This is a genomic window from Vreelandella sp. F11, assembly GCF_042466685.1.
Classification (GTDB): Bacteria; Pseudomonadota; Gammaproteobacteria; order Pseudomonadales; family Halomonadaceae; genus Vreelandella.
In genome coordinates, this window is sequence record NZ_CP170448.1 from 3,596,813 (window position 1) to 3,826,901 (window position 230,089).

A 230,089-nucleotide genomic window follows, 5' to 3' on the forward strand; every position below is an offset into this window, starting at 1 on the left:
TTGGCATGTCCCGCTTTGGCAGTATTCGTCTGGGGCCCGACCACTCCCGGCCCGAGTTCTCGCTGCTCTCCTGGTCAGCCATGCTGTTTGCCGCGGGTATCGGTATCGACCTGCTGTTCTTCAGCGTTGCCGAGCCGGTTGCCCACTACTTGGCACCGCCGGATTTAACCCCGGAAAGCCAGGCCGCGATGCGTAACGCCGTCGTTCAAACCTATCTGCACTGGGGGCTCTCCGGTTGGGGGCTGTACGTGTTGATGGGTATGGCGCTGGCTTACTTCAGCTACCGTCATCGCCTGCCGCTGGCTATTCGTAGCGCGCTCTACCCGATACTGGGCAAGCGCATTCACGGCCCCATTGGTAACGCTGTCGACATCACTGCGGTGATCTCCACCGTGTTCGGCATTGCGACCAGCCTGGGTATTGGGGTGATGCAGTTGAACTACGGCCTCACCTATATGTTCGGCGTGCCGGAAACGCTCACCGTGCAGGTGATTTTGATTGTCTTGGTGGTGGTATTAGCGACGATTTCTGTGGTGACTGGGGTTGAAAAAGGCATCCGTCGCCTTTCGGAGTTCAACATGCTGTTGGCGCTGGCGCTGATGTTGTTTGTGCTCTTTTCCGGCGACACCCTGGTGCTACTGGATAAGGTGGTTAACAACGCCGGTGATTATCTGTCTGGGTTTGTCGGTGCAAGCTTTGACACCTATGCGTTTGCAGATGAGGGCGCCCAAGAGTGGAAGATGTGGTGGACAATCTTCTTCTGGGGCTGGTGGATTGCCTGGACACCGTTTGTGGGTCTGTTCCTGGCACGCATTTCTCGTGGCCGTACCATTCGTGAGTTTGTCGCTGGTGCTTTGTTTATTCCGCTCGCATTTATGATGGTGTGGATGTCTGTGTTTGGTAACAGCGGTATTGAGCTGGTGGCCAACCAGGGCGTTGCCGAGCTGGGTGAGCAAGCCCTTAACACCCCGCAAACCACGCTCTACACGCTGCTTGAGTACTACCCTTACGTTGGCTTAACCGCGGCAGTGGTCACTGTGCTAGGCATCGTGTTCTTTATTACCTCAGCGGACTCAGGCGCGCTGGTGCTGGCCAACTTCACCTCTATTTTGAGCGACGTGAACCACGATGCGCCGGTAAAACTGCGTATTTTCTGGTCAGCAGTCATCGGCTTGATCACTATCGCCCTGCTAATGGCTGGTGGCTTGAACGCGCTTCAGAGTGCCGTCGTTATCACCGCACTGCCCTTCTCATTAGTTATTTTCGCTGTGATGGTGGGTATGTATAAAGCGCTGAAGCTGGAAGGCAAAAAAGCCGATGCCCGCCGCATGATTGCTGGTGGCGCCCCCGGTGGCGACTGGCGGGAGCGCCTGGATCGCGCCCTGGATACCTCTAATCGTGCGGGCGCCGCTGCGACAATTGAGCACTCCATTCGCCCAGCAATGACGCAGTTTGCTCAGGAGCTTGAAAGCCGTGGCCAAACCGCCAATGTGACCGAAGAGCACGTTGAGGGCGAGTCGCTGCCGAACTTGACCCTTCAAGTCGACTTCGGCGAAGCCACCAGCTTTGTCTATCAGGTCTGCCCACACCGCATGCGTACGCCAAGCTTCATCCCGGCCGATGACGACTTCTATGTACGTCTGGATGTCTACCTGGCGGAAGGGGGTCAAGATAAAGACCTGAACGGCTACACCCGTGGTCAGGTGATTGGTGATCTGGTGGCTGAGTATGAACGCCACCTTCACTTCCTCACTCTGGCCGGTGAGCAGATGGGCCACGTGCAGGCAATGCCCGGCACCATCGGTGAGCCGCCGGAAGACTCGCAGATATAAGTAAGCGTCTGTTCTTAGCCTAAAAAAATCCCAGCCAAGCGGCTGGGATTTTTTGTACACGAACGACTCCGCGACTAACGCCTTGTTGTGCAAATTTCAGTGCAGGCGTAGCGTAATGGCTTGTTTTCCCTATCACTTAGGAGGCTAGCCCCATGTCCCGCGCCCATCGATCTTCGGGTTACGTTTTCCCGCTGCCTGGCAGCGCGCTGGTCAGCGCTTGGCGTGAAGGGTATACGCTGGCCAGATTAAAGCGCGATGTGATGGCGGGGCTGACGATTGGCGTGGTGGCGGTACCGCTCTCCATGGCGCTGGCCATCGCCACGGGTGTGCCGCCTCAACATGGGCTCTACACCGCCATTGTGGCCGGCGCGGTGATCGCCTTAACCGGCGGTTCACGGTTTAACATCTCCGGCCCTACCGCCGCTTTTGTGGTCATTCTATTTCCCATTGTGGCCAACCATGGTCTGGGTGGCCTGCTGATTGCAACGCTCATGGCGGGCGCTATTTTGGTGGCGCTGGGGCTGTCGCGGTTGGGCAGCCTGATTCAGTACGTCCCCTACCCGGTGATTCTAGGCTTTACGGCGGGCATCGGCGTTGTGATTGCGCTATTACAACTGCCGGACTTTCTCGGTTTATCCGGGGTCGAGCTTGGCGACAGCACTCTGCAGAACCTAATGCTGATTGGCCAGGCGCTACCCACACTTTCACCAGCAGAGATCAGTGTTGGGCTTATCACCCTGGCGACGCTGTTAATCTGGCCCCGCCTGAATACGCCTGTACCTGCCCCGCTGGTCGGTTTAGCGGTGGGCACTGTGGCGGCTGCGCTGTTGCTGATGAGTGGTGTTGAAGTCGATACCATCGCTTCACGATTTAGCTGGGAGTTCGAAGGTGAGAGCGGCAGTGGCATTCCCCCCTTTGCGCCTAGCTTCACCGCGCCGTGGCATTTTCCCGGCGCTGATGGGAACCCGCTTGAGATCAACTTTGCACTGATTCAGGCGCTGCTCGGCCCGGCATTGGCGATTGCGCTACTGGCGGCGATTGAATCGCTGCTGTGTGCCGTAGTAGCGGATGGCCTAACCCGCACCCGCCATGATCCTAACGCCGAGCTAATTGGCCAGGGGCTGGGCAATCTGGTGGTTCCCTTCTTCGGCGGCATTACCGCCACAGCGGCCCTGGCCCGCACGGCAACCAATATCAAAAGCGGGGCGTTTTCACCGGTTGCAGCGGTCGTTCACTCCCTGGTGGTGCTGCTTGCCGTGGTGGCACTGGCGGGCGTGCTGGGGTTCGTCCCCATGGCGGCGCTAGCCGCCCTGCTGTTGATCATCGCCTGGAACATGAGCGAGGCGCGCCACTTCGTACATACGCTGAAAAGTGCCCCCGCCAGCGATGTTTCAGTACTGGTCATCTGCTTTGCCCTCACAGTGATTTTCGACATGGTCGTTGCCGTGGCCGTGGGTATTGGCCTGGCCGCCGCCCTGTTCATCCGCCGTATGGCACAGCTCACTCATACCCAGCGCCTGGCGGCACCCAACACCGGCGAGCACTTCCCGCCGGAAGTGGCACTTTATAAGATAAGCGGTCCGCTGTTTTTTGGCGCCGCAGAAAAGGCCATTGCTACACTCAGAGTGATTGACCACAGCGTAAAAATCGTCGTTCTGGATATGCGCGATGTACCCAGCCTGGATACCACCGCGATGGTGGCGCTGGATACCCTGCGCAGGGAGTTGGGCGAGCAAGGCATTGGCGTGATATTCGTTGGGCTGCCGCCACGTATAGCGCTAAAAATAAAACGCGCCGGCATTAAGCGCGAAGCGGGTAAGTTAGCGGTCGTCAATAACCTAGCCCACGCCGAGCGAATGGCACGACGTTGGCTGGGTGATAGCAGATAGGGAGTGGCTGGTGTGAAGTTCATGAGTAACGTTTAAAAGGGGAAGTCGCCTCCCCCTGGTAGAATACTTGCCAGGCATTAGCTGGCCATATCAAGCACAATACGGCCCTCTATCTTGCCGTCGATCATGCGCTGGAAGACATCGTTGATATTGTCCAGCGTATCGGTTGCGACCGTGGCTTTGACCTTGCCTTCGGCGGCAAAATCCAGCGCTTCCTGCAGGTCGCTGCGGGTACCGACGATCGAGCCACGAATGGTAATACCGTTGAGCACCGTGCTGAAGATCGGCAGTGGGAAGTCGCCGGGGGGTAAGCCATTGAGCACCAATGTGCCGCCGCGGCGTAACATATTCTGCGCTTGATCAAACGCCTTCGGCGACACCGCTGTCACCAAGGCACCGTGAGCGCCACCAATGGTTTTCTTCAGGTAGGCCGCTGGGTCGGTCTTCATGGCATTGACGGTTACCGTGGCGCCTAAGCGCTCGGCCAGGGCTAGCTTACCGTCATCGATATCCACAGCCGCTACGTTCAGCCCCATGGCTTTGGCGTACTGCACCGCCATATGGCCCAGGCCACCAATGCCCGAGATCACCACCCACTGGCCAGGGCGGGTATCGGTCATCTTCAAGCCTTTATAAACCGTTACCCCTGCACACAGCACTGGGGCTATTTCAATAAAATCAACGGCATCCGGCAATCGCCCGACATAGCCTGCATCCGCTAAGGTGTAGTCCGCGAACCCACCGTTAACGCTGTAGCCGGTATTCTGCTGAGACTCGCACAGGGTTTCCCAGCCACCTAAGCAGTGTTCGCAGTAGCCGCAGGCTGAATAGAGCCAGGGCACACCGATACGATCGCCCTCTTTGACGTGGGAGACACCTTCACCCACCGCCACAATATGCCCAACGCCTTCATGCCCGGGAATAAACGGCGGTGAGGGTTTTACCGGCCAATCGCCGTGAGCAGCGTGTAAATCGGTATGGCAAACGCCAGAGGCTGCCACTTTCATCAACACCTCGCCCTGCTTGGGGCGAGGTACGTCAACTTCTTCGATAACCAACGGCTGGCCAAACTCACGAACGACCGCCGCGCGCATTGTGCTATCCATGATGCAACTCCTAATAGTTTACGATACGGCCATTTAACAACGGCTCTTATCGGTAGAGTCAGCGTCAGGGGAACTGACATACCGCCCGACTAGTGCCGGGCGGTGTGGCTAGCTATACATAGAAAAACATGGCTGGTTAGAAGAAGCCCAGTGGGTTGATATCGTAGCTGACCAGCAGGTTTTTGGTTTGCTGATAGTGCTCAAGGGCGACCTTGTGGGTTTCGCGGCCAACGCCTGATTTTTTGTAACCACCGAAGGCCGCGTGGGCGGGGTACTGATGGTAGCAGTTAGTCCACACACGACCGGCTTGAATGCCACGGCCCATACGGAAAGCGACGTTGATATCGCGGCTCCACACGCCTGCGCCCAAACCAAACTCGGTGTCGTTGGCAATCGCCAGCGCTTCCTCTTCGTCTTTGAAGGTGGTCACCGCCACCACCGGGCCAAAGATCTCCTCCTGGAAAACACGCATCTGGTTATTACCCTTCAGCAGCGTTGGCTGAATGTAGTAACCGCTGTTGATGCTGTCGTCCAGGGTCTCTTTGTTACCGCCAGTGAGGAACTCGGCGCCCTCGTCGCGGGCAATATCCATGTACGACATGATCTTGTCGAACTGCTCTTGAGAAGCCTGAGCTCCTACCTGTACATCGGTATCCAGCGGGTTACCGCGCTTGATGGTTTGCGTGCGCTCGATCACCTTGGCCATAAACTCGTCGTACATGCTCTCTTGGATCAGCGCACGTGACGGGCAAGTGCACACTTCGCCCTGGTTAAAGAACGCCAGCACCAAGCCTTCGACTGCTTTATCAATAAAGGTCGGTTCGGCGTTCATGATATCGGCAAAGTAGATGTTGGGAGATTTACCGCCTAGCTCCACGGTAGAGGGAATGATGTTTTCCGCCGCGCATTTCAAGATATGTGAGCCAACGGGGGTAGAACCGGTGAAGGCAATTTTGGCGATGCGTTTGCTGCTGGCCAGTGCCTGACCCGCTTCGGCGCCAAAGCCGTTGACGATATTAAGCACGCCCGGAGGTAGCAGGTCGCCAATCAATTCGACGACTTTCAAAATCGATGCTGGGGTTTGCTCAGCAGGTTTGAGCACCACGCAGTTACCCGCCGCCAGCGCAGGCGCCAGCTTCCAAACCGCCATTAGAATCGGGAAGTTCCAGGGGATAATCTGGCCCACTACGCCCAGCGGCTCGTGGAAGTGATACGAAACCGTGTTGGCATCAATATCCGCCGCCGTGCCTTCCTGCGAGCGTATGCAGCCAGCAAAGTAGCGGAAGTGGTCAACCGCCAGCGGCAGATCGGCGTTCAGCGTTTCACGCACGGCTTTACCGTTGTCCCAGGTTTCGGCAACGGCAAGCATTTCCAGGTTCTGTTCGATGCGGTCGGCGATTTTCAGCAGAATATTGCTGCGCTCTTGTGCTGACGTTTTGCCCCAGGCAGGTGCCGCTTTGTGGGCAGCATCCAGTGCTTTATCGATATCTTCTGCCGTGGAGCGGGGAATTTCACAGAAAACGTGACCGTTGACGGGACTAATATTGTCGAAATACTGGCCTTTCACCGGAGCGACAAATTCGCCGCCGATATAGTTACCGTAACGTTTTTCAAATGACACCACTGAACCGGTATCACCAGGGTTGGCGTAGATCATTGTGTAGCTCCTGAGTATTATGATTATTTAAGGTGCTTTTTTAAGCTGCTTTGACAGTGTTGTTCACTAAAGCAAATGGCGATATAGCCCGATGGCAGGATTACCCCTCATCCCTTGGTAGGAGACGCCATGTATTCCCTGTTGGTGGCGGATGATCATCCGCTGTTCCGCGATGCGCTACAAACCGTGATTAGCGGGGGCTTGGCAGGTAGCCAGCTATTGGAGGCAGAGAGCCTCGCTGATGCGATAGCGTTGATTGAAGCGAACACCGAGTTAGATCTACTGCTGCTGGATTTAAGCCTGCCGGATGCAGAAGGGCTAGAAGGTTTAACACGGCTGCGCGAAGAGTTCCCCTCACTGCCGGTGGCGATTGTGTCTGCGCATCAAGAGCGCCAACTGGTACTCGATGCCATTACTCTGGGCGCGGTAGGCTATATCCCTAAATCCACACCCCGGGAAACGCTGCTGGCCGCGTTAACGCAGATTCTTGAAGGCCAGCTCTACTTGCCGCCCGATGTTATGCGTCGCCCAGCACCGCGCGCTGCTGCGCCTCCTCCCCCCAACAGCAGCTCACCAACCAGCGAACGCTTGGCGCGCTTAACCGACAAGCAGTTAGAGGTATTGGCGTGTATGACGACAGGCATGTCGAACAAACATATTGCCCGGGAGTTGTTAATTGCCGAAACCACCGTAAAAACCCATGTTTCGGCGATTTTACGTAAATTGAATGCCACCAGCCGGGTTCATGCGATCGTTATCGCGGGGGAGGAGGATCTCAGTTTTTACCGGGCCAATCGCGCCCGTTAGGGCGCCTTAAGTCAGGCTTTACTAAGCAGGTTCCCGAGCAGCATACGTAGCCGCAAGGGCTTTAACGGTTTGAGTAAGCAGTGCATGCCGGCTTCCCGGGTAGCGCGCTTAATCTCCGCCTCATGATTGGCCGTAATCACTACCGCTGCTAGGCCGGGATAGCGCCGCTGTAGTCGCGCGGCCAGTTCAATCCCGGTTTCACGGTGATCACCCAAATGGTAATCCACCAGCAGTACCGCCGGCTGCTCACCGTCGCTGGCAGCCTCCAGCGCACTCACCGTGGCGGCGGCTCGCACTCGGCACCCCCAACTACCCAGCAGCGCCTGCATGCCGTCTATAATGGCCAAATCATCATCAATCACCCAGATAACACGGCCACACAACGGATCCTCTGCACCGTCAGGCAGCACCGCGTTGTGAGTGTTATCCAGTGTGGGAACCGTTGCCGCGGCGTAGGGCACGGTGATCGAAAATAGCGCGCCCACGCCGGGACGAGAGGCAAGCGAAACCGGCTGTCCCAGCATGGTACTGATACGGTCAACAATGGCGAGCCCCAATCCTAAGCCACGGCTGTGAGCGCCGTTAGGCTGGTTAGCGCGACGAAACTCCAGAAAGATCGCTTCCCGCTGCTGCTCAGGGATCCCGGGGCCAGTGTCGCCCACGGTAATTTCCAACCCTTCTTTGCGCCGCCGGCAGCCCAGTAGCACTCGCCCCTGCTCGGTATAACGCACCGCATTACTTAAGAAGTTGCGGATCACTCGCGCCAGCAGTGCCAGATCGGATTCGACTACCGCACTAGAGGGCACGTAGTGGAGTGCCAGCCCTCTCACCCCGGCTATTTGGCGATACTCTTCTGCCAATGCATCTAATAGCGTGCTCACCGCGAAGGGGGCTTTATCAGCATGGAGAACCCCCGCATCCAAACGTGAAATGTCCACCAGTGTGCCTATTAGCCCCTCTACATCCTTTAACGAGCGGCCAATATGGCTGACTAGCATTTGCGAGGTCTCGGGCAGTGAGTGCGTTTCTAACGCACTGGCAAACAGACGAGCGGCATTGAGCGGCTGCAGCAGGTCGTGGCTAACCGCCGCCAGGAATTTCGTTTTGGATAGGTTGGCGGCTTCGGCTTCGGCTTTCGCGGCCAGTAGGCGCGTATTAACCTGGCTTAGTTCATCTAAGGTGCGGTGCAGCGCATGGGTGCGCTCACGTACCTGTTCGGCAAGCAGTACCGAGCGCTCAAAGGCGGCATAGGGCGCGGGATTGACATCACCCCCGGTTTCCACCCGCTCCATGAGTGCTTGGCACACTTTACGCAGGCGACGGTTCTCTTCCCGCAGCGCCGCGACATCAGTTGCAGCAGCCCTATCGGTTGCTTCAGACGTGGCCGTTAGTTGGAAGAGATCCAAACGCCACCCCCGTAAATGTTTGATTCACATGCATACCGTGATGCTGCTCGCCATAGGTATTGAAGCCTACCACGCCTGCTAGACACAGCAGTTGTGACGCCTGATCAAGTTGCTGCAGCGCCTCGAGCTCCATCCGGCGCAGAAAACAGTCGCAGCCAATAATCATACTCGTCGCCCCCAGCCTGGCGCTCACTCCGTCCAGCATCACTTTGAGGTTATCAAGGAGCGGTGTTGGCTGCATGGCAGTCAGTACGATGCCGTTTTCCACTGCGCAGTAAAAACTCAAACTACTGTCGCTATTAACCCCCTGGATAGAGCGCACATAGTGCTGTCCGCCAATGCGGACGGCTAATGGGTGGCGGGCAAAAACAGCGGCGCTGAGCTGCTCAGGGGCAACGCCTACCAACGCTGCATAGACGTGGGCGGCGGGCAGACCATTGAGCTCTACCACCCGCCGCTGCTCACGGTCAGCCTCGGTTACCACGAGCTTGTGGGCCAATGGGATTAAGTGATGGGTTGAGAACACTTCAAAGGGCAACCGGGTATTGATCATGACGACCACCGCCGCACGGGTATAAAAGCATCCAGCGGTATACACATGGGTATGGCTAAGGTGGTTATCGTCACCCGCCGAGCCGCCAAAACTAGGAATGCGCCCTAGCGCGGCATCCAGGGTAGCGAGTACTTGCTCTTCACGGCTGGATAAACCATCCAATAACGTCAGTGCAAAACTGTGCTCATTGATCGGCGCGATGGCTTGTTGTCGGCAACGTTCCAAAAGCGTGTCAACCAACGGTTGAGCATCGGCCAACGCAAAATATTCGAGGTCGTCAATCAGCGCCGTTTCAATAGCAAACAGGCGACGATCAAACCCGATAGCCACGATGGAGCCGCGGTCATAGCCTTCAGGCGTTATTTCCCCAGCGGTAGTACAACCACTTAGTGGCGTAGTGGGAAAGCGACTTTCCATCGCATCGGCTAGCGCCGCTAAATCATACTCCGCACTGCAGAAGAACAGTACGAATCCCAGATGTTCGTGCTGTAATGCGTCAGCTAACTCCGCCGCTGCCCGGCTTGCATCGGTCTGCTGGCTAGCTGCAGTGCTAATGCCCTGTTCAACTTGATAAGTGATCACGGCTCCACCTCTCCAGTGCGGAATGCGTATGCGCCGCTGCAAGCCTTAACGCACTGAACGCTTCATCAAGCTGCCCGGATGTGGTGCGTTCTGTTTTGGCTAATAGCTCAAGTTGCTTTGCCAACTCGCCAAGCTGGTCGGCCCCCATACTCAATGACTCGCCACGCAACTGATGGGCAAGCCGCACGACCTGCAGCTTCTGTTCTGACGTCAAAGGCGTTGCAGCCAGACAAGAAGCCAACTGCGCGGAGTAATCGCTTACTTGCTGGTGGTAAAGCATGATTAGCTGAACCATGCTCACTTCACCAAGCGTCATTTTCAACATGCTCAGGGTATCGCTATTAAGCAATGACTGCTTTCCGGCTAGCGTCGGAGACGCCGCTAACGCCTGTAAAGATGCGCCTGGGGTCGCAAAAAGCTGTAACGCCAGCACGTTACTTAGTGCAGAGAGCGATAGAGGCTTGGTGATGTAATCATTCATACCCGCGGCCAGACAGCGCTGTCGATCATCTTCAGCGCCTCCGGCGGTCATGGCGACAATCGGCACACTGGCTAACCAGCCGCCCTGTTCACGCAACCGTTGCGTGACCGTCAGGCCATCCATATCGGGCAGTTGAATATCCATAAAGATCAGATGCACTTGCTGCGACTGGGCCATGGCCAAGGCGTCATGGCCACTCTCAGCCCAGACCGCGTCGCAACCCAAGCGGGCCAATAAGCCCATCGCGACTTTGCGGTTGATGGCGTTATCCTCTACCAGAAGCAGTTTTGTGCCGGTAAAGTCTCGCTTGGGTGCTGGGGGTAACGACGTTTTGATGGGGTCAGCGGCAATCAACGGCAGCTCACACCAGAAGGTGCTTCCCTGGCCTAACTGGCTATTTACCCCTAGTCGACCTTGCATGGCTTCGCTTAGCCGTTTGCAAATTGCCAGCCCTAGTCCTGTGCCACCAAACCGTCGAGCCACCGACTCATCAGCCTGCTGAAAAGGCTCAAAAAGGCGTTGCTGTTGCTGCTCGCTGAGACCACACCCTGTATCACTAATCTCAAAGAGTAGCTTCTCCACCGTGGAGGAGACCCGAACGCTGACTTCGCCGTGGTCAGTGAATTTGATGGCATTAGCGAGAAGATTAAGCAAAATTTGCCGCAATCGCCCCGCATCGACCTGCACCCACGCGGGTACCAACGAATCCACATTAACCTTGAGCGCTAACCCTTTCATGTTGGCTCGAGGGGCAAATAGCACCACCACGCTATCAACCAACGGTTTGAGCTCCGTGGGCGATGTTTCGAGGGTTAAGTGGCCTGCTTCAATTTTTGAGAAATCGAGGATTTCATTGATCATTGCCAGCAATTGATTGGCGCTGTCGTGGATCGTATGAGCGTAATCCTCAATCTGAGCAGGGCTTGCTGATTCGCGTAGCAGCTCACTCATACCAATCACGCCGTTCAACGGTGTGCGAATCTCGTGGCTGACCATTGCCAAAAAGTCAGATTTGGCTTGGTTAGCTGCTTGCGCTTGTTTGGCGGTGACTTCGAGTTGACGGCCAAGCTGCTCCTGAATCCGCCTTATCGCCGCACTCTCACGCATTTCACGAACTAAAAAGGCAATCACCAGGAAGGCCGCTAAGCTCATACCAATAATCAGGGTCATGAGCAGCTTGTAAAGCAGGCTGAGCTGAGCCCGCTCTTCCGTTGCCGATTCAGCTAAGTAGCCGTTAATAGCAATAACCAGCCTTTCAGTGAGCCGAGTTAACGCCTGCAGTTCTTCTTCCAGCGATGCGACCGGCAGTCGCTCAAGCGCTTCATTTGACACGCCCACAGCGCTGGAGGGAAACAGGCTATCCAGCAAATCAAGCTGCTGCTGGATTTGGCCTAGCAGCTCACGGGCGGTATCAATTTGCTGCATGAGGTTACGGACTTCACCCTCGTTCAGCAACGTCATGCGGCTATAGAGCAACTCAAAGCGAAGATTTAGCTCCTCATATGCCTTAGACGATAGGGGCTCCCGGGTCACAGCCAACAAATGGTTGAGTAGCTGTACCGCATCGCGATCCAACTTATAGACAACCCAAGCGGTGTCTTCCCGCAAACTTTGAGTGAGATTTTCTTGGCGCCAGGCGGCCAGGGTGGCGACGACCAATGCTGCAGCAAATAGTAATACCGCCAAAATGGCAACGAGCTTAAAACGACGAGGGTAACGCAGTAGGCTTGAAGCCCGCGCATTAGAAGCGCTAATCAACATTAATATGCATAACCTGCCATACCGCCCTAAAGCGAATCTTTTCGCTTAACAGCGCTTCATCTTGATCAAACGGGTATAACACCCATAAAGGGCCATACTCCCGAACCGGAATAGATTCACCGTTTTTTTTCATGGCTAAAATGACATCGTACTCATTAAAATCACTTACCGGTATTTCAGCTTCGTAGCCGTTCAGCGCGGAGACATAAACTGCATCAGCGTCAGAGCTTACCGCCGCTAGCAAATCACGCATTAAAGGGCCGCTATAGTAGCTACTGCCTTCTGTCCAAGGCGTGCTAGTCTCAAACTCGTGCTGTGGTAAAGCCGCTAACATTGCACGGTCAAACAGGGCCTCACTCCCAGCATTAGTATGGCCAATATTACCGCTGACGGTCAAAATAACGGGCCCATCAGGCGCTTTCAAGTCATCGGCTGCCCCCGCAAGCCCCGCCAGGGGAGTGCTGAAGATCAGCACGACCCACCCCATAAACAACGCTCTCACAGTAAGCACCTCACAAAGGATTACTCAAAGGCCAAAGCACCCAAGAGCAAAAAAGAAGACAGCGTAAAGATTACGCCATCTTCCTTATCAAATCAGGGCAAATACTGTCTTTTTCGTCACTGAAGCGTTATTAAGTGTTTACTGTTGAGTTACGATTCAATTTTCTCAAACGGTTCAAAGCGCACTAACTCTTCATAAGCGTGCCAACTGGCGTGGCCTAATACCGGCAAGATCAGCGCCAAGCCGATATAGAACGTCATCACACCCACCAACACACACAGGGTAAGAATCACAGCCCATAACAGCATAACGCGGAAATTACGCGCGACACAGCGTACGCTAGCTTCAATCCCCTCCATAAAGGTTAAGTCTTGATCCATCAGCGTAGGAATCGCTACAACGCTAATAGCAAAGGCACCAAAGGCAAGAATACCACCCGCTACCGTTCCTACCGCCAGCATTCCCAAACCTTCTGGGGTAGTCAGCAATGCGGTATAGAGCGAAGCGGGACTGGGCACTTCAAAACCAAAAAACAGCGCAAACAGAAGCGTGGCCAAACGAATCCAAGCGAGGAAGAAGATCATCATCATGACCCCCATCATCGCCAACTGGCCTGCATGGGGTTTCCAACTGCCGAACGCATCACCCAGGTTAGGTACTTGTCCGCGCTCCAACGCCCGGCTAATGCCATAAGAGCCAACCGCCACCAACGGGCCAATAAACATAAACCCTGCAATCATCGGTAGTAGCCAGTACCAGTAACCCATTGTGAAAGCACCTAGGGTAATAGCAATACTCAGCCCCACCCAGAACATGCCATAAGAAAGGCTCACTACCGTAGCACGGCGAAAATCCTCAACGCCTGCAGCCAACCACGCCCTGGGTCGATCCAAACCGACTTTATTGATACTGATTTTCACACTAGGGTGGTTCGAATGGTGGTTTGTTTTTGTTGTAGCCGCATTCATGGCATCACTCCTGTTGTTCCTGATATAGATCCTGGATTCAGGATTTACCTCTATCTCATCAACGCTCAATCCTCGCCGATGGTATTAATGCCAAATTAATGGCTTAACGTTCTCCATTAATACTCTCTTAATGTAGCTGACCAACGCTATTGAAGGATGGTACTTTGAGATACGCGTACAAAAAATCCACGAAATAGCTTTAAAGCGCCAATTAAATTGCTGCGTTATCAAAAACTAATGTAGTGAAGCTGAGAATACTGACAATAAAAAAACTCCGAGCTAGCTGCCCGGAGTTTTGGTTTTGCCTGTATGGCCGTCTAGTGCTGAGGTCGTTCTAGGCTGACGTCGCTCTAGGCTGACTTAGTATCTAACGCACAATCATTACCGATACTTTGGCATGATGCACCACATGCTCAGCATTGGGGCCCAGCACGTAATCAACAAACTTACGTTTGGTATGGGAAGCCATAACGATCAGGTCGACATCCAACTTTTTACCTGCCTTAATAATGGCTTCCCAAGGCGAGCCATCGACAATCACGCTTTGCGTTTGAATCTTCTCAGGCACATTCTTTTGAATGAACGCATGCTGAGCTTCTTTGATAGCTTCATGCGCTTTCTTAGAAAAATCCTTGGGAAAATAGGCCCCGACCATGGGCATCTTAAACTCCGGCAACACCGTGACCACATGCAACGATGCCCCAAAGGTCTCACAAAGCGTAATCGCCGTGGGCAGCGCCTTCTTCCACGACCCTTCTTCATTAAGATCCACGGGCAGTAAGATTTTCTGATACATGACGGCCTCCTTAAGCGGTTGCTGCTGATTCATCGGCGGACTGTTTTTCCCGCCGACGGCGCTGTAGCAGTACCACTAAGCCAAAGATGACCAGCGCCGGTATCCACATCCACTCTTTCGTCCAGCGATCAACGGGAGCCAGCACTTCAATGATCTCTTGATCGAAGTCGAAGCCTAACTCGGCGGCCTGGCTGCCAAACTCGACAAAATCGACCACGGCCTGATCACCATCTGCCAACAGCTCCATTCCCAGCGCTTCCATACGCTCCTCACTGTTATCTCCACTGGGCACAGGAACGAGAATATAGGTCGTCATTGGATCGCCGTAATCATCAACACCCGCAATTTGCACCCGCAAGTTACTGCCGTCATCGACACTTCCAAGTGCTTCTGCAAACTGAGTAGGCGGAATCGACTCGTAGGGATCGTGGATTCGATCCATCCAAAAGCCAGGGCGGAACAGCGTAAAGGCCACTAGTAGCAAGAGTAGCGACTCATACCAACGGTTGCGGGCAATCATGTAGCCCTGTGTGCCCGCTGCAAATATCAGCATAGCGGTGGTCGCGACGATGAACACGACAATACCTTGCATAAAGGTGACATCGATCAACAGCAGGTCGGTATTAAAGATAAACAGGAATGGTAGCGCCGCGGTGCGCAGGCTGTAGTAAAAAGCCTGGAAGCCAGTACGTAATGGATCACCGCCGGAAACCGCCGCCGCAGCAAACGAAGCAAGCCCCACGGGCGGCGTGACATCCGCCATAATGCCGAAATAGAACACGAATAGGTGAACGGCAATCAGCGGTACAATCAACCCATTTTGCTGCCCAAGGAGCACAATAACCGGCGCCATTAGCGCAGAGACCACAATGTAGTTAGCCGTGGTTGGTAGACCCATCCCCAAAATCAAGCTAAGCAGCGCGGTAAGCAACAGAATCATCATCAGGTTGCCACCGGAAAGAATTTCCACTACATCCGCCAGCACCAGGCCTACACCGGTTTGCGAAACAGCACCCACCACGATACCGGCGGTTGCGGTGGCAATACCAATCCCGATCATATTACGGGCACCGGCGACAAGGCCGTCCCATAGGTCTTTAAACCCCTCTTTAACATCAGCCGAGAACTGGCTGTGACCACGGAAGAAAGCAATCACCGGGCGCTGGGTGACCATGATAAAGATCATGAACATGGTCGCCCAAAACGCCGACAACCCTGGCGACATGCGCTCCACCATCAAACACCACACCAGCACAATGACCGGTAGAATGTAGTGCAAGCCCACCATTACCGTTGGACGAGTTTGTGGCAGTTTGACCACGGCAGAGTTAGGGTCATCCATTTCCAGCTCTGGATAATTCGAGCTGATTTTCAACAGCCCTATGTACACTACGGCCAAGCCTACCGAAATAACCCAGGGGGTGGCCTCTCCGAGTACAGGTTTAAGCCAGCCAAGCCCGTAATAAACCGCGAAGGATAGGGCCATCAGCAGTATCAGCCCGGTCATAAAGCCCAGAATTTTGTTGAGTATAGGGCGCGCAGGATTACTTGAAGGCAGCCCTTTCATGTTGGCCTTCAAAGCTTCTAGGTGAACAATATAAATTAGCGCGATATAGGAAATAATCGCGGGCAGAAAGGCATGCTTAATAACTTCTACATAAGATATGCCAACATACTCCACCATCAGAAAGGCAGCTGCCCCCATGACTGGCGGCATTATCTGGCCATTTACTGAAGATGCCACTTCAACGGCGCCCGCTTTTTCAGCACTAAAGCCCACGCGTTTCATCATCGGAATCGTAAAGGTGCCAGTCGTTACCGTGTTGGCAATCGACGACCCCGAGATCAACCCCGTCATACCCGAAGCGACTACAGCCGCTTTGGCAGGGCCACCCTTGAAGTGACCAAGCATAGAGAATGCCACTTTGATGAAGTAGTTACCGGCCCCCGCTTTGTCCAACAGGGCACCAAACAGCACAAAAAGGAAAACAAAACTGGTAGAAACCCCCAGCGCAATGCCAAACACCCCTTGGGTGCCCAGCCACTGGTGATTAATCAAACCGCCCAGGCTTACGCCCCGGTGGGCCAAAATACCGGGCATATAGGGCCCAAACAGCGAGTAAACGATAAACAGACCAGCCACGATCATCAGCGGCGGCCCAAGCGCGCGCCGTGTGGCTTCCAGCAACATAATAATGCCGATCACGCCAATCACGATATCCTGAGTGATAGGACGACCGGGGCGCTGGGCCAAATCATCGTAAAACATAAACAGATAAGCACCGCAAAACGCGGCTACCGCGGCAAAGGCCCAATCCTGAAGAGGGATGCGGTCACGCGGTGAGCGTTTTAAGGCAGGATAAGCCATAAAAGCGAGAAACAGTGCAAACGCTAAATGAATCGAGCGCGCCTCAGTGGCACTGAACACGCCAAAACCCACCATATAAGAGAGTGGTGAAGCTATCCAGAGCTGAAACAGCGACCAGATCGCTGCAATGCTCACCAGCAGCTTACCCGGCCCCCCCACTGGTTTTCGTGCCCCGGAATCGCTGGAGGCAACCATATCCTCCAGGTCATTATCAGCAGCCGCCGAAGGTTGTTTGTCATCACGCATACGCTTGCCCTGTGTATGGTCAGCGCTGACAATCAGCGCTTTCAACAAGAAGCGCGGACACCTGGGTTAACAATTACCAGGCGCCCGCGCTTTACTACAGGCGGTGAACGCTGCTCACCTGCCGATTATTACGTCTCTTCGAACTTACTCGATCCAGCCACGCTCACGATAATAACGCGCTGCCCCATCGTGCAACGGAGCGGTAAGGCCGTCAGAGATCATCTCTTCTTCGTTCAGATTTTCAAACGCTGGGTGGAGACGCTTGAAACGGTCAAAGTTTTCAAAGACGGCTTTGACGGTTTCATAAACGATATCTTCATCAACGTCAGCGGAAGAAACGAATGTTGCCGCCACACCGAAGGTTTCAACGTCTTCATCGTTACCACGGTACAGACCGCCAGGAATCACGGAGCGGGTGTAGTATGGATACTCTTCAACCAGCGCATCAATCTCATCACCGGTTACTGGGACTAAACGTGCATCGATGGTGGTAGTCGCTTCCTGAATAGAGCCATTCGGGTGGCCCACAACATACACCATGGCATCGATGTTGTTATCGGACAGGGCCGCAGACTGCTCGGCGGCATCCAGCTGAGAAGCAAGAGCGAAAGTATCTTCGTCCCAGCCGAACGCGTCCATGACGACATCCATGGTATTACGCTGGCCAGAGCCCGGATTACCGATATTGACACGCTTGCCAGGGAAATCACTGATGGTTTCGATGCCGGAATCGGCACGCGCAACAACAGTCAGCGGTTCACCATGCATAGTGAATACGGAGCGCATATCTTCCCAAGCGCCCTCTTCTTCGAAGTTTGCTTCACCGTTATAAGCACGGAATTGAACATCAGACTGAACAACGCCCATGTCCAGTTCACCGCTCTTCATGCCGTTAACGTTCGCTACTGAGCCACCAGTAGAAGGAGCATTACAACGGATGTTGTGGTCGTCACTGCCACGGTTAACCATACGGCAAACCGACTGGCCTACGACGTAGTAAACGCCGGTTTGGCCACCGGTACCGATAGTGATGTAGCGTTCCTGCGCAACAGCAGGAGACGCAAACGTGGCGGCAGCAATCAGCGCGCCAGAGAAGGCGGCAGTGGAAAATACATGGCGTTTCATGAACACACCTCTTTGTATTGATGTTATGAGCGTATTTGATGTTGCAAACATCGTGCGTTTTGGCCTCACCTGATGAACCGTTCCCTCAGGTGGCCTTGCTCCAAAACGTTTTTCAAACATTCTGTTTTTAAGACAAACGGTTACAGGCGAGCTATAGCTGCCTGCTAACACTACTTTAGCGAAAAAAACCTAATTAGCGAAATGTAATACGCTAAATAATGAATTTCGATGTCGTCTAATACACAGTGTAGCGCTCTTAATCGTTTAGGGAGCGTTAACTGCTATACCGCCTTTGCATAAGGTAGGCAAAAGGGTAAACCAAATTAGTCAACGTTATAGCCCAAAACGCGCGGCAGCCACAGCGCAATAGCGGGAAAAATCGCCACCAGCGCTAACGCACAGCCCATGGCAACGACAAACAGCAGCGCCCATCCAATGGTCTGCTCTAAACGAATTTTGGCCACTTCGGTGGTCACCATCAAATTCACCGCCACCGGCGGGGTAAATTGGCCAATAGCAATGTTCATTGCCAACAGAATGCCAAACCACACAGGGTTCCACTCAAAGTGCTGCATGACGGGGATCAAAATCGGCATCATGATCAGATAGATGGAGATCGCATCCAGCAGCATCCCAGCCACCAGCACCGCGAGCATCACCAGGATCAGCAACAGCACGCCGTTATCGGTCAAGCTGATAATCCACTCCGCTAAATGACGGAACGTACCCAGCATGGTGCCCGCCCAAGCAAAGATACCCGCCAGGGCGATAATCAGCATCACCACGCCTGAAATAATCGCTGCCTCCCCCAGCAGTTCCCATAAATCGCGCAGTGACAGCTCACGGGTCAAAAACAGCCCGACAATCGCGCCATAAGCCACGGCGACCACCGCTGCTTCGGTAGGGGTAAACAGGCCTGAACGCAAACCACCCAGAATCAATACCGGTGCAAACAGCGCCGGTATCGCCTGCTTAAACGTAGTACGTACGCTTAGCCGTTCGGCACCCTCTACCGGTGTGCCGCCCTCCCAGCCGTAGCGTTTGGAAACGAGCATAGCGGGCACCAGCAGCGCCAGCCCGGCCAGAATACCGGGGAATAACCCTGCCGCGAACAGTGCACGCAAATCGACACCCGGTACCACAATCGAGTAGAGGATCAGCGCCACTGAAGGCGGAATCAGGATCGCCGTTGAGGCAGAGGCGGCAATCAGCGTGGCGGAAAACGGCTTGGGGTAGCCCGCCTTGGTCATACTCGGCAGCATCACCATCGCCACCGCTGCCGCATCGGCAGGGCCTGATCCGCTCATACCGCCCATGATCATGCATACCAGCACAGCGACCAGCGCCAAACCACCATGGCGCGGGCCAATCAACGCCTGGGCAAAGCGCACCAAGCGCAGCGCCACACCAGAGCGTTCAAAAATAAGCCCTGTTAAGATAAACAGTGGAATCGCAATAAGCGGGTACTTGGCAATGCTGTTATAGGTGTTGGTGCCCATTGTCGCGAGCATGTCCGGCGACAAACCCAGTACGATGCCAACGGCCCCGGAGAGCGCCAGCGAAAACGCCACCGGCACCCCCGCTATCAGCAAACCCGCAAAGGCCAGAATCATCCACACATCAGGGCTCATCGGTGAGCCTCCCCGTCAAACGGTCAACGGTTTGCTGAACCAAGCGCCACACCATGGCCGCAGAAAGCACAGGCAGCCAGACTAAATACCACCACTGGGGCAAGCCAAGTCCTGGTGACAGCGACTCCCACTGATACTCTTGCCACGCCATCTTGCCGCCATACCAGGTGATCAAACCCAGCACGGTGACACCGCAAAGCGCTTGAAAAAAAATCAGCCCACGGCGGTACTTGGGCGGCAATGCCCGTTCCAAAAAGCCAATACGAATATGGCGGTTACGCCGCAGCGCCACCGAGGCACCTGCAAAGGTCAGCACGACCAGCAAAAATACAGAAAACTCTTCTGTAAATGAAAAGGAGCCGCCGGTTAGGTAACGCGTAATCACATTGCCTAAACTAATCAACGAAATAATGATTAATGCCAGCGCCCCCAGCCAGCGTTCAGGGCGCGCATCAGGAAAGCCTTTCATGGCAGCCTCACAGCAAAAAACTCCCAGCCTTAAAGACCGGGAGTTTGAACATCACAGGTAATTAGCGCGCGTCGATAGCAGCTTGTGCGGCCTCTACCACTTCTTCACCAATCCGCGGCGCCCATTTTTCGTACACGGACTGAGTGGCATCGACAAACGCCTGGTACTGCTCATCGGTCAATTCAGTCACCGTCACGCCGCGCTCTTGAATCGCCGCTAGGCGTTCGCTCTCTTCTTCACGGGTCATGGCTATTTCCCACTCGCCCGCTTCTACCGCGGTTTCGCGCAGCAGAGTTTGCTGCTCTTCGCTCAATGTTTGCCAGACCTGCTGATTGACCGCAAAAATCAGCGGGTCATTCATGTAGTTCCAGAGCGTCAAATGCTCCTGGCCGACCTGATCAATGCGCGCGACGTCAAACACAGAGAGCGGATTTTCCTGGCCATCCACAGCGCCGGTGGTCAGCGCGGGCTGCGCGTCGGTCCAGCTCATTTGGGTGGGATCAGCACCAAGTGCCGAGAAGGTATCCTGGAATAGCGGCGAGCCGACAACACGGATCTTCAGGCCATCCAGATCATCTGGCTGGCTAATTGGCCCACGCGAATTGGAGACCTGTCGAAAACCGTTTTCACCCCAGGCCAGCGGAATAACGCCGCGTGATTCGATCGCTTCAAACACCAACTCCCCAGCCTCCCCACCGGTAACCGCATCGACGGCGGCTTCATCGGGAATGAAGAAGGGTAAAGAGAACAGGTTAAGTTCCGGCACCTGGGGTGACCAGTTAATGGTCGAGCCCACTGCAGCGTCGATTAACCCAGAACGCATGGCAGAAAATTCACGGGTTTGATCACCGGAAACCAGTTGAGAATTCGGATACACCCGCAGCGTTAATTCACCGCCGCTACGTTCTTCCACCAGTTCTGCCCACTTCTCCGCTGCCTGCCCCCAGGGGAAAGCATCAGACAAAACCGTAGAAACCGAGAGTTCGCGTGCTTGTGCAGAAAGGGAGGCGGAAAGCAGTGCCGCACCGGCCAAGCCAGCGGTGAAGTGAGCTATTGAGCGTGTCAGCGTCATGGTAGATCCTTTTTTAGCTATTTTTATGGTGTGCGTTGGGTAGTGCGCGTGGATAGCAGCTGTGAGGCTTTTTGATAAAGCCCCACTTATTGTATGCACTTAGCGCGCGAAAGAAAGACGTCTAAGGTCGGCATTTTGCTGTGCTTTTTCTGGATACCAGCGTGTAGGGCAACATCAAGTTATTAACTTGCCGCCCTTCCAGCACCTCAATCAGCATGGCAACAGCTTCGCGCCCGAATGCTTCCGCCGGTTGGGCAATCGTGGTGAGCGGTGGATCGCTGTAGGAAGCAAACGCTATATCGTCGAAACCCGCCACCGAGATATCTTCCGGAACGCGTAGTCCCGCTTCCTTGATACGGCTCATGGCACCTATCGCCATTTCATCGCTTTCACAAAAAATCGCGGAGGGTCGCTCCGCTAAAGCGATAAGCGTTTCCGCCGCTTGATAGCCAGAAAGTGGTGTGAAATCGCCAGGACAAAGCAGGCGCTCATCTAACGGAATGCCCGCCGCGCTCAACGCATCCTGGTAGCCTTGTTGGCGGTCACGGGTCAAGGGGCTGCGCCGAGGGCCCTTTATCATGCCTATTCGCCGATGCCCCAGGGAGATCAAGTGCTCGGTGGCCTCCCGGGCTGCTGCGCGGTTATCCAGTTTAACGGTGGGACACGGCGCATCGTCCAGCACCTCGCAGGCATTGATCATCGGCAATACCGCCCCAGCGGGAAAGGCATTTTCAGAAAAGGGGTTAAAAGCACGCAGTTGGATCACGCCATCCGCCTGGCGCGTACTGACTAAACTGGCGTACTGGGTTTCCATCGCCTCATTACCCAGCGTATTACACAGCAGAACGCCGTAGCCGCGCTCCTGGGCCGCTTCCTGAATACCGCTGATTACCCGCGCAAAAAAAGTGTTGGCGATCGTGGGCACCAAGACCACCAGGTTATAAGTGCGCTGGGAGCGGAACTGAACCGCCATCAAGTTAGGTTTGTAGCCCGCTAGATCAACGGCCCTCAGCACTTTTTCCCGGGTAGTGGGCGAGACGATATCCGGCGACTTCAACGCCCGTGATACAGTCGCCACTGAAACGCCCGCCAATTCGGCGACCTTACGTATATTGGTCATGGCCTCCCTTATCGCTCTGTGCTCGCCGGCTTTTCCTACCAGCCAAACAGATGGTTGCGCGGCGCTCCTCCTCTCAGCTTAACGTATCCTAACGTTAAACTCAGCGCGCTATTTTCTGGCACATTTTCAACACCGTATACCTTTGTCGCATTGACGCTCTCAGCGTCAAGACTTAGCTTCAAGACAAATGTAACCGGTTACATTACATTAAAAATTCAATCACCTCGAATATAAACAAACTCAGTTTATTAACACAGGAGCCTCTCTATGCCGCGACCCACTCTCCCCCGTATCCGCTTAGGCATGATCGGCGGCGGCCAAGGGGCGTTTATCGGCCAGGTTCACCGCTTAGCCGCCCGCCTCGACGACACTTGCGAGCTGGTGTGTGGTGCCTTTAGCCGCACGGCGGATAATAACCAATTGACCGGCGAAGCGTGTCACCTCCCCGACGAGCGTATTTACGCCGACTGGCAGCAGTTACTAGAAAGCGAGCAGCAACTTCCCACCGAACAGCGCATGCAACTGTTGGTGATCGTAACGCCAAATCATCTTCACGTTCCGATCGCCGCAGCAGCGATGCAGGCAGGCTTTCATGTATTTTGCGAAAAGCCGGCGGCAGTATCGCTCCAGGAGGCCCAGCGCTTAGCAGAAAGCTGGCATGCCAGCGGCTGCCTGTATGGCTTGGCGCATACCTACTTAGGCTACCCCATGGTATGGCAAGCCCGGGAAATGGTCAGCGAGGGCCAAATAGGTAGCATTCGCAAAATTCACGTGGAGTACCCCCAGGGCTGGCTAGGCGAGCGTTTAGAACAGCAGGGTAATAAGCAAGCCGCGTGGCGCACCGACCCTACGCTCGCAGGCATCAGCGGCTGCATGGCCGACATTGGCACTCATGCGTTTGGCCTTGCTGAGTTTATCTCTGGTCATCAGGTTAGCGAGCTGTGTGCCTCGCTTGCCAGCCACGCCGACGGCCGTCAATTGGACGATGATGGCGATGTGCTGTTGCGCACCGATCAAGGCGCCAGCGGCACCCTGGTGGCCAGCCAGGTCTGCAGCGGGGAAGAGAACGCGCTCAAAATTCGTATTTACGGTGATAAAGGGGCGCTTGAGTGGCACCAAATGGAGCCCAACAGCCTGCTCTACCGCCCGCTTCAAGCCCCGATGCGCACCCTCCGTGCGGGCGTCGACCAACCCGACCTTTTTCCCAACGCGATGCAGCGCCTACGACTACCCGGCGGCCATCCCGAAGGGTATCTGGAAGCACTCGGCAACCTTTACCGCGACTTCGCCCAGGCGATTCATCAAGGCGAGCAAGGCGACGTTAAAGGCGTTCCCGGCATGACCTCCGGACTTCGTGGCATGGCGTTTATTGAGGCCGTCACCACCAGCGCCAAAAGCGAACAGAAATGGACGCCGCTGCCCACCACTCAACTGCCTGGAGTCTAATCATGCCAAACACCCCCCAAGGCATCCGCGGCCCCGCCATTTTCCTGGCCCAGTTTATCGGCGACGAAGCGCCTTTCGACAGCCTCGACGGTATCGCTCGCTGGGCGGCCGAACAGGGCTATCAGGCTATTCAGCTACCCACTGTTGATAGCCGTTTTATCGACCTGCGCAAGGCCGCTGAAAGCCAAAGCTACTGCGATGAGTTAAACGCCCGCTGCGAAAAAGCCGGCGTTGTGATCAGCGAACTCTCTACTCATTTACAGGGCCAACTGGTCGCCGTGCATCCCGCTTGCGACGACTTATTCGATGACTTCGCCCCCGCTGAACTACACGGCAAGCCCCAGGCGCGTACCGAGTGGGCCATCGAGCAGCTAAAACTGGCTGCCAAAGCTAGCCAACGGCTGGGGTTAACCGCCCATGCTACGTTTTCTGGCGCGCTGCTTTGGCCCTTTGTTTACCCCTGGCCCCAGCGCCCAGAAGGGTTAGTTGAAGAAGGCTTCAGCGAACTGGCCCGCCGCTGGCGGCCGATCCTGGAGGCCTTTGACGAAGCTGGCGTTGACCTGTGCTTTGAAATTCACCCTGGCGAGGATCTTCACGACGGTGCGTCCTTCGAGCGGTTCCTTATGGCGGTGGACAACCATCCGCGGGCGAAAATTCTTTATGACCCCAGCCACTTACTGCTGCAGCAGTTGGATTATCTCGAGTTTATCGACCGCTACCACGAGCGTATCGGCATGTTTCACGTTAAAGACGCTGAATTTAACCCCAATGGCCGCAGCGGCGTTTATGGCGGTTACCAGGGTTGGGTAGAGCGCCCAGGCCGCTTCCGTTCATTAGGCGATGGGCAGATCGATTTCAGCGGGATTTTTAGCCGCCTGACGCAGTACGGATTTGATGGCTGGGCGGTGCTTGAGTGGGAGTGCTGCATTAAAGACGCCGCCCAGGGTGCTGCAGAGGGAGCGCCTTTTATCGAAGCGCACCTGATTCAACCCGCCGGTCGCGCTTTTGATGACTTTGCCGGTGTCACCACCAGTGTTTCGCGCAACCGCCGAATTCTTGGCCTTACGCCACGCCGCTAATTGACGGTTTTAAATCAAAACAGTAATCACAACCGCACAACCACAACAAAGGATCACGTCATGGCTATGATACGCACACGACTCAGCATCATGATGTTTTTGCAGTTCTTTATCTGGGGCGGCTGGTTTGTCACCCTGGGCACCTTCCTGGCCAACAACCTAAACGCCAGCGGTGGCCAGATTGGCATGGCGTTCTCCACCCAATCCTGGGGTGCCATTATTGCCCCTTTCATTATTGGCTTGATCGCTGACCGTTATTTCAACGCCGAGCGTATTCTCGGTGTTCTGCACTTGGCGGGCGCTGCGTTAATGTACGGCCTGTATGTCGCCAGCGACTTCAGTAAGTTTTACCCGTTGGTGTTGATGTATATGATTATTTATATGCCGACACTGGCGCTGGTTAACTCAGTCTCCTTCCGCCAAATGAGCGACCCAGGCCAGGAGTTCGCTAAAATCCGCGTATGGGGAACCATTGGCTGGATAATCGCGGGTCTGGGTATTAGCTACTTATTCGCCTGGGACTCCTCCCAAGGCATCGCCGACGGCATGCTGCGTAACACTTTCCTGATGTGTGCGATCGCCTCTTTAGCCCTTGGCCTATATAGCTTTAGCCTTCCCGCAACGCCGCCGAAAGCAGATGGCCCGGTTGGCTTAAAAGAAGTGTTAGGATTAGATGCGCTGGCCCTGCTAAAAGACCGCAACTACGCCATCTTCTTTATCGCCTCTATTCTGATTTGTATTCCGCTGGCGTTTTATTACCAAAACGCTAACCCCTTCCTGGCCGAAATCGGCGTTACTAATCCTACCGGCAAAATGACCCTGGGCCAGGTGTCAGAAGTGCTGTTTATGCTCCTGCTACCGGTCTTTATTCATCGCTTTGGTATCAAGAAGACTTTGCTGATCGGCATGTTGGCCTGGGCACTACGCTATGCACTGTTTGCGTTCGGGAACGCCGATGAGATGGTGTTTATGCTCTTGATCGGTATTGCCCTGCATGGGGTGTGCTACGACTTCTTCTTTGTGACCGGCCAAATCTACACCGATGCCCGCGCGGGAGAGAAATTCAAAAGCTCCGCCCAAGGCATGATCACGCTGGCCACTTACGGGGTCGGCATGCTGATAGGCTTCTGGGTCGCTGGCCAAATTACCGACCACTTCTCCACCAACGGCGCCCACGACTGGCAAGGCATCTGGATGTTCCCTGCAGTCTTTGCTATCGCAGTGCTGGTGCTGTTCTTCCTCACCTTTAAAAACGATAAAAGCGTAGCGGCTAAGCCTAACGTGTAAGGATATAGAGCATAAAAAAGCCGGGGGCGTTGGCGGCACCCGGCTTACTAAGCGTTGTACGAAAGCTGCCCTAACAAATACAGCGCCAACACAATCAACGCAAGCAAGCCCACTACGGCACACCAAGCGCCGTCGGCTCGGCTCCTATGCTCATCGAAATATATCACTTTAGAAGCCGAAGGATATTTTCCCAAAGTAACTAGTTTACAGACTGGCCAGCCAACCCAGTAACAAATGGTTCTGAAGAATACCTCTGCCAGTATGTAACCTATTCCCCTAAAAAACCCCCTGCCTATCTCTTCAAAAAAGCCGTCCATAAAACTCCTTTTCGGTTAAACGTAACAAGTAAATACCTCGCCCGAATCCGCCTTCTTTTCACTGCTATTTTGCCATAGCAGGGAATCGCAGCTGGCTTAATGGCTAGCGCTCATCTGCCAGTTCATGCCATACACGCAGAATAATGATGACGCTCGCATGCACTGAATAGCGAATAACGTATTTACCAAAGACCATGTCACGAACGGAATCCGGTGCCATTTCAACAGGCGTACCCATGTTGGGAAAGTCTGGCAGTAAGTCGATTTTACCGACCAGCTCTGCCGCTATCCTGCCGGCTGCAGAGGGATTATGGATGGCGATGAACTCTCGAAGGCGCTTCAAATCTTCAATGGCTTCATCCGTGTAAACCAGTTTCACTTACCCGACCTCGGTGCACCCTGCTCGTTTTCGGTTCCCCAGCTATTGAGCCACTGATGAACCTCGCTGCTATCAACCACTTTCCCCTGTGCGGCAGACTCCATCGCCTCCAGCGTTTGCCTCCAACGCTCTTGCTCAAGCTGTTGCTTCTCGATGTATTCCGATAACGCCTGGTTGATTACCCAGCCTTTGCTCCGGTGGAGCCTGCTCGCGATAGCTTCCAGATGCTGTTCAACGTCTGACTGAAGACGAACTGTAGTGACACCCATATCTATACCCTCACTCCTGACGACTACAATGTATTACAGCATAGTCAATGAGAGCGGTACAAAAAAGCCCAGCCCTCGATACTGTCTAGCATCAGAAGACTGGGCCTGCTCGCTTAGGGGCTTATAAGTGCCTAGCTATAGCTCCCTCACCCATATATTGCGAAAGCTAACGTCCGCATCGTGATCCTGCAGGTAAATGGGCGCGCAGCCGTGGGCTTCGTCGTAGTTGGGTTCGCCAATCCACTCGGTGGTGCCTTGCACTTCAGCATGGTGCTGCACCACTACACCGTTATGCAGAACGGTGATGTAGGCAGGCGATTCAAGGGCGCCTTCATCATCAAAGCGTGGCGCGGTGTAGAGGATGTTGTAACTCTGCCACTCACCGGGTGGGCGCGATGCGTTGACGAGTGGAATATGCTGTTTATAGATGGATGCCGCCTGGCCGTTGGAATAAGTCGGGTTGTCGTAGGAGTCCAGCACTTGGACTTCATAGCGTTCCTGCAGAAAGACGCCGCTATTGCCCCGATCTTGACCCTCCATGCCATCGATATCGGACGGTGCTCGCCACTCCAGGTAAAGCTGCACATCGCAGAAATCCTGGCGAGTACGAATGCCTCCCGCCCCGCGATTTACCGTCATAGCGCCGTCATCCACGTGCCATTCGGCTGGCCCACCCTCTTCGCCCTCCCAGGCGTCTAAGTCGGTGCCATCGAATAGCACGATGGCATCGGAGGGAACACCATCGTCAGGCACTGCAACGCTTGCGGGCACTGGCTCCCATACTTCGGTTTTGGCGGATTGCTCCTCGGGTGTCAGCGTCTCATTCGATGCGCCCTCCTGAGCTGCGCTATTGAATGCCAACAAACTGCCGCAGGCCAATAGGCAAAGTGTCTGAGCATAGGAGTGAGGCTTACGTTTGTGCATACGTTGATTTTTCATCATGCTCTCCGCTCAATTAGGTTGCCCAGGCAGGCTCGCCGTTATAAGGCGCGCAGCCGTCATAGCGGCCTGGCACCGCTTCGTAGCGTAGGACTTCCGTCGCGCCGACTTCTGAGGTGAAGAAGCCAAACAGCGTTAGCTGCTTCATCATGGTGAAGTAGTGTGGCAGCGCATCTTCGCTCTCCACATGCTCCTGTGATGACTGGTTTTCTGCCGTTTGATTTTGCGCGGTCTGGGTTTCTATCGTCAGTTCTTCAGCGGGGGTTGGCTGTTTGCGGGCCTGCTGCTGGGCGTGCGCCATCGCTTCACGATCCAACTCGGTTATGAGCTCTAATCGCTGTTCGCCACTTAACGCCATAAAGCCACGCTCGTAAGCCGCTCGGCTGCGCGCCTCAAGCTGCGCTAAACCAAAATAAAACACCTCTCTCTCTGAGGGCGTATAGCAGTCGCTTACGAACATGGCCATAAACTCCCCGACGCCCGCGTCCTTAGCCCCTGGGGTATCGGTACGCGGCAAAATCGTTTCGGCCAGCTCGTCTAGGCGCTGCACATCCTGGCTGCTAAAGGAGTGGCCTGCTTGGCCAGTATCGCTAAAGGCAAATAGGGATTTGCCTCCAATCATCACTGCACCGGTCGTCAGCGCGATCATTTTGAGTAGCTCGCGACGGTTCATGACAGGTTACCCCGCTTAAGCTCTTTCACGGCATAGTCCACCGCCCGCGCGGTAAGTGCCATGTAGGTTAAGGATGGATTCACGCAAGAGGATGACGTCATGCAGGCGCCATCGGTGACAAACACATTGGGCGCGTCCCACATCTGGTTATGGCTATTGAGCACTGACGTTTTCGGGTCACGGCCCATACGCGCGGTGCCCATTTCATGAATCCCCATGCCCGGCGCGTAATCGCCTACGTCGCCTTTGACGTTTTTCACCCCCGCGGCCTCCAGCAGATCGACCGCATCCTGAACCATATCCCGGCGCATATCGCGCTCGTTTTGCTTGAGTTCCACATTGATCGACAGCACCGGCAGCCCCCACTTATCGCGAACGCTGTGATCCAGAGAGATGCGGTTATCGTGGTCGGGCAGCATTTCGCCGAAGCCCGTCATGCCGATCGTCCAACCGCCTGGCTGGGTGAGTGCTTGCTTTAAATCAGCGCCGATATTGATATTGAGCTCAGCAATTTCACGATCCCAGCCCTGACGGCTCGCCGCGCCTTGATAACCAAACCCCCGCACATAGCTACGCTGCTCATCGCCTACGTTGCGAAAGCGTGGAATGTAAAAGCCTGCAGGGCGGCGTCCAAAATAGTATTTATCCTGATAGCCTTCCACTTCGCCACTGGCGCCACAGCGGAAATGGTGATCCATCACGTTGTGGCCCAGTTCTCCGCTGCTGCTACCCAAACCACCTTCCCAGACATCGGTCGCAGAGTTCATCAAAATCCAGGTGGTATTGAAGGTTGAGGCGTTAAGGAACACCACATCAGCGGTGTACTCGTGGATTTCATGGGTTTCGGCATCAATGACTTCTACACCCCGCGCTCGCTGGCGATCCTTGTCATACAGCACCTGGCTGACAATCGAGAACGGCCGCAAGGTTAAATTGCCGGTGGCTACCGCAGCGGGAAGCGTAGCGGACTGGGTGCTGAAATAGGCACCAAAAGGGCACCCCAGCCAGCACTTATTACGGTATTGGCAGTTGACGCGGTTTTGCTCTGGCTTTGGCTGGGTAATATTGGCCACCCGGCTGTGGATAAGATGACGCTGGCCACCAAAGGCCTCTTTAATGCGCTTGGCCGCATCCTCTTCCACGCAGTTAAGCGGTATTGGCGGCAGAAACTCGCCATCGGGAAGAATATCCAACCCCTCCAGGGTGCCTGCGATACCGGCAAAGCGCTCCACATAGTCATACCAGGGGGCGAGATCTTCGTAGCGAATCGGCCAATCAATGGCGATGCCTTCCCGCTGGTTGGCCTCAAAATCCATCGGGCTGAGCCGGTAGCTTTGCCGGCCCCAAAGCAGCGAGCGCCCGCCTACGTGGTAGCCGCGAAACCAGTCAAAGCGCTTTTCTTCTACGTAGGGATTGGCCTGTTCATCCGCCCACATGCCCAGGGTAGCTTCATTAAGGGGGTAGTCGCGCTTGAGCACAGGATATTTAGCGATCATTTCCTGAGTTGGCTCATTCCGATGGGGATAATCCCACGCCTCTTTGTCGGCATTGTGGTAATCCTTTACGTGCTCAATATTGCGCCCACGCTCAAGCAGCAAAACCTTTAGCCCCTTCTCGGTTAGCTCTTTAGCAGCCCAACCGCCGCTAATGCCTGAGCCAACCACGATGGCATCGTAGTGATTATCTGGCATGGTTATCTTCCTTACTGTGTTGTTTTTAGAGTCGAATCACACGTCGCAGAGCTGAATAGCCGCCTGCAGTGATTCTATTTTTGCCTGTTGGCTAGTCCGGTCAGGGATAAACTCTTGGGCGATATAGCCCTTAAAGCCGGTATCTCGAATAGCGCGACAAATCGCGGGGTAGTTGAGCTCTTGGGTGTCATCTATTTCATGCCGCCCAGGCACACCGGCCGTATGGTAATGGCCGAAAAACGGGTGGTTTTCACGGATGGTGCGAATGACATCGCCTTCACTAATCTGCATGTGATAGATGTCGTAGAGCAGCTTGAAGTTGGGTGAATCAAGACGACGGCAAAGCTCAATTCCCCAGGCAGAGTTATCGCAAAGGTAATCAGGGTGGTCGATTTTGCTGTTAAACAGCTCCATCTGTAGCACCACGCCTTTTGCTTCTGCTTCGGCAAGAATCTGCTTCAGTCCCGTTTCGGCATTTTGCAAACCCTGCTCAGGGCTCATGCCCCGAGCATTGCCGCTGAAGCAGATTAAATTGGTGTAACCCGCTTGGCTGACCAGATCGATATGGTTGAGATAACGCTCAACCAGCTCGGCATGAAAGCGGGCGTCGCCCCAGCCATCCTCAAGGCTCAACTCGGCACCATTACACATGGAGGAGTCGAGCCCATAGCGCTGAAGCACAGGCCACTCTTCGGGCCCCACCAGATCAATCGCCGTAATGCCCAACTCGGTTGAAAGCTGGCAAAGCTCTTCCAGACGCAAAAAATCAAACGTCCAGCGGGCAACCGAATGCTGGATATTGCCTTTTAGTGCCGGCTGGGAAGGCCTATCTTCAGATAGGGCTTGAGATCCAAGCAGAGGTAGCGCCGCCAAACCAATAGAACCGGTCACGCTGTGGCGCAGCAGGCTTCGCCGATCAATAAGGTAGCGCTTCATAAAGCATCCTCGCGTTTGTCATCTAAATGAGATGGCTTAGGCGTGTATTACTCTTCACGAAGCGCTGCCAATTTCTCCTCTAGGAAGCTATTTCCTTCGGTAATAACCGCTTCAGCGTCTAGCGGCATATCGTGTTCGATGATGTACCATTCAATATCAGTGGCCTCAATGGCGGGTAATATCGCATCCCAATCCAGTACGCCTTTGCCGAGTGTTGCGAACCCACTCTCCTCTTCATCGGTGCCTTCTGGCGCGTTATCTTTGGCGTGTACAGCAAACAGTTGCCCATCAAAACGCGTCACGTACTCTGCCGGATCAAACCCGCCCCGTGCGATCCAAGCGAGATCCAGTTCTGCCAACAGGTCAGATCCGGCTGCATCAAAAAGATGCTCTAGGGCGGTTTTATCGTCGTACACTTCCATTTCAAAATCGTGGTTGTGATACGCCAAGCGCAACCCTTCGGCATCTAGCTCAGCGGCAATATCACCTAGCTCTTCACCCAGCGCCTGCCAGCCTTCGGCATCGCTAGGGCGTGCGTCCTCGGCTAGATAAGGCACTGTTAAGGTGTCGTTACCCACCGCCTGATTGAAAGCAACCGTCTCATCTAAGCGATTGCGCAAATCGTCTAGCTGCACATGACTTGAGATCACTTCAAGCGCATGCTCTTCTAACAGTGCATTGAGTTCTTCAGCAGTCACTTCCTGGGTGCCCACCGTTTCAATCGCCGAAATACCAGCCCTATTTACAGCGGCTAACTGTTCTTCCAAGCTGCCAAAATCCCGCAGTGTGTACATTTGCACGGCGATGGGCAGCTCTGCTGAGTTGTCTTGAGCTTGGGCAAAGCCAGGCAGACCCAGCGCTGACAGCGTCACGGCACTGGCAGCCAATAGAGCCTGTGAACTCATGCGTTTTAAGCGTCGCGGGGTATCCATATCCACCTCGTTGTTGTTGGATTGTTATGGGTTGTGAAAGCGCCGATGCAAGAATGTAATCGGTTACATTTTTTTAGATCATCTCAGTTGAATGTGCAAGTCAGCACTCTTTTTTACCGCTTTAATGATGTCAAAAAAGAACTTACCCTCTCGCCAATCAGCTCTCAAGCCATTGGTTATAAAGCACTTATAGGATTAATAAGAAAAAACTAACACTTTAGTATCAAACAGCAGCAATGCTAAACAACCACTTATAGCGCTATTATTTTTACCATCTCCCAAGCTGATATAATGACTGCCGCTTCCATCCACCAACGGACATCAACGTGCCTCTACGCGATTTGCTACTCGGCCTGTTTGTTATCGCCATTTGGGCGTTGAATATCATTGTGATCAAGGTTGGTGTGGCGGAACTACCGCCACTATTGATGACCACACTGCGTTTTATGCTCGTCGCGACGCTGCTGGTGCCTTTCTACCCAGTGGCGCGGGTACAGCTACCCTTTTTGCTGCTGCTCTCGGTGACGTTTGGCAGCCTACACTTTGCTCTGCTGTTTATTGGCCTGGAGCACGCTGAGGCAGGTACCGGCGCGCTGCTGGTACAAATGGGCACGCCCTTTGCCACGCTGTTAGCGGTAATCTTTCTAAAAGAGAAGCTGGGGCCCAAGCGTATTGCCGGGCTGCTGCTCTCTTTTGCTGGGGTCGTCGTGCTGGCGGGCGGGCCAACGCTGCCCTCTCCTCTGCCACTGGCGATCCTGTTGTGCAGTGCCATGGGCTGGGCGGTGTCGCAGCTGTTGATCAAGCGCGGCCCACCGATTGCGCCGATGGCACTGGCGGGCTGGGTGGCGCTGTTCGCAGTGCCTCAGGTAGGGTTGGGGTCATGGCTATTTGAGAGCGGTCAGTGGCAGGCGATGCAGCAAGCTACATGGTTAGGCTGGGGGGCGATGATTTACACCGCCGTGATGTCGTCAATTGTCGCTTACGGGATTTGGTACGCGCTGTTGCGCCGCCACCCGGTTAACCGCGTGGTACCCATGACACTACTGGTACCGGTGTTGGCGGTTGGCCTAGGCGCACTGTTAATGGGCGACAGCCTAGGCGTGCATAAGCTAGCAGGAGGCGGCTTAGTGGTCGCGGGTATCGCCCTGATTGTGATCAGATTTCGCCGTCGCTCGGCTTAGTCTGCGGGTTGGCAGAAACCGGCTTCGTCAGGAATGGAAACACAGTCCCCTACGTTGATACCGCGCTCGGCAAAGTAGCCGCCATTTACCTCTAGCGCTGAGTGATAAGCCGCACCCGCCGGATAAGAGGGGCAGTCACTTGGCGACGAGGATTCGCAGGGCTGCATGGTATTAATCGCCACGATCCGCCCCTCGCTATCGATAAAAGCAATATCCAGAGGAATCAGCGTGCGATACATCCAAAAGGCATTGTTAGCGGACTGCTCGCTCTCAAAACGAAATAGCATGCCACTTGCTTCTGGCAAGTTCTCGCGCCCCATTAAGCCGCGTTGACGCTGGGAAGCCGTTTCCGCCACTTCAACCTCTAAACGATGTGGGCCCCCATCACTGTGAATAGCCAGCGACAACGTCTGCATCGATTTCGTCGTCGCCTGCCCCCAGGTAAATGAGCTAAGTAGCGACATCGGCAGTAGCGCCGTCAGTGGCAACAGTAAAGACGCCTTAAGCAACTTGCGACGCGTGGGATCCATGCTTACTTCCTTTTGTCATGCGCATCTGCGCGAACTCGGTGGCCTGGCAAAAGGTGAATGCCTTCGGCCAGTAGTGAAACATTCACCACAGCACCGCGGGTTAACTGATTACGCCGTGCGGCATGGGTGGCGATATCGAAACGTAACATATCGCCATGGTGGACGCGCAGTGAAACTGACGTAATGCCACCCAATACCACCAACTCACTGACCGTGGCCGTGATCGGGTTTTCCCGTTCGCCCAGGGAAGGACGGTCACGGCGGTGAAGCACAATATCTGACGGGGGCAAATACCAGGCCACCGTTTCACCCGGTGACAGGTGAGCAAGCCGCTCGGCCACTTCTAAGTAAGTGTCCCCCCACTTCAGCCGCCGCTGTCCCGCTACGTCAACAGCGATGCCTTCAAATAGATTATGCCTGTCTAACAAACGAGCTATCAACGGCGAGGCGGGGCGCCTAAACAGCGCGTCAGGAGCGGCCTGCTGAAGGCTTGCACCGTTATGTAGCACGCAGATTTGGTCGGCCAGCGCGGCGGCCTCTTCCAGATCGTGAGTCACCAGTACTATGGGGATATCGATCTGCTCACGTAGCAGCGCTAACTCGCGCTGTAGCCGCCGCCGGGTGACTTGATCCACCGCCGAAAACGGCTCGTCGAGTAACAACACTTTAGGGTCGCGGGCCAAGGCCCGTGCCAGTGCTACTCGCTGGCGCTGGCCTCCCGAAAGCGCGTTAGGATAGCGCTTGCCCAACCCATCCAAGCGCACTTTGGCTAGCCACTGCTCGGCCTGCTCACGGCGTTGCGTTTGGGGCAAGTGGCGCAGAGGGAGTTGAATATTTTGCGAGGCGGTTAGGTGCGGAAATAGCGCATAGTCCTGAAACACTATGCCGACCTGCCTACGCTGGGGCGAGAGTGAATGCTTACGTTCGGCGTCAAACCAAACCTCTCCAGCGCACTCCACCCGCCCGCCCTGGGGACGATAAAGCCCGGCAATGGTGCGCAGCAGCGTGGTTTTTCCGCTGCCCGATGGCCCTACCAGCGCCAGCAATTCGCCGGGTTGGCAAACGAACTCGGCAGCCAGTGGAATCGGCCCCGTTTGATTGACCGCTACGCGTAGCCCTGCGCCTAGCCCTGTAATGCGCGAATCAGCCACGGATCCACCGCCTGCGCCCGGCCAGCCCATAGACAAGCCCCAAGGTAATAAACGATACCAACAGCAGCAGCGCCGACATCTGTGCAGCACCCTGTTCATCAAAGGCCTGGACGCGATCATAGATGGCAATGGCAAGGGTGCGGGTTTCGCCATCAATGGCGCCGCCCACCATCAAGATGACGCCAAATTCGCCCAGCGTATGGGCAAAGGTGAGCGCTGCCGCTGACATTATGCCGGGCCATACCAGCGGCAGCTCAATGCGCAGCAGCGTTTGCCAGGGGCTAAGCCCGCTGCACCAAGCCGCCTCGCGTAGATTGTGGGGCACATGCTCAAAGGCCCGCTGAATAGGCTGCACGGCAAACGGCAAATTGGCGATTAGGGAAGCCAGTAATATGCCCGTAAAGGTGAAATTCAGCCCGCTGCCGGTTATGTTTGCCCAAAACGAGCCCACTGGCGCGTCGCGGCCAAAGCTCAGCAGCAGATAGAAACCTAATACGGTAGGTGGTAATACCAGCGGTAGTGCGATCAGCGCTTCGCATAGCCCTTTGCCGCGGAAACGCGCATAGGCCAGAGAGCGGCCTAGCCAAATGGCAATGGGCAGTAAGATGAGACAGGTAAATGCCGCGAGACGTAACGAGACCGAAAGCGCCGACCAATCCATTATGCCCCTTCCATTAAGAAGCGCTCATCATTCGACGCTAAAGCCATTATTCCGCGTTAAAACCATAGTTACGCAAAATGGATTGTCCCTCGTCCTCTTGCAACCACTGATAGAAGGCCGTGGCAATCTCTCCAGCCTGATTGGTCAGTACCATGCGCTGGCGTAGTGGGCTATGCCAAGTCCCGGGGATGAGTACGTACTCACTTCGCTCACCTAGTGAGGGTGCCAGTGCCAAGGAGTAAGCCACCAGGCCACCCCGCGCATCGTCGGAAAGCGCAAACTGTGCCGCCTGGGAGACGTTTTCGCCCAGTATCCGCAGCGGCTCTGTTTGCTCCCAAAGCCCGGCGTGCTCAAGCGCCTGCTGTGCCGCAACGCCATAGGGCGCATGTTCGGGGTTGGCCAGGGCGATGCGTTCAGTAGTCCCCGCCTCTAAGGCGGTTTGAACCGCTTCAAGCGGCATCTCCTCATTAGGCAAATCACCACGCCCAGCGCGCTGCAGCCACACTAGACGACCAATGGCATAAATCACGCCCTCATCTTGTGTGTAGCCCTCTTCATAGAGCGCTTGAACGTAGCGCTCGTCAGCAGAGAGATAGAGCTCAAAGGGCGCGCCCTGGGCAATTTGACGGCGAAAGTTGCCCGAAGAACCAAAGTTAAGCCGCAGGGCGTGGCCAGTTTGCTGCTGAAACCGCTCAGCGGCTTCCGTCAGCGCAAACTGCAGATCAGAGGCAGCCGCCACAATAGGAGGCGCCCCCGCTATAGCGGGGGCGCTGGTTAGTAGTAGGCAGGCAAGCAGTAGCCTATGGACTAATTTAGCTTTTAGCATGCTCGTCGGTAATCTCCATCACCTTCATGGTATTGGTGCCACCGTGAGCGTTCATATGATCGCCGCGGGTAAGAATCACATGGTCGCCTGGCTTGGAGATACCGGTCTTCACCAGTAGCTCAAGGGCACGGTCATTTAGCTCAGTGGCGCTCATTTCAGAGGTATCGAACGGCAGCGAGACGACGCCGCGGTAGAGTGCCATGCGCCGCTGAGCGATAGGGTTATGCGCCAAGCCCACAATCGGCAGGCCCGAACGAATGCGCGAAGCGATCAGCGGCGTATAGCCCGATGAGGTCATACAGGCAATCGCGGTAATGCCGGTCATATGGTTGGCCGCGTACATGGCGGAGAGCGCAATGGTCTCGTCAGGGCGGGTAAAGCCTTCATGAATACGGTGTCCCGACTCCTGGGCGGTCTTTTCCCGCTCAGCGCCCAGGCAAACACGTGACATGGCTTCCACGGTTTCCAGCGGGTAATCCCCCGCTGCGGTTTCCGCCGAGAGCATGACCGCATCGCTGCCATCCAACACCGCGTTGGCCACATCAAACACTTCCGCTCGGGTAGGCAACGGCGCTGAAATCATGCTTTCCATCATTTGCGTTGCGGTAATCACCGCACGATTCAGCGAGCGTGCTCGTTTGATCATGCGCTTTTGCACGCCGACCAGCTTGGCATCACCAATTTCGACGCCTAGATCGCCCCGCGCCACCATCACCGCTTCTGAGGCTTCGATAATGCCATCCAGAGTGGCGTCATCGGCCACCGCTTCGGCGCGCTCCACCTTAGCAACCAGGCCAATCTCTTTGCCCGCCTCGCCCAGCAGGCGGCGTGCTTCAAGCATATCTTCAGCATGGCGGGGGAAAGAAATGGCTAAGTAGTCGACGCCGATTTCAACGGCGGTCTTAAGGTCTTCTTTATCTTTTTCGGTCAATGCCGGAGCGGACAGCCCGCCGCCCTGCTTGTTGATGCCTTTATGGTTAGAGAGCTTGCCACCCACGACCACAGTGGTATGCACCTGTTGGCCGTCAACACGTGCCACGTCCAGCACCAGGCGCCCATCGTCTAACAGCAGGCGATCCCCGGCAGTAACGTCTTTCGACAAGGTTTTATAGTCGCAGCCCACCTGATGGCTATCCCCTGCATCGCCATCCAGCGCCATATCAAGAATAAACGGCTGGCCCTCTTTGAGCACCACAGCCCCATCTCTAAACCGTGCAATACGAATTTTGGGGCCCTGCAGATCCCCCAACACCGCAACGCTGCGGCCTAGCTGGGCGGCGATTTCACGCACCTCGGTTAGCCGACGGCGGTGATCATCCGCTGTGCCATGGGAGAAATTAAGACGCACCACATCGACACCCGCCTTGAGCATGGCTTCCAATACGCCTTCCCGGTCGCTGGCAGGCCCCAGAGTGGCGACAATTTTGGTACGACGGATCGTGGAGAAGTGCAGTGCGTTCATAATGTTCCAACCATGCAATTTAGCGTGTAGTGACTCTATTAAGTAATTCTACTCAGTAACCCTAGCTTACCAGTTTAACGCGCTCTATATGACAGCAGTGCAACGCAGAGGGTGGGTTTAAGTCAACGTCACGGTGATCGCGAGAGGAAACTCATCACAGTTATTGCCATCACCGCCCCGATCCACTACCAAAAACTCGCCTTCACGCTCCAGTACCGATTGTATGGCGTGCCAAGTGCCTGCGCGGTAGTTCACCCCTTGGCGACCATCGGTGACAAACGCTCGCACGTCTGCAGGGTTAATATGCTCCCCCGGCGGGGCTACCACCACAATAAAGCGCTCCTGATGCAGCGGCATAAACGCCTGACTACCCTGAGGATGACGCTCCAGAAACGTGAGCTCCAACGGCAGTGTAATCGGCTGGCTAACGAAAATATTAATCAGCGTGTGGGCGTTTTCGCCCAGGGTTTCCACCTTGGTCAGATCATGATGGCGCTGAGTGCGCCCGGCATTAATGGGAAACGACGCTGACGTACGTGCATCTATCACATCGCCAAAGGGGGCAAACGCCTCTGCCGTCAGCGGCTCGGCTTTTAGTTCAAGCATTACAGCTCCTTAGCGAGATGACAGTTTAAGAGAAGCATGACGATTAACATCTTTATACAGCAGATACCTAAATGGCCCGGGGCCAGCGGCGTAACAGGCCTGGGGGCAGAAGGCGCGAAGCCACATAAAATCCCCGGCTTCTACTTCTACCCAATTCTGGTTTAGATGGTAAACCGCTTTGCCCTCAAGCACGTAAAGGCCATGCTCCATGACATGGGTTTCATCAAACGGAATCACGCCGCCGGGCTGGAAGGTGACGATATTGACGTGCATATCGTGGCGAACGTCCGCAGGGTCGACAAAGCGCGTGGTGGCCCAGCGCCCTTCGGTACCCGGCATTTCGATGGGGGCAATGTCCTGCTCGTTGGTGACGAACGCCTGCGGCACCTCAAGCCCTTCCACAAACTCATAGGCCTTGCGTACCCAGTGGAAACGTACCGGCGCGTTGGATTCGTTGCGCACCTGCCACGAACTGCCAGGGGGAATAAACGCGTAGCCGCCGGGCTGCAGGGTGTGGCACTCGCCTGACAAAGTAAGCGTTAACTCACCTTCCACAATAAACAGCACGCCTTCCGCCTGGGAGTCAGGCTCAGGCTTATCGCTGCCGCCCTGGGGCTGTACTTCCATAATGTACTGGGAGAACGTCTCGGCGAATCCTGACAACGGGCGCGCCAGCACCCATAGTCGCGTGCCTTCCCAGAACGGCAGATTGCTGGTGACGATATCGCGCATCACGCCTTTGGGGATCAGCGCATAGGCTTCGGTAAATACCGCACGGTCAGCGGTAATTTGTGTTTGCGGCGGGTGCCCGCCGGTGGGGGCGTAATAAGTAGCTGGCATTTTTAAACCTATATTGCTTAGTAAAAACAAGAGACATATATCTTGTATACAATATTAGCGAACCATATTAAAGCGATCTTTGGCGAAGCTCTTTAGCAAAACGCTTGTGAAACACTCCTCCCAATAGTAACGTCTTTAGAAACTTTCGTTTCATAATTCTAAAACCATACGAACATGTCCACAAACAGCATCCTCGGCACGAATTGGCTTCCGCAAACCGTTGCGCTCACGAACCCTATCGCTGCTCGGTCAGGCGCTTATAACCGCCGATATTGATAACAACAGCCATCCTGGATGGCAGCTCTATACGCGAGGCTTAGCATGTCCCAACACACCCCCTCTTCCCCAGATAGCCCAGCGCCCAAGAAAAGCTGGTGTCGGATCCCTGATATCTACGCGGTGCTGTTTGTTTTTATCGCCTTGGCGGCGATAGCGACGCATTTTGTGCCAGCCGGGCAGTTCGAGCGTGTTCCTGGCCCGAATGGGCGTATCACTATTGACCCGACCTCTTATGAGCAAATCGCTTCCTCACCGATTGGTATCGTCGATTTTATGCTGGCGATTCCCAATGGCTTGATGAGTGCCGGCGAAGTTGTCTTTTTCACCTTTATGATTGGCGGTATGTTTATGGTGCTAAGGCGCACCGGCATCATTGAAATAGGGGTGGACAAGCTAACGCGCCGCTTTGCGCGACAGAGCCTGCTCACCATCCCGGTGTTGATGACGGTGTTTGCCCTAATCGCCACGGTAATCGGTACCCAGGAGTTGGCGCTGGTCTATGTGCCGGTCATCCTGCCGCTGATGATTGCTTTGCGCTTCGACTCAGTCACGGCCGCGGCGGTGGCGCTTTGCGCTACCACGGTCGGTTTCACCACGGGTGTGCTCAACCCGATCAATACCGGCCTAGGGCAGCAACTCTCAGATCTGCCTCTCTACTCCGGTTATGGCCTGCGCGTCATGGCGTTTGTGGTAATGTTAGCCGCGGCTATTTTCTTCGTTATGCGTTACGCCCGCAGGGTGCATCAGACACCTTCGCTTAGCCTGCTGAGCAGTGACACTAACGAATCCGAAAAACGCTCGCTTTATCAACATGCTGACAATAGCCCTGCCTTAATCGCCAGCGCTCGCCAGAAGCTGGCTGCCATCGCCACCTTCGCCTTCTTCGCGGTACTCGTCTATGGCGTACTGCAGCAAGGCTGGTTCATGATGGAAATGGCAGGCCTGTTTATCATCATGGGCATTGTCGTGGGTCTAATCGCAGGCCTCGACACCGACGAAATATGCGCAGGCTTCAACCAGGGCTTCCGAGACGTGCTGGTCGGCGCCATGATCGCCGGCGTCGCCCGGGGCGTTGCCGTGATGCTGGAAGATGGCCAGATCATGGACACCCTGGTGTATGGACTTGGCAACCTTGTCGGAGGCCTGCCCACCTTGCTCTCGGCGATTGGCATGTTCTTCGCCCAGCTAGGCTTCAATTTCATTGTCCCCTCCGGTAGCGGCCAGGCCCTGGTCACCATGCCGCTAATGGCACCGCTCTCCGACATCATCGGCGTTACCCGCCAAACGGCAGTGCTAGCCTTCCAACTGGGTGACGGTATCGGCAATATTTTATACCCGACCTCAGGCTACTTTATGGCAACCCTGGCGCTGGCTGGCGTTCCGTGGCAAAAGTGGGTCAAATTCTTCTTCCCACTTTTTTGCGTCTGGATAATAATTGCCCTGGGCTTTCTTATTTTCGCCCAGGCAACCCAGTGGATCGGCTAGAGCACCGCAGAGATAAACTGCTTTAGCTCCGGCGTTTGCGGATTGCTGAACAGCTCGCTGGGGGCGCCCTCTTCATGGATGCGCCCCTGGTGCATAAACACCACCCGATCGGCCACGTCGCGGGCGAAGCTCATTTCATGGGTAACTAGAATCAGCGTCATGCCCTCTTTTGCCAGCGCTTCCAACACCCGCAGCACTTCCCCAACCAACTCGGGATCAAGCGCCGAGGTCACCTCATCGCAGAGCAGCACTTTGGGGCGCATGGCCAGCGCCCGAGCGATGGCCACCCGCTGCTGCTGCCCACCGGAGAGCTGGGCCGGATAGGCATCGTATTTGTCGGAGAGGCCGACTTTCTCAAGCACTTCCCGAGCGATTCCCTCAACATCAGCCTTGGCCTCGCCGCGCACTACCAGCGGCGCCAAACAGACATTTTCACCCACGGTTTTATGGGGAAACAGGTTAAAGCTTTGGAATACCATGCCGACATTTTCACTCAGCTCTTTGGGCGACATTGACGCCGCATCGAGCTGCTTATCGGCAATGGTAATCTCGCCGCTGTCATGTTTTTCCAGCTGATTCAGGCAGCGCAGCAGGGTGCTTTTACCCGAGCCGCTGCGGCCAATAATCGCCACCACTTCGCCTTGCGCCACCGAAAGGTTAATACCTTTAAGCACTTCCAGGTCGCCAAAGGCTTTATGAACGTTATCAACGTAGACCAGCGTCATAGAGCTTTTTCTCCAGATAGCGCGCGTAGCAGGAAAGGGGATAGCACAGCGCAAAGTAAAGCAGTGCCACAAGGGCAAAAATGGTGAAGGGTTCAAAGGTGGCGTTATTGAGCATGGTGCCCGCCTTGGTCAGCTCGACAAAGCCAATGATGGAGGCCAGCGCCGTGCCTTTGATGACCTGTACCGAGAAACCCACCGTGGGCGGAATCGAAAGCCGCAGCGCCTGGGGCAGAATCACATGGCGCATGGATTGGAAGTAGTTCATGCCGAGTACCCGCGCTGCGTGCCACTGCCCTTTAGCCACCGCTTCCAAACAGCCGCGCCAGATGTCACACAAGAAGGCGCTGGTAAACAGCGTCAACGCAATAGAAGCCGCCAGCCAGGCAGAGATCGGATGCCCCATGGCCGCAGCGCCAAAAAAGATCAAAAACAGCTGCATCAGCAGCGGCGTGCCTTGGAAAAGATCAACATAGAGCGACGTTAAGCGCTGCAGCCAGCGGTTGCTGGAGAGACGCATAAAGGTCAGTAGCAGACCCACGGTGGCCCCGCCCACAAAGGCAATCAGCGACAGCACAATGGTCCAGCGAGTCGCCAGCAGCAGGTTGCGCAGAATGTCCCAGAAGGTGAACTCAATCATCGCTGCTCTCCTTGCTGATAGGCGAATACGCGCCTGCCCACCAGCATAAAGCTGCGTCGCATGCCAAAGGCGAGGAGCAAATAGACCAGCGTGATCAGCAGGTAGACTTCAAAGCTGCGGAAGTTGCGCGACTGGATAAAGTTAGCCGCGTAGGTCAGGTCGAATACGGAAATCTGCGACACCACCGCTGAGCCCAGCATCACGATAATCGATTGGCTGATAAGCGCCGGGTAGACCCGAGCAAAGGCAGGCACCAGCACAACGTGGCGATAGCTTTGCAGCGTGGTCATTCCCAGTGCACGACCGGCTTCCAACTGTCCCTTGGCCGTGGCGCTAATACCGGCGCGTAAAATCTCGGCACTATAAGCGGCCAGGTTGAGCGTCATAGCAATGAACGCCGCAGTAATGGCATCAATTTTGATGCCGAGCCCCGGTAGCCCGAAGAAGATAAAGAACAGTTGCACAATGAAGGGCGTATTGCGGGTGACTTCGACGTAGCCGCCTAGCCCCCAGCGCACCCATGGCTGCGCGTTGACGCGTAAATACGCCACTGCCACTGCCAGCGCTAGCCCCGTTAAGGTCGTCACCATGGTCAAAATGACCGTGGTGGTAAGACCTTTGAGAAGCTCACTGACGTAGGGCAACAGGGTAAGGAAATCGAGTGTTGGCCCCATGCTAAGCCTCAGCTACCGAAGTTTTCAGGTAGGTCGGCGCTGAACCAGCGCTGAGACAGCTCATTCAAGGTGCCATCTTCCAGGCCTTGGGCAATCAGGCGATTCACCTCTTCCATTAGCGCTGGCTCGTTTTTATTCATACCCACGTAGCAGGGGGAGTCTTTGAGCTGGTAAATCATTGAAGGGGCGCGATCGCTGTTGCGCTCGGCGATCTCTGCGGCGACCACGTTACCGGTGGCCACGTAATCGACCTGACCAGAAAGGAACGCAGAGATGGTGGTGGCGTTATCTTCAAAGCGCTGGACGGTGGTTGAATCCGGGGCAATTTCAGAAAGCTCCATATCTTCCACGGCACCGCGGGTCACACCGATGGTTTTGTCGGCCAAGCCTTCTGGGCCATCCACGCTTTCATCTTGATCGGCGCTGAATACGCCTAGAAAGAACGGCGCGTAAGCGTCTGAGAAGTCGATTGCCGCTTCACGTTCTGGATTTTTACCCAAGCTGGAGATAACTAAATCCGCCTGCCCCGTCTGCAAGTAGGGAATACGGTTGGCACTGGTGACCGGGATCAGCTCAAGCTCAACCCCCATCTCATCAGCAAGGTATTGGGCCATATCGATATCGTAGCCACGGGGCTGCAAGTCGGTACCTACCGAACCAAAGGGCGGAAAATCTTGCGGTACAGCCACCCGAATAGTGCCCCGGAACTCGATATCCTCTAGGGCATCCGCCTGAACACTAGGGCTAGTCGTCAAAGCCCCCAGGGCGACTGCGGCACTCAGGCCGGTGGCTAAAACGCTGGACTGAAGAGACTTGAAGCGGCGGGTAAAGGAGTTATTGAAGCGGTGCGAAAACGATTGCATAAAGCTCTCCTGGCAGGCGCATGTTCTGCAAAATCTCGGTTTTGCTAGAAACAATTGGCTGGCTAATTAGCAGTGGTGTTCTTGGCAATGGAAGCTAAGTGAATGAAAGCTTTGTTGCATAAAATCTAACAAAGAAACTTTCGTTTCACTTGATCACTGAATAGCAATCGCGATACCAGAAGCGGTTAAGATTTTTTATAACAGCAGCTTAGCGGACACGCGGAGCCTCAACGCAGCGTTTGCCGCATTGAGAGGAAGGTATAAAAGGAGAGAAGTGCAACGTTCTGGTGCAGTTTTCACCCATCAATAGGGCGAGATGCACCATGAAAGGAGGCCCAGCCTATTGGGCGCTCCAATCCACGCTCATAGTCGGCGCTTCCAGCTCGCTAAGCTCAGCGTAAACTTCACTGATCGCGCTGATTCGCTTTCGACCTTCGGCAAGACGACGGTGCAGTAAACCGTTGGCAATCAGGCAGATCAGGCTATTGGCAGCGGCGTAGCTATCAAACGCCGAGAGGCTTTCCAGCGGCGTTTCAAAAAACCACGTTACCTGTGAGGCGAAATTGACCGCGGTGGGGTCAGCCAGCAAGGCTACCTTGGCAGGTGAGCGCTCAAGCGCATCAATGAGCGACGCAAAGGCCGCTGGACGGCGGCGAAAACCAAACAGCACCACCACGTCCTGCTCGGTGAGATCGACGATCTCCTCTGCTAACGACTGGTTAGGGTGAGGCACCACCCGCACCTGGGTGCGCGCCTGAATCAACTGCTGGCGAAAATGCAGCGCTAACGGGTAGCTGTTACGAAAACCGATCACAACCACATGCCGCGCGCTATCCAACTGTTTCACCAGTGCTGCAAATTGATCCGCCGCGATCCCGTTTAAGCAGCGCTGCAGATTATCCTGCTCACGCTGCAAGTGACGCTGAAACGGCGCCCCGGCCTCCTCTTCCTGCATGGCGTTGGCGTCGATCACTAGCGGCACGCCCAGGTTGCGCAACTGGCGAGCATGGTCTTTAACGGTGCGGTAGCTCTCAAACCCCAACCGCTTGAACAGGCGACTGACGGTCGATTTGGAGACTCCGGTCAAACGAGCCAAATCAGCGGCGCTGTACACCGCCAAATCATCAAAGTGATCGAGGATAAAGCTCGCCACCCGCTGCTCCTGGGCAGTTAGCGCGTCAAACTGGGCGGTAATCCGCTGTCCGATATGCGGCGTCATAGCATCCTATTAAGCGCTTAATTAACGAGTTGCAGGGTGATGTTCCGCCCAATGATGGGCGATATCAACCCGCCGAGCTACCCAAACGCGGTCGTGGGTTTCGATGTAATCCAAGAAGCGCTGTAGGGCGCGAAAACGACCGGGGCGGCCCAACAAGCGGCAGTGCATACCTATTGATAGCATTTTGGGCGCCTCCTCTCCTTCTGCGTAAAGTACATCAAAGGCATCGCGCAGGTAGGTAAAGAAGTGATCCGCGGTGTTAAAGCCCTGTGGTGCGGCAAAGCGCATATCGTTGCTGTCCAGGGTGTAGGGGACGATCAGGTGATTATGGTCACTGCCCTGACTGTCGGTTACCTGCGTCCAGAACGGTAAATCGTCGCCGTAGTAGTCACTATCGTAAAGGAAACCGCCCTCATCCAGCACTAAACGCCGGGTATTGGGGCTATCACGGCCGGTATACCAGCCCTGAGGTTTTTCGCCGTAGAGGCGCTGAAAAATCTCCATCGCCTGCTGAAGATGCTCGCGCTCGACGTGCTCGGGCACTTCCTGATAGTGAATCCAGCGGTAGCCGTGGCAGGCAATCTCGTGACCCAGTTCTTTAAAGGCCATAGCCACATCCGGATTGCGCTCCAGCGCCATGGCAACGCCAAACACCGTAAGCGGCAAATCACGTTTTTCAAACTCGCGCAGGATGCGCCACACCCCGGCGCGGGAGCCGTACTCGTAGATCGACTCCATGCTCAAGTGGCGATCCGGATAAGCCGGTGCGCCGATAATTTCCGATAGGAACTGCTCTGACCCTGAGTCACCGTGCAACACACAGTTTTCACCGCCCTCCTCATAGTTGAGCACAAACTGAACGGCAATTTTGGCCTTGTTGGGCCAGTTGGCATGGGGCGGGTTGCGCCCATAACCGATTAAATCGCGTGGATAGTGACCCTTAGGTGATGACGACATAGCGAGCTCCTTGATGCATACAAACCATTCATCCAAAGCCATTCATACAAACCTGGGCAGATCACTGGCAAATAGCCGCCCAGTAGTACACAAAATAATTTGTATACAAAATAGCGACATTCATAGCCTACCGCAACGCGATCGACCGCTAATCCCCTGACGCTAATAGCGTTTCTCAGTTTAAAAGGCGTTAAGCCATTGAAACTTGAACAAATGGTCAAGTTTTCTAAGCCGCTTTTTTATCGCCGATTGCTGGTTAGCCCCTTGCGTCACGAAAAAAACCGCCCTATTTTTGTATACAAGAAATGCCATATTGTTTACACACGGAATACCTATCGTGCATATACGCATTATTAACCCCAACACCACGGCCTCCATGACCGCTGCTATGGGCCAGGCAGCACAGCAGCAGGCGGGGCCTGGCACCACGGTTAGCGCTTCACAGCCTGACGCGGGCCCGGTTTCGATAGAAAGCCATTTTGACGAAGCGATCAGCGCGGTAGGGGTTGCCGAAGAGGTGCTTAAAGGCGAACGCGAAGGCGGCATCGATGCCTACGTGGTGGCCTGTTTCGGCGACCCGGGTTTGCTCGCTGCCCGCGAACTCACCCGCGCACCGGTGATTGGCATTGCCGAAGCGGCGTTTCATCTTGCCACCCTGGTGAGCACCCGTTTTTCTATTGTGACCACCTTGGGCCGCACCGGCATTATTGCCGAGCACCTGCTACAACAGTACGGCTTTAGCCACCACTGCCGTCGTATACGTGCTGCGGAAATCCCGGTGCTGGATCTTGAGCATCACCCTGACGCAGCGTTTACCCGCATTGTTGAAGAGTGCTGCCGCGCACGGGATGAAGACGGCATTGGTGCCATCGTTTTAGGCTGCGGCGGTATGGCAAATTTGACTCAAGAGATCAGCCGCGAAGTGGGCCTGCCTGTAGTGGAAGGTGTCACCGCCGCGCTGAAACTGGCGGAGTCGCTGGTCAGTTTGGGTCTACATACCAGTAAGCATGGCGACCTTGCCTACCCACGGCCAAAGACCTTCACGGGTAAGTTTTCCGAGCTTTCTGAGCTTGCACTACCGCTTAAGTCATAACCGCTATAAAAAACAGTCATGACTCCAAACATTTAATAACAAACGAATAGCAACACGAACGTCCAATAGCACGCCACGCCGCAAGCGTTGCCTGGGGATTCCAAATACCCAAGCTGCCAATAAAACCGATAATCTTGCGAGGACGACATCATGAGCGCTTCACCCTCGGCTCTTGCGTCAGAAGAACGATCCGATGACGGATCAAAAGCACTAGGGGCAGAAAGCCTGGCCCCGCAACACACCCGGATTATGGGGCGAGGCTCCTATTTTCTGGCCTGGTTCGGCGGCTGCGTTTCCATAGGCACCTTTGCCATGGGCTCAAGCGTGGTCGGCACCCTGAACCTGTTACAAGCCACATTGGCCATTGCCATCGGCTGCTTTGTGATCGGGATAGCCTTGGCCATTAACGGGGCCGCAGGCTACAAGTACGGCATTCCGTTTATGGTGCAGGCGCGCAGTGCCTTCGGCTTTACTGGCACCCGCTTGCCGGGGCTAGTGCGCGCGGTGCCTGCAGTAGTGTGGTACGGCTTTCAAAGCTGGATTGGCGCCGGGGCACTCAATATGGTGTCGGCCACCCTGTTCGGCTTCGACAACCTTATCTTCTACTTCATTACCTTCCAGTTCCTACAAATTGGCCTGTCGGTGATGGGCTTCCAGGGCATCAAGTGGTTAGAGAATATCGGCAGCGCCTTTATCCTCGCCTCATTGATGTACATGTTCTACGCCACGGTGCAGCGCTATGGCGATGAGCTTTCAGCCAGCCTGCTGACCATGGAAGGCTCCTGGGGCATGCCCTTCTGGGGCGCGACCATGCTCTTTTTGGGCATCTACAGCACCATGATGCTTAACGTTAGCGACTACTCCCGCGAGCATAAAAAGGGCACCGCCCAAAGCCTACTCACCACCATCTACGCCATGTCGATTCTGCCCTGCACGCTGTTTATGGGTTTGATTGGCTATATGGTCTCCGAGGCCACTGGCACTGCCGACCCTATCCAGGTGTTCGCCAACGCGGTGGACAACACCCCGCTGTTAATGACTACCCTGCTGTTCATCGCCTTCGCCCAGGTCACGACCATCGTGCTCAACAACGTAGTGCCGCCGACCTATGTGCTGATGGACGTATTTAAGATCAAGTTCTCGGTGGCCACGGTGATCGTTGGCTTGCTGGCCTTCGCCACCTTCCCCTGGAAACTGGTGCAGCCAGGTTCCGCGGCGGGTCTGCAGCTGTTTGTGCAGACTTATTCGGCCTTTTTAGGCCCTATCTTCGCCATTCTGGTAGTGGACTATTATGTGATTCGCCGCCGCACGCTGGATATCGAAAAACTGTATGACGCCAACGGCCCCTACCAAGGCGTGAACCTAGCGGCGTTTATCGCCACCGCTATCGGTATTGTGGCCGCGCTCTCTTTCTCGGCGATCTCGTGGTACGCCAGCCTGATACCCGCAGGCGTCAGCTACTACCTGCTAATGAAGTACTGGGCACCCTGCCAGCGCTTTAGCCAGTAACCCATTTGCCAACCTGCGAGCCAATACAATGAAAGAGAGCAACGACGTTAGTGACCTGGATATCAAACATATCGATCCCACGCTGTATAACGAGGATCTGGCGCCGCTTAAACCCCAGGATCGTAACTGGGGCGCCTTTGAGATTTTTAACGTCTGGTCTAACGATATCCAGAGCCTGTTTGGCTACACCCTGGCCGCCTCGCTGTTTTTAACCTACGGCCTAAACGGCTGGGCGGTGATGGCGGCGATTATTCTGGCCGGTGTGATCGTGATGTTTCTGGTCAATCTTACCGGTAAGCCCAGCGTTAAATACGGTATCCCCTTTCCGGTCATGGTGCGTGCCAGCATGGGGGTACGCGGCGCCAACCTACCCGCGATGCTGCGCGCCATCGTGGGGATTTTCTGGTACGGCGTGCAGACCTACTTCGCCTCCACCGCCGTCACCCTGCTGATTACGGCATTTTTTGGCGCAGGAAATGGCAGCACCTTCCTGGGGCTTTCCGGCGTGGCCTGGGTGTCGTTTGTGATTGTGTGGCTATTTCAGATTGCGATCTTCTGGCAGGGCATCGAGCGCATTAAGCACTTTCTCAACTGGGCGGGCCCGCTGGTCTACGTGGTGATGCTGGTGCTAATGGTCATTGTTTGGTACCAGGCGGGAAGTGAGCTAATCCCCGCCATTGGCACTATTTTTAGCGGCGACGGTGAAGCCAGCGGCAGCTCAATCGCCGCCTTTATGGCGATCGTCGGCACCATGGTGGCCTACTTCGCAGCGGTGGTGATCAACTTCGGCGACTTCACCCGCTTTGTAAAAACCGAACGCCAGATGAAGCTAGGCAACCTGCTGGGCTTGCCGCTTAACGTAGCGTTCTTCTCGTTTATCGCGCTGATTATTACCGCAGGCACCCTGGTACTGTTTGGCGAAGCGCTAACCAATCCCGCCGATATCGTTGAGCGAGTGGATTCATTGCCGCTGACAATAGTCGCAGCGCTAACCTTCTTTGCCGCCACGGTGGGCATCAACTTGGTGGCCAACTTTATTCCCCCCGCCTACGACCTGGCCAACCTCTTCCCCAGCAAAATCAGCTTTAAGATGGGCGGCCTGATTACCGCGGTGATTGCGTTCTTTGTCGGTGCGCTATGGCTTTCAGTGATCAGCCAGATCGGCGTACCCGGCTTTGTAAATGCGTTAGGTGCCGTCGTCGCGCCCTTCTATGGCATTATCGTAGTCGACTACTACCTGATTAAGCGCCAGCACTTAAACATGCAGGAGCTATTCTCATCAGCACCGGGCAGCGCCTACTACTACGTAAACGGCTGGAACACCCGCGCCCTTATCGCCTTTGGCGTGGCAGCGCTGTTCTCGCTCTCTACCGTATTAGTACCCGCACTTTCAGCCCTTGGCGGCTTTGGCTGGATGATTGGCGCAGCGCTGGGCGGGCTGTTCTACTACGGGTTGATGCGGCAGTTTAAGGCTGCGCCTGTGTTGGCTGAGCAGTAGACAAGCGGGTCGTAACGAGCTGATTAGAAGCCCATACAAGCGCCATCGGTTTTGCCGATGGCGCTTTTTTTGGGTCGCGGGCTGGTGCGGTCAGCTTGGAACCTGTCGGCATCCTCGTATGGCTCTACCAAGCAACGTATTTTGCGGTATCAAAACTCAGCGGAATGAGGTATTTTCGAGCTGCAGTTCGTGTTTTCTGGTAGGGTCAATGAGACGAGTGCTTATTTTTCTTAACAAGACCTGATTAAAGATCATTAAAAGCAAAGGGTTACAAGAAGACAAGGTGTGTTTATGCGCAATTTAAAAAGTGACCTGAAATATTTAAGCGCATGCGCATTTTTCTGGAGGCCTTTATCAGGGTAACGTAAATATTTTCATTACATATCCGTCACTTGAGAATTAATGATGCGTTTTGAGCTTCCAGAAAAACAAGCATGCGTATGAATAAACTGTTGCGCGCTATGAAGATCAGGATTCCGAACATGGAAACAGTTTTCAAATTTTGCCCTGCTGCGGTTCTTTTAGTGGTTCCTTGCTATTTCGGCTATATGGCCCAGCCCACTGAAATGGGTTTGGCTATTTTGGCTGGGGTATTGGGCTTGGCATTCTCGAATATCGATAAGTTGTCTGAGTTTAGTGGGGCCGGTTTTTCTGCAAAGATGAAGGATCAAATGCAAGCGGTAGTAGAGAAAGAAACAGAAGCGCCCCCTTTCTCAAAAGATGAAGAGGACGTTTCGGTCGCCTCTCCCATCGAAGCATCTATTTTTAAGGCATTATCCAAACCAAAGTATAATTTTCGAACTTTGACTGGAATAAGTAAGGATGCAAACTGTACTGAGCCTGAGGCATGGAAAGTTTTGGTGGATTTAGTGGGTAATAAATTCGTACGCTCAGCAAGCAAGAATAAAACCGGCGAAATGATTTGGGCCCTAACAAGCAAGGGGCGACAGATTGCAACGGAAAATGCATAACCAAGCCATTAAATACGCTTCCTTGGGTCGCCGGACGCTCGTTCCTCGCGCCGTTTATGGCGGGCGTTAATCAGAAAGGAGATGTCGATTGAAACGCATACTACTAATTTCGCTCCTTGCAGTACTGGGTGGTTGTACATCAGTGCAATACAATGGTTCTCCTTCAGCCATGAAAGATGTGGATTACCCTCCGTTGGATAAAGAGGTTACGGCCTACGTCGGAGATCACATGGTTGAGAAGGGGCTGATTTACGAGGAGCAAGTACTTTACGTCAAACAACGGGTAGACGGAGCGCTATACGATATTCCTAGTAATAATTACCCTCAGGTCGGATTCGATGACAAACAAGACTTTTTCTCAGCCACAGGTGTAATTAGATGGCCACTGTCTGATCCAATTGAAGCGTTAGCGGTGGGTAAGGCAGAAAGAAGCCAAGTCTGCGTCATCACGACTCTAGGTGGCAGTGCTTGTTACGATGCGGACTATGAGAGACGCGGTCGAGTTTCTGAAACAAAGAATAGCTTTCAGCAAACACTGATCTACAGTGGCCGCGTAGGAAACAAGATCAATATTGGCTATCGGGAATTCAGCAATAATAGTGCGAGGCCCGCCTTTGATAATGAGGTCGAATACGATTTGAGTGAATCAAAGCGCATAGGTTACAAGGGGGCCCAAATTGAGGTCTTGGAAGCGAATAACAGCAGCATCACATACAAAGTTCTGCGTAACTTTCCAGATTAACAAAGCCATCAAATTCGTTCCGGCCTAAGGCCTCCGCCGGACTCCCTTGATGGGCCGCCGTTTATGGCTGGCGTTCAATTACAGGAGAAATCTGAGTGCCTTCAAGACATCATATTGGTGCCGCTGGTGAACTCGCACTGATGTCAGAGTTTGCTTACCGCGGATATAACGTCTCAATTCCGGAAATTGATCAAGGTGACGATGCTTGGGTGATGAATCATCAGAGCGGGCACGCATGGCGCTTTCAAGTTAAGACCTCACAACCGAAAGAGCAGCAGAAATCGACCCGTTTTCAATTCAATATACGCACCTCGCAAATTAGTAACCCACTGCAACCGGATGTGGTTTTCGCGTTTGTAATGCGTGTTCAGAATGCGTGGGAATTTGTGATCATCCACCGGTCAGTTCTTCAGAACTATCTTGCTAGCAACCAACTAGGGGGGCAGCAAGGTGATCACTACGTCCTAGCACTGACTTATTACCATGATGGAGAAAAAGCAGGGAGGGTGTTTGGGTCAAAAACCTGTGAACTAACCCACCACCTGAATGACTGGGCAACTTGGCCAATTGTCTAAATTGAACAAGGCCAACCACGGCGGCGCCTATTACATTGCGGCTTTGCCTCTATTTTGTAGCCGCTCATGCTGGCTGGCGTTATAAATCATGAGCCTACGTTCTAAGTTGGGGATGACTAACCAGTGAGTGACTATCAAGACTTATGTGAAATGTACGGTCGCAGTCCGGGTGATCCGGAATTTATAGATGATTTGATCGATGAATTCTCCGAAGAAGAGTATGAGTGGTTCTCAGAGAACGAAGACAAAAACCATTTTGAATTACTGGCAGAACAGCTAAGTAGTGTGGGCGAAATTCTCAGGATGGACGTGCCCCAAAGTGCACAGTTTAGCTTCCTTGTGATGATTCATGCACATGTCGTTTCTGCACTGGAAGGATATCTTGCTGGTGCCTTTATTCATAACGTATGCAATTCCGAGGAATTAACCAGAAAGCTTGTCGAGTCGGATCCCGAGTTTGCAAATCGAAAGTTCACCCTTCGTGAGATATATGAACAGAAAGACACTCTAAAATTGACGGTTTCAACATATCTTAGAGGCCTAATTTTCCACGACCTCAAAAAAGTCGTTCCTATGTATAGAGATGTACTAGGTCATAGATTTGAGGATCTCTCATGGCTATTTCATGCTGTTAAAAAGAGGCATGACTGCGTTCATAGAGCAGGTCTAGACAAAGATGGCAAGAAGATTGATTTGTCGGTAGATTCCATTTTCGAGCTACTGGAAAAAGCAATTGATCTAGCTAACGGAGTTGAGAGATCGTTGGCTGAGTTGAAGCGAAAGGATTTATAACAAGGCCTGTCACGGCGACATCTTCTATATTGCGGCTTCGTTCCTTAGCCGCGCATGCTGGTATGCGTTGAGGCTGTATAAAAACCCCACTGACGGCTAAGTTTTGGTAGGATCGAGAAAACAGACGAGGAGTGGTCAACATGCCGTGCTTTAAGCCCTATAACCACGATCAGCTCCAGCCAGGGATCTTTGAACACGCCGTTCATTACCTGATTGAGCAAAAGCTCGACTAGCGCCATCAGAACCTGCCGGACAAAAGCTGGCAAGAGACGATGCCAGCTAGCGCGTTCCAGTTTGACCCTGTAAAGCTAACGTTTATCTGCCCAACCGGCGAAAAACAGTCCTATCGCGGGCAACGAGAAACTGGCAATGGCAAGATCCGGGTTCACTTCGAAGGGCGTTTGCTGCAATGTAGGCACTGCCCAAAGAAATACCGATGCATGCAGAACCCGAGCTCGGCCGACCATCACAAAGGCGCAGGGCGACAAGTGTCTTTTATTATCGAGAACAAACACTTACCCATTTACGCAGACTGGATTAAGCAGCGAGTCGATAGCCCCAGGGCAAAGAAAATTACAGCCATCGTATGTCAGTCGTGGAACCCGTCGGCAATATTGGCACAACGAAAAGACTGAACCACTTCAGCCTTCGGGGTAAGAAAAAGGTGCAAGGTCAGTGGCAGCTCTACTGTTTGGTGCACAACATTGAGAAGTTAGCGAATTATGGTCATTTGGCCGCGTCATGAAGGGCTTAGAGCAGGCTAAGCTGCTTTTTAAGAGCAACACGCGTCTTCAACAAGCTTTAGCTGGGCGCTCAAGTGGCTAAATGCCGATATTAAGATTACTCAACCAGGTGACTGGCTGGGTAAATGAATAAGGACAACAGGCGGTGGAGACGGCTCAAAATCGGGTTTTTCTACAGCCTCGTTAATCGTCACAAATTAGGAGAAATATGGCTACGGAATTACTAGACGTCGTCGACACGGCAGTAAAGATTGGGCTTGGTGCGTTGATTACTGGATGCGCAACGTACATGGTTAATTCCACAAATAATAGAAATGATAGAGATAAATATCTTCTTGAGCACAAGATAAATACTTTAGAGACATCTGCTGGAAAAGTTGACGAGTATTTCGATGCATGGTCTGGATTGATAACTATAGTTGGTGGTATATCTAGAAGAATGGAGGAAGCTGGAGAACCTCTAAATGTAATCTCAAAAGCCAGAATGAATCAAATAAAAGAGAGGGATCGCAGACTTGTTGATTCCTGGCCATCTAAGAGCCAAGCTCTCAGTAGATTTCGCTTGCTTGGAGCGCAGAATGTTATTGAAGCAATTAACAAGTCAAATAAGCCACAAAGAGTGCTTCGCAATAAAGTGATTTTCGATAAAGAAATTCCTTCATATGAGGAATTTAAAGCCATGAGGAGTGATCTAAACCAAATAAAAGAGATTGTGCATAGTGAAATTTCAGCATTTTATAATGACCTTGGTGCTTAACAAACGCAGGAACTGCTGCTACGCCTTCATTACAAAGCTGCGCATGCTGAGCGGCATTAGGCCAATCTCAATCCTGGAGCGCAAGTGTTATCCATCACCGAAAGTAAAAACCCAACTCTTATTTCGAATTCAATGCTCCGCGATCTTGCAGGGCGCGCAAGTAACGGAAGGTCGAAAAGTTACATTGCAAAAATATATGAATGTGAGGTTGGTTTTCTTTGCTACGATGATTGGAGCGACCAAGGGAATGGCTTCATCTACGAAATATTTGTTCTTCCTGAGTACCGGGGCCAAGGTGTAGGTCACAGCTTGCTTTTGTATTCAGAGGAACTTGCCAAAAGCCTTCGCTGCGCATCTATTAGGTTAGAGCCCCACGCTTTTGATCGCACAGTCGATTCGAACTGGCTTGTTTCGTGGTACCTCAGACAAGGGTATTCGCCAATGCCAAATGATTCGAAAAAGATGGAGAAAGTGCTTGTTAGTACATAAGCCTATTTATTACCTGCGTCCAGTTCGAAGGCTCTACCTAACAACTGGTTCAAATCGCTCGCTTGGGCGGGCTAAAGCTCGCTCCAGTGAGCATACGTTGAGCCTGTAGAAAAACCCCGCTGACGCCTTAGTTTTGGTAGGATCGAGAAAACGAACGAGGAGTGGTCAGCATGCCGCGCTTCAAGGCTTGTAACTACGATCAGAACGCCATGAGGGTGATCAACTACCAAGATTAGCTCCACCCAAGCACCTTTGAACACGCAGTGCACTATCCGATCGAGCACAAGCTCGACTTGTCCGTTTTGCCATCCTGCTTAAGGTCATCTTGTTTTACTACTTCAAAAGCATTATCTCCAGACGCGAGATGCAGATGGGGGTAAGGGTTATCTACTACTATCACAATGAAAGCGTACCGTTGTTCCTTTTGACCGTTTTCGGCAAAGGCGAGAAAGCGAATATCTCAAAGTCCGAACGTAATGAACTGAACAAGCTTACCAACCTGTTGCTTGAAAGATATGGTGATTAATATGAGTAGCGCATTTGCAAGTATCAAGCAGGGCCTGGATGAGGCCATTGAATACTCCAGCGGGCAGGTAGGAAAAGCGATCGTGCATGAGTTCGGGCCAGTCGAGGTCAAAAAAATACGTTCCAAGTTGGGTATGTCGCAGAATGAGTTTGCCTCAGCCTTTGGAATCAGCGTCAGTACACTGCGCCATTGGGAGCGCGGTGATAGAGCCCCTCACGGCCCCGCTCTAGTGCTATTGAACGTCGTATCTAAAGAGCCTCAAGCCGTATTAAAGGCGCTTAGCGCGTGACACTATGATGCATGGCCTACGCCAGTAGGTCATGCGCGCCTGCCCCACCAACTAGTGATTCTTCTCCAGCGCCAAATGATTGTCTATTTCCTTTATCTTGTCTTCTGTGTGGTGATTGACGTAGAGCACCGTGGTTTCTTTACCTTCACAGATTTTCTCGATAAGAGCGAGCACCAGTTGGCGGTTCATGTCGTCCAGGCCGAGGCAAGGCTCGTCCAGGATCAAAAGTGGCGGGTGCTTCACCATGGCGCGGGCGATGAGTAGCAGACGCTGGTCGCCGTAGGAGTGTTTGTTAAAGGGCTGACCGGCGCGCTCTTGCATGCCCAGTAGTTCGAGCCACTGGTCGGCGATTTTTTTCTGATGATCGGTGGCTTTTGTGTACACACCGATGCTGTCGTAAAAACCTGAAATAATCACGTTTTTGCAGCTGGTGCTAACGCGATACTCCCACTGCAGGGCGGTGGAGACATAGCCGATAAACTGCTTGATCTGCCAGATGCTTTCACCGTTACCGCGCTGGAAGCCAAACACAAAAATATCGTTGGTATAGCACTGGGGATGATCCCCTGTGATCAAAGACAACACGCAGGTTTTGCCACTGCCGTTAGGGCCGCTTAGTTGCCAGTGCTGGCCCTGCTCTATCGTCCAATCGAGCTTATCGACAATCACGGTATCGCCGTATTGGATAGTTGCTTGTTTGAGCTTCACTAACGGCTGGCTGGGGTCGAGAGCGGGTAATTTAGTCGCTGGATCGGCCTCGGGCAGACTTAGGTCGGTGGTTTTCAAATGCAGCAACTGATAAAGCTCATTGAAGGCGGCTTCGTCTTGACGGTCTACGGTGAACGCTAATCGCCCACTGTCTCCCCGCTTCTTATCCCCTCTCTTTTTCTCCAAGCGCTCTTTATCCAGATAGGCAATATGCGTAATGAAGTCCGGCATTTCATCAAAGCGATTCAGCACCATTACCATGGGAACGGTGTCGATGATGGAGGCGAGATGGGCTTGCAGCATAGCTAGGGTGTCGACGTCCAAACCATCAAAAGGCTCGTCTAAAATCAGCAAGTCCGGCTTGCTCGACAGAGCACGAATCAGCATGACTTTTCGGGTTTCGCCCGTGGAGAGCTTACGAAAGGCACGGTCGAGTAGCTTCGTAAGACCGAACTTTTCGACCAGCTCGCTGGCAAGTTCAGGGTCTTGGCACTGCTCGAAAATCATTTCATTGACGGGGGTGCCGAGTGAAATGACATCCATGATATCGGCATCGTCTTTTTTTAACTCTTTGGCGATCAGTTCGGCTTGCGCTTCGAAAGAGACCAAGCCAATGTTTTTGGGAAGCCCTTGAATAGTGCCCGCTTCAATCTTACCCACGCCCGCCAACGCTGCCGCCAGGGCCGATTTTCCTGAGCCATTGGTGCCAGTGATAACCCAATGCTGGTGGGGTTCGATGATCCAATCAATCTCGCTTAGGGTGAAGCGATCATCAAAACTGATCGTCGCTTTTTCTAACTGAATGCGTTCTAAGCGGCTTGAAGGCTCCATCAATGTGTTCCTTATTGTTTGGCAAAATCACTGTTCGTATGCAATAAGACAAAAAAGCCGAGAATATCGTGGCGATATCTCGGCTTTTTTGATGACTTAGCGGTCTATCATTTAATCAGCCGATTAAACGATCTTCTTCATGTCCGCCATATGGCCACGCAGCACTGCGCCAACGGCTTCTACCGGGTGGGCGCGGAGCGCATCGTTAACTTCGATCAAACGCGCGTTATCAACGCCGTTGTCGTCCAGATCCAGGCCTTTACCGATAACATCGGATTTGATGCCCTTCATAAAGTCAGCCAAGAGCGGTACACAAGCGTGGTTGTAGAGGTAGCAACCGTACTCCGCGGTGTCAGAGATGGTCGCGTTCATTTCGTACAGCTTCTTACGCGCGATGGTGTTGGCGATCAGCGGCGTTTCGTGGAGCGACTCGTAGTAGGCAGACTCGGCGATAATGCCCGCCGCGGTCATGGTTTCAAAAGCCAGCTCAACGCCCGCTTTAACCATCGCCACCATCAAGATGCCGTTATCGAAGTACTCCTGCTCGGTAATCTCTACGTCGCCCGCAGGGGTTTTCTCGAAGTTGGTTTCGGCGGTTTCTGCACGCCATTTGTGCAGGTTAGCGTCATCGTTGGCCCAGTCTTCCATCATCGTGTGCGAGAAGTGGCCGCTCATGATGTCGTCCTGGTGCTTGTTGTAGAGCGGACGCATGATCTCTTTCAGCTCTTCAGCTAGATCAAAGGCTTTGATCTTGGCTGGGTTAGAGAGACGATCCAGCATGTTGGTCACGCCGCCGTACTTCAGTGCTTCCGTGATGTTTTCCCAGCCGTACTGAATCAGCTTAGCGGCGTAGCCAGGCTCGATACCCTCTTCGATCATTTTGTCGAAGCAGATGAGAGAACCGGTTTGCAACATGCCGCAAAGGATCGTCTGTTCACCCATCAGGTCGGATTTAACTTCGGCGATGAAAGAAGACATCAACACGCCCGCTTTGTGGCCGCCAGTGCCCACTGCATAGGCTTTTGCCAGGGCAAGGCCTTCGCCTTTAGGATCGTTGGCTTCGTGAACAGCGATCAAGGTGGGAACGCCGAAACCACGCACGTATTCAGCGCGAACTTCGGAGCCTGGGCACTTGGGCGCTACCATGATGACGGTTAAGTCATCACGGATTTTCATGCCCTCTTCCACGATGTTGAAGCCGTGGGAGTAAGAGAGGCAGGCGCCCTCTTTCATCAACGGCATGACCGCTGTCACAACAGCGGTGTGCTGCTTATCAGGCGTCAGGTTCAAAACGACGTCGGCTGTGGGGATCAACTCTTCGTAGGTACCTACTGTAAAACCGTTTTCGGTGGCGTTTTTCCAGGACTGACGCTTTTGCTCAATGGCTTCAGGGCGCAGGGCGTAAGAGACGTCTAAGCCGCTGTCGCGTAGGTTCAAGCCCTGGTTAAGGCCTTGAGCGCCACAACCGATAACGACCATTTTTTTGCCTTTCAGTGCTTCTACGCCATCGGCAAATTCAGAGCTGTACATGAAACGGCATTTGGCGAGTTGCGCCAGTTGCTCGCGGAGCGGCAGCGTATTGAAGTAGTTAGCCATCGTTAGCATCCTGATATGTTATGAGCACAACATCGATGTAAGGCACATCAATGCTAAAACCGGTACTTAAAAGAGTGACACAATCGCCAGATGCGAGATCAAGCGTTATGTGAGTAAGGCTAATCTACCCAAAAACGACCATTTCTTAAATTGATATATTTGCAACAGCATGTCCCTTTTTTTGCAAAACTCAATTATCATGGCGTTTATGAATTTTAAAATTTTAAAACAGTTCCTGGCCTTGGCAGAAACCCTGCATTTTGGTCGCGCCAGCGATGAGTGCTACGTCAGCATTTCTGCCCTGTCGCGCAACATCCGGCATTTGGAAGAGGAGCTGGGGGTGTCGCTGTTTAACCGCGACAACCGTACCGTGGTGTTGACCCAGGAGGGGCAGAAGTTTCTCAAGTACGCCCGCGATGCCAGCAGCCAATGGAATTTGATTCGTCATGAATTGACGGACAATCCTGATCAATTAAGCGGTGAAATCAGCCTGTATGGTTCCGTCACCGCCAGCTACAGCTTTTTGCACGAGCTACTACGCCGCTTTCGTATTGCCTACCCGATCATTGAAATCAAGTTGCGCACAGGGGATCCAGAACACGCTATTGCCCATGTTCTGGATGGTAAAGAGGATCTAAGCATTGCCGCCCAGCCTGCCAACTTGCCGCGTGGCCTGGCGTTTAAATCCATTGCCACGTCGCCTTTGCTGTTTATTGCGCCCCTTGAGCAGCAGGTGCCGAATGTGCCAACGAGCACGCCAACCACACCGGCAGAGTGGGCGAGCATCCCGATGATTCTATCGGAGAGTGGTGTCTCAAGAGCCCGTGTGGATGAGTGGTTTCGCCAGCTGGATGTCTCCCCACGCATTTATGCCCAGGTCACCGGTAATGAAGCCATTGTGAGTATGGTGAGTTTGGGCTTTGGCATTGGCGTGGTGCCAAAAATCGTCCTCGACAACAGTCCCTTGGTGGATCGCATTCGTGTGCTCGACGTGACGCCGGAACTGGAGCCCTACGATATTGGCTTGTTTACCCTAAAGAAAAACCTAAAAAATCCATTAGTCGACGCATTTTGGCGCTTGATGTAAGCGACAACCGCCCTTACCCGCCAAATATCTGCTGCAGATCCGGTGCGCTCTCCTCCTCTTCCACCATGGAGAGCGAGGCTTCGATGGCTTTTAGGTGGCGGCTCATAAAGGCTTTGGCACGCTCGCCGTTGCCTGCCTCCAGGTAGCCGATCAGATCGTCGTGGTCGTGGGATTCGCAGCCTAAGTGGCCCCGGTGGCCGTAAACGGCCAAAATCAGCGATGAGCGGGAGCATAGCCGCTCGACAAATTCTGCCAGGGTGGCATTGCCCGAAAGCTGGGCTAGACGCACATGAAAATCGGCCGATAGCCGGATGGCGACGCTCTGTTGGCCGCTGCGCAGCGCCTGGCGCTCCTGGCGGGCCATTTCGCGCAGCTCCCCCGCCTCTTTTTCACCCATGCGCCGCGCTACATCGGGCATTAATCCGCACTCAATTAACTGGCGAGCATCGAACACGTCTTTGGCTTCGTCGGCGGTGGGGCGGGTAACACTGGCGCCGCGGCGCGGCGTTAGCGTAACGAGTTGCTCTAGCGCCAGACGCTGGAGGATTTTACGAATACCGGTGCGACTAATGCCAAACACATCCGCCAGTGCATCTTCGCGCAGCCGTGCGCCGGGCTTCAGCCGCTGCTCGACGATCGCATCGCTCACCGCACGGTAGATTGCCTCGTGGCGCTCATCGCCCTCTTTGCTCTCTTTTTTACTCTCTTTGCCCTCTTTAACAGGAGCACGCCGCTTTTCCGGCGCCTGCGCATCACTCATAGCTATCCTCTCAAGGCCTAAGGGTTTGTACGAAAAGTCGGCGAGCGAAGACTAGACAAGGCAAAAATCGACGAGAAAGCGGAGTTTACGGGGTGTAAATGAGCATTTCGAGGCGATTTTTAACGCAGTATTGTCGAGCGCAGGCAGTTTTCGTTCAAAGCCTGATTACTCCTCCCAAGCGGCAATCATATCGCGCTCTTCATCGCTCATGTTGGTCATATTGCCTAACGGCATATAGCGGCTGGCCACCACCTGCTGAATTTGTGCTTTATGGCCCAGAATCTCATCCCAATTCTCAAACGCAAACCCTGCGGGTGGCGCTGAGAAACCGGCATGTTCCGGGTTGCGTGCGTGGCACTGCACGCAGTGCTGCTCAATCAAACCGGTGATTTGTGCCTGGTCGGGCCCTTGGGCGCCAGCATCACTACCTGTTGACGATGCACTCGGTGCAGCCACCCAAAACGCCAGCAGAATAAGCCCTACCCCAAAGGCTGGGTAGGCGGGCTGGGTTTTGCCTGCGTGCATTAAAACAAAGAATTGTCGTATCAAGGCACCAGCAAAGATAAACAGTACCATCACCACCCAGGCAAGCTCGTGGGAGTAGATAAACGAGTAGTGATTACTCACCATCAGCAAAACGACCGGCAGCGTGAAGTAGGTGTTATGCACCGAGCGCTGCTTGCCGCGCTTGCCATCCAGCAGGTTGGGTGGATCGCCTGCTTTCATGGCTTTTACCATGCGGCGCTGACCGGGGATGATCCAGAAGAAGACGTTAGCCGACATCGCCGTCGCCATCACGGCGCCGGTGAGCAGAAACGCAGCGCGCCCGGTGAACATCTGCGTGCTTAGGTAGGCCACCACGACCATCATGACGGCAACTGCGATGCTGAGCAGGCCGTCGCGATCCATATTGGGGCTAATGCGCTTGCACAGCTCGTTGTAAACCACCCAGCCGCCCAGCAGAAATGCCAGCGCCAGCAGGTTGGCCTGCCAGCCGGTCAGATTAGCGGCCCACTGCCACTCACTGTTGGGGTTTACCAGATAGAACCCCGGGTTGACCATGTAGAGAATCACAAACAGCGCGAAGCCGGAAAGCCAGGTGGTGTAGGCTTTCCAGAATGACCAGTGCAGGTCATTGGGCAGCTTGGCAGGCGCCGTGGCGTACTTCTGGTTGTGGTAGAAGCCGCCGCCATGCACCGACCACATTTCGCCAAACACGCCCTTCTCGCGGTCTTCCGCTGCCTTCGGCGAGCGCAGGCTATTGTCCAACATCACGAAATAGATCGACTCGCCGATCCAGGCGATGGCCGCAATGACATGCAGCCAGCGCAGCAGCAAATTAACAAAATCGATTAGATACGCTTGCATAACGGGAGTCCCCTATCAGCTACCGCGGTAAGTTGAGTAGCCATAGGGCGAGAGGAGTAGCGGCACATGATAGTGCTGGCTGGCATCAGAGACGCCAAAACGCAGCGGTATAACGTCTAAAAAGCGCGGCTCGGCGGCTTCAACGCCTTGGGCACGCAGGTAGCCGCCAGCATGGAACAGCAGCTCATACTCCCCCGCGGTTAGCGCATCGCCCTCTAAAATAGGCGCATCGCAGCGGCCGTCGCTGTTAGTGACTACGGTACTGAGATGTTGGCGCTCATTACCGGTAAGGCGGAATACTTCGATAGTAATCCCCTGGCCTGGCTGACCTTTGGCGGTATCCAGTACGTGGGTGGTTAAGCGTCCCATAGCCACTCCTTATTGATAGCGTTGTCTGCATTATTTGACCAATTGGTCAAAGAGTACCTTTGATGCTATTTGTTGTATACAGTAATTCCATCCTCGTACATTGTGAATCAACGACGCTTTAACATTGCCCGCTTTGGAGAGTGCCAGTGCCAACATCACAGCCGTTACTGCTTTCACCCGCGCCCAGTAAGTGCAGCCTTGAAATGCTTACCCATCACTATGGGGATGTGTATGAGCATTCGCCCTGGGTGGCCGAAGCCGCTTGGCAGCACGGTCTTAATGAGGCTCACGATAGTCCCGATGCACTGGCTGAGCTTATGGGGCTTATGTTGCAGCAGGCGAGCAGCGAACAGCAAATCAGAGTGATTCAAGCCCACCCTGACCTGGCGGGCAAAGCGGCTATGGCGGGTGAACTCACTCAAGACTCAACCAGTGAACAGGTAGGCGCCGGGCTCGACCAGTGCAGCCCCGAGGAGTTTGCGCGCTTTGAGGCGCTTAATACGGCGTACAAGGAGAAATTTGGCTTCCCCTTTGTCATTGCCGTTAAAGGATTGGATCGGCATGCCATATTAGCGGCTTTCGAGGAGCGCCTGAACAACGATGGGGCCACCGAACGGCAAACGGCTATTGAGCAGATCATCCGTATTGCACGTTTTCGCTTAATTGACCGGGCGACAAAATCCTAGTTTTAATGCAACGTTTTAAACACCACAGGATAAACACTCATTTTTGTAATCGAGTAGGAAGGGGAGTCGCCTCCCCTGTCCTCTCACACCACCGGGCATACGGTTCCGTACCACGGCGGTTCATGCAGAACGTTTAAGCCATCTTACCGTATCCAGTACCGAGATCAGTCCCTGGTCATAAAACCATTTCCTCGGCAGGGCCTGATTCATGTGCGAAGCCCCGGCATTCCACCAGGGGCCTCGACCGTTCCCCGCCGATTTCCAGGCGCGGTGCCCGTCTAGGCCTAGCCCTCGCAGCTTCCGACGCCGAGTCGATGGGCGTTTCCATTGTCGCCAGATCAGGCCGCGTAAGCGCCGGCGTATCCATTGATCCAGTGCTTCCAAGGGGCGTTTCACATCAACAAGATTGAAGTAGTTAGCCCATCCTCGTAGGACTGGCCTCAACCCTTCGATTACCCGTTGGATGTTACGCCCCCTGCCACGTTTCAGGATCTCACGGACACGCTGCATCATGCGTGTCAGGCTTGTCTTGGCGAGCGTCAGTTTCGACTGCTTGTGCCGAGTGAGGCTGTAGCCCAGGTATCCGCGTAGCCATGGCCGATCCACCGCACTTTTACGGCGATTGACCGTCAGCCGAAGTGAGCTCTCGAGATACTCACTCAAGCTGCCCATGACCCGCTCGCCTGCTCGTCGGCTCCGTACATAGATTTGTACATCGTCGGCGTAGCGGCAGAAGCGGTGGCCTCGGCGTTCCAACGCCTTGTCCATGTCGTCCAGCAGGATGTTCGCCAGTAGCGGGCTGAGGGGCCCGCCTTGGGGTGTCCCCCGCCGCCTCGGCGTGGGCAAGCCATGCTGGAACATACCCGCCTCCAGATAGCGACGGATCAAACGCAGTACACGCTTGTCGTCAACGCGCCGCGCGACCCGTGCCATCAGCAGGTCGTGATTCACTCGGTCGAAGAAGGCTTCCAGGTCAAGATCGACCACCCAGCGGTGACCGGCGGTGACGTGGGCCTTCATGGCCGAGACGGCCTGCTTGGCGCTCCGCTTGGGGCGGTAGCCGTAACTCGACTCGGAGAAGCCCGGGTCGAAGATCGGCATCAGTACCTGGGACAGCGCTTGCTGGATTAGGCGGTCGGTAACCGTGGGAATACCGAGCTGCCGCGTCCCACCCTTGGGCTTAGGGATCGTGGTTGCTCGGATCGGGCTGGGGTGGTACTGATCGGCCAGCAGCCGCTCGCGCAGCGTTGGCCAGTACGTCTTTAGGTGGTCGGCTAGCTGATACACCATCATGCCATCGACACCCGGTGCGCCTTTGTTGGCAACCACCCGACGGTAAGCTCGCTCCATGTTTTCCGGGTCAACGACCCGTTCCATGAGCGAGGTTGGCTCCGCTTTCGTCCACGATAACGACGCCGGGCTCGTCTCGACGCTCACCGGCTGGGACTCGGAGTACTGCCCCTGCCCCTCTGGGTGAGTGACGGTATTCGCGTCATGGTCTGTCTTCATGATCGATCCTCGAGACGTTATCGCCTACTCGCGGTTCTTCATGTTCGGCCCTTGGTGCCGTGGTGAACCGGCACTTACTATGGCCTCGGCTGACGTCTGGTGATCCATCCCGTCGCCTCTCGACGCCGGTAGCACCGTGGCAGACCACCAGACCTCCCAGGGTAAGACGCGCGACCTTCCCGCTTATGCCTGTCGGATTTACGTCATGGCGTTCCGTGCAAGTATCGGGCTTTGGTGAGTGTAGCCACCTTACCCCGCCATGACGCCTCGTATCCGCTTCCTGTTCGTCAGGCCAGCGTTTTGCCTCGGGCTGCCTTTGGATTCCCCCTCGCGAGGGACACCCTTGCCGTCGGCTAGCACTTCCCCTTGCCGGGCGTGCAGGGGACTTTCACCCCCAAGTCATCCTGAAGCACCACCCCCAGGAACAGCGCCGGTCAAGGCGCTGCGCGCCATGCCTGGCGCACTACAAAAACGCCGCGTCCCTTGGGGCGCGGCGCTGTTAAGCGGTATTACTTTTCGACGACTGCCTATTCGATTACTGCTTGGCAGTCTCTACCGCTTTCTTAGTGGTTTCTTCTGCTTGCTTCTGGCTATCTTCAGCAAAACTTTTGCTGATAGAGGTGACTTTTTCCGTGTCGCCTTTTACGCGCTCCATGAAATCGCTCGCCGTTTTCTGCTGGCTTTCCAGAGCCTTTTTGAAGCTGTCGGGGTCTTTTACGTCAAGCCAGGTGCGCGCTTGCGCAATCGCCATATCCGAGTAGGCACGGGCGGCATCCATCTGGGCACTGAACAGCTGGTCATAATAATCCAGCGCGGTCAGTGTGTAAGAGCGCATCGGTGAAACAAAAACGGACTCGAGCTGCTGCGTGGTTTTATCAGTTGCTTTATTCATCATTATACCTCCAAGAGTGAGCTAGCACATAAACGCGCCTGATTAGGCGGTTCTTACTCAGGTTTTGCCTTTGCTGTCTTTAAAGCTAGCAGTGCTTTTTGTGCAGCGCAACATGATTTTCCCTCATGCTGCGCATGCTCACTCGCAGATCAAGAATAAGGCTGACGGTAGCCGACTACTAGCGGTTACCGAACAAGTGCTTACGCGCCTGCTCGTCCATTTCCACCCCTGCCTGGGGGTTAACGTCTTCGACCAATGCGTAAGCCCGGCGCACCGCAGGGCGTGCTTTGATCATCTCGAACCAGCGCTCTAGGTCGGGGAATTCCTCTATCGTTTGACGCTGCTTTTCCCAAGGCACAATCCAGGGGTAGATCGCCATATCGGCAATCGAGTATTCGTCGCCTCCCACATAGGTGTGGTGCGCCAGCCGTTGGTCTAACACGCTGTAAAGCCGGTTGGTTTCACGCACGTAGCGCTCAATGGCGTACTCGATCTTTTGCGGTGCATAGTGACAAAAATGGTGGTTTTGGCCTGCCATCGGCCCTAATCCGCCCATTTGCCAATGCAGCCACTGCAATACGATATAGCGCTCACGGCCTGCAGCGGGTAAGAAGAGGCCGCTCTTGTCGGCCAAATACTCAAGGATTGCGCCCGACTCAAACATCGACAGCGGCTGGCCGCCATCCTGCGGGGCGTGGTCGACAATGGCGGGAATGCGGTTATTGGGGGCGATAGTGAGAAACTCAGGATCGAACTGCTCGCCTCGGCCAATGTTAATCGGCTTCACTCGGTACGCCAGCTTGGCTTCTTCGAGCATAATGGAGATTTTATGGCCGTTAGGTGTTGTCCAGTAGTACAGGTCAATCATTGCCATCTCCTTGACGAAAGCGTTGTTACTCTCACGATGAGACTATCACGCTTTCAAATTTATCAGGCGGTACGTTAGCGTACCGCCGCTGTTAGCTATATCACGTCGTTGACACTATATATCACGCACCGTCAGAGCATTCGCGGCCGCGCCATCATGAACGCTGAGCATGCGCTTAAACCACTCATCCACTGGGTCGCCAGGTTCGACAAGTTGCTGTGTCGACACGACATACGCCCACATCATGCTGCCAAACAGCAGGTAGTCTGAGCCACTGGGAGAATCACCGTCTAAAAATGCGCTTTCCCGCAGCATGTCACGCAACGGTGCCAGCACCTGTTTAAGCTGCTGCTTACCCTGCTCGGGCTGATGGAACTCTTCCAGCGTGCAGCCAAACCTCGCCTCGCGGGTTTCACGGAAATAGGCGCGGTCATCGGGATGGACGGCGGCGAATAAGTCCATGGCAATAGTGCGGAATAGCGCAGGATTGACGCTGCGTTCTACAAAGTATTTGAACATTAATACCCGCTGATAGCTGACGCCCTCCCCCAGTACGGGCGCCTCGGGATACGCCTTATCCAGGTAGCGCATGATCTCAAAACTGTCGGTCACCACCTGATCGCCGTCGCAAAGTACCGGCACTTTGTCGTAGTCAGCGAATTCCAGCGCTTGTTTGTCAAGAAAGCGCCATGCCACGGTGGTGTATTCCAGCCCTTTATGGGCAAGCGCCATGCGTACGCGCCAGCAGTAAGGTGAGAAACGTAGCCGTTCGTCCCGGCCGCATAGATCATAAAGAGTAATTGCCACTGCCATAACCTCCGTGTGGTTGATCATAATGCGTAAAAAGCACTTCAGTTAGTAACAATGAGCGTAAGCCTGCTACGACGCAACTAGCGAGCGCTGTACTTATCCAGCCAATGGCAACTGTACTGTCTATTAGTCTAATGGCTCCGCTTGCTAGCACTCCTACCTACCTGAATAAAAATTATTTAAAAACAAGTAACTAGAAAAACAAAATCCGTATAAAGCGGCATTCTTAATAGGCACAAAACTGGTAAGACCAATTTTCCAATGTAGTCATATGGTTAACCTAACCGTATCTTTCACCTACATCCGACTGGTGGCACAACTGCCAGACGGTTATTGCGGAGCATACCAAATCAATAACAAGGGGCAGTTCCTTCCATGAACGAGACGATACTTGCACTTCTGGCCTTCCTGCCGCTGTTGCTGGCCGGTATTTTGCTCATCGGGTTTAAAATACCTGCCAAGATAGCGATGCCAATTGTTTTCCTGACCGCCGCCATTATTGGCTTAACCGCTTGGGATATGTCGTTTAGCCGCGTGGCGGCGTCGACTATTCAAGGTTTGATTCAAACCGCTGGTCTTTTGTGGATCATCTTTGGCGCCATCCTGCTGCTTAACACCCTTAAGCACTCGGGTGGTATTACCGCTATTCGCAACGGCTTTTCAGGCATTAGCCCTGACCGTCGCGTTCAGGCGCTGATTGTTGCCTGGCTGTTTGGCTGCTTTATCGAAGGCGCTTCAGGCTTCGGTACGCCCGCCGCCGTTGCCGCACCGCTGATGGTTGCTCTCGGCTTCCCGGCGTTGGCAGCGGTGGTCGTGGGTATGATGATTCAATCAACGCCGGTCTCGTTTGGCGCAGTAGGCACGCCTATTGTGGTCGGGGTCGGCAGTGGCCTGGATCGTGCTGGTATTAGCGCCGAACTCGACTCGGTAGGCTCTAGCTGGGATGTCTTCTTCCAGCTTGTGACCAGCGAAGTGGCGATTACGCACGGTATCGTGGGTATTTTAATGCCGCTGATTCTGGTCACCGTGATGGTGCGCTTCTTTGGTGCTAATAAATCGTGGAAAGAGGGACTGTCGATTACCCCTTTCGCCATCTTTACCGGTATTTGCTTCGTAGTGCCTTACATGCTGGTAGGCGTGCTATTGGGCCCTGAATTCCCTTCAATGATCGGCGCGATGGTGGGCCTGGCCATTGTGGTTCCCGCTGCCAAACGCGGCTTTTTGATGCCAAAAGATACCTGGGATTTCCCCGAGTCCTCCTCTTGGCCAGACGAGTGGATCGGTAACCTGCAGATCAAGCTTGAAGACGTTGTTGGTAGAGCGCCTATGTCCACATTCAAAGGCTGGGTACCCTACGTACTGCTGGCACTGTTCTTGGTGGCCTCACGCACCATCGAGCCGTTGCGTAACGCGCTGACCTCGATCAACCTCAGTTGGAATAATATCCTTGGCGAAGCGGGCGTAAGCGGTGGCGTTCAGCCGCTCTATCTGCCGGGCGGTATTATTATTGCCGTGGTCATCGTCACCTACTTCCTGCACCGTATGAATCCGCAAAAAATCAGCGCCGCGGTGTCTGAATCGACCAAAACGATTTTTGGTGCTGGCTTCGTGTTGATCTTTACCGTGCCGATGGTGCGTATTTTGATCAACTCTGGCGTCAACGGTGCGGATCTTGTTTCGATGCCGGTGATGATGGCCCAGGCAGTAGCCGACAGTGTGGGCGGTATTTATCCCTTCTTTGCCCCCGCGGTTGGAGCGATGGGCGCCTTCATTGCAGGCTCCAACACGGTATCTAACCTGATGTTGGCGGAATTCCAGTTCAGCGTTGCTGAAACCCTGGGGCTTTCCACGGCCATGATGGTGGCGCTGCAGGCAGTCGGTGCCGCGGCGGGTAACATGATCGCTATCCATAACGTGGTGGCCGCATCCGCCACGGTCGGGTTGCTGGGCCGCGAGGGTGCAACGATCCGTAAGACGATTCTGCCCACCCTCTACTACCTCATCTTTACCGGCATCATCGCGCTGGTTGCGTTCTACGTTATTGGCGTTACGGATCCATTGATGTGATGTGAAGATGTGGTCGTTAGCGCTACGTTAGAAGAAGCACAACCCCCCAGGTCTTGGCCTGGGGGGTTGCTGTTTACCCCCTAGCCAATCCGTTTTAGCTCTTGGCTGTGGCGCTTACCGCGCTCCACGTAGCCCTGGGCATTCTTCTTCATACCCGCCACCGCTTCCTCTGAAAGCTCTCTAACGACCCTGGCAGGGGAGCCCACAATTAACGAGTTGGGCGGAAACACCGCGCCCTCCTTAATAAAAGCACCAGCACCGACCAGGCTATTCTCCCCAATCACCGCGCCATTGAGCACGACGGCCTGGATACCGATTAAGCAGCCATCGCCCACAGTGCAGCCATGCAGCATGGCTTGATGCCCAACCGTCACGCCTTTGCCAACTTTGAGCGGAAAACCGGGATCAGCGTGCAGTACGGCACCGTCCTGAATGTTGCTCTCTTCGCCCACTTCAAGGTGATCGCTATCACCACGTAGCACGGCCTGATACCAGACGCTAGCGCGGGATTTTAACGTTACCTGACCGATAACATCCGCCGTTTCCGCAATATAGACATCGTCATGGATGTTGGGCTGGTGCTCGCCGTATTGGTAAATGGCCACGGAGACCTCCTAGGTTATTATTGGTGTACCGCGTTCAGGCTAGCGCTTGTTCCAGCAATCGAGCAACGTGAATCGCCTCGCGGCCGCTGCCATCGTGAATCTGATGGCGACAGCTGGTGCCATCGGCAATCAGCACCGCCTTGCTATCCGACTTGCGAATAGCGGGCAGTAGCGACAGCTCTGCCATTTTTATCGAGGCATCGTAGTGCTCTGCTTCGTAGCCGAAGCTGCCCGCCATTCCACAGCAGGAGGACTCTATAGTCTCGACTTTGAGATTGGGAACCCAACCCAGCACCTGCTCGACGGGACGCAGTGCATCAAACGCCTTTTGATGGCAGTGGCCGTGTAGCATGGCCCGTTCGTAGTTCAGCGGCTTAAGTTCAAGGGGAAGCTGATCCGCCGCACGCGCTTTGACCAAAAACTCTTCAAACAGATAAGCGGATTCCGACAGCGCCTTCGCTTCTTCGCCAAAGCCGTACTGCCGGAACTCATCGCGCATGCTGAGCAAACAAGAGGGTTCCAGGCCCACTATCGCCACGCCCCGCTCTACAAACGGCATCAGGTGCTTAAGGGTACGCTTGGCTTCAGCCTTGGCTTTATCAAACTGACCGGAAGAGAGGTAGGTACGCCCACAGCAGAGTGGCCGCTGTCCCTTGGTCACATTGAGATGTACGCGGTAGCCCGCCGCTTCCAGCACCCGCTTGGCCGCTTTGGCGTTGTCGCCCTCCATATAGTTATTGAAGGTATCCACAAACAGCAGCACTTCCCACTCAGAGGTGACTGGCTGCCTAGTCGCCTCGGCACTGGCGAGAAAATTACCGTTAAATACCGGCAGCGAGCGCTGGGGCGCCAGCTTTAGCGCCTGCTTGATCTGCTTAGCCAGAAACGGCACTCGCTCAGCGCCATTTACCAGGGCAGAAAACTTGCTAGCCCAGGGTGCGTAACGCGGCATTTCACCGACCATCCGATCACGCAGCGATAAGCCTTTAACACGAGCACGGGCAGTACGCGCCTCTATCTTGAACTTGGCCATATCCACGCCCGTAGGGCAGTCACGCTTGCAGCCCTTGCACGATACGCAGAGATCCAGCGCCTCTTTCACATCGTCACTGGCCAGCCCTTCATCACCTAGCTGCCCCGAGAGCACCAAGCGCAGCGTATTGGCTCGGCCGCGAGTCAGGTGCTGCTCATCTTTCGTTACACGGAAGCTGGGGCACATGGTGCCCGCATCAAACTTGCGGCAGTGACCGTTGTTGTTGCACATCTCCACCGCCATGGCCAAGCCATGGGTGGCGTCGCCGCCGGAGCCTGGAGCGGTTTGCTCGCCGGTAAGCGGGTCGCGCTTCACGTTCCAGGCAGACCAATCAAATACCGGGGTTAGCGGGATTGTGGTGTAACTTTTCGGAAAACGAAAATAGCGCTCGTCATCCATTTTGGGGGTATCAACGATTTTACCGGGATTAAACAGGTTCTCAGGGTCAAACAGCTGCTTTATTTCGCGGAAGGCATTGTTGACCGTTTCGCCAAACTGCCACGCCACCCACTCGCCACGGCAGATACCGTCGCCATGCTCGCCGGAGTAGGCGCCTTTGTATTCGCGCACTAACGCGGAGGCCAGCTCGGCGATTTCACGCATTTTCTCCGCGCCATCCCGGCGCATATCGAGAATTGGCCGCACGTGCAGCGTGCCAACGCCTGCGTGGGCGTACCAAGTACCCTCCGTGCCGTAGCGGTTAAATACCTCGGTGAGCTTATCGGTGTACTCGGCCAAGTGTTCAAGTGGCACCGCACAATCTTCAATAAACGAGACCGGCTTACCGTCGCCCTTCATGCTCATCATGATGTTGAGCCCGGCTTTGCGCACGTTCCATAGCGCTTTCTGCTCGGCGGCCTCGGGCATATCCACCACGCTTCTCGGCAGGCCTAAATCGCCCATTAGCTCATTAAGCCCGCGCAGTGCCTCAAGCTGCGCTGCGTGGTCGTGACCGGCAAACTCCACGAGAAGAATGGCTTCCGGCTTGCCGATTAGCGCTTTTTCAATGACCGGGCGGAACGCGGGGTTCTCCAGCGACAGCTCGATCATGGTGCGGTCAACCAGCTCCACCGCCGTGGGGCCAAGTTTGACGATATGCTGGGTAAAATCCATCGCCTGGTAGAAGGTCGGGAAGTTCACCACCCCCAACACCTTCTGCTCGGGCAGCGGTGACAGTCTGAGTTTGATGCGTTGGCTTACCCCTAGCGTACCTTCCGACCCCACCAGCAAGTGAGCCAGGTTGGCGCGATGGTCTGGGTCGTAAGGCATTGGGTTCTGGCAATCGAACAGATCCAGGTTGTAGCCACCGACCCGACGCAGCACTTTAGGAAAGTGATCACGAATTTCCGGGCCCACACGCTCCGCAATCGCTCTCACCTGCTGGGCAAGGCGCTGTTCACGAGAGCCCTCTGCGAAGTTGTCAACGAAACCAACACTCGCCGCGCTGCCATCCGCCAATAGCGCGTCCACGCCCAGCACGTTGTGCACCATGTTGCCGTAGTAGATCGAGCGCGATCCGCAGGAGTTATTGCCCGCCATACCGCCGATGGTGCACTGGGCGCTGGTGGAAACGTCGACTGGATACCAGAGCCCGTGGGGTTTAAGCCAGGCGTTGAGATGATCCAGCACCATGCCGGGCTCGACCACCACGGTGCGCGCCTCGACATCGAACTCAACCACTTGATTAAGCCAGCGGGTAGTGTCGATCACCAGCGCTTCACCGACGGTTTGGCCACACTGGCTGGTACCCGCGCCCCGGGCCAAGATCGGTATCTTGGCATCACGAGCAATATCCAACGCTATTTTCAGATCTTGCTGATGGCGTGGAATCACCACACCCACCGGCGTCACCTGATAAATGGAGGCGTCGGTTGCGTAGCGCCCACGGGTTGCCCGATCAAACAGCACCTCCCCCGCTATTTCTCGGGATAAACGCTCGGCTAATTCGCCGAGCGGTTTAATCTTGGCATCACGGGACGGGTGTTGGTTCGTCAGAGACGTCATATGGCTCTCCCCCGTCGTTTAGCGCTTGCCTGCGTTTAGCGGGTTAGCCGCAAAGTAGTCCAGCGCTGCCGTCACGCCGCTGCCTTTGAGATTAACCCCGGACAGCTTCATGCCCGCTTCACAGCCGCCCAGGGTGGCAATCAGCGTAAGGTCATTGCAATCGCCCAAGTGGCCAATACGGAACATTTTTCCTTTGGCCTTGCCCAGTCCCATGCCTAATGAGAGGTCAAAACGCTCATAGATAATCTTGCGCACCGCATCTGCATCGACACCTTCAGGCATCACCACGCCAGTCAGCACCGGCGAGTAAACAGACGGATCCAAGCACTGAATCTCAAGCCCCCACGCCTCTACCGCCGCACGCACCCCAGCGGCCCAGCGCTGGTGGCGGGCCAGCACGTTGTCCATGCCTTCATCCAGCAGCATATCCAGCGCTTCATTCAGGCCGTACAACAGGTTGGTGCTGGGCGTGTAGGGCCAGTAGCCGTTTTTGTTGGCTTCTAAAATTTCATCCCAAGCCCAGAAGCTTTTAGGCAGTTTTGCCTGCTGGCTGGCTTCAATCGCTTTTGGCGAGAGCGCGTTAAAGCTAATGCCCGGTGGCAGCATCAGGCCTTTTTGCGAGCCGGAGACGGTGACATCAACGCCCCACTCATCATGGCGGTACTCGGCGCTGGCCAACCCGGAAATGGTATCGACAATCAGCAGTGCCGGGTGGCCCGCTGCATCAATGGCTTTACGCACGGCGGCAATGTCGCTGGTCACGCCGGTCGAAGTCTCGTTATGCACCACACAGACCGCTTTAAGCTCGTGGTTGGTATCCTCTTTCAGGCGCGCTTCGATCATGTCGGCCTGAACACCGTGGCGCCAACCTTCATAGCCCGGCAAACCCAAAAACTCGGGCTGCACATCCAAACGCAAGGCCATTTTGTGCCACAGCGTAGCGAAGTGCCCTGTCTCGAACATCAATACACGGTCACCCGGCGACATGGTATTGGCCAACGCCGCTTCCCAGGCCCCCGTGCCCGATGCCGGGTAGATAATGACCGGATTCTCGGTGTTGAAGATTTTTTGAATCTTGCTCAGTAACTCAAGCCCTAACGCACCAAACTCAGGCCCACGATGGTCGATGGTGGGCAGGCTCATCGCCCGCAAAATACGGTCTGGCACCGGTGAAGGGCCAGGAATCTGCAAAAAGTGACGACCGGATGGGTGAAAATTAAGCTTTAACATGATGAGGTTCCTGTTTGTTGTTGTCAGGCTAAGCGCTAGCTCTATCGATTAGCGTTATTCAAAATGGATAATGAATGCAATTACTCACATCAAAAAAAGCGCTATTTGATGCATCCTTCAGCACGTAACGCATCAAGCTCAGCGCCAGAGAACCCTAAGCTGTCGAGCACTTCATCGGTATGCTGGGCAAACAGTGGTGCGGGGCTGCGAATTTGCGACGGTGTCGCTGAGAATTTGCTGGGAAATCCGATGGTTTTCATTTTGCCGATGACCGGATGCTCCATCTCCTGCACCATTCCCCGTGCTAAGTAGTGTTCATCCTGCATGGCCTGAGCGAAGTCGTTGATTGGCCCGGCGGGCACGCCAGCGCTATCACACAGTGCTAACCACTCATCGACGCTTTTATCCGCCATCAGCTCTTCCAGCAGCGTTTCCAGCGCTTCAACGTGTTGACCTCGATCCTGGTTGGTAATAAAGCGTGGGTCTTGCATGAGCTCTTCGCGCTTTAAGACATCCTGGCAGAAACGCTCCCAAGTGCGCTGGTTGGCGCAGCCGAGCATCAAAAAGCCATCGCTTGCTTTGACTGCTTGATAAGGGGCGGAGACACGGTGGCGCCAGCCCGTTGGCCCTGGTACCGTGCCTTCCGAGAAGTAAGCCGCCGCTTCCCAGGTAAACCAGGGCAGACCACACTCGGTGATGGCGATATCGATATGCTGCCCGGCGCCGGTTTTCATCTTGTGGATGCAGGCGGCAAGAATCGAATACGCCGCGGTTAAGCCACCGCCAATATCGTAAACCGCGATACCGGTTTTCAGTGGGCGCTTGCCCTCCTCCCCGGTCATCGACATCAAACCTGTCATGCCCTGCGCGACCAGATCAAAGCCCCCTTTGTGGCTATAGGGCCCGGTTTGGCCATAGCCTGAAATGGAGCAGTAGACGATGCCAGGGTTGATGGCTTTGATCGTGTCGTAGTCGATCTCAAGCGACTTGGTCACCCCGGGCCGGTAGTTCTCGACAATAACATCGGCATCAGCGGCCAAGCGGTAGAAGATTTGCCGCGCCCGCTCGTCTTTAAGATTGAGCGATATGCTCTTTTTGTTGCGGTTAATCTGCGAAAAACAGGTCGACTCGCCGTTGACGTAAGGGCCCATTTGGCGGCTGTCGTCCCCGCCGTTGAGCTTCTCGACTTTGATGACTTCAGCACCCATATCGGCCAGCACCATGGTGCAGTAGGGGCCTGCCATAATCTGTGATACATCGAGCACTTTTATATCTTGTAGGGGAAGCATGCGCTCTCCTCCTAATGTGAAGTTTTAAACGCTAACGCTAGTGGCCAGACCACTCAAAGGGCGTTTTATTGACAAACTTATCCACCGCCGCGGCGAAATCCCGGCTCATGTAGCAGGTGGTTACCCAGTCGTCGCTGGCCTCTGCAGGGAGTCTTCGCTCCTCTATCGCTCGGCCAATCAGTGCCTTACTGGCCTGAAGCGTCAATGGCGCGCGCTTGGCAAAGGCTTCCGCCAGCGCAGCCACTTCGGCGTAAATCGCATCAGCGTCAAACAGCTGATTTATCAGGCCCGCCGCATGGGCTTCGTCAGCACCAAACAACCGCGCCATCATCAGCGCTTCTTTAGTGCGTGCAACGCCAAGCATGTCGATCATGCGAGTAACATTGTTAATCGAAAGCGTATTGCCCAGCGTTTTGGCAATCGGCACGCCAAATTTCAGCGCTGGTGTGGCGTAGCGGAAGTCACACACCAGCGCAATCGCCGCACCGCCACCGACACAGGCGCCTTCAATCAGCGCCAGGGTTGGCTTGGGAAAGGTTTCGAGTTTGCCCACCACACGGTCAATGCGCCGCTCATAGCCAATCGCATCTTCAGACTTACTAAAGCCCGAAAACTGGCTGATGTCGGTACCGGCGACAAAGGCTTCACCACCCACACCGTGAAGAACCACGGCATACACAGTGTCATCCTCGGCCAGCTGGTCGCAGTGCTTTTCCAGGGCGTCGTACATCTCCCAGGTCATGGCATTGCGGCTCTGGGGACGATTGAAGCCTATCCAGGCCACGCCATTGCGAACGGCGAATGTAACGCTGTCGACGAGTTGTCGTTCGTTTGTGCTGCTCATCAGCTTCTCCTTTCTGCCGCGCGCTGCCGGACGTTAGCGCCCGACATAGCACGCCCACAGGTCGCCTGCTTAGCCATAAACAAAATTCACTAATGCCAGCGCAAACGCGGGGATATAGGTGTTGATCATTAACACGGCGAACAGAACGGCGATAAACCACAAATTGGTTTTGGACGTGGCCCATACGTCTGACTTAGCGATTGAACAAGACGCAATGAGTACGCTGGCCACCGGTGGCGTTTGCTGGCCGATGGCCAGGTTCAGGGTCACGATCAAACCGAAATGGAGAGGGTCGATACCGACCTCTATAACCAACGGCAATACAATGGGCACGACCAAGATAATCGCCGCTGCTGAATGCAGAAAAATACCCAAAATCAGGAAGATGACATTGAGCAGCGCCAAAATAAGATATTTATTATTGGTTAGCTCGCTGATCTGCATGGCGATTTCTTGAGGTACTCGGGTTTCGGTAAGGTAGCCACCTACCACTGCGGACGCAGCCACCAACAGCATAACCACGGCTGTTTGCACACCAGCACTTTTACAAGAATCAATAAAATTCCTGATGGTGAATTCCCGATAAACCACTGCACTGATAAAGATAGCCACACACACTGCCAGCGCCGCACCTTCGGTCGCGGTAACGAAGCCGCCAAAGATACCGCCCAGGATAATAACGGGGATCAGCAGTGCCCAGATTGCATCTTTAAAGGCAATCCAAAGTTGCGAAACCCGGAAACGCCCCTCAGAAGGGAAGTTATTCTTGCGTGCCAAGTAGTAGCACATTGCGGCTAAACCCATCGCGCCCAGCAAGCCTGGCAAAATACCGGCCACAAACATCTGCACCACTGACTCACCCGACATCACCGCGTAAAGAATCATCGGGATAGAGGGCGGCAGGATAATCGCCAGACTTGCAGCGGATGAAGATATAGAAGCAGCAAACTCTTTTGAGTAGCCTTTCTTGCGCATTGCAGGAATCAGAATACTGCCGATCGCCGATACACCCGCCACTGCCGACCCGGAGATTTCGGCGAAGAAAACCGAAGCGCCAATGGTCACCATCGCCAAGCCACCCTTGATGAACCCCACCATTGCCATGGCCAGGTCGATCAGGCGCCGCGAAATACTCGAGGCGTTCATAATGGCACCGGCTAAAATAAACAGCGGTATTGCGATGAGCGGAAAGTTGGTCGCCCCCTCAAACATGGTCATGCCAACCGTAGGCATCGCCATGTTTCCATATGTCATAAAGGTGGCAATGGTGCCGACCAGTGCCAAGGCAACGGCGACCGGCACGTTAATCAGAATAAGCAGTATCAGCGCTATAAATATGTACAGTATCACCATGGTAGCTACTTACCCTCGCTGATGTGTGCTGACGGAGGCGACTTCTTCCGCGTCGATACCGGCTTCTTCAAGCTCATGATCAATAAAGCCTCTCCCTCGAGCGCTTTTAACCACGTCAGGCAGCCGCAGCAGTTCGGCAATGATGAACAGCACAGCAGCGACGGGAATCGCTGAGTGAACCAGCTGCATAGAGACACCAGGGAGGCTTACCATGCCAACCCCTTCGAGAATCAGCATGACTTGGTAGCTGGCGAGGCCCAGGAAAACAAAGAACCCGATCGTAATGGCTTCAGCTAACAGGGCGATGGGCACTCGAATAGCGGGTGGACACATGTTCAACACGCTGGGGCAGGTTATATGCGCACCTTTTGCGGCTGCTAATGCGGTACCGTAGTAGGTCACCCAGGCCAGCAACGCGGCAGCTAGTTCGTCGTACCAACTGAGCGGCGAGCCCAGATAGCGGGTCACAAAACCAAGTGTCACGACGACGGCAAGCGCAATGACCAGAAAGACCACGATGGCTTCAAGAAACGCAAAATAGGCGTTCTTGAACTTTGTAAAAGTACTCATTGAGACCTCCGAAAGGCGAGGTGCCTCGCCAAGTAGCAACGCACCCCTAATAGAGTGGCGCTTGCTTACTCGCGAAGAGCAGCCACGGCGTCAATCATTTCCTGGCCACCATCCACTTCGTCAGCGAACTTGCTGTAGATGGTCTCAGAGGCCTCAACAAAAGCTTCGAAGTCGACTTCATTCACTTCCATGCCTTCATCGCGCATTTTTATGAGGGTTTCATCATCCAGGCGTTGGCCCTCTTCGAGTACGAAGTCCTCCATCTCAACGGCCACTTCTTCGAGTACTGTCCGCACTTCTTCCGGTAAACGATTCCAGCTAGCCCCAGCGGTCAGATAGGCAGGTGTATATACGTGGTTAGAGATAGAGAGGTAGTCTTGAACTTCGTGGAAGCGTGATGAGTAGGTTTGGATGAAGGGGTTTTCCTGACCGTCCATTGCGCCTGTCTGCAGGGCAACAAACACTTCCGACAGCGACATTGGCGAGGGTGCCGCGCCGTAGCTACGGAACATATCGATACGCCATGTGCCGCCTGGAACCCGCAGCTTTATACCTTCGAGATCTTCTGGCGTAACGATCGGCCGCTTGTTGTTAGTAATCTGGCGAAAGCCGTTTTCCCACACACCAATAATTTTAAATCCACGCGCCTCGGCAGCGTCATAAAGTGGGCCACGAACGATCTCTTCACGCACGCGCTTCATATGCTCGCGGTCTTCGATCAAGTATGGCATTTCGAACAGCGCAAACTGAGCGGATTCCGAGCTCATCACCGTCGAAGGCAGCGATAGATCCAAAGAGCCTAAACGTAGGCGACGCATCATCGACTCGTCGCCACCCAGTTGGCTGTTGCCATAGACGTTCACTTCGGCAACGCCTTCCAGGCGTTCATTAGCGAGTTCGGCAAAGCGGTTTGCACTAATTTCAAATAGTGAGCCAGGGCCGCCCACATGGCCAAGTCGAATTTCAGTGTTTGCGTTGGCAGCAGCGGCCTGCAAACCAAAGGTCACAACGACCGTTGCGAGTGCTGTTTTGAGCAATTTCATAGTGAACTCCAGGTAACGCATTTGTTGTTGTTAGCACTGTCGCCACCGTGGCTTTGCCACCCGATGGCACCTGCAAAAGGAGACGCCTGAGCAGGCCTACTTATTATTGATGGGCACTTACTCCAGGGATCCTCTTCCACTTCAATTTGAATTCAAAATTCAAAATTAGGTATTAAACTTTCGTCTCGTCGCACAAATTGTTTTTCAAGCAGCTGATTCTTAAAGAAGTTATTAAAACGTTGCGATAAATAAAAAAACGGGCAGTGGCTGAATAAGCCATCTGCCCGCTTTTAATCGGCACTTCCCGCTCATTTCCTAGTTCGGTTCAAGCCCCCAGTGCAAACCGGCCAACTCAATACCCGCGATGGCTGCCTGCTGATCCTCCTCTGACGAAGCGCCACTAACCCCCACTGCACCAATCAAGCAGTTTTGTTCATTAAGAATGGGCACCCCGCCGGCCACTGCCACAAAATGTCCTTGGGAGGCTGCTGCAACACTGGCAACAAACGCTGTGCGCTCAGCGTTACGTGCGCCAATCACCCCACTGGCAATGCCTATGCCTAGAGCGGCGTAGGCCTTACCCTGGGCAACGGGGAAACGCAACGGAGCACAGCCATCTTCGCGCTCAGCGGCAACCAAGTTCCCGCCGCCGTCCAGCACGACGATCGTCAGCGGCGGCAACCCCAAATCGCGTGCTTGTTGCATGGCGCCATCGACTATCTTCCTACTCTGCTCTCTGGCGAGCTGCACGCTGCAATGAAATACTTGTCCGGCCATCGGTTTCTCCTTTGTTATTGTCGTAGGCAGTGGTTGGCAAAATGCCACCAAAGGAATATTGAATTCATAATTACTTTTGCAGATCATATAAACAATAGCCACTATACGAATATGGCATCGTGCTCAAATCGATCCAGGTGGTCTGGTTAGCTTGGCAGTAAACCGAGCGCACCACTGACAAGGAACTGACTCATGACAAAAATACTGCAACGTAATTTATATCGTGAAGTGGCCGATAGAATTGGCGACCTGATTGAGCACGGCGAGCTTGCCCCCGGTGAGCGCATCTCTGAAAAGCAGCTGTGTGACCGCTTTGGCGTCTCGCGCACCCCGCTACGCGAAGCACTAAAAGTGCTTGCCACCGAAGGGCTAATTGAGTTGCTTCCCAATCGAGGTGCACGGGTGGTGCGGCTAACGCTCAAGAACGTTAAAGACACTTATGACCTGATGGCCGCGCTGGAAGGCCTGTCGGGAGAACTTGCCTGTCAGCATATTAGCGACGCTGAAATTGCTGCCATTCGGCAGCTGCACAATACGATGCTAGTACACTATCGCAACCGCGACTTAATGCCTTATTTCCAGGTTAATAGGCAAATTCACGAAAGCATTCTGGCAGCCTCCAATAACGATGTACTGCAAGAAATGTATAGTAATTTAAGCCAGCGTGTTAAACGCGTCCGTTACTCCAAACAGATGACCGAACGCTACTGGAGCCAAGCGGTAAAAGACCACGAAAATATGATGGCGGCACTTGAGAAACGCGATAGCCAATTGCTGGGCCAAATTCTCCGTGACCATCTATGCAACAAGATTGAAGTGGCCACCTTGGCGGGCGTGATCGATACGGAAGACGATAAGAGTGTGGCCAATAGCTAATCAGCTACTGCCACTCTTCAAGTCGCATAGAGGAGCGCTCTAGCCGCTCGTGCTCCTCCTCCAAATCCCGCAGCAGTTGGGTAATGCTAGTGAGGTGCTCCAGCGCCACCTGTTCGGCCTGCTCCGGCTCGCCGTTGACGACTGCCTCATGCAACTTCGCATGCTGCTGATTGATCATCGCTCTGGGCGCTGGCAAGTGATAAAGATGTTTGACCGAGGCAAATACCGAGCTAAGCAGCAGATCGGTGAGGCTCTGTAGCGTATGCACCAACACCGGGTTGTGGGATGCCTGGGAAACCGCCAGATGAAAGGCGTGATCCAGCCTCGCCAATCGCTCGACATCAATGGTCTCTGCGCTTTCTGCGTAGTCAGCCATTTCGCGATAGCGCCGGGTGATCAGCACCCGGTCGGCGGAGGTGCCGCGGCACGCGGCTAACCGCGCCGACTCCCCCTCCAGCAGGGCGCGTACTTCTAATAGATCAAACAGCGTGCGTGGATGATCTTTAAACAGGTGCATCAACGGGCTCTGGTTACCCACCGGCAAAAGTGTAGCCACCGTAGAGCCATGGCCCTGGCGGGTATCGATAATTCCCTTGCTGCGCAGAATCCTCAACCCCTCGCGCAGTGAAGCGCGAGAGACGCCCAGCCGATCACACAGCCGCCGCTCAGAAGGAAGTAGCTGGCCGGGGCGAAAAACACCATCAAGAATCAGCCGCTCCAGCCGGGTGGCCACGTGTTCAGGCATTCGTTGTCCGGGTGTCAACGCTTGATTCTCCGCAGGCATGACGGTCACTCTCGCTATACTGTTTTACCAGCTTGCCACTACTCGCAGTAGAAGACATCTCTGTTTCGCTTCTATATGACAGGGTCGACTAATTACTGGTCTGACCAATGCACCACGATCTGGACAGACGGACAAAAAAGGCCCAAATTGGGCCATGCCTTTAACGAACGCTCTATGAAATAGGTTGCGTGCAGAATAGGCCCATAGACCGTTTCAGCATTTACCTTTAATGATAATAAGCATGGGATGTCGTGATGAATATCCTCTTTGATGAGCGCCTGGACGGCAAACTGGTTCAGCGCGATAAAAGCGAGGTTTTAACCGACCTGCAGCAAGCCGTTCCCGAAATGACGCTGCTGCATCGCGAAGAAGACCTGCGCCCTTTTGAGTGCGATGGGCTGGCGGCCTATCGCGTGCTACCTATGCTGGTGGCGCTGCCCGAAACCTTTGCTCAGGTTCAAGCGCTACTCAAGCGCTGCCATGCGCTTAGCGTACCAGTGGTCACCCGCGGCGCGGGTACTGGGCTTTCCGGCGGCGCCTTGCCGCTGGAACAGGGCGTGCTGCTGGTCATGTCGCGCTTTAATCAAATTCTTAAAGTCGACCCGGATGCCCGCTTGGCGCGGGTGCAGCCCGGCGTGCGCAATCTGGCAATTTCCGAAGCCGCTGCGCCCTACGGCCTCTACTACGCGCCGGATCCCTCCTCGCAAATAGCCTGCTCCATTGGCGGTAACGTGGCGGAAAATGCCGGCGGGGTACACTGCTTAAAATATGGCCTAACGGTGCATAACGTGATGCGCGTCGATGTGCTCACCATTGAAGGCGAGCATATGACCCTGGGCGCAGAGTCTTTTGATGCCCCAGGCTTTGACCTGCTGGCATTGATAAACGGCTCGGAGGGCATGCTCGGCGTGGTCACAGAGATCACCGTCAAGCTGCTGCCCAAGCCGGAGACTGCCAAAGTGCTGATGGCGAGCTTCGATGATGTTGAGAAAGCCGGTAGCGCCGTCGGCGATATCATCGCTGCAGGCATTATTCCCGGCGGTCTGGAAATGATGGATAAACTCGCCATCAAAGCCGCCGAAGATTTCATCAAAGCAGGCTACCCAGTGGAAGCAGAAGCGATTCTGCTTTGCGAGCTGGATGGTGTTGAAGCTGATGTGGATGACGACTGCGATACCGTGCGCCGGGTACTGGAAACCGCGGGTGCCACCGATATTCAGCAGGCTCGCGATGAAGCCGAGCGCGCCAAGTTCTGGGCTGGGCGTAAGAACGCCTTCCCTGCTGTGGGCCGCATGTCGCCGGATTACTACTGCATGGATGGCACTATCCCCCGCCGTGAACTCCCCCGCGTGCTGAAAGGCATTGCCGCGCTCTCCGCAGAGAGCGGCTTGGCGGTGGCCAACGTATTTCACGCTGGCGATGGCAATATGCATCCGTTGATCCTGTTTGATGCCAACAAAGAGGGCCAACTGGCGCTTGCCGAAGAGGTGGGCGGCAAGATTCTGGAGCTCTGCGTGGCCGCGGGCGGCTCAATCACTGGCGAGCACGGCGTTGGGCGCGAAAAGATCAACCAGATGTGTAGCCAGTTTCAGGCGGATGAAATCAGCGTTTTTCACGCCTTGAAAGCCGCTTTTGATCCACAGCGGCTGCTCAACCCTGGCAAGAATATTCCAACGCTGGCGCGCTGCGCCGAGTTTGGCGCGATGCATGTGCATAACAACGAGCTACCGCACCCGGAGCTGCCGCGCTTTTAGCAGCGAGCCAAGCTGACAAGCTGACAAGCTGAAGCTAAGACAATAATTAGCCAAAACGAATAATGGAAAAGACCAATAGTGGGAAAGACCATGACCGAACTAGCGATTGCCGACCGCGATATCGCCGAGACTCTGTGCGAGCAGGTACGCAGTGCCTATGACGCGCGCACCCCGCTACGCATTGTAGGCGGCGATACCCGTGCTTTTTATGGCCGACCGGTAGAAGGCCAGGCGCTGCAGATGGCTGAACACAGCGGCATCGTGAGCTACGACCCGGTGGAACTGGTAGTGACCGTGCGCGCTGGCACGCGGCTTAGCGAGCTTCAGCAAGTACTGGCGGAGAAGCACCAAATGCTGGGCTTTGAGCCGCCCACGTTTGGTGAAGCGTCTACCATTGGTGGCGCCGTGGCCACCGGCCTCTCCGGCCCACGCCGCCCCTGGGCAGGCGCTGCCCGTGACTTTGTACTGGGTACACGAATCATCACCCAAGAGGGCAAGCTGCTTCGCTTTGGTGGCGAAGTGATGAAAAATGTTGCCGGTTACGACTTGTCGCGCCTGATGGCAGGCGCCCAGGGCACGCTTGGCGTATTGACCGATATCTCCTTTAAAGTGCTGCCTATTCCCACTGCGACGCACAGCCTACGCTTAACCCTTGGGCTGGATGAGGCGCTTAAAAAGCTCGCCGAACTGGGGCGCAAGCCGCTACCGATTACCGCCGCCGCCTGGCATCACGGCGAGCTGTTTTTGCGCCTGGAGGGTGGCAAAAGCTCTGTTAGCGCGACCCTGGCAAGCCTGGGTGGTGAACCACTTGATGCCAGTTTCTGGCACCAGTTGCGCGACCATACCCACGCTTTCTTTGCCTGTGCCGATGGCCAGGCCCTGTGGCGACTGTCACTCCCCCCCAACAGCGCACCGCTAAAGCTGAATATTCCCGAAAGCGATATCTTTTACGACTGGGCGGGTAGCCAGCGCTGGGTGAAAACAACTCTGGATGCGGGCACTCTCCGCGCCGCCTGCGCTGCGGCTGGGGGACATGCCACCTGCTATACACCCCACGCCCAAGGCGGCGCCGCTGAGCCGTTTACACCGCTCAATGCAGTAGTGGAAAAATATCACCGTAACTTAAAGGCGGAGCTGGATGCCCATGGCATTTTTAATCCCGGTCGCCTTTATGCGGCGTTTTAAGGAGAGCTGACATGCAAACGCACTTTACCGATGCCGACCTTCAGAAGCCGCATATTCAAGAAGCGGAGCGCATTTTGCGCACCTGCGTTCACTGCGGTTTTTGTAACGCCACCTGCCCGACGTACCAACTGTTAGGCGATGAGCGCGATGGCCCCCGCGGGCGCATCTATTTGATGAAGGAGCTGCTGGAGAGCCGCGACGATGACGACCAGGTCACCGACGAGACTCGCCTGCATCTTGATCGCTGCCTGACCTGCCTTAACTGCGAAACCACTTGCCCTTCCGGCGTGGAGTACCACAAGCTGCTGAATATAGGCCGTGCCGAAATTGAGCGGCGCGTTCCTCGCCCGGCAGGTGAGCGGGCCCAGCGCTATGTGCTGCGAAAAATGATGGTCGAGCCCAAACGTTTCCAAGCGCTGCTAAAGCTGGGGCAAACCTTTAAGCCACTGGTACCTATCAAGTTGCGCAATAAAATGCCCGCAGCGCCGATAGATGCAGGCGCACGCCCGGATGCCAACCGCCATACCCGGCGGGTATTGATACTGGAGGGCTGCGTACAGCCGGGGCTGTCACCCAATACCAATGCTGCCACTGCGCGGATTTTGGATCGCCTCGGCATCAGCGTCACGCCAGTGGCTGAAGCAGGCTGCTGCGGTGCCGTTGATTTTCACCTCAACGCCCAGGACGATGGGCGTGCGCGTATGCGCGCCAATATTGATGCCTGGTGGCCCTATATTGAACAAGGCACCGAAGCCATTGTGCAAACCGCCAGTGGCTGCGGCGCTTTCGTCAAAGAGTATGGTTATATGCTCAAGGATGACCCTGACTATGCCGTTAAAGCGCAAAAGGTGAGCACTCTGGCCAAGGATATTGTCGAAATCCTGCGCGATGAGCCGCTGGACGAATTGAGCGTAAACGCGTCACAACGACTGGCGTTCCACTGCCCCTGCACGCTACAACACGCTCAAAAGCTTAACGGTGCTGTCGAAGGCGTGCTGAGCAAGCTTGGCTTTGCGTTAACCCCGGTCCAGGATGCCCACCTATGCTGTGGCTCGGCAGGCACCTACTCGATCACCCAGCCTGAACTGGCCACTCAACTACGTGACAATAAGCTCAATGCACTGGAAGCTGGAGACCCCGAAGTGATCGCAACGGCGAATATCGGCTGCCAAACCCATTTGGCAGGCGCCAATCGCACGCCGGTACGTCACTGGGTAGAGATCGTCGATGCAGCGCTCACTTAGCATTTAAACTTAACGTCAGGCCACGCTGGCTTTTAACAGCGCGGCCACTTCACTCCCTCCCTTAACAAGGATTAAAACATGCAAACAAAAGCCATTCTCGCCCAAGCCGATGTAACGAATGTTCTGGATGCCGCGCAGAAAGAGGCGGACAGCAATAGCTGGCCGGTAACCATCGCGGTGACCGACGACGGCGGCCATCTGCTGGCGCTGCGTCGCTTGGATGGCGCGGCCCCTTTCAGCGCCGAAGTGGCTACGCACAAAGCGCGCAGTGCGGCGCTAGGTCGTAAAGAGACCCAGGTATTTGAAGAGATGATTAATGGTGGCCGCACGGCGTTTGTCACCGCACCGCTGCAAGGCCTGCTGTCAGGCGGCGTGCCGATTACGGTTGACGGCCATGTGGTGGGCGCTGTGGGCATTTCCGGCGTAAAACCCGACCAGGATGTACAGGTGGCTAAAGCAGGTGTTGCCGCGATTACCGGCTAAAAGCGGTAAATTAAGGCACAGACAATCGAGTAGGAAGGGGAGTCGCCTCCCCTGTCCTCTCACACCACCGGGCATACGGTTCCGTACCACGGCGGTTCATGCAGAACGTTTAAGCCATCTTACCGTATCCAGTACCGAGATCAGTCCCTGGTCATAAAACCATTTCCTCGGCAGGGCCTGATTCATGTGCGAAGCCCCGGCATTCCACCAGGGGCCTCGACCGTTCCCCGCCGATTTCCAGGCGCGGTGCCCGTCTAGGCCTAGCCCTCGCAGCTTCCGACGCCGAGTCGATGGGCGTTTCCATTGTCGCCAGATCAGGCCGCGTAAGCGCCGGCGTATCCATTGATCCAGTGCTTCCAAGGGGCGTTTCACATCAACAAGATTGAAGTAGTTAGCCCATCCTCGTAGGACTGGCCTCAACCCTTCGATTACCCGTTGGATGTTACGCCCCCTGCCACGTTTCAGGATCTCACGGACACGCTGCATCATGCGTGTCAGGCTTGTCTTGGCGAGCGTCAGTTTCGACTGCTTGTGCCGAGTGAGGCTGTAGCCCAGGTATCCGCGTAGCCATGGCCGATCCACCGCACTTTTACGGCGATTGACCGTCAGCCGAAGTGAGCTCTCGAGATACTCACTCAAGCTGCCCATGACCCGCTCGCCTGCTCGTCGGCTCCGTACATAGATTTGTACATCGTCGGCGTAGCGGCAGAAGCGGTGGCCTCGGCGTTCCAACGCCTTGTCCATGTCGTCCAGCAGGATGTTCGCCAGTAGCGGGCTGAGGGGCCCGCCTTGGGGTGTCCCCCGCCGCCTCGGCGTGGGCAAGCCATGCTGGAACATACCCGCCTCCAGATAGCGACGGATCAAACGCAGTACACGCTTGTCGTCAACGCGCCGCGCGACCCGTGCCATCAGCAGGTCGTGATTCACTCGGTCGAAGAAGGCTTCCAGGTCAAGATCGACCACCCAGCGGTGACCGGCGGTGACGTGGGCCTTCATGGCCGAGACGGCCTGCTTGGCGCTCCGCTTGGGGCGGTAGCCGTAACTCGACTCGGAGAAGCCCGGGTCGAAGATCGGCATCAGTACCTGGGACAGCGCTTGCTGGATTAGGCGGTCGGTAACCGTGGGAATACCGAGCTGCCGCGTCCCACCCTTGGGCTTAGGGATCGTGGTTGCTCGGATCGGGCTGGGGTGGTACTGATCGGCCAGCAGCCGCTCGCGCAGCGTTGGCCAGTACGTCTTTAGGTGGTCGGCTAGCTGATACACCATCATGCCATCGACACCCGGTGCGCCTTTGTTGGCAACCACCCGACGGTAAGCTCGCTCCATGTTTTCCGGGTCAACGACCCGTTCCATGAGCGAGGTTGGCTCCGCTTTCGTCCACGATAACGACGCCGGGCTCGTCTCGACGCTCACCGGCTGGGACTCGGAGTACTGCCCCTGCCCCTCTGGGTGAGTGACGGTATTCGCGTCATGGTCTGTCTTCATGATCGATCCTCGAGACGTTATCGCCTACTCGCGGTTCTTCATGTTCGGCCCTTGGTGCCGTGGTGAACCGGCACTTACTATGGCCTCGGCTGACGTCTGGTGATCCATCCCGTCGCCTCTCGACGCCGGTAGCACCGTGGCAGACCACCAGACCTCCCAGGGTAAGACGCGCGACCTTCCCGCTTATGCCTGTCGGATTTACGTCATGGCGTTCCGTGCAAGTATCGGGCTTTGGTGAGTGTAGCCACCTTACCCCGCCATGACGCCTCGTATCCGCTTCCTGTTCGTCAGGCCAGCGTTTTGCCTCGGGCTGCCTTTGGATTCCCCCTCGCGAGGGACACCCTTGCCGTCGGCTAGCACTTCCCCTTGCCGGGCGTGCAGGGGACTTTCACCCCCAAGTCATCCTGAAGCACCACCCCCAGGAACAGCGCCGGTCAAGGCGCTGCGCGCCATGCCTGGCGCACTACGAAAAAGCCCGGATCGATGATCCGGGCTTTTTTGGAATTCGTTCGGCAAGTGCCGATCTAAATGCTTAATGGCGGACCGGACGAGACTCGAACTCGCGACCTCCGGCGTGACAGGCCGGCATTCTAACCGACTGAACTACCGGTCCACTTAAAAGCACTTCTATAACGACCATCAAACTAACGTTTATAAGCGGTTCAGAGGCGCTTCTAAAAGGCAGGTGATGGTGGGTGGTACTGGGTTCGAACCAGTGACCCCCAGCTTGTAAGGCTGGTGCTCTCCCAACTGAGCTAACCACCCATCTATTAACAAACACCTTGTGGCACTTGCTAATCTAGCTTAGCAGTTATCATGGCGGACCGGACGAGACTCGAACTCGCGACCTCCGGCGTGACAGGCCGGCATTCTAACCGACTGAACTACCGGTCCGAATCGATAACAACTATTTCAAACAACTAGTTTCAAGTAACTAGCTTAAGCAGATATGGGTTGATGCTGGCGGACCGGACGAGACTCGAACTCGCGACCTCCGGCGTGACAGGCCGGCATTCTAACCGACTGAACTACCGGTCCGTTATGCGCATCAAAACTTAATCATACTTTTTACTACACGTTTCCAATCCATTTTAGTTACTACTAAAAATGGTGGGTGGTACTGGGTTCGAACCAGTGACCCCCAGCTTGTAAGGCTGGTGCTCTCCCAACTGAGCTAACCACCCGCTGGTCACGTGGCGCTGCATTCTACAGAAGGCTTACTCAATGTCAACATGCCGTGTTTAAAAATTGATTTAAAACCGTTTTCTAAACTAGCACGTTGCCCACTTCCGCAAGGCCAGAGCCATGAGCGCGGACGAAGGATGCCGCAACTTGGGTAGCCTCGTCAATCAAAACCGTTTGAGTCAGACCAGAAAGGCGCCGCGGCTTAAAGTCGTGATCGCCATCTTTTAGCCAAGCGAGCTGCGCGTTTTGCGGCAATCGATAGCCAGCCACCTCCTCCCGGGTGCCAAAGGGGTCACGTTCGCCTTGTAAAACCAGCATGGGGCAGTCAATCGCAGGCCAGTGATCCAGACGTAGCTTTTCAGGCGCTTTAGTAGGGTGAAATGGGTAGCCTGCTACCACCACTCCCGGCACTGCGCTAACGGATGGCTGCTCACTAGCTAGCGGGTGACTGGTTGGCTGTTTACTGGCAAATAGGGTCGCCACGCGCCCCCCCATTGATTTGCCCCCAATCCATAGTGGCTCGTCAAACAAGGAATCGAGTAGCACATACCACTGGGCAAACTGCTCCAGGGTCTGGGCGATAGGCGGTGGCGGCCGACGTTTGCCGGTTTCCTGCATCTTTTGCATATAAGGGAAATCAATACATAAAACCTGTACCCCTCGATCCGCCAACGAGGTGACAAATTGACGCATGAAAGGTGACTGCTGTCCTGCCCCTGCGCCATGGGCAAACAGCAAGCGACCTATCCTGGCTTGACCATGGACAGCCAACGGCCCCATGCCCTGCACCAGAAAAGCGCCATTTGGCTGGCGCTTAAGCGCCTCTTTTAAAGCCTGAGGTAGTACCTCGATATAACCAGACAAAGCGTAATGTGACACCCAGCACTCCTGATAATTCAGTCTTTAACCAATTGGTGTGTTCAGGTTAAGCCTCTGCTGCGCTAGAATCTTGGTCGGATCTTGACCTGCATCATCAAGCGGGTGGCCGCACCCGTGCAAAATGCCACGGGTTACCCCCTAACCGCGTTCGATGGGAACATGACATGAGCACAGCATTTGAACACCCGACCTACAACTACAAGGTAGTTCGGCAGTTCGCGATTATGACCGTTGTGTGGGGCATTGTGGGAATGACCGTTGGTGTCATCCTCGCCTCGCAACTGGTTTGGCCGCAACTGAACCTCGGCATACCTTGGACTAGCTTTGGGCGCCTGCGTCCGTTACACACTAACGCCGTCATTTTCGCCTTTGGCGGATCGGCGCTCTTTGCCACGTCGTACTACGTTGTCCAGCGTACCTGTCAGACACGGCTTTTCTCTGACAAGTTAGCGGCCTTTACGTTCTGGGGCTGGCAAGCGGTTATCCTCTCCGCCGTGGTGTCACTGCCGCTAGGGCATACCACCACCAAGGAGTACGCTGAACTAGAGTGGCCGATCAACATTTTGATCGCGGTCGTCTGGATCAGCTATGCCATCGTGTTCCTAATGACGATCAAAAAGCGCACCACGTCGCATATCTATGTGGCGAACTGGTTCTTTGCGGCATTTATTTTGACCGTTGCGGTGCTGCATATCGTCAACAATGCGGCCATCCCCGTTACCCCGATGTACTCCACCTCTATCTACGCCGGTGCGGTAGATGCCATGGTGCAGTGGTGGTACGGACACAACGCTGTGGGCTTTTTCCTAACCGCAGGCTTTTTGGGCATGATGTACTACTTCGTACCCAAGCAGGCTGAACGCCCTATCTACTCCTACCGCCTCTCAATTGTCCACTTCTGGGCATTGATCATGATCTACATGTGGGCAGGCCCTCACCATCTGCACTACACAGCGCTACCTAACTGGGCACAGTCGCTGGGTATGATTATGTCGATTATTCTGCTGGCACCCTCCTGGGGCGGCATGATCAACGGCATGATGACTCTTTCAGGGGCTTGGCATAAGCTGCGCACGGATCCGACACTACGCTTCTTGGTGGTGGCACTATCGTTCTACGGCATGTCCACCTTTGAAGGCCCGATGATGGCGATTAAGACCGTCAACGCGCTGTCGCACTACACTGACTGGACCATTGGTCACGTTCACTCCGGCGCGCTTGGCTGGGTAGCGATGATCACCATCGGCTCGATGTATCACCTGATCCCACGCGTCTTTGGGCGTACGGAAATGTACTCGGTCAACCTGATTGCCGTGCACTTCTGGCTGGCCACTATTGGCACCGTGCTCTACATCGCCTCCATGTGGGTTAACGGTATTCTGCAAGGCCTAATGTGGCGTGCGATCAACCCTGACGGCACCTTGATGTACACCTTCGTTGAATCCGTTGAAGCCAGCGCACCGGGCTACTTTGTTCGCTTAATCGGCGGCCTCTTCTGGGTCACCGGCATGCTGATCATGGCGTTCAATGTGTACATGACCGTTAAGCGTCGTGAGGCCATCAGCCATTCAGCGCCACAAGCTGCCTAAACCGGGGAAGTTGAGACCAATGAAACACGAGATTGTCGAAAAGAACGTTGGCCTGCTTGCCGTGTTGATCCTTGTCGTGATCAGTTTCGGCGGCTTGGCGGAGGTCGTCCCACTGTTTTTCCAGAAGCAGACAACCGAGCCGGTCGAAGGCCTGGAGCCGCTGTCCGCCCTGGAACTCGAAGGCCGAGACATCTATCGCCGCGAAGGTTGCGTGGGCTGTCATTCGCAAATGGTGCGCCCATTCCGCGCCGAAACCGAACGCTACGGCCACTACAATGTGGCGGGCGAGCAGGTCTACGAGCATAACTTCCTGTGGGGCTCCAAGCGCACCGGGCCAGACCTGGCGCGCGTCGGTGGCCGCTATAGCGATGACTGGCACCGCGCCCACCTCTACAATCCCCGCGACGTAGTGCCCGAATCCATCATGCCGGCTTACCCCTGGCTGTTTGAAAATACCCTCGATGGTGAGGCTACTCCGGCTAAAATGCGCACACTGCGCCAGCTAGGCGTGCCGTACACCGACGAAGATATTGCCAACGCTACTGCAGAGGTTCGCGGCACCCAGGAAATTACTGCCCTGGTGGCCTATCTACAGCAGCTTGGAACCGTGCTCGAGGGCACTCGTTAAGTTATGGATACGGGAACTTTTCGCGGTCTCATCACGCTGATCTTGATTATCGCTTTTATCGGCATCGCCCTCTGGGCGTACTCAAAGCGACGCAAGCCAGATTTCGACGAAGCAGCTAATTTGCCCTTTGCCGACGACGATGAGCTACCGACCAGTGACAAGCACGCTCCGCGTAAACGCGACAGCGAAGTGCATTCCCGCGACGACAGGGGAGATAAGAATATATGAATAATTTATGGGGTGACTCCCTATCCGGCTTTTGGAGCGCCTGGATCATTATCATTACGCTGGGCACGATAGCGCTGAGTGTATGGATACTGCTGGCCAACCGCCGCACCGATAAAACGCCTGACGCGGACGGTAACGTAGAAACCACTGGCCACGCGGCCGATGGTATCGAAGAGTATGACAACCCACTGCCAAAGTGGTGGTTCCAACTCTTCGTTTTAACGGTGGTCTTTGCACTGGGCTATCTGGTGTTTTACCCCGGCCTGGGCAACTACGCAGGGTTATTAGGCTGGTCTCAGGAGGGGCAGTGGGAAGAGGAAGTCGCTCAGGCCGAAGAGCGCTTCACGCCGATTTTTTCCCAGTACCAGGAAGTCCCCATTCCGGAGCTTGCCGAAGACCCCGAAGCGATGCAGGTGGCTGAGCGCATCTACCAAAACAACTGCGCGGTATGCCACGGCTCCAACGCTCAGGGTGGTTACGGCTTTCCCAACCTGACCGATGACGACTGGCTATACGGTGGTGAACCAGAAAATATTCTGACCACACTTAACAACGGTCGTAATGGCCTCATGCCCGCCTGGCAGCAGTTGGGGCAGAACAATATCGAAAATCTAACCCAATACGTTCTATCGCTGTCAAATGAGGAGCATGACGAGGAGCGGGCCGAACAGGGCGAAAGCACCTTTATGGCGGTGTGTGCTGCCTGCCACGGGCCAAGCGGAACGGGCAACACGGCTCTTGGTGCGCCTAACTTGACCGATGACATCTGGCTTTACCTGGCACCGGGCCAAGAAGTGGGTGACTCTATCCGTCAAACGCTGCGCAATGGCCGTAACGGTCATATGCCTGCGCAAGCGGCATATATCGGTGAAGAGCGTGTTCACCTGGTTGCGGCCTACGTGTATAGCCTGCGCCTCGCGGACTGATTGACCGCTGATAGCGGCAACCATCAGTAACGCTAACCAAGCAAGGGTGCGGCCCCAAACCGCACCCTTTCTTTATACCCAACCCGATACAATATTAGCGAAGCACCTAAGACCGACTAAGCATCAAAATTAACTAAGTACTAAAATTTTACCAAGCACCTTGATTAACTGAGCAATTCAGTTAATGAAAGGGTGCCATCTCTCCTGCCTTCTGAGCCGGGAAATATCGCCATGGAAAAGATACCAAGCCAAGACGTCACGCCGAACCCGGTGGGGCACCATACCCCCTCTGAAACGGTTACCCAGGAAATGTACGCCAAGCGTCGCCATATTTATGTGCGCGAAATTAAGGGCGTTTTCCAGAAACTACGGCGCAGCGCCAACTGGGCGTTAATGCTGGCATTTTTTCTCTTACCGTGGATTAACATCGGCGGTCGTCCGTTAATTCTATTTGACCTGCCTAACCGTGAATTCCATATTTTTAGCGCCACCTTTTATCCTCAGGAGTTCATCCTGCTGTCGTGGCTACTGATTATCTGCGCCTTTGGGCTGTTTTTTATTACCGTTTTTGCTGGCCGCGTATGGTGCGGCTATACCTGCCCGCAAAGCGTTTGGACGTTTCTATTCATTTGGCTTGAACACCGTATTGAGGGTTCGCGCAACCGGCGCATTAAACTCGACAGCCAGCCAATGAACGCGGAGAAAGCCTGGCGCAAAGGAGCCAAGCACGCCGCCTGGCTGCTCATAGCCCTCGCCACCGGCGTCACCTTTGTGGGTTACTTCACCCCGATTCGCGAATTGGTGGCGGAACTGCCCACTCTGGAGGCCCATGGCTGGTCTTACTTCTGGGTCGGTTTTTTCCTGGTTTTTACTTATCTCAATGCTGGCTGGCTGCGCGAGCAAGTCTGCATCTATATGTGCCCCTACGCGCGCTTTCAATCGGTTATGTTTGACCGCGACACATTGATCGTCTCCTACGATGAGTCACGCGGCGAACCCCGTGGGCGTCGCAAGAAAAGCCTGAGCCATCTTGAAGCCCGCGAGGCTGGCTATGGTGACTGTATCGACTGCGAGCTTTGTGTGCAGGTCTGCCCTACCGGCATCGATATTCGCGATGGGCTGCAGTATGAGTGTATTACCTGCGCTGCCTGTATCGATGCCTGCGACAGCGTAATGGACAAAATGGGCTACCCACGAGGTTTGGTGCGCTACACCACCGAAAACGCCCTTGAGGGTAAAAAGAGCCATATCATGCGCCCGCGTCTGCTCGGCTACTTCGCCGCTCTGGTGCTGATGATGGGCGCCTTTGCCTGGGCCATTAACGACCGCATGCCGCTCAATTTTGACGCTGAGCGCGAACGTACCCAGCTTTACCAAGTGACTCGTGACGGCCAGATTAGCAATGTGTTTAGCCTGACCATTCGTAACCTGGATGATCAAGACCACACCTACCAGCTGAGCGTTGCCGGATTACCCAGCCTATCCCTGGACAGCCGATCCATTAGCGTACCGGCCGGGGCGTCGCGCCTGGAAGTGGTCACTGTGACGGCAAACCCCGACGACTTACAGCAGCCCAGCCACCCCATTGTATTCACGCTGCAGGCCCAGCAGGATGCGGATATTCGCCTTGAGCGCGAGACCAGCTTCCTGGGCGATATTAGGAGATAGAAAATCATGTCATCCCCCTCGGTAACACCGTGGTACAAGCAATTTTGGCCGTGGTTTTTAATCGGAATTCTGTTTTCATCGATTATTGTTAGCAGCGGCTTTGCGGTTATGTCGGTCAAGAGTTTCGACGGCATGGTCGTTCAAGAAGACTATTACGAGCATGGCAAAGCCATTAACATGGTGCTGGCCAAGCAGGAGCAGGCACGCGAGTTGAACCTGAGCGCCGAACTACGCCTCGATCCGCTAACCAGCGATATTGTGGTGGACTTAAGCGGTGACACGCGCCCGGACACGCTCTATTTAGACCTTATTTTCCCCACCGAAGATAACCGCGATCAGTCGTTCGTACTCGAGCATGTTCGTGACGGCCGCTATATCACCCAAGGGCCCGACAACCTGCGCTACCGCTGGTATATACAGATTCAGCCCGCGCAAGAAAATGCTGATTGGCGCCTCACTGGTGAGGCCACATTCCCCAATGAAAACAGCGTCGCGTTGCTGCCAGGAGGACGTACAGAAAGCGAATGAGCGATGTAACGACTGCCGCGCCTTGCTACCACTGCGGTAATCCGGTGCCCGCTGCGGCACCCTGGAAAATTACCCTGGATGAACGCACCCACCCGCTTTGCTGCCCCGGCTGCGAAGCGGTGGCACACGCCATTGTCGATGGTGGCCTTGAGAGCTACTACCGCTATCGTACCGAGCTACCCGAACGCCCGGATGAGCGCCAGGCAGCCAAAGCTGACACCTGGTCGGTATTTGACGATCCCGGCCTCCAGGCGCAGTTTGTTCATCCTGACGGCGATGAGGGAAACGTCAAAGCGACCCTCGCCATCGAAGGCATTACTTGTGCCGCCTGCGCCTGGCTGATCGAACACCGCCTGAATGCCTTAACAGGGATAGCCTCCAGCGCGGTGAACTTAACCCACCACCGCCTGCGGGTGAGCTGGGATCCTCAGCAGTTGAAGCTCTCGCAACTGCTGGCCGAACTGGCCGCCATTGGCTATGAAGCCCAGCCCTACGAGCCCGATCAAGCCCAAGCGCGCCTGCAGCACGAAGAGCGTATGAACGTGCGACGGCTGATTATCGCTGCCGTCGGCATGATGCAGGTAATGATGTTCTCGATCCCGATCTATGTCTCCGGCCCCGGTGAGATCAGTGACGACTTCTACGCACTTTTCCACTGGCTCTCCTTTGCGCTAGCAACGCCAGTGGTATTTTTTTCTGCCCAGCCGTTTTTCCGCAACGCCCTGCGCGACCTGCGTACGGGTGTGCTCGGCATGGATGTGCCGGTGTCGCTGGCGATTGGTGGCGCTTATCTTGCCAGCAGTTACGCGGTACTGTTTAACGTCGGCGAGGTCTATTTTGACTCGGTGGCCATGTTCACCTTCTTTTTGCTGTTTGGCCGCTACGTGGAGGGCCGCGCCAGACGCCGCAGTGGGCATAGCGGCAATGCCTTGAGCGGCGTGCTGCCGATTTCGGCCACGCGCCTGGAAAGCGACGGCAGCGAGCGCATTCTGCCTGCCAGCGAACTTGCCCCAGGTGACCGTGTATTGATCAAGCCCGGCCATGGCGTACCTGCTGATGGCATCATTGAAGAGGGCGAATCGAGCCTGGATGAATCAATGCTGACCGGCGAATACCTGCCAATCACCCGCCGCGTGGGCGACCCCATTACCGGCGGTAGCCAAAACATGGAAAACCCGCTGGTGATCAGGGTAACTCACGCCGGGCGCGATGCCCGCGTGGCGGGCATTGTCGACCTTACCGACCGTGCCTTTGCCAGCCGCCCTAGGCTTGCCCAGATGGCCGCGCGTATGGCGCACCTATTTGTACTGCGCCTGCTGTTAGTGACGGCCTGCGTAACGATCGCTTGGTGGTTTATCGACCCCTCGCGGATGCTCTGGGTTCTGCTCTCGGTGCTGGTGGTAACGTGCCCCTGTGCACTGGCCCTAGCCACCCCCGCAGCCCTCACCGCAGGCCATGGACAACTGCGTAAGCGCGGCGTGTTGATCACCCGCGCCGATGCCATGGAGACGCTCTCAAACGTGACTCGGGTGATTTTCGATAAAACCGGCACCCTCACCCGCGGCGAGATGCACCTAACCCGAACCCAGCCTCTAGGCGATCTCACCGCTGAGCGCGCAAGGGCCATTGCTGCAGCTCTGGAGGCTCACTCTGAGCACCCCATCGCCCGCGCCTTTCGGCCATTCCGGGATGCCACACTGCAAGCCAAAAATATTCACAGCCACACCGGGCAAGGACTTGAAGGGCACTTAAACGGTGCTCGGTGGCGATTGGGCAAGCCCCGGTTTGCAACGGATAGCGCAACGGATAGCGCCGTGGATAATGGCATGAAAGCGCCTGCCAAAGGCCAGTGGCTGCTGCTTAGCGAAAACGGCGAACCCCGTGCCTGGTTTGGCCTGCATGATGGCGTCCGCGACGACGCTGCCGATACAATCAACGCCCTCCGGGCTCAGGGCTTAAGCGTAGAGCTGCTCTCTGGCGATACCCAGGATGCGGTGGAAAGCTTAGCCGACCAGCTCAATATCACCACCTGGCACGCAGGCGTCAGCCCCGAGGGCAAACTGGCCCGTATGAAAGCACTTCAAGCCGCTGGCGACACCGTGGTGATGATAGGCGATGGCATCAACGACGTGCCGGTGTTAGCCGGTGCCGATGTGGCGATTGCCATGAATGGTGCGACGGATTTAGCCCGCACCCGCGCCGATGCGGTGCTGCTCAGCCCTCGCCTGATGCGGATTTTTGAGGCCATCGAGATTTCCCGGGCAACGCGGCGTATCATGCGCCAGAACATGATTTGGTCAGTGTGCTATAACTTTTCAGCGCTGCCGTTGGCGGCGATGGGGCTGGTACCGCCCTGGCTAGCCGCCATTGGTATGTCGCTTAGCTCGCTGGTAGTCGTCGGTAACGCCCTGCGACTGTCACGCTGGCGCCCCCAGCCTGTACTATCGCTTGGCACTTCAACACCGGTAACCGCATGACGATTCTGTATCTGCTTATTCCGCTTTCGCTAATCCTACTCGGCCTCGCCGTCTGGGCGTTTTTCTGGGCAGTGAAGAATGATCAGTTCGACGACCTGGAAGGGCCGGCGCACCGTATTCTGTTTGATGAAGATGAGAACGACTTCAGCCCTGAACAGCGTCGTCAGCGTCAGCAGGCGAAGCGCTCTGAAACAGCAGCGAGAGAGACACCCGACGACCAAGAGCCACGGTCATGAATCCGACGGGGGTTGATCTGCCGCCGCTAATGGCGGCGTTTGTGTTTGGCTTGATGGGCGGCGCCCACTGCATTGGCATGTGCGGCGGCATCATGAGTGCGCTCACCTTTGCCGTGCCCCCCAGCATGCGCCATCCAGCGCGCATGGGGGGCCTACTGCTCAGCTACAATGCAGGCCGTATTATTAGCTATATGAGTGCAGGCGCACTGGTTGCCCTGCTAGGCACGCTATTTTCGCTGTCCGCCACGGCGCGACTGCTACTTCAGGTGTTTGCCGCGCTGATGCTGATACTGATGGCACTCTATATCGCCAACTGGTGGAAGGGGCTGCTCAAGGTCGAAGCCGTTGGCCGCCGCCTCTGGCGTTTTATCGAGCCTGTGGGACGGCGATTAATGCCGGTGGTGCATCTTCCCCAAGCCTTTGCCCTGGGGGCCATTTGGGGCTGGCTACCCTGTGGGCTAGTCTACTCCATGTTGGCCTGGAGCTTAGCGATTGCCGACCCGCTCCAGGGGGCTTTACTCATGGGCGCGTTTGGACTGGGCACCCTGCCCGCGCTGCTTGCCACCGGCCTGGCCGCGCGCCAGCTCAGCCATTTGATTCGTCACCCGGCAACGCGCAGCGTGGCGGCACTGACTATTATCGCGTTTGCCCTTTGGCAACTCTGGGCACTGACGGCACACAACCTCTAATAGCATGACATGGCTCAATCTTTACGCTTTCGTCACGGGTTAGGCTAGCGGCATTACCTCACGTCGGAGCGCCCCTTCATGCCCGTTCATGCCCCTGCGGTTTCACCTCTTGCCTCTTCTTTGGCGGCAGCGCCCGTGCCGCCGGTTTGGGATGAAGCCCTGCTGCGCCGCTACGACACTAGCGGCCCGCGCTACACTTCCTACCCTACGGCACTGTCGTTTCACGACCAGTTTACGCCTGACGACCTGACCCAGGCACTCCAGCGTAGCAATGCCAGTAAGCGTTCACTCTCGCTGTATGTTCACGTGCCCTTCTGCCGCAAGATCTGCTTCTACTGCGCGTGTAACAAAATAGCCACCAAGAACACCGCGCTGGCCGAGCCCTATATAGCCCGGCTTGACCGCGAGATGGTGCTGACTGCCCGCCACTTGGATACATCACGACCGGTGGAGCAGTTGCACTGGGGTGGCGGTACGCCGACCTTTCTCAGTCTGAATCAGATGGGCGACCTGATCGATCGCTTGGACGCCCGTTTTGGCCTTTCATCGTCGGTTGATCGCGATTACGCCATTGAGATAGATCCTCGCGAAGCGGATGTGTTTACCCTGCGTCACCTACAGTCGTTAGGCTTTAACCGTATTAGCCTGGGCGTGCAGGATTTAAGCCCGCTGGTGCAGAAAGCGATTAACCGCATTCAGCCTCGAGTACTGACCGAAACGCTGATGGAGGAGGCGCATCGCCTGGGTTTTCGCTCGCTCAATCTTGATCTTATTTATGGTTTACCGTTTCAGACAGAAAAGAGTTTTACGAATACGCTTCGCCAGGTGATTGACCTCAACCCCGCGCGTCTTTCAGTGTTTAATTATGCACACATGCCGGAGCGATTCGCCCCCCAGCGGCGTATTAATGTTGATGACTTGCCAGGGGGTGAAGAGAAGCTGGCGATTCTGCGCGCCACCATCGAGATGCTCACCGCGGCAGGCTATGTGCATATCGGCATGGATCACTTTGCCCGGCCAGACGATCGCCTCGCCATTGCCCAAAGAGAAGGTTCGCTACAGCGCAATTTTCAAGGCTACTCCAGCCATGCTCAGTGCGATTTAATCGGGCTTGGCGTTTCGGCGATTTCGCGCATTGATGACGTCTATGCGCAGAATCCTAGTGACCTGGCCAGCTACGAAACGGCGTTGGATCAGGGCCAGCTCGCCACCGTACGCGGCGTGCGGCTGAGCAACGACGACCTCATCCGCCGGGATGTGATTGAGCGGCTGATGTGCGATATGGGCATTGATCTTGCTGCGGTCAGCCAGCGCTGGAATATTGATGCCCCCCGCTATTTTGCACCCGCGCTAGAACGTTTACAGAGCGCCGAGCAAGATGGCCTAATGACCCGTAGTGGTGATCAACTTAATGCCACGCCCATGGGGCGGCTGCTGATTCGCCATTTAGCCATGGCGTTCGATGCCCATCTTTCTGGGCAAACGGGGCAGCGCTACTCTAAGATTGTTTAATCATCTTATTGCAGGCATGCTAACGCGACTATAATAAGTAAGAATTTACTAATTTTACCCTGACCCACTCAAGGAGCATCGTATGTTGGAACCCATGAGCAGCCGGCGCTCGCTACTCCACGAAGCACGTTGCCAAACCTGCAGCCTTAGCTCGCTGTGCCTGCCGCTTGCCCTTGAGCTGGACGATATGGGGCAGTTCGATGCGATTATTCGCCGCCGTGCGCCGCTGAAAAAAGGCGAGCCTCTGTTTCGCCAGGGGGACACTTTCACCAGTGTTTACGCGGTGCGTTCAGGGAGTTTGAAACAGATCACCGCCGAAGGTAACGGCAGCGAACAGCTGACAAACTTCTACCTGCCCAGTGAACTGGTGGGGCTGGATGGCATTGACGAAGAGCACTATCCCGGTAGCGTTATTGCACTGGAAACCACCACCGTATGCGAGATCCCTTTTGACCGCCTGGATCTGCTCTCGGAAGAGATCCCTGAGCTACGTGGCCAGCTGTATCGCAGCATGAGTAAAGAGTTACGCGATGATCGGCGTATGATGCGCCTGCTGTCGCGTAAAACCGCTGATCAGCGGCTGGCGAGCTTCTTGATTACTCTCTCGGATCGTTTTCGTCGCCGGGGCTACTCGCCCTACAGTTTTCGCCTCTCAATGCCCAGAGCCGATATTGGCAACTACCTGGGCTTAGCGGTGGAAACCGTCAGCCGCATTTTAAGCCGCTTTCAGCAGCAGAACGTGGTGGCGGTTTCCGGGCGAGAGGTCAACATTCTCGACATGCCGCGCTTGATTACCCTCGCTGAAGAGGAAGAGCAAACGGTTAGCTGACGTTAAAGGCCTGGATGCGCCCTGCCAGCAGTTCCGCCTGTTTGGCCTCTAAGCCTTCAAAATCAAACAGGCTGCGGTCTGCCAACTGGGAGGGTGCAATATTGGTCACCGCTTTAAACATGCTTTCCAGGCGGCCCGGAAACTTTTTGTCCCACTCCGCGAGCATCTCTTTGACTACCTGACGCTGCATATTGGGCTGGGAGCCGCAGAGGTTGCAGGGGATGATCGGGAATTCCATCAACCGCGAAAATTCAGCAATATCTGCCTCTTTGCAGTAAGCCAATGGCCGAATAACGATATTCTTTCCATCATCGGATAACAGCTTGGGCGGCATCGCTTTCAGGTTACCGCCGAAAAACATATTCAGAAACAGGGTTTCGAGGATATCTTCCCGGTGATGGCCCAGGGCAATTTTATTGGCGCCAATCTCTTCGGCAAACCCATACAGCGAGCCACGGCGCAGTCGTGAACAGAGCGCACAGGTGGTTTTGCCTTCAGGGGTTTTCTCCTTCACCACCGAGTAAGTATCGCGCTCGACAATATGGTACTCCACGCCCTGCTTCTCCAGATAGGCAGGCAGCACATGCTCGGGAAAGCCCGGCTGCTTTTGATCCAGATTGACCGCCACCAGTGAAAAATTGACCGGCGCGTTGCGCTGCAAGTTGCGCAAAATCTCCAGCATGGTGTAGCTGTCCTTTCCGCCGGAGAGGCACACCATCACGCGATCGCCTTCATTGATCATTTGGTAATCAATAATCGCATTGCCCACTTCCCGGCGCAGACGCTTTTGCAGCTTGTTAAATTCACGTTTCTGCTTGGCATCAGCCAGCTCTGGCTGGTTTTGCTCAGCGTTAGCTGGGGTGGCTACAACTGTATCAAGGTGAGCAGGATCAAAGTGATCAAGAGATTGCATGGTATAGGCACTGCCGAGGGTATGGTGAAGAGAAGAGGTGCTACACAGAAATAATTGGGGGCTATTCTAACAACACTCTTCGCCTTGACCCAACTACTCGTCGCTCCTTCCTAAGCAGCCTGTGCCATAACGCGCTGCAGGCGCATATACAGCAGTGCGCTGGCGGTGGCCTCGCCCAGTACGCTTTGCACGCCCATGGCGGGTACCTGCCAGCATGCCAACGCCTGGGTGAAGCTGCTGGGCGCTTCTACCTGGGGATGCAGTCGCCGCAGTTGGCGCTGATGCAGTCTCGCCACATCAACCTGGGCATTGGGCAGGGCAAAATTTAGCCGCTTGGTCAGTAGTGTATTCAACGCCCCAATACGCTGCTCCAACTGCCAGCCCACTATGGGTCGATTGCCGATAAATTCCACTAACGCGCTCAAGTTAGCGCTGCTTGTCGGCTGCACCTCCCCGGCCTCGCACAGCAAATGATGACGGCGCAGCGCGGCACTTTCGGGCAGTTTTGTATTGCCTAACGTCATCACAAAAGCGCGGCTGGTTCGTACCTGCTGCTGGCTCAGCGCCACCGCGGCCAAACTGATCACCGGCGATGACGACGTGGGCGTTGTCGTACAGGCGAGTGCTACCAACTCCTCGCCCATATAGGGTTGAAACAGCCAGGCATAGGGAGAATCAGCACAACGCCGACGATCACTTTCGCGGCGCAACAAGGTGCGCAATGAACCGCTAAATAGCGCTACGTGTCGATCTAACAGCCGCATTCCGCTCACGAATACTCCAAATGATAACGATGGGAAAGCCGCTGCTTAAAGTCTTTGACAATATGCATCGCTTCGCGCAGAAGATCGCGCTCCAGGGAAGAGAGGTTTTGCACGACAACGCGGTTAGCGCGACTGCCGTTTTGGGGGTTAGCTTCTTTTGTGTCCGAAGACGTTTCCAATGCGCTTAGCTGCTGTTTAAGACGCAGCTCGGAAAACAGCGCCAACGCCTCCCCCAGATCCTCAGCAAAACGACGATCCAGGCGACCATCGGCCGCTAGTGCATCCAGGCGGTCAAAGGTTGAGGTGGCTTTAATCCGCCGTTCAAGCGCCATGGTGCGCACACCGTGAACAATCGGAAAGATGCCGCCTTTCTTAATATCGATACCGTGCTGGGGCTTTTTCAGCGAGCCAAACAGCGTCAGCGGGGTCGAGAAACGCAGCGCCGTGCGGGCGAAATAGGAGAGCAGTAGTTCATCGCTCGAACAGCGTTCAAACAGCTCATCACGTACGCTTTCAAGCAGGCTTGGGTTACCCGCCACCGCGTGGGCATCGAGCATAATCGCCAGCTTCATCAGGCTGTCGCCATCCCGCTCCCTGGCCCACTTGGCAATATTGCCCTTCCACTGCGATACCGTCGCCACCCACTCAGGGTTCGACACCATAATATTGCCGGGACACGGCGGATAGCCCAGCTGAATCAGCGTATCGGTGAGCGTCTGCATATGGCTTTCAAGGTCAGGCCACTGGGCTTCATCGGCCAGGATCAAGCCGTTATCCTGATCCGTTTTGAGAATCTGCTCACCGCGCCCTTCGCTACCCATTACCATCATGCAGCTCTGCTCCTGATAACGCTCAGCAGTGGTGAACTCCCAGGCTTTACTTATGATACGGCCGTTGAGTGCAGCGAGCAGATCCATCGCAAAGCGCAGCTTAACGCCCTGGGCCATCAGCGCTTTGACCAGTTCCGGCGTACGCTGACTGGCCGCCGAAAGCGCCTCTAAACTGCTTGCTTGCTCTACCTGCAGGCTCACCACATAGCTGCGACTTGAGAAGAAGCTAAGCACATCGGTGAGCTCGACCACGCCCTTTAAGGCGTTTTGCTCCATCACGACTACACGTGCCACTTTATGGCGGGTCATTAGTACCAATACTTCAAATAAGTACTGATCCGGCGCGGCGGTCACCAAGTTGAAGTGGGCGACTTCATCCACTGCTGACGTTACTGCGCTGCCTTTCAACACTAATGCGTTGAGCAGATCGGTTTTGGTTACCATGCCCAGCCTGTCCTGGGTCTCCACCAGCAGGCTGTCGGCATGGCTCTCATTGAGCTGTTTTACCGCGCTGGCAATATCGGTCGCCGCCGCCATCAGCAGCGGCTCGCGCATACACTCACTCACCTTGGCCAGCATAAAGCCCGCCATGGTGACGCCTCCCTCGGCACGCTTTTCGGTCAGCAGGCGAGCCTTATGGGTCAGCGACTGGCGAAAGAAATTACTAAAATCGGGATAGTGGCGGCACAACTGCTGAAACAGTGCCTTGGGCAGGAGATAACACAGGCACTCCTGCTCAGCCTTAAACCGATAACGGCTTTTACCGTTGAGAATGCTGATCGCGCCAAACAGATCCCCCGCCGTGTAGTGGCCAATACGTGAGGTGGACGAGGGTAGCGTTGGGTCGATTTCAGCCACTTCGCCTTTATGAATCAGAAAGACAAACTCCCCCGCTTGGCCAGTCTCTAAAATGATTTCGTCACGATCAAAATAGGCAAGGTCAATGCCACGGCGAATGTGATCACGCCCCTCATCGTCAAGAAGCGTAAACGGCAGCTGGGATAGATCCACATCGACCATGGGGTTTAACCTCGTTCAACTAAAGGCGAACTAAAGAGTATGTAAGTCTTATTAAAAATGGCTCTTCGTGATACTGATTCATATCGAAGGCGTCACTCCAGCGCTTCCTAATAGCTTATCGGTTATTATATGAAGGTGGCTGTACGGGTATAAAGGATTCACTTCCCAAGTAGCAAGTAGAACGTTGTTATACCTTTAGCTATCACGCTAAAGTCGAAGCGACTTTTGATACACGACCAAAGTATCGGCTTTTGCTAACCATGCTTCACGCGAAACTCAATACATCTATTTAAAGTAGCCAACAACGGCTTTAATTTGCTTACTAGACTATCGTCCCATAGCTCTGAAAACGCCTTCGAATTTCGCTTAAAAAGTGCTTAAATACTCATATTTTCAACAGCATGCATTGAATCAATAGCTATTTCGATGTTTATTGATACCAAAGTCTGGGATTTATTTTTTGACGTTTATTGCCCAGTATTAACAATGAGTCATGCAGGGTAATCGCACGTCACTAACTAACTCGACATTTCATATCGAATAATAAGGTGACGTGCCAACAGGAACTGACTCACCACTCCTAACGATTGAGTGGCTTTAGACGTGCGATTGCCCTGATGGGTCACACGCTATTCCTCGTGAACTTTCCCAACCTTAAAAATCACAAGTGGAGAGCAACACAATGGCAGACGACAAAACCAATGCTGCTGAATACTGGAAAGCAAACGTCCGCTTAATTTTCGGATGCCTGGCCGTTTGGGCATTTGTTTCTTACGGATGCGCTATCCTCTTTCGCCCGCTGCTCGCCGGTATCCCGGTTGGCGGCACTGACCTTGGCTTCTGGTTTGCACAACAGGGCTCAATCCTAACGTTTATCGTGCTGATCTTCTTCTACGCCTGGAAGATGAATAAGCTCGATCAAAAATTTGGCCTTGGGGAGTAAGCCGGTATGAGCCAGTTTGCAATTAACTTACTGTTCGTCGGCGCCTCCTTTGCCTTATATATAGGCATTGCGATCTGGGCGCGCGCCGGCTCAACGAAAGACTTCTATGTCGCAGGTGGTGGGGTACACCCTATCACTAACGGTATGGCCACCGCGGCGGACTGGATGTCAGCAGCGTCGTTTATTTCCATGGCGGGTTTGCTGGCCTCTGGAGGCTACGCCAACTCCACTTTCCTGATGGGTTGGACCGGTGGCTACGTTATCCTGGCGATGCTATTAGCCCCTTACCTGCGTAAGTTTGGTAAGTTCACCGTGCCTGACTTCATCGGTGACCGCTTCTACAGCAACACCGCTCGCCTCGTTGCGATCGTGTGCTTGATTGTGGCGTCGGTTACCTACGTTATCGGTCAAATGACCGGTGCGGGCGTGGCGTTCTCGCGCTTCCTTGAAGTCAGCAACACCTGGGGAATCTGGTTAGCCGCGCTGATCGTTTTCCTCTACGCCGTATTTGGTGGCATGAAAGGCATTACCTACACACAGGTAGCTCAGTACATCGTTCTCATCATCGCTTACACCATTCCTGCGGTGTTTATTGCCTTCCAATTGACCGGCAACCCGATTCCGATGTTCGGTATGTTCAGTACACATACTGAATCCGGTATTCCGCTGTTGGCTAAATTGGATGACGTGGTGAGCGCACTGGGCTTCCGCGACTACACGGCGGATGTGGACAACAAGCTCAACATGGTGCTGTTCACCCTGTCGCTGATGGTCGGTACTGCCGGTCTACCCCACGTTATCATTCGCTTCTTCACGGTACCGAAAGTCGCCGATGCGCGTTGGTCTGCCGGTTGGGCACTGGTGTTCATCGCCTTGCTCTACCTAACCGCACCCGCCGTTGGTTCGATGGCACGCTTGAACCTGGCAACCACTGTCTACCCAGAGATGGCGGGACAAGTCGAGAACTACGAAGAGGCTGCGCTAAACCCGATTCTCTACGAAGAGCGCCCAGACTGGGTTCGTACATGGGAAGAGACGGGCCTGATCAGCTTCAATGATCTCAACAACGACGGCCGTATCCAGATGTATAATGATGCTGCCGACTACTCTGATCGTGGCTGGGAAGGCAACGAACTGACCGTTAATAACGATATCCTGGTACTCGCCAACCCGGAGATTGCCAATCTTCCTGGCTGGGTTATTGGTTTGATCGCAGCCGGTGGTATTGCGGCGGCACTGTCTACCGCAGCTGGCTTGCTGTTGGCAATCTCTTCCGCGATCAGCCACGATTTGATTAAAACCATGATCAACCCCAAGATCACCGAAAAAGGCGAGATGTTGGCAGCACGAATCTCCATGGGTGGCGCGATACTACTGGCCACCTACCTGGGGCTTAATCCGCCAGGGTTTGCGGCACAAACGGTGGCGTTGGCCTTTGGTATCGCCGGTGCGTCGCTCTTCCCAGCACTGATGATGGGTATCTTCTCCAAGCGGATGAACAACTCAGGTGCGATTGCCGGTATGTTGGCAGGCTTGATTTGTACGCTGCTGTACATCTTCACTTACCTGGGCTGGTTCTTTATTCCCGATACCAACACGCTGGCCAACACGCCGGATAACTGGATCTTCGGTATTTCGCCGCTCTCCTTCGGTGCCGTAGGCGCGATGATCAACTTCGCCGTTGCCTTCGCGGTCTCCAGAGTGACCGCTGCACCGCCGCAGGAAATTCAGGATCTGGTGGAAAGCGTTCGCTACCCGAAAGGTGCTGGTATGGCGATCGACCATTAAGTCATAATCTATCCGGGCGGCTTATCGCACTGTTGTGATGTCGCTTAGGAGTGACCTTACCATCGGGCTTCCTTAGGGAGGCCCGATGGCTTTTATAGATAGCTTTTATAAACGGCTTTTTGAAAGGATATTTTATGATATGGCATTTGATCGCCGCCGTTTTTGCAGGCCTGGCAGCCGCCGGGATTGGCCTGACACTGCGCGCTTTAAGCGGCAAACGTTTGCCCAAGTGGATAGTACCGGTGTGTGGCGGGCTGGGCATGCTGGGTTATCAAATCCAGGTTGAGTACAGCTGGTTTGAGCATAAGCAGGCGCAGCTTCCTGAGACTGCTACAGTCATTTCCACCGAAAGCAGCACAGCGGTCTGGCGCCCATGGACCTTTGCCATTCCCATGACCACCAAGTTCAGCATGATCGATAGTGACAATATCCGCATGAGCGAGCAGGATGGCGCCCGCCTGGCAGAATTTATCCTCTATCAGTTTGAACGCCACCACACCGATATTTTGATCACCCAGCCCTACTTACTCAATTGTGATAACCGCGAGTTGGTACCGCTGGATGAAGATACCCGCGAACCCATTCTGGAAGAGATTCGCACCCTGCGTGAAACGTCACCGCTGCTCAACAACGTTTGCGCATAGCCAAATCAATAGATAAAAAAAGCCAGTGATATAAACAAGCCAAGGGAATGGTCGTATAGACCCCTCCATTTCGCCTAGAATAAAGCCTTTTTTATTAGTGAACGATTAGCGGGTCGCAAACTCTGGCGGGGAGAAAGGCATGTTTCACGGCGGGCTACTGGTAGCGGTTTCGTTACTCTACATTGCCGTTCTATTCGGCATCGCTTGGTACGGTGACCGCCGCGCGCGTACCCATGGCGCTACCCGTCGCCGTCCGATCATCTATAGCCTGGCGCTGGCTATTTACTGCACCTCGTGGACGTTTTACGGCGCAGTTGGCCAAGCGGCGACCGCGGGCTGGTCATTTGCGAGCATCTTCGTCGGGCCGATTTTGACGTTTCTGCTCTTCTGGCCGGTGCTGGCCAAAATGATCCGCGTCGCCAAGCATCAAAACGTTACCTCCATAGCCGATTTTATTGCCTCCCGTTACGGCAAGACCCAGTCGCTGGCCGCCTTTGCCAGCCTGGTCGCACTCGTCGGTACCCTGCCCTACATTGCGCTACAGCTAAAAGCGGTATCCACCACTTTTAGCGTACTCACCGATGCCACCGATGTGACCCATACGCCGCTATTTGGCGATACGGCCTTCTATGTGGCCATTGTGATGGCAATTTTCGCGATTCTCTTCGGCACTCGCCACACCGATGCCACCGAACACCACGAAGGCTTAATCCACGCCGTGGCGTTCGAATCGCTGGTCAAGCTGCTGGCCTTCGTCGTACTCGGCGCCTTTGTCACCTGGGGCATGTTCGATGGCCTGGGTGAGCTGATGGGGCATGCCGAAAGCCAGCTCGAACTCCAGCGCCAGTTGGCCAACCAGGATTTTGGCCAGAGTTTCTGGGCACAAACGCTGCTGGCGATGCTGGCGATTCTGTGCCTGCCCCGCCAGTTCCATGTGGCGGTGGTGGAGAATATTCACCCTGACGATGCCACGAAAGCCCGCTGGCTGTTCCCGCTCTACCTACTGGCCATCGCCTTTTTTGTGGTACCGCTTGCCGCCGCTGGTCTGCTGCTATTTTCCGAAAGCGGCGTAGAGCCCGACACCTACGTGTTAGCGCTATCAATGGCCTCAGGCCATCAGTGGTTAACCCTGCTTACCTTTATCGGTGGTTTCTCGGCGGCAACGGGCATGGTGATTGTTGCCGCCGTAGCGGTGTCGATCATGATCTCCAACGAAATCGTGATCCCGGCGCTATTCCGGCTGCGCTGGTTTGATACCAAGGCGCGGGATTATGGTCGTTTGGTGCTGCGCGCACGGCGCTTAACCATCGTTGCCGTCCTGGCCATGGCCTACGGCTTCTACCAGTTGATTGCCGAATTCACCTCGCTGGCCTCGATTGGCATGCTCTCGTTCGCCGCCGCCGCCCAGTTCGCCCCAGCGCTGATTGGCGGGCTCTACTGGAAGCGCGGTAACCGGCTTGGGGTGATTGTCGGTATGAATGCGGGCTTCGCCATTTGGGCCTATAGCCTGCTGATGCCGGCGATGATCAACGCGGGCGTACTGCCCTCTGTTTGGCTTGACGGTGGCCCGCTGGGGCTTAACTGGCTATCGCCCACGACGCTGTTCGGACTCAATTTGGGCGACAGCTTTACTCACGGTGTCATGCTGTCTCTCGGGGTTAACCTCTTCTGCTACATTTTTGTTTCCCAGGTCACTTCGCAGCGGGTGGTGGAGCGCATTCAGGCCTCGCTGTTTGTCGATAGCGTGGAGACACGTCAAACCTCGGTTAACCGCCCCTGGACCGGGGCGACCACCGTTGGCGATTTAAAAGTCCTCTGTGAACGTTTTCTAGGCGCGGGTCAGGTAGACCGCGCCTTTGAAGACTACGCCCGGCGAGTGGGTAAACCGCTGGATGACGGCACCCGTGCCTCAATCGATATCATCCAGTTCACCGAGCGCTTTCTGGCCTCAGTGCTGGGCGCTTCATCGGCACGTATCGTGGTTAACTCGGCGCTTCAAGGGCGCGGCATCGGCATCTCGGATGTGATTTCGATTGTCGATGAGGCTTCACAGGTGCTGGAGTTCAACCGAGCGCTGCTCCAGGCCACCATCGAGAATATTAATCAGGGTATCAGCGTGGTCGATCAGAACCTGCGCCTGGTGGTCTGGAACCAGCGCTATCTGGAACTGTTCCGCTTCCCTGACCACCTGATTCGCGTCGGTGCGCCCATTGATCGCATTTTTCGCTACAACGCTCACAACGGTGAGTATGGCCCGGGTGACCCGGAAGAGCACGTGCAACTGCTGCTCGATAATATCCGCGAAGGCCAACCCCACCGCTACGTGCGCTACCGCCAGGATGGCAGCGTGCTAGAGGTACAGGGCAATCCCATGCCCGGCGGCGGCTTTGTGTATACCTATCAGGACATTACCCAACAGAAGCGCATCGAAGAGGCGCTGATCCGCTCGGAAAACAATATCCGTATCTACACCGACAACGTGCCCGCGCTGATTGCTTACTTCGATAAAGAGTGCCGTTACCTATTTACCAACCGCGCCTACGAGCAGGCGTTCAATATTGACCGCAACGCGGTGATTGGTCGCCGCTTTGAAGACGTGCTGCCGATAAAACAGGCAGAGGAGCGTGCCCCCTGGGTGAACCGCGCGCTTAACGGTGAGCGAGTCAGCTTTGAAGTCTCGCTGCGAGTCAACGAGGCCATGCGCTATATGCTGGTCACTTACACGCCGCACTTTGGTGACAGCCAAGCAATTCTAGGCTTCTTTGCGCTCTACCAGGATATTACCGAGCGCCGCCAGGCAGAGATTGCCCTAAAAGAGACTAACGAAACCCTTGAGGAGCGTGTACGCGAACGCACCCAGGCACTCTCTGAAGCCAACGCAGCGCTGCGCCAGGAGAACCGGGTACGTGCCGAGGCGGAGCTTGCGCTGCGCCAGGCTAAGCAGTTGGCGGAAGATGCCAACGCCTCGAAGACGCGCTTTTTGGCCGCGGCCAGCCACGACTTGCTGCAACCCCTGAACGCAGCGCGGCTATTTACCTCTGCGCTGATGCAGAACGTGACCACCACCGATACTCAACGCATCGTTGGCCATATCGACAACTCGCTGCAGGCCGCCGAAGAGCTGCTGAGCACCCTGCTGGATATCTCCAAGCTGGACGCAGGCGCCTTAACGCCGCGGCGCAGTCACTTTGCCCTGGCCGACATTTTCCGCCCACTACGCGCCGAGTTTGAGGTGATGGCGGACGATCGCGGCCTGGATTTAGAGGTCGTGCCTACCCAACTCTGGGTCGACTCAGATCCACAAATGCTTCGCCGCATTGTGCAGAACTTCCTCTCCAACGCCATTCGCTATACCCAAGAGGGGCGCGTACTGCTGGGCTGTCGCCGCCAAAATGGCTGGCTCTCCATTGAAGTATGGGACAGCGGCCCCGGCATTCCTGAGTCCAAATTAACGGAGATTTTCCAGGAGTTCCGCCGCTTGGATCAGGTTTCCCGCCATAAAGAGAGTGAGAAAGGGCTGGGGTTGGGGCTCTCGATTGCTGACCGCATGAGCCGAGTGCTGGATCACCCCATTAAAGTACGCTCGACGGTCGGCAAAGGCGCAGTTTTCTCGGTTAGCGTGCCGATTGTGACCGCCAGCGAGGCGAGCAGTGCCGAACTCGAGCCTCAGGCGAGGCGCGGCAGCCATAAGCTGAGCGGCACACGGATTGTGTGTATCGACAATGAGACGCTGATTCTGGAAGGCATGACCGCCATGCTGAGCGGCTGGGGCTGCGAAGTGTTTACCGCCACCAGTATCGGCGGGGCCAAATCGATCCTGCGCAATATGGATGGCGACCCGGACGCTATTCTGGCGGACTACCACCTGGATAACGAAGTCACCGGGTTGATGGCGCTAGAAGCGCTCAGCGAGCGTTTTGAGGGGGCGGTACCGGGGATTGTGATTACTGCTGACCGAACCGAGGCGGTGGCAGAAGAGATCAAGCGTGCGGGCTATCAACTGCTACTCAAGCCGGTTAAACCCGCGGCGCTACGGGCGCTACTGACGCGCACCCTGCAGGCCAATCGCGCGGCGCGTTAAGCGCCGCGGTTGTAAGTAGCCGATGCCAGCTGTTGGCTAGTGGCTTAGGAAACGACTTTCGGTGGCTCTACTTCAAGTTTCTGAGCCGCGATCACCGCTTGGGTTCGCGAGTGCACGCCCAGCTTACGTAGAATCGCTGTTACGTGGGCTTTGATCGTGGCTTCAGAGACGCTCAGTTCGTAAGCAATCTGCTTATTCAGCAGGCCTTCCGTCAACATATTCAAGACGCGGAATTGCTGGGGCGTCAGCGATGCAATCGCCTCAGCAAAGCGCGACTCCTCTTCGCTAGTCTCTTCCAGCACGTTGGCCAACGCCTCTGGCAACCACACTTCGCCCTCCAGGATCTCCCCTACGGCCTCAGCAATTAGTTGTAGCGACGATGATTTAGGGATAAAACCCGACGCGCCGTAGTCAATAGCACGACGCACCACGTAGGGCTCATCGCTGCCTGATACTACCGCCACGGGAATATCGGGCATTTGACCACGCAGTTGGATCAAGCCCGAGAAGCCATGGGCTCCTGGCATATGCAGATCGAGCAGAATCAAGTCGGCATCAGGATGGCGATTCACCACGTCAGTGGTGGCTTCCATGGTATCCGCTTCGACAATTTCCGCCTGGGGGGCCAACTGGCGTAACGCTTGGGTCAGCGCTGCACGAAACAGCGGGTGATCGTCAGCGACGATAAACTTATGAGCTACTGCCATGGATATTCCTCCGGTTCCTCGAGCAGCGGGGTTGTCTGCCGCCGCGACGCTAGGCTCTTACGGTTGTGAAGCATGGTACCCCATGGGCTTCATCATGCCCAAGCATCACATGCACAATTTATAATAGATCGTTCACACAAGTGAAACACGTATCTATAAACGCGTATCTATAAACACGACCGTGCCGACCTACTCAGGTCGGCACGGTTTTACGAGATAAACAGGCCTGATCAGGCTAAACAGCCTATAGCAGTGTCGCCATTACTGATTGGCGCGATGCTCAATCAGCTCATCGACTACCGAGGGATCCGCCAGCGTACTGGTGTCACCCAAGCCATCACACTCGTTGGCTGCAATCTTGCGCAGAATGCGGCGCATGATTTTACCCGAGCGGGTTTTCGGTAAGCCTGGCGCCCACTGAATGACATCCGGCGATGCAATCGGGCCAATATCCTTGCGCACCCACTGGGTCAACTCTTTTTTGAGCTCATCTGTCGGGTCGATACCGTCATTCAGGGTGACATAGATATAGATGCCTTGTCCCTTAATATCGTGTGGGAAGCCAACAACGGCTGCTTCCGCAACAGCGCTGTGCGCTACCAGAGAGGACTCAATCTCAGCGGTGCCCATACGGTGGCCGGAGACGTTTAGAACGTCATCCACACGACCGGTGATCCAGTAGTAACCATCCTCATCGCGGCGGCAGCCGTCACCCGTGAAGTACATACCGTCGTAGGTCGAGAAGTAGGTCTGAACATAGCGCTCGTGATCCCCCCAAATAGAGCGTGCCTGACCCGGCCAGGCGTCGAGAATCACCAAGTTGCCTTCAGTGGCGCCTTCCAGTTGATTCCCTTCGTTATCGACCAGCGCGGGCTTCACACCAAAGAACGGCACCGTCGCAGAACCAGGCTTAAGCGGCGTAGCGCCCGGCAAGGGGGCAATCATGATGCCGCCGGTTTCGGTTTGCCACCAGGTATCCACAATCGGGCATTTCTCGTTGCCGATAACGCGGTAGAACCACTCCCAGGCCTCCGGGTTAATCGGTTCGCCCACTGAGCCGAGCAAGCGCAGGCTATCGCGCTTGCTGGAGTCCATGACGTTTTCGCCATGAGCCATCAGGGCACGCACCGCAGTGGGCGCAGTGTAAAGAATATTGACGTTGTGCTTATCAACGATCTCCCCCATCCGGCCATGGGTGGGGTAGCTGGGAACACCTTCAAACATTAGCGTGGTCGCGCCGTTGGCCAAGGGGCCATACACGATATAGCTGTGCCCGGTAACCCAGCCAACGTCCGCAGTACACCAGTAAATCTCACCCTCTTGATAGTCGAACACGTACTGGTGAGTCATGGCGGCGTAAGTCAGGTAGCCGCCGGTGGTGTGCTTCAAACCTTTAGGCGCACCGGTAGAGCCAGAGGTATACAGAATAAACAGCGGATCTTCCGCCCCCATGGCTTCCGGTTCACACTCGCTGGACTGCTTATCGACCAGCTCGTCAAACCAGACATCGCGCCCCTCTTTCCACTCAATCTCACCGCCGGTGCGTTTCACCACCAGGACGTTTTTGCACACATCAGTGCCGTCACGGGTCAGAGCGGCATCCACGTTCTCCTTCAGCGGCACGTGCTTACCACCGCGCACCGACTCATCGGCGGTAATCACCAGTTTGGAGTCGGCGCCGATAACACGCTGGGCAACGGCATCGGGAGAGAAGCCGCCAAATACCACCGAGTGAACGGCCCCGATACGGGAGCAGGCCAGCATCGCCATGGCGGCTTCGGGAATCATTGGCATATACAGCGTGACGGTATCACCTTTACCGATACCCAGCTCTTTCAGTGCGTTGGCCAACTGATTCGTACGTGCATAGAGCTCACGATAGGTAATGTGTTTGGAGTCGTCGGGATTGTCGCCTTCCCAAATGATCGCCGTCTGATCACCACGCTTCTCAAGATGGCGGTCAAGGCAGTTGGCACTGACGTTCAACAGGCCATCTTCAAACCAACGAATATCGACATTGTCACGCGCAAAAGAGGTATTTTTGATTTTAGTGGGCGCTTTAATCCAGTCCAGACGCTTGGCCTGCTCGGCCCAGAAGCCTTCCGGGTCGTCCATCGACTGCTGATACATGGCCTCATATTTGGCTTTATCGGCCCAGGCATTGGCGGCGAAATCGTCGCGCACCGGATAGACGTTCTGTTGATCGCTCATAAAATTGCCTCTGTCCGTGAAAATGCACTCTCTAAGAAACTGTAGTCGATACGACTATTTATGGGGCCTAATTGGCCATTATCGTAAGTATCGACTGCCATTAATGTTCCCCTAGCATAAACCTCCTCGCGCGGGCTTCCCTTTAGACATTGGTATTATCATTTTTTATTTAAAAAACAAAGATTTATAAACAAATCACGAGACAACTTCAGGCCTGTAGACCAAGGTCTTAGCGCAGTGTCGACAGCGGTAGCGACGCCCATTTACCACTAAAGCATGACGCCTCGGGGTAAATTGATGAAAGCGGCAATCGCACTGGTAACGATAAGGTGCGGACTGCGCCTGCTTAATGTCAAACCGATGGGTCACACTGGGCTCTAAACCAAATAGATCGCGCATTACCGTTTTCCACTCATGCCCGTGGGGTTTCAGACGCGGGCCATTATCCAAATGGAACACCAGCCAGTGAGCCATTTCATGGGGAATCACCTCATCAAAAAAGGCCGTGCGGTTTTCATTCAACAACACCGGGTTTAAGCGTAAGCCTCCATGGCCAAGGTGGGCTTGACCGGCCGACGCGCCGCGTAGGTTAAACCACACGGTGGGAGCTGGCAGCGCAGGGCACACTTCACAACAGCGCTGCCACGCCTGCTCAACGCGAACCCGTGCGGCCTGGTGCAACGCCGTTTCCGACATGGCTGCCAATTCAGTGGCGGGCCAGGGGGGCAGTGGTAATGTCTTCATTAGTGATAAACTAGCCGTTAAAGATAACCATTGATGAACGATTGTATAGATGAGGCTTTACCCATGGCAGAGCGCAGTGACACGCCCGACACCAACACACCCCCGCAGCCACTGCTCGAGGATGAGCAGTTGGATAGACTGGACGACTTCCTCGACTCTGATCAAGTGGATGAAGACGCCCTTGACCTGATCTCTGCCCATGGATTTTTAGTGGCCCTTGCGGTGGCGCCCAGCGAAGTTCCGCCCACTCAGTGGTTGGCGGAGCTGTTCCAAGGTGAGCCACGCTATGCCGATGACGCCGAGCGTGATGAAATTATCACCCTGCTCACGCTGCTGCGTGACAACGCGGTGGCAGTACTTGAGCAAGGTGGCTTACCGGAACTGCCGTTTGAGCTAACCTTGGGTGGCGTGCCCGCCGAGGAGACCCCCATTGGCGACTGGTGTGCGGGCTTTATGGAGGGCGTCTTCAGCGACGAGAGCGCCTGGTTCCAGGACGATGAAGAGACCGCCGCCGCCCTGCTGCTGCCATTTATGCTGCTTTCAGGTTTATTCGACGATGAACCGGATCTGGCCGAGCTGGCTAACGACCAAGAACGCCAGGAGTCGCTGGTAGTGCAGTTGCCGGAACTGGTGCTGGATCTTTACCTGCACTACCGCGTGCCACCGGAAACGCCCAAACCCAAACCGCGTAAAAAAACGCCAGCCAAGGGCAAAAAGCGCTAGACACTGAGTAACACAGACATTATTTAAGCCGCGTCACCATGGCGTCCAGCACGCCATAGATCCACTCACGGGCGCGCTGCCCCCAGGGGCGCGCTGCCCAAGCCTCGGCATCAACCTCCTGGCTGGCGGCAAAGTTACGCTCAAACAGCTCGCGTACATCGGCCGCAAGCTTCGGATCCTTCGCCTCTTGGTTGGCCTCTAAGTTCCAGTGCAAATTCCAGTGATCAAAGTTACACGAACCAATGCTCACCCACTCATCGGCGAGCACAAATTTGGCATGGATAAAGGTCGGCTGAAACTCAAAAATGCGCACTCCGGCCTTGAGCATAGTGTGATAAAAGCGCTGACCGGCAAAGCGAACGCTGGGATGATCATGCTTTGCTCCCGGTAGCAATAAACGCACGTCAACCCCTCGGCGAGCCGCCCGAACCAAGCGTCGGCGCAGCGCAAAAGTGGGCACGAAATAGGGCGTACACAGCCAGAGCCGTTCATTCACCTGGCTGACACGATGATGCAGCGAGTGGCGAATTGCTTGATAACGGTAGCCCCGTGCTGACATTGCCCGCCCAGGCGCCCCACCGGGCAGCGCTGGTGGTTTACGGCGTTCGGGGAGAGTCGCCGGGCGTCTATCGCCCTTCTCCGCCCGGGTCAGGCGCGAATGCCACAGGCGACGAAACAGCAGTTCCCAATCGGCCACCACCGGCCCTTCAATACGCAGCGCAATTTCGTACCAGGCGTTGAGAAACTCATCCACCGCGCCAAAGCCGCCGGTAAACGCAAGCTCACCATCGATAACCACTATTTTGCGGTGATCACGGCTTAAGTTACGCGCTAAAGAGTGAAAGCCAATGGGATTAAAAAAGCGCAATTGAACGCCACCGTGCAGTAGCTTTAGACGATCATCACTGGAAAGCCCCATCGCGCCATACCCATCCAGCAGCAAGCAGACCCTGACCCCACGCTGGGCAGCCTCCATTAGCACATCGCTGACTTGATCCGCCAGTTCTCCTGACTCCATCAGGTAGAGTTCTACCAGCACATAGTGGCGCGCGTCCCTGACTGCCTCAAACATGGCCGGCAGAAAGCGCGCAGCCTCTGGCAGCAGCGTAAATTGATTACCTTCTCGCCACTCGTGCCGCATAGGTGCTCCTGGTTTGGTGGCTGCCAACAATCTAGCGTGCTAATGAGCGATGCACATACAGATCGTAGCGGCTGGTTTTACCCTCGAGGGTGTGCTGTGGCGCTGGGCCCGCAATCGGCGGTGCCTTACGAGGACGCTTAACCACCACGCGATGCGTCGCCACATCCAACGCCGCTTCCAGCAGGCGTGGGGCATCGTCATCATTACCAGCCAACTCGCGAAACAGCCGCATCTCTTTTTTCACCAGCGCCGATTTTTCACGATGGGGAAACATCGGATCCAGGTGTATCACCTGGGGCATAAAGTCCGCACTGGCGACCAGCGCCTCCAGTGCTTGAGCGGCATCGCCGTGACGCAGCGTCATTCGGGCAACAATATCCGCCGTATCGCTATGTTTCGCAGCACGCTTCAGGCCATCCTCCAATAGCGCCGCAATCGCTGCGACTCGCTCAATTAACAGTACCTGGGCGCCTAGGCTGGCCAATACAAAAGCATCACGCCCCAGCCCTGCCGTTGCATCAACGATACTGGGCGTCACCCCCTTGGCAAGCCCACAGGCCTTGGCAACCAGCTGGCCACGGCCACCGCCGAAGCGGCGCCGATGAGCCGCTTTGCCCGCCGCGAAGTCAACGCTGAGTGGCTTACCGTAGCGCTTCTCATCACCGATCAGCGCTAACCCGTCATCGCGCTGCTCTAAAAGCAGGCCGTCAGGTAGAGCCATTCCCTCTATGTCGCTCTCTACAAAGCTCATGCAGGCTTTTTCCAGGCCACGTCGTTGCGCAGATAAACCGGCTGAACCAGGTGGGCAGCCTGCCCCAGGCCAGTAGCAAAATCACGCGCCGCCAGCCACGCCATCTCTTCAGCGCGGGGCTCTAAATCATCCAAATGCTGGGGCATGCTGAGCTGCACATCGACAGTAAACTGCTCCCATAACGAAAAGCCGCTGCCCACGCCTACCCAGTCGGTTTCGTCGCCCGGTAGCCTCAGCCTCTGCGGGGCTAGCACCGCCTCGGCACTCATCGGTGTAATGGTATCGTTAAGACAGTGCCAGGTGGCGGCGTACACCTCGCCCATGCGGGCATCCAGAGCGGTCACCACGTGACGTAGGTGGTAGCGTCGATGGGCCTGAAGGGCCAGCGCCTCCAAGGTAGACACACCCAGTAGCGGGCAGTCGAGGCCAAACGCCAGACCTTGGGCTGCCCCCGCCGCTATTCGCAGCCCGGTAAACGAACCCGGCCCGCGGCCAAAAGCCACGGCATCAAGCTGGGAAGGCGTTACCTGTGCGTCGGCAAGTACTTCATCCACCATCGGCAGCAGCCGGCGGGTGTGAGCACGGGGTGTCATCTCAAAGCGCGCCAGACACTCAGTGCCCGAGTCGCCTTGGCGCAGTAGCGCTGCAGAGCAGGCGCTGGAAGAGGCATCAAGGGCAAGCAGATGTAACGGCATAACAAGTGGCCACTCGAAAGAAAAGTTGCAGCATTATACCTTCGCCACACTAATACGACGATGGCCCGCATTAAGCGGGCCATCGAAACAGGTAAAACGCTATGTATCCGCTAAAGGCGCTTATCAGCTAAGGGCTTCTTTTACCTGGCGGGTAATATCGGTCACGCTGCCCACGCCTTCAATACGGTGATACTGAGGTGCGCTCTGAGGATCCTGCTTGGCCCACTGCTGGTAGTAATCAACCAGCGGCGCCGTTTGATCGTGGTAAACCGACAGGCGATTACGCACCGTGGCTTCTTGATCATCTTCACGCTGTATCAGCGTTTCACCGGTCACATCATCTTTGCCCGGCTCTTTGGGCGGATTGTGCTCAACGTGGTAAACGCGGCCCGAAGCCTGGTGCACACGACGCCCCGCCAAGCGGCTAACGATCTCTTCATCGGGCACGGCAATTTCCACCACGTGATCCAGCTTAACGCCACCCTCTTTCATGGCGTCGGCCTGGGGAATCGTGCGTGGAAAACCATCGAACAGAAAGCCATTTTCGCAGTCAGGCTGACTGATGCGCTCTTTGACCAAGTCAATGATGATTTCGTCAGAGACCAGGCCACCGCTGTTCATGATCTCTTTTACTTTCAGGCCCAGCTCAGTGCCATCTTTAATGGCCGTGCGCAGCATATCCCCGGTGGAAATCTGAGGAATCTTAAATTGCTCGCAAATAAACTGAGCTTGAGTCCCCTTCCCCGCGCCGGGGGCACCCAACAGGATTAAACGCATGGCACTGCTCCTTGAAGTTCTTGGTATGAAAAAAGCGTATGAAAATTCTGTTAACTGACAATAACCGCGCCTCTCAAGCGACACAACTCCCCAAAAGCCTGAGAGACCCGCTTTTATTTCAATTTTTTTAAATTAAAACAGCCAAATGCCCTAAATCTACCACTTTGGTCGCCCAGCGAGAGATTTAGCAAGCCTTTAAGTTGAGTAAACACAAGCGGCGCCCCGAGGGGCGCCGCTTGTGTAAGCACATCGCTAACAGTTACAGCAGTAAGCGACGAATATCGGTCAGTACATCGGCCAGGAAGGCGGTAAAGCGTGCCGCATCGGCGCCATTGATCGCCCGGTGATCGTAGGAGAGCGACAGCGGCATCATCAGGCGTGGCTGGAAGGCGCTGCCATCCCATACCGGCTTCATCTGCGCTTTCGAGACACCCAGAATAGCCACTTCCGGCGCGTTGACGATCGGGGTAAACGCCGTGCCGCCAATCGAACCGAGGCTCGAAATGGTGAAGCAGCCACCGGTCATCTCGTCGCGCTTAAGCTTTTTGGTCTGGGCTTTCTTGCCTAGCTCCGCCATCTCCTTGGCAATCTCGATCAAGGATTTCTTGTCGGCGTTGCGCACTACCGGCACCATCAGACCATCAGGGGTATCGACAGCAATACCGATATGGACATAATTCTTCCATACCAGGGTTTCACCGTCACCCTTCAAGCTAACGTTGAACTGCGGGAATTTACGCAGCGCAAAGGCGCAGGCTTTAACCATAAACGGCAACGGCGTCAGCTTGGCACCCTGTGCTTCCGCTTCGGCCTTCATCGCCTTGCGGAAAGCTTCCAGCTCGGTGATGTCCGCTTCGTCGAACTGGGTGACGTGGGGCACATTGAGCCAGCTGCGGTGCAGGTTGGTCGCACCCATTTTGAGCAGGCGCCCCATGGGCTTCTCTTCCACTTCACCAAACTGGCTGAAGTCGACTTCCGGGATCGGCGGAATACCTGCACCGCCGGTGACAGCAGCTGCTGCGCCTGGCTGAGCTTTGCCCTGATTGGCAATCGCCTGCTTCACGTAGGACTGCACGTCCTCTTTGAGCACGCGATCTTTCGGGCCGCTGGGCTTAACAAGCCCCAAGTCGACGCCTAGCTCGCGGGCCAGCATGCGCACCGCGGGACCGGCGTGAACCAGCTTGCCATCCCGGGGCTTATGGGCCGCCATTTGGGCTTCCGGACTAGGCGTGCCCGCCGGAGACTCAGACGGTTTAGCGCTGTCCTTGCTGTCACTGCTCTGCGAGGCTTTTTCTGGTGTGGCCTTTTTCGGTGCCGCTTTTTTGGCACCCGCCACTTCCATATAGCCGATCACATCGCCTTCAGAGACGGTGTCGCCCTCTTTAACGGTTAGCTCAAGGAGCTTACCTTTATAGGGGCTAGGCACGTCCATAGAGGCTTTGTCGGACTCCAGGGTAATCAGCGGATCTTCTTCGTTGACCTCGTCACCCGCGGCTACGCCGATCTCGATAATCGGCACATCAGAGGAACCTGAAAGATCCGGCACACGAATCTCTTTGCGCTCCGGTTCACCGCTGGCGGCCTCTTCCTGATCATCTTCAGCCGTTTGTTCCGGCTCGCTGCTGGCTTGACTAGACGACTGCTGAGAAGAAGCACTCTCTTGCGGTGCCTCTTCACTATCGTCGCCGCCTTCGCCAGCGATCTCCATCTTACCGATCACATCGCCTTCCGAGACGGTGTCGCCCTCTTTCACGGTAAAGCTAACGATCTTACCGCTATGTGGGCTGGGCACGTCCATGGAGGCTTTATCAGACTCCAGGGTGATCAGGGTATCTTCGGCCTCGACCTCATCGCCTTCACTGACCGCGACTTCGATAATTTCGACGCTGTCCGAGCCGCCGAGATCGGGCACTTTGATATCCACCGTCTGCTTACCGCCGGCGGACTTTTTAGCCGCGGGCTTCTGCTCTTGAGACGGCTCTTGGGTTTTTTCTTGCTTGGCTGGGGCCTCTTCAGGCTGGCTGTCAGACGAGCTCTCTTGCGTCTTCTCTTGCTCCTCCTCGCCGCCGCCTTCGACTTCCAGCTCTACGATATCGTCCCCTTCCGAGACGCTATCGCCTTCTTTAACCAGCACTTTGAGTACCTTGCCGCCTTTCGGGGCCGGTACATCCATGCTGGCTTTGTCGGATTCCAGCGTGATTAGGGTGTCTTCCGCTTCGATGACGTCGCCTTCTGACACCGCAATCTCGATGATTTCGACATCGGTATCGCCACCGATATCGGGAACTTTGATGATTTCGCTACTCAAGGTCGCGCTCCTTCCAAATCGGATCGAGCCGGTGGGCCACCGCCCACCGGTCAGCGGTTTAGCTAGTCAGCGGGTTAGGCTTATTGGCATCGATGCCGTACTTCTTAAGCGCTTCACCAACCTGCTTGCGATCAATCTCACCACGTTCAGCCAGCGCACGCAGCGCCGCCACGGTCACGAAGTAGCGGTCTACTTCGAAGAAGTAGCGCAGCTTCTCGCGGGTGTCTGAACGGCCAAAGCCATCGGTGCCCAGTACAGTGTAGTCACCCGGTACCCAGGCGCGCACTTGATCGGCATACAGCTTCATGTAGTCGGTCGAGGCGATCACCGGGCCGTCGCGCCCTTCCAGGCACTTAGTGACGTGAGGCTTGGCAGCCTCGGCGTCTGGGTTCAGGAAGGCTTCACGATCCAGCAGCAGCGCTTCACGACGCAGCTCGTTAAAGCTGGTCACGCTCCAAATGTCGGCGCCGATGCCCCAATCGTTCTCGAGCAACTCAGCGGCCGCTTCCACTTCGCGCAGAATGGTGCCCGAGCCGAGCAGTTGAACGCGGCCCTTGTCGCCTTTGGTTTCGCGCAGCAGGTACATGCCCTTGACGATATCGTCGGCGGGGACGTTTTCCAGCGCCGGGTGCTCGTAGTTCTCGTTCATCACCGTCAGGTAGTAGAAGCAGTTCTCCTTGTCGGTGAACATGCGCTTCAGACCATCCTGCAGAATCACGGCGACTTCATGGGCATAGGTCGGGTCGTAGCTGCGGCAGTTGGGGATGGTGGAGGCCTGAATCAGGCTGTGGCCATCCTGGTGCTGCAGGCCTTCGCCGTTAAGCGTGGTGCGCCCTGCGGTGCCGCCGACCATAAAGCCGCGGGCCTGCAGGTCACCCGCCGCCCAGGCCAGGTCGCCGATGCGCTGGAAGCCAAACATTGAGTAGTAGATGTAGAACGGCAGCAGCGTGACGTTGTTGTTGCTGTAGGAGGTCGCCGCGGCGATCCAGGCCGACATGGCGCCCGCTTCGGTAATGCCCTCTTCGAGGATCTGACCTTTCTGATCCTCGCGGTAGAACATGATCTGGCCTTTATCCACCGGCTCGTACTTCTGGCCTTCCGAGGTGTAGATCCCCAACTGACGGAACATGCCTTCCATACCGAAGGTACGCGCCTCGTCAGGAATAATCGGCACCACCTTCTTGCCCAGCGTCTTATCTTTCACCAGGCCATTGAGTACGCGCACAAACGCCATGGTGGTGGAGACTTCACGCCCTTTCGAGCCGCCCATTTGCGAGGCAAAGGTCTTGTCTTCGAGGCTGGGGATCTCCAGGGCTTCGAAGTCGCTCTGGCGGCTGGGCAGATAGCCACCCAGACGCTCACGCTGCAGGTGCATGTACTTGAGCTCGGGAGAGTCCTCTTCCGGCTTGTAGTAGGGCACGTCTTTGAGCTGTTCGTCGGTCAGCGGAATGCCGAAGCGATCACGGAAGGTCTTGAGCGCTTCGTACTCCATGCTCTTGACCTGGTGCGCTTCGTTGGCCGCTTCGCCATCGCCACTGCCCATGCCGTAACCTTTAACGGTATGCGCCAGAATCACCGTGGGCTTGCCGTTGGAGGTGTTCACCGCTTCGTTGTACGCCGCGTAAACCTTGAACGGGTCGTGGCCACCGCGGTTGAGCTTCCAGATATCTTCGTCGGAGAGGTCGTTGACCATCGCCTCGGTTTCTGGATATTTGCCAAAGAAGTGCTCACGGGTGTAAGCGCCGCCGTTGGCTTTGTAGTTCTGGTACTCGCCGTCGACCGCTTCATCCATGCGTTTCTGAAGGATGCCTTTCTTATCCTTCTCGAACAGCGGATCCCAGTGACGGCCCCAGACGACCTTGATCACGTTCCAGCCAGCGCCACGGAAGACGCCTTCGAACTCGTCCATCACCCGCGAGTTGCCGCGTACCGGGCCGTCCAGGCGCTGCAGGTTGCAGTTGATGACGAAGATCAGGTTGTCGAGGTTTTCACGCCCGGCCAGGGAAATAGCCCCCAGGGATTCCGGCTCGTCACACTCGCCGTCGCCCATGAAGCACCAGATCTTGCGGTCGTACATATCCTTCAGCTCACGGTGATGCAGGTACTTCATCACGTGGGCTTGATAGATCGCTTGAATGGGGCCCAGGCCCATGGAGACCGTGGGGAACTGCCAGTAGTCAGGCATCAGCCACGGGTGCGGGTAGGAGGATAGACCATCGCCGTCCACTTCCTGGCGGAACTTGTCCATCTGCTCTTCCGATAGACGGCCTTCCAAATAGGAGCGTGCGTAGATACCCGGTGCTACGTGGCCCTGGATATAGATCAGGTCACCGGCAAAGTCGCCCTGGGGGGCGCGGAAGAAGTGGTTAAAGCCCACGTCATACAGGGTCGCCGAGGACATAAAGCTGGCAATGTGGCCACCCAGGCCCGGCTTGGCGCGGTTGTTGCGAATGACCTGGGCGATGGCGTTGTAACGGATCAAAGAGCGAATACGGCGCTCCATGAACAGGTCGCCAGGCATCGGTGCTTCGCGGTGAACCGGGATCGTATTTCGGTGCGGGGTTGTCACCGAGAAGGGCACCTTCATACCGTCCCGACGCAGGCGATCCGCCAGGCGGGTCATCAGGTAGCGGGCACGATCTTCGCCCTCACGATCCAATACCGACTCCAGGGAATCAATCCATTCCGTGGTTTCGATCGGATCGAGATCTTCTCTTGTCTCCAGACTCATAGAGGTCTCTCCGAATGACGATAAATGACAATAATCCCCGCTACCCTGAAGGGCCTGGGGTGGCGGTGTGGAAGTCCACCACTCGCCAATATTCAGCCGGTGATCAAACGCCGGATAGGGTTTTAGCTCTACATTCAACAAGCTACGTACTTATTTAGATACTTATTGACGTAGTAAAGCTACATGATGCTGTTAAGCGTTAGCCTTTTGTATAGGGGAAGATACCTCAAAGTCGCCACGCTGCCAATTCCGTCGCAGTGGAAAAGCCTATCGAAAACAAACTATTGCAGTGCAACATAAGCGATATATAGAGCATACTAGGCGGCTGCCCGCTAGCCACGAAATGTAATTAAACTACCGTTTTATTACGTTGGGAGTGAAGCACTTAGCCTTTAAATCGCTCCTTCGTCCGCTAGCGCAACGCGCGACGCAGTTGCTGGTGAAAATACGCCCAATCAAATGCCGGCCCCGGGTCTGTTTTACGCAGCGGCGCCACATGGGCATGACTGGTAATACGCTCGCTATTGATCTGGGGGTAGCGCGCCATTAACCACACTGTCGCCTCTACCAGCGCGCTATACTGAGCTTTTCGGTAAGGGGTAAGGTCATCTCCCTCAAGCTCAATACCCACCGAGAAATCGTTGAGCGCTGTTCGCCACCCTGGTTGGTGAGCGTCCCACCAGCATGAGCGACCGGCATGCCAGGCACGATGATCTGTATCAACAAACTGCACGCATTCGCCATCACGACGAATAAGCAGATGAGCGGAGACTCTTAAGTGCGCTATTTCCGTAAAAAAGGGGTGCTCACCAATCGGCAACCGGTTGGTAAATAGCGCCTCAATAGCGTCGCCGCTAAACTGACCGGGAGGCAGACTAATAGCGTGAACAAGTAGTAGCGAGACCTCCCTACTGGGCCGGGCGTCGCAGTTGGGTGAAACGACTTGCCGGGCGCTACTCCACCAACCGCTAAAGGGTTGTTTGTCTTCCATACGCATGGTCTCCTCTACGGTAACGCGTTCTTCCACGGCTCTCTTTCATTATAATGGCCGCCCACAATCGATGACGTTCAGAGAATCACTGCCATGCATTATCAATCCGCTCTTGCTGAAGAAATCCGCGCCAGCGCCGCTCGCCTGTTGGCTGAGGACGTTGGCCCGGGTGATATTACCGCGCAACTGATCCCTGAGCATCAGTGGGCCAGCGCCGATGTGATTAGCCGTGACGCCGCCATACTGTGCGGAGCCCCTTGGGTAGATGAACTGTTTCGTCGCCTAGATAGCCGAGTCAGCCTGAACTGGCATGCCGCCGATGGCGATAAACTTGAAGCGGGTCAATGTTTCCTAACCCTGGAAGGCCCTGCCCGCATCCTGCTGACCGGCGAGCGGGCAGCGCTTAATGTGCTGCAAACGCTGTCGGCCACTGCCACGGCCACCCGCGCCTATGTCGACCTGATCGAGGGCACCGGCGTCCGCCTGCTGGATACTCGCAAAACGTTACCCGGTATGCGCTTGGCGCAAAAGTATGCGGTCACCTGTGGAGGCGGCCACAACCACCGAATTGGCCTGTGGGACGCGTTTTTGATCAAAGAGAACCACATTGCTGCCTGCGGGGGAATTCAAGCGGCGGTGTCTCAGGCACGCAAACTAGCCAGCGACTTGCCTGTGGAAGTCGAGGTAGAAACCTTTGAAGAGCTGGATCAGGCGCTGGCAGCGGGGGCTGATATCGTCATGCTCGACAACTTTGCCATTGAAGACCTCCACGTGGCCGTTGAAATTAACGGTGGCCGCGCCACCCTGGAAGCTTCAGGCAATGTGGACGCCACCACTCTGCGGGCAATCGCCGATACCGGCGTTGACTGTATCTCCAGCGGCGCCTTAACCAAGGACATCGCCTCGATCGATCTTTCCATGCGGATTACCCGCAGCTATAGCGTGTAACTCTGCTTATGTTTCGACGGCGTTAAGCCGCTTGGTGAGCTTATAACGCAACAGTCGCTCCCCGCTTCGCTCGACCCACTCCTCGCCGTGGTTCTTCCAGCCACGGCGCAATAAGCGCTCATGAAGCACTGAGCTAGCCTCTATCTCAATTTGCCCCTTGCCCTCTTCAATGAGCATCCGCTCGGCATGTACCAACAGCGTGGTGCCGATACCGCGGCCAGCCAATGAGGGCCACACATAGAGGGTTTCAACCCGCCCGGCGACTAAATCCAGCTCGAGAAACCCCACGCAGCGACCATCGCAATTTGCCACCAAGGTGGTGTAGAGCGCCTGCCTAACTCCCCATGCGCTGCCCTCTCGGGGCAGCGCCTGCGCCCAGGCCTTTCGCTCCGAGAGCGTATAATGTGTGGCCGCACCTTGCATTACAGCGTGGTAAAACACTTCCGCCTGGTCAGCAGCATCCCGGGCCAGCGCCGCGCGATAGGTTATCCGCGTACCGGTTTCGGTATTCGTCATGCGTCACCTCTGAGCTGTTCAACGTTCATTTGATCAAGACACATTCGATCACGCCCCATTTGGTCACGCTTAAGGCATTGGCCTGCTTTATACTACTTGGATCAATTATACGCGAATCAACCCTAGCAAAAGGCAGTGTGATGGACGACGCCCCTAACAGCGAGCACTTTACGCTGACGCCCATTGGTCATGTGGTCAGCGACTACCCTGATAAATTCGGCATCCCGCGCCAGCCGGGGCTCGCTCCGGCGGCCAATGCCCAGCTTGTCCTCACGGCGCCTTACAACGACCCACTCGCCGTGCGCGGTTTGGAAGAGTTCAGCCACCTATGGCTGAGCTTTATTTTTCATCAAAGCCCCGAGCGCTGGTCGCCGCTGGTAAGGCCACCGCGCCTGGGGGGCAATAAAAAGGTGGGGGTTTTTGCCAGCCGCAGCACCCACCGCCCCAACCGCTTGGGGCTCTCGCTGGTGAGATTAATCGCTATCGACACTCAGCATGGCGTCACTCTGCTTCTCCAGGGCTGCGATTTAGTCAGTGGCACCCCGGTGGTCGATATCAAGCCTTATCTGCCTTGGGCCGAATCTCATCCCAACGCACAGGCCGGGTTTGCCCCTGCTGCGCCATCGCTCATGGATGTCACCTTTCATCCCACAGCGCTGGACATGCTCGCTCAGCGCCAGGACAGTGCCACACTGCAGGCATTAATTGAACAGGTGCTAAGCCAAGACCCTAGGCCCGCCTACAAGCAAAAGGATCAGGGGGTTGAGCGACTTTACGGTGTGCGACTGCGCGATGTGGACGTTAAGTTTTGCCTTCGCCAAAACGGTGAAGCCACCACCTTAGAGGTGATGGCTATCGAACCTTACGCCACGTCCTAACTCGGCCGTGACGGTTTACGCGGGGAAAGTGATGCCTAAACGGCGTCCAACTTCCTCATACGCCTCAATCACACCACCCAACCCCTGGCGGAAGCGGTCTTTATCCAGCTTCTCACGGGTGTTGGCATCCCAGAGGCGGCAACCATCCGGAGAGAATTCATCCCCCAGCACCACTTCACCCTTGAAGACACCAAACTCCAGCTTGTAATCCACCAGCAGCATATCGCCTTCAGCAAACAGCGCTTTGAGGATATGGTTAACCTTAAAGGTGAGCACCTTCATTTTGGCTAACTGCTCAGGCGTGGCCCAGCCGAAGGTTTCCGCCAGCGACTCATTGATCATCGGGTCGCCCTTCTCATCGTTCTTTAAGAACAGTTCAAAGGTCGGTGGCGTCAGGGCGATACCCTCTTCGACACCCAGCCGCTTCACCAAGCCACCCGCGGCGATATTGCGGACTACGCACTCCACCGGGATCATCTGCATCTTTTTGACCAGACTCTCGGTATTGGAGAGCTGCTTTACAAAGTGGGTAGGAATACCCGCTTCCAGCAGCCGCTCCATAATGAAGGCGTTAAAGATGTTATTGACCATCCCCTTGCGGGCCAGCGACTCCACTTTTTTACCGTCGAAGGCGCTGGTGTCATCGCGAAAATTGAGCACCAACAAATCCGGATCGTCGGTGGTGTACACAGATTTCGCCTTACCGGCGTAGAGTTCTTGGCGCTTTTCCATGGGGGCTCCGTAAAGGGTCAAGGATCAACAAATTAACGTAAATAGCCGGAGACACGCTCAAGCAGCTCGCGCTGATCATCGGCGCTGAATGCCCGCTCACTGGCATTGATGGCACGCAGAATCGTCTGATCGCCGTCGGGCTGCAGGGCAAGACGGATCTCTTGAGACATCTTGCGCACGTCCGCGCTAAAGACAATTTGCAGCGGGTTGCGGTTACGCTCGGTTTCGGTCATGTATTCAACCATAAACTCGTGGCTGGCCGGATCGGCAGCCAGCAAATCACGCTGCCCTTCTTGGGCAAAATCCAGCTCAAGGTAGTGGTTCAGTTCGGCCCAGACACGGTCAACTGGCTGGGGAATAATCACTTCCCACTCGTCGCCTTGCTGGCGAAGTTGCAGCGTTTGCTCATCGGTAAGACGCTGCGCCGTCCAGGAAGAGGAGACGCTGGCAGATGCACTGCGTGCACTGAGATGGCTCTCTAATGCATCCAGGCAGCTAGCCATGGTCTGCCCGCCGCGCTCACAGCGAACCTCGCTACTCCCTGCGCGCAGCGCGCTTTGGAGGCGTATTTCCGCCTGGGACGTCACAATAACCCCCTGGGAAGCGCTACTCTGGAGTACTTCCAACTGACGGCTGCGTACAAACTCTTCCAACTGCGGCCAAACCGTACCGGTATCGGCGGCCACCACTAGCCAGGTTTGGTCGCCCACTTCACGGCGCTCAACGTACTCAGGCTCCAAACCACTACCGATTGCCAGTGACTGCGGAGGGCGGATTTCTGCCGCTTCGTCAAGCCGTGTCCCCTGGGTGGCGGCTTGAGGAACCGGCAGCGCATCGCGGTAGCGTTGGGTATTGCGGGTCTCTGGCAGCACCAGGGGCGGCGCCGGAGCAGCCTCGGTGTAGTCCAGATTACGGTCGTGGTAAAAACCATCCCGCGCACAACCAGAGAGCGCGACAGCCGCTGCAAGTGCCAGCGGAACCCATTTAAGCGCACGTATTTCAAGCACAGAGCTCATCAAGCCACCTTAAGTCAACAAATCAGGTACCCAGCTCAGCGGTAGATGAGCCGGGTAGCAAAGGGTATTGCGTCGAGTTACTCCTCTACGACGCCCGCCAGCTGCAGCGCCTCGCTCACTGTGGCGTGGTACTTTTCCGACAGCCAGGTTAACGGTAGGCGAATACCCGCTTCCGCGTACCCCATACGATTCAGCGCCCACTTCACCGGAATAGGATTCGACTCTATACCCAGATTGGTGTGCAGCGGCATCAAACGCGTATTAATCTGATGCGCCTTATCGGCATCACCGGCGACAGCTGCCGCACATAGCTCATGCATCGCTCTGGGGGCAACATTGGCGGTAACGGAGATATCGCCATGCCCCCCCATCAACATAAAGTCACAGGCGGTGGCATCGTCACCAGAGTAGAGCATAAAGTCACTGCCCTTTAGGCGAGTGATTAGATCTTCCGCACGCTCCAGGTTCCCCGTAGCGTCTTTTAAACCGATAATATTATCGACTTCGGCCAGGCGTAGCACGGTCTCGTTGTAGATATCCGAGCAGGTGCGACCAGGCACATTGTAAAGAATAACCGGCAGATCGCTGGCCTCAGCGGTGGCCTTGAAGTGCTGAAACAGGCCTTCCTGGGTAGGTTTGTTATAGTAGGGAGCCACCGTCAGGCAGTAGTCTGCCCCCACCTCTTTAGCGTAGCGGGTCAGCTCCACTGCTTCAGTGGTGTTGTTCGAGCCAGTACCGGCAATGACGGGGATACGGCCATTGACCTCTTCTACCACGCTGCGAATGACGTCAAAGTGTTCTGCGAAGGACATGGTCGTCGGTTCGCCCGTGGTGCCAGCAGCCACAATGGCATCGGTGCCATTTTCGAGATGGAAGTTCACCAGGCGACGAAGCGCCTCCCAGTCGATGTCGCCATTGACTTTCATAGGCGTCGCCAGGGCGACAATGCTGCCTGTGATCATCCGTTTATTCCTCACCAGCCAAATTGTGATATCAACTATCTACGTTTTTAAGTGCTAAGTTTTTTAAGTGCTAAGTGTTTTAGATACTTCTCTAAACCGAGCGGGATCCCGCTATTTTGCCTCAAGCACTACACCGCACAGAGGACAAATGGTACTCAGGCGATTCGAGCCTGTACAGCGTAAAGCGATGTGAGTTTGCCGTCACCCTGTTTTGAGCTTTGACAATGGCCCCTGGCTTACGTGTAATCGTGCCTAGCACTTCACCTTTAACACCCACGTCAATAAGGAGACTCTATGTCTATTGAAATTGGTCAGCCCGTTGCCGCCTTCTCCGCCACCGCCACGGGTGATACCACCGTGACGCTATCCGAACTGCGCGGCAAACAAGTGGTCATTTACTTCTATCCGAAAGCCAGCACGCCCGGCTGCACCACCGAGGGCGGGGACTTTCGCGATCGTAAATCCGCCTTTGATGCCGCGAATACAGTGATTCTAGGTGTCTCTCGTGACGGCCTACGCGCTCAGGAGAACTTCAAGGCCAAGCAGGATTTCAATTTTGATCTCATTTCCGACAAAGATGAAAATGTTTGCACTCTGTTTGACGTTATCAAGCTCAAAAAGATGTATGGCAAGGAGCACCTGGGAATTGAGCGCAGCACCTTCCTGATTGATAAGGAGGGCAAGCTAGCCCAAGAGTGGCGTGGCGTTAAAGTGCCTGGCCACGCTGACGAAGTGCTTGCCGCGGCTGAAAAACTTAACGCAGCTAGTTAACCCCTCATGCCCGCGACCAGCGCGGGCAGTGTTCGGGCGCTACTCGTACTCTTTTACCGGCGCCTGGGCTTGCAGCCCCCGCTGCTCATCACGCCCTTGCATGCTGCGCGGCCAAGCGTAAATCAGCGCTTTCAGCAGCGTGGCCAAGGGAATGGCGAAGAAAATACCCCAGAAGCCCCAAATCCCACCGAAGAACAGCACCGCCACAATGATCGAGACCGGATGAATATTATTGGTCTCTGAGAACAGCACCGGTGCCAATACGTTGCCATCCAACGCCTGAATCACGCCATAAGCCACCAGCACATATGCAAACTGTTCACTAATACCAAAGTGAAACCCAGCCACCGCAGCTACCGGCAGCGTGGCCACCGCCGCCCCGATGTAGGGCACCAGCACTGAAAAACCCACCAGCACCGCCAACAGCGCCGTATAAGGCAACCCAAAGAAGGCAAAGGTAAAGAACGAGACCGTGCCCACGATGATGATTTCAATGAACTTGCCGCGGATATAGTTGGCAATTTGATCGTCCATCTCACGCCAAATACGCGATAGCAGCGTACGCTTTTGGGGCAGCAGTGAGAGTATAAAACCGACCAGCACGTCGCGATCCTTGAGCATAAAGAAGACCAGAATCGGCACCAGCACCAGGTAGATGATCAGCGCCATAATGTTACCTAGCGAGGCTAACGAGAGCGTTAAAGCGCGCTGGCCTAACTGACTGATTTCCCGGCTTGCGACACCTATCCAGCTCTGCATCTGATCCGGCGTAATAATGTTCGGATAGCGCGCCTGCAACTCATCCAGCCACCCCTGGCCACTGGCAAACATCCGCGGAGTCTCTTGAACCAGCCCCACTAGCTGATTCCAGATCAACGGCATCAAAATAAACGCCAAGGTAAGCAGCACACTGATAAACGCCAGAAAAACCAGGATAACCGCCAGCAGATGTGGCACTCCTCGCCGGGTAAGCGCACCGACGACACCTTGCAGCAGAAACGCGATCACCAGTGCGGTAAAAAAGGGCGCCAGCATCCGTCCGAACCAGATAATCGCTGCAAAGCCCGCCACTAGCACTACCAGCAAAATGAGCGCCTCCTCATCCGAGAAGTAACGCTCAACCCAGCTTTTTAGAATCGTGCGCAGGGTCATGAGTGCGCGTCTCCCGCTTTTCTAATCCAATACACGTAGACGTCGTCGCGCTGCTCACGACCCTCCAGCGTATGCGCACTCTGGTCGGAAAACGACGCCATATCCCGCCACGAACCAGCATCCGTTGAGCGTACTTCCAATAATTGACCTGCCGCCAAGCTTGCCAAAGCCTGCTTCGCTTTTAGCAATGGCAATGGGCAATGCAGCCCACAAGCGTCAAGCACCGTGTCGGGTTGAAAGCCCCCGGTTTGCTCAGACATACACTCTCCCTCAAAATAACTTGCCTATTGACGGCGTAGATTGATCACTGCTGTTGCATAAACATTGTTTAATAAACGCTGCGGCATACACTGTCTTTTAGCGATTGATTTCATTAGGCAGTCGATTTAACGGCACTTCCCCGCCTTTATCAATGTCACACTGTGACTGACGTGCTTACCTATCACTTAAGAGGATGCCATGCCGACCCATCGTACCGCTTACCCAGGCTGGATATGTGCGTTCGCTTGTGCCTGTGGCAGCTTACTGTTTAGTCCACCAAGCGCTGGTAATAACGATTACGGCTTACCCAGTTTAGGGGCGGCATCTACCTCTGTCAGCAATGAAGAGTATCGTTTGGGCCGCGCCTGGTTGCGTCAGTTTCGTGCTCAGGCCCCACAGTGGCAAGACCCCATTACCAATGACTATTTGCAAAGCCTAATTGCCCGGCTGGCCCCACACAGCCAGATTAACGGCCTGCGTACCATCACCGTCATGGTCGATAACGGCTCCCTGAACGCCTTTGCCGTACCTGGCGGCGTGGTGGGCATCAATTCGGGGCTATTCGCGTTTGCCGAAGATGAAGGTGCGTTTGTCTCGGTGTTAGCCCACGAACTGGGCCACCTCTCTCAACGCCACTATGCTCGGGGCAGTGCCCGTGCAGCACAGACCCAACTGCCCGCTATGGCGGCCATGCTGGCAGGCATGCTGATTGCCGCCAGTGGCGGCGGCGACGTTGGCATGGCGACCGCCATGGGGTCTCAGGCGGCACTGATTCAGGATCAACTCAGCTACTCGCGGCTGTTCGAACAGGAGGCCGATAACATAGGCCTGCAGGCCATGGCCGACGCTGGCTATGATCCGGAGGCAATGGTACGCATGTTCTCAGCCATGCAGCGAATGGCTCGCCTTCAGGGCGATACGCCGCCGGAATTCCTACTTACCCACCCGGTTACCGACAGTCGTCTTAGCGCCGCACAAGCCCGCGCCGCTCAACTCAATGTCGCCGATGCGTACACCAGCGATACCCTTTACGACATGATGCGCGCCCGGGCGCTACTGAGCATTTACAGCAACGCTCCCCAGCAAGCCATGTCTCGCCTGTCTCGGGAAGGTGCCTACCAAGCCGCCCAGGATTACCTGGCGGCACTCATCGATGCGCGCAACAGCCAAACCGACAGCGCTCTGGAGCAGTTGGATAGGCTTGCCAACCAGCATCCTGACTACGCCATGCTGCCCGCCTCTGCCGCCAGCGTGGCGCTGGAAGCGGGGCGCTACGAACAGGCCATTCAGCGCAGCCAGCGATTGCTGCGCTTTATGCCCAACTATCTGCCTGCCCAGCTGACCCTGGCTGAAGCGCAGCTACAGCGCGACCCACAGGCGGCTTACCAGTTGCTAAACGATATTACCGCACAACACCCGGAAAACCCGCAGGGCTTTAATCTGCTGGCTGAAGCCGCCGGGCGCAGTGGACATGACAGCTGGGGGCATTTGGCCCGGGCCGAGTACCTCCAGCTAACCGGTCGCGTTGATCGCGGCATTCGCCAGCTCTCCATCGCCCGGGATGCCGCCGAGCGTGAGAACGACCAGCAGGCACTGGCGAGAATCGAGCAGCGCCGCGAGGATTTCATTGAGTATCGCGAAACCCTGGAAGATTTTAACTAAACCTATGTCACTGCGAGGAGCACAGCGAAGCGGCAATCTCAACCTGCGTTGGAAGCCTCCGAAATTGCTTCACTTCGCTCGCTATGGCACTTCTACGTTCGCAATGCCATTCGGTTAATCATCTCCCGCTAAGCGTTGAAGTTAAGCATTCGCTCAAGGGGCTTTAAAGCCTGTAGGCGCAGCGCTTCATCCACCTCAATTTCACCGCTTCCCTCGCGCAATGCACCCGCCAGATTATCCAGTGCGTTCATAGCCATCCAGGGGCAGTGGGCACAGCTGCGGCAAGTTGCCCCATTGCCCGCTGTAGGCGCTTCAAACAGGGTTTTGTCGGGTACCGCCTGCTGCATCTTGAAAAAGATACCCCGATCCGTCGCCACAATCAGCTTATCATTGGGTAGCTCTTTAGCCGCCTTGATCAGTTGCGAGGTGGAACCTGCCACGTCGGCCAGTTTAACCACCGGCTCCGGCGACTCGGGGTGCACCAGCACTGCAGCATCCGGATAGATGCGCTTCAGGTCTTCAACACCCTTGGCCTTAAACTCTTCATGAACAATACAGGCGCCGTCCCACATCAGCATATCGGCGCCGGTTTTGTTCTGGATATAGCCGCCCAAATGCTTATCGGGCGCCCAGAGAATTTTCTCGCCTTTAGCCTGCAGGTGTTCGATCACCTCTACCGCAATCGACGATGTGACTACCCAATCCGCCCGCGCCTTAACGGCAGCAGAGGTATTGGCATATACCACTACGGTGCGGTCAGGGTGGGCATCACAGAAAGCGCTGAACTCATCGGCAGGACAGCCAATATCCAGCGAGCAGGTGGCTTCCAAGGTGGGCATCAGCACGCGCTTTTCAGGCGAAAGAATCTTGGCAGTTTCACCCATAAAGCGAACCCCGGCGACGACCAGCGTGGTGGCGTCGTGGCGAGCACCAAAGCGCGCCATCTCTAATGAGTCAGCGACACAGCCGCCGGTCTCTTCCGCCAGTTGTTGGATAGCATCATCGGTGTAGTAGTGGGCAACCAAAACGGCGTTATGGGCTTTCAACAGCCGCTTAATCTCTTCAACCCGGGCCTGATCTTCCGCGGGAATGCGGGTCGGGCAGTAGGCCGTGGGTAGCGGAGCATCAAGCTTCGCTTGCGTAGTCATAATAGTCATTGTGTCTACCACTGTGACGAACAGGGAATCCCCCTGTTAAACACTGGGTCACGGCGCATCAGCGTCTTGCACATGCGCCGCTCGTATGTGCGATTGGCCGCTGCGTCTCTCGCGATGGCCATCGCTTAAAATCCATTCGGAACAGATTTATTTTAAACCATTTTGGCGGGGAATAGCGTTTGACTGCAAACAGAATGTCGCACACAGCAAAACGCCCCTGGCAGCTAAACTGCCAGGGGCGTTGAATTTGGTGGGTCGTGCAGGATTCGAACCTGCGACCAATTGATTAAAAGTCAACTGCTCTACCAACTGAGCTAACGACCCAAACTTGCTGTGCTGTTTACTTACCAGCTTTGCTACACATTCTGCTGCTACACATACTTTAAACGTTCACCAACGAATTCAAACGGACTTTCCAAACTGACCAGTCGTTTGAATGGTGGGTCGTGCAGGATTCGAACCTGCGACCAATTGATTAAAAGTCAACTGCTCTACCAACTGAGCTAACGACCCGTCTGAACGGATGCATATCCTACGCTTACACCTTATTGATAGCAAGCGTTTTTTCGCTTTCACTCTACAATAATGAACCATTTGCGTCCCTGCCAGCGTCACTCCATGCTGACAGGGGCGCTTATCACTCTAACCGCTAACGGCTGACCACCAAGAGGTTCAAAGGGCTCTACAAAGCGCGTTTAGCGCGCCTTGCTTTTCGGTTTGCGCAGCGCCTGCACCGGCTTACGCTTGTGCTTATCGCGGTTCCAGCGATTCTTCTCATCCGGCGTCAGGGCCGGCACTTTGCGGGTCTCTAAGTTAGCCAGCGTGGCCAAGTCATCCACCTCATCCTGATTAAGCTCGACCCATTCGCCGGCTTTCGCCCGCTTATCAAGGAAGATATTGCCGTAACGCACGCGTTTAAGGCGACTCACCGTCAGCGCCTGGGACTCCCAAAGACGCCGTACTTCACGATTACGACCTTCCAGAATCACCACGTGGAACCAGGTGTTGATGCCTTCACCACCAAACTCCTGCACATCGGTAAAACGCGCCGGGCCATCCTCCAGCATCACGCCATCGACCATTGCCAGGATATGTTCGCGCTTCACCTCTCCCATCACACGAACCGCGTACTCCCGCTCCACCTGGGTAGAGGGGTGCATCAAGCGGTTGGCTAATTCGCCATCGGTGGTGAACAGCAGTAAGCCGCTGGTATTGATATCCAAACGGCCAATGGCAATCCAGCGTTCGCCTTTCAGGCGCGGCAAGCGGTCAAATACCGTGCGGCGACCCTCCGGGTCTTTCCGGGTGCACAGCTCGCCTTCCGGCTTGTTGTACATAATCACCCGGCGTGGCACTTCTTCTTCGGGGCGCAGTGTCACTGGACGGTCATCAAAACTGACTTTGTCCCGCGCTTCCACGCGGTCGCCCAGCTTGGCCACCTGGCTATTCACTTTAACCCGGCCGGCGGAAATCGCCGTTTCCATCTCACGCCGCGAGCCAAGGCCTGCACGGGCCAAAACTTTTTGCAGCTTTTCGCTGGTAGGGGGCGTGGTGTTATTACTCTGACTCATGGTCGTCTGACCTCACATCGGTAGTCTGCGTGCTTTCGCGCTCATCTTGTTGGCGCTTGGCACGTGCCGCGAGCCGGGCCTGTAGGTCGGCAAAACTCAACGGCTGGGTTAACGCCGTCTCGGCGTGGGTCTCGGCGGGTTCAGCCGAGCTTAACTCATCGTTCTGGGGAGGCGCATCCTGCACGGTTTCGCTCGTTTCGTCCAGTGCTTCATGCTCTGAACCGGGGCCATTTTGTTCCTGAATGTCCGTATCCTTCGTCACTCCTGGCTCTTCAGGTAGTTCGTTCTCGTCCCAGCTCGAAAGCGTATGCATGGGCGGCAGCGCATCGAGGGTCTTTAAGCCAAAATCGTCCAAAAAGCTGCGCGTGGTGGCATAGACCGCCGGCCGACCGGGCACATCACGATGACCGACCACACGAATCCAGCCACGCTCTGCGAGGGTGCGCATGATTGAGCTACTCACGCTGACCCCACGCACCTCTTCGATATCACCTCGCGTTACCGGCTGCCGGTAGGCGATTAACGCCAGCGTTTCCAGCAGCGCCCGGGAGTAGCGCTGAGGGCGCTCGTCCCACAACCGCGACACCCACTGGGAAAGCCTCGGGCGAATACGCAGCTGATAGCCCGAAACGGTCTCTAACAGCTCAAGCGCGCCCCCCGAATGGCGTTGCTGCAAGCGCTCAAGAATGTCACGAAACTCCTTGCGCGTGGGGCATTCGTCCTCCAGAAAAAGCGTTTCCAGGCGTTCAAGAGGCAGTGGTTCGCCAGCGGCCAGCAGGGCCGCTTCAATAATGTCGTCTACTGCGGTGACGGCCTCACTCATGACGTCTCCTCGTCCGGTTCAAAAGCAGACTCACCATAGGCATCACCTTCTATTTCGCCCTCATCAAAAGCACTCTCCTCACCATCTGTCAGCGCAGCACGCCGTGCGCGCACGTGAATCGGTGACAGCGGGGCATTTTGGACAATTTCAATCATGGACTCTTTAGCTAGCTCTAAAATGGCCATAAAGGTGACCACCACGCCTGCACGCCCCTCTTCCAGCGTAAACAGCGCCTCAAAGGGGGTATAGCGCTGCTGGGCGTCGTCGAGACTTAGCTGCTCCATAATTTTGAGCATGCGCTCGCGGGTAGAGAGCACCTCTCGACTGATCTGGTGAGCTTGCACCAGTTCGGCACGCCTGAGCACATCGGAGAGCGCGCTGAGCAGCTCATCCAGCTCCACCTCAGGATGAATTACCCGGGATTCCAATGGTGGTAAGCCCGCCTGCACGCTAAACCAGTCACGCCCCATACGCGGCAGTGTATCCAGCGTTTCTGCCGCTTCTTTTAGGCGTTCATACTCTTGTAGGCGACGGATAAGCTCGGCGCGGGGATCCTCTTCATCCTCGCCCTCTGCTTTAGGCGGGCGCGGCAGCAGCGTCCGCGACTTGATTTCCGCCAGCATGGCGGCCATTAGCAGGTACTCCCCTGCCAGCTCAATCTCCATGGCTTTCATCAGCTCCACATACTCGATGTACTGGTGGGTGATGGTGGCCACGTTAATGGTCAGAATGTCCAGATTCTGGCGGCGAATCAGGTAGAGCAGCAGATCCAGCGGCCCTTCAAAGGTTTCCAGGAAGACCCGCAGTGCTTCCGGAGGAATATACAGATCCTCCGGCATTTGCGTAATCGGCTCATTAAACAGACGCCCAAACGACATCTGCACAGGCTCATTAGGCTGAGAATCAGATGTTTCTATGTCGACATTAATGCTTGGCGTCTCGCTCACGCGGGTCGGCTCTCTTGAAAAGTGGAAATCGGCACAAGCGAACAGTTTAGCAAAGTCGTCAGCATTCGCGTCGTCCTATTAGAAAGTCTGCACAAGCGTACTACCCCGCCTCCACCGCTTTGCGGTAGCGGCCTGCATAGTCAAACAGCTTGTCACGGATTTGGAAATGGCGCCCCACTTTGCGGCCTACGACAAAATCTGGGTGGCGCAGGCGGCGCTGCTCGGCGACAACCTCCTCAGCGCTTAGCGGCTGCCATTTACCTCCCGGTGCGCGCAGATGATAGCGTAGAAAGGCGGCGTAGAAGGCGCGCCGCTGGGCCGGAGTTTCCAGCGCAAACCACTCGGCCAGATGGGTGCCGTCCTCGTCGTGATAGGTGACTTTTAAGCGCGGCAGACCACGACCATTAGTCGTTGCTTCCAGCTGCATACCGCTGACCCGCAATACCTTGGCGTCTTTCAGCTTTAAGGCGTCCTTGAGCTTATCATCCGCGTCCACCAGTAGTTTTTCGCAACCGTGGCAGCGGCGGGCAGCAATATCATTCTCGGCACCGCACTCATCGCAGACTTTGAAACGGAACCGAAACTCACACTGGCGCCGCTTTCCTTCATCATCTTCAACCAGCCCCTGACAACGGCGTCCAAAGTGCTCAATCACTAAATCACCGTCGCGCTTACCCCAGTAAAGATTGGCATGACCGCAAGCCGGACATTCAACCTGAACCGGTTCGCTGTCGCTATCCGGCTTGGGCTCGCCCACTTCTGGGGCAAAAATATCCCAAGGGTTACCGGCATAGTCCAGAATCAGGCAGTCACTTTTCCCCGGCGAGAGGCGCAGCCCTCTGCCCACCATCTGCTGATAAAGACTCACCGATTCGGTAGGTCTCAAAATAGCGATCAAATCCACATGAGGCGCATCGAAACCGGTGGTCAGCACCGCCACGTTCACCAGGTATTTAAGCTGCCGTGCTTTAAAGGCATCAATCAGCGCGGTGCGCTCCTGGGAAGGTGTTGCACCGGTAATTAACGTCGCCTCTCCCCTGGGTAGATACCTCATGATCTCTTCGGCGTGGGCCACAGTAGCGGCAAAAATCATCACCCCCTGGCGCTCAACCGCACGCTCGACGATTTGCCCGATAATTCCCGGCGTCGCCCGGCTGCCCGCCACCACGCGATTGAGCTCCTCCTCCTGAAACAGACCGCTGGATGATGGTTTCAGTGCAGAAAAATCGTAGCCTTCAATGGCCATATCCATGCGCTTGGGTTCGGCGAGATAGCCCTGCTTGACCATCAGGCGGAGTGGCTGTTCAAACACACAGTCGCGGAAAAAGCTCTCTTCACTGCCTCGCACCATGCCGTGATGGTGGCGATAGTAGATAAACCCTTGCCCCAAGCGATAAGGGGTCGCCGTTAAGCCAAGTATCTTCAGTTGCGGATTGTGCTGTCGCAAATGCTCGATCACTTGGCGGTAGCTGGCGTCTTCGTTGAGCGATACGCGATGACTTTCGTCGATCACCAGTAGGGTAAAATTGGCATCATTAAAACTCGCCAGGTTACGCACCACCGACTGCACCGAGCCAAACACCACTTGGCGACTGGCCTCCTTACGCTTTAAACCGGCGCTAAAAATATCCGCTTCAAGCCCATAGGCCTGGTACTTTGCGTGGTTCTGCTCCACAAGCTCGCGCACATGGGCAAGCACCAGCACCCGCCCCCTCGCCAAACGCGCTAACTCAGCAATGACCAGCGATTTCCCGCTACCGGTAGGCAGCACTACCAAAGCAGGATCGCTGGAAGCACGGAAGTGCACCACCACACGCTTTACCGCGTCCATCTGATAGGGGCGCAGCTGTGGCGTTACAGAGGAGGCTTGCGAGGAGTTAAGTGTCGGCAAATTAATTAGCCCGCTATTGAACTATTACGACTTTAGTCGCGTCGTAGTAATGATGGTTTAAATAATCCCTGAACTCGCACCGTCTATCCGCGAGAAGATAATAGTGAGGTGAGCCATGACAACCAACCATTTCAGCCCTGAATGCCCGGAGTGCGGTAGCCGCTTAAAACGCTTGCCCGCCACACGTCGTGATCAAGCCCATGTGTTCTGTATGGATTGCGGGCACGATTTTGGACGCTTCGAGTACCTCGTTGAGCGCTACCGGCTAGAGCTTGAAACCCTGGAGGCAAAGCTAGGGCTATCGCTAACAGGCGCAGAAGATACACCTGCGAGCGCGCCCCAACCGCCCTCTTAACCATTGGCTTAATAGTTAACGGCGGCCAAAGCCGCCGTTAAGTCTCATCGCCCTGCAGGGAGCATCACCGGGTTCAGTTGAGCCACACCCTTGCGTTGCGGAACAGCCGTAGCCAAGCGCCATCTTCGATCCACTCTGCCGGACGCCAGGAGTTGGTGACCGCCCGTGCAACGCGCTCGGGGTGGGGCATCATAATGGTCACTCGGCCATCCGGCGTGGTTAGACCGGTAATGCCCGCAGGCGAGCCGTTGGGGTTAGCCGGGTAACGTGTGGTGGCCTGTCCATAGTTATCGATGTAGCGCAGCGCGATTTGGCTGCTCGACTGCATGCTGCGCAGGTGCGCGCTATCGCGGAACGCCGCCTGCCCTTCGCCATGGGCCACGGCGATGGGCAGCTGAGAGCCTTCCATACCGGCGAGCAGAATCGAGGGACTCTTTTCAACCCGTACCATGGAAACCCGCGCCTCAAACTGCTCAGATTCATTGCGCACAAAGGTCGGCCAGTTTTCCGCGCCGGGAATCAGCGATTTCAACTGCGACAGCATCTGGCAACCGTTACACACGCCCAGCGAGAAGCTGTCCTCACGAGCGAAGAAGGCCGCAAATTGCGCCCGCGCACGCTCGTTAAACAGCACCGACTTGGCCCAACCACCGCCGGCGCCCAGCACGTCGCCATAGGAGAAGCCGCCACAGGCCACCAGGCCTTTAAACTCTTCCAGCGAAACGCGCCCCTCCAGAATGTCGCTCATATGCACATCCACGGCGTCAAACCCAGCCTTATCAAAGGCCCAGGCCATTTCAACCTGGCCATTGACACCCTGCTCGCGAAGCACGGCCATGGCGGGCCTGGTAGTATTAATGAACGGCGCACTGATATCGTCATTAATATCAAAGGTGGGCGTTGCGGAGAGCCCTGGATCGCGGCTATCGAGCAGATTGTCGTATTCGTTCTTGGCGCATTCGGGGTTGTCGCGCAGCGCCTGCATCCGGTAGCTGGTTTCTGTCCAGGTACGTTGGGTAAGCTGGCGCGTGGTTTCCAGCAAGGGCTCTTCAAACAGTGTGACGCGCACCTGGTCGTCGTAACGCGGGCGAGCAATGACGCCGCAGGTTTCGATACCCGCCACAGCAAACTGCGCCAGCACTTCTTCAGTGTGTTCCCGATTGACTTGAATCACTGCACCCAGCTCTTCCGAGAACAGCGCATTCAACGCCTCCACCGGCTCATCGATCATCCAGTCGAGCTTGATCTCAAGCCCGGCATGGGCGGCAAAGGCCATCTCCAGCAGCGTGACCAGCAGGCCGCCGTCGCTACGATCGTGATAGGCCAGCAGCTTGCCGTCGCGGTTAAGGCCCTGAATGACTTCGAAGAACGCCTTGATATCTTCTGGATCGTCCACATCGGGGCAGTCGTTACCCACTTGGCCGTATACCTGTGCCAAGGCGGAGCCGCCCAAGCGATTCTGACCATTGCCCAGGTCGATCAAAATCAGATCCGACTCATCCTGATCCAGATTGATCTGCGGCGTTAGCGTCGCCAATGCATCCGTCACCGGGGCAAAGCCGGTGACTACCAGCGAGAGCGGTGAGGTGACGCTTTTGTCTTCGTGTTCGCCCTCCTCTTTCTCATCGACCCAGGAAGTGCGCATCGACATGGAGTCTTTGCCCACGGGGATGGCAATGCCCAGGGCCGGGCACATCTCCATACCCACCGCATACACAGCGTCATACAACGCCTGGTTTTCACCAGGGTGGTCAGCCGCGCTCATCCAGTTAGCGGAGAGCTTGATATCGCTCAGTTTGGCAATCGGTGCTGCCGCTAGATTGGTAATCGCTTCGGCAACCGCCAAGCGGGCGCTGGCAGCAGGGTTGATTAGCGCCACCGGCGGGCGCTCCCCCATGGCCATGGCTTCCCCCGTGTGGGTATCAAAGCTGGCCGTGGTCACCGCTACATCGGCCACCGGCACCTGCCAGGGGCCCACCATTTGGTCGCGAGCAACTTGGCCGGTAATCGAGCGGTCACCAATGGTGATCAGGAAACTTTTTGAGGCCACGGTGGGCAGACGCAGCACCCGATCCAGCGCTTCGCGCAAGTCGAGGTTATCGAGCATTACCCCCGAAAGCTCCGGATCGTGACGCTCGAATTCGCGTTGCATCTTAGGCGCTTTGCCAAACAGCACACTCATCGGTAAGTCAACCGGCTTACTATCAAAGTGGCCATCGCGTACTTCAAGATGGTGCGCTTCCAGTGCTTCTCCGACCACTGCATAGGGGCAGCGCTCGCGCTTGCAGAGGGCATCAAAGGTGTCTAAATCTTCAGGCGCAACGGCGAGCACGTAGCGCTCTTGCGCTTCGTTACACCAGATTTCCAGCGGGCTCATGCCCGGCTCGGCATTAGGTACCGCGCGCAGATCAAATCGGCCGCCGCGATTGCCATCTTTAACCAGCTCAGGCAGTGCGTTGGAGAGACCACCGGCGCCCACATCGTGGATAAAACGAATCGGGTTGTGATCGCCCAGCGCCCAGCAGCGGTCGATCACCTCTTGAGCACGGCGCTCGATCTCCGGGTTTTCACGCTGTACCGAGGCGAAATCGAGGTCAGCGCTGGAGGTGCCGGATGCCATGCTGGAGGCTGCCCCGCCGCCCAGGCCAATTAGCATCGCTGGGCCGCCCATCACAATCAGCTTGCCACCAACAGGGATATCGCCCTTCTGAACATGGTGGGCACGAATATTGCCATAACCGCCAGCAAGCATAATCGGCTTATGGAAGCCTCGCCGCTCGATGCCGCCCTCGTTAAGCGACTCCTGCTCGTAGGTACGGAAGTAGCCGGTTAGGTTAGGGCGGCCAAACTCGTTATTGAAGGCCGCGCCGCCAATGGGGCCGTCAAGCATAATGTTAAGCGCCGACTGCATTCGCTCTGGCTTGCCATAATCAAACGCCTCCCACGGTTGCACAAACTCAGGGATGCGTAGGTTGGAGACGGTATAGCCCGAAAGACCCGCTTTGGGTTTGCCGCCAATGCCGGTGGCACCTTCGTCGCGTATCTCACCACCGGAACCGGTCGCCGCTCCCGGGAAAGGTGCAATCGCGGTGGGGTGGTTATGGGTCTCTACCTTCATCAGGATATGGATGGGCTCCTGATGAGTGGTGTAGAGTGCGCGCTCGTCGTCAGTGCCCGTCAACGGCGTCGCAAAGAAGCGCCCAGCCTGGCTGCCCTTAATAACAGCGGCATTATCGCTGTAAGCCGAGAGGACATTGTCAGGCGAGGAGGCAAAGGTGTTCTTGATCATCTTAAACAGCGAGTGACTCTGCGGCTCGCCATCGATCACCCAATCGGCGTTGAAGATTTTGTGACGGCAGTGCTCAGAGTTGGCCTGAGCAAACATCATCAGCTCAACGTCGCTGGGGTTACGCCCCAACTCATTGAAAGCATCAACAAGGTAGTCGATTTCATCTTCTGCCAGCGCCAACCCCAACGCCTGATTGGCGGTTGCCAGCGCCTCCCGGCCCCCCTCAAGAATATCCACACTGCCCAGCGGCGCCGGGTCGTGTTGGGTAAACAGCTTGGCAGCGTCCGAAGCATCAGCCAACACTGTTTCAGTCATACGGTCGTGCAGCAGAGCCGCTAGTGCGCTCAACCCCTCTTCATCCGGCATAGTGGTAAAGCCGACCCGATAATCGATGCCGCGCTCGATGCGACTAACTTGGCGCAAGCCACAGTTATGGGCAATATCAGTAGCTTTTGACGACCAGGGTGATTGGGTACCTAGGCGCGGCACCACTAAAAAACGCTGGGCACGCGCAAGAACCTCTTCGTTCGATTGGGTGCCATGGCTCGGCACATAGTCCAATAGTTGCACCAAACGTTCGCGGGCAGCGTCATCCAACTCCTCGCGGTGGTCATGGGCGTGAACATCAATAAAATGAACATAGTGGGCAGACAGCGCCTCCACCTCGGGGACACGTTCACGCAGCACCGTTAACAGCCGAGCATGACGGAAGGCAGAAAGGGCGGGCGCGCCTCGCAGTTCGAGCATATCCTGAAGCCTCTAGAGCAGGGAAATTCGAGCAGGGAAATCACCGGGCCGCTATGCGGCCATGCTTTTATGGTGCCGAAAATTGCCTATGATACTGGAAACCACCCGCCACACGAAATCAACAAGGTGACAGCCTGCCCCTGGCTGGGTATCGTGGCAGCTTGTTTCATGCCGACAAGACCCCATGCTGACGTTGATTTGCCGACACTTTGTAGCCCGAGCCAGCGCTTATTATGCGCTGATAGCTATTACGCTTTTGACGCTGGTGCCGACTCTCTCCCTGATTCCCCCCGGCGAGCACCTGACGCAGATCACGGCAAAAGATTTTATTACCGTCCACACCCGTAATACACCCACTACTTATTACGAGGGTCGCCAAGGGCCTACCGGCTTTGAGTATGAGCTGATGCACCGTTTTGCCGATTACCTTGGGGTGAGTCTTAACCTTAACGCCCGCCACCACCCTGAGAGTGTGCTACCGGCGGTACGTGAGAGTGGCGACCTGGGCGCTGCAGCGCTACCGCTGCTACCCAACCCTTCCGGCATTTACTACACCCGGCCGATTATTCAAATGCAGCCGCTGGTCGTCTACCGGCGAGGACTTAATGGCATCAGCGAGCCGAACGATCTGGTCGGCCTGGAGCTTGGCACGCTTAGCGAAGCGGGTACTAGCGAAGCTCTGCGCGACCTCCAGCATCGCTATCCCACCCTGAGCTGGAAAGAGTCCCACGAACTGGAAGTCGCCGAACTACTGGCCCGGGTTGAGAACGGCACCCTGGACGCAGCGGTTATTTTTGAGCATCAATTCCGTTTAAACCGGCTGTTTTTTCCTAACGTTGAACGCGGCTTTATCCTTGGCGACCCGCTCTCCATGGCGTGGGCGGTGCCCAGTGGTCGCGGCCTAGGACTCCTTGAGGCCGCTAATCATTTCCTCCAAGACCTGCAGGAAAGCGGCACACTCGATCGGCTGGTAAGCCGCTACTTTGGCCATGACGACTATTTAGAGTATGTCGGCACCCGTACCTTTCTTGATCACCTGGACGCGCGCTTGCCCCGTTACAGAGACCTCTTTCAGCAGTCTGCTCGGGAAACGGGGTTTGATTGGAAGTTACTCGCGGCCGTGGGCTACCAGGAGTCTCACTGGGATCCGGATGCAGTCTCGCCAACGGGGGTGCGCGGATTGATGATGCTGACCAACCCCACCGCCAGTGAGATGGGCATCAGTGACCGTACCGATCCAGCCCAGAGCATTGATGGCGGTGCCCGCTATTTACGCAGCATCAAAGATCGCTTACCGGAAAGCATCACCGGCGATGACCGGTTGTTTATGGCAATGGCTGCTTACAACGTGGGCCTGGGGCATTTATACGACGCTCGCAAGATCGCCGAAATGCGCGCTGGTAACCCCGACAGCTGGGCGGATGTGCGCGCCGCGCTCCCTCTCTTGCAACAGCGTGAATGGCATAGCCAAACGCGTCACGGCTACGCCCGGGGCGGTGAGCCGGTAATATACGTACGCAACATCCGTCGCTACTACGAAATGATTGAGTATGTCGAGCGTAGCCGCCAGCAGTTTTTTCAATTAGAACAAACGCCTGTTAACGATGATCCACTGCTATTGTTCGAGCTTGTGCCGCCGCTTAATTAACGCTTCTTAACTATTTCTGGTTCAGTTGCTCGCGCCGTGCGGCAAAAAAGCTTTTTAGCAATTTTTGCGAAGCTGATGCCAACACGCCACCGGTCACCAATATCTGATGGTTAAACCACGGCTGCGCCAACAGGTTAGCCTTGGATTCGACCATGCCCGCCCGAGGTTCGGCGGCACCATAAACCAAACGAGCTAGACGTGCATGGATCATCGCCCCAGCGCACATCATGCACGGCTCTAAGGTGACAAATAGCGTGCAGCCTTCAAGGCGATAGTTACCCTGCTGCTGCCCCGCCTCGCGCAGAGCACGAACTTCCGCGTGGCTGCTAGGGTCGCAGCTAGCCACCGGGGCGTTGCAGCCGACGCCTATGATTTCCCCCTGCGCATCGACAACGATCGCCCCTACGGGCACCTCACCTGCCGCAGCAGCAAGATGGGCTTGGTCAAGCGCCCGGTACATGTAAAACTCATCGCTGCGCATAAACGTAAACTCCGCTAAGGTAGCTAAACGATCGTATGAAAGGGCTGCCCTTGCCGTGGCAACTCACGTCAACCGACAGCCTTTTATAGAGACAGCCGCAAGGATACCGAGAATGACAGACGCGCTGAATAAACTGGTAGCGTTACTAGAGCTAGAGACACTGGAAGAGACGCTGTATCGTGGTCAGAGTCAGGATCTGGGCTTTCCTCAGCTCTATGGTGGCCAAGTACTCGGCCAAGCGCTTGCAGCCGCCACGCGCACAGTGCCCACTGAACGCCGCCCCCACTCTCAACACGGCTATTTTTTGCGTCCCGGCGACCCCCACCGCCCCGTTGTCTATCAAGTGGATACCATTCGCGATGGTGGCAGCTTCACTACCCGCCGCGTTACCGCCATTCAAAAAGGCCGCCCCATCTTCTTCTGTAGCGCCTCCTTTCAAAGCGAAGAGGCGAGCTTTAGCCATCAGCGCACCATGCCAGAGGTAGCCACCCCTGAAGCATTAATCGAGAGCGGCGAAGCCAAGCACGAACGCTTTCCAGGCCACCCCATTGAGTTTGTGCATTTACCTGGCAACCCCGACAACGGCACGCCAGCAGGCCAATGCTTATGGTTTCGACTTTCCGGCGCGCTGCCAGACGACCCGGCGCTGCACCGCCATCTGCTTTCCTACGCTTCTGACTTCAATCTACTGACCACCAGTCTGATTCCTCATGGCATCGCGTACCGAGACCCCAACCTACGCATTGCCAGCCTTGATCATGCCCTTTGGCTCCATCAAGACACCCGGCTGGACGACTGGCTGCTGTACGTTATCGACTCCCCCTGGGCAGGCGGAGCTCGCGGGCTGGCGCGTGGGCATATTTACAGCCGCGATGGCCACTTGGTAGCCTCCACCGCTCAGGAAGGGTTAACACGCTACTCGCAGGACTAAATGAAATATCTCTCAAAACATTTACGCCCGCTAAGCAGCGGGCGTAAATCAACGCATCAAGGCAAAGCCTCTTAGCCGCCATAAACGTCATTAATTGACTGCAGCGGGTAGTGCGCAGGGAAAGGCTTACGGGCGACCCCAGAATCAACCGCGGCTTGCGCCACCGCCGAGGTGACCCGCGCCAGCAGGCGAATATCGACCGGCGTGGGAATGATGTACTCGCGACCAAAACTCATCTCGGTGCGCTCGTAGGCGTCCAGCACTTCCTGGGGCACTGGCTCGCGGGCCAGGTCTTTCAAGGCATGCACCGCGGCCAGCTTCATCTCCTCGTTAATGCGCGTGGCGCGAACATCTAAAGCGCCACGGAAGATAAACGGGAAACCCAGCACGTTGTTGACCTGATTTGGAAAGTCCGAACGGCCGGTCGCCATAATCACATCAGGGCGCGCTTCACGGGCAACGTCAGGGTGAATTTCTGGATCTGGGTTAGTGCAGGCAAAAATCACTGGATCTGGCGCCATTTTCTTAACTTGCTCAGCAGAGAGCAGCCCTGGGCCTGACAGGCCGATAAAGACGTCAGCGTTATCGATAGCATCGTCTAAGGTGCGCATCTCGGTATCGCGGGCGAATTCAGCCTTATATTCGTTGATACCTTCGCGATCAGTATGAATAACGCCACGTCGATCCAGCATTACCAAGTTTTCTTTACTTGCACCACAGGAGACCAGCAGCCGCATGCAAGCGATCGCTGCCGCCCCTGCGCCCATGCAGACAATCTTGACGTCTGCGATTTTTTTGCCCGCAATATCCAACGCATTAAGCATGCCGGCCGCCGTCACAATCGCAGTACCGTGCTGGTCATCATGGAAGACCGGGATGCTGCAGCGCTCAATTAGCGCTTTCTCAATTTCAAAGCACTCCGGCGCCTTAATATCTTCCAGGTTGATGCCACCCCAGGTATCGGCGATGCGCGCGACGGTATCGATAAACGCCTGCGGGCTTTCCGCATCCACTTCGATATCCACTGAGTTGATGCCAGCAAAGCACTTGAACAGCACGCCTTTGCCTTCCATCACCGGCTTGCTCGCCAGCGGCCCCAGATTACCCAACCCCAGAATAGCGCTGCCATCGGTGATCACGGCGACCAGATTGCCCTTGCCGGTATAGCGGTAGGCATTTTCCGCATCCCGGGAGATTTCAATCACTGGCTCAGCCACGCCCGGACTATACGCCAGTGCCAAATCCCGTGCCGTCGCAGTAGGTTTGGTCAACTCCACCGAAAGCTTACCGGGAATCGGTTTCGCGTGATAATCCAAAGCAGCCTGCTTATTTGCATCCGTCATGGTCAGAGTCCAGTTAACATAAAGTAGATAAGTCGTTTCAGAATATAGAAAAAACCACAGCGCCTCAAGCGCGCCGTCAACTTACAACAAAACGCTCGTTTAACTGAATTTTACCTTCATATTCGTCACTTTTAGCCACTATTTGCAGAAACTTATGCAAGCAGGCTTTATTCATAACGCTTTACTTATTGCTGCATGGCAGCATTTATGGAATTTTTTTCCACAAAACAAAAACCCACGCCGAGGCGTGGGTTTTGCGCGAGCTTCGCCTGTTCTGAACAGGCAGGCTGGCGATATGGCTATCCGACTGGGATTAGCCGCGCTTAACAGCAGCGCCGAAACGCTTGTTGAAGCGCTCTACGCGGCCACCAGTGGTCGCTTGCTTCTGCTTACCGGTGTAGAACGGGTGGCAGTTAGAGCACACATCCAAAGAGAAGTCCTGACCAGAGGTCGTACCTACCTGGAAAGTGGCGCCGCAAGAACAGCTGGCGGTGACCGTGTTGTAATTCGGGTGAATACCTTGTCTCATTTCGAGCCTCGCTAAGCTGTATGCCGCCACCTGATCTCTTGCCAGGTACCGCATACGGGTTTGGAAAAACGACTAACCGGTTAGCCGCTCTGTCGTTACGATGGATCTTTACAATAGATCGATAAAGACCGTTGATAAAGACCGTTAAGATTCAGAGCGGTCGCATATTCTAGCAAAACTAACGCCGGAGGCCAATTGGCTGACTCCTTTTCTTCACAGGCATACTCTCAAAGAGAGTCTCAAAGATCTGCTCAAGCACTCGACCAGGTGCTTAAAGTAGCGCTGCCCTCGCCGCTGCGCCGCCTGTTCGATTACCTGCCCGCCCGGAAAACACCTCCCTGCGGTTGGCAGCCGGGGCTGCGAGTGCGGGTGCCGTTTGGGCGACGCGAAGTGGTTGGCGTGGTAGTCGAACTGGCTGACAGCAGCGACCTGCCGCGCAGCCAACTCCGGGCGATTAGTGAAACGCTTGATGATGCCCCGCTACCGCAAGATTGGCTATGGTTATGCCGCTTTGCCGCCCGTTACTACCAGCACAGTCTGGGCGACACCCTTCACCACGCCATGCCAGCTCGGCTACGCCAGGGGCATCCCATGGCGGGACGCACCCAAACCCTATGGCTCGCCAAGGGCGAAGGCGCAGAAGAGACACTCAGCCGAGCCCCCAAACAAGCCGAGCTGTATGCGTTGCTGCGCCAACACCCTCATGGGTTGCCCGGCCGTGCGGTTAGCGCCCACGGTTTTGCCCGCGACCAGCTATTAGCGCTGGAGAAAAAAGGCCTGGCCACGAGTCAGGAACACATCCTCACTGCCCCAACGGCGCCCAACGGCAACTTACTGGCAACACCGGCCCTGCCCCTTAATCGCGAACAGGCCACGGCGCTGGCAGCGCTGCACGAAAAGCTCGATAGTTATCACCCCTGCTTGCTCGAAGGCGTGACCGGTAGTGGTAAAACCGAAGTTTATCTTCAACTGATTGAAGCCATCGCCGCCAAAGGCAAACAGTCACTGGTACTGGTGCCGGAAATTGGCTTAACGCCACAGACGCTTGCCCGCTTTAGAAACCGTTTTCGGGTGCCTGTGGTGGCGCTGCACTCGGGCCTAACCGACCCAGAGCGGCTAGACGTGTGGGAGGCCGCCGCCAGCGGTCGGGCGCTGATTATTATTGGCACCCGCTCGGCAATTTTCACCCCGCTGGCCAACCCAGGGGCGATTATTGTCGACGAGGAGCACGACGGCTCCTACAAGCAGCACGACGGCTTGCGTTACCACGCCCGGGATTTAGCGGTGGCGAGAGCTCACTACCATAAAATCCCACTGCTGATGGGCAGCGCCACCCCTTCGCTGGAGAGTCTGCATCAGGCGCTTAGCGGCGCCTATCGCCACCTGCGTCTGACCCAGCGCCCCAGCCAGCACCCACCGGCCAAGCTGGAGCTGATCGACCTACGTCACCAGCGTCGCCAGGGAGGGCTGCTTCCTGGCGCCATCAAGGCTATTAAAAGCACTTTGAGCGCAGGCAAGCAGGTGCTGATTTTTATCAACCGGCGCGGCTTTGCACCAACGCTTGCCTGCCACGCCTGCGGCTGGATCGCCGATTGTAATCAGTGCGACGCGCGCATGACGCTACACCGCCAGCCTCCCTTACTGGCTTGCCACCACTGCGATAGCCGCCGCGCCCTGCCGGATGCCTGCCCCGAGTGCGGCAGCGGTGACCTACGCGCCCTGGGTAGTGGTACAGAACGTACCGAAGAGACGCTGCAAACGCTGTTCCCCAAAACCACCATCTACCGCATCGACCGCGACAGCACGCGGCGAAAAGATAGCTTTGAGCAGGTGCTTAAAGAGATACACCGGGGTGAACCCTGCGTATTGGTCGGCACTCAAATGCTCGCCAAGGGCCACCATCTACCCCATGTTACGCTGGTGGTGGTGGTCAATGCCGATGGCGGCCTCTACGCCGCTGATTTTCGCGCCCTGGAACACAGCGCCCAACTGCTCGAACAGGTGGCGGGCCGGGCTGGTCGCGCCGCTCACCCAGGCCGCGTGCTGGTACAAACGCTGCACCCCGACGACCCTCATTTGGGCCAACTGGCCGAACATGGCTATGGAGCACTCGCACGCAATATGCTGGAAGAGCGGCGCATTTCCCAGCTGCCCCCGTTCTGTTTTATGGCGCTGCTACGCATCGAAAGTCCCAAAGAGGAGGCCGCTTTAGCCATGGCGCAACAAGCCGCCATGGCTCTGCGCCAGTGGTTAAAAGAGAGCGGCGTCGCCACCCGTTGCCTGGGGCCGGTGCCCGCCCCAATGGAAAGACGCCAGAACCGCTACCATTTACACGTTATGCTGACAGCCCATAAACGCAGCCAACTACACCCTGCCGTTAGCTGGCTGGTGCAGTGGCTTGAAGCCAACCGCGAGGCACGCAAGGTACGCTGGTCGATTGATATCGACCCACAAACCCTTGCTTAGCGTTTGTTTAGCAACATGGCTTTGAAACTGCGGCTCAATTGCCGATAATAGCCGCTTTGCCGACGCACCTTTACTGCTGCGCGTTAGCACACGCCGCCATAGACGTAACCGGATACCTCAATGAAAGATACGATAGTTTCACTGCTCGAAGGCGCACTCACCGCGCTCAAGCACCAAGGCGTGCTGCCCAACGACCTTCAGCCCACCATCAAAGTGGATCCAACCAAAGACAAAGCCCACGGCGATTACGCCACCAACTTGGCGCTAATGTTGGCCAAACCGGCAGGCAAAAATCCGCGTGAACTAGCCAACGCACTGGTTGAAGCGCTACCAGAAAGCGACGCCATTCAAAAAACCGAGATTGCGGGCCCCGGCTTTATCAACTTTTTTGCCGCCGCCGATGCCGCCGCGCAAATCGTTGCTCAGGTACTTGACTGTGGCGACACCTTTGGCCGCAGCATGGTGGGCAAAGGTGAGAAGGTTCAGGTCGAGTTCGTTTCCGCCAACCCCACCGGCCCTCTCCACGTAGGCCATGGTCGGGGCGCAGCGATTGGCGACTGCCTATGCCGCCTGCTCGAAGCCACCGGTTTTGATGTCACCCGTGAGTTTTACTACAACGACGCTGGCGCCCAGATCACCAACCTGGCCCGCTCGGTACAAGCGCGGGTCAAAGGCCTGGGCCCTGACGATGAGAGCTGGCCCGAAGATGGCTATCGCGGCGAATATATCGTCGATGTGGCCAACGACTACCTGGCGGGTAAAACAGTCAGTGCCGATGACCGCAAAGTCACCGCCAAAGCCGACCCTGACGACCTGGACGCCATTCAAGCGTTTGCCGTGGCGTGGCTGCGTCGCGAACAGGATCTGGATCTTAAAGCCTTCGGCGTTGAGTTTGACGTCTACTTCCTGGAGTCATCACTCTATGAAGAGGGTAAGGTAGAGGCGACCGTTGAGAAACTGGTGAGCGCGGGCCATACCTATGAAGAAGATGGCGCCATGTGGCTACGCACCACCGACTTCGGCGATGACAAAGATCGCGTGATGCGCAAACGCGACGGCGGCTACACCTACTTCCTCCCCGATGTGGCCTACCATCTGGACAAGTGGCAGCGCGGCTTCAAAACCGTGATTAACGAACAAGGCGCCGATCACCACTCCACGGTAACCCGCGTACGCGCCGGTTTACAGGCTCTGGAGGTGGGCATCCCCAAAGGCTGGCCCGACTATGTGCTCCATCAGATGGTCATGGTCACTCGCTCTGGCGTTGAGGTGAAACTCTCCAAGCGTGCCGGTAGCTACGTCACCGTGCGCGACTTGATCGATGAAGTGGGCCGCGACGCCACGCGCTTCTTCCTCGCCGCCCGCCGCGCCGACTCACAGCTCACCTTTGACATCGATCTGGCCCGTTCCCAGTCCAACGACAATCCGGTCTACTACATCCAGTACGCCCACGCCCGGGTCTGCAGCATGCTGCGCAAAGCCCAGGATGCCGACCAACCGTTTGATCACGCCTTGGCACTGGCCAACCTGGCGCTGCTGGACAGCGACCAGGAGAAAGCCGTACTTAACCGGCTAGCGCGCTTCCCTGAAGTAGTTGAAACCGCCGCCAGAAACCGCGAGCCCCAGCAGGTTGCTCAGTACCTGCTTGATCTTGCTGGCGATTTCCACACCTGCTACAACGCCGTCAAAGTCATGGTCGAGGACGACACCCTGCGCAATACCCGTCTGGCGCTGGGCCTTGCCACCCGTCAAGTGCTGCGCAACGGGCTTGATTTAATGGGGGTTAGCGCCCCAGAGGAGATGTAAGTAATGGCTAGCCCGCGTAAAAAGCCTGCCCCCCGCCGCGGCGCCACCTCGCAGCGCAAGTCCAAGCGCAGCTCAGGCGGGGGCTTTCGCTTGCCCGGCTGGCTGTGGGGCCTTGCCGGTATGGCGGCAGGCTTCTTTTTGGCGCAGCACCAGCACGGTACCGCTCCCTGGCAAGAGCAGCCGAGCGACACTCCCCAGGCCACGGTGATGCCCAAGCCCTCGGGCAGCGAAGAGCGCGCAGCCGCTCGGGAAACCGAGGAGGCCGCCGAGCCGTCCATGCCAACGTTTGAGTTTTATACCCTACTGCCGGAAACCGAGGTCATTGCCCCCGGCGTCACTCTGCCGTCAAGCGTTGTGCGTCCGGAAGCCCCCGAACCAACAGCCGATAGCGATGCGGCCTCGGGCGATGACCCTATCGCCCAGGTCATCGCCGCCAATACCCGACCTGAAGATCAGGTCTCGACAGCCCAGCAGAATGAAGCGGCCACCAATACCCCGGGGCGCTATATGCTTCAGGCGGCTTCATTTCGCGAGGTAAGCGACGCCGAACAGTTGCGCGGCCGACTGCGCAATTTAAGCCTGCTGGCGGAAATCAGCGAAGTAAAGGCGGATGGCAATACTTGGCATCGTGTGCAAGTGGGGCCTTACGAAGATACCCGTGAGTTGAACCGAGCTCAGGATTTAATGAACACCCAAGGAATTGAGCCGCTACTTATCCAGCTGCAAAACTAATAATCCCACTTTGAAAACCCTGCGGGCGGTTGATTTTTTATCAGCCGCCCGCATTTTGTTGTGAACGCTTAAACAATGGTCGCTTGTTGAGTGGCCTGCCAGTCATCGGGAGCGCGTCTCCGTCTCCCCCAAGGAGTTATCTCCATGACCACTATTGTCTCCGTTCGTCGTGGTAACCAGGTCGCCCTCGCTGGCGACGGACAAGTATCGCTGGGCAATACCGTAATGAAGGGTAACGCCAGCAAAGTACGCCGCCTTTATCGCGGTAAGGTGCTGGCCGGTTTTGCGGGCGGCACGGCGGATGCGTTCACTCTTTTTGAACGCTTTGAAGCGCAACTGGAAAAGTACCAGGGCCATTTGACCAAGGCAGCGGTGGAACTTGCCAAAGATTGGCGCACTGATCGGGCGCTGCGCCGCCTGGAAGCACTGCTCGCCGTCGCGGATCATAGCGCCTCGCTGATCATTACCGGCAACGGTGATGTGGTCGAGCCCGAGCGCGGCATTATTGCTATTGGTTCGGGCGGCAATTTCGCCCAAGCCAGCGCACGAGCGCTACTGGAGAACACCGAACTGTCGGCGCGTGAAATTACCGAGAAGTCGCTTTCAATCGCTGGTGATATCTGTGTATTCACCAACCACCACGTGACCCTCGAAGAGCTGTCGATTGACGATCGCTAATCAAATGACGCGATCTCCAAACGTCGCTCACTGCACACAAAGGTTACTTATATGACTCAGATGACACCCCGCGAAATTGTTCACGCTCTAGACCAGTATATTATTGGCCAGCAGGATGCCAAACGCGCTGTTGCAATCGCCCTGCGCAACCGTTGGCGCCGTATGCAGCTTGATGACGACCTGCGCCCAGAAGTCACCCCTAAAAATATTTTAATGATTGGCCCGACGGGTGTGGGTAAAACCGAGATTGCCCGCCGCCTGGCCAAGCTGGCCAAAGCGCCTTTTATTAAAGTCGAAGCGACCAAGTTTACCGAAGTCGGCTATGTGGGCCGCGACGTCGAGTCGATTATTCGCGACCTCATGGAAGCGGCGATCAAGATGGTGCGCGAGCAGGCTAAAGAAGAAGTTAGCCACCGCGCCGAAGATGCGGCTGAAGACCGCGTACTGGATGCCCTGCTGCCACCACCACGGGGTCAGGAAGATAAACCGCGCGAAGACAACGGTACTCGTCAAACCTTCCGTAAGAAGCTTCGTGAAGGGCAACTGGACGATAAAGAGGTCGATATCGAAATCGCCTCCCATGGCCCAGGCATCGACATCATGACCCCACCGGGCATGGAGGAGATGACCAACCAGCTGCAGAGCATGTTCTCCAACATGGGCCAGCAGAAGCGTGAACATCGCCGCGTTACGGTGAAAGAGGCGCTAGTACTGCTACGCGATGAAGAAGCAGGCAAGCTGGTCAACGAAGAAGAGATCAAGGCCCGTGCGGTCTACTCGGTGGAACAGCACGGCATCGTGTTTCTGGACGAGATCGATAAAGTCGCTAAAGGCAGCGGCCAATCCAGCGGCGGCGAAGTCTCCCGCGAAGGTGTCCAGCGTGATCTACTACCGCTGATTGAGGGCTCCACCGTCTCGACCAAGTACGGTATGGTTAAAACCGACCATATCCTGTTTATCGCCTCTGGTGCGTTCCATCTCTCGCGCCCATCGGATCTCATTCCAGAGCTGCAGGGTCGTCTACCGATTCGCGTTGAGCTTGACGCGCTAACGCCCAACGACTTCAAGCGCATTCTCACCGAGCCCTCCGCGTCGCTGACCAAGCAGTACCAAGCACTGCTGGCCACCGAAGGGCTGGACGTTGAGTTTACGACCGACGGTATTGAGCGTATCGCCCAGATCTCCTGGCAGGTCAACGAAGGCACCGAGAATATCGGCGCCCGCCGCCTGCATACAGTGATGGAGCGACTGTTAGAGGAAGCCTCTTTCAGGGGCGGCGATATGGAGAGCCCGCTGGTCATTGACGGTGACTACGTCAATGCGCAGCTTGGCGAATTGGCCGTCGACGAAGATCTGTCGCGGTATATTTTGTAAGCAGCGTCTGCTGTTATTATCAGCATTGGTATAGTCAGCAGTAGCAAGCCCGCTCTTGGCGGGCTTGCTGCTATGTTGGTAAGCCATGGACACTTAGCGATGAGGTCTCATCATGAACGCTCCTACCCCCAACCGGGTTCACTACCATAAGCAGGCCCGCGAGCTGGAACTTGGTTACGCCAATGGGGAGAGTTTTCGCCTCCCGGTGGAGTTGTTACGCGTCTATTCACCTTCTGCCGAAGTCCGTGGCCACGGCGGCGACTCCGCGGTGCTGCAAGTGGGCAAAAAAGATGTCGGCCTACAGAATATTACCCAGGCGGGTAACTATGCACTGAAGCTGCACTTTGACGATGGTCACGACAGCGGCCTGTTTAGCTGGAACTACCTCTATGACCTCGCTACCCATCAAGAGGCTTACTGGAACAACTACTTACAGCGCTTAAAAGAGGCCGGAGCCTCACGGGAGCCCGCCAGCATTCAGTTCAAGCAACTGTGACTACCTGACTCAGGCCCCTTACAAGAAGCCGGGCAGACAAGCCTGGGTGGAGAAGGCTACAATGGCATTAACTTTTAATCGCGTCGGCTCCTAGGTCAAAAAACGTAGGGTCGATTTGCCTCCGCCTCGAATTCGGGAGCTACTTGCCCAATGAGCCCCACAGAAAAACGCACCACTGACTTTGGTTTTCAGGAAGTCCCTGTTGAAGAAAAAGCCTCCCGCGTGGCCGATGTTTTCCACTCTGTGGCGGCCCGCTACGATGTGATGAACGACCTGATGTCCATGGGCATCCACCGGATATGGAAGCGCATGACCATCGAGCGCGCAGGTGTGCGCCCCGGCCACCATGTGCTGGATATCGCTGGCGGCACCGGAGATTTAACCCTCAAGTTTTCCCGCATGGTTGGCCCCCGGGGCAAAGTGGTACTTGCCGATATCAATGCCTCAATGCTCAAAGTTGGCCGCGACAAACTGATGGATAACGGCGTCGGCGGCAACGTCGAGTATGTGCAAGCCAACGCCGAAAGCCTGCCGTTTCCCGATAACAGCTTCGACTGCATCACCATCGCCTTTGGCCTGCGTAACGTCACCGACAAGGACGCCGCGCTGCGCTCCATGGCCCGGGTGCTCAAGCCCGGTGGGCGCCTGCTGGTGCTGGAGTTCTCCAAGCCCAACAATCTGCTGCTCTCCAAGGCCTACGATGAGTACTCTTTCCGCCTGCTGCCCAAGATGGGTGAGCTAGTAGCGGGCGACGGTGACAGCTATCGCTACCTGGCGGAGTCGATTCGCATGCACCCGGATCAGGAGACGCTCAAAGCCATGATGGAAGAGGCCGGGCTTGAGCGGGTCGAGTATACCAACCTGACCGGCGGTATCGTGGCCCTGCACCGCGGCATTAAGCTATGACGTTTTGTGCCCTCACGTTTCCTGCCAAGAGGTCAGCATGCTGGTAACCCCAACCCTGCTGCTGGCCGGTTGTGAACGTACGCTTAACGCTCTACTCGCTCGTGACCCTGCGGCCCCTGCACGGCTAGCCGCACTGGCGGGTAGCCGCCTACTGGTGCGTCTGGAACAGCCCCATTTAGCGCTGGTCATTCACTACCATCATGCTGGGCTCGACCTCATGCGTGGCGATGATGTTGATGAAACCGACGTAGACGCAGTCGTGGAACTCACCCCGGAAACCTTTTCCGAGTGGATCAGCGGCGCTTCGATTGAACGTCTTATGTTTGACGGCAAGCTAGCGGTGCGCGGGCGTATTCATCTGCTTGAAGCCACTAGAGACCTGCTCTTCGACCTGGATATCGACTGGGAGGGCGAGCTGGCCCGCTGGCTGGGCGATATGCCCGTCCACTCCCTGGCCGAAGGGCTGCGCCGTGCTGCCCGCTGGGGGCTGCGCGCCAAAGACGAGCTGATGCAGGATGTGTCTGAATATGTCTTTGAAGAGGCCCGCCTACTACCAGGCCGCCAGCAGCGTAGCCTACTCCGTGAGCACCTGACCGAGCTAGAAGTAGCGACCGATCGCCTGGAAGCACGCCTAAACCGCCTGCAGCGGCGCCTGGAGCAGCGCCAACCCACGCCACAGGAGACGCACCCATGAGCCTGCGTCTGCTGCGGATAAGCTGGGTGATCAGCCGCCACCGACTGGACACGCTGCTACCGTTAGAGCGGCTGCCCTGGTGGCTAAGGGCGCTGCTATGGTTCTCTCCGCTACGTTTGATCCCCGTTGGCAAACGCTCACGGGGCGAACGCCTGCGCTTGTCATTGGAAGCGCTGGGGCCGATTTTCATTAAATTCGGCCAAATGCTCTCGACCCGTCGCGACCTGCTCCCAGCGGATATCGCCGATGAACTGAAGCGCCTACAGGATCAGGTGCCGCCATTCCCTGGCGAGCAAGCCGCCGCCCGAGTCGAGAAAGCGCTGGAGATGTCGCTGGAAGAGGCTTTTGCAGAGTTTGACCGTGTACCACTGGCCTCGGCATCGATTGCCCAGGTGCACGCAGCCAGGTTGCATGGCGGTGAAGACGTGGTGGTGAAAATCATTCGCCCCGGCATTGACCGTGTCATGCGTCAGGATATGGCGCTGATGTACCAGGTCGCCAAGCTATTTTCCAAAATCCCCGAGGCGCGCCGCTTGCGACCGGTGGAAGTCATTCGCGACTACGAAGCCACGCTGTTTGACGAACTGGATCTCTACAAAGAGGCCGCCAACACCTCACAGCTCAAACGTAACTTCAAAGATTCGCCGCTGCTGTTTGTGCCCACCATCTACTGGCCCTTCACCCGCCGCCACGTGATGGTGCAGGAACGCATTCGCGGTATCCCAGTCGCCGATTTAGATACCCTGATTGCGCGTGGCACTAATTTGAAGAAGCTTGCCGAACGCGGCGTCGAGCTATTCTTTACCCAGGTTTTCCGCGACAACTTCTTTCACGCGGATATGCACCCCGGCAATATCTTCGTCAACTGCGACAACCCAGAAGATCCCCAGTACATTGCCATCGACTGTGGCATTGTGGGCAGCCTGACCCGGGAAGACCAGGACTACCTGGCGCGCAACCTACTGGCGTTTTTCCACCAGGACTATTACGAAGTAGCCGCGCTACACATTGAGTCCGGCTGGGTAGGTGAGAACACCCGCGCCAATGAATTCGCGGCGGCTATTCGCACCGTTTGTGAGCCCATTTTAGAGAAACCGTTAAAAGATATCTCCTTCGGCCAGGTCTTGCTGGGGCTGTTTCAAACCGCGCGGCGCTTTAATATGGAAGTGCAGCCGCAGCTGGTACTGTTGCAGAAAACGCTGCTCAATATCGAAGGATTAGGGCGCCAGCTCTACCCCGATCTGGATCTCTGGAGCACCGCCAAGCCCTACTTAGAGCAGTGGATGAAAGAGCGTGCCGGGATCAGCGGGTTATGGGAGTCGTTAAAGCGCCAGGCGCCGGAGCTTTCGCATCAGTTGCCCGAACTGCCCGTACTGGCTCATCAGGCGCTAAGCCGTATGGAGCACGAGCATCGCCAGCGCCATCAGCAGGTGGACGCCATAAGCGCCATGCGTGTGCAGATGGCGCGCCAGGGCAAACGCCTTTATCGCCTAAGGCTTGGCTTGATTCTACTGGCGGTGGCCCTGGCTTGGCAGCCATTAAGCGGTTGGATTGCGCTTCAGGAGTGGCCGATACTAGCCGCCGCCGCCATAGGCCTACTGCTGCTGGTGTGGCAATAGAGTGACGCACTCAACGTTGATAAGGATTCCCATGGACAGCAACGCATTATCGCCTAACAATTCGACTAGCCACACCGGTGTACTGGATACGCTCAATGAGGTGTTAAAGCAGCGACGCCATGCAGCAGCAGAAGAATCTTATGTTGCCTCCTTGCATCATAAGGGTTTGAACAAGATACTCGAAAAGATCGGCGAGGAAGCCACAGAAACAGTACTTGCGGCAAAAGATGCCGAGCAAGGTGGCGAGGCTGAACGCCAAGCGTTGATTTCTGAAACCGCCGATCTGTGGTTTCATAGCCTGGTAATGCTGTCGCACCTGGGAATGGATCATCAAGCGGTTTTAGATGAATTGGCACGGCGCTTCGGAATTTCCGGACACGAGGAAAAAGCCGCCCGCCAGCCTTAGTTATCACAAATGGCTGTCGCATAGTGGTAACGCGCGTACTGTAGTACTGCTACTAGCCATAGGGCTCGTATTCATTGGCTCAGTGGTAAAAGAGATAGCGCTAAAATAGATAGCACTCAATTGGTTTTTAACCTGCTCCCATGAGGAAACGCATATGTTAGGTGGTATTAGTATTTGGCAGTTGCTGATTGTGCTGGGCATCATCATTCTGGTTTTCGGCACCAAAAAGCTACGTAACGTGGGCACCGACCTGGGCGGGGCGGTCAAGGGCTTCAAGAAAGCCATGCACGACGAGGAGAAAGGCAAAGAGGCTGATAAAGAGGACGCCGACCAGCCCCATGCCAAAGTGGGCCATGAAGAGCCGGGCAACACTTATGACGTTCAAGCCGAAGAGAAACAGGCCGCGAGCGACCGAAACGAAGAGCGCAAATAAACCATGCTGGATATCGGCTTTCTTGAACTGATGCTGATTGGCATCGTCGGGCTGCTGGTGCTTGGCCCGGAACGGCTGCCCCGCGCCGCTCGAACGGCGGGCATGTGGATTGGCAAAATTAAGCGCACGGTATCCGGCATGCAGCGTGAAATCAGTGCCCAGCTGGAAGCAGAAGAGCTGCGTCAAAAGCTCAACGAACAGCAGAAGAAGCTCGATGACAGCTTGAAGAGAGCCAAGCTGGACGTAGAGAGCATTACTGATAGCCCCACAGAAGCAGCGCCAGCGCAGCAGAGTGACACAGAGCAGCGCGTTGCCAAGGCCAGCTCTCGACTGGATGACGCCCTGCAAACGGTGCGTGAAGAAACGCCTCCGTCATCTTCCCCGCCTGCCGCCTCAGCAGCGCCCTCCCATCAGGACGAACCGGAAACGGCTAACCCTGAATCGGCGGCACTTAATAAGGCTGAATCTGAAAAGGATCGTAATCACCAATGAGTATGTCTGGCGATTCAAAGGAGCCGCGGGAAGAACAGAGCCAAGCCCCCCTTATTGAGCACCTGATAGAGCTACGCTCACGGCTAATGCGCGCCGTGATCGTGATTTTGGTGGTCTTTTTGGGCCTCTACGCCTTTGCCAATGATATCTATACATTTGTTGCCGAGCCATTAATGGCGCTGCTGCCCGAAGGCTCGCAAATGATCGCCACGGAAGTCGCTTCGCCATTCTTAGCGCCGTTCAAGCTCACCCTGGTGGTGGCGGTATTTATCGCTATCCCCTTCGTGCTGCATCAGGCCTGGGCGTTTATCGCGCCAGGGCTTTACGACAATGAAAAAGCACTGGCGATACCGATCCTGGTGTCGAGCATTGCGCTGTTCTACGGCGGCGCGGCGTTTGCCTACTACGTGGTTTTCCCGCTGCTATTTGAGTTCTTCACCCAAACCGGGCCGGAGAACGTCGCTGTCATGACCGACATAAACCAGTATTTGAACTTCGTTCTTAAACTGTTTTTTGCCTTTGGCGTAGCGTTCGAAATCCCCATTGCGACTTTTTTATTAATCCAGTCGGGCGCCACCACGGTGGAAAGCCTATCTAAAAAACGTCCCTACATTATCTTGGGCTGTTTCGTGGTAGGTATGCTGCTAACGCCTCCGGATGTGATTTCTCAGAGTCTGCTGGCGATTCCGATGTACCTGCTTTACGAAGTCGGGCTGCTGTTTGGCCGCTTGGTGCGCAAACGTAAAGAGGAGAAGGAGGCGGCTGAAGAGCAAGAGGCAGATCTCTAAACGCAGGACTCGCCGCGTCGATACTTAAAAGCCGCCGTCATTCACAATGACGGCGGCTTTTTCACTGCAGCATCAGCGAGCTTAATCCATCATTTCTACAATGCGGTCTACCAGCTTGAAAATACCGGTCGCGGCTTCGCTGATACGCGTTGCCAGCATATAGGCAGGCGTCGTGACCACGCGGTGCTCAAGATCCACCACGATATCTTCTACGCCGCAGCTACGGTGTAGGCCGCCCATGGCGCTAATCGCACCGGAAACCGCTGGGTCATTGCCCACCGTCACCGCAATACCCTCATCCAATAGGCGGGGCACGAGGACGGGGGAAATACACATCAAACCAATCGGCTTGGCCTCCTCGCGAAACCCTACCAAGGCCACTTTTAATGCATCCAGCACCTGCATACTGTCACCGGCAGTGGCGAAGTCCGACAGGTTCTTGGCGACGCCAAAACCGCCGGGCACTATCACAGCGTCAAACTTGTCGGCATCTAACTCCTCCAGCGGGCTGATCTCTCCCCGCGCCAGTCGGGCAGACTCCAGCAGCACGTTACGCTGCTCGCCCTCTACCACCTCTTGAGTGAGGTGATTAACCACATGGTGCTGCTCTATATCGGGGGCAAAACAGCGGTAACCGATACCTAACTGATCCAAGCGCAGCAGCGTAAGCGTGGTCTCATATATTTCCGAACCATCATAAACGCCGCAGCCGGCCAAAATCACTGCCACCTGTTTGGTCATGCCTATCTCCTTATCCCAGGGTCTGCCGAAGGCAATACAGCAAAGCAATCGCTCACTTTAGTCAGTCTGTCGTATTGTCACAAGGCGGCTTTCGCCGCAAGGCATGGCTGATATACTCCCTACAAGCCTTCGGGCATATTTATTTACTATTCTTAATGTTCACGTTACCTGATTTTTACGACGTCTAATGGAGAGCCTCCTTGAGTACACCCACTGCCCGTCATTTTCCCGCCACCCGCATGCGCCGCATGCGCCGCGATGATTTCTCACGCCGATTGATGCAGGAGAACAGCCTGACGCCGTCAGACCTCATCCTGCCGGTGTTCGTACTGGAAGGCGACAATCAACGTGAAGCCGTCGCCTCCATGCCCGGCGTCGAGCGGCTCTCTATCGACCTGTTGATCGAGCAAGCTCGCGAGGCATATGCGCTGGGTATCCCAGCGCTGGCCCTGTTTCCAGTGGTTGGCCCCGAGCACAAGAGTGAGCTTGCCGAAGAGGCTTATAGCGCCAGCGGTCTCGTTCAGCGCAGTGTGCGCGCCCTCAAGGAAGCGCTGCCCGAACTAGGCATTATCACAGACGTCGCGCTTGATCCTTATACCAGCCACGGCCAGGACGGCATTCTTGACGAGCACGGCTACGTGCAGAATGACCGCACGGTGGATACGCTGCTCAAACAGGCACTCTCCCATGCCGAAGCCGGTGCCGACGTGGTCGCCCCTTCCGACATGATGGATGGGCGAATTGGCGCTATTCGCCGGGTGTTGGAGCAAGAACACCTACATAACGTGCGCATTATGGCCTACAGCGCCAAATACGCCTCGCACTACTATGGCCCTTTTCGCGATGCGGTCGGTTCGGCGGCCAACTTGGGCAAAGCGGACAAGCGCACCTATCAAATGGATCCCGCTAATAGCGATGAAGCGCTGCACGAAGTGGCCATGGATATCGCCGAGGGCGCCGATATGGTGATGGTCAAACCCGGTATGCCCTATTTGGATATCGTTCGCCGGGTGAAAAGTGAGCTACAGGTGCCCACTTTCGCTTACCAGGTCAGCGGCGAATACGCCATGCATCGCGCCGCCTTCGACAACGGCTGGTTAGAAGCAGAACCGGTTATCCTTGAGTCGTTGATGTGTTTCAAGCGGGCAGGCGCGGATGGCATTCTGACTTACTTTGCCCTCGACGCTGCGCGTTTACTTCAGCAACGCTAAGATGACAACCAGGTGACACCTGTTTGTCATCTTCTCCCCGCATACTGCACGGATATACCAGTATCAGGCTATGATACCTTCGAGCTATCAACGCGGGGAGATCCACCATGGACGAGCAAACATCAGATTCATTACCACTGTCGTCTACCGATCACACCAGCAGCGACGGCGATATGCCGCTACGGATCAATCGTACCCCGACCGGCGTTCAGGCACGTGAAGCACAGCCTGAAACCGACCTCGACGATACCCAGCTCTACTTCAACCGCGAGCTATCGCACTTACAGTTCAATATCCGCGTGTTGGAACAGGCGTTAGATGACGCCCACCCGCTGCTCAACCGGTTAATGTTCCTGCTGATTTTCTCTTCCAACATGGATGAGTTTTTCGAAATTCGTGTGGCGGGCTTGAAGCATCAAGTTGCCCTGGGCGATGACACCACCGCCGCCGATGGCCGCCTGCCTAAAGCGGTGCTGGCCGAGATCTCGCAACTGGCTCACGCGCAGATCGACCGCCAATATCAAATACTCAACGATACCTTACTGCCTGCACTGGAAACCCATGGGCTGCGTTTTCGGCGCCGCGATCAGTGGACTGATGCACAGAAAGCCTGGGTCAAGGCGTTCTTCGATAACGAAATTATGCCGGTCATCAGCCCGATTGGGCTCGATCCCTCGCACCCCTTCCCTCGCTTAGTGAATAAAAGCCTCAACTTTATCGTTGAGCTGGAAGGCAAGGATGCCTTTGGTCGCGCCGGCGGCATGGCGATTCTACCCGCACCGCGTTCGCTGCCACGCCTGATGGCACTGCCCAAAGAGATTTGCGAAGAGGGTTTTTCCGAGTATGTGTTCCTCTCATCGATGATTCATGCCCATGCCGAGGAGCTATTCCCCGGCATGAGCGTGCGCGGCTGCTACCAGTTCCGACTGACCCGCAACGCGGATATGAGCGTTGACCCGGAGGAGGTCTCGGATCTCGCCTCTGCGCTGCGCGGTGAACTGCTGGCACGCCGCTACGGTAGCGGCGTGCGCCTGGAGGTCGCCGACAGTTGTCCGGATGACTTAACCAACTTCTTGCTACGCCAGTTTGAGCTCGAGAACGACGACTTGTACCGCGTCAAAGGGCCGGTCAACCTGACCCGCATGATGTCCGTGCTGGGTGACGTGGATCGCCCTGAGCTGCTCTATCGGCCGTTTACTCCCAGCATTCCCAAAGCGCTCAAAGCGGGTAGCCTGTTTGACGCTATCGCCAAGAACGACATTCTGCTCCATCACCCCTTCCAGTCGTTTACGCCGATTGAAGACTTGCTGCGCGAAGCTGCCAGGGATCCACATGTACTGGCAGTGAAGCAGACCCTTTACCGTACCGGCTCAGACTCAGCTATTGTTAACGCACTGGTGGAAGCGGCCAGCCAGGGAAAAGAAGTCACGGTGGTCATTGAGCTGCGCGCGCGCTTCGATGAGGCCGACAACCTACAGCTCGCTTCACGCCTACAGGAAGCGGGGGCAATCGTTGTCTACGGCATTATGGCCTACAAAACCCACGCCAAGATGCTCCACATTGTGCGCCGTGAAAAGGGCGAACTCTGCTACTACGCCCACCTGGGCACCGGCAACTACCACGCCAAGACTGCCAAGCTCTATACGGATTACAGCCTGCTGACCGCCAATAAAGCGCTGTGTGCCGATGTGCATAAGGTGTTTCAGCAGTTGTCGGGGATGGGCCGCGCGCGCAAAATCGACACGCTATTGCACGCCCCCTTCACGCTACATGAACGCCTGGTGGAAATGATCGACCGGGAAGCGCAGATAGCACGCAAGGGTAAGCGTGGGCACATCATCATTAAGTGCAACTCATTGACTGAACCCAAGCTTATCAAGGCACTCTACCGAGCCTCACAGGCAGGCGTAGAGTGCGACTTGATTATTCGCGGCATGTGCTGTTTGAAACCAGGCATACCGGGCGTTTCCGACAATATTCGCGTACGCTCAATTATTGGCCGTTTGCTGGAGCATACCCGGGTATTCCATTTCCACAATGACGGCAAGCCAGAGACCTGGTGCTCAAGTGCGGACTTTATGTCGCGCAATATGTTCCACCGTGTAGAGACCTGCTTCCCGTTGCTGGATAAAAAGCTCGCCACCCGGGTGCGTAAAGATTTAGAGACCTACTTGGTGGATAACTGCCAGAGCTGGTTGCTCCAGACCGACGGCAGCTATCAACTACAAGACCCAGGTGAAGCCGACGCGATCAGTGCCCAAGAAACGCTGCTCTACGCCTACGCTTCGAAAAGCTAGACACTGATAAGCGAGGCATCGCAAAGTTAGCACTCATACTCGACCCGCTGCTTAATGCAGCGGGCTTGATTCTGGCATCCGAAAACTCAAGCGTATCGTTGACGTAACACCTTAGCCGCTTCCACCATATTGGCCAGCGCTGGTTCTACTTCCGCCCAGTTGCGGGTTTTTAGGCCACAGTCCGGGTTGATCCATAGCCGTTCGGCGGGGATTTTTTCCAGGGCTTTCTCCATCAAATCGACCATCCAGCTCACCTCGGGAGTGTTCGGGGTGTGGATATCGTAAACCCCTGGGCCAATTTCGTTGGGATAAGCGAAGTCCTGAAAAGCATCCAACAGGTGCATATCAGAGCGCGATGTTTCGATGGTGATCACATCGGCATCAAGGGCTGCAATCGCGCCAATGATATCGTTGAACTCCGAGTAGCACATATGGGTATGAATTTGGGTGGTATTGGCTACACCTGCCGCGCTTAGCTGGAAGCTCTCTACCGCCCAGTCAAGGTACGCCTGCCACTCATGCTGGCGAAGCGGCAGCCCTTCTCGCAGCGCCGGTTCGTCGATTTGAATAATCTTGATCCCAGCTTGTTCCAGATCCAGCACCTCATCGCGCAGCGCCAAGGCAAGCTGGCGGCAGGTGGTTTCCCGCGGCTGGTCATCGCGCACAAACGACCACTGTAAAATCGTCACTGGGCCGGTCAGCATGCCCTTCATGGGTTTGTCGGTCAGGGTTTGAGCGTACTCGCTCCAGCGCACCGTCATCGCCGCAGGGCGAGAGACATCACCAAAAATCACCGGCGGCTTGACGCAGCGAGAACCGTAGCTCTGCACCCATCCAAAGCGAGTGAAGGCAAAGCCTTCGAGCTGCTCGCCAAAGTACTCCACCATGTCATTGCGTTCAGCTTCACCGTGCACCGGCACGTCGATATCCAAGGCTTGCTGACGCTCAACGGCGTAGGCAATCTCGGCCTGCATACGGGCTTCGTAGTCGGCTGGCCCCAGCTCACCGGCTTTAAAGGCGCGCCGGGCGGCACGAATCTCGTCGGTTTGTGGGAAAGAGCCAATCGTCGTGGTGGGAAATAGCGGCAACTTAAGCGCCCGCCGCTGAGCCTCAGCGCGAACAGGGTAAGGTGCCTGACGCTGGCTATCGGCGGGGCTAAGCGCCGCCAAACGCTTACTGACCACAGCTTGGTGAATACGGGTTGACTCACGCCGAGCATCCAATGCTCGAGTGGCCTGATCCAGGCGCTGCTCATCAACAGGCGTGGCGCGATTATCGATCAAGCGAGCCAGGGTCACCACCTCGTCTAGCTTCTGCCGTGCGAAGGCCAGCCAACCGATTAGCTCATCACCGAGCTCTGTTTCCTGCGCCAAGTCCACCGGTACATGCAGCAGCGAGCAGCTCGGCGCCAACCAAAGCCGCTGGCCCAGGCGCACTTTTAACGGCAGCAGGCGTTCGCGCAAGGCAGCCAGGTCGGCCCGCCAAATATTGCGGCCATCAACAAACCCCACCGATAGCACCTGATGGGGGCCAAGGCGATCAATCACGCTTTCCACTTGCTGGGGCGCGCGCACGGCATCAATATGCAAACCCGCCACGGGCAGCCGGGTCGCCAACGAGAGATTATCGCCCAAGCCCCCGAAGTAAGTGGCCAGCAGTAGTTTTAGCGGCGCAGACTGAAGGCGGTGGTAAGCGCGCTCATAGGCCTGCTGCCACGCCAGCGGCAAGTCCTGCACCAGCGCAGGCTCATCCAGTTGAACCCACTCAATACCTTGGGTGGCGAGCCGCGCTAATATTTCGCCATATACGTCGAGTACGCTATCGAGCAGCGTCAGGCGGTCAAAATCACCGCCCTTGGTTTTACCCAACCACAGCCAGGTCAGCGGGCCCGTCAGCGTTACTTTGGGGGTAAACCCTGCACGTAACGCCTCATCCACTTCATCAAACAGACGGTTGGAGGCCAGGGTAAAGGTTTGCCCATCATGCAGTTCGGGCACCAAGTAGTGGTAGTTAGTATCGAAATACTTGGTCATTTCACAGGCCGCGGCTTGTTCACCGCTGGGCGCTCTCCCCCGGGCCATACGAAAGGTGGTGTCGAGATCCACATCGCCATCTACCACTTCATTTTGCGCGTTAAAGCGTGAAGGCACCGCCCCCAGCGCCACTGAAACGTTAAGCACTTGATCGTAAAATGCGAAATCGCCCACGCTAACGAAATCCAAACCCGCGTCCTGCTGCGCCTGCCAGTGGCGTAAACGCAGCTCGCGGCCGGTGCTTTCAAGCTCGCTACGCGTGCACTCGCCTTTCCAGTACGCTTCCGTGGCTTTTTTTAGCTCGCGCTGAGCGCCGATGCGGGGATAGCCGAGAATATGAGAAACTGTCATGATGAACCCTACCAACGTGAATAATTTCACACAGTCTGGGCATCACACCTTAGTGAATCAAACTAAAGTTTCTAATAGTAAAGATGAAAAATACTCACAATGATTGAGCAATGACATGATTGAGCTACGACACCTCCGCACCCTGCTGGCGCTGCGCGAAACCGGCTCCCTGGTCGATGCTGCCGAACGCGTGCATTTGACCCAATCGGCGCTTTCACACCAGCTCAAAGATCTGGAGAGCCGCGTAGACAGTGCGCTGTTTGTGCGCAAAACCCGTCCGGTGGAGTTCACCCGCGCGGGGCTTCGACTACTCGCCCTGGCCGACCAGATACTGCCTGAAGTACGCAAGGCGGAGCGTGATTTAGCGCGTTTGGCAGGCACCGAGCAGGGGCGTTTGCATATGGCTATCGAGTGCCACAGCTGCTTTCAGTGGCTGATGCCGACGGTGGATTATTTTCGTGATCACTGGCCGGAAGTGGAAATTGACATACCCAGCGGTCACCATTTCGACCCGCTTCCAGCACTTGCCCGCGAGCAGTTGGATCTGGTGATCACCGCCGACCCTCAACCTCTTGAGGGGATTCACTACGCCCCGCTATTTCGCTATGAAGGGCTACTCGCCGTCGCCCGGCAACACCCCTTTGCAGGTCAGGGCTTTATAGCGCCACAGGCGCTGGCTGAGGAGACGTTGATCACCTACCCCGTTGAGCAGTCGCGGCTGGATATTTTCACCCAGTTTTTGCAGCCGGCGAATGTGCGCCCTCGGGAGATTCGCACCGCCGAATTGACGATTATGATGATGCAGCTGGTGGCCAGCGGACGTGGCGTGTGTGCGCTGCCCAACTGGGCACTCACTGAGTACTTGGAGCGCGATTACGTCAGCGCGGTAAAGCTAGGCGAGGATGGGGTATGGAGCACACTCTACGCAGCGATTCGCGAAGAGACTCGCGAATCGCCGTGGATGCAGGATTTCTTGCGCACTGCGCGGGAGACCTCCTTTGCAGTACTAACCGGCGTTAAGCCGGCGGATCGCGACGGGGAACCAGCAGCGTAAAGCGCGCGCCGCCCAAGGTCGGACTGGTATCAATGGTGACGCTGCCACCGTGCCCAGCCATAATTTTCTGCACTATCGAAAGCCCTAAGCCGTAGCCGCCGGAACTGCGGGCGCGGCTGTCATCCAGCCGGGCAAAAGGCTTGAAGATATCCGCCCGCGCTTCAGGGGGAATGCCGGGGCCGTCGTCTTCAACATCGATACGCACCAAATTGGGCTCATCCCAGAGTTGAATCACCACTTGGGACTTGGCATGGCGACAGGCGTTGCCCACTAAGTTCTGCACCGCACGCTGGAGATAGCGCGGCTCCGCCAGCAGCTCAATTTCAGGCCCTGGCGCAAGCACCAGCGCTAGCCCCTTATGCAGCGGCGACAGCGTATCAATCACCCGTTCCGCCATGGCCCGGCACTCTACCAACGCCGTTTCAAGCTCAGCGCCGTTAACCGTTTCCCCTCCTAGGCGGGCATAGGTGAGAATTTCATCAACCAATTCATCAAGTTCAGCAATGTCCGCATCGATACCCTGTAGCTGACGACGAATAGCAGGCTGATCAGTCATATCCTCGACCATCTGCACGGCAAAGCGAATGCGCGCAACCGGGGTGCGCAGCTCGTGGGAAACCGCCCGAATCATCTCTTGCTGGCCACGCAGCAGGCTCTGCACCTGATTGGCCATGCCGTTAAAGGCCATGCCCAAACGGCCTAAAAAGTCGCCGCTCTCTACCTTTACCCGGGTTTCCAGGCGGCCGCTGGCGATCCGTGTAGCGGCCAGTTCCAGCCGTGCCATGCGAGCTTCAATGCTACGCATAATCAAATAGATGATCAGGCTGAGAACGACCATCAGCCCCACCAGAAGCGGTAAGTGCAAATTGAGTGGCAGCGTATCCCCGCGGGAAATAGGCCCCGCTTGCAGCCATTGTGACTCGCCGGGCAACTGATAGAGCAGCGTAATTGACAGCTTATCGGAAACAAGCTGCGTGATAACGTTGCCACTGGCCAACTGAGCCTGCTGCGCCGTCGTTAGCCCTGCAGGCAGCGAAGACAACCGCTGCAGCGGCCAACTCCCTGAACGCAATTGGGCAATGCGGTCATCACGCTCTTCCGCTGGCGTTGCCGCAAGCCACTCGCCAAGCAGCTCTATGCTGCCATGCCACTGGTGCTCGCTCCAGTCATCAAGGCGTGCTTGCAGCAGCCAGGTATCTCCGGGCAGGCGCTGCTGCAACAACCAGGGTTTTTCGGCGACCAGGATTCTGCCTTGCTCCAACCGGGAGCGCTCAAAATAGCCCAAATCCGCCTCGTTGATAGGCTGCAGAGTGAGTTGCAAATCGAGTTGCTCTGAAAAGTGCTCAAGCAAAGCATCCCGCTGCTCTACCGACGTATCGGCTAGCCTTTGCGTCATCAGTGACATGGGGAGCGCGGCGAGTTGCTCGCGGTAGTCTTCGCGGCGCACCTGCTCAATAAAGGAGCGCCCTACCAAGGCGATCACAAACACCACCAGTAGCGCGATGCCCAGCAACAAATAGAAGCGTAAAAACGAGCCATTACTGAGCACCCGCCGCATGATGCTGTCCCTCTGAATGATCAACTGTCTTTAACGAAGAGATAACCTTTACTTCGCACGGTCTTGATCCGATGAGGCTGGTTAGGATCATCGCCAATTTTAGGCCGAATGCGCGATACGCGGACATCAATAGAGCGGTCTTGGCCATCGTACTTAATGCCCCGGAGGTCGCTGAATATCTCTTCACGGGTGAGCACGCGGCCTGCGTTACGCCCCAGTAGCCAAAGCAGGTCAAATTCGGCACTGGTTAAGTCAATACGCTCACCCGAAAGCCAGGCTTCGCGAGTCGCGTTATCGATCTCCAGGTTCTCAAAACGTAGCCGCATTTCGCCGTCCGGGGCAGGCCCGTCGGCGCGGCGCAGCAGCGCGCGCATGCGCGCCAGCAGTACCCGTGGCTGAACCGGCTTCGGCACATAGTCGTCGGCGCCCATTTCAAGCCCCAAGACCTGATCCAGATCGTCGGTGCGCGCGGTCAGCATCATAATTGGCCCGGCAAAATTGGGTCTAACGCGACGGCAAATCGCCAGTCCGTCCTCTCCTGGCAGCATTAAGTCCAGAATCACCAGGTCAGGCTGCAGGGTTAAAATACGCTCAACCCCTTTAGCGCCATCTGCTTCCAGCGTTACTTGGAAGCCGTTCGCTTCCAAGTAATCACGGGTAAGCTCGGCCAGACGCTGGTCATCCTCAATGATCAAGACATGATCTTGATCGGGATAGTCAGGCGTTACAGACTCTTGCGACTCAAGCGCCTGAAATTGCTGTTCCAAATGATCTACCATCCTCTTTATGCACTCCGCTTAGGCTGTTTATTTTCTCACCCGCTCATCCAATACCAACGCAGGTGCCCCATGATTGGCTCTCAGGATAACTCAAAACCACCAAAACACCCGCTTCTGTCGCTACAATTGCGCGTATTGGTAAGTGCGTGTGGCCAGACACTTGATTCTTCCTCAACCGGGGACTAATGTATAAACGCTAACTGTCGACAATTTGACAGGGGGAGCCTGCCATGGGAAGTAGCAAAACGAAAAGTGTTATAAAACGTGTTTACGTTCCAGCCCAAGTGCGCGACCTGCCCAATGGGGAGAAGTTAAAAATCCCGGGGCATTATAAGGCGCCGCCCGGGGAAGGAAACGACACCATTGAGTAATATTTGATTAAGTATATCTATTGCTAAAGCATATTAAAAAGGCAGACCATTTGGTCTGCCTTTTTTTCTTCACTACAAGTTATGCCCCAATTACACGAGGCGCGCTTTTCAGCGCCTACCCTTTGGGACCAAACAGAAACCATGCAATTAAGCCAACTAACGGGAAAAACAGCAGCACCAGAATCCATACCAGCTTAGCAAGACCGCTTGCCCCGCTTTTGGCTACTTTAACAATGGCCCAAATCACAATAATGAGCCAAATTAGCCCTAATAAACCACCTACTTCAATGCCCATAGCAACTCCTTAGCGTGTTGGCACTCGTATTAACTCAGACAGTCATATCAGTGGCACATTCCCAAGCTGGACTCACTGCTCAGGAAGGCTCAACACCATCTCACCCGCCTGTATTTCTATCGACAATAAATTCAGAAAGCTCATGCCGAGTAGGACAGTATCGCGCTCCATGCCAGGGCTGATAGACCCCTGCACATTCTGCACTTTTAGTCCGCCAAGGGAAACCTCATCAAGCTCCGTTAAGGTACCTTCCACTCGGCCGTTGGCGGTATTGAACCAAGCACTTCGCCCAGGCTCAAGGCCTAACTCGGTTGCTAAATCGGCTGGTATAGCGACATAGGTGGCGCCAGTGTCTAGCAAAAAGGTCACCGGTTTGCCATTGATGCTCCCCGGCGCCTCAAAATGCCCGGCTCGGTTACGCTTCAGGGTAACTGGCTCTCCCGCAGGCAAGGTTTGCACAATATTGGCGTTGGGTCGCATCATATTTTCCAGGCCACCGTGTATCCACCAAGTACCTACTGCCATTAACAGCACCCAAAACAGCAGCATCATAACGATGCCGCCACGCTGGGACACTTGCCCTGCATTATGCGTTGCCATACGCCACCTCACTGAGGTAAGGATGCCTCGTTAGCGTTATTATTGCTGGTATGACGGTTGGTTTCCCAGGCAAGCGCCGCCTCACGACCACGACGCTCGCTGACCCTGGCGCAAATCAGCATCGCGATAACGAACAGGGCAACACATAATAGAATAGACGCTTGCAAGCCAATCAGCGTTTGCAACACCCCCAGCATGACGATGCCCAACACCCCCGCCAATTTATTCGCCAACCCCCAGAATCCGAAAAACTCAGCCGATTTCGCCAAGGGTGAAAACAGTCCCACCAGCGCCCTGCTGGCGGATTGACTAGATCCCAGGCTAAGTCCCGCCAGACAGCCGACCACCAGAAACAGATGCTGGGCCTGCCACTGCAGCTCAAAATGGCCGTTTATCCACTGAGTCGCCTCAGGCGTTGCCCATATCGCAATAATCGCCACTACCCACAGCGCCAACGTCATTTGGTACGTTCGCTTGGCGCCTAGCTGATCCTGAATCCAGCCGAACCCCAGAGCGCCCGCCGCTGCAGTGATTTGAACAATAATAAACATGATATTGCGTACGCTCTCATCCCAGCCGATCACTTGAGCGCCATAAATAAAGGCGAACGCGATGATGATGTAGACCCCGGCCATTGAGAACAGTAGTGAAACCAAAAACACCGTCAGGTCTTTAAAGTAGCGCAACTCATGAAAAGTGGTTGTGACACGATTCAGAGCAATATGTCGATAAGAGACGCCGTGGGGCTGGGGCTTGCCGCGCTCTTGCAACCATAAAAAGGTAGGAATGGCAGTAATCAGGAAAAAACCTGCAGCAAAGGGCCCCACCCAGCGGATACGCTCAAAGTTATCCGCACTGGCCTCGCCGAGCACGACCAGAGTGAAGCCCGCTGCAAACAGCCCTCCGATATAGCCTAGCGCCCAGCCAAACCCGGAAATTTTGCCCAGCGACTGGGGCGGTCCAAGCTCGGGCAAAAAAGAGGCTATAAATGATTCGCCCATTGAGTAAGCGTAATTAGATAGCACTATTAGTAACAGCCCGATAATAACGTAGCCCGGTTCAACGAAGTAAAGCATTGCTGTGGTGACGACAGTCGCTAGGTAGCTAATCAGCAGAAAGCGCTTTTTCTCCGCCCGGTAATCCATCACAGCGCCGCATAGCGGTGCGGTGATCACCACCATCAAATAGCTAACCGCCAGGGCCAAGCTCCATAAAAAATTGGCAAGCCGGAAGTTATCGCCACGATCCCCCACAATGACGGTGGTAAACAGCTCACCAAATACCACAGTGATTATCAGTAGCGTGTAGGCTTGGTTGGCAAAATCAAACATTGCCCAGCCGAATATTTCGCGACGCGATGCGTAGCCATCCGTCGCCTTATCAGAGTTAGCAGACAGCATTGATTTTCTCTCACAGGGGAAGCCATTAGCCTAGCAGGTGGAACCCGTAAGACGCCACGGCTAGCGTTGGTAGATTAGAGGTGACAGCCGAGCAGCGTTGCTCTAAGTTTGATTGATTGACAAGTCATTGGGATAGAGTGCGATGGAGTTAGTCCAGACATCTCCACGGCGATTATATCGACAACTGTTAAACAGGCTGTTGGCCGTGCTATGTCTCTGGCTGACAAGCGTTGCAAACGTGCAGGCTGATGGGGCAAATACGCTGGCACCATTAACCTTTATTACTGAAGAGTACCCACCCTACAACTATCTCGATAATCAGCAATTAACTGGGGTATCAATTGATTTATTGGAGGCAATTTTTACAGCCACCAACACCCCTCTTAGCCGCCATGACATCCGCTACTACCCCTGGGTTCGCGGCTATGAGCTAGCGCTGAGCCAGCCTAACACTGTACTGTTTTCCACTACCCGCACGCCGGCAAGAGAGTCCAGTTTCCACTGGGTGGGACCGATTGCCCAAGACCGTGTCGTGCTGCTTGCCCACCGGGACGCACCGATCGTGATCGATGCGTTGTCACAAGCAATTGATCGCGACCTGACCGTGGCGGTTATTCGGGAAGATATTGGCGCCCAGGCGCTATTGGAAGCAGGCTACCCTGAACGACTACTGGTACCGGCCATTGATAACCGCAGCGCGCTCAACATGCTCACCCGTGGACGAGTTGACTTGTGGGCTTACAGTGCCGATGTGGCTGCCTGGATAGCTGAATCGGAAGGTTATCCTAAAGATAGCTTAATCCCGATACACACACTCAGCGAATCTTCGCTATACTTTGCCATCAACCAAGCTACTGACCGACGCTTGGTTACGCTGATGCAGCAGGCATTAGACAGGGTGCTAGCGGAACGGCCCCAGAGGTAGCTAACGATGGCTAATCAGGTAACCTACCGATGGCAGTACCGTATGACCATTGCGCTACTCACCGCTATCGGCAGTTGCTCACTGAACCTGCACGCAATGCCGCTAGCGGCTATGCCAAATCAAGCCCTGCCGCTCACCATCAACACTGAAGAGTACCCACCGTTCAACTATGCGGACGGCCAGGGGCAAATTATTGGCAGCGCGACGCTGCTGCTACGTAATGCGCTACGCCGGGCAGACATTGAGGCAGACTTTCGGTTACTGCCCTGGGAGCGCGCTTACACTGAAGCACGCTTACGCGATCATCACTGCGTCTACTCAACGACGCGCACCCCTGAACGTGAAGCGCTGTTTCACTGGGTAGGGCCGCTGGTGGTTAATGAGTGGGCTGCGTTTAGTTTAGCCGAGCGCGGTCTCAGCACTGCTTCACTTTCAGGGCTACACGGTTGGCGAGTGGGTGGTTTTCGCGGGGATGCCGTAGGCGATTATGTCGCCTCTCGTGGCATTAGTGTTCTACGTGCTCCTACGGAGCGAGAAAATATACTGCGTTTAGAGGCGGGCCTGCTAGATGTGATTGTGACAGGCAAAGCAACCGGTGAATTTATGGCACAAGAACAGCACATCGCACTCACGCACTTGTTTACCTTTTACCGCGCACCGCTTTATCTCGCCTGCCATCCCAGCGTGCCAGAAGCACTGCTGGCGCGGCTGCAAACGCAGTTGGATGCCCTGCACCGGGAAATGCAGGAGGAGAGCCAGTGACCACTCCTCGCCCGCGGTTTTTGCTCTCAGCCCCCGCCCCTAAAAAAGGCAGTCTGACCACTAAGCAAGCGCTACTTACCCTGCTGGTTGCTATGCTTATTAGCGGCGTGGCGGGCAGTGTTGAACTGCTCAGCCACGCCGCCAACATACGCCAGGAAACCGAGCAGCGTATTACCCATCAACTGGCCATAGTCAATGGCGCCGCAGCAGAAGCCGCTTTCCAGCTTAACCCTGACCTTGCCCACCAAATCGCCTATGGGCTATTTAGTGCTGATGAGGTCGCATGGGTATCGATTCGTGACGATTTTGGACGCGCGCTGGCTGAATTTGAGAGACCCAGACAGGCTGATCCGTCTTGGCTCAGCCAGTATTTATTTGGCGATATAGTCCACCACCAAACGCCACTCGCCTACTACATGGGCAGCGATATGCCAGAAGCGGTCGTCGGCGAAATTGAACTAATGCTGTCAGAAGGCTACTTAACCCAGCAATTCCTGGCGCGTATTTATAGGGTGGTCGGGGTGAGTATTGTAGAAGCGTTTATTTTAAGCATCGTAGTGATAACTTTTTTTCATCTCTTTATTACACGTCCTCTGCTCAAGGTACATGCGGCTATTGCCCAAACCGATACCAACTGCCCCGGCCAGTGGCCCAAGCCCATGCTACGGGGCCATCAGGATGATGAATTAGGGCATCTGGTGGATAGCTTGGATCATTTGTTAAATGCGTTCCAGCAAGGTTTGGAGCAGCGCGATCAACTCCACCACCTCTCCAATATGGATGGCTTAACCGGCGTGGCAAACCGCCGCCAATTTGACGAGTTTTATCAACGTCACTGGCACTTGGCACAGCAAAACCAGCAGCCACTATCGGTGATTTTTATCGATATCGATAACTTCAAAGAGTTTAACGATCACTATGGACATGCCATGGGTGACGATACGCTGCGCGCCGTTGCTAAAGCGCTCAATCAGTGTATTGACCCCGCAAGAGATCTGCTCGCCCGCTATGGTGGCGAAGAGTTTGTTTGTGTACTGCCAGGTCAGGATCATGACGACGCCGTAGGTGTCGCCAACTGTTTGCGCAAAGCGGTGCTGTCGCTCGCCATTCCCCACGCTTTTTCCAGCACCCACTCAGACCTCACCGTTAGCATGGGCGTTGCCAGCATGTCGTCCGGCTATTCAATCAGCGCTGAAGCGCTGATTGAACGCGCCGATCAGCACCTGTACAACGCCAAACGACTTGGTCGTAACCGCGTAGAGACAAGCAAACGCCCGGCCTGAAAGCCGGGCGTTAAGCACTTCTATTGCGAAAAGTATTGCAAAGAGCAGGTACGTTATAGCAACCAGTGAGCGGCCACAGCAGCGAGGCCGATGAACATCGCCGTAAGCACAGCCACTGTCACCACCCGATCAAGCCAGCGATCAAACCCCACCCCTTTAGCCTGTCTTCGTGTCGCCCCATGGCGCCCTTGCCGCGCCATTAGCATCTTCGCTTCATTCGTCACTGCTCCCGAATTACCTTGCCCGGCAATAGAAGGCCTGGTTACTTTTTATGAGTATTGATGAGTGATGCTAACTATTAATTCGCCGATTGACCACACTCGGCGCACGGCGCAGACGCTCTTCCTCACCTAACAGCTCGGCTTCAAAGGCATCCGCCCCCACCGGCGTTTCGCCATGGCGACGATAAAGTTGCGTTAGCATTGCCTTGCGGTCGGCGCGCAGTTCCTGGACTAGCACAAACACCATCATATAGAGGATAAAGGTGAACGGTAGCGCCGAAAGCACTGCGGCTGACTGCAGCCCTGTTAAACCACCCGAGGCAATCAGCGTGAGGCAGATAGCCGCGATCAGCACCCCCCAAATAACGCGCTTGTAGAGCGGCGGGTTGATCGAACCATTATCGGTCATTTGCGCCACGATATACGAGGCCGAGTCAGCGGAGGTCACCAGGAAAATAAAGATCAGTAGCATCGCCACGACCGACAGCACGCCGGAAAAGGGCATCAACTCAAACATCTCAAACAGCGCAACCGTTATATTATCCTGGGTTGCGGCTGCAAGCCCCACATCGATGCCACCCAGCTCCATATGCAGCGCCGCACCACCGAATACCCCAATCCACAAACAGGCCAGCAGCGGCGGTACAAACAGCACCCCAAACACATACTCTTTAATAGTACGGCCACGGGAAACCCGGGCAATGAAGGTACCCACAAAGGGCGACCAGGCAATCACCCAGGCCCAGTAGAAAATCGTCCAGCTACTCGCCCACTCGTTATCGCTATAGGGGGAAATGCGCAGGCTCATGCCAATAAAGTTCTGCAGATAGTCGCCAATACCCACCGTGATCGTCTCTAATATCGCCACGGTTGGGCCAGTGAACAGTACGTACAGCATCAACCCGATACATAGCAGCATATTGAGATTAGAGAGGCGTTTAATGCCTTTATCCAGGCCCGACCAAGTGGATGCCATGTAAGCGCAGAACATCACAAAGAGAATCAAAAACTGCCAGAAACCGCTCTCTGGCATGCCAAACACAGCATTTAAACCGCCGTTCAGCTGCAGAACGCCCAGCCCAAGCGAGGTAGCGACACCCATGACAGTGGCAACCACAGCAAATACATCCAACCAGGAAGCATAGGGACGAATTTTAGGGTTCTTAGCCGTGATTGATGATAGTACGGATGAGACCAGCCCCGCCTGCCCCTTACGAAACTGGAAGTAGGCGATGATCAAACCGACGATAGAGAAAGCCGCCCACTGGTGTATCCCCCAGTTAAAATAGCTGTATTGAATCGCATAGCGAGCCGCTGCTTCAGTTTCAGCGGTTCTGTCACCATAAGGTGGTTCGATGAAGTGGGACATGGGCTCCGCCATGCCATAGAACACCAGCCCGACACCAAAGCCTGCCGCCAGCAGCATGCTAATCCACGAAAAAAAAGTATAGTTGGGCCGACTGTCCTGGGGGCCTAAGCGCACCTTGCCGTACCGGCTAAGCGCCAGACCAAACAGAAAAATCACAAATCCAAACACCGAAAATAGATAAAACCACCCGAATAGCCCAGTAATAGTCGTCAGTGCTCCCTCTGCCGCGTTGGCAAATCCTTCAGGAAATGACGCTCCGACAACTACCAAGCCAAAAATAATCACCACCGATGCGATGAATACCGACTTGCCTCCATGATTAGCCATATAACCGTCCTGTTAGATGAGCTCTATTTAGGTAAGCACAGCGTATTAAGCGCATGCTTGTACAACCAAACTTCTCCTGTACAGCTTAATGGTAACAGTTGAAAAACCTCATCGCACTGTACCTGGAAGCTGACTACGCATCTCAGCGCTACTCACAGGCAGTGAACTTGCTAGAGCAACTGTGTTCCAATGGGTGCGAATAACCGATGGAGGCTCTTATGCCACAGATGAATCGCGACCAACGCAACGCTGCATGGCAAGCGGCTAACCAATGGCGTGCCCGTGCTGCGCAAACCCAACCCACTGGCCTGGCGGGTAGCCTAAAGCTGCTGTTCACATGGCTGGCGTTTGGCGCGTTAATGATAGTCGGTGTAATACTCGGCCTGTTTTTCCTATTGATTGGCTGGGCAATGATGCCGTTTGTACGGCATAAAATGAAGAAACGTATGGAGCAGATGCGTGCCCAGCAGGCGCAGGATATTGGCGGCGGCTACTCCAACGGGTCTACGTCGCCACATAACCGTCCAGGTCATCAGGACGTGTTGGAAGGCAGTTACGAAGTTAAAGATGAGCGCTAATCGCGCAGTGAGTGATATTTTTGCGCCGTCGATGGAAAGTTAAAGGGGCGCATACACCCAGGTAAATGCCGCCGCCAAGGTGAGCGGCATCACGACTAGACTCCCCAGGTTACCAATCAGCACTAACGAAGCCACTTTCTGTGGCGCAAGTTTATACTGCTCGGCGACTAAGTAGTTCAATACTGCAGGCGGCAGTGCTGCAAATACCAGTAGCACCGCCGCTTGCAATGCATTGAGCGGCAGTAGCCACATCAACGGCAAGGCAATCACTAGCCCGGACAACGGGCAGAGTACCGCCCCCAGAATCCCTGTCCGCCAGTCGCTAAAGTCGATCTCCAAGAGCCGCACCCCTAGCGCAAACAGCATAAGCGGAATACATACTCCACCCAGCATATGCATCGCTTCCAGCAGCCAGCCAGGCAGCGGCAGCCCACTGATATTCACCGCTAACCCCGCCAGACTCGCTAGCACAATCGGCATGCGCAGCATGCGCCATAGGGAGGTGCGCGGGTTAAGCATGTAAAGCCCCACCGAAAAGTGCAGCAGCATTTCAACGATAAACACCACTACCGCGGCAGGCAGTGCTTCGGCACCAAATGCCAGCACCAGCAGCGGCACTCCCATATTGCCCGCGTTGTTGAACATCATCGGCGGGAGGAAAATTTTACTCTCCAGCTTTAGCCACTTGGTCAGCGGCCACAGCACAATCCCCGACCCTAACACTACCGCTATCGCTGCCGTAGCCAGCCAAGCGTATTCGGCCAACGGCGCTTGACGGTCGGCCAGCACGGCAAACACCAGCAGGGGAACGAACAGCTCCATATTGAGCGTATTGAGGCTGCGTATATCCGGTGTACGGTAGCGTCCATAGGCAGCGCCACAGCCGGCAATTAAAAATACCGGCAATAGCGTGGCCAAAATGTGTCCAATCATACGGGCCGCCTTGCCCTATTACTTGTTCTCACTGTTGCTTCCTGGTTCGTTTGGGAAAGCCGTCTAGCTAGCTGTTATCAGCGGTGGAGGGTTCAAGAAAGCGCTGCCAGAGCGCGGTGACGATATCGCGATGAGCACGGAACTCCTCCCCATCGCTGAGTGCTTTTTGACCCGTAAGCGCCGCACGGTGAGCAGCGCTACGATAAGCCAGATAAGCCTCGCGAAGGCGCTCCGCCTCTTCAGCGGGTAAGTGCCCACTCTCCGTCAGACTCTCTAGAATGCGGATATTATCGCTGTAAGTAAGTAACGCAGGCGTCTGGTGAGCAAGTGCTAACACCGCGTATTGGCAGAGAAACTCGATATCCACCATTCCACCAGCGTCATGTTTGATATTAAAGGTGTTACTGGCGGCTTTACTGCCCAGGTGCTCACGCATTTTGTGGCGCATCTTGACCACCTCTTCACGCAGAGCAGCTTTATCTCGCGCCTGGCCTAGAATATCGCCCCGCAGCTGACTGAATTTCTCGGCCAGCGTATCGCTACCCGCCACCACTCTGGCGCGCACCAATGCCTGATGCTCCCAGGTCCAGGCATTCTGACGCTGATACTCGGCAAAAGCTTTCAGTGAAGTCACCAATAGCCCTGAGTTACCCGAAGGCCGCAGGCGCATATCCACTTCATAAAGCGTGCCGGTAGGCGTTACGGCGGTGAGCAGGTGAATAATGCGCTGACCCAGGCGGGTAAAAAACACGGGTGTATCAATGGGTCGTGGGCCATCGGTCGAGCCTTGACCATCGCTATCGTGCAGGAAAACCAGGTCTAAATCCGAGCTATAACCCAGCTCAATGCCCCCCAGCTTGCCGTAACCGACAATTAGAAACGCTGCCTCCCCGGTATTCAGCCCCTCAGGCACGCCGTGTTTGCGGGTGATATGTTTCCAGGCCATGGCCAACACGGCATCGAGAATCACTTCTGCTATAAAGGTTAAGTAATCGCTTACTTTCATTAGGTGTCGCGTGCCAGCAACATCAGACGCCGCCACGTGCAGTGTTTGTGCGTGTTTAAAAACACGCAGCGCCTCCAGCTGGGCCTCTTCGTCGTCCTCTGGCAGACGATTCAGCGTTTGGCGCAGTTCATCGGCCAGGCGCGCTTTATCGGCGGGGGTATACAGCGTTTCCGGGGTCAGCAGCTCGTCGAGCAGAATGGGATAACGCGAGAGCTGTTCGGCGATCCAAGGGCTGGCGGCGCATAGCCGCATCAAATGTTCAAGCGCCTGGGGGTTTTCGCGCAGCAGCGCGAGGTAAGCGGTACGCCGCAACACGGCTTCAATCAGCGGCTGCACCCGTTCAAGCGCGGTATCCGGCGCCTCATTATCCGCTACAGCATCCAGCAGTAGCGGCATCAGCGCATCCAAGCGCTCAAAGCCGATCCGCTGCATGCTTTGCACTTGCCGGGAGTGGTAAAGAGTCTGCAGCCGTTTCAAGGCTTTTTCAGGCTCGTTAAAGCCCGCATCAAAAAGGTGGGCGCTTGCCTCCTCCCCCTCTAACTCACCGCGCCAAATAAGCCGCCACTGGGCCAAACCGAGCTGGCTATCATCGTTGGCGTCATCGACATCCTCTTCGGGGTCGGCAATCACGGCATCAAAGTGTTGACGCACCCGCTCGCGCACTTCGTCTAGCTGAGCAATCAGCCCCGGCCAGTCTTCATGTCCCATGGCGAAGGCAACCCGCTCACGATCACCATCATCGCTGGGCAGGGTTTGTGTCTGGCGATCTTCCAGTGCTTGGAGCGCGTGTTCAACATCGCGCATAAAGGCGTAATCGGGCAGCAGTTCATCGACCACCTCCTGGGGCAACAGGCCCAACTCGGGCAAACGATTGAGTGCCGTTTTCAGCGATGTCACCTGCAGTTCCGTATCGCGGCCGCCACGAATCAGTTGGAACGCCTGCACCACGAACTCAACCTCACGAATCCCCCCCGGGCCGAGCTTAATATTGCTCTGCATGCCTTTACGCTTCACTTCGCGGTTAATCATCGCTTTCAGCTCACGGAGCGACTCAATAGCGCCAAAATCGAGATACTTGCGGTACACAAAGGGGCGCAGCCCGGCCAGCAGCTCTCCGCCCGCGTCTAGATCTCCGGCGACCGGCCGTGCTTTGAGCATGGCGTAACGCTCCCACTCGCGACCTTGATCCTGGTAGTAGCTGGAGAGCATGGAAAAGCTGCCCACCAATGGGCCGCCGTCGCCCAAAGGGCGCAAGCGCATATCAACGCGGAAGGCGAAACCGTCGGCGGTCATGGCGTCTAGCGCGGCAATCAGCTTTTGGCCCAGCTTGGTAAAGTACTCCTGATGCTCTAATGATTTACGACCTCCTTGGGTTTCGCCTTTCTCGGCAAAGGCAAAGATCAAGTCGATATCGGAGGAGAGGTTCAACTCCCCCGCGCCCAGTTTGCCCATGCCCAGGATCACCAGACGCTGGGGGGTGCCGTCATTGCGGGGGGCCGGTAAGCCCCAGCGCGGTGCGTAAAACTGCTCTAGCCAGGTTAACGCAGCTTCCAAGCATATTTCAGCGAGCTCCGAAACCGCCGTGGCGGTATCCCACATGCTATAGCCGGAGGCACGGTTAAGGTCTCGCCAAATAATTCCCAGCATACGCTTGCGGCGAAAACGGCGTATCGCCCGCTGCATTGCTTCTTCGTCTTCGGCGTCCTCAAGCGACTCATTTAGCCAACTGGCCAGCTCGTCCCGCCCGGGGTTGGTGTCCAACTCTCCGGCAATATCCAACTCGGCTAACCACTGGGGATAGCGAACCAGGGTATCCAGCGCAAAGGTTGATATGGCCAAGACTCTGGCAAGCGCCTCACGGCGCGGCTCAGAAAGCTCCTGCCAATTACTGGATGGTAGCTCCTGCTTGGTCATCTCGGCGACATTATCGGCTTGAGTAAGCGCCTCGGTTAGCCGCTTCCAGGCGGACTGGGTGGCGGTATGTAACGACGCTGGCAGCGTCGACAACGGTAAAAAATCGTCGTTCCTAAGTCCTTTAAATGCTTGCATAACGACCTCGCTGACAGCGTGCTAAAAAGGAGTGGTTTTAAATCAGCTTAGCCAAAGAATTTTTCCCAACCCAATAGCCCCCAGGTAAGCCCAGCCATCATCAGCGACAGCATTACTGCCGCTGAGCCAATATCCTTCGCTCGCCCGGAAAGCTCATGGTGCTCGGTGCCGATCCGGTCAACCACGTTTTCAATTGCACTGTTCAGCAGCTCCACTATCAGTACAAAAAACAGGCTGCTCACCAGCAGTAGCCAAGTGATGGGGCCTTCGCCAATCCACCAGGCGAAGGGTAGCAACACTACCGTAATGCCTACCTCTTGACGGAAAGCCGCTTCGTTTCTAAATGCCGCTTTTAAGCCTTTCCACGAATAACGCGTGGAGTGAACCAAATGTGTTAAACCGGTATGCCCAGGTTTCATGCAAGTCGCCTCACCTTGTGAGCGTGGAGTTTGTTCAGTTCGCTAATATCATTGCCTCTAGATCCAGTGACAACGGATCCAGCACTTCGGACCAACTTAAGTAAGGCGTGCTGCTGTTACCATTGACCATAACGCTAAACACTCCCCAGCGCCCTTGCGAGGTGCGAAAATAGCCCGCTGCTGCGCGCACGGCAAAGGGTTGGTTAAGCGTGCCGGTTTTGATCATGACATTGTTTTGGAACGTGGAAGAACCTCGCCGAATAAAGCGCATCACCCCGTTAGCGGGCGACTGAAAGGCCGCCACAAAGCTGGGAAACAGGCTGCTTTGACGAAACATGTCCTCCAGCATCACGTTAACGCCCTGGGCCGATGTGCGGTTTTCAGTGGTCAGCCCGCTGCCACTGTAGAGAGTTAACGGCCCGTGCCCGGGCAGGCTCTGAGCGTACGTTTCAATCGCTTGGCCTGCTTGGCGTAGCTGCGCCTGGGGCGTCTCGACGAGATCCAGCGCCAGCACATCAGCCATATAGTTATTGGAGTAGTTCATGATGCGCAGCAATAACTCTTGCAGTGGTTGGCTGTCCACCGCCGCCAAACGCTGGGCAGTGCCGGGGGGTTGAGACGAGCTGACGCGCCACGGTTCGCGCACCTGTATCCCCGCCTGACTCAACATGCCCATCAACACTTGTGCGGTAGTTTCGGCAGCATCCCCCGCGCCACGGTAGACATCCCGGGCAGTGGCATTGGTGGAAATCTGCCCTGTCAGACGCATCACGTCGCCGCGCTCATCCGTGACACGCTCAGCGCTAATCTCAGTACCACTATTGGCCGGGCGAGTGACTACCTGGTTATCGATAGTAATCAGCGATGTCTGGCTATCGCACAGCCCCACCTGGGCAGGTGCCCCTGCGCTAGCGGCAGGGGCGACATTGACGCACCAACTGCCGAAGTTAACGCCTGCCGAGGAGAGTGGCGCGCTATACGCATTAGCGACCCGATTGAGCGCATTGCAGCGGTCGGTGGTAATACACTCCACCGGCCCAAAGCGCCACTGGCTGACCACCAAAGCACCATCAACCTCGCGCACCCCGGCTAAGTGCAAACGCTGCACCAAACGCCATAGGTTTTCAGTGGTGAGGCCCGGATCCCCACCGCCATCAAACACCAAATCGCCGCGCAGCACGCCATTATCGATGCTAGCGGAGCTGACCAGTTGGCTGGTAAAGCGGTGTTGGGGGCCAAAGCGGTTCAGCGCCGCCGCCGAAAGATAGGCTTTAGTTACCGAAGCGGGTGATAGCTGACGATCCGGGGAGATACTGCCTAACCGTGCATTGGCAGCTGCGTCAGCATCCAAAAGGCGGGCCTCGGCGCTAATCGAAAAGCCTTTATTTTGCAGCTGTCCCAGGCGATTAAAATCGGCGAGCAGGCTGGTACTGGCACACAGCGCTAACGTGGCAACACCGGTTACCAGCGACCAGCGCCGCATACGCTTACGAGCAAAACGACCCATTACGATACCTCAATGCACATTCATTTTAGAAAACACTTGCAGCATGACCACACCGGCAACGATCAAGCTAATGCCTACCACCGCCGGTAAATCAGGCTTTTCACCGAACACCACTATGCCAACTAAGGTAACCAGCACGATGCCCAGGCCCGCCCAAATCGCATAGGCGATCCCCACCGGCAGCGTGCGCAGCACTAGGCTAAGCAAATAGAAAGCTAATCCGTAGCCCACGACCACCACCAAGCTGGGCAGTGGGCGCGTAAACCCCATGGAAGCTTTTAAAGCGCTCGTGGCGATTACTTCGGCCACAATCGCCAGCACCAAATAGACAAACGTCATGTTCGCTCCAAATCAACGCATAACCGCCATAGTGCCTGGCCACTTCGAGCATATTTAGCCTCGAACGGCGTTAAATAGCCGTCTTTAGGCGCAATTTCAGTTACCGCTGCCTGTTGTCCGGTTACCTGAGCTACCGCCAAGGCAAACTCTTCAACGTAGAGTGACCAGTTAGAGCGCAGCTCAAGGCGCCCTCCAAGGGCCAACAGTGTGGGTAAAACCGCATGGCCATGCCAGCGCATTTTTAGATGCCCCGCCTTGGGGTATGGATTGGGATAAAGCAGAAAGTGATACTCTGGCGCCCAGCCAGCCTGGTAGGCTAAACGCCAAAAGTCGACCAGGTCGGCTCTTACCAGCAGCGCATTGTCAGGCAACGCGCCGTGGTCACGCCCCAAACGATCTTCGCTGCGATCCACGCCGATTACCGCATGGGCGGGGAACTGCGCCGCCAGTTGGCGTGTCGATACCCCTACTCCACAGCCTGAGTCGAGTATCAACGGTGCCTGACGACCCGCGAGCCACTCCGCCGCCAGGGCAAAGCTATGTTGGGTATGTTCGGCGACCGGTTTACGCAAAGGGTGCGTTAGCGCTCGGCTCACCCGGCGTGACAAATCCTGATGCGGGCCTGGCTGATTGGAAATGACGGGTCGAGAATTGTGTTGCATGCCATTACTCGGCTGAAAAGCGTGATTCTATCAGTCTCGAACGCTTGCGGCATGACGCCGTTGCACAGCCGGTGCTATGATCACGCCTGACATCGTTATTAGTGACCTTATTAAGCGCATGGTACTGGGCAAATTTTGCTCTTTAAACATGGCGATAATTGTTATTACCACCACTGCACCACGAGGAACCCGGCTTGTCACACTTACCGGTGATTGTCGGCATGGGCGGCATCAATCCCGCTGGCAGAACCTCTGGCCATCAGGCCTTCCGCCGCACTGTGCTTGATGCCCTTACTGCTGACCAGCAACGCCAGACACTGGAAGGCTTGGCGGCGCTTATGCGCCTAGTAGAGCACTCCGAAAAAGGATGGCACGACAGTCAAGGCCAACCCGTCGATGACCCGGCGCAGTCGCTGCGTGATCAGGTGCTGAAGCATACCCTGATTCGGCGCAATGAAGACCCGCGCTTTCTCGACCCTGGCATGCCCTCTAATCGGCAGGCCAACATGCAGTTTGCCGAGCCGCTCCGCTTTACCCTGCGCCGCCGCCAACTGCCTGAAAACCTGCCCTTGGATTGGCAGGTGCGCGACATTGATGCCCGTGAGGTTGAAGTGATCGTTCCCGCAGGCGTGCTAGAGGTGCTGATGCCCGACGCCCAGTTGCCTAAGGTTCGCGCAGCGGCTCAGCTACCCAGCGGTTTTGACCCCGCGAGCCTTTACCGCAGCGTTCATCACCCGCGAGGCCTTTCCCTAGCGGTATTTGGCGCCAGCGACTGCCTTGGCGCCAGCGGCCTCTCCTGGGAGACGCTGCGTCAGCAGTTGAACCCGGATCATATTGCCGTATACGCCGGTAACTCCATTGGTCAGTTAGACGATCAGGGCTGGGGCGGATTACTGAAAAGCCTGGTGAGCGGCCAGCGCGCTACCTCCAAGCAGATGCCCCTGGGCTATGGCCAGATGCCCGCCGACTTTTTGAATGCCTACGTGCTGGGCAGCGTTGGCGGCACCGGCGCAGCATTAGGCGCCTGCGCCAGCTTTCTGTATAACCTGCGCCTAGGCATTGATGATATTCGCGCCGGCCGCCGCCGTGTGGTGATGGTCGGCACTGCAGACGCTCCCATCACACCGGAAATCATCGAAGGCTTCCGGGCCATGGGCGCGCTGGCTGACGACGCCGGTCTGAAAGCCCTGGATGCCCTGGAATTGCTCACCGACAGCGATTATCAGCGCGCCTGCCGCCCGTTTGCGCGCAACTGTGGCTTTACCATGGCAGAAGCCAGCCAGTTTGTGCTGCTAATGGACGACGCCCTAGCGCTGGAAGTCGGCGCGGATATTCTCGGCGCGGTGCCTGACGTGTTCGTCAATGCCGACGGTTACAAGCGCTCGATTTCGGCGCCGGGCATTGGCAACTACATCACCCTCGGCAAAGCGGCTGCACTGGTGCGCGATATGCTGGGTGAAAAAGCCCTTAAAGAGCGCAGCTTTTTGCATGCGCACGGCACCAGCACCCCCAAAAACCGCATCACCGAATCCCATGTATTCGACGAAATCGCCCGCGCTAACGGCATTAGCGACTGGCCGGTGGTGGCGATCAAAGCCTTTATCGGCCACTCCCAGGGCTCTGCAGCGGGCGATCAGTTGGCGAGCGCTTTGGGCAGTTTTTCCCACGACTTGCTACCGGGTATTCCTACCCTGGATGCCGTCGCCGACGACGTTTATGCCGAACGGCTACGCTTCTCGCAAACGGCACAAACGTTTCGCGCCGACGCGGCTTTTTTGAATGCCAAGGGCTTTGGCGGTAACAATGCTACCGGCGTAGTGCTGTCACCTGCGGTGACCGAGCGCCTACTGACTCAGCGCCACGGCGCAGCGGCGGTGAGTGCCTGGAAAGTGCGCCGCGAAACGACCCGTGAAGCAGCAGCGCTCTATCTTGCCGAGGCAGACCGTGGTCACTACGCGCCACGCTATCAGTTTGGTGAAGCGGTACTGGAAGGCCCCGAGCTGGATATTCATGCCGACAGGATTCATATTCCCGGTTATGACCACGCGGTCTCATTAACCAGCGATAACCCGTTTGGTCGATTGGATGAGGAGAGCGAGCAATGAGTACGCGGAAGCTCAATATCGCCGTCTACCCTGGCACCTTCGACCCCATCACCAATGGCCATTTTGACCTGATCGAGCGCGGCGCGCGGATGTTTGACAAAGTAGTCATCGCGGTCGCTGCCAGCCCCGGCAAAAGCCCCCACCTCGATCTAGAAACACGTATGGCATTGGCGAAAACGGTCTGTGCACCGCTGCCCAACGTTGAGGTGATTGGCTTCTCAACCCTGCTTACCACCATGATGCATGAGCAGGGCGCGACAATTATTCTGCGCGGCCTGCGTGCGGTTTCCGACTTTGAGTACGAGCTGCAGCTGGCCAACATGAACCGGGCCCAAAACCCCGAGCTGGAGAGCGTGTTTTTAACCCCAGCGGTGGAAAACTCGTATATCTCATCCACCATCGTGCGTGAAATTGCCAAGCTGGGTGGCGATATTTCTCCGCTGGTGCATCCTCAGGTCGCCGAAGCGCTGCGTAACCACTACACTAGCTAACCAACGCCATTGTTGAGTAAAACACTCAGGTATTTGATAGCCTGGGTGCGAACGCCATCTGCGAGGTATGCCCATGGCCCTGATGATTACCGACGAGTGCATTAACTGCGACGTCTGCGAGCCCGAATGCCCCAATGATGCTATCTCCCCCGGTGAGGAGATCTACGTCATCGACCCTAATCTATGTACCGAATGTGTCGGCCACTATGATGAGCCCCAGTGCCAGCAGGTCTGCCCGGTGGACTGCATTCCGCTGGATCCAGAGCGCCACGAAAGCCATGAGCAGTTGATGAAGAAGTACCGCATCATCACGGCCGCCTAAACCTCATGCGGATTTGGGCCCTTGCCTGGCCAATCATTCTCTCCAATATCACCGTCCCGTTACTTGGTTTGGTTGACACTGCTGTGGTCGGGCATTTGCCCGACTCTCGCTACCTTGCAGGCGTTACCCTGGGTGCTACGCTGTTTAGCTTTCTTTATTGGGGTTTTGGCTTCTTGCGCATGGGCACTACGGGGCTGGTCGCCCAAGCCATGGGCCGCGAGAGTGACTCGGATGTACGCAATCTACTGGGGCAGTCGCTGATCATCGCACTGGTGATTGGCAGCCTGCTGATTGTGTTCGCCTCGCCGCTGATTACGCTGGGTTTGTGGCTGTTAGATGGCAGCGAGGTGGCCACCCATTTAGCCCGAGAGTACGCCCATATCCGCCTCTGGTCGGCACCGGCGGTGCTCGCCAACTATGCCATTCTGGGCTGGTTTTTAGGCCAACAGAACTCCCGCGTCACACTGATGATTCTACTGCTTACCAACAGCGTCAATATCGTGCTGGATGTATGGTTTGTGGTTGGGCTAGAAATGACCAGTAACGGCGTGGCCTGGGCCAGCGTCATTGCGGACTACAGCGCGCTGGCGTTCGGAAGTTATTTGGTGCTTCGCCAGCTAACCCGACTAGAGGGACATTTTTTGCGCGAGCGCCTGCTGGCACTCACGGCTTACACAGCCTTGTTTAACGTCAATGCCAACCTGTTTGTGCGCACCCTGGGACTGCTGTTTGCCATGGCGTTCTTTACCGCCCAAGGCGCGCGTCAGGGGGATACCGTACTTGCTGCCAACGCCGTACTATTGCAATTTATCATGCTCACCAGTTACGCCCTGGACGGCTTTGCTCACGCTGCCGAGTCACTGGTTGGGCGCGCCTATGGGCGCCAAGATTGGCGCGAGTTTGCCGCCAACGTGCGCGCCGCCGCACGTTTTTCGTTCTGGACTGCCGGTGCTGCGGCCCTGCTGTTCGCGCTCGGCGGCAATGCGCTGATTGCGCTGCTCACCGGCCTGGAAGAGGTGCGCACGACCGCGGCAGACTATTTGCCATGGATGGTCGTGATGCCGCTGATTGCGGTATGGAGCTACCTGCTTGACGGGGTATTTATCGGTACCACCGCAGTACGCGAAATGCGCAACAGTATTTTTATTGGCCTAGCCGCCTACCTGCCCGCCTGGTGGTTTAGCCAGGGGCTGGGCAATCATGGGCTCTGGCTGGCGTTTACGCTGTTTACGCTGGTTCGCTCAGCGGTCCTGATTCATTACTATCGCCGTTATCGGCTGACCCGTTGGCGTTAAAACCGTTACGCCTGCCCCTAACTGCGCTAACGTAGGCTTAAACGGGTAGCTTCAACGTGAAAATTTCCGTGCTCACCCGTATATTAGCTGTGTCGTTGCACTTCATATGTACTTCCAAGACCTTGCTTAGCCACTTCCTAATAATGAATAAAGAGAGCATCCCATGCTTAAAATGATCTCAAAACCGGCGGTCAAGCTGGTGGAGCGCTATCTCCCCGACCCGTATATTTTCGTACTGCTGCTGACGTTAATTGCCTCGGTCGCCGCCATCGCTATTGAGCGCCAAACACCGCTGGCGGTGCTGCGCTTCTGGGGCGATGGGTTCTGGGGCTTATTGACGTTCTCGATGCAGATGCTGCTGGTACTGGTCACCGGTTTTATGCTGGCAAGCTCACCGCCGGTTAAACGCATTCTGCAAAAAATCGCCGGTACCGCTAAATCGCCTGGCGGCGCAATTGTCCTGGTGACGCTTGTCTCATTGGCAGCCAGCTGGATCAACTGGGGGTTTGGCCTTGTGGTCGGCGCGCTATTTGCCAAAGAGCTGGCCAGGCTGATTCGCGTTGACTACCGCCTATTAGTGGCCAGTGCTTACTCCGGCTTTGTGGTGTGGCACGGCGGCTTGGCAGGTTCGATACCGCTCACCATCGCAACCGAAGGGCATTTCTCCGCCGACCAGATTGGCGTGATTGGCACCGGCTCTACGATTTTCGCCTTCTTCAACCTCGCCATTGTGGTCTGCCTGTTTATCGCTATCCCATTGGTAAACCGCATGATGCTGCCGGATGAAAAGGATAGCGTCTACGTTGACCCCAACGTGCTAAATGATGAGCCTGAACCGGTTGGCCGCATTACTCGCCCCGCGGAGCGCCTGGAAAACAGTCTCACCCTCGCCCTACTGGTCGGTGTACCGGGGCTGCTGTTCTTGCTTGATCACTTTCTGCTACGGGGTGGCGGCTTAAACCTTAACGTCGTTAACTTTATGTTCCTGTTCCTGGCCATTGTGCTGCACCGCACGCCGCGTAATCTGCTCAATAGCCTGCACGAAGCGATTAAAGGTGGTGCGGGGATTGTCATCCAATTCCCATTTTACGCTGGCATCATGGCGATCATGGTGCAGTCGGGGCTCGCAGAGAGCATGTCTGAGTGGCTGGTCTCCTTTGCCACCGCCACGACACTGCCCTTCTGGTCGTTCATCAGCGCTGGGATTGTCAACCTGTTCGTGCCCTCCGGTGGCGGCCAGTGGGCGGTTCAGGCACCGGTAATGCTGCCTGCGGCTGAAGCGCTAGGTGCTGACATTTCAAGAGTCGCCATGGCCGTCGCATGGGGCGATGCCTGGACTAATCTGCTACAGCCCTTCTGGGCACTCCCGGTGCTCGCCATTGCGGGCCTAAAGGCAAAAGATATTATGGGCTTCTGCCTGATTCAGCTTTTCATCACCGGCGTTATTATTTCCGTCGGTCTGGTCTGGTTTTAAAACTATGGTTTTAAAACCAGGCCATCACAGATGGAAATAGCAACTCTTTCAAATATCCAATGACGGATGCGAGGGCAGGTTGGAGCGAGGGTCTTTCGGCCAGGGATGGCGAAAGTAGCGCCCATGAAAGGGTTCACAGCGCCCTCGCGCAAACCTGCCCTCGATATCGAGATGTGCAGATCGCCAACTGAGATACAATGACAGCAGGAGCACCGTATGACAGACGCCGAAATCAGCGCCAACGCTGCCCTGCCTGGGCAGCATGAACTCTCCATGACCGTTTTGATGACGCCCGATATGGCGAATTTCAGCGGCAAAGTGCATGGTGGCGCGATTCTTAAAAAACTCGACGAAGTCGCCTTTGCCTGCGCCAGCCGCTACTCAGGCCACTATGTGGTGACACTGTCGGTGGATCAGGTGCTGTTCAAGCAGCCGATCCACGTAGGCGAGCTGGTCACCTTTTTAGCCAGCGTCAACCATGTTGGCCGCTCGTCGATGGAGGTGGGCATTAAGGTCGTGGCTGAAGATATTCGTAATAAGTTGATCCGTCATACCAACAGTTGCTACCTCACCATGGTTGCGGTGGACGCTGATGGTAAGCCCGCCAGCGTACCGCCGCTCAATTTGGCCACACCGCTACAGAAGCTACGTTTTGAAAAGGCGGCGCTACGCAAAAAGTTACGCAAACAGGCGGAAAGAGAGGAACTGCTGACCCAGCAGCAGCATCAGTCCCAGGCCCACTAAACGCCCCCAGAGAAGGAGTTCGTATGTCCGCCAGGGAACGCTACCCGCACCTGCCGAGAGCGGTTGAATACGCCCATATTGGTTGGGATTTTTTCATTCTGACGCTGGTAGTGATCAATCTCTCTCTGCTGCTGTTTGATTCACTGTTTCTACTCGGCCCCATTAACCAAGGCATCGCCAATCTTGCCCCCGGTTTTCACACTTTCTATGATGACGTGATTCATAGCCGCTTCATCACCATCGACCTGGTATTTGTTAGCTTTTTTATCGCCGATGTTTTGCTCGGCTGGTCAATCGCCATTGCCGAGCGGCGCTATCATCGCTGGTTCTTTTACCCCTTCGTGCATTGGTATGACGTGCTGGGCTGTATTCCTCTGTCGGGCTTCCGCCTGCTGCGTATTTTACGCGTCGTATCGCTGCTCCACCGCCTCCACCGCCTGGGTCTTATTGATGTTACCCGCTGGGATATCTATCAGTTTTTTGCCAAGTATTACGATATTTTGCTTGAGGAACTCTCTGACCGCATTGCCCTGCGGCTACTCGGCAATGTGCAGGAGCAGATACGCGCCAGCGATTCTCTCACCGAGCGCGTCATTGAGCGCGTGATCATGCCGCGCAAAGCGCAGCTGATTCATGAGATCGCTCAGCGGCTGGAGAGCACTATCGGCAAAGCCTACCAGCACAACCGCCAATCCATTATGGCGGCGATCAGCGAGTTGGTGAGTCGCACGTTACGTGAAAGCCCCGAAATTCAGCGCCTGAACCGGCTACCCATGGGGCAGCAGGCCACCAGTGCGATGGAAGCCTCGCTCAGCGGTGTTGCTCAGCGGCTAGTCGATGAACTGCTGCTAGGCATTCATTCAGATGAGTTTAGACAACTGGTAGAGCACACCGCCGACAGCGGCTTCGACACTTGGCTGACGGTTGACGAAGGCAGCAATCGGGTCACCGAACAGGTGCTTTACGACATCCTCGAAATGCTCAAAGACCAAGTGCGCCACCAGGGCTGGAAAGATCGCTACGAATAATTCACAAGGTGGCAGGGGCTAATGGACGCTCGGTTAGGCAGGCGGCAATGATACTCAACGCTTGAACGAGTTCGCTGCGATCCGCCGCGGCTCCAATACAGAGGCGAATGGCTTGGGGCGCTGGCGTGCTGCCCACACAAAAGGGCTCTGCACTGCTTACCTTAACGCCCCGCTGCAGTAGCCGGTCACACAGCTCTCCGGCCCGGCTCCCCTCTGGCAGCGTCAACCAGACATTACTGCTGTGGGATCGCCCGCTTAAGGTAAACCCTCGCAGCCATTCGGCAGCCAGCCGTTGACGCTCCGCCAGCTCCTGGGTCTGCCAGGTAAGTAGCTTCTCAGCCGCAGCCTGGTTAACCCAGTGACAGACTACATCGACCATTAGCGGCGGCACCATCCAACTCTGGGCGCGTAGGCCTGTCGCTAACCGCTCGTGTAAGCTTTGAGGCGCGCGCAGCACGCCTATCCGCAGCCCGCCCGCGAGTACTTTAGCGGTACTAAACACAAACAGCGTGCGTTCCGGCGCAAGTTTATAAAGAGGCGTACCACGCTGCTCAGCGGGCAGATACTGCACGCCATCTTCAATCAGCCAGATATCGTAGCGCCTGGCCAGCATTACCAGTCGTTCACGCCGCGATTCGCTCAAGCATGCACCAGTGGGGTTGTTCTGTTCCGGCGTTAGATAAATCGCTCTCGGCGGCTGCCGGGCACACTGCGCCTCAAGCAGATCCATGCGCATCCCTTCACTGTCTTGACCAATCCCCACCAACTTTAGGTGGCCCTGCTGCGCTGCGCTGATGGCGCCGGGATAGGTCAGAGCATCAGCCACCAGCAGCTCGCCCGGCCGAAGCAGGGTGCTGAGCGCCAGGCTGATGCCGTGCTGCCCCCCCTGGGTGATGAGCAGTTCATCGGCGATAAGCGGCATCCCCAACGTATTTAACCAGCGAGCGAGTACTTCACGGTGCTCATGACGCCCCTGAGCCTGTTGGTAGGTAACACCACGCGCTAATGCGGCCCCGGATTGGCTTAAAGCAAGCAGCGCTTCGCTCAACAGCGACTGCCGCAACGGATGGGGGGGTGGCAGGCTAAGGCTTAAATCGATCACACCGTCCGTTTCGTCAGCGGGGAAGGTCAGGCTAACAGCACTGTTTTGGGTTTGGCTCTTCACATAAGTGCCGCTACCCACCCGTGCCGACACCCAGCCACTGCGTTCAGCCTCAGCGTAGCCCCGGGTCACCGTACCAATGGTCACGCCCAATGCATCCGCCAAGCGGCGCTGGGGCGGCAATCGCTCCCCAGGCCGTAGCTCTCCGGCCTGAATAGCGGCTTCAATGGCGCTGGCAATAGCGCGATAGCGTGAGCCAGAAAACTCAGCTAGCGAAGGCACCCACATTGTCATGGTGACAATAAAACCTTTGACGTCAATTTAAACCCCATTATGCTAACAATAGCTCCTCAAAAGCAACTCTCTACCCATGATTGTATGGATACAATAAAATGAACAGCGAATGGTTAATCCTCGGCCCGGCTGCACTCTATATGATGTCGATGACCCTTACGCCGGGCCCGAACAACGTCATGCTCACCGCTTCTGGCGCCAACTTCGGCTTTAAGCGCACACTGCCGCACATGTGGGGAATTTTAGGTGGCTGCTTTTTGCTGTTTGCGGGGATAGCGCTGGGGCTGGGAGTGCTGTTTGAACGCTACCCGGCGATTCAAACTGCACTGCGCTGGGTCGGCAGCGCCTACTTGCTCTATTTGGCATGGAAAATCGCCAGCGCCCCGCCACCCAATCTTAAGGCGCAGGCCCATAGTGTCCCCTTCACCTTTTGGCAGGCGGCGGCATTTCAGTTCGCCAATCCAAAAGCGTGGGTAATGGGGCTAGCGTTGATGGCAGGTTTTCTACCCGAAAGCGGCCAACCGGTATTTAATGCGCTGCTACTGGCAGGCTTTGCAGAAGTGGTAGCCCTGCCCTGCATTGCCTTATGGGCAGCCTTTGGCACGGCCATTGGGCAGTGGATCAAAAGCGACGGCGCATGGCGGGCGTTCAATATTACTATGGGCGTGTTGACCGCCGCCTGCGTCGTGCTGATTTTGGGGTAGCAAAACGTCAACAGGCCCTAGCCCTAGCCGCAGCGCAGATCTTCAACCATATCCTGATCGTCAAGATGCACATTCAAACGATCCGGGCGGTGATCCATGGTGGCCATATCACCAGGGCGAAGTACGCGCACTTGTCGCGCGCCGCTGTCGCTTTGTAACTGCGCAACGTGCGCCTCATCGAAGGGCTCACCAATAGCCGACTGGATAGCGTCTAGATCACAGGTGGCGGCTTGCTCATCACTAGCGCCATTAGACCCCACCGTTGGCGGCGGTGGCGCTGCGTCTACGTCATCGTTGGCAGGGGAAATTGGCATTTGCGAGTTAACACAGGCTGTTAACAACAGCGCACAGGCGCCAACAGCGGCAAACTTAACCAAAGACGTACAGGGTTTCATCCATGAATCTCCAAAAAAGTAGATTATATAGGGATAGGCCATAAAACCCCACGGGCCAGGCGTTGTTAGCCTAGCCCGTGGGATACTACCATCTTTCATGCAACCTTAACTTGCTGCATCCTGGACAGCTTGACCGCCCTCTTCAACATCCTGGCCAGCGCCAGCAATAGTATTGCAGCCCGTTAGAACACCCGCCGTCATCAGCAGCATAAAGCTCATGGCCAATAATTTTTTCATTTTCCGTTCTCCTTAACGATCATTCATCATCGGGAAACTCCACTGGCAACGTAATTTGCCACTTGGGAGTTTTTTCAGGGTAACAGCGTTTTGGCAATTGCGCTCACTTTCCCTACTTCACTTCGCGGCGACTATACTAGCCATTACCAAAACTACTGCCTGGAGCCTAACATTTGATCAATTTCGAGCTAGATGAACGTCTTGCCGCCGACACCTTCCCCATCGCAGACTTGCCGCTAAGCCGCGCGCTGCTAATGAATGACGCGCGCTACCCTTGGGTGATACTGGTGCCGCGCCACGCTTCTATTAGCGAAGTATTCGAGCTTTCTGCCGACGACCAGCAGCAGCTTTGGCGTGAAACTACTCAGCTAGGCGACGCAATGAAAACAGCCCTGGGGGGAGATAAAGTCAATATTGCGTCGCTAGGCAATGTGGTTAGCCAGTTGCATGTCCATGTGGTGCTTAGGCGCCACGGCGATGCCACCTGGCCTGCCCCGGTATGGGGCAATGGATCACCCACCCCCTACGATCTGGATAGCCAGGCGCAGTTACGGGATCAACTGCTGGCACTTATCCATGGCCTCGATGTATAGCCTACTGCTACCCCGTTAATGGGTGACCTTGCCGAGCAGGCGGCTCGTTGAGCAGGGGCCCACTGGCAGGCTGGGTAACACCCGCAATGCTAAGGGAGGTGCCCAACGCCACGATCAACGCACCGCCGGCTAAGGCTACCCAGCCGGTGGCTTTTTGCACGCTACGCTGGCTGTGCTGCTGCTTGGATAAGCGTCGCTGCGCCCAACCGCGGGCAAAAATGCTCGCCAACGCAAGCGCGGAGACCGTTATCCCAGTGCCAATCGACATGGCCACGACCGAGGCCACGCCCACCTCAAACTGCCCCAGCAAGCTGGCCGCGCCGACCATCAGCACGGCACCGCTACAGGGGCGCATACCAATAGCGCCGACCGTCATCACCGCTGTCCGCCAATCCAACGCCTGCTGTGGTTCAATATGGTGCGCACCACCGCAGCAGTGACTGTGATCAAGGTCGTGGCTGTGTGCGTGGTTTTGATGCTGTTCCTCGCCTGGGCCGTGGGAGTGGATAATTCGCTCTGGCTGGTAGGCTCGCCGCAGTTGCTTTACGGCTCGCCAACATAGCCACGCCCCCAAGGCCGCCACCAGCAAAAAACTGGCCTGCTCCACCCAGACAACGCTACCCATGGCTTGCCGAGTCACCCAGCCCAAGCCATACACCAACACCACGACTAGCACGACGGCGGTCACCCCTTGCAATAAGGAGGCGGCAAACGACAGCCCCAGGGCACGTTTGACCGCACCGCCATGGGTGGCTAGGTAAGTCGCCAATACGGCTTTGCCGTGCCCCGGCCCGGCGGCATGAAAAATACCGTAAGCGAAGCTAAGGCCCAGTAGGCTCACCCATGTCATCAGGGTAGGGGTACGCGACAATTCGGTAATTGCCAGCGTTAGCGAACGGTGTAGATCGCGCTGCCACCCGAGTAGCTGATAGCTCACGCTCTGAAATCCGCCTTGCCAAGCGATGATAAGCACGACTGCGACGAATAGCAGACCCAGCATTAACCCTAGGTGTCGTTTAAAGGGCCGTGTTAATGACATCTTACCGCTCCACCGAAAAATTGTTACAAAGTAACATAAACATAGTTATAGTCGATAGGTTGAGCATGACCAGCACACTTTAAATAACGCCTAGCGGCAATCAACTTGGCCAGTTTCAGCAAAATAGCGTCCCAAGCCTGGCTCACCGCTCTCATCCTTATCGAGCAGCGCCGCTTGCATCACCATTTCAGGGTCTGGATCAGCAGGCAGGATAGACAACTCGCAGGCAGGCTCACCGTGGAGTATCAGCGCATCATCCTGGGGTTGGCCGCCCTCCTCCTCGTGTACCACCTCGATATAGTAAGTGGGGTCAAACACTTGATAGCTAAGCAGAGCGTCTGTCAGCGGCTGAGGACTCTCCAGCGGCAGGATAAACATAAAGGTTAGCCGTCCATCACGCTCCATGGCGGTATATTCGCTAACGTCACCCAGCGCCTGGGGCTCGCCGTTGATTTTCACTTCGGTTAAATAGTGCTGCGCGGCGAGATTATCGCGAATCTCTCTGCCAAGCTGATCCAGGCCCTCTTCCAAACTGGCGTTTTCCACCTGTTGCAGCTCTTCAAAAACGACCAGACTGTAGAAAGGATCCATCCTCCAGGTTTGATGCAGGCCACTGACCATGCCTTGATCATCAGTGATGACCCGAACACTTAAATCGATCCAGCCATGAGGATGGGCACGGGCATCGGAGCTAACCACAAAACTGCTCATGGCCAAGCAAACGGCAACGGCGCTCCCAGCCCACTTCATGGCGCAACACCCAATTTATGCTGCAAGGCGACAAGCCAAGGGTCGAGCAACCGGGGCGGCAGTGGCTGGCTGCCCCTAAGTGCCGACACCCGCACACGGCTGCCACCCCCCTCTTCGCTCACCTGCAGTTGCAAACGGTACTCCGGCCAGCGAGCAAGCGATGCTTCCGCTCGCCCCAGCGATAGATCCGCATGGCGCACCACATACCCCTGCTCCACCATCAGCTCGACCGCATCGCGAAACGTCTCTTCGGGAGGGGTAGCATAAACCAGCTCACGGGGCTCTAAAGGCGCCGTCGTCGCGCAGCCAGCCAGTCCTACCAATAACCCAACGCATAACCAGTGGCGAATTTTCATAACGGCCTCCCGGTCGCAGGTAGAATTTGCGCAAAGCGGGTTTGAAAACGCTGACAGAAGTCGTCATTGCTGGCACTGTAAGATTCGCGCAGGTCGCCCCAGTGATCGAAGCGACGAATATCACGGGAGATACGAATATGCGCGTCGTCCACCAGTAGCGACACACGTTCAACCTCCACCGGCTGCTGGCCTACGCCACCACCAAAACCTCCCCCTATACCGAACCCTACCCCGGAACCCCGGCCTACGCCTAAACCACCAAATAGGCGCATCCCATGCCCATAGCCGAAGGCATCATCGTAAGGGTCGTAATAGCCGTGTAGCGGGCGTTCGCGGCTGGCGCTAATCAACCCCAAGGTGGTATCGGTAGAGTTCAGGGTAAATCCCCACTCAGTGAGCAGCTCAACGCTGGTCTCCAGCGCCTTCTCTTGAGCTGCGGGGAAAACGCTGGTCTCCAGCGCCTTCTCTTGAGCTGCGGGGAAGTAGCACGAAGCCGCAGGCGCGGGTTCTGCTTGGGGCAGGCGATCAGGAACTACTTGGCAGCCAGCAAGCGCTAGCAGACAGGTTAAGCTTATGGGTATCGACTTCATGTTAGATCCTCTAACGGACGAGGCCGCTGGTTTGGCGCAGGCTAGCGCGCTAAGCTCGCCAAAGGTGGTCATACTTAACTGACACTGTAATGAAGACACCGTATTGAAGACACTCTTTTGCGGAGATCGTGCTAATGAATGTGTTGCTTTGCCCCGACAGCTTCAAAGATGCGCTGAGCGCCCAAGACGCCGCTGCCGCCATGGCGCGGGGCGTACTGCGCGCCATGCCTGAAGCGCAGGTTCAGGTTTGCCCGTTGGCTGACGGCGGCGAAGGCAGCTTGGATGCGCTGATCGCCGCCACCGGCGCCCAGCGTCGCCAGCTAACGGTTCAAGACGCCCTGGGGCGTCCTCGCCAAGCGTCCTGGGGTTGGCTGAGCGACCAGCGTACCGCGTTTATTGAGTTGGCAGAAGCCAGTGGTTTACAGCACCTTGAGGCCGATGAGCGCACTGCGCTGCACACCTCCACATTCGGGGTGGGCGAACTGCTATTAGCGGCCCTGGATCAGGGGGCTGAGAAAGCGCTGCTACTGCTCGGCGGCAGTGCTACCAACGACGGCGGTGCAGGCATGCTCCAGGCGCTGGGCGCGCTCTTCTTTGACCAAAATGGGGAACCACTGCCCCCTGGCGGCGCGGCGCTTAACCAACTAGCTCGTTTAGAACTCGATGGGCTAGACCCGCGGTTAGCCAAGCTCAGCCTGGAAGCCGCCGTGGATGTGGATAACCCACTGCTGGGCGAGCGGGGCGCCAGCGCGGTATTTGGCCCACAAAAAGGCGCATCCCCTGAGGAAGTGGAACAGTTGGATCGTGCGCTGGGGCACTTCGCTGATATCAGCGCCCATGCACTAGGTGATGATTACCGTACGCTGCCGGGCGCAGGCGCCGCAGGGGGTATGGGGTTTGCAGCCAAGGCCTTTCTCAATGCCACCCTGAAACCCGGTATTGAGATGATTATGCAGCAAGCGGATATGGCCACGCTTTTGGCTCGCGCTGACTTGGTGATCACCGGCGAAGGGCGGCTGGATGGCCAAAGCTTGTCTGGCAAAACCCCGATTGGCGTCTCCCGCGCTGCGAAGCGTCTTAACAGAGCCGTTATTGTGCTAGCAGGCAGCCTAGGCGACGGCTGGCAGGCCTGCTTTGATGAAGGGGTAACGGCCGCGTTTGCTTTGGCCGACGGCCCGATGACCTTAGCCGATGCGCTACCGCGCACCGCTGAACTGCTGGAAGCGCGCTGCGAAAGCCTGCTGCGACTGTGGGCGCATAGACCTTAAAACAGCATGTGCAGCCCTTGAAAAAAAACCTCATCGCCAGCATCTAATGCAATAGCAAAGGGTAACGGCAACGACTTAATGTCGAAGCACTGATGCCAAAGAGCTAATACCAAAGGGCTATGGCAGCGATGCAAAAAACTTGTTTTGCGCCGACGCTAAGACACCCTATTCTGGTTACACGCATTAACCGCCGCCCATTGCGACATTAATAATGTTGCATGAATAGTGCGGCATAAAGAGGAAGCAGGATATGACGGATACCAATAGCATTGGCCTACACGAAGGCAGCGCTAGTCAGCTCGCCGAAAAGCTCAACCACCTGCTGGCCAACTACCAAATTTTCTATATGAACGTGCGCGGCTACCACTGGAATGTTCGTGGCAGCGATTTTTTCGAGCTGCACGCCAAGTTTGAAGAGTTCTACACCGACCTGCTGACCAAAGTAGACGAGGTTGCCGAACGTATCCTGACCCTGGGTCACAAGCCGGTACACGCTTACAGTGACTACGTGAAACTCTCAAGCATTCAGGAAGATAAAGACGTTCACGACGGCACTACCTGTGTCAAAGGCGTGCTCAAAGGGTACCAAACGATTATTGAGCTGCAGCGTGAACTGCTGGCGCTCGCTTCTGACGCCGACGATGAAGGCACCGCCGCACAAGCCGGTGACTATATCCGCGAACAGGAAAAAACCATCTGGATGCTCAACGCCTACTTGAGTAAATAGGCGTTTACAAAGTTTTTAACCATCCTGACGTCAAACGGCACCCATTTTGGGTGCCGTTTTCGTTGCGCTTATCGATTGAAAACGCGGATTAACGTTGCGTCGCGAGATCCTCGATCAACGCCCGCAGCAGCGTCCAGAACTCTTCCACCGAGGCTAACTCCACCCGCTCATCCGGCGAGTGGGCGCCGCGAATCAGCGGCCCAAAAGAGATCATATCCAAATGCGGGTATTTGCTACCAAGAATGCCGCACTCAAGCCCGGCGTGAATAACCTTCACCTCCGGCTCGCGTCCCAGCAGCGCCGCATGGCGGGCATTAAAGGTCGCCAATAGCTCGCCATTCGGATTCGGCGCCCAGCCTGGGTAACCGTTCTCGACTTTCACCCGTGCGCCAATCAATCCAAACAGCGCTTGAAAGCGATCCGCCATGGCGACCACCGCGCTGTCGTGCAGCGAACGAACCAGCGCGCAGAGGTGCAGCCGCCCATTCTCCAGGCTTAGCACGCCCAGGTTATTGGAGGTTTCTACCACGCCGGGGACATCGGCGCTCATCCGCTCGACCCCACAAGGAGCAGCGTGGAGTGCTGCCAACAGCATAACGCTGGCGTCCAAGGTTAGCGGCTCCGCTTCGGGCGCCTCGGTTAGGGGTTGAACGCTGATGCTAAGACCACTATCACCACTGCCCAACTCTCTTAGCAGAATCGTTTCCAGCCCCGCAATAGCCACCATGGCGGCGTCGACTTCATCGGCGGGCAGCGCTACCTGGGCAAAGGCTTCCCGAGGGATGGCATTGCGCAAGGTGCCGCCGTGGTAGCTAATCAAGCGCGCGTCAAACGCTTCCAAGGAGCGCAAAACTCGAACCAATAAACGGTTGGCATTTCCCAGCGGTTTATGGATATCAATACCGGAGTGGCCACCCTTTAGGCCGGTCAAGGCGATCTCGATTACTCGCTCGTGATCGGAAGTGGCGGCGCTGGGCAACTGGGCATCCACTTCAACGTCGGCACCGCCCGCGCAGCCAATATAGACCTGGCCCCGATCTTCGCTGTCCAGGTTAAGCAGCAGCGAGCCTTCCAGCCAGTTCTCCGCCAGGTTCAGCGCACCGCCCATGGAGGTCTCTTCCTCCAGGGTAAAGAGTGCTTCCAGTGGCCCGTGGCGTAAATCAGGGTCTTCCAGCACGGCAAGAATGGCCGCCACGCCCAGCCCGTTATCTGCGCCCAGGGTAGTGCCATCGGCGTGTAGCCAGCCGTCAGCCACATAAGTGCTGATTGGATCGCGGGTAAAATCATGGGCGTGACCGCTATTGGCCTGGGCGACCATATCCAGGTGGCCCTGGAGCACCACCCCCGGGGCCTGTTCACAGCCCGGGGATGCCGGTTTACGTAGGCGTAAATTACCGAAGGTATCGCGGTCGTGGGCGAGGCCTTGGGCATCGGCCCAGCTTTCGAGGATAGCGACGAGTGCCGCCTCATGCCCGGAGGGGCGCGGCGTGTTACATAGCGTTCGAAAGTGGCGCCAAACCAATGAGGGCTCAAGCGCGTCAAGATGTGCGTTCATAAGGACTCTTCGTTATCGGTAACCAGCCTACTTTACCTCAGTGAGGCTGTTGGCAGCGAGGCGTAGGGCTTTCAAGGCATCGCCGTGGGCATCCGCCAGGGAACTATTTTGAAACGCCCAGGCGGCTAACCGTTGATGCGCCTGCTGCTGGGGCTCGGTTAAAGTGCAGCGGCAGGCTTCACGGGCCAAGGCTTGCAGCGCCGGGCGGGCAAGGACGGGGTCACGATGGGCCGTTGCTACGTCCTTAACATCCTGCCACTCACGGTCGTTTAGCGGAGTACTCGGCAGTTGACCGAGCAGCAGTACCAGCACTGCAGCGGGCAACGCTTTAAGCTCAAAAGCGAGCAGACCCGGCAGTGCCGCCTGGAAGCGCTCACTAAGATCAGCAAGCACCGCCTCGCCCTCTGAGTTCAGTGCTTTGGCCACCATAACAGCAAACTCGCCGGTGGATGTCTCCCGGCTAATCCCCAGGCGTACCGGCCTAAACCCTAACGCCAGCCAAAAGCTTAGCAGCGATGCCTCTGCCCCGAAGGTCGCGCCATAGAGCTCAATCCCCTGCTGCCTGGCGGTGTCCATATCCTCGTGCAGCAGCACTTTCCCCAAGCCTTGGCGACGTCGCTCGGGGTGGGTCGCGATACGCACCACTCGCCGCCAGCGAGCTGTTAGCGCTTCTCGACTGCCCGCATGGGTCGCCAGCGACTGGGCCAGTAGATGCCCCTGTGGACGGCGTTCACCACGGGCGACCTGCTCGGCAAGGGCGGCCTCAAAGCCGCCTTCTTCGCGGGTAACCAATACCGCTTGCGGCTCGTCCGCCTGCGCAATGAGGCGCAATTGAGTGCCTGGGCCGTCAAGCAGTTGGCGCAGGTCGTTGGGAGAGGTGCGGTAGTGGGACTGCACCAGCAGTCCAAACAGTTTCTCCAAGACGGCATCTTGTTGGGCAAGCCAGGCGCGATCAACCATCTGCGTTGCCACGACGCTGCAATCCGTCTGAGCGCTGGGCAGCGGCGCTTTTAACAAAAGCAGTTGATTGACCAGGGCTTCCAGGGGGTCGCCGCTGCGCCAGCGAATGGGCGCGTTAAGCGTTAGCGCTTTCCATTGAGGCGTCAGGCGGTCAAGGGTCGCGCGAAAGCGCAAGGCAAACCCCCTTCCCGAGCCCTCATAGCCGTGCACCGTGGTAGCAAAGGCAATACGCGGAAAGGCAGCAAGCCACTGCCCCAGCAGCGCTGCGGGAATCGCCGCCGCCTCATCAACCATCAAATAGCTGCCATCACCGCCCAACTGCTGAGCATTAATCTGCTCGGTGAGCAGATCCGGGGGTAAAAAAACCAGCTCGCTGCCCTGGGCCAACACAAAGTGGCCTGGCGCAACGCGACGGCCGTCCGGGCAAAGTGTTGCTACCCGTTCAAACACGCTCGCAACCGCACTCAACCGTGGCGCGGTGAGCACTACTCGTTGGGCTTTATTGGTTAGCAACCGAGCGCAGGCGATACCCAGCGCCGCGCTTTTGCCACGCCCACGATCCGCGGTGATGACCAGCGGGCGGCGGCGCTTTAAGCCAACCAGTTGCCGCACTGCGTAGGCCTGATCGGAGGTGAGGCAGTCGCTATCAGTTGCTGCTGTGTCGTCTACTCTGCGCGCAGGCAGGTGAGGCAGATGCAGCGACTGATCAACGCCCCAGCGCACCACCTGAGACGAGGCCTGCAACTGCCGCGCCAAGCGCGCTAAGTAGTGACAGCTCAGATCAGGCCAGCGCCAGGGATGATCGGCAAAACGCGCGTAGTCCGGATCCGGCGTCGCTCCCCAAGGCTCTGAGGTGAGTAATACCAGTAAGCCACCGGCGGTGAGCGTTCCTGACAAGGCCCCCAACGCCTCAGGATCAAATCCGCTGCCGTGGGTATCGAGCACTACCAACTGATGCTCTGCGCCCAGTCGCGTGCGCGCCTTGCGAGGCGAAAGATGCCCATCTCCCACCCACAGCGGTGCATGCCAGGAGTGGGCTTGCCATAAAGCCTGTCCAAGCGTTCGGCACTGCTGGGCATCGCCGCTTAGCCACACTAGCTGGCGCCAGCGGCGGCGAGCTAAGCGCTGCGCATGATGAACAAGCGCTGCCACCCTTCGTGCTTGCTGTTTATTCTCTGGCACTTGGCTATTTAACAACTGACCTTCCTCTCCAGCACGACTGCTTCCCATTACGTTACCCTTTTAAGTGTGCCAGTGTGCCGCTGAGCGACTTATTGAGGGCCTTACACTTACAACTTTGGTTGAACAATTTAACTCCTTTCAACGTTCTCGAGTTACTTAGCCTCTCTTTTTGGCGCTCAAAAAAATAGGTAACCACATGTTTTAATTAAATTTGCAAAGAATACGTATAAAACCCCACAGGCAACATCTCTTACATTACTGATATTGCACCGCAGCGGGTTGGATGTGCTAATTTAGCCCTGAAGCGCTAAAACCCTTGTTTACGTAAACGTAACCTAGTAGCGCTGCACTTTCCTGACTCCAGGTAACCAACACTAATAACGCCACACGCCAAACCAGGAAATACATCATGAAAAAAATGACCAAATTCGCTCTCACCGGCCTCACTGCCGGCATTGCCTTTGCGGCCTTATCGACCACCGCCCAAGCACAAGAACAGTGGACAATGACCACCACCTGGCCGGAAAACCTTGACCTGATCAAGATTGACCAGCACTGGGTGGAACTGGTCAATAAACTCGCCGGCGAAGATCTACAAATCAATTTCCGCGCAGGCGGCACGCTAATGCCCGGCACCGAAGTGTTTGACGCCACTGAAACGGGCAGTATTGAAGCCGCAGGCGACTGGCCGGGCTACTGGGCAGGCTTGAACCCCGCCTTCTCGCCACTGGCGACCACCACCAGCCTGTTTAATGGCGTTGACTACCTCAACTGGATTCAGCAGTGGGGCGGCCGCGAGCTGTATGAAGAGATTTATGGCCAGTTCAACATGGTTTATCTCCCCTACGGCATTACCAACAATGAGTCGGGCTTTATGGGCCGTACTCCGATCGAGAGCATTGCCGATTTAGACGGCAAGCGTCTACGTCTTTCGGGCCGCGACCAGGGTCGCGTACTCGAAGAGCTGGGCGGTTCGCAGGTCACCCTGGCAGGTGGTGAAGTCTACCAAGCCATTGAACGCGGCGTTATCGATGCTGGTGAGTTCTCCACCCCAGGTGTTGATTTTAATGCTGGTTTTGCCGAAGTGGCTGACTACTGGGCAACGCCCGGCTGGCACCAGTCGGCCAGCGTATTTGGCGTAATGATCAATAAAGACGCCTGGGATGCGCTCTCCGAAGAGACCCAAGAGACCCTACGTATCGCCGCGGACGCCACTATGGCATGGTCATTAGCCTGGTCAGAGCGCCAGTCTACCGAAGCCACCCAGAAGTTCATTGACGCGGGGGTAACGATCAACCAGTTCTCTGAAGAGGATTTGGCACGCATCCAGGAGGTCACCAACGAGGTTATTCTGCGCGGCGCTTGCGAAGACCCTGACCACGCCAAGGTCTACCAATCGATGATTGGCTATCTTGAGCATTATGCGACTTGGCGTGATGTTTCAGCTCCCTACAACATGAGCCGCGTGATGGATAACTTGCCCTCATTGGAAGAGATCGAAGCCTGCCTGTAAGGCGCTTCTCTGCCGCCTCGGTTTCCGGGGCGGTTTTTTGTGCTGACCGCGGAGATCTTCCATGAATGCGATTGCCAAGGCGATCGATGCCATCAATGAAGCCTTTGGGCGCATCATCGCTCCATTGATTGCCATCATTACCCTGATTGTTCTTTTCGATATTGCGTCACGCTTTCTGTTTGGGCGCCCCAGCGACTGGGCTTTTGACGTCACCAAAATGCTGTTTGGCGCCCACTTCATGCTGATGGCGGCCTATGGGCTAAAACATCACGCCCACGTAGAAGTCGACGTACTGAAGCGCCTGTTGTCGCGCAGGAAGCAAGCCGTGCTAGACGTACTCGGCTATCTCATTTTCTTTGTCCCCTTTATTTGGATGCTGATCACTCTGGGCTGGAGCTTCTTTGAACGCGCGTGGAGCCGCGGTGAAACCACCTATGGCATGGTCTCGATCCCGGTCTACCCGATTAAAGGGGTGATTGTGGTCGCTGCTATTCTGATCTTGCTACAGGCCATTGCCATTGTACTGCGTGCCATCATGCAGCTTCGCGAGGAGACATCAGCATGAACCTAAGTCCTGAATTACTAACGCTGGTGATGTTTGGTGGCCTGATGATCGGGCTGTTTATGGGCCACCCGCTGGCGTTTGTGCTCGGCGGTGTAGCGGTTATTGGTGCCTTTCTTGGCCCCGGTGAGCGCATTCTCGGCACCCTGATCAACAATATTTTCGGTAACGCCATGGATAACTATGTATTGGTGGCGATACCGCTATTCATCTTGATGGCGCGGTTCTTAAACGACTCTGGCGTTACCGAGAAGATGTTTGACGCCATGCGCTTGCTACTGGCGAACCTGCGCGGCGGTCTGGCGCTTACCGTGGTTATCGTCTCGGTACTACTGGCTGCGACCACCGGTATTGTCGGTGCCTCGATTGCGGTGATGGGCATGATTGCCCTGGTGCCTATGCTCAAGTATGGCTACAACAAAGAGCTTAGCGCAGGCGTGATTATGGCCAGCGGCTGTTTGGGTATCTTGATTCCGCCCAGCATTATGCTGATCCTTATGGCCAGCTACTCACCGGTCTCCGTGGGTGCCCTGTTTGCTGGCGCGCTGATTCCCGGTTTGCTGCTCGGGGTCATGTATGCGCTTTATGTGTTGATCATCTGCTATATCAAACCCAGCTACGGCCCCAAAGTACCGCCAGAAGAGCGCGCTGAAGTGAGCACTAAACAGCTGCTGATTATGTTGGCCAAGTATGTGCTCCCGCCCATGTCGTTGATTCTAGGCGTGCTGGGTGCGCTATTTACCGGCGTTGCCACGGCCACAGAAGCCTCGGCCATCGGCGTATTTATCGCCTTCATTCTGTTTTTGATTTTCGGCGACCGCAAAGTCTCCACATGCTTCTGGACAATGATCGAAGCGGGTAAAACCACCACCATGGTCATGCTCGTACTGGTGGGTGCGACAGCCTTTACCGGCGTATTCTCCCGCGGTGGTGGCATGACAGTGATCAGTGAGTTGGTACTTGCCATGCCCGGCGGCACCATAGGGGCGCTGATCCTGATGCTGTTCCTGGTGTTTATTCTGGGGATGTTCCTGGACTGGACGGGTATTGTACTGCTGAGTTTCCCGATCATGCTGCCTATCGTAGAAACCATGGGCGTCGATATGCTCTGGTTCGTGGTGATGGTGGCGGTGGTACTGCAAACATCGTTCCTGACCCCACCCTTTGGCTACGCGCTGTTCTACTTAAAAGGCGTCGCACCGCCTGGGGTCGAAATCGTCCACCTCTACAAAGCGGTTGTGCCCTTCGTCGCGCTGATTCTACTGGCGTGTACGCTGATGGCCTTCTTCCCGTGGCTGATCACCGGCCTGCCGAGCATGATGCTGGGTTACTAGGCCTTTTCCCATCGGCTTAATGCTCCACCTCTACCATTAATAGCCCGCCTCGGCGGGCTTACTTTTGCCCGGCCGGCGAGCCTGCAAGGCTGCAGTAGTGCGGCGCCAGTGCTACTATTCACACCCGGTATTATTTCGCATCAAGTTCCGCACCAAGCGTGCAGAGCTACTTTCCGGCTTTCCACTACTGCTTCCGTCAATGCAAGGAGTGTTTGCTTGTTCAGATCCGGCTATCGCGGGCTATTTGCCTTCTCCTCTTCGCTTAGCCGTCGTGCTACCCCCTGGTCGATTGCCCTGATCGCGGTAGCGTTCGTGGTGGCGCTGCCCGTGCTGGTGGTATTTGCGCATATTGCGATGCCCACCGATGGTGTTTGGCAACACCTGGCCAGCACCGTACTTGGCCGCTATTTGAATAACACCTTCTGGCTCGTTGTCACAGTGGGGCTAGGCACACTAATCATCGGTACCGGAACCGCCTGGCTGGTGGTGATGTGCCGCTTTCCCGGCAAACGGCTCTTCGAGTGGGCACTACTGCTGCCGCTAGCGGTGCCCACCTACGTCATCGCCTACGCCTATACTGATTTTCTGCAGTTTGCCGGGCCGCTACAAAGCCTGCTGCGCGAAACATTTGGTTGGGGGTATGGCGACTACTACTTTCCCAATATTCGCTCCCTGGGTGGCGCCGCAACGGTGATTACCCTGGTGCTCTACCCCTACGTTTACTTGCTGGCCAGGGCATCGTTTTTAGAGCAGTCGGTCTGCGTGCTGGATGTGGGCCGCACACTAGGGCGCGGCCCCTGGAAACTGTTTGCCAGCGTCGCCGTGCCGTTGGCACGCCCGGCGCTGGTGGGTGGCGTATCGCTGGTCTTGATGGAGACGCTTAACGAGTTCGGCGCCGTTCAGTTCTTCGGTGTAGATACCTTTACCACTGGCATCTATCGCACCTGGTTTGGCATGGGCGAGCAGGTGGCAGCGGCGCAGTTAGCGGCATGCCTGCTCACCTTCGTGATTGTGTTAGTGCTGCTGGAGCGCTGGTCGCGGGGCAAGCGTCGCTATTTCCATACCACCAATCGTTACCAGCAGTTGCCCGAATACGCCCTGCATGGCTGGCGAGCTGCTGCGGCAACGTTAGCCTGCCTAGTGCCGGTGCTGGTGGGCTTTTTACTGCCCAGCGGCATTCTGCTCAATTTAGCGCTGCAGGGGGGCGATTCGCTGTGGGGCTCGCGCTTTATAGGCTACGCCTGGAACAGCCTGGGGCTGGCAACCGTGGCCGCGCTGATTGCCGTGGGCTTGGCGGTGGTGCTGAGTTACGGCGTACGCATGCACGATACAACGTTTGCGCGAGTCTCTTCCCGGGTCGCCTCCATGGGCTATGCAATCCCGGGTTCGGTGGTCGCGGTGGGTATTTTAATCCCGTTTGCCTGGCTAGATAACGCCCTTAACACCTGGCTCAATAATCACTATGGCTACATCGTTGGCCTGGTCTTCAGTGGGTCGGCGTTTATCTTGCTATACGCCTACGTGGTGCGCTTCTTAGCAGTCTCGTTCAACGCCGTTGAGGCGAGCCTAGGCAAAGTAACCCCCAGTATGGATGCCGCTTCGCGCACCCTGGGACAAACCGCAGGCGGCACGCTGCGCCATATTCATACACCGATGATGCGCAGCAGCCTACTGGCGGCAGGGATATTAGTCTTCGTTGACGTCATGAAGGAGCTGCCCGCGACGATTATTCTACGCCCCTTCAATTTCGACACCCTGGCGGTGCGGGCGCATAACCTGGCCTCTGACGAGCGTCTGGCCGAAGCCTCCACCTCGTCGCTAGCCATTGTGGTGGTGGGCATCCTGCCGGTTATTCTGCTCAGCATGGCCATGCGCCGCTCACGCCCCGGGGCTCACTCCTGATTAAGCATTAAGCCGTGAGCGGGAAAACAAAGACTTGTGAAAGGTCGAGGTGAATATCCACCGGCTGGCCTTCTGCGGGTAGAAACACTCCCGGTACGCGCGCGTGTAGGTGCGCCTCAAGGCCGTTTTCGCCATGGGCGCACAGGTGTAGCAGGCTGGTACGCCCAAGTAGCTTTGCCATTACCACATGGCTATGGCGATGGGCATCGGCAGGCAGATCTCGCTCAACAATGCGCAGCGCCTCGGGGCGGATCATGATTTGCGCGTCGCTGCCCTCTGTTAGCCCACCGGCAGGCACCCGGCCAACTGGCGTATGCACCGCACCATTATGTACCTTGCCCTGTAGCTCATTGACGTCGCCAAAAAAGGTCACCACAAAGGGGTCTTGAGGCGCACAGTAAAGCTCGCGTGGAGTTCCCGTCTGTACGATCCGCCCATCGCGCATCAGCGCGATGCGATCAGCCATAAACATGGCTTCTTCGGGGTCATGGGTCACCAGCAGCGTAGCAGCGCCGACTTTTTTCAGTACATGTAGCGTATCGTCACGTATACGATCACGCAGGCGCGCATCCAGGCTTGAGAAGGGTTCATCCAACAGCATTAAGCGCGGCGATGGCGCCAACGCCCGCGCCAGGGCTACCCGCTGCTGCTGCCCACCAGAGAGCATATGCGGATACACATCGACATAGGCGGTCATACCCAACTGCTCAAGCAGTTGTGCCGCCCGCTCACGACGCTCCCGAGCGGCTAGATGTTTAAGCCCAAAGGTGACATTTTCCAACACGGTTAGGTGGGGGAAAAGCGCTGAATCCTGAAACGCCAACCCGACATTGCGTTTTTCCGGTGGCACGTGGCGGTGGCCCTGCCCGGCTATATAGATATCTTCCAAGGAGACGCTGCCCTCTTGCAGCACTTCCAGGCCCGCAGCGATTCTCAGCAGCGTTGTTTTGCCACAGCCAGAGGGGCCAAGCAGGCACACCACCTCGCCTGGAGCAACGCTTAAATCCACCCCTTTCACGACTGTATGGCCGTCATAAGCATGCCGCACATTGTGCAGCGTTAACGCCGATGAGCAAGGCACCGCCGAGGTGACCTTCAGGGTTGCCGTCATAAATTCCCCTCTACAGCTGGGCCAACCACACGACAAACGTCTAAACGCGGATTGGGTACATTTGAAAGTTATTTGCATTCTATTTTTTATTGCGATGAGATGCACGTACAGTCAACATCGTTGAATGCGTTTTGTTAGCATTCAACTTGACCTCAACGGCTGGAAAAGTTTGAATGCTAGCCTGCAAATGCAACTTATTATCAAATAGAGACGGAGTTAATGGTTATGAAAAAGGCACGCCTAACATTATCAGTAGCCGCCATTATGGCAGGCTCAGCTGTTGCGGGTAGTAGCGTGGCAGATGAGCTCAACCTGTACTCTGCTCGCCACTACGACTCTGACGAACGCCTTTACGATGCGTTCACCGAAGAGACCGGCATCGAAGTCAATATCCTTGAAGGCGACTCTGATCAACTGATTGAGCGCATTCAGCGCGAAGGCGTAGCCAGCCCGGCGGACGTCATGATGACTGTCGATGCAGGCCGTCTATGGCGCGCGGAAGATGAAGGCATCTTCCAAAGCGTAGAGTCTGACGTTCTCAATGAGCGCCTGCCCGAATCAATGCGCCACCCAGACGGCCTATGGTTTGGTTTTAGTCAGCGCGCCCGGGTTATTTTCTACAACCGCGAAAACTTCGACCCAAGCCAGATTACCAGCTACGAAGATCTTGCCGATCCGCAGTTTGAAGGCAAGGTGTGCATTCGCTCTTCCAACAACATTTACAACCAGTCGCTGCTCGCTTCTATGATTGAGCACCACGGCGAAGAGGGTGCCGAAGAGTGGGCCCAGGGCGTGGTCAATAACATGGCACGGGATCCGGAAGGCGGCGATACCGACCAGATTTTGGGCGTTGCCAGCGGCGAGTGTGACATCGCCGTGGCCAATCACTACTACTATGTTCGCCTGCTCAAATCTGACGACGACGCCGATCGCGAAGCCGCTCGCAAAGTAGGTCTTATCTTCCCCAATCAGGATGACCGCGGCACCCACGTCAACGTTGGCGGCGCCGGTGTCGTAGAAGGTGCGCCTAACCGCGATAACGCCATTCGCTTCCTTGAATACCTGGCCTCAGACACTGCCCAGGAGATTTTTGCCTCCGGCAACAATGAGTTCCCGGTGGTTGAAGGTATCAAGAAAGACCCTGTGCTTGAGTCTTGGGGCGATTTTAAAGCGGATGAGGTGAACATCAGCGTACTGGGTGAAAACAACCCTGAAGCGATCCGCATTTTTGACCGCGTTAGCTGGCGTTAAGCCCCTGCCCTAAACATCGCGCCCAAACAGCGTGATTAACCGGCCCCCGCAGCCAGTGGCTGCGGGGGCGTTTATTTACCATTTAGGGTTAATGCGCCTCATCCCAGTTAGCGCCGCTCTCCGCTTCTACAATCAGCGGCACTTTTAGCTCAGCCGCGCCCTGCATGCGTTTTTGCACCTGCTCGATAAACGCCTCGACCTGCTTCTCGGCGACCTCAAACACCAGTTCATCGTGCACCTGCATGACCATTAGCGCGTCGAACTCGCCTTCTGCCAGCCACCCATCCACGTCGATCATCGCCTGCTTGATAATGTCGGCGGCAGTGCCCTGCATCGGCGCATTAATGGCGGTCCGCTCGGCGCCTTGGCGACGGTTGCGATTTTGCGACTGAATTTCCGGCAGGTAGAGCCGCCGCCCTAATACAGTTTCGACGAAGCCATCTTCCGCCGCCTGGGAGCGAATGCGCTCCATATAGCGGGCCACGCCAGGGTAGCGATCGAAGTAGCGGTCAATATAAGTTTGCGCTTGGTTACGCTCGATATGCAGTTGGCGCGACAGCCCCCAGGCACTCATGCCGTAGATCAAGCCGAAGTTAATCGCTTTGGCGCTGCGCCGCTGATCGCCAGAGACCTTCTCAAGGGAGGTGCCGAAGACTTCCGCTGCGGTGGCAGTGTGGATATCGCGCCCTTCGGCAAAGGCTTCGAGCAGGCCTTTATCTTCGGAAAGGTGCGCCATAATGCGCAGTTCGATCTGCGAGTAGTCGGCGGCGACAATGCGATAGCCAGGGCGGGCAATAAACGCCTGGCGAATCTTGCGCCCCTCTTCAGTACGAATGGGGATGTTCTGTAAGTTGGGGTCTGATGACGACAGCCGCCCGGTGGCGGTAACCGCCTGGTGATAGCTGGTATGTACCCGGCCAGTGGCTTTATTGAGCAGCCGCGGCAATTTATCGGTATAAGTGGACTTCAGCTTGGCCAGCCCCCGATGCTGCATAATCACCTTGGGCAGCGGGTAATCCAGCGCCAGCTCTTCTAGTACGCCTTCCGCGGTAGAGGGGGCGCCTTTAGGGGTTTTCTTGAGCACGGGAATTTTCTGCTCTTCAAACAGAATTTGCCCCAGCTGCTTGGGCGACCCCAGGTTAAATTCGCGCCCGGCGAGTTCAAACGCCTCGCGCTCTAGTTCGCCAATTCGCTTTTCTAACTGCTGGCTCTGTTGATGCAGCAGCTCCGCATCCACCGCCACCCCATTGCGCTCAATGCGCGAGAGCACCTGGATCAGCGGTAGCTCGATACTATCCAGCACCTCCGCCAGGCGCCCTTCGCTTTCGACCTGTGGGCGTAGCGCTTGCTGCAGCCGCAGGGTGATATCGACATCTTCGCAGGCGTAAGGCGCCGCTTGCTCCAGGGCAATCTGGTTAAAGGTCAGTTGCTTGGCGCCTTTACCAGCAATCTCTTCGAAGGAGATGGTCTTCTCGCCCAGATACTTCAGCGCCAGGGAGTCCATATCGTGGCGGGTAGCGGTGGAGTTGAGCACATAGGAAGCCAGCATGGTGTCGGCAAACGGGCCCGCCACGGCAATCGCATAGTTGGCCAGCACGGAAATGTCGTACTTCAGATTTTGGCCAATCTTGGTCTTGGTCGAGTCTTCCAGCAGCGGCTTTAGTGCCGCCAGCACTGTTTTGCGGTCAAGCTGCTTAGGCGCATCCAGGTAGTCGTGGGCAAGCGGGATGTAGGCCGCCTCCCCCGCTTCCAGCGACAAGCCGACGCCGACGATTTCTGCATCCATATAGTTGAGGCTGGTGGTCTCCAAGTCAAAGCAGAAGCGTTCGGCGTTTTGTAGCCTATCCAGCCAGCGCTCAAAGTCTGCCTGTTCAAGAATGACGTGATCTTCTCGAGCACTCCCACTGGCAGATGGCTCCGCGCTTTCGAGATCGTTATCGTCAGCGCTGGCGGGTGCTGGCTCGCCGCCTTTTACGTCATCCACGCCTTCGTCCTTGCCTTCCAGCAGCTCGCCCAGCCACTGGCGGAACTCCATCTCTTTATACAGCGCCACCAGCGCTTCGCGATCTGGATGGGCAATATCCAAATCATCCAGGCCCACCGGCAGATCGCAATCGACTTTAATGGTCGCCAACTGATAGGAGAGAAACGCCTGCTCGCGATGCTCTTCAAGCTTTTTAGGCAGCGTTTTAGCGCCCCGGAAAGTAAGCGTTTTTACTCGCTCTAAATCGCCGTAGATGGTCTCCAGACCGCCGCCCATGCCTTGCAGCAGGCCAATCGCGGTCTTTTCACCCACGCCGGGCACGCCGGGGATGTTATCGACCTTGTCCCCCATCAGGGCGAGAAAATCGATAATCAGGGCGGGGGGCAGGCCAAACTTCTCTTCTACCCCTGACTCGTCCAGGGTTTCATCCTTCATGGTGTTGACCAACGTGATATGGGCATTGACCAACTGCGCCATGTCCTTATCGCCGGTGGAGATCACCGCGTCGCGCCCCGCTTGGGTGGCATGGTGGGCCAACGTACCAATCACATCGTCAGCTTCAACGCCTTCAATACACAGCAGCGGCAGGCCCAACGCTTTGACGCAGGCGTGCAACGGCGCAATTTGGCTGCGCAAGTCATCGGGCATGGGCGGGCGGTGAGCTTTATAGTCGCTATACATCTCATCACGGAAGGTTTTACCCGGCGCGTCAAATACCACCGCCATGGGGCTGTCGGGGTAATCCTTGATCAGCCGTTTGAGCATATTCAACACGCCTTTCACCGCGCCCGTCGGCTGACCATTGGAGGTCGTTAGCGGCGGCAGCGCATGGAAGGCACGGTAAAGGTAGGAGGAGCCATCTACGAGGACGATCGGAGCGCGAGCCATAACCAAATTCCTAAAGAGAGTCGTAAAAAATAAGTGCTAAAAAGAGTTCCTCACATGATACCCGCTGCGCAGGCTGCCTGCAGAGGCAAACTCTCCTCTCTTTAACACGACAACGCTGCCAACTCAGCGACCAAGCCGCTACAATAATGGGCTTAGCAACCTGGGCGAGACTCTCATGGCTGTATTTACCCCGCTTAGCGACGCACAGGTCGCCGCGTTTTTAGAAAAATTTGATGTTGGCAGCTTCGTTTCCCTACAGGGGGTGGCGGGCGGCACCGAAAATTCGACCTTTTTTGTCACTACCGACCGCCGCCAGCTGGTGTTAACCCTGTTCGAACAGGGCGAGCACGCCGAGCTGCCGTTCTTCGTTGAGCTGCTCGACTATTTAGACGAACACCGCCTGCCGGTGCCTGGCACTATTCACGACCGTGAAGGCATTGCGCTGCATAGCCTGGAGGGCAAACCGGCGCTGCTATTCCCGCGCCTGCCTGGCCGTCATCCGGAAGCGCCCAATCTGGCCCAGTGCCAAGCCTTAGGCGATGCATTGGGTCGCCTGCACGTGGTGTCGAAGCGCTTCCCCGGCCATCGCCCGAACCCACGAGATCTCAATTGGCTCCATATCATGCATCACAAGGTATTGAGCTACCTAAGTCCCGCCGATCAAACGTTGATGAAGGACGAAGTCGACGATTTCGAAGGCGCCTTTATGCAGCACGGGGAATTGCCCCAAGGCGCCCTTCATGGCGACCTTTTCCGTGACAACACCCTGTTTGAGGGAGATCAGCTTGGCGGTATTATCGACTTTTATAATGGCTGCACTGGCGACCTGCTGTTTGATCTGGCGATCGTGATCAACGACTGGGCCTCTAACGACGATGGCACACTCCACCCTGAGCGCTACAATACCCTGTTAAGTGCCTACCAGGCACGCCGCCCATTAACTGCGGATGAACGGGAATTGTGGCCCACCATGCTACGCATGACGGCGCTACGCTACTGGTTGTCACGCCTGCTGGTGGTCTATGTTGACCCACCGGCCCACGACTTGACGCCCCACGACCCCGAGCGTTTCCGTACCATTTTAAACGCGCGCATTGCCCACGGTGCACTGCCGCTACCTGAGGTTTCTGCATGAGTGTGATGGCAACGACTAGCCCTGCCCTTCGCGCACGGCGCACCTGGAATATCGACCAATGGGGCAGCGGCTACTTTGACGTAGATGACCACGGCCAAGCCCTGGTACGCCCGCTGGGTAGCGATGCGGAAGGCCCGGCGCTACCGTTGAGCGGCTTGGTTCGCCAGCTGCAAAACGCTGGGCTGCGCCTGCCGGTGCTGGTGCGCTTTAGCGATATTCTTCACGACCGGGTCGAGCAGTTGTGCGGTGCGTTTGATGCCGCGATGAGCGACTGCGACTATCAGGGCGGCTACACCGCGGTTTACCCGATTAAAGTGAACCAGCAGCGCCGGGTGGTCGAAGAGATTCTGGCGACCGCCGAGCGCGGCAGTGGTCGTGTAGGACTGGAAGCGGGCAGCAAACCAGAACTGCTGGCGGTGTTGGCGCTTTCCGACGGTGGCTCCTCGCTGATTGTGTGTAACGGCTACAAAGACCGGGAATACGTACGACTGGCGCTGCTTGGGGAAAAGCTCGGCCACAAGGTCTACTTGGTGGTCGAAAAGCTCTCCGAGCTGCAGCTGATTTTGGAAGAGGCCCGCGAGCTGGAGGTCACGCCCCGCATAGGCCTGCGCGCCCGCCTGGCCTCGGTGGGTAAAGGCAAATGGCAGAATACCGGCGGCGAAAAATCCAAGTTCGGTCTCACCGCCAGTCAGATACTTGAAGTCGTCGATACACTGCGTCGCGAGGAGGCGCTGGAGAGTCTGCAACTGGTGCACTTCCACCTGGGCTCCCAGATTGCCAATATTCGCGACATTCAGCGCGGTCTGCGCGAATGCGCACGCTTTTATCAAAACCTGATGGAACTGGGCGCACCGATTGACACGGTGGACGTGGGCGGCGGTTTGGGTATCGACTACGAAGGCACGCGTTCGCGCAGTTTCTGCTCGGCCAACTACTCGATGCGTGAGTACGCCCGTAACGTAGTGAGCGCCTTTGCCCAGCTATGCCAAGAGGCGAACCTCCCGCAGCCACACCTGATCAGCGAATCGGGGCGCGCACTCACCGCTCACCATGCGGTGTTGATCACCAATGTGATTGGCGAGGAGCGTATCGACGACACTCCACCGGAGCGGCATGCTCAAGAGGACACTCAGGTTGAGTTACTCTGGCGTGTGTTCGAGCAACTCGCCACCGCACAAGAGCCGCGCATGTTGGTAGAAGCGTGGCATGACCTGCTGCAAGCGGTGAGTGAGCTGCAAGAGCGCTTTGTGATGGGCTTGAGTGATATTACCGCCCGCGCCGAAGGCGAGCGGGTTTATATGGCTGCCTGCGCGCGGCTGCGTACCCAGCTTGATACCCGCAACCGAGCCCATCGCGAAATTATGGATGAACTCGCGGAGAAGCTCGCCGATAAACTGTTCGTCAACTTTTCCCTGTTCCAGTCGGTGCCTGACGTTTGGGGCATTGAGCAGATCTTCCCGGTGCTGCCGCTAAGCGGGCTCGATCAGGCCCCCACTCGGCGGGCAGTGATACAGGATATTACCTGCGATTCTGATGGCCGCATCGACAGCTACGTCGACGGGCAGGGGGTGGAGAGCACCCTACCGCTGCCTGAGTGGGCTTCAGACGACGAGCGCTGGCTAGGCTTCTTCCTGGTGGGCGCCTATCAAGAGATCCTTGGCGATTTGCATAACCTGTTTGGCGATACCGACTCCGTCGATGCGGCGCTCAATGCCGACGGCGAATGGACGCTGTCTAACCCGTTGGCCGGGGACTCGGTGGCCCAGGTGCTGGCTTACGTCAACTTCAATGCCAACGTACTCAAGCAGAAGCTCACCGACCAGCTAGCCGCTAGCGGCTTCTCTGCCGATGAGCAGGCTCGCTTTGCGGCCAGTTTAAGCGAAGGGCTGGAAGGCTATACCTATCTTGAATAAGCTGTCTTGAATGAGCTGTCTTGAATGGCCTACCTAGCTAAGTAGGCTTAACAGCCCAAAAAGAAACGCCACCCGTGGTTAACAGGTGGCGTTTCTATTGATAACGATAGCGAATGCTTGTGGCGGGCTATCGGCTTCACTGCTTGCGCATCAACGGGTTAGTTACTCGACGACGCTGGTCTCAATTTCCAAACCGCCGGTCAAGGTTAAGCGCAGTGATGAACCGCGAACCAGTTCCCCAACGCCTGAAGGCGTGCCGGTTAGGATCACATCGCCCGGCTCCAGGGTGAAGTGGCGGCTCATTTCAGCCACCAGCGTGGGGACAGCAAAGATCATATCGGAACCTTCGCCGTGCTGACGCTCTTCCCCATCAATCTCAAGGGTAAACGCCAGCGCATTCCAGTTGGGAACCCGGCTTAGCGGCAGAAACGAGGAAAGCGGGCAAGCGCCATCAAACGCTTTGGCGATTTCCCAAGGGTGCCCCTTCTCTTTTAGCTTGGTCTGTACATCACGCAGCGTTAAATCCATCGCCAACCCAATACCGACAATCGCGCGCTCGGCTTCATCCAGGGTGGCGTGGGTTAAGGTTTCGCCCACTAACAGCGCAAGTTCAACTTCATAATGCACGTCGCCGCGTGAAAAGGGTGGATCCAACGGCTTGGTCAGATCCACAACGCTGGTCGACGGTTTAATGAACAGCAGCGGCTCAGTGGGAACGGGATTATCCAGCTCTTTCGCATGGTCGGCATAATTACGGCCGATGCAGACAACCTTGCCCAGCGGGTGGGGAAACTCCTGGCCATCGGTAAACTGTGGAACAAAACGCATGGCGGGTATTCTCCTTCTCATTATGCGTGCCGCATTCGCAACGACAGGCGCAACAGTTTACCCCACCTATACGAAGGTTCCACACCCTTCGGCCATGAATTTGTTTCCCCGCTGCTGGTTAGCGATACTGCTGAGCCTGCTGATCAGGGCTATGAGCCAAGAAATCCGGCCGCTGCTTACTCGCCGCGAACGGCTCCCGGCAGCGATTGTCCTGGCGGTTAAACACGAAGAACACATTACTACGCGGGTCGGGCGAAAGGTTCGCGTTCGAAGCATGCAGGGTATTACAATCAAACAGCAATAAGCCGCCCGCCTTACCTTTCGGCGCTTCAATACCGTGCTCCTCCACTAGCTCGGTTAACGCCTCTGGGCTGGGTACGCCCACCTCCTGGGCTTTCAGCGAGCTTTTATGGTTATCTTCCGGCGTTTCACCCAGGCAGGGCACAAATTTTTTGTGCGAACCGGGAATCAGCATCAACGGGCCGTTGAACTCGTGGTTGTCAGTTAAGATCAACGAAGCGCTAACCGCGTGCATGGCGGGCATGCCGTCTTCTGCGTGCCATGTCTCAAAGTCGGAGTGCCAGTTAAAGCCCTTGCCGGCAAATCCAGGCTTATAGTTAATCCGCGACTGATGCACATAAGGATCGCCGCCAATGATTTGACGGGCGGCACCCGCTACACGCTCATCGCTGGCCAGTTTGCCCAACCGTTCAGAGAGGAAGTGCACCGCAAATAGCGAGCGGATCTCCTGGCTCTCTGGCTCAGTCACGCTGAAATCCTGATTGAGATACTCATCGTTGCTCATCAGCGCCTTCATTTCCTGGCGCAACTCATCAAGCTCTTCGCCTGAAATGAGGTTAGGAATAAACAGAAACCCCTTACGCTCAAACTCATCGAGCTGCGCCTGGCTTAATGGGCCGGAAAGCTGGCGCCCCTTGACCACCGCATCCTGGCGCGGCAGCCAGGTCTGTGCAGGGGGTGTGGCTAAGCGCGACGGGTAGGCATCCTGTACCTGTGCGCGTTGCGACTGTGTGCTGTGCACATTAGGCGCATCGGCCATTTCGCTATACTGCTTATGGGCGGTTACTGAATGTAGTGGTGTACTTTTGACTGTCATCTAATCCACTCCTTGTATGATTAGGTTTCAGGTCGAATGTTGTTGCAACTACGTATAAAAATGCACGGCTAAAACGTCGTGCAGGGAGTAGCCTAGCCGACTAATATTTTACCGCAAGGCGTGATTTCTGGTTTGATAACGTAGGTTACGTGAAAAAAATTGAAGAGTGGCTTTTTGAGCAATTAGTCACCTAAAAAGCACGCTCGACGCCACAATATATGCGGTTAATGGTTCTAAATTTTTTAGCTAACTGAATAAGGAATCAAGCTTTGAAAAGACGGCTAGCGCTTTATGGTTTTATCGGTGCCCTATTGATAACCGCCGGATGCTCTTCACCAGCCATGGATAGTCAAGAGACCGCTCATCGCCCGGACGCACCGTTGATCAACACCTACTGGAAGCTAGTAACGCTTGATAACGCGGCGGTCGTCACGCGCGAGAATTTTCGTGAACCCCACTTGGTACTTCACCAAGATGTCTCACGTTTAGCAGGCGCTACCGGCTGTAATAACTTGATGGGCAGTTACTCCGTGGAGAGAGAGCACATCACGTTTAATCAGGTCGCCACCACCAAAATGGCCTGCCCTGCTGCGCAGATGAAAACCGAGCAAGCATTTCTATTAGCCCTTGAGCAGGCAGTTGCATGGCATATGAATGGCTCAGCACTTGAGTTATTGGATGATAATAATGAACCACTGGCTAGCTTCGAAGCGGTGCATCTTTATTAGCCCTAGTCATAGGATCACTTAGTGAACTCGGTTGCCTCTTCTGTTCTCTTTTTGTCAGTATCTCAGCGAATACACGGACTTTTGCTGGGCGAAAACGTGCTAACAGGAAACCACATATATACCGCCTGAAGGCCAGCTCCAATGAGACAGAATAGGTATCCGCCACCCTGATTGAGCTTCTTCGACAGAACAGTGAGATGTTCATCGACAGCTCGACGTCACCCACCACATGCAAGGGTGAAAATGCGTTGATGGCTGAGTACAGCCGAGCATCAATTCCAGGCTATCTATTTATACTGTCAAGTAATAGTGAAAGCTTCATAAATGCTTTATGGGAAATGTTAGAGAGAAAGGCATACTGGACTTATAAAGGCATTGACAACAAAATTGACTTAAATCCAGCTTTCGAGACTTTAAAGAGCTCACAGGACTAAGACCCAGTAGACCAGTGTAACTACTTACAGAATCGTGAGAGGGGTTGAGGTGGGCCTATAGGCCACCCTTACAAGTAGTTGATAGCCAATATTGACTGAACTTTTGATAATATGCCGCTTGGGTCGAATCATTTTAAGGGAATAGCATGAAGCGTTACACACTCTATCCAATAGCACTGCTCATCTTGGCAGCCCTCCTCACAGCCTGCTCAGGCGGTGAACCTGAAAATACCGTAGAAACTTTCTTCCAAGCCTCAGCCGATGGTGACACCGAGAAGGCGATTGACCAAATATCGTTCGCTAGCGTCGGGGCAGATGAGATGGTCGCAGCCAAAGGTAAAGTCCAGATGATAGTAGGCGACCTGCATCAGCGAATTAACGCCAACGATGGCCTGGATTCAGTAGAAACCCTGAACTCAGATATATCCGAAAATGGCTAACAGGCGACCATTCAGAGCAGAATCACCTTCGGTAATGGCAAAACCACGAACGAGACCACCAGGCTTATTAAAGACGGTGGTGATTGGAAGATATCGCTTCAATAATGATGTCGAAGTCATTCTGGGCTTACCTGATACTGCCCCTACTTGCGCTTGACTGCCTGACCCTACAAGCGAAAGCTGGCAACCTCAGTGGCGCAAGCCCAGGAGACTTAATCTTTCGCGAGGGTAATGAAGCCATCAGTGGCATGGTGTTGACGATGGACAATGGTCATTTCAGCCATGTCGGCCTTTTGGCCAAGCAAGAGGGTGAATGGGTTGTCATCCATTCCACTCCCTCTGAGATCGAGGGACGGATCGATGGCGTTGTCATCGATCCGGTTGAGTTCTTCATTTCTCCACAGCGCTCCCGACATCACGCAGTCTACCGCGTGGAGGCCACGGACGATCAGCGAGAACATGCTGTTAGCTGGGCAATGAACCAGGAAGGTACACCTTTCAGTGTACTAAGCCCTGAGGGGATCTACTGTACCACTCTCGTATGGAAAGCCTGGCAGAGTGCTGGATTGGATCTGGAAGCCCAGTTTACTCATGTGGCCATTCCATTAGCGGAAGGAGACTTCCTACTCCCTAGTGGCCTGCTATCATCCTCGAAGCTGACGCTCCTTGAACCGGAGGCCCTGTCGGTTCAGCAGTGACATACCGATATAACACTAGGCTTCAAAATATCAGCAAGCTGGCGAATTCAATCGCACTAGACCCATTTGGTTATACGTCGTAGAACAAACCTCTATGGCAGAGGGTTCAATTGCCAGAACAATGATGAACAGCCATTATTTTTGGTTAAAGCCGTGTCTACACCTGTAGACATTTTGTAGACACACACGAAAAAGCCGCCCCTAAGGACGGCTTAATCTGATTCTCTAACGCTTAACTTTTAACCACTTTACAGTGGTGCCGACACCAGGAGTCGAACCCGGGACCTACTGATTACAAGTCAGTTGCTCTACCAACTGAGCTATGTCGGCGCTTCACGTTTTCTTGAGAAAATGACTGCTTCGCTGTTACGCTCTGCAATCAACAAGAAATCTTGTTGGCAATGGCTGGGGTACCAGGATTCGAACCTGGGAATGCCGCTACCAAAAAGCGGTGCCTTACCACTTGGCGATACCCCAACTGCGTGGTGGCCAGAGACGGAATCGAACCGCCGACACGGGGATTTTCAATCCCCTGCTCTACCAACTGAGCTATCTGGCCGCTGCCAACGGTGCGTATTAAACTAAAAACGCCGCTTTTCGTCAACACCTTTGTGAAACTTTCTTGCGATACCGATGCTTAGGGGGCTTTTTTTCCTACGTCACCGTTAGCTTGACCTGCCTTGTTAACAGGCTGAGAGCCACTGATAACAAGTCAGTTGCTCTTCCTAACCGCCCTCCTCACCCTCTCTTCATGCCCGCTATTTATGGCAGCTATTTATGACTGCGCAGGTTATGCCTGAGTAGGCGGCACATAACCTTCGGCTTGGTCGGTCTCCTGGTTGTCCAGGAAGCGCTGCATCTGCTCCATCAAGTACGCCCTGGATTCAGGGTCGAGCATGTTGAGGTGTTTCTCATTGATCAGGCGGGTTTGCAGCGCCTGCCAGGCTTCCCAGGCGGGCTTGGAAACAGTGGCCTGTATCTCCTGGCCCTGCTTACCCGGCAAAGGCGGGAAGGGCAGGGCTTCTAGCTCTTTTTGGTACTTGCGGCAAAAAACAGTATTACTCATAACGTACTCCTGGTTCTGGGATCTGGATTTGATGCAATGATCTCAATCAACCCAATCTGCTAGCAAACGCCTAGGCGTGCCCTGGTGTTGGGTTGAGGCTAAAGGGCGTTAGCTGGCTGAGCAGCGCTTTAACGGGGGCGGCAAGCCCCAGCTCGGGCGGATAGTTAACGTCGTACCATACGCCGCTTTCGCGAACACCGCCCAGCCTATCGCAGCTCACGGGCTGCGGGGTAATTTCTAAGCGAAAATGGCTGAAGGTGTGATAAAAGCTAGGCGACGCAGTTTCCCGCTTAGGGTTCACGGCATTGACTTCAAGCCAGTCGTTGAGCTCGCTATGTTTCTCGAACTGCGGCAAACTCCATAGCCCGCCCCATAAACCGCTGGGAGGACGTTTCTCCAGCCATACCCGGCCTTCTGGGTCACGCAGCATCAGCATGATCGTTTGCCGTGTGGGCAGCGCCTTTTTGGGTTTGGATTCCGGATAGCGCTTTTGTTCGCCTTGGGCGTAGGCCAAACAGACATCGTTAAATGGGCAGCTCAGGCAGTCTGGCTTGCTGCGTTTACATAGCGTGGCGCCAAAATCCATCATCGCCTGGGTGTAATCCGCCAAGCGCTCTGCTGGGGTGTAGTACTCCGCCAACGCCCACAATTTTCTCTCCACATCAGGCTTACCCGGCCAGCCGGGCAGCGCATGCAGACGCGTGAGCGAGCGCTTTACATTGCCATCTAAAATCGCGGCCCGCTGCCCTGTGCTTTGCGCAATGATAGCGCCCGCGGTGGAGCGACCAATACCGGGCAAGGCGACTAACGCGTCGATACTTTCAGTCGGCAGCTCACCATTATGCTCCTGCCAGGCAACCTGGGCAGCTTTATGCAAGTTGCGCGCACGGGCATAGTAGCCAAGCCCTGTCCAGAGATGCAGCACTTCATCCTGAGGGGCCTTGGCAAGACTCTCCAGAGTAGGAAAGCGCGCCATAAACCGCTCAAAATAGCCTATCACAGTGGCCACCTGGGTTTGCTGCAGCATGATTTCCGACACCCACACCCGGTAGGCGCTACGCGGCGACTGCCACGGCAAGTCGTGGCGACCGTAGCGGTCGAACCAGGTCATTAGGCGCTGTTGGAATTCGTTTGCCGCCAGCCGCGGCGTGGGCATATCTGCCATGCACGCTCCTTAAACAGAAATGGGTATATGAAACAGAAATGGGCGGACACCCGAGCCAATAAAAAAAGCGCCGGCGTTTAGGCCGGCGCAGCACTTACTGTTTCAATGAAAGCGTTACTTCACACCCTGGATGCTCAGTTAAACAGGCTACGTAGGCCATCGCGAAGTTCTTTGGCAGCGCCTTCACCGAGGCGTTCGTCGAGTTCATCTAACGAGTCGCCCAGCCGCTCTTCCAGCTCTTCATTTACACGATCTCCGGTTTCGTTACGCAACAGGTCAACAACAGCGGTTTGGAACATCTCGCGGTCAAAGCGACACCACTCAGTGCGCTCATCGCCGAAATTACCTTCACAGCGTACAGGTAGCGGCAACTGCTCAAGGCGCGGATTGACCTCACAGGCCGCGTCGGCGGTGTCGACCAAACGAGCATTCGCACGGGTATCAAAGTTCAAGCTAACGAGGTTGAGCTCGCCCTCTCCACGCACATCGATACCGGGTAGAGTGATGAGCAGGTCGTCACTCTTCACTAAGCCGTTGCTGATTTGCAAGGTTGCATCAAAGCGCTCAAAGCGAGTATCGGAGTGCCAATCCCGCAAAGTGCCCTCTCCCTCTAACTGAGCTACCAGTTCGCACATTTGCTTGGAAATGTTGGTATTTAAAATAGCGCCATCGGTTAGACGAGCATTAAGCGCACCATTGAGATTGCCGATGAGTGCTTCGCGGGTATTGCCCTGGCTGGTAAGGTCGCCGGATAGATTTAAACGGCCACGCAGTGGTGACGCCTCTTCCTCTTCGCTGATTGCTTCGATCAGCGGCGCCATCTGGACGTTGCTGATAGTGGGTGATAGCGACCATTCAAGGATGGAGTCCCTCGCATCGACCTGGCCGGTAGCGCTGAGCTCACCTGCGTAGAAACCAGACTCAAACGCCGTTAGCCGTTGAACGCCGTCGTCGCCACGCAGCTGCAAGCGTGGTTTGTTGAAGGTAAGTCCTGAAAAAATAAGCGTATCGACACTCAGGTCGCCCTCTAGCGCCAGCTCTCTGAGTGACGATTGCGGCAGCAAGGTGTTGGATTCCTGGGCAAAAGCTTTACGTAACAAGCCGCGGCTGGCCTGTTCGGCGGTGGCCTCACCGGGTAGATAACGATCCAAGTCTAGTTGATCACCGGCTAAATCGAACGCCAAGCGTGAGCCATCCAGCGCGGCTGTCAGTTCACCGGTAAAGGTGCTGTCATCGACTACTAGCGAGAGGCTAGGCAGCGAGAGTTGTTCAGTATCACCTTCGACGGGGCTGGTCATGGCGACATCACTAAGCGCAGCCTCGCCCGCGGTAGTGAGGGTAATGCCCGCGCGGGCTAGCCAGGGGCGTAGCGTAAACGGCGCAGCGGTTAGCTGGCCCCGGTACTTGGGGGCATCACGAAGCTGCTCAATATTAAGGTGCCCACTCACCCTGAGCCCATCCGGCCCAGTGAGTTGCAGCTCCTTGAGCTGGGCCGTTTGTGCCTGCCAATCCCCCTCCAGGCCAAAGGCAAGCGCCAGCGCCAAGCTGCCTTGCCAGTTATCAGCATTGCGCAGTCCTGTCTCTAGCAGCCCCT

204 protein-coding genes, 10 tRNA genes and 1 pseudogene (2 of these 215 cut by a window edge) are annotated in these 230,089 nt (G+C 55.8%); 91 read left to right on the plus strand and 124 right to left on the minus strand.

Features of this window, described 5'->3' with window-relative positions; all coding sequences use genetic code 11:
- A protein-coding gene (betT, locus tag ACFIOZ_RS16500; RefSeq protein ID WP_386079759.1) for a choline BCCT transporter BetT crosses the window boundary here: on the plus strand, nt 1-1,832 show its 3' portion. 217 nt of this gene lie to the left of the window's left edge; only the last 1,832 of its 2,049 coding nucleotides appear in the window; the start codon falls outside the window, past its left edge; the stop codon is at nt 1,830-1,832.
- 152 nt (nt 1,833-1,984) lie between these two features.
- Nucleotides 1,985-3,721 (plus strand): C4-dicarboxylic acid transporter DauA, encoded by a 1,737-nt coding sequence (gene dauA / locus ACFIOZ_RS16505; RefSeq protein ID WP_386079760.1) that lies wholly within the window; start codon nt 1,985-1,987, stop codon nt 3,719-3,721.
- Nucleotides 3,722-3,798: 77 nt separating this feature from the next.
- Here the strand turns inward: dauA and adhP are convergent, their stop codons facing one another.
- Together adhP and ACFIOZ_RS16515 are read right to left on the minus strand one after the other, a co-directional pair.
- A complete protein-coding gene (gene adhP, locus ACFIOZ_RS16510) occupies nt 3,799-4,827 on the minus strand; it encodes an alcohol dehydrogenase AdhP (RefSeq protein ID WP_170938469.1) in 1,029 nt (342 codons plus the stop codon).
- Between the two features lie 136 nt (nt 4,828-4,963).
- A complete protein-coding gene (locus ACFIOZ_RS16515; protein WP_386079762.1) occupies nt 4,964-6,484 on the minus strand; it encodes an aldehyde dehydrogenase family protein in 1,521 nt (506 codons plus the stop codon).
- Between the two features lie 129 nt (nt 6,485-6,613).
- Here ACFIOZ_RS16515 and ACFIOZ_RS16520 point away from each other — a divergent pair, with 129 nt between their 5' ends.
- Nucleotides 6,614-7,291 carry a response regulator gene (locus ACFIOZ_RS16520; RefSeq protein ID WP_386079764.1) on the plus strand — a complete coding sequence of 226 codons (678 nt, stop codon included), beginning with the start codon at nt 6,614-6,616 and terminating at the stop codon, nt 7,289-7,291.
- Nucleotides 7,292-7,302: 11 nt separating this feature from the next.
- Here ACFIOZ_RS16520 and ACFIOZ_RS16525 read toward each other — a convergent pair whose 3' ends face one another.
- The 12 genes from ACFIOZ_RS16525 to ACFIOZ_RS16580 all read right to left on the minus strand — a co-directional run bounded on the left by ACFIOZ_RS16525 (nt 7,303) and on the right by ACFIOZ_RS16580 (nt 22,371).
- Nucleotides 7,303-8,697, minus strand: coding sequence for a hybrid sensor histidine kinase/response regulator (locus tag ACFIOZ_RS16525; protein ID WP_386079766.1), 1,395 nt, complete (start codon nt 8,695-8,697; stop codon nt 7,303-7,305).
- On the minus strand, nt 8,666-9,832 hold the full coding sequence (gene nosP, locus ACFIOZ_RS16530; RefSeq protein WP_386079768.1) for a nitric oxide-sensing protein NosP: 1,167 nt from the start codon (nt 9,830-9,832) through the stop codon (nt 8,666-8,668). Before nosP ends, ACFIOZ_RS16525 begins: the two co-directional genes overlap by 32 nt.
- The gene (locus tag ACFIOZ_RS16535; RefSeq protein ID WP_386079770.1) at nt 9,813-12,074 is read right to left on the minus strand and encodes a hybrid sensor histidine kinase/response regulator; all 2,262 of its coding nucleotides are present in this window, start codon (nt 12,072-12,074) and stop codon (nt 9,813-9,815) included. The genes nosP and ACFIOZ_RS16535 overlap by 20 nt, the downstream gene beginning before the upstream one ends.
- On the minus strand, nt 12,064-12,561 hold the full coding sequence (locus ACFIOZ_RS16540; RefSeq protein ID WP_386084117.1) for a molybdopterin-dependent oxidoreductase: 498 nt from the start codon (nt 12,559-12,561) through the stop codon (nt 12,064-12,066). The genes ACFIOZ_RS16535 and ACFIOZ_RS16540 overlap by 11 nt, the downstream gene beginning before the upstream one ends.
- Before the next feature lie 164 nt (nt 12,562-12,725).
- Nucleotides 12,726-13,544 carry a DUF2189 domain-containing protein gene (locus ACFIOZ_RS16545; RefSeq protein WP_386079771.1) on the minus strand — a complete coding sequence of 273 codons (819 nt, stop codon included), beginning with the start codon at nt 13,542-13,544 and terminating at the stop codon, nt 12,726-12,728.
- A gap of 367 nt (nt 13,545-13,911) precedes the next feature.
- A complete protein-coding gene (locus tag ACFIOZ_RS16550) occupies nt 13,912-14,340 on the minus strand; it encodes a universal stress protein (protein ID WP_386079773.1) in 429 nt (142 codons plus the stop codon).
- 10 nt (nt 14,341-14,350) lie between these two features.
- On the minus strand, nt 14,351-16,954 hold the full coding sequence (locus tag ACFIOZ_RS16555; RefSeq protein WP_386084118.1) for a TRAP transporter permease: 2,604 nt from the start codon (nt 16,952-16,954) through the stop codon (nt 14,351-14,353).
- Nucleotides 16,955-17,098: 144 nt separating this feature from the next.
- Nucleotides 17,099-18,079 carry a TAXI family TRAP transporter solute-binding subunit gene (locus ACFIOZ_RS16560; RefSeq protein WP_386079774.1) on the minus strand — a complete coding sequence of 327 codons (981 nt, stop codon included), beginning with the start codon at nt 18,077-18,079 and terminating at the stop codon, nt 17,099-17,101.
- A 323-nt stretch (nt 18,080-18,402) separates the two neighbouring features.
- Complete coding sequence (locus ACFIOZ_RS16565) at nt 18,403-19,710, minus strand: TRAP transporter large permease (RefSeq protein ID WP_386079776.1); 1,308 nt, start codon at nt 19,708-19,710, stop codon at nt 18,403-18,405.
- Nucleotides 19,700-20,179 carry a TRAP transporter small permease gene (locus tag ACFIOZ_RS16570; RefSeq protein WP_386079778.1) on the minus strand — a complete coding sequence of 160 codons (480 nt, stop codon included), beginning with the start codon at nt 20,177-20,179 and terminating at the stop codon, nt 19,700-19,702. Before ACFIOZ_RS16570 ends, ACFIOZ_RS16565 begins: the two co-directional genes overlap by 11 nt.
- A 61-nt stretch (nt 20,180-20,240) precedes the next feature.
- Complete coding sequence (locus ACFIOZ_RS16575) at nt 20,241-21,251, minus strand: DctP family TRAP transporter solute-binding subunit (RefSeq protein WP_386079779.1); 1,011 nt, start codon at nt 21,249-21,251, stop codon at nt 20,241-20,243.
- A 121-nt stretch (nt 21,252-21,372) separates the two neighbouring features.
- On the minus strand, nt 21,373-22,371 hold the full coding sequence (locus ACFIOZ_RS16580) for a LacI family DNA-binding transcriptional regulator (RefSeq protein WP_386079781.1): 999 nt from the start codon (nt 22,369-22,371) through the stop codon (nt 21,373-21,375).
- Between the two features lie 267 nt (nt 22,372-22,638).
- On the opposite strand from ACFIOZ_RS16580, the gene ACFIOZ_RS16585 reads away from it, so the two are divergent.
- The 3 genes from ACFIOZ_RS16585 to ACFIOZ_RS16595 are packed head-to-tail and all read left to right on the plus strand — an operon-like array spanning nt 22,639 to nt 26,183.
- Nucleotides 22,639-23,817: a Gfo/Idh/MocA family protein gene (locus tag ACFIOZ_RS16585; RefSeq protein WP_386079782.1), complete on the plus strand. Its 1,179-nt coding sequence runs from the start codon at nt 22,639-22,641 to the stop codon at nt 23,815-23,817.
- 2 nt (nt 23,818-23,819) lie between these two features.
- Complete coding sequence (locus ACFIOZ_RS16590; protein ID WP_386079784.1) at nt 23,820-24,896, plus strand: sugar phosphate isomerase/epimerase family protein; 1,077 nt, start codon at nt 23,820-23,822, stop codon at nt 24,894-24,896.
- Nucleotides 24,897-24,956: 60 nt separating this feature from the next.
- Nucleotides 24,957-26,183 carry a nucleoside permease gene (locus tag ACFIOZ_RS16595; protein ID WP_386079785.1) on the plus strand — a complete coding sequence of 409 codons (1,227 nt, stop codon included), beginning with the start codon at nt 24,957-24,959 and terminating at the stop codon, nt 26,181-26,183.
- A gap of 420 nt (nt 26,184-26,603) precedes the next feature.
- Here ACFIOZ_RS16595 and ACFIOZ_RS16600 read toward each other — a convergent pair whose 3' ends face one another.
- The 7 genes from ACFIOZ_RS16600 to ACFIOZ_RS16630 form a co-directional block, all read right to left on the minus strand.
- Nucleotides 26,604-26,879, minus strand: a complete 276-nt coding sequence (locus ACFIOZ_RS16600; protein WP_386079787.1) for a type II toxin-antitoxin system RelE/ParE family toxin — start codon at nt 26,877-26,879, stop codon at nt 26,604-26,606.
- Nucleotides 26,876-27,148 carry a CopG family ribbon-helix-helix protein gene (locus ACFIOZ_RS16605; protein ID WP_386079788.1) on the minus strand — a complete coding sequence of 91 codons (273 nt, stop codon included), beginning with the start codon at nt 27,146-27,148 and terminating at the stop codon, nt 26,876-26,878. The genes ACFIOZ_RS16600 and ACFIOZ_RS16605 overlap by 4 nt, the downstream gene beginning before the upstream one ends.
- Nucleotides 27,149-27,283: 135 nt before the next feature.
- Nucleotides 27,284-28,087 (minus strand): 3-keto-disaccharide hydrolase, encoded by an 804-nt coding sequence (locus ACFIOZ_RS16610; protein ID WP_386079790.1) that lies wholly within the window; start codon nt 28,085-28,087, stop codon nt 27,284-27,286.
- A gap of 16 nt (nt 28,088-28,103) precedes the next feature.
- On the minus strand, nt 28,104-28,760 hold the full coding sequence (locus ACFIOZ_RS16615) for a gluconate 2-dehydrogenase subunit 3 family protein (protein ID WP_386079792.1): 657 nt from the start codon (nt 28,758-28,760) through the stop codon (nt 28,104-28,106).
- A complete protein-coding gene (locus tag ACFIOZ_RS16620) occupies nt 28,757-30,451 on the minus strand; it encodes a GMC oxidoreductase (RefSeq protein ID WP_386079794.1) in 1,695 nt (564 codons plus the stop codon). The genes ACFIOZ_RS16615 and ACFIOZ_RS16620 overlap by 4 nt, the downstream gene beginning before the upstream one ends.
- A gap of 36 nt (nt 30,452-30,487) precedes the next feature.
- Entirely contained in the window at nt 30,488-31,387 is a 900-nt protein-coding gene (locus ACFIOZ_RS16625; protein WP_386079795.1) for a hydroxypyruvate isomerase family protein, read from the minus strand.
- 47 nt (nt 31,388-31,434) lie between these two features.
- The gene (locus tag ACFIOZ_RS16630; protein WP_386079797.1) at nt 31,435-32,319 is read right to left on the minus strand and encodes a sugar phosphate isomerase/epimerase family protein; all 885 of its coding nucleotides are present in this window, start codon (nt 32,317-32,319) and stop codon (nt 31,435-31,437) included.
- Between the two features lie 326 nt (nt 32,320-32,645).
- On the opposite strand from ACFIOZ_RS16630, the gene ACFIOZ_RS16635 reads away from it, so the two are divergent.
- On the plus strand, nt 32,646-33,500 hold the full coding sequence (locus ACFIOZ_RS16635) for a DMT family transporter (RefSeq protein WP_386079799.1): 855 nt from the start codon (nt 32,646-32,648) through the stop codon (nt 33,498-33,500).
- On the opposite strand, the gene ACFIOZ_RS16640 is transcribed toward ACFIOZ_RS16635, so the two are convergent.
- From ACFIOZ_RS16640 to ACFIOZ_RS16670, 7 genes are all read right to left on the minus strand, one after another.
- Nucleotides 33,497-34,030: a DUF192 domain-containing protein gene (locus ACFIOZ_RS16640; protein WP_386079801.1), complete on the minus strand. Its 534-nt coding sequence runs from the start codon at nt 34,028-34,030 to the stop codon at nt 33,497-33,499. The genes ACFIOZ_RS16635 and ACFIOZ_RS16640 overlap by 4 nt on opposite strands.
- Nucleotides 34,031-34,032: 2 nt before the next feature.
- Complete coding sequence (locus ACFIOZ_RS16645; RefSeq protein ID WP_386079802.1) at nt 34,033-35,181, minus strand: ABC transporter ATP-binding protein; 1,149 nt, start codon at nt 35,179-35,181, stop codon at nt 34,033-34,035.
- The gene (modB, locus tag ACFIOZ_RS16650; protein ID WP_088698967.1) at nt 35,174-35,842 is read right to left on the minus strand and encodes a molybdate ABC transporter permease subunit; all 669 of its coding nucleotides are present in this window, start codon (nt 35,840-35,842) and stop codon (nt 35,174-35,176) included. Before modB ends, ACFIOZ_RS16645 begins: the two co-directional genes overlap by 8 nt.
- 46 nt (nt 35,843-35,888) lie before the next feature.
- Nucleotides 35,889-36,668, minus strand: a complete 780-nt coding sequence (modA, locus tag ACFIOZ_RS16655) for a molybdate ABC transporter substrate-binding protein (RefSeq protein WP_386079804.1) — start codon at nt 36,666-36,668, stop codon at nt 35,889-35,891.
- A complete protein-coding gene (pyk, locus tag ACFIOZ_RS16660) occupies nt 36,655-38,130 on the minus strand; it encodes a pyruvate kinase (RefSeq protein WP_386079805.1) in 1,476 nt (491 codons plus the stop codon). The genes modA and pyk overlap by 14 nt, the downstream gene beginning before the upstream one ends.
- Before the next feature lie 117 nt (nt 38,131-38,247).
- Nucleotides 38,248-38,736: an ureidoglycolate lyase gene (locus ACFIOZ_RS16665; protein WP_386079807.1), complete on the minus strand. Its 489-nt coding sequence runs from the start codon at nt 38,734-38,736 to the stop codon at nt 38,248-38,250.
- A gap of 9 nt (nt 38,737-38,745) precedes the next feature.
- Nucleotides 38,746-39,576, minus strand: coding sequence for a bifunctional allantoicase/(S)-ureidoglycine aminohydrolase (locus ACFIOZ_RS16670; RefSeq protein ID WP_386079809.1), 831 nt, complete (start codon nt 39,574-39,576; stop codon nt 38,746-38,748).
- Between the two features lie 321 nt (nt 39,577-39,897).
- Between ACFIOZ_RS16670 and ACFIOZ_RS16675 the strand changes: the two genes are divergently transcribed.
- Nucleotides 39,898-41,340, plus strand: coding sequence for a YfcC family protein (locus tag ACFIOZ_RS16675; RefSeq protein WP_386079811.1), 1,443 nt, complete (start codon nt 39,898-39,900; stop codon nt 41,338-41,340).
- Here ACFIOZ_RS16675 and ACFIOZ_RS16680 read toward each other — a convergent pair.
- The 6 genes from ACFIOZ_RS16680 to puuE form a co-directional block, all read right to left on the minus strand.
- Complete coding sequence (locus tag ACFIOZ_RS16680; protein ID WP_386079812.1) at nt 41,337-42,065, minus strand: amino acid ABC transporter ATP-binding protein; 729 nt, start codon at nt 42,063-42,065, stop codon at nt 41,337-41,339. The two genes, ACFIOZ_RS16675 and ACFIOZ_RS16680, sit on opposite strands and share 4 nt — an antisense overlap.
- Nucleotides 42,046-42,702 (minus strand): amino acid ABC transporter permease, encoded by a 657-nt coding sequence (locus ACFIOZ_RS16685; protein WP_386079813.1) that lies wholly within the window; start codon nt 42,700-42,702, stop codon nt 42,046-42,048. Before ACFIOZ_RS16685 ends, ACFIOZ_RS16680 begins: the two co-directional genes overlap by 20 nt.
- Nucleotides 42,699-43,376 carry an amino acid ABC transporter permease gene (locus ACFIOZ_RS16690; protein WP_386079814.1) on the minus strand — a complete coding sequence of 226 codons (678 nt, stop codon included), beginning with the start codon at nt 43,374-43,376 and terminating at the stop codon, nt 42,699-42,701. Before ACFIOZ_RS16690 ends, ACFIOZ_RS16685 begins: the two co-directional genes overlap by 4 nt.
- Nucleotides 43,377-43,384: 8 nt before the next feature.
- A complete protein-coding gene (locus tag ACFIOZ_RS16695; RefSeq protein WP_386079816.1) occupies nt 43,385-44,239 on the minus strand; it encodes a transporter substrate-binding domain-containing protein in 855 nt (284 codons plus the stop codon).
- Between the two features lie 340 nt (nt 44,240-44,579).
- On the minus strand, nt 44,580-45,458 hold the full coding sequence (locus ACFIOZ_RS16700; RefSeq protein WP_386079818.1) for a MurR/RpiR family transcriptional regulator: 879 nt from the start codon (nt 45,456-45,458) through the stop codon (nt 44,580-44,582).
- A 21-nt stretch (nt 45,459-45,479) separates the two neighbouring features.
- A complete protein-coding gene (gene puuE, locus ACFIOZ_RS16705) occupies nt 45,480-46,415 on the minus strand; it encodes an allantoinase PuuE (RefSeq protein ID WP_386079820.1) in 936 nt (311 codons plus the stop codon).
- A gap of 337 nt (nt 46,416-46,752) precedes the next feature.
- On the opposite strand from puuE, the gene ACFIOZ_RS16710 reads away from it, so the two are divergent.
- The 11 genes and pseudogenes from ACFIOZ_RS16710 (at nt 46,753) to ACFIOZ_RS16760 (ending at nt 56,399) form a co-directional block, all read left to right on the plus strand.
- Nucleotides 46,753-47,508 (plus strand): aspartate/glutamate racemase family protein, encoded by a 756-nt coding sequence (locus ACFIOZ_RS16710; RefSeq protein ID WP_386079822.1) that lies wholly within the window; start codon nt 46,753-46,755, stop codon nt 47,506-47,508.
- A 150-nt stretch (nt 47,509-47,658) separates the two neighbouring features.
- Nucleotides 47,659-49,017, plus strand: coding sequence for an NCS1 family transporter (locus tag ACFIOZ_RS16715; RefSeq protein ID WP_386079824.1), 1,359 nt, complete (start codon nt 47,659-47,661; stop codon nt 49,015-49,017).
- A gap of 28 nt (nt 49,018-49,045) precedes the next feature.
- Nucleotides 49,046-50,515 carry an NCS1 family nucleobase:cation symporter-1 gene (locus tag ACFIOZ_RS16720; RefSeq protein ID WP_386079825.1) on the plus strand — a complete coding sequence of 490 codons (1,470 nt, stop codon included), beginning with the start codon at nt 49,046-49,048 and terminating at the stop codon, nt 50,513-50,515.
- Between the two features lie 482 nt (nt 50,516-50,997).
- Nucleotides 50,998-51,486 carry a hypothetical protein gene (locus ACFIOZ_RS16725; protein WP_386079827.1) on the plus strand — a complete coding sequence of 163 codons (489 nt, stop codon included), beginning with the start codon at nt 50,998-51,000 and terminating at the stop codon, nt 51,484-51,486.
- An 88-nt stretch (nt 51,487-51,574) separates the two neighbouring features.
- Nucleotides 51,575-52,228: a hypothetical protein gene (locus tag ACFIOZ_RS16730; RefSeq protein ID WP_386079829.1), complete on the plus strand. Its 654-nt coding sequence runs from the start codon at nt 51,575-51,577 to the stop codon at nt 52,226-52,228.
- Between the two features lie 95 nt (nt 52,229-52,323).
- The gene (locus ACFIOZ_RS16735; RefSeq protein WP_386079830.1) at nt 52,324-52,803 is read left to right on the plus strand and encodes a hypothetical protein; all 480 of its coding nucleotides are present in this window, start codon (nt 52,324-52,326) and stop codon (nt 52,801-52,803) included.
- A 123-nt stretch (nt 52,804-52,926) separates the two neighbouring features.
- On the plus strand, nt 52,927-53,595 hold the full coding sequence (locus tag ACFIOZ_RS16740) for a hypothetical protein (RefSeq protein ID WP_386079832.1): 669 nt from the start codon (nt 52,927-52,929) through the stop codon (nt 53,593-53,595).
- Between the two features lie 272 nt (nt 53,596-53,867).
- A pseudogene (locus ACFIOZ_RS16745) lies at nt 53,868-54,340 on the plus strand (transposase).
- Between the two features lie 206 nt (nt 54,341-54,546).
- Nucleotides 54,547-55,095 (plus strand): hypothetical protein, encoded by a 549-nt coding sequence (locus ACFIOZ_RS16750; protein ID WP_386079833.1) that lies wholly within the window; start codon nt 54,547-54,549, stop codon nt 55,093-55,095.
- Nucleotides 55,096-55,227: 132 nt separating this feature from the next.
- Complete coding sequence (locus tag ACFIOZ_RS16755; protein ID WP_386084120.1) at nt 55,228-55,584, plus strand: GNAT family N-acetyltransferase; 357 nt, start codon at nt 55,228-55,230, stop codon at nt 55,582-55,584.
- 527 nt (nt 55,585-56,111) lie between these two features.
- Nucleotides 56,112-56,399 (plus strand): helix-turn-helix domain-containing protein, encoded by a 288-nt coding sequence (locus tag ACFIOZ_RS16760; protein ID WP_386079835.1) that lies wholly within the window; start codon nt 56,112-56,114, stop codon nt 56,397-56,399.
- Nucleotides 56,400-56,450: 51 nt separating this feature from the next.
- On the opposite strand, the gene modF is transcribed toward ACFIOZ_RS16760, so the two are convergent.
- Both modF and ilvC read right to left on the minus strand, forming a co-directional pair.
- Nucleotides 56,451-57,938, minus strand: a complete 1,488-nt coding sequence (gene modF / locus ACFIOZ_RS16765; RefSeq protein ID WP_386079837.1) for a molybdate ABC transporter ATP-binding protein ModF — start codon at nt 57,936-57,938, stop codon at nt 56,451-56,453.
- Nucleotides 57,939-58,061: 123 nt separating this feature from the next.
- Entirely contained in the window at nt 58,062-59,534 is a 1,473-nt protein-coding gene (gene ilvC / locus ACFIOZ_RS16770; RefSeq protein WP_386079839.1) for a ketol-acid reductoisomerase, read from the minus strand.
- A 208-nt stretch (nt 59,535-59,742) separates the two neighbouring features.
- Between ilvC and ilvY the strand changes: the two genes are divergently transcribed.
- The gene (ilvY, locus tag ACFIOZ_RS16775; RefSeq protein ID WP_211594711.1) at nt 59,743-60,621 is read left to right on the plus strand and encodes an HTH-type transcriptional activator IlvY; all 879 of its coding nucleotides are present in this window, start codon (nt 59,743-59,745) and stop codon (nt 60,619-60,621) included.
- Nucleotides 60,622-60,634: 13 nt separating this feature from the next.
- Here ilvY and ACFIOZ_RS16780 read toward each other — a convergent pair whose 3' ends face one another.
- The 3 genes from ACFIOZ_RS16780 to uraH all read right to left on the minus strand — a co-directional run bounded on the left by ACFIOZ_RS16780 (nt 60,635) and on the right by uraH (nt 63,118).
- Complete coding sequence (locus ACFIOZ_RS16780; RefSeq protein ID WP_386079842.1) at nt 60,635-61,381, minus strand: GntR family transcriptional regulator; 747 nt, start codon at nt 61,379-61,381, stop codon at nt 60,635-60,637.
- Between the two features lie 165 nt (nt 61,382-61,546).
- Nucleotides 61,547-62,749, minus strand: a complete 1,203-nt coding sequence (locus ACFIOZ_RS16785; RefSeq protein WP_386079844.1) for a urate hydroxylase PuuD — start codon at nt 62,747-62,749, stop codon at nt 61,547-61,549.
- A gap of 15 nt (nt 62,750-62,764) precedes the next feature.
- The gene (gene uraH / locus ACFIOZ_RS16790) at nt 62,765-63,118 is read right to left on the minus strand and encodes a hydroxyisourate hydrolase (RefSeq protein ID WP_386079845.1); all 354 of its coding nucleotides are present in this window, start codon (nt 63,116-63,118) and stop codon (nt 62,765-62,767) included.
- A gap of 146 nt (nt 63,119-63,264) precedes the next feature.
- Between uraH and uraD the strand changes: the two genes are divergently transcribed.
- Nucleotides 63,265-63,804 (plus strand): 2-oxo-4-hydroxy-4-carboxy-5-ureidoimidazoline decarboxylase, encoded by a 540-nt coding sequence (gene uraD, locus ACFIOZ_RS16795; protein ID WP_386079847.1) that lies wholly within the window; start codon nt 63,265-63,267, stop codon nt 63,802-63,804.
- Nucleotides 63,805-63,924: 120 nt separating this feature from the next.
- On the opposite strand, the gene ltrA (ACFIOZ_RS16800) is transcribed toward uraD, so the two are convergent.
- The 4 genes from ltrA (ACFIOZ_RS16800) to ACFIOZ_RS16815 all read right to left on the minus strand — a co-directional run bounded on the left by ltrA (ACFIOZ_RS16800) (nt 63,925) and on the right by ACFIOZ_RS16815 (nt 67,880).
- Nucleotides 63,925-65,313, minus strand: a complete 1,389-nt coding sequence (gene ltrA / locus ACFIOZ_RS16800) for a group II intron reverse transcriptase/maturase (protein ID WP_386079569.1) — start codon at nt 65,311-65,313, stop codon at nt 63,925-63,927.
- Between the two features lie 535 nt (nt 65,314-65,848).
- Entirely contained in the window at nt 65,849-66,205 is a 357-nt protein-coding gene (locus tag ACFIOZ_RS16805) for a phasin family protein (RefSeq protein WP_386079849.1), read from the minus strand.
- A 178-nt stretch (nt 66,206-66,383) separates the two neighbouring features.
- Nucleotides 66,384-67,073, minus strand: coding sequence for a glutathione binding-like protein (locus ACFIOZ_RS16810; protein ID WP_386079850.1), 690 nt, complete (start codon nt 67,071-67,073; stop codon nt 66,384-66,386).
- A gap of 114 nt (nt 67,074-67,187) precedes the next feature.
- Nucleotides 67,188-67,880, minus strand: a complete 693-nt coding sequence (locus ACFIOZ_RS16815) for a glutathione S-transferase family protein (protein WP_386079852.1) — start codon at nt 67,878-67,880, stop codon at nt 67,188-67,190.
- Between the two features lie 378 nt (nt 67,881-68,258).
- Here ACFIOZ_RS16815 and ACFIOZ_RS16820 point away from each other — a divergent pair, with 378 nt between their 5' ends.
- Complete coding sequence (locus ACFIOZ_RS16820; RefSeq protein ID WP_386079853.1) at nt 68,259-69,950, plus strand: L-lactate permease; 1,692 nt, start codon at nt 68,259-68,261, stop codon at nt 69,948-69,950.
- Between the two features lie 80 nt (nt 69,951-70,030).
- On the opposite strand, the gene ACFIOZ_RS16825 is transcribed toward ACFIOZ_RS16820, so the two are convergent.
- From ACFIOZ_RS16825 to ACFIOZ_RS16865, 9 genes are all read right to left on the minus strand, one after another.
- On the minus strand, nt 70,031-70,555 hold the full coding sequence (locus tag ACFIOZ_RS16825; protein WP_226247866.1) for a gamma carbonic anhydrase family protein: 525 nt from the start codon (nt 70,553-70,555) through the stop codon (nt 70,031-70,033).
- Between the two features lie 34 nt (nt 70,556-70,589).
- Complete coding sequence (locus ACFIOZ_RS16830) at nt 70,590-73,592, minus strand: FAD-binding and (Fe-S)-binding domain-containing protein (protein ID WP_386079855.1); 3,003 nt, start codon at nt 73,590-73,592, stop codon at nt 70,590-70,592.
- A gap of 18 nt (nt 73,593-73,610) precedes the next feature.
- The gene (locus tag ACFIOZ_RS16835) at nt 73,611-74,822 is read right to left on the minus strand and encodes a pyridoxal-phosphate-dependent aminotransferase family protein (protein ID WP_386079856.1); all 1,212 of its coding nucleotides are present in this window, start codon (nt 74,820-74,822) and stop codon (nt 73,611-73,613) included.
- Between the two features lie 101 nt (nt 74,823-74,923).
- On the minus strand, nt 74,924-76,111 hold the full coding sequence (locus ACFIOZ_RS16840; protein WP_386079858.1) for a CaiB/BaiF CoA transferase family protein: 1,188 nt from the start codon (nt 76,109-76,111) through the stop codon (nt 74,924-74,926).
- Nucleotides 76,112-76,148: 37 nt separating this feature from the next.
- Nucleotides 76,149-76,955, minus strand: a complete 807-nt coding sequence (locus ACFIOZ_RS16845) for an enoyl-CoA hydratase/isomerase family protein (protein ID WP_386079859.1) — start codon at nt 76,953-76,955, stop codon at nt 76,149-76,151.
- Nucleotides 76,956-77,024: 69 nt separating this feature from the next.
- Nucleotides 77,025-78,308 (minus strand): TRAP transporter large permease, encoded by a 1,284-nt coding sequence (locus ACFIOZ_RS16850; protein ID WP_170938610.1) that lies wholly within the window; start codon nt 78,306-78,308, stop codon nt 77,025-77,027.
- A gap of 9 nt (nt 78,309-78,317) precedes the next feature.
- A complete protein-coding gene (locus ACFIOZ_RS16855) occupies nt 78,318-78,878 on the minus strand; it encodes a TRAP transporter small permease (RefSeq protein ID WP_386079861.1) in 561 nt (186 codons plus the stop codon).
- A 65-nt stretch (nt 78,879-78,943) separates the two neighbouring features.
- Nucleotides 78,944-79,921, minus strand: a complete 978-nt coding sequence (locus ACFIOZ_RS16860) for a TRAP transporter substrate-binding protein (protein WP_211594699.1) — start codon at nt 79,919-79,921, stop codon at nt 78,944-78,946.
- Nucleotides 79,922-80,236: 315 nt separating this feature from the next.
- A complete protein-coding gene (locus ACFIOZ_RS16865; protein WP_226247877.1) occupies nt 80,237-80,698 on the minus strand; it encodes a GlcG/HbpS family heme-binding protein in 462 nt (153 codons plus the stop codon).
- A gap of 192 nt (nt 80,699-80,890) precedes the next feature.
- Between ACFIOZ_RS16865 and ACFIOZ_RS16870 the strand changes: the two genes are divergently transcribed.
- Nucleotides 80,891-81,574: a GntR family transcriptional regulator gene (locus ACFIOZ_RS16870; RefSeq protein WP_088701974.1), complete on the plus strand. Its 684-nt coding sequence runs from the start codon at nt 80,891-80,893 to the stop codon at nt 81,572-81,574.
- A gap of 4 nt (nt 81,575-81,578) precedes the next feature.
- On the opposite strand, the gene glcC is transcribed toward ACFIOZ_RS16870, so the two are convergent.
- A complete protein-coding gene (gene glcC, locus ACFIOZ_RS16875; RefSeq protein ID WP_386079864.1) occupies nt 81,579-82,358 on the minus strand; it encodes a transcriptional regulator GlcC in 780 nt (259 codons plus the stop codon).
- A 254-nt stretch (nt 82,359-82,612) separates the two neighbouring features.
- Here glcC and glcD point away from each other — a divergent pair, with 254 nt between their 5' ends.
- The 4 genes from glcD to ACFIOZ_RS16895 all read left to right on the plus strand — a co-directional run bounded on the left by glcD (nt 82,613) and on the right by ACFIOZ_RS16895 (nt 87,024).
- Nucleotides 82,613-84,112: a glycolate oxidase subunit GlcD gene (gene glcD, locus ACFIOZ_RS16880; protein WP_386079865.1), complete on the plus strand. Its 1,500-nt coding sequence runs from the start codon at nt 82,613-82,615 to the stop codon at nt 84,110-84,112.
- 90 nt (nt 84,113-84,202) lie between these two features.
- Nucleotides 84,203-85,297 (plus strand): glycolate oxidase subunit GlcE, encoded by a 1,095-nt coding sequence (glcE, locus tag ACFIOZ_RS16885; RefSeq protein ID WP_386079867.1) that lies wholly within the window; start codon nt 84,203-84,205, stop codon nt 85,295-85,297.
- A gap of 11 nt (nt 85,298-85,308) precedes the next feature.
- Nucleotides 85,309-86,541 (plus strand): glycolate oxidase subunit GlcF, encoded by a 1,233-nt coding sequence (gene glcF / locus ACFIOZ_RS16890; protein ID WP_386079869.1) that lies wholly within the window; start codon nt 85,309-85,311, stop codon nt 86,539-86,541.
- A gap of 78 nt (nt 86,542-86,619) precedes the next feature.
- Entirely contained in the window at nt 86,620-87,024 is a 405-nt protein-coding gene (locus ACFIOZ_RS16895; protein ID WP_088701969.1) for a heme-binding protein, read from the plus strand.
- 96 nt (nt 87,025-87,120) lie between these two features.
- On the opposite strand, the gene ltrA (ACFIOZ_RS16900) is transcribed toward ACFIOZ_RS16895, so the two are convergent.
- The 7 genes from ltrA (ACFIOZ_RS16900) to ACFIOZ_RS16930 all read right to left on the minus strand — a co-directional run bounded on the left by ltrA (ACFIOZ_RS16900) (nt 87,121) and on the right by ACFIOZ_RS16930 (nt 90,573).
- Nucleotides 87,121-88,509 carry a group II intron reverse transcriptase/maturase gene (ltrA, locus tag ACFIOZ_RS16900; protein WP_386079569.1) on the minus strand — a complete coding sequence of 463 codons (1,389 nt, stop codon included), beginning with the start codon at nt 88,507-88,509 and terminating at the stop codon, nt 87,121-87,123.
- Between the two features lie 536 nt (nt 88,510-89,045).
- Nucleotides 89,046-89,122, minus strand: a tRNA-Asp gene (locus ACFIOZ_RS16905).
- Nucleotides 89,123-89,198: 76 nt separating this feature from the next.
- Nucleotides 89,199-89,274: transfer RNA gene (locus ACFIOZ_RS16910), tRNA-Val, on the minus strand.
- Nucleotides 89,275-89,326: 52 nt separating this feature from the next.
- Nucleotides 89,327-89,403: transfer RNA gene (locus ACFIOZ_RS16915), tRNA-Asp, on the minus strand.
- 67 nt (nt 89,404-89,470) lie between these two features.
- Nucleotides 89,471-89,547: transfer RNA gene (locus ACFIOZ_RS16920), tRNA-Asp, on the minus strand.
- A gap of 70 nt (nt 89,548-89,617) precedes the next feature.
- Nucleotides 89,618-89,693, minus strand: a tRNA-Val gene (locus ACFIOZ_RS16925).
- Between the two features lie 82 nt (nt 89,694-89,775).
- On the minus strand, nt 89,776-90,573 hold the full coding sequence (locus tag ACFIOZ_RS16930; RefSeq protein WP_386079870.1) for an alpha/beta fold hydrolase: 798 nt from the start codon (nt 90,571-90,573) through the stop codon (nt 89,776-89,778).
- Between the two features lie 164 nt (nt 90,574-90,737).
- Here ACFIOZ_RS16930 and ccoN point away from each other — a divergent pair, with 164 nt between their 5' ends.
- The 11 genes from ccoN to fnr all read left to right on the plus strand — a co-directional run bounded on the left by ccoN (nt 90,738) and on the right by fnr (nt 101,883).
- Nucleotides 90,738-92,162, plus strand: coding sequence for a cytochrome-c oxidase, cbb3-type subunit I (gene ccoN, locus ACFIOZ_RS16935; RefSeq protein WP_386079871.1), 1,425 nt, complete (start codon nt 90,738-90,740; stop codon nt 92,160-92,162).
- 19 nt (nt 92,163-92,181) lie between these two features.
- On the plus strand, nt 92,182-92,790 hold the full coding sequence (gene ccoO, locus ACFIOZ_RS16940; protein WP_226250624.1) for a cytochrome-c oxidase, cbb3-type subunit II: 609 nt from the start codon (nt 92,182-92,184) through the stop codon (nt 92,788-92,790).
- Nucleotides 92,791-92,793: 3 nt separating this feature from the next.
- Nucleotides 92,794-93,018: a cbb3-type cytochrome oxidase subunit 3 gene (locus ACFIOZ_RS16945; protein WP_386079872.1), complete on the plus strand. Its 225-nt coding sequence runs from the start codon at nt 92,794-92,796 to the stop codon at nt 93,016-93,018.
- Entirely contained in the window at nt 93,015-93,944 is a 930-nt protein-coding gene (gene ccoP, locus ACFIOZ_RS16950; protein WP_226250625.1) for a cytochrome-c oxidase, cbb3-type subunit III, read from the plus strand. The genes ACFIOZ_RS16945 and ccoP overlap by 4 nt, the downstream gene beginning before the upstream one ends.
- A 231-nt stretch (nt 93,945-94,175) precedes the next feature.
- On the plus strand, nt 94,176-95,612 hold the full coding sequence (gene ccoG, locus ACFIOZ_RS16955) for a cytochrome c oxidase accessory protein CcoG (protein WP_386079873.1): 1,437 nt from the start codon (nt 94,176-94,178) through the stop codon (nt 95,610-95,612).
- Between the two features lie 6 nt (nt 95,613-95,618).
- A complete protein-coding gene (locus ACFIOZ_RS16960) occupies nt 95,619-96,140 on the plus strand; it encodes a FixH family protein (protein WP_386079875.1) in 522 nt (173 codons plus the stop codon).
- Entirely contained in the window at nt 96,137-98,617 is a 2,481-nt protein-coding gene (locus tag ACFIOZ_RS16965; protein ID WP_386079876.1) for a heavy metal translocating P-type ATPase, read from the plus strand. Before ACFIOZ_RS16960 ends, ACFIOZ_RS16965 begins: the two co-directional genes overlap by 4 nt.
- On the plus strand, nt 98,614-98,853 hold the full coding sequence (ccoS, locus tag ACFIOZ_RS16970; protein WP_386079878.1) for a cbb3-type cytochrome oxidase assembly protein CcoS: 240 nt from the start codon (nt 98,614-98,616) through the stop codon (nt 98,851-98,853). The genes ACFIOZ_RS16965 and ccoS overlap by 4 nt, the downstream gene beginning before the upstream one ends.
- Entirely contained in the window at nt 98,850-99,542 is a 693-nt protein-coding gene (locus tag ACFIOZ_RS16975; RefSeq protein WP_386079880.1) for a sulfite exporter TauE/SafE family protein, read from the plus strand. Before ccoS ends, ACFIOZ_RS16975 begins: the two co-directional genes overlap by 4 nt.
- A gap of 78 nt (nt 99,543-99,620) precedes the next feature.
- Entirely contained in the window at nt 99,621-101,054 is a 1,434-nt protein-coding gene (gene hemN, locus ACFIOZ_RS16980) for an oxygen-independent coproporphyrinogen III oxidase (RefSeq protein WP_386079881.1), read from the plus strand.
- Nucleotides 101,055-101,136: 82 nt separating this feature from the next.
- On the plus strand, nt 101,137-101,883 hold the full coding sequence (gene fnr / locus ACFIOZ_RS16985) for a fumarate/nitrate reduction transcriptional regulator Fnr (RefSeq protein WP_226250630.1): 747 nt from the start codon (nt 101,137-101,139) through the stop codon (nt 101,881-101,883).
- On the opposite strand, the gene ttcA is transcribed toward fnr, so the two are convergent.
- The 3 genes from ttcA to ACFIOZ_RS17000 all read right to left on the minus strand — a co-directional run bounded on the left by ttcA (nt 101,876) and on the right by ACFIOZ_RS17000 (nt 105,410).
- Nucleotides 101,876-102,796: a tRNA 2-thiocytidine(32) synthetase TtcA gene (gene ttcA / locus ACFIOZ_RS16990; protein WP_386079883.1), complete on the minus strand. Its 921-nt coding sequence runs from the start codon at nt 102,794-102,796 to the stop codon at nt 101,876-101,878. The two genes, fnr and ttcA, sit on opposite strands and share 8 nt — an antisense overlap.
- 110 nt (nt 102,797-102,906) lie before the next feature.
- The gene (locus ACFIOZ_RS16995) at nt 102,907-103,560 is read right to left on the minus strand and encodes a DNA polymerase III subunit epsilon (RefSeq protein ID WP_386084122.1); all 654 of its coding nucleotides are present in this window, start codon (nt 103,558-103,560) and stop codon (nt 102,907-102,909) included.
- A gap of 5 nt (nt 103,561-103,565) precedes the next feature.
- The gene (locus ACFIOZ_RS17000; RefSeq protein WP_386079884.1) at nt 103,566-105,410 is read right to left on the minus strand and encodes a DUF294 nucleotidyltransferase-like domain-containing protein; all 1,845 of its coding nucleotides are present in this window, start codon (nt 105,408-105,410) and stop codon (nt 103,566-103,568) included.
- Nucleotides 105,411-106,092: 682 nt separating this feature from the next.
- On the opposite strand from ACFIOZ_RS17000, the gene ACFIOZ_RS17005 reads away from it, so the two are divergent.
- The 4 genes from ACFIOZ_RS17005 to ACFIOZ_RS17020 all read left to right on the plus strand — a co-directional run bounded on the left by ACFIOZ_RS17005 (nt 106,093) and on the right by ACFIOZ_RS17020 (nt 112,866).
- Nucleotides 106,093-106,353 carry a DUF4212 domain-containing protein gene (locus tag ACFIOZ_RS17005; protein ID WP_007113808.1) on the plus strand — a complete coding sequence of 87 codons (261 nt, stop codon included), beginning with the start codon at nt 106,093-106,095 and terminating at the stop codon, nt 106,351-106,353.
- Nucleotides 106,354-106,359: 6 nt separating this feature from the next.
- Nucleotides 106,360-108,141 (plus strand): sodium:solute symporter family protein, encoded by a 1,782-nt coding sequence (locus ACFIOZ_RS17010; protein ID WP_386079886.1) that lies wholly within the window; start codon nt 106,360-106,362, stop codon nt 108,139-108,141.
- Nucleotides 108,142-108,275: 134 nt separating this feature from the next.
- Nucleotides 108,276-108,785 (plus strand): hypothetical protein, encoded by a 510-nt coding sequence (locus tag ACFIOZ_RS17015; protein ID WP_386079887.1) that lies wholly within the window; start codon nt 108,276-108,278, stop codon nt 108,783-108,785.
- 139 nt (nt 108,786-108,924) lie between these two features.
- Complete coding sequence (locus ACFIOZ_RS17020; RefSeq protein ID WP_386079888.1) at nt 108,925-112,866, plus strand: NahK/ErcS family hybrid sensor histidine kinase/response regulator; 3,942 nt, start codon at nt 108,925-108,927, stop codon at nt 112,864-112,866.
- A gap of 44 nt (nt 112,867-112,910) precedes the next feature.
- On the opposite strand, the gene ACFIOZ_RS17025 is transcribed toward ACFIOZ_RS17020, so the two are convergent.
- From ACFIOZ_RS17025 to ACFIOZ_RS17035, 3 genes are all read right to left on the minus strand, one after another.
- A complete protein-coding gene (locus tag ACFIOZ_RS17025; protein ID WP_088699402.1) occupies nt 112,911-113,573 on the minus strand; it encodes a response regulator in 663 nt (220 codons plus the stop codon).
- A gap of 261 nt (nt 113,574-113,834) precedes the next feature.
- Nucleotides 113,835-115,784 (minus strand): acetate--CoA ligase, encoded by a 1,950-nt coding sequence (gene acs, locus ACFIOZ_RS17030; protein WP_386079889.1) that lies wholly within the window; start codon nt 115,782-115,784, stop codon nt 113,835-113,837.
- A 195-nt stretch (nt 115,785-115,979) separates the two neighbouring features.
- Complete coding sequence (locus tag ACFIOZ_RS17035; protein ID WP_386079891.1) at nt 115,980-116,528, minus strand: SprT-like domain-containing protein; 549 nt, start codon at nt 116,526-116,528, stop codon at nt 115,980-115,982.
- A 63-nt stretch (nt 116,529-116,591) separates the two neighbouring features.
- Between ACFIOZ_RS17035 and ACFIOZ_RS17040 the strand changes: the two genes are divergently transcribed.
- A complete protein-coding gene (locus tag ACFIOZ_RS17040) occupies nt 116,592-117,251 on the plus strand; it encodes a YecA family protein (protein ID WP_386084124.1) in 660 nt (219 codons plus the stop codon).
- A gap of 19 nt (nt 117,252-117,270) precedes the next feature.
- Here the strand turns inward: ACFIOZ_RS17040 and ACFIOZ_RS17045 are convergent, their stop codons facing one another.
- From ACFIOZ_RS17045 to ampD, 7 genes are all read right to left on the minus strand, one after another.
- Nucleotides 117,271-118,392, minus strand: a complete 1,122-nt coding sequence (locus ACFIOZ_RS17045) for a phospholipase D-like domain-containing protein (RefSeq protein WP_386079893.1) — start codon at nt 118,390-118,392, stop codon at nt 117,271-117,273.
- Nucleotides 118,393-118,423: 31 nt separating this feature from the next.
- Entirely contained in the window at nt 118,424-119,143 is a 720-nt protein-coding gene (locus tag ACFIOZ_RS17050) for a class I SAM-dependent methyltransferase (protein WP_386079895.1), read from the minus strand.
- Nucleotides 119,140-119,838, minus strand: coding sequence for a tRNA (adenosine(37)-N6)-threonylcarbamoyltransferase complex dimerization subunit type 1 TsaB (gene tsaB, locus ACFIOZ_RS17055; RefSeq protein ID WP_226250640.1), 699 nt, complete (start codon nt 119,836-119,838; stop codon nt 119,140-119,142). The genes ACFIOZ_RS17050 and tsaB overlap by 4 nt, the downstream gene beginning before the upstream one ends.
- Nucleotides 119,839-119,961: 123 nt before the next feature.
- Nucleotides 119,962-120,615 carry an adenylate kinase gene (gene adk / locus ACFIOZ_RS17060; protein ID WP_386079896.1) on the minus strand — a complete coding sequence of 218 codons (654 nt, stop codon included), beginning with the start codon at nt 120,613-120,615 and terminating at the stop codon, nt 119,962-119,964.
- Between the two features lie 259 nt (nt 120,616-120,874).
- Nucleotides 120,875-122,923: a pyruvate dehydrogenase complex dihydrolipoyllysine-residue acetyltransferase gene (gene aceF, locus ACFIOZ_RS17065; RefSeq protein WP_386079897.1), complete on the minus strand. Its 2,049-nt coding sequence runs from the start codon at nt 122,921-122,923 to the stop codon at nt 120,875-120,877.
- Between the two features lie 58 nt (nt 122,924-122,981).
- Nucleotides 122,982-125,654, minus strand: a complete 2,673-nt coding sequence (aceE, locus tag ACFIOZ_RS17070) for a pyruvate dehydrogenase (acetyl-transferring), homodimeric type (protein WP_386079898.1) — start codon at nt 125,652-125,654, stop codon at nt 122,982-122,984.
- A 412-nt stretch (nt 125,655-126,066) separates the two neighbouring features.
- A complete protein-coding gene (gene ampD, locus ACFIOZ_RS17075; protein WP_386084125.1) occupies nt 126,067-126,645 on the minus strand; it encodes a 1,6-anhydro-N-acetylmuramyl-L-alanine amidase AmpD in 579 nt (192 codons plus the stop codon).
- 93 nt (nt 126,646-126,738) lie between these two features.
- On the opposite strand from ampD, the gene nadC reads away from it, so the two are divergent.
- Entirely contained in the window at nt 126,739-127,593 is an 855-nt protein-coding gene (gene nadC, locus ACFIOZ_RS17080) for a carboxylating nicotinate-nucleotide diphosphorylase (protein WP_386079900.1), read from the plus strand.
- Between the two features lie 6 nt (nt 127,594-127,599).
- Here nadC and ACFIOZ_RS17085 read toward each other — a convergent pair whose 3' ends face one another.
- Nucleotides 127,600-128,109 (minus strand): GNAT family N-acetyltransferase, encoded by a 510-nt coding sequence (locus ACFIOZ_RS17085; RefSeq protein ID WP_386079901.1) that lies wholly within the window; start codon nt 128,107-128,109, stop codon nt 127,600-127,602.
- A 140-nt stretch (nt 128,110-128,249) separates the two neighbouring features.
- Here ACFIOZ_RS17085 and tsaA point away from each other — a divergent pair, with 140 nt between their 5' ends.
- Complete coding sequence (gene tsaA, locus ACFIOZ_RS17090) at nt 128,250-128,987, plus strand: tRNA (N6-threonylcarbamoyladenosine(37)-N6)-methyltransferase TrmO (protein WP_386079903.1); 738 nt, start codon at nt 128,250-128,252, stop codon at nt 128,985-128,987.
- A 15-nt stretch (nt 128,988-129,002) separates the two neighbouring features.
- Here tsaA and purC read toward each other — a convergent pair whose 3' ends face one another.
- The 3 genes from purC to dapA form a co-directional block, all read right to left on the minus strand.
- Complete coding sequence (purC, locus tag ACFIOZ_RS17095; protein ID WP_386079904.1) at nt 129,003-129,719, minus strand: phosphoribosylaminoimidazolesuccinocarboxamide synthase; 717 nt, start codon at nt 129,717-129,719, stop codon at nt 129,003-129,005.
- Nucleotides 129,720-129,751: 32 nt separating this feature from the next.
- Complete coding sequence (bamC, locus tag ACFIOZ_RS17100) at nt 129,752-130,735, minus strand: outer membrane protein assembly factor BamC (RefSeq protein WP_386079905.1); 984 nt, start codon at nt 130,733-130,735, stop codon at nt 129,752-129,754.
- A gap of 77 nt (nt 130,736-130,812) precedes the next feature.
- Nucleotides 130,813-131,697, minus strand: a complete 885-nt coding sequence (dapA, locus tag ACFIOZ_RS17105; protein WP_386079907.1) for a 4-hydroxy-tetrahydrodipicolinate synthase — start codon at nt 131,695-131,697, stop codon at nt 130,813-130,815.
- Between the two features lie 294 nt (nt 131,698-131,991).
- Between dapA and ACFIOZ_RS17110 the strand changes: the two genes are divergently transcribed.
- Nucleotides 131,992-132,468 (plus strand): peroxiredoxin, encoded by a 477-nt coding sequence (locus ACFIOZ_RS17110; RefSeq protein ID WP_386079909.1) that lies wholly within the window; start codon nt 131,992-131,994, stop codon nt 132,466-132,468.
- Nucleotides 132,469-132,507: 39 nt separating this feature from the next.
- Here the strand turns inward: ACFIOZ_RS17110 and ACFIOZ_RS17115 are convergent, their stop codons facing one another.
- Nucleotides 132,508-133,620 (minus strand): AI-2E family transporter, encoded by a 1,113-nt coding sequence (locus tag ACFIOZ_RS17115; protein ID WP_386079910.1) that lies wholly within the window; start codon nt 133,618-133,620, stop codon nt 132,508-132,510.
- Complete coding sequence (locus ACFIOZ_RS17120; protein WP_386079911.1) at nt 133,617-133,880, minus strand: sulfurtransferase TusA family protein; 264 nt, start codon at nt 133,878-133,880, stop codon at nt 133,617-133,619. Before ACFIOZ_RS17120 ends, ACFIOZ_RS17115 begins: the two co-directional genes overlap by 4 nt.
- Before the next feature lie 199 nt (nt 133,881-134,079).
- Between ACFIOZ_RS17120 and ACFIOZ_RS17125 the strand changes: the two genes are divergently transcribed.
- Nucleotides 134,080-135,543: a M48 family metalloprotease gene (locus tag ACFIOZ_RS17125; protein WP_386079912.1), complete on the plus strand. Its 1,464-nt coding sequence runs from the start codon at nt 134,080-134,082 to the stop codon at nt 135,541-135,543.
- A 128-nt stretch (nt 135,544-135,671) separates the two neighbouring features.
- On the opposite strand, the gene nadA is transcribed toward ACFIOZ_RS17125, so the two are convergent.
- From nadA to ACFIOZ_RS17160, 7 genes are all read right to left on the minus strand, one after another.
- On the minus strand, nt 135,672-136,700 hold the full coding sequence (gene nadA, locus ACFIOZ_RS17130; RefSeq protein WP_386079914.1) for a quinolinate synthase NadA: 1,029 nt from the start codon (nt 136,698-136,700) through the stop codon (nt 135,672-135,674).
- Nucleotides 136,701-136,948: 248 nt separating this feature from the next.
- A tRNA-Lys gene (locus ACFIOZ_RS17135) sits at nt 136,949-137,024 on the minus strand.
- A gap of 113 nt (nt 137,025-137,137) precedes the next feature.
- Nucleotides 137,138-137,213: transfer RNA gene (locus tag ACFIOZ_RS17140), tRNA-Lys, on the minus strand.
- Between the two features lie 182 nt (nt 137,214-137,395).
- A complete protein-coding gene (gene rluB / locus ACFIOZ_RS17145) occupies nt 137,396-138,271 on the minus strand; it encodes a 23S rRNA pseudouridine(2605) synthase RluB (RefSeq protein WP_386079915.1) in 876 nt (291 codons plus the stop codon).
- Nucleotides 138,258-139,094, minus strand: coding sequence for an SMC-Scp complex subunit ScpB (scpB, locus tag ACFIOZ_RS17150; RefSeq protein WP_386079917.1), 837 nt, complete (start codon nt 139,092-139,094; stop codon nt 138,258-138,260). The genes rluB and scpB overlap by 14 nt, the downstream gene beginning before the upstream one ends.
- Nucleotides 139,091-140,041 carry a segregation and condensation protein A gene (locus ACFIOZ_RS17155; protein WP_386079918.1) on the minus strand — a complete coding sequence of 317 codons (951 nt, stop codon included), beginning with the start codon at nt 140,039-140,041 and terminating at the stop codon, nt 139,091-139,093. Before ACFIOZ_RS17155 ends, scpB begins: the two co-directional genes overlap by 4 nt.
- A gap of 100 nt (nt 140,042-140,141) precedes the next feature.
- Complete coding sequence (locus tag ACFIOZ_RS17160) at nt 140,142-141,887, minus strand: DEAD/DEAH box helicase (RefSeq protein ID WP_386084127.1); 1,746 nt, start codon at nt 141,885-141,887, stop codon at nt 140,142-140,144.
- 160 nt (nt 141,888-142,047) lie between these two features.
- Here ACFIOZ_RS17160 and ACFIOZ_RS17165 point away from each other — a divergent pair, with 160 nt between their 5' ends.
- On the plus strand, nt 142,048-142,287 hold the full coding sequence (locus ACFIOZ_RS17165; RefSeq protein ID WP_386079920.1) for a hypothetical protein: 240 nt from the start codon (nt 142,048-142,050) through the stop codon (nt 142,285-142,287).
- A 73-nt stretch (nt 142,288-142,360) separates the two neighbouring features.
- Here ACFIOZ_RS17165 and purL read toward each other — a convergent pair whose 3' ends face one another.
- Nucleotides 142,361-146,323: a phosphoribosylformylglycinamidine synthase gene (purL, locus tag ACFIOZ_RS17170; RefSeq protein ID WP_386079921.1), complete on the minus strand. Its 3,963-nt coding sequence runs from the start codon at nt 146,321-146,323 to the stop codon at nt 142,361-142,363.
- A gap of 184 nt (nt 146,324-146,507) precedes the next feature.
- Here purL and mltF point away from each other — a divergent pair, with 184 nt between their 5' ends.
- On the plus strand, nt 146,508-147,971 hold the full coding sequence (gene mltF / locus ACFIOZ_RS17175; protein WP_386079923.1) for a membrane-bound lytic murein transglycosylase MltF: 1,464 nt from the start codon (nt 146,508-146,510) through the stop codon (nt 147,969-147,971).
- 10 nt (nt 147,972-147,981) lie between these two features.
- Here mltF and tadA read toward each other — a convergent pair whose 3' ends face one another.
- On the minus strand, nt 147,982-148,452 hold the full coding sequence (gene tadA / locus ACFIOZ_RS17180; RefSeq protein WP_386079925.1) for a tRNA adenosine(34) deaminase TadA: 471 nt from the start codon (nt 148,450-148,452) through the stop codon (nt 147,982-147,984).
- A gap of 112 nt (nt 148,453-148,564) precedes the next feature.
- On the opposite strand from tadA, the gene ACFIOZ_RS17185 reads away from it, so the two are divergent.
- Complete coding sequence (locus ACFIOZ_RS17185) at nt 148,565-149,383, plus strand: acyl-CoA thioesterase (protein WP_386079927.1); 819 nt, start codon at nt 148,565-148,567, stop codon at nt 149,381-149,383.
- A gap of 71 nt (nt 149,384-149,454) precedes the next feature.
- Here the strand turns inward: ACFIOZ_RS17185 and ACFIOZ_RS17190 are convergent, their stop codons facing one another.
- Entirely contained in the window at nt 149,455-150,726 is a 1,272-nt protein-coding gene (locus tag ACFIOZ_RS17190; protein WP_386079928.1) for a malic enzyme-like NAD(P)-binding protein, read from the minus strand.
- Between the two features lie 313 nt (nt 150,727-151,039).
- On the minus strand, nt 151,040-151,255 hold the full coding sequence (gene rpmE / locus ACFIOZ_RS17195; protein ID WP_081742600.1) for a 50S ribosomal protein L31: 216 nt from the start codon (nt 151,253-151,255) through the stop codon (nt 151,040-151,042).
- Nucleotides 151,256-151,522: 267 nt separating this feature from the next.
- On the opposite strand from rpmE, the gene ACFIOZ_RS17200 reads away from it, so the two are divergent.
- The 13 genes from ACFIOZ_RS17200 (at nt 151,523) to tatC (ending at nt 164,145) form a co-directional block, all read left to right on the plus strand.
- Nucleotides 151,523-153,721, plus strand: coding sequence for a primosomal protein N' (locus ACFIOZ_RS17200; protein ID WP_386084129.1), 2,199 nt, complete (start codon nt 151,523-151,525; stop codon nt 153,719-153,721).
- A gap of 120 nt (nt 153,722-153,841) precedes the next feature.
- On the plus strand, nt 153,842-155,527 hold the full coding sequence (gene argS / locus ACFIOZ_RS17205) for an arginine--tRNA ligase (RefSeq protein ID WP_386079930.1): 1,686 nt from the start codon (nt 153,842-153,844) through the stop codon (nt 155,525-155,527).
- A gap of 3 nt (nt 155,528-155,530) precedes the next feature.
- On the plus strand, nt 155,531-156,259 hold the full coding sequence (locus tag ACFIOZ_RS17210) for an SPOR domain-containing protein (protein ID WP_386079932.1): 729 nt from the start codon (nt 155,531-155,533) through the stop codon (nt 156,257-156,259).
- Between the two features lie 144 nt (nt 156,260-156,403).
- On the plus strand, nt 156,404-156,937 hold the full coding sequence (hslV, locus tag ACFIOZ_RS17215; protein WP_007113850.1) for an ATP-dependent protease subunit HslV: 534 nt from the start codon (nt 156,404-156,406) through the stop codon (nt 156,935-156,937).
- Nucleotides 156,938-156,988: 51 nt separating this feature from the next.
- Entirely contained in the window at nt 156,989-158,311 is a 1,323-nt protein-coding gene (gene hslU, locus ACFIOZ_RS17220; RefSeq protein WP_386079933.1) for an ATP-dependent protease ATPase subunit HslU, read from the plus strand.
- Between the two features lie 112 nt (nt 158,312-158,423).
- Nucleotides 158,424-158,807: a gamma-butyrobetaine hydroxylase-like domain-containing protein gene (locus ACFIOZ_RS17225; RefSeq protein WP_386079935.1), complete on the plus strand. Its 384-nt coding sequence runs from the start codon at nt 158,424-158,426 to the stop codon at nt 158,805-158,807.
- A gap of 150 nt (nt 158,808-158,957) precedes the next feature.
- A complete protein-coding gene (gene ubiE, locus ACFIOZ_RS17230) occupies nt 158,958-159,713 on the plus strand; it encodes a bifunctional demethylmenaquinone methyltransferase/2-methoxy-6-polyprenyl-1,4-benzoquinol methylase UbiE (RefSeq protein ID WP_386079937.1) in 756 nt (251 codons plus the stop codon).
- A gap of 37 nt (nt 159,714-159,750) precedes the next feature.
- A complete protein-coding gene (locus ACFIOZ_RS17235; protein WP_386079939.1) occupies nt 159,751-160,407 on the plus strand; it encodes a ubiquinone biosynthesis accessory factor UbiJ in 657 nt (218 codons plus the stop codon).
- Nucleotides 160,404-162,026: a ubiquinone biosynthesis regulatory protein kinase UbiB gene (gene ubiB / locus ACFIOZ_RS17240; RefSeq protein WP_386079940.1), complete on the plus strand. Its 1,623-nt coding sequence runs from the start codon at nt 160,404-160,406 to the stop codon at nt 162,024-162,026. Before ACFIOZ_RS17235 ends, ubiB begins: the two co-directional genes overlap by 4 nt.
- 31 nt (nt 162,027-162,057) lie before the next feature.
- Nucleotides 162,058-162,432 carry a phosphoribosyl-ATP diphosphatase gene (locus tag ACFIOZ_RS17245; protein ID WP_386079941.1) on the plus strand — a complete coding sequence of 125 codons (375 nt, stop codon included), beginning with the start codon at nt 162,058-162,060 and terminating at the stop codon, nt 162,430-162,432.
- Between the two features lie 154 nt (nt 162,433-162,586).
- Nucleotides 162,587-162,865 carry a Sec-independent protein translocase subunit TatA gene (gene tatA / locus ACFIOZ_RS17250; RefSeq protein WP_386079942.1) on the plus strand — a complete coding sequence of 93 codons (279 nt, stop codon included), beginning with the start codon at nt 162,587-162,589 and terminating at the stop codon, nt 162,863-162,865.
- Nucleotides 162,866-162,868: 3 nt separating this feature from the next.
- Complete coding sequence (tatB, locus tag ACFIOZ_RS17255; protein ID WP_386079944.1) at nt 162,869-163,357, plus strand: Sec-independent protein translocase protein TatB; 489 nt, start codon at nt 162,869-162,871, stop codon at nt 163,355-163,357.
- Entirely contained in the window at nt 163,354-164,145 is a 792-nt protein-coding gene (tatC, locus tag ACFIOZ_RS17260; RefSeq protein WP_226250671.1) for a twin-arginine translocase subunit TatC, read from the plus strand. The genes tatB and tatC overlap by 4 nt, the downstream gene beginning before the upstream one ends.
- Nucleotides 164,146-164,226: 81 nt before the next feature.
- Here the strand turns inward: tatC and elbB are convergent, their stop codons facing one another.
- Nucleotides 164,227-164,886 carry an isoprenoid biosynthesis glyoxalase ElbB gene (elbB, locus tag ACFIOZ_RS17265; RefSeq protein WP_386079946.1) on the minus strand — a complete coding sequence of 220 codons (660 nt, stop codon included), beginning with the start codon at nt 164,884-164,886 and terminating at the stop codon, nt 164,227-164,229.
- Between the two features lie 200 nt (nt 164,887-165,086).
- Between elbB and hemB the strand changes: the two genes are divergently transcribed.
- Both hemB and ppk1 read left to right on the plus strand, forming a co-directional pair.
- Nucleotides 165,087-166,097: a porphobilinogen synthase gene (gene hemB / locus ACFIOZ_RS17270; RefSeq protein ID WP_386079948.1), complete on the plus strand. Its 1,011-nt coding sequence runs from the start codon at nt 165,087-165,089 to the stop codon at nt 166,095-166,097.
- A 107-nt stretch (nt 166,098-166,204) separates the two neighbouring features.
- A complete protein-coding gene (gene ppk1, locus ACFIOZ_RS17275; RefSeq protein ID WP_386079949.1) occupies nt 166,205-168,394 on the plus strand; it encodes a polyphosphate kinase 1 in 2,190 nt (729 codons plus the stop codon).
- Nucleotides 168,395-168,480: 86 nt separating this feature from the next.
- Here the strand turns inward: ppk1 and metE are convergent, their stop codons facing one another.
- On the minus strand, nt 168,481-170,778 hold the full coding sequence (metE, locus tag ACFIOZ_RS17280) for a 5-methyltetrahydropteroyltriglutamate--homocysteine S-methyltransferase (protein WP_386079951.1): 2,298 nt from the start codon (nt 170,776-170,778) through the stop codon (nt 168,481-168,483).
- 115 nt (nt 170,779-170,893) lie between these two features.
- Here metE and ACFIOZ_RS17285 point away from each other — a divergent pair, with 115 nt between their 5' ends.
- Nucleotides 170,894-171,832 carry a LysR family transcriptional regulator gene (locus ACFIOZ_RS17285; protein ID WP_386079952.1) on the plus strand — a complete coding sequence of 313 codons (939 nt, stop codon included), beginning with the start codon at nt 170,894-170,896 and terminating at the stop codon, nt 171,830-171,832.
- Here the strand turns inward: ACFIOZ_RS17285 and ACFIOZ_RS17290 are convergent.
- The 5 genes from ACFIOZ_RS17290 to ACFIOZ_RS17310 all read right to left on the minus strand — a co-directional run bounded on the left by ACFIOZ_RS17290 (nt 171,795) and on the right by ACFIOZ_RS17310 (nt 176,835).
- Complete coding sequence (locus ACFIOZ_RS17290; RefSeq protein ID WP_386079953.1) at nt 171,795-173,390, minus strand: ATP-binding protein; 1,596 nt, start codon at nt 173,388-173,390, stop codon at nt 171,795-171,797. The genes ACFIOZ_RS17285 and ACFIOZ_RS17290 overlap by 38 nt on opposite strands.
- A gap of 20 nt (nt 173,391-173,410) precedes the next feature.
- Nucleotides 173,411-174,169 (minus strand): response regulator, encoded by a 759-nt coding sequence (locus tag ACFIOZ_RS17295; protein WP_386079954.1) that lies wholly within the window; start codon nt 174,167-174,169, stop codon nt 173,411-173,413.
- Nucleotides 174,170-174,655: 486 nt separating this feature from the next.
- On the minus strand, nt 174,656-174,835 hold the full coding sequence (locus ACFIOZ_RS17300) for a PLDc N-terminal domain-containing protein (protein ID WP_386079956.1): 180 nt from the start codon (nt 174,833-174,835) through the stop codon (nt 174,656-174,658).
- A gap of 72 nt (nt 174,836-174,907) precedes the next feature.
- Nucleotides 174,908-175,435: a retropepsin-like aspartic protease family protein gene (locus ACFIOZ_RS17305; protein WP_386079957.1), complete on the minus strand. Its 528-nt coding sequence runs from the start codon at nt 175,433-175,435 to the stop codon at nt 174,908-174,910.
- A gap of 8 nt (nt 175,436-175,443) precedes the next feature.
- Entirely contained in the window at nt 175,444-176,835 is a 1,392-nt protein-coding gene (locus ACFIOZ_RS17310; protein WP_386079959.1) for an MFS transporter, read from the minus strand.
- Between the two features lie 238 nt (nt 176,836-177,073).
- Between ACFIOZ_RS17310 and ACFIOZ_RS17315 the strand changes: the two genes are divergently transcribed.
- From ACFIOZ_RS17315 to ACFIOZ_RS17325, 3 genes are read left to right on the plus strand one after another with little or no spacing between them, the layout of a single operon-like run.
- Nucleotides 177,074-177,760, plus strand: coding sequence for a substrate-binding periplasmic protein (locus ACFIOZ_RS17315; RefSeq protein ID WP_386079961.1), 687 nt, complete (start codon nt 177,074-177,076; stop codon nt 177,758-177,760).
- A gap of 6 nt (nt 177,761-177,766) precedes the next feature.
- Complete coding sequence (locus ACFIOZ_RS17320; RefSeq protein WP_386079963.1) at nt 177,767-178,522, plus strand: substrate-binding periplasmic protein; 756 nt, start codon at nt 177,767-177,769, stop codon at nt 178,520-178,522.
- Nucleotides 178,519-179,805: a GGDEF domain-containing protein gene (locus ACFIOZ_RS17325; RefSeq protein ID WP_386079964.1), complete on the plus strand. Its 1,287-nt coding sequence runs from the start codon at nt 178,519-178,521 to the stop codon at nt 179,803-179,805. Before ACFIOZ_RS17320 ends, ACFIOZ_RS17325 begins: the two co-directional genes overlap by 4 nt.
- 53 nt (nt 179,806-179,858) lie before the next feature.
- Here the strand turns inward: ACFIOZ_RS17325 and ACFIOZ_RS17330 are convergent, their stop codons facing one another.
- Together ACFIOZ_RS17330 and ACFIOZ_RS17335 are read right to left on the minus strand one after the other, a co-directional pair.
- Complete coding sequence (locus ACFIOZ_RS17330; protein ID WP_386079965.1) at nt 179,859-180,029, minus strand: hypothetical protein; 171 nt, start codon at nt 180,027-180,029, stop codon at nt 179,859-179,861.
- Between the two features lie 67 nt (nt 180,030-180,096).
- Nucleotides 180,097-181,722, minus strand: coding sequence for a BCCT family transporter (locus ACFIOZ_RS17335; protein ID WP_386079966.1), 1,626 nt, complete (start codon nt 181,720-181,722; stop codon nt 180,097-180,099).
- 218 nt (nt 181,723-181,940) lie between these two features.
- Between ACFIOZ_RS17335 and ACFIOZ_RS17340 the strand changes: the two genes are divergently transcribed.
- Entirely contained in the window at nt 181,941-182,300 is a 360-nt protein-coding gene (locus ACFIOZ_RS17340; protein WP_386079968.1) for a hypothetical protein, read from the plus strand.
- Between the two features lie 39 nt (nt 182,301-182,339).
- Here ACFIOZ_RS17340 and ACFIOZ_RS17345 read toward each other — a convergent pair whose 3' ends face one another.
- From ACFIOZ_RS17345 to trmB, 6 genes are all read right to left on the minus strand, one after another.
- Nucleotides 182,340-183,233: an AEC family transporter gene (locus ACFIOZ_RS17345; RefSeq protein WP_386079970.1), complete on the minus strand. Its 894-nt coding sequence runs from the start codon at nt 183,231-183,233 to the stop codon at nt 182,340-182,342.
- Nucleotides 183,234-183,300: 67 nt separating this feature from the next.
- Nucleotides 183,301-186,288 (minus strand): bifunctional [glutamate--ammonia ligase]-adenylyl-L-tyrosine phosphorylase/[glutamate--ammonia-ligase] adenylyltransferase, encoded by a 2,988-nt coding sequence (glnE, locus tag ACFIOZ_RS17350; RefSeq protein WP_386079972.1) that lies wholly within the window; start codon nt 186,286-186,288, stop codon nt 183,301-183,303.
- 47 nt (nt 186,289-186,335) lie between these two features.
- A complete protein-coding gene (locus ACFIOZ_RS17355) occupies nt 186,336-186,707 on the minus strand; it encodes a diacylglycerol kinase (RefSeq protein ID WP_386079973.1) in 372 nt (123 codons plus the stop codon).
- 34 nt (nt 186,708-186,741) lie between these two features.
- Nucleotides 186,742-188,214 carry a D-alanyl-D-alanine carboxypeptidase/D-alanyl-D-alanine-endopeptidase gene (gene dacB, locus ACFIOZ_RS17360; protein ID WP_386079975.1) on the minus strand — a complete coding sequence of 491 codons (1,473 nt, stop codon included), beginning with the start codon at nt 188,212-188,214 and terminating at the stop codon, nt 186,742-186,744.
- A gap of 9 nt (nt 188,215-188,223) precedes the next feature.
- Complete coding sequence (locus ACFIOZ_RS17365) at nt 188,224-188,553, minus strand: DMT family transporter (protein WP_386079976.1); 330 nt, start codon at nt 188,551-188,553, stop codon at nt 188,224-188,226.
- A complete protein-coding gene (gene trmB / locus ACFIOZ_RS17370) occupies nt 188,550-189,215 on the minus strand; it encodes a tRNA (guanine(46)-N(7))-methyltransferase TrmB (RefSeq protein ID WP_386079978.1) in 666 nt (221 codons plus the stop codon). The genes ACFIOZ_RS17365 and trmB overlap by 4 nt, the downstream gene beginning before the upstream one ends.
- Nucleotides 189,216-189,436: 221 nt before the next feature.
- Here trmB and ACFIOZ_RS17375 point away from each other — a divergent pair, with 221 nt between their 5' ends.
- From ACFIOZ_RS17375 to ACFIOZ_RS17405, 7 genes are all read left to right on the plus strand, one after another.
- Nucleotides 189,437-191,320: a beta-ketoacyl synthase gene (locus tag ACFIOZ_RS17375; protein WP_386084131.1), complete on the plus strand. Its 1,884-nt coding sequence runs from the start codon at nt 189,437-189,439 to the stop codon at nt 191,318-191,320.
- On the plus strand, nt 191,317-191,811 hold the full coding sequence (coaD, locus tag ACFIOZ_RS17380) for a pantetheine-phosphate adenylyltransferase (protein WP_386079980.1): 495 nt from the start codon (nt 191,317-191,319) through the stop codon (nt 191,809-191,811). Before ACFIOZ_RS17375 ends, coaD begins: the two co-directional genes overlap by 4 nt.
- Before the next feature lie 73 nt (nt 191,812-191,884).
- Nucleotides 191,885-192,133, plus strand: a complete 249-nt coding sequence (locus ACFIOZ_RS17385; RefSeq protein WP_088699339.1) for a YfhL family 4Fe-4S dicluster ferredoxin — start codon at nt 191,885-191,887, stop codon at nt 192,131-192,133.
- Between the two features lie 5 nt (nt 192,134-192,138).
- Nucleotides 192,139-193,428 (plus strand): MATE family efflux transporter, encoded by a 1,290-nt coding sequence (locus tag ACFIOZ_RS17390; protein WP_386079982.1) that lies wholly within the window; start codon nt 192,139-192,141, stop codon nt 193,426-193,428.
- Nucleotides 193,429-193,591: 163 nt separating this feature from the next.
- Complete coding sequence (locus ACFIOZ_RS17395; protein ID WP_386079984.1) at nt 193,592-194,902, plus strand: short-chain fatty acid transporter; 1,311 nt, start codon at nt 193,592-193,594, stop codon at nt 194,900-194,902.
- A gap of 216 nt (nt 194,903-195,118) precedes the next feature.
- Nucleotides 195,119-195,646 (plus strand): acyl-CoA thioesterase, encoded by a 528-nt coding sequence (locus ACFIOZ_RS17400; RefSeq protein WP_386079985.1) that lies wholly within the window; start codon nt 195,119-195,121, stop codon nt 195,644-195,646.
- 23 nt (nt 195,647-195,669) lie between these two features.
- Entirely contained in the window at nt 195,670-196,674 is a 1,005-nt protein-coding gene (locus ACFIOZ_RS17405) for an ion transporter (RefSeq protein ID WP_386079986.1), read from the plus strand.
- 1 nt (nt 196,675) lies between these two features.
- Here ACFIOZ_RS17405 and ACFIOZ_RS17410 read toward each other — a convergent pair whose 3' ends face one another.
- Entirely contained in the window at nt 196,676-198,070 is a 1,395-nt protein-coding gene (locus ACFIOZ_RS17410) for a PLP-dependent aminotransferase family protein (RefSeq protein WP_386079988.1), read from the minus strand.
- Between the two features lie 98 nt (nt 198,071-198,168).
- Here ACFIOZ_RS17410 and ACFIOZ_RS17415 point away from each other — a divergent pair, with 98 nt between their 5' ends.
- Nucleotides 198,169-198,774, plus strand: a complete 606-nt coding sequence (locus ACFIOZ_RS17415) for a LysE family translocator (protein WP_386079989.1) — start codon at nt 198,169-198,171, stop codon at nt 198,772-198,774.
- Nucleotides 198,775-198,797: 23 nt separating this feature from the next.
- On the opposite strand, the gene ACFIOZ_RS17420 is transcribed toward ACFIOZ_RS17415, so the two are convergent.
- Both ACFIOZ_RS17420 and ACFIOZ_RS17425 read right to left on the minus strand, forming a co-directional pair.
- Nucleotides 198,798-199,169: an I78 family peptidase inhibitor gene (locus ACFIOZ_RS17420; protein ID WP_386079991.1), complete on the minus strand. Its 372-nt coding sequence runs from the start codon at nt 199,167-199,169 to the stop codon at nt 198,798-198,800.
- A 105-nt stretch (nt 199,170-199,274) separates the two neighbouring features.
- Entirely contained in the window at nt 199,275-199,406 is a 132-nt protein-coding gene (locus ACFIOZ_RS17425; protein ID WP_226250697.1) for an entericidin A/B family lipoprotein, read from the minus strand.
- A 173-nt stretch (nt 199,407-199,579) separates the two neighbouring features.
- Between ACFIOZ_RS17425 and ACFIOZ_RS17430 the strand changes: the two genes are divergently transcribed.
- A complete protein-coding gene (locus ACFIOZ_RS17430) occupies nt 199,580-199,999 on the plus strand; it encodes an HIT domain-containing protein (protein WP_386079993.1) in 420 nt (139 codons plus the stop codon).
- A gap of 7 nt (nt 200,000-200,006) precedes the next feature.
- On the opposite strand, the gene ACFIOZ_RS17435 is transcribed toward ACFIOZ_RS17430, so the two are convergent.
- From ACFIOZ_RS17435 to ACFIOZ_RS17450, 4 genes are all read right to left on the minus strand, one after another.
- On the minus strand, nt 200,007-201,038 hold the full coding sequence (locus ACFIOZ_RS17435) for a nickel/cobalt transporter (RefSeq protein WP_386079994.1): 1,032 nt from the start codon (nt 201,036-201,038) through the stop codon (nt 200,007-200,009).
- Nucleotides 201,039-201,128: 90 nt separating this feature from the next.
- Nucleotides 201,129-201,788, minus strand: coding sequence for a DUF1007 family protein (locus tag ACFIOZ_RS17440; RefSeq protein WP_386079995.1), 660 nt, complete (start codon nt 201,786-201,788; stop codon nt 201,129-201,131).
- Nucleotides 201,785-202,144 (minus strand): hypothetical protein, encoded by a 360-nt coding sequence (locus tag ACFIOZ_RS17445; RefSeq protein ID WP_386079997.1) that lies wholly within the window; start codon nt 202,142-202,144, stop codon nt 201,785-201,787. The genes ACFIOZ_RS17440 and ACFIOZ_RS17445 overlap by 4 nt, the downstream gene beginning before the upstream one ends.
- Nucleotides 202,141-202,734: a hypothetical protein gene (locus tag ACFIOZ_RS17450; RefSeq protein ID WP_386079998.1), complete on the minus strand. Its 594-nt coding sequence runs from the start codon at nt 202,732-202,734 to the stop codon at nt 202,141-202,143. The genes ACFIOZ_RS17445 and ACFIOZ_RS17450 overlap by 4 nt, the downstream gene beginning before the upstream one ends.
- 134 nt (nt 202,735-202,868) lie before the next feature.
- Here ACFIOZ_RS17450 and ACFIOZ_RS17455 point away from each other — a divergent pair, with 134 nt between their 5' ends.
- Nucleotides 202,869-204,002 (plus strand): glycerate kinase, encoded by a 1,134-nt coding sequence (locus tag ACFIOZ_RS17455; protein WP_386080000.1) that lies wholly within the window; start codon nt 202,869-202,871, stop codon nt 204,000-204,002.
- A 250-nt stretch (nt 204,003-204,252) separates the two neighbouring features.
- Nucleotides 204,253-204,729, plus strand: coding sequence for a Dps family protein (locus ACFIOZ_RS17460; RefSeq protein WP_386080002.1), 477 nt, complete (start codon nt 204,253-204,255; stop codon nt 204,727-204,729).
- Nucleotides 204,730-204,817: 88 nt separating this feature from the next.
- On the opposite strand, the gene ACFIOZ_RS17465 is transcribed toward ACFIOZ_RS17460, so the two are convergent.
- A complete protein-coding gene (locus ACFIOZ_RS17465) occupies nt 204,818-206,284 on the minus strand; it encodes an aminoacyl-histidine dipeptidase (RefSeq protein ID WP_386080004.1) in 1,467 nt (488 codons plus the stop codon).
- Nucleotides 206,285-206,311: 27 nt separating this feature from the next.
- Nucleotides 206,312-208,474, minus strand: coding sequence for a tRNA(Met) cytidine acetyltransferase TmcA (locus tag ACFIOZ_RS17470; RefSeq protein ID WP_386080006.1), 2,163 nt, complete (start codon nt 208,472-208,474; stop codon nt 206,312-206,314).
- 361 nt (nt 208,475-208,835) lie between these two features.
- Here ACFIOZ_RS17470 and dctP point away from each other — a divergent pair, with 361 nt between their 5' ends.
- The 4 genes from dctP to ACFIOZ_RS17490 all read left to right on the plus strand — a co-directional run bounded on the left by dctP (nt 208,836) and on the right by ACFIOZ_RS17490 (nt 213,737).
- Nucleotides 208,836-209,939 (plus strand): TRAP transporter substrate-binding protein DctP, encoded by a 1,104-nt coding sequence (gene dctP, locus ACFIOZ_RS17475; protein ID WP_386080007.1) that lies wholly within the window; start codon nt 208,836-208,838, stop codon nt 209,937-209,939.
- Between the two features lie 61 nt (nt 209,940-210,000).
- Nucleotides 210,001-210,504, plus strand: a complete 504-nt coding sequence (locus ACFIOZ_RS17480; RefSeq protein WP_308337196.1) for a TRAP transporter small permease subunit — start codon at nt 210,001-210,003, stop codon at nt 210,502-210,504.
- Nucleotides 210,501-211,835, plus strand: coding sequence for a TRAP transporter large permease (locus ACFIOZ_RS17485; protein ID WP_211596518.1), 1,335 nt, complete (start codon nt 210,501-210,503; stop codon nt 211,833-211,835). The genes ACFIOZ_RS17480 and ACFIOZ_RS17485 overlap by 4 nt, the downstream gene beginning before the upstream one ends.
- Nucleotides 211,836-212,051: 216 nt before the next feature.
- Complete coding sequence (locus ACFIOZ_RS17490) at nt 212,052-213,737, plus strand: ABC transporter permease (RefSeq protein WP_386080009.1); 1,686 nt, start codon at nt 212,052-212,054, stop codon at nt 213,735-213,737.
- Nucleotides 213,738-213,744: 7 nt separating this feature from the next.
- Here the strand turns inward: ACFIOZ_RS17490 and ACFIOZ_RS17495 are convergent, their stop codons facing one another.
- Nucleotides 213,745-214,848, minus strand: a complete 1,104-nt coding sequence (locus tag ACFIOZ_RS17495) for an ABC transporter ATP-binding protein (RefSeq protein ID WP_386080011.1) — start codon at nt 214,846-214,848, stop codon at nt 213,745-213,747.
- 225 nt (nt 214,849-215,073) lie between these two features.
- Between ACFIOZ_RS17495 and ACFIOZ_RS17500 the strand changes: the two genes are divergently transcribed.
- Nucleotides 215,074-216,099 carry a Fe(3+) ABC transporter substrate-binding protein gene (locus ACFIOZ_RS17500; RefSeq protein ID WP_386080012.1) on the plus strand — a complete coding sequence of 342 codons (1,026 nt, stop codon included), beginning with the start codon at nt 215,074-215,076 and terminating at the stop codon, nt 216,097-216,099.
- A gap of 88 nt (nt 216,100-216,187) precedes the next feature.
- Here ACFIOZ_RS17500 and polA read toward each other — a convergent pair whose 3' ends face one another.
- Nucleotides 216,188-218,971 carry a DNA polymerase I gene (gene polA, locus ACFIOZ_RS17505; RefSeq protein WP_386080014.1) on the minus strand — a complete coding sequence of 928 codons (2,784 nt, stop codon included), beginning with the start codon at nt 218,969-218,971 and terminating at the stop codon, nt 216,188-216,190.
- 175 nt (nt 218,972-219,146) lie between these two features.
- Here polA and ACFIOZ_RS17510 point away from each other — a divergent pair, with 175 nt between their 5' ends.
- The gene (locus ACFIOZ_RS17510) at nt 219,147-220,106 is read left to right on the plus strand and encodes a homoserine kinase (protein WP_386080015.1); all 960 of its coding nucleotides are present in this window, start codon (nt 219,147-219,149) and stop codon (nt 220,104-220,106) included.
- Nucleotides 220,103-222,019 carry a biosynthetic arginine decarboxylase gene (gene speA / locus ACFIOZ_RS17515; protein ID WP_386080017.1) on the plus strand — a complete coding sequence of 639 codons (1,917 nt, stop codon included), beginning with the start codon at nt 220,103-220,105 and terminating at the stop codon, nt 222,017-222,019. The genes ACFIOZ_RS17510 and speA overlap by 4 nt, the downstream gene beginning before the upstream one ends.
- Before the next feature lie 162 nt (nt 222,020-222,181).
- Here the strand turns inward: speA and ACFIOZ_RS17520 are convergent, their stop codons facing one another.
- Together ACFIOZ_RS17520 and thpD are read right to left on the minus strand one after the other, a co-directional pair.
- Complete coding sequence (locus ACFIOZ_RS17520; RefSeq protein ID WP_035585610.1) at nt 222,182-222,847, minus strand: fumarylacetoacetate hydrolase family protein; 666 nt, start codon at nt 222,845-222,847, stop codon at nt 222,182-222,184.
- A gap of 118 nt (nt 222,848-222,965) precedes the next feature.
- Complete coding sequence (gene thpD / locus ACFIOZ_RS17525; RefSeq protein WP_386080019.1) at nt 222,966-223,964, minus strand: ectoine hydroxylase; 999 nt, start codon at nt 223,962-223,964, stop codon at nt 222,966-222,968.
- A gap of 269 nt (nt 223,965-224,233) precedes the next feature.
- On the opposite strand from thpD, the gene ACFIOZ_RS17530 reads away from it, so the two are divergent.
- From ACFIOZ_RS17530 to ACFIOZ_RS17540, 3 genes are all read left to right on the plus strand, one after another.
- The gene (locus ACFIOZ_RS17530; RefSeq protein ID WP_386080021.1) at nt 224,234-224,692 is read left to right on the plus strand and encodes an META domain-containing protein; all 459 of its coding nucleotides are present in this window, start codon (nt 224,234-224,236) and stop codon (nt 224,690-224,692) included.
- Nucleotides 224,693-225,272: 580 nt separating this feature from the next.
- The gene (locus ACFIOZ_RS17535) at nt 225,273-225,566 is read left to right on the plus strand and encodes a hypothetical protein (RefSeq protein WP_386080023.1); all 294 of its coding nucleotides are present in this window, start codon (nt 225,273-225,275) and stop codon (nt 225,564-225,566) included.
- Nucleotides 225,567-225,649: 83 nt separating this feature from the next.
- Nucleotides 225,650-226,264 carry a YiiX/YebB-like N1pC/P60 family cysteine hydrolase gene (locus tag ACFIOZ_RS17540; protein WP_386080025.1) on the plus strand — a complete coding sequence of 205 codons (615 nt, stop codon included), beginning with the start codon at nt 225,650-225,652 and terminating at the stop codon, nt 226,262-226,264.
- A 254-nt stretch (nt 226,265-226,518) separates the two neighbouring features.
- On the opposite strand, the gene ACFIOZ_RS17545 is transcribed toward ACFIOZ_RS17540, so the two are convergent.
- The 6 genes from ACFIOZ_RS17545 to ACFIOZ_RS17570 all read right to left on the minus strand — a co-directional run.
- Nucleotides 226,519-226,594 (minus strand) — tRNA-Thr (locus ACFIOZ_RS17545).
- A 72-nt stretch (nt 226,595-226,666) separates the two neighbouring features.
- Nucleotides 226,667-226,741: transfer RNA gene (locus ACFIOZ_RS17550), tRNA-Gln, on the minus strand.
- Between the two features lie 6 nt (nt 226,742-226,747).
- Nucleotides 226,748-226,823: transfer RNA gene (locus ACFIOZ_RS17555), tRNA-Phe, on the minus strand.
- A gap of 231 nt (nt 226,824-227,054) precedes the next feature.
- Entirely contained in the window at nt 227,055-227,330 is a 276-nt protein-coding gene (locus ACFIOZ_RS17560) for an oxidative damage protection protein (RefSeq protein WP_035585612.1), read from the minus strand.
- 70 nt (nt 227,331-227,400) lie between these two features.
- Entirely contained in the window at nt 227,401-228,495 is a 1,095-nt protein-coding gene (mutY, locus tag ACFIOZ_RS17565; RefSeq protein WP_386080027.1) for an A/G-specific adenine glycosylase, read from the minus strand.
- Between the two features lie 134 nt (nt 228,496-228,629).
- Nucleotides 228,630-230,089: the 3' portion of an AsmA family protein gene (locus ACFIOZ_RS17570; RefSeq protein WP_386080029.1), read on the minus strand. It continues 880 nt past the right edge of the window; the window shows 1,460 of its 2,340 coding nt (coding positions 881-2,340); the start codon falls outside the window, past its right edge — the gene reads right to left on this strand; the stop codon is at nt 228,630-228,632.

Bases quoted from the DNA above. Each gene is read 5' to 3' on its own strand.
- ACFIOZ_RS16675 (WP_386079811.1), top strand. From the start codon at position 39,898: ATGTCCCAACACACCCCCTCTTCCCCAGATAGCCCAGCGCCCAAGAAA.
- ACFIOZ_RS16835 (WP_386079856.1), bottom strand. From the start codon at position 74,822: ATGTTAAAGCTTAATTTTCACCCATCCGGTCGTCACTTTTTGCAGATT.
- tatC (WP_226250671.1), top strand. From the start codon at position 163,354: ATGAGTATGTCTGGCGATTCAAAGGAGCCGCGGGAAGAACAGAGCCAA.
- ACFIOZ_RS17010 (WP_386079886.1), top strand. From the start codon at position 106,360: ATGAGCCAGTTTGCAATTAACTTACTGTTCGTCGGCGCCTCCTTTGCC.
- bamC (WP_386079905.1), bottom strand. From the start codon at position 130,735: ATGAGCTCTGTGCTTGAAATACGTGCGCTTAAATGGGTTCCGCTGGCA.
- rpmE (WP_081742600.1), bottom strand. From the start codon at position 151,255: ATGAGACAAGGTATTCACCCGAATTACAACACGGTCACCGCCAGCTGT.
- pyk (WP_386079805.1), bottom strand. From the start codon at position 38,130: ATGAACGCACTGCACTTCTCCACGATCCGTCGTACCAAAATTGTCGCC.
- hemN (WP_386079881.1), top strand. From the start codon at position 99,621: ATGCCCGTTCATGCCCCTGCGGTTTCACCTCTTGCCTCTTCTTTGGCG.
- hslV (WP_007113850.1), top strand. From the start codon at position 156,404: ATGACCACTATTGTCTCCGTTCGTCGTGGTAACCAGGTCGCCCTCGCT.
- ACFIOZ_RS16960 (WP_386079875.1), top strand. From the start codon at position 95,619: ATGTCATCCCCCTCGGTAACACCGTGGTACAAGCAATTTTGGCCGTGG.
- ACFIOZ_RS17405 (WP_386079986.1), top strand. From the start codon at position 195,670: ATGTCCGCCAGGGAACGCTACCCGCACCTGCCGAGAGCGGTTGAATAC.
- ACFIOZ_RS17300 (WP_386079956.1), bottom strand. From the start codon at position 174,835: ATGGGCATTGAAGTAGGTGGTTTATTAGGGCTAATTTGGCTCATTATT.
- ltrA (WP_386079569.1), bottom strand. From the start codon at position 65,313: ATGAAGACAGACCATGACGCGAATACCGTCACTCACCCAGAGGGGCAG.
- ACFIOZ_RS16855 (WP_386079861.1), bottom strand. From the start codon at position 78,878: ATGAGTACTTTTACAAAGTTCAAGAACGCCTATTTTGCGTTTCTTGAA.
- modF (WP_386079837.1), bottom strand. From the start codon at position 57,938: ATGGAGCCTTCAAGCCGCTTAGAACGCATTCAGTTAGAAAAAGCGACG.
- ACFIOZ_RS17445 (WP_386079997.1), bottom strand. From the start codon at position 202,144: ATGAAAATTCGCCACTGGTTATGCGTTGGGTTATTGGTAGGACTGGCT.
- glcC (WP_386079864.1), bottom strand. From the start codon at position 82,358: ATGCCTGCGGAGAATCAAGCGTTGACACCCGGACAACGAATGCCTGAA.
- ACFIOZ_RS16665 (WP_386079807.1), bottom strand. From the start codon at position 38,736: ATGCTTGAACTAAAAGCCGAGCCGCTGACGGCAGAGGCGTTTGCCCCC.
- ACFIOZ_RS16895 (WP_088701969.1), top strand. From the start codon at position 86,620: ATGCAAACAAAAGCCATTCTCGCCCAAGCCGATGTAACGAATGTTCTG.
- ACFIOZ_RS16850 (WP_170938610.1), bottom strand. From the start codon at position 78,308: ATGGTGATACTGTACATATTTATAGCGCTGATACTGCTTATTCTGATT.
- ACFIOZ_RS17365 (WP_386079976.1), bottom strand. From the start codon at position 188,553: ATGACGTTTGTCTATTTGGTGCTGGCGATTGTGGCCGAAGTAATCGCC.
- ACFIOZ_RS17355 (WP_386079973.1), bottom strand. From the start codon at position 186,707: ATGAAACCTGGGCATACCGGTTTAACACATTTGGTTCACTCCACGCGT.
- ACFIOZ_RS16810 (WP_386079850.1), bottom strand. From the start codon at position 67,073: ATGATTGACCTGTACTACTGGACAACACCTAACGGCCATAAAATCTCC.
- ACFIOZ_RS16620 (WP_386079794.1), bottom strand. From the start codon at position 30,451: ATGCCAGATAATCACTACGATGCCATCGTGGTTGGCTCAGGCATTAGC.
- ACFIOZ_RS17015 (WP_386079887.1), top strand. From the start codon at position 108,276: ATGATATGGCATTTGATCGCCGCCGTTTTTGCAGGCCTGGCAGCCGCC.
- ACFIOZ_RS17460 (WP_386080002.1), top strand. From the start codon at position 204,253: ATGACGGATACCAATAGCATTGGCCTACACGAAGGCAGCGCTAGTCAG.
- ACFIOZ_RS16715 (WP_386079824.1), top strand. From the start codon at position 47,659: ATGAGCGCTTCACCCTCGGCTCTTGCGTCAGAAGAACGATCCGATGAC.
- rluB (WP_386079915.1), bottom strand. From the start codon at position 138,271: ATGAGTCAGAGTAATAACACCACGCCCCCTACCAGCGAAAAGCTGCAA.
- ACFIOZ_RS17040 (WP_386084124.1), top strand. From the start codon at position 116,592: ATGGCAGAGCGCAGTGACACGCCCGACACCAACACACCCCCGCAGCCA.
- ACFIOZ_RS17050 (WP_386079895.1), bottom strand. From the start codon at position 119,143: ATGAGCTTTGTAGAGAGCGACATAGAGGGAATGGCTCTACCTGACGGC.
- ACFIOZ_RS16535 (WP_386079770.1), bottom strand. From the start codon at position 12,074: ATGTTGATTAGCGCTTCTAATGCGCGGGCTTCAAGCCTACTGCGTTAC.
- coaD (WP_386079980.1), top strand. From the start codon at position 191,317: ATGAGTACGCGGAAGCTCAATATCGCCGTCTACCCTGGCACCTTCGAC.
- ACFIOZ_RS17190 (WP_386079928.1), bottom strand. From the start codon at position 150,726: ATGACGGATGCAAATAAGCAGGCTGCTTTGGATTATCACGCGAAACCG.
- ACFIOZ_RS17375 (WP_386084131.1), top strand. From the start codon at position 189,437: ATGGGCGGCATCAATCCCGCTGGCAGAACCTCTGGCCATCAGGCCTTC.
- ACFIOZ_RS17245 (WP_386079941.1), top strand. From the start codon at position 162,058: ATGGACAGCAACGCATTATCGCCTAACAATTCGACTAGCCACACCGGT.
- ACFIOZ_RS17500 (WP_386080012.1), top strand. From the start codon at position 215,074: ATGAAAAAGGCACGCCTAACATTATCAGTAGCCGCCATTATGGCAGGC.
- glcF (WP_386079869.1), top strand. From the start codon at position 85,309: ATGCAAACGCACTTTACCGATGCCGACCTTCAGAAGCCGCATATTCAA.
- ACFIOZ_RS16865 (WP_226247877.1), bottom strand. From the start codon at position 80,698: ATGGCCGGACAAGTATTTCATTGCAGCGTGCAGCTCGCCAGAGAGCAG.
- ACFIOZ_RS17305 (WP_386079957.1), bottom strand. From the start codon at position 175,435: ATGGCAACGCATAATGCAGGGCAAGTGTCCCAGCGTGGCGGCATCGTT.
- acs (WP_386079889.1), bottom strand. From the start codon at position 115,784: ATGAGCGATCAACAGAACGTCTATCCGGTGCGCGACGATTTCGCCGCC.
- aceE (WP_386079898.1), bottom strand. From the start codon at position 125,654: ATGAGTCTGGAGACAAGAGAAGATCTCGATCCGATCGAAACCACGGAA.
- nadC (WP_386079900.1), top strand. From the start codon at position 126,739: ATGCATTATCAATCCGCTCTTGCTGAAGAAATCCGCGCCAGCGCCGCT.
- ccoP (WP_226250625.1), top strand. From the start codon at position 93,015: ATGAATAATTTATGGGGTGACTCCCTATCCGGCTTTTGGAGCGCCTGG.
- speA (WP_386080017.1), top strand. From the start codon at position 220,103: ATGAGTGTGATGGCAACGACTAGCCCTGCCCTTCGCGCACGGCGCACC.
- ACFIOZ_RS16520 (WP_386079764.1), top strand. From the start codon at position 6,614: ATGTATTCCCTGTTGGTGGCGGATGATCATCCGCTGTTCCGCGATGCG.
- puuE (WP_386079820.1), bottom strand. From the start codon at position 46,415: ATGTCGTCATCACCTAAGGGTCACTATCCACGCGATTTAATCGGTTAT.
- ACFIOZ_RS16690 (WP_386079814.1), bottom strand. From the start codon at position 43,376: ATGGGGCCAACACTCGATTTCCTTACCCTGTTGCCCTACGTCAGTGAG.
- ACFIOZ_RS16870 (WP_088701974.1), top strand. From the start codon at position 80,891: ATGACAAAAATACTGCAACGTAATTTATATCGTGAAGTGGCCGATAGA.
- modB (WP_088698967.1), bottom strand. From the start codon at position 35,842: ATGGATTGGTCGGCGCTTTCGGTCTCGTTACGTCTCGCGGCATTTACC.
- ACFIOZ_RS16640 (WP_386079801.1), bottom strand. From the start codon at position 34,030: ATGGATCCCACGCGTCGCAAGTTGCTTAAGGCGTCTTTACTGTTGCCA.
- ACFIOZ_RS17235 (WP_386079939.1), top strand. From the start codon at position 159,751: ATGCTGGTAACCCCAACCCTGCTGCTGGCCGGTTGTGAACGTACGCTT.
- ACFIOZ_RS16580 (WP_386079781.1), bottom strand. From the start codon at position 22,371: ATGACCAATATACGTAAGGTCGCCGAATTGGCGGGCGTTTCAGTGGCG.
- ACFIOZ_RS16820 (WP_386079853.1), top strand. From the start codon at position 68,259: ATGAACGAGACGATACTTGCACTTCTGGCCTTCCTGCCGCTGTTGCTG.
- ACFIOZ_RS17535 (WP_386080023.1), top strand. From the start codon at position 225,273: ATGAAGCGTTACACACTCTATCCAATAGCACTGCTCATCTTGGCAGCC.
- ACFIOZ_RS16995 (WP_386084122.1), bottom strand. From the start codon at position 103,560: ATGCGGCTGTTAGATCGACACGTAGCGCTATTTAGCGGTTCATTGCGC.
- ACFIOZ_RS17470 (WP_386080006.1), bottom strand. From the start codon at position 208,474: ATGGGAAGCAGTCGTGCTGGAGAGGAAGGTCAGTTGTTAAATAGCCAA.
- ACFIOZ_RS17320 (WP_386079963.1), top strand. From the start codon at position 177,767: ATGGCTAATCAGGTAACCTACCGATGGCAGTACCGTATGACCATTGCG.
- ACFIOZ_RS17115 (WP_386079910.1), bottom strand. From the start codon at position 133,620: ATGACCCTGCGCACGATTCTAAAAAGCTGGGTTGAGCGTTACTTCTCG.
- ACFIOZ_RS16670 (WP_386079809.1), bottom strand. From the start codon at position 39,576: ATGCCAGCTACTTATTACGCCCCCACCGGCGGGCACCCGCCGCAAACA.
- ACFIOZ_RS16610 (WP_386079790.1), bottom strand. From the start codon at position 28,087: ATGAAAAATCAACGTATGCACAAACGTAAGCCTCACTCCTATGCTCAG.
- ACFIOZ_RS17420 (WP_386079991.1), bottom strand. From the start codon at position 199,169: ATGAAACCCTGTACGTCTTTGGTTAAGTTTGCCGCTGTTGGCGCCTGT.
- ACFIOZ_RS17495 (WP_386080011.1), bottom strand. From the start codon at position 214,848: ATGACGGCAACCCTGAAGGTCACCTCGGCGGTGCCTTGCTCATCGGCG.
- adk (WP_386079896.1), bottom strand. From the start codon at position 120,615: ATGCGTTTAATCCTGTTGGGTGCCCCCGGCGCGGGGAAGGGGACTCAA.
- ACFIOZ_RS17340 (WP_386079968.1), top strand. From the start codon at position 181,941: ATGCCACAGATGAATCGCGACCAACGCAACGCTGCATGGCAAGCGGCT.
- fnr (WP_226250630.1), top strand. From the start codon at position 101,137: ATGTTGGAACCCATGAGCAGCCGGCGCTCGCTACTCCACGAAGCACGT.
- argS (WP_386079930.1), top strand. From the start codon at position 153,842: ATGAAAGATACGATAGTTTCACTGCTCGAAGGCGCACTCACCGCGCTC.
- ccoO (WP_226250624.1), top strand. From the start codon at position 92,182: ATGAAACACGAGATTGTCGAAAAGAACGTTGGCCTGCTTGCCGTGTTG.
- ACFIOZ_RS17455 (WP_386080000.1), top strand. From the start codon at position 202,869: ATGAATGTGTTGCTTTGCCCCGACAGCTTCAAAGATGCGCTGAGCGCC.
- modA (WP_386079804.1), bottom strand. From the start codon at position 36,668: ATGCTAAAAGCTAAATTAGTCCATAGGCTACTGCTTGCCTGCCTACTA.
- mutY (WP_386080027.1), bottom strand. From the start codon at position 228,495: ATGGCAGATATGCCCACGCCGCGGCTGGCGGCAAACGAATTCCAACAG.
- ccoS (WP_386079878.1), top strand. From the start codon at position 98,614: ATGACGATTCTGTATCTGCTTATTCCGCTTTCGCTAATCCTACTCGGC.
- tsaB (WP_226250640.1), bottom strand. From the start codon at position 119,838: ATGCCGTTACATCTGCTTGCCCTTGATGCCTCTTCCAGCGCCTGCTCT.
- purL (WP_386079921.1), bottom strand. From the start codon at position 146,323: ATGCTCGAACTGCGAGGCGCGCCCGCCCTTTCTGCCTTCCGTCATGCT.
- thpD (WP_386080019.1), bottom strand. From the start codon at position 223,964: ATGACAGTCAAAAGTACACCACTACATTCAGTAACCGCCCATAAGCAG.
- ACFIOZ_RS17510 (WP_386080015.1), top strand. From the start codon at position 219,147: ATGGCTGTATTTACCCCGCTTAGCGACGCACAGGTCGCCGCGTTTTTA.
- ACFIOZ_RS17450 (WP_386079998.1), bottom strand. From the start codon at position 202,734: ATGAAGTCGATACCCATAAGCTTAACCTGTCTGCTAGCGCTTGCTGGC.
- tatB (WP_386079944.1), top strand. From the start codon at position 162,869: ATGCTGGATATCGGCTTTCTTGAACTGATGCTGATTGGCATCGTCGGG.
- ACFIOZ_RS16805 (WP_386079849.1), bottom strand. From the start codon at position 66,205: ATGAATAAAGCAACTGATAAAACCACGCAGCAGCTCGAGTCCGTTTTT.
- ACFIOZ_RS17005 (WP_007113808.1), top strand. From the start codon at position 106,093: ATGGCAGACGACAAAACCAATGCTGCTGAATACTGGAAAGCAAACGTC.
- tsaA (WP_386079903.1), top strand. From the start codon at position 128,250: ATGGACGACGCCCCTAACAGCGAGCACTTTACGCTGACGCCCATTGGT.
- ACFIOZ_RS17045 (WP_386079893.1), bottom strand. From the start codon at position 118,392: ATGCGGCACGAGTGGCGAGAAGGTAATCAATTTACGCTGCTGCCAGAG.
- ACFIOZ_RS17025 (WP_088699402.1), bottom strand. From the start codon at position 113,573: ATGGCAGTAGCTCATAAGTTTATCGTCGCTGACGATCACCCGCTGTTT.
- ACFIOZ_RS16585 (WP_386079782.1), top strand. From the start codon at position 22,639: ATGCCGCGACCCACTCTCCCCCGTATCCGCTTAGGCATGATCGGCGGC.
- ACFIOZ_RS16685 (WP_386079813.1), bottom strand. From the start codon at position 42,702: ATGATTGAGTTCACCTTCTGGGACATTCTGCGCAACCTGCTGCTGGCG.
- ttcA (WP_386079883.1), bottom strand. From the start codon at position 102,796: ATGCAATCTCTTGATCACTTTGATCCTGCTCACCTTGATACAGTTGTA.
- hslU (WP_386079933.1), top strand. From the start codon at position 156,989: ATGACTCAGATGACACCCCGCGAAATTGTTCACGCTCTAGACCAGTAT.
- tadA (WP_386079925.1), bottom strand. From the start codon at position 148,452: ATGCGCAGCGATGAGTTTTACATGTACCGGGCGCTTGACCAAGCCCAT.
- ACFIOZ_RS16540 (WP_386084117.1), bottom strand. From the start codon at position 12,561: ATGGGGTGGGTCGTGCTGATCTTCAGCACTCCCCTGGCGGGGCTTGCG.
- adhP (WP_170938469.1), bottom strand. From the start codon at position 4,827: ATGGATAGCACAATGCGCGCGGCGGTCGTTCGTGAGTTTGGCCAGCCG.
- ACFIOZ_RS17485 (WP_211596518.1), top strand. From the start codon at position 210,501: ATGAACCTAAGTCCTGAATTACTAACGCTGGTGATGTTTGGTGGCCTG.
- ACFIOZ_RS17210 (WP_386079932.1), top strand. From the start codon at position 155,531: ATGGCTAGCCCGCGTAAAAAGCCTGCCCCCCGCCGCGGCGCCACCTCG.
- dctP (WP_386080007.1), top strand. From the start codon at position 208,836: ATGAAAAAAATGACCAAATTCGCTCTCACCGGCCTCACTGCCGGCATT.
- ACFIOZ_RS17410 (WP_386079988.1), bottom strand. From the start codon at position 198,070: ATGACAATGTGGGTGCCTTCGCTAGCTGAGTTTTCTGGCTCACGCTAT.
- ACFIOZ_RS17390 (WP_386079982.1), top strand. From the start codon at position 192,139: ATGCGGATTTGGGCCCTTGCCTGGCCAATCATTCTCTCCAATATCACC.
- ACFIOZ_RS16570 (WP_386079778.1), bottom strand. From the start codon at position 20,179: ATGAAAGGCTTTCCTGATGCGCGCCCTGAACGCTGGCTGGGGGCGCTG.
- ampD (WP_386084125.1), bottom strand. From the start codon at position 126,645: ATGGAAGACAAACAACCCTTTAGCGGTTGGTGGAGTAGCGCCCGGCAA.
- ACFIOZ_RS16595 (WP_386079785.1), top strand. From the start codon at position 24,957: ATGGCTATGATACGCACACGACTCAGCATCATGATGTTTTTGCAGTTC.
- ACFIOZ_RS17425 (WP_226250697.1), bottom strand. From the start codon at position 199,406: ATGAAAAAATTATTGGCCATGAGCTTTATGCTGCTGATGACGGCGGGT.
- ACFIOZ_RS17285 (WP_386079952.1), top strand. From the start codon at position 170,894: ATGATTGAGCTACGACACCTCCGCACCCTGCTGGCGCTGCGCGAAACC.
- ACFIOZ_RS17165 (WP_386079920.1), top strand. From the start codon at position 142,048: ATGACAACCAACCATTTCAGCCCTGAATGCCCGGAGTGCGGTAGCCGC.
- ACFIOZ_RS17085 (WP_386079901.1), bottom strand. From the start codon at position 128,109: ATGACGAATACCGAAACCGGTACGCGGATAACCTATCGCGCGGCGCTG.
- ACFIOZ_RS16630 (WP_386079797.1), bottom strand. From the start codon at position 32,319: ATGGATACCCCGCGACGCTTAAAACGCATGAGTTCACAGGCTCTATTG.
- ilvY (WP_211594711.1), top strand. From the start codon at position 59,743: ATGAATTTTAAAATTTTAAAACAGTTCCTGGCCTTGGCAGAAACCCTG.
- ACFIOZ_RS17395 (WP_386079984.1), top strand. From the start codon at position 193,592: ATGCTTAAAATGATCTCAAAACCGGCGGTCAAGCTGGTGGAGCGCTAT.
- ilvC (WP_386079839.1), bottom strand. From the start codon at position 59,534: ATGGCTAACTACTTCAATACGCTGCCGCTCCGCGAGCAACTGGCGCAA.
- ACFIOZ_RS17310 (WP_386079959.1), bottom strand. From the start codon at position 176,835: ATGCTGTCTGCTAACTCTGATAAGGCGACGGATGGCTACGCATCGCGT.
- ACFIOZ_RS16615 (WP_386079792.1), bottom strand. From the start codon at position 28,760: ATGAACCGTCGCGAGCTACTCAAAATGATCGCGCTGACGACCGGTGCA.
- ACFIOZ_RS16725 (WP_386079827.1), top strand. From the start codon at position 50,998: ATGGAAACAGTTTTCAAATTTTGCCCTGCTGCGGTTCTTTTAGTGGTT.
- ACFIOZ_RS16695 (WP_386079816.1), bottom strand. From the start codon at position 44,239: ATGCAATCGTTTTCGCACCGCTTCAATAACTCCTTTACCCGCCGCTTC.
- dacB (WP_386079975.1), bottom strand. From the start codon at position 188,214: ATGGGTCGTTTTGCTCGTAAGCGTATGCGGCGCTGGTCGCTGGTAACC.
- ACFIOZ_RS17035 (WP_386079891.1), bottom strand. From the start codon at position 116,528: ATGAAGACATTACCACTGCCCCCCTGGCCCGCCACTGAATTGGCAGCC.
- ACFIOZ_RS16830 (WP_386079855.1), bottom strand. From the start codon at position 73,592: ATGACGTCTCTGACGAACCAACACCCGTCCCGTGATGCCAAGATTAAA.
- ACFIOZ_RS17385 (WP_088699339.1), top strand. From the start codon at position 191,885: ATGGCCCTGATGATTACCGACGAGTGCATTAACTGCGACGTCTGCGAG.
- scpB (WP_386079917.1), bottom strand. From the start codon at position 139,094: ATGAGTGAGGCCGTCACCGCAGTAGACGACATTATTGAAGCGGCCCTG.
- ubiB (WP_386079940.1), top strand. From the start codon at position 160,404: ATGAGCCTGCGTCTGCTGCGGATAAGCTGGGTGATCAGCCGCCACCGA.
- ACFIOZ_RS16550 (WP_386079773.1), bottom strand. From the start codon at position 14,340: ATGTATCAGAAAATCTTACTGCCCGTGGATCTTAATGAAGAAGGGTCG.
- ACFIOZ_RS17400 (WP_386079985.1), top strand. From the start codon at position 195,119: ATGACAGACGCCGAAATCAGCGCCAACGCTGCCCTGCCTGGGCAGCAT.
- ACFIOZ_RS17435 (WP_386079994.1), bottom strand. From the start codon at position 201,038: ATGTCATTAACACGGCCCTTTAAACGACACCTAGGGTTAATGCTGGGT.
- ACFIOZ_RS17415 (WP_386079989.1), top strand. From the start codon at position 198,169: ATGAACAGCGAATGGTTAATCCTCGGCCCGGCTGCACTCTATATGATG.
- ubiE (WP_386079937.1), top strand. From the start codon at position 158,958: ATGAGCCCCACAGAAAAACGCACCACTGACTTTGGTTTTCAGGAAGTC.
- ACFIOZ_RS17120 (WP_386079911.1), bottom strand. From the start codon at position 133,880: ATGTCTGAGCAAACCGGGGGCTTTCAACCCGACACGGTGCTTGACGCT.
- glnE (WP_386079972.1), bottom strand. From the start codon at position 186,288: ATGCAAGCATTTAAAGGACTTAGGAACGACGATTTTTTACCGTTGTCG.
- purC (WP_386079904.1), bottom strand. From the start codon at position 129,719: ATGGAAAAGCGCCAAGAACTCTACGCCGGTAAGGCGAAATCTGTGTAC.
- ACFIOZ_RS17345 (WP_386079970.1), bottom strand. From the start codon at position 183,233: ATGATTGGACACATTTTGGCCACGCTATTGCCGGTATTTTTAATTGCC.
- ACFIOZ_RS16560 (WP_386079774.1), bottom strand. From the start codon at position 18,079: ATGAAACGCCATGTATTTTCCACTGCCGCCTTCTCTGGCGCGCTGATT.
- ACFIOZ_RS17520 (WP_035585610.1), bottom strand. From the start codon at position 222,847: ATGCGTTTTGTTCCACAGTTTACCGATGGCCAGGAGTTTCCCCACCCG.
- ACFIOZ_RS17020 (WP_386079888.1), top strand. From the start codon at position 108,925: ATGTTTCACGGCGGGCTACTGGTAGCGGTTTCGTTACTCTACATTGCC.
- ACFIOZ_RS16760 (WP_386079835.1), top strand. From the start codon at position 56,112: ATGAGTAGCGCATTTGCAAGTATCAAGCAGGGCCTGGATGAGGCCATT.
- ACFIOZ_RS16605 (WP_386079788.1), bottom strand. From the start codon at position 27,148: ATGGGTGTCACTACAGTTCGTCTTCAGTCAGACGTTGAACAGCATCTG.
- ACFIOZ_RS16840 (WP_386079858.1), bottom strand. From the start codon at position 76,111: ATGCTTCCCCTACAAGATATAAAAGTGCTCGATGTATCACAGATTATG.
- ACFIOZ_RS17335 (WP_386079966.1), bottom strand. From the start codon at position 181,722: ATGGCTAATCATGGAGGCAAGTCGGTATTCATCGCATCGGTGGTGATT.
- ACFIOZ_RS16700 (WP_386079818.1), bottom strand. From the start codon at position 45,458: ATGACGCCGCATATCGGACAGCGGATTACCGCCCAGTTTGACGCGCTA.
- ACFIOZ_RS16575 (WP_386079779.1), bottom strand. From the start codon at position 21,251: ATGACGCTGACACGCTCAATAGCTCACTTCACCGCTGGCTTGGCCGGT.
- ppk1 (WP_386079949.1), top strand. From the start codon at position 166,205: ATGGACGAGCAAACATCAGATTCATTACCACTGTCGTCTACCGATCAC.
- ACFIOZ_RS16945 (WP_386079872.1), top strand. From the start codon at position 92,794: ATGGATACGGGAACTTTTCGCGGTCTCATCACGCTGATCTTGATTATC.
- ACFIOZ_RS17465 (WP_386080004.1), bottom strand. From the start codon at position 206,284: ATGAACGCACATCTTGACGCGCTTGAGCCCTCATTGGTTTGGCGCCAC.
- ACFIOZ_RS17125 (WP_386079912.1), top strand. From the start codon at position 134,080: ATGCCGACCCATCGTACCGCTTACCCAGGCTGGATATGTGCGTTCGCT.
- ACFIOZ_RS16860 (WP_211594699.1), bottom strand. From the start codon at position 79,921: ATGAAATTGCTCAAAACAGCACTCGCAACGGTCGTTGTGACCTTTGGT.
- ACFIOZ_RS16515 (WP_386079762.1), bottom strand. From the start codon at position 6,484: ATGATCTACGCCAACCCTGGTGATACCGGTTCAGTGGTGTCATTTGAA.
- ACFIOZ_RS17295 (WP_386079954.1), bottom strand. From the start codon at position 174,169: ATGGTAGATCATTTGGAACAGCAATTTCAGGCGCTTGAGTCGCAAGAG.
- ACFIOZ_RS17110 (WP_386079909.1), top strand. From the start codon at position 131,992: ATGTCTATTGAAATTGGTCAGCCCGTTGCCGCCTTCTCCGCCACCGCC.
- ccoG (WP_386079873.1), top strand. From the start codon at position 94,176: ATGGAAAAGATACCAAGCCAAGACGTCACGCCGAACCCGGTGGGGCAC.
- polA (WP_386080014.1), bottom strand. From the start codon at position 218,971: ATGGCTCGCGCTCCGATCGTCCTCGTAGATGGCTCCTCCTACCTTTAC.
- ACFIOZ_RS17480 (WP_308337196.1), top strand. From the start codon at position 210,001: ATGAATGCGATTGCCAAGGCGATCGATGCCATCAATGAAGCCTTTGGG.
- ACFIOZ_RS17000 (WP_386079884.1), bottom strand. From the start codon at position 105,410: ATGGTCGATGTGGATCTATCCCAGCTGCCGTTTACGCTTCTTGACGAT.
- ACFIOZ_RS16565 (WP_386079776.1), bottom strand. From the start codon at position 19,710: ATGAGCCCTGATGTGTGGATGATTCTGGCCTTTGCGGGTTTGCTGATA.
- ACFIOZ_RS16545 (WP_386079771.1), bottom strand. From the start codon at position 13,544: ATGAATGCGGCTACAACAAAAACAAACCACCATTCGAACCACCCTAGT.
- ACFIOZ_RS16845 (WP_386079859.1), bottom strand. From the start codon at position 76,955: ATGAGCAGCACAAACGAACGACAACTCGTCGACAGCGTTACATTCGCC.
- mltF (WP_386079923.1), top strand. From the start codon at position 146,508: ATGCTGACGTTGATTTGCCGACACTTTGTAGCCCGAGCCAGCGCTTAT.
- ACFIOZ_RS16555 (WP_386084118.1), bottom strand. From the start codon at position 16,954: ATGCGTGATGACAAACAACCTTCGGCGGCTGCTGATAATGACCTGGAG.
- ACFIOZ_RS17185 (WP_386079927.1), top strand. From the start codon at position 148,565: ATGACAGACGCGCTGAATAAACTGGTAGCGTTACTAGAGCTAGAGACA.
- ACFIOZ_RS17440 (WP_386079995.1), bottom strand. From the start codon at position 201,788: ATGAAGTGGGCTGGGAGCGCCGTTGCCGTTTGCTTGGCCATGAGCAGT.
- ccoN (WP_386079871.1), top strand. From the start codon at position 90,738: ATGAGCACAGCATTTGAACACCCGACCTACAACTACAAGGTAGTTCGG.
- ACFIOZ_RS16625 (WP_386079795.1), bottom strand. From the start codon at position 31,387: ATGAAGCGCTACCTTATTGATCGGCGAAGCCTGCTGCGCCACAGCGTG.
- dapA (WP_386079907.1), bottom strand. From the start codon at position 131,697: ATGATCACAGGCAGCATTGTCGCCCTGGCGACGCCTATGAAAGTCAAT.
- uraH (WP_386079845.1), bottom strand. From the start codon at position 63,118: ATGGGACGCTTAACCACCCACGTACTGGATACCGCCAAAGGTCAGCCA.
- ACFIOZ_RS17560 (WP_035585612.1), bottom strand. From the start codon at position 227,330: ATGAGTAATACTGTTTTTTGCCGCAAGTACCAAAAAGAGCTAGAAGCC.
- ACFIOZ_RS17290 (WP_386079953.1), bottom strand. From the start codon at position 173,390: ATGCGGCGGGTGCTCAGTAATGGCTCGTTTTTACGCTTCTATTTGTTG.
- ACFIOZ_RS17225 (WP_386079935.1), top strand. From the start codon at position 158,424: ATGAACGCTCCTACCCCCAACCGGGTTCACTACCATAAGCAGGCCCGC.
- trmB (WP_386079978.1), bottom strand. From the start codon at position 189,215: ATGCAACACAATTCTCGACCCGTCATTTCCAATCAGCCAGGCCCGCAT.
- ACFIOZ_RS16975 (WP_386079880.1), top strand. From the start codon at position 98,850: ATGAATCCGACGGGGGTTGATCTGCCGCCGCTAATGGCGGCGTTTGTG.
- ACFIOZ_RS16590 (WP_386079784.1), top strand. From the start codon at position 23,820: ATGCCAAACACCCCCCAAGGCATCCGCGGCCCCGCCATTTTCCTGGCC.
- elbB (WP_386079946.1), bottom strand. From the start codon at position 164,886: ATGACCAAACAGGTGGCAGTGATTTTGGCCGGCTGCGGCGTTTATGAT.
- dauA (WP_386079760.1), top strand. From the start codon at position 1,985: ATGTCCCGCGCCCATCGATCTTCGGGTTACGTTTTCCCGCTGCCTGGC.
- glcD (WP_386079865.1), top strand. From the start codon at position 82,613: ATGAATATCCTCTTTGATGAGCGCCTGGACGGCAAACTGGTTCAGCGC.
- ACFIOZ_RS16785 (WP_386079844.1), bottom strand. From the start codon at position 62,749: ATGCAAGCGTATCTAATCGATTTTGTTAATTTGCTGCTGCGCTGGCTG.
- ACFIOZ_RS16965 (WP_386079876.1), top strand. From the start codon at position 96,137: ATGAGCGATGTAACGACTGCCGCGCCTTGCTACCACTGCGGTAATCCG.
- ACFIOZ_RS16780 (WP_386079842.1), bottom strand. From the start codon at position 61,381: ATGAGTGATGCGCAGGCGCCGGAAAAGCGGCGTGCTCCTGTTAAAGAG.
- metE (WP_386079951.1), bottom strand. From the start codon at position 170,778: ATGACAGTTTCTCATATTCTCGGCTATCCCCGCATCGGCGCTCAGCGC.
- glcE (WP_386079867.1), top strand. From the start codon at position 84,203: ATGACCGAACTAGCGATTGCCGACCGCGATATCGCCGAGACTCTGTGC.
- ltrA (WP_386079569.1), bottom strand. From the start codon at position 88,509: ATGAAGACAGACCATGACGCGAATACCGTCACTCACCCAGAGGGGCAG.
- ACFIOZ_RS16720 (WP_386079825.1), top strand. From the start codon at position 49,046: ATGAAAGAGAGCAACGACGTTAGTGACCTGGATATCAAACATATCGAT.
- ACFIOZ_RS16680 (WP_386079812.1), bottom strand. From the start codon at position 42,065: ATGACGCTGGTCTACGTTGATAACGTTCATAAAGCCTTTGGCGACCTG.
- nadA (WP_386079914.1), bottom strand. From the start codon at position 136,700: ATGACTATTATGACTACGCAAGCGAAGCTTGATGCTCCGCTACCCACG.
- ACFIOZ_RS16755 (WP_386084120.1), top strand. From the start codon at position 55,228: ATGCTCCGCGATCTTGCAGGGCGCGCAAGTAACGGAAGGTCGAAAAGT.
- ACFIOZ_RS16750 (WP_386079833.1), top strand. From the start codon at position 54,547: ATGGCTACGGAATTACTAGACGTCGTCGACACGGCAGTAAAGATTGGG.
- tatA (WP_386079942.1), top strand. From the start codon at position 162,587: ATGTTAGGTGGTATTAGTATTTGGCAGTTGCTGATTGTGCTGGGCATC.